The sequence below is a fragment of the Pseudomonas fluorescens genome (assembly GCF_902497875.1).
GTDB lineage: Bacteria > Pseudomonadota > Gammaproteobacteria > Pseudomonadales > Pseudomonadaceae > Aquipseudomonas > Aquipseudomonas fluorescens_BR.
The window spans coordinates 1-230,686 of sequence record NZ_CABVHY010000002.1 but is presented as its reverse complement, the minus strand read 5'-3'; the positions used below and the strand labels follow the sequence as shown (position 1 = coordinate 230,686).

General features: G+C 59.0%; 209 protein-coding genes, 1 tRNA gene, 1 other RNA gene and 3 pseudogenes (1 of these 214 cut by a window edge). 122 read left to right on the top strand and 92 right to left on the bottom strand.

All coding sequences use genetic code 11. The features are described 5' to 3' along the window. Together F8N85_RS02565 and F8N85_RS02560 are read left to right on the top strand one after the other, a co-directional pair. Positions 1-309, top strand: the 3' end of a protein-coding gene (locus F8N85_RS02565; protein ID WP_150802109.1) for an MBL fold metallo-hydrolase. The gene continues 333 nt to the left of window position 1, outside the view; 309 of the gene's 642 nt are visible here — the last part of the coding sequence; its start codon lies beyond the left edge, outside the window; it ends in the stop codon at positions 307-309. Between the two features lie 116 nt (positions 310-425). Beyond that, positions 426-1,118: an OmpA family protein gene (locus tag F8N85_RS02560; RefSeq protein ID WP_150802108.1), complete on the top strand. Its 693-nt coding sequence runs from the start codon at positions 426-428 to the stop codon at positions 1,116-1,118. An 80-nt stretch (positions 1,119-1,198) separates the two neighbouring features. Here the strand turns inward: F8N85_RS02560 and F8N85_RS02555 are convergent, their stop codons facing one another. Beyond that, positions 1,199-1,633: a YhcB family protein gene (locus F8N85_RS02555; protein WP_150802107.1), complete on the bottom strand. Its 435-nt coding sequence runs from the start codon at positions 1,631-1,633 to the stop codon at positions 1,199-1,201. Positions 1,634-1,779: 146 nt separating this feature from the next. On the opposite strand from F8N85_RS02555, the gene F8N85_RS02550 reads away from it, so the two are divergent. From F8N85_RS02550 to zapE, 3 genes are all read left to right on the top strand, one after another. Next, positions 1,780-2,409 (top strand): alpha/beta hydrolase, encoded by a 630-nt coding sequence (locus F8N85_RS02550; RefSeq protein ID WP_191636095.1) that lies wholly within the window; start codon positions 1,780-1,782, stop codon positions 2,407-2,409. Between the two features lie 24 nt (positions 2,410-2,433). Next, on the top strand, positions 2,434-3,789 hold the full coding sequence (locus F8N85_RS02545) for a tryptophan--tRNA ligase (RefSeq protein WP_150802105.1): 1,356 nt from the start codon (positions 2,434-2,436) through the stop codon (positions 3,787-3,789). Between the two features lie 89 nt (positions 3,790-3,878). After that, positions 3,879-4,973, top strand: coding sequence for a cell division protein ZapE (gene zapE, locus F8N85_RS02540; RefSeq protein WP_150802104.1), 1,095 nt, complete (start codon positions 3,879-3,881; stop codon positions 4,971-4,973). A 184-nt stretch (positions 4,974-5,157) separates the two neighbouring features. Here the strand turns inward: zapE and F8N85_RS02535 are convergent, their stop codons facing one another. Beyond that, complete coding sequence (locus F8N85_RS02535; RefSeq protein WP_191636099.1) at positions 5,158-6,054, bottom strand: GlxA family transcriptional regulator; 897 nt, start codon at positions 6,052-6,054, stop codon at positions 5,158-5,160. Positions 6,055-6,296: 242 nt separating this feature from the next. Between F8N85_RS02535 and F8N85_RS02530 the strand changes: the two genes are divergently transcribed. Further along, positions 6,297-7,433, top strand: coding sequence for an acyl-CoA dehydrogenase family protein (locus F8N85_RS02530; RefSeq protein WP_150802102.1), 1,137 nt, complete (start codon positions 6,297-6,299; stop codon positions 7,431-7,433). Positions 7,434-7,580: 147 nt separating this feature from the next. Here F8N85_RS02530 and F8N85_RS02525 read toward each other — a convergent pair whose 3' ends face one another. Continuing rightward, positions 7,581-8,621 carry an NADP(H)-dependent aldo-keto reductase gene (locus F8N85_RS02525; RefSeq protein WP_150802101.1) on the bottom strand — a complete coding sequence of 347 codons (1,041 nt, stop codon included), beginning with the start codon at positions 8,619-8,621 and terminating at the stop codon, positions 7,581-7,583. 247 nt (positions 8,622-8,868) lie between these two features. Between F8N85_RS02525 and rplM the strand changes: the two genes are divergently transcribed. The 7 genes from rplM (at position 8,869) to F8N85_RS02490 (ending at position 13,743) form a co-directional block, all read left to right on the top strand. Then, complete coding sequence (gene rplM / locus F8N85_RS02520; protein ID WP_150641864.1) at positions 8,869-9,297, top strand: 50S ribosomal protein L13; 429 nt, start codon at positions 8,869-8,871, stop codon at positions 9,295-9,297. 14 nt (positions 9,298-9,311) lie between these two features. Continuing rightward, on the top strand, positions 9,312-9,704 hold the full coding sequence (gene rpsI, locus F8N85_RS02515) for a 30S ribosomal protein S9 (RefSeq protein WP_003216038.1): 393 nt from the start codon (positions 9,312-9,314) through the stop codon (positions 9,702-9,704). A gap of 252 nt (positions 9,705-9,956) precedes the next feature. Continuing rightward, positions 9,957-10,550, top strand: coding sequence for a ubiquinol-cytochrome c reductase iron-sulfur subunit (gene petA, locus F8N85_RS02510; RefSeq protein WP_150802100.1), 594 nt, complete (start codon positions 9,957-9,959; stop codon positions 10,548-10,550). Next, entirely contained in the window at positions 10,550-11,761 is a 1,212-nt protein-coding gene (locus F8N85_RS02505) for a cytochrome b (protein ID WP_150641866.1), read from the top strand. The genes petA and F8N85_RS02505 overlap by 1 nt, the downstream gene beginning before the upstream one ends. Continuing rightward, the gene (locus tag F8N85_RS02500) at positions 11,761-12,543 is read left to right on the top strand and encodes a cytochrome c1 (protein WP_150802099.1); all 783 of its coding nucleotides are present in this window, start codon (positions 11,761-11,763) and stop codon (positions 12,541-12,543) included. The genes F8N85_RS02505 and F8N85_RS02500 overlap by 1 nt, the downstream gene beginning before the upstream one ends. 150 nt (positions 12,544-12,693) lie before the next feature. Continuing rightward, a complete protein-coding gene (locus tag F8N85_RS02495) occupies positions 12,694-13,311 on the top strand; it encodes a glutathione S-transferase N-terminal domain-containing protein (protein ID WP_003216049.1) in 618 nt (205 codons plus the stop codon). Positions 13,312-13,329: 18 nt separating this feature from the next. After that, positions 13,330-13,743 carry a ClpXP protease specificity-enhancing factor gene (locus F8N85_RS02490; protein ID WP_150802098.1) on the top strand — a complete coding sequence of 138 codons (414 nt, stop codon included), beginning with the start codon at positions 13,330-13,332 and terminating at the stop codon, positions 13,741-13,743. A gap of 159 nt (positions 13,744-13,902) precedes the next feature. Here the strand turns inward: F8N85_RS02490 and F8N85_RS02480 are convergent, their stop codons facing one another. From F8N85_RS02480 to F8N85_RS02465, 4 genes are all read right to left on the bottom strand, one after another. Further along, complete coding sequence (locus F8N85_RS02480) at positions 13,903-14,481, bottom strand: BON domain-containing protein (RefSeq protein ID WP_150802097.1); 579 nt, start codon at positions 14,479-14,481, stop codon at positions 13,903-13,905. Continuing rightward, a complete protein-coding gene (locus F8N85_RS02475) occupies positions 14,478-15,071 on the bottom strand; it encodes a phosphoheptose isomerase (protein ID WP_003171862.1) in 594 nt (197 codons plus the stop codon). The genes F8N85_RS02480 and F8N85_RS02475 overlap by 4 nt, the downstream gene beginning before the upstream one ends. 107 nt (positions 15,072-15,178) lie before the next feature. Continuing rightward, complete coding sequence (locus tag F8N85_RS02470; protein WP_150802096.1) at positions 15,179-15,550, bottom strand: YraN family protein; 372 nt, start codon at positions 15,548-15,550, stop codon at positions 15,179-15,181. Beyond that, complete coding sequence (locus F8N85_RS02465; protein ID WP_150802095.1) at positions 15,550-17,361, bottom strand: penicillin-binding protein activator; 1,812 nt, start codon at positions 17,359-17,361, stop codon at positions 15,550-15,552. The genes F8N85_RS02470 and F8N85_RS02465 overlap by 1 nt, the downstream gene beginning before the upstream one ends. A gap of 186 nt (positions 17,362-17,547) precedes the next feature. Between F8N85_RS02465 and rsmI the strand changes: the two genes are divergently transcribed. From rsmI to lpxC, 18 genes are all read left to right on the top strand, one after another. Beyond that, positions 17,548-18,453, top strand: a complete 906-nt coding sequence (gene rsmI / locus F8N85_RS02460; protein WP_191636098.1) for a 16S rRNA (cytidine(1402)-2'-O)-methyltransferase — start codon at positions 17,548-17,550, stop codon at positions 18,451-18,453. A 74-nt stretch (positions 18,454-18,527) separates the two neighbouring features. Further along, positions 18,528-18,881, top strand: an RNA gene (rnpB, locus tag F8N85_RS02455) — RNase P RNA component class A. A 403-nt stretch (positions 18,882-19,284) separates the two neighbouring features. Further along, positions 19,285-19,740: a division/cell wall cluster transcriptional repressor MraZ gene (gene mraZ / locus F8N85_RS02450; RefSeq protein WP_150802094.1), complete on the top strand. Its 456-nt coding sequence runs from the start codon at positions 19,285-19,287 to the stop codon at positions 19,738-19,740. Then, the gene (rsmH, locus tag F8N85_RS02445) at positions 19,737-20,684 is read left to right on the top strand and encodes a 16S rRNA (cytosine(1402)-N(4))-methyltransferase RsmH (RefSeq protein WP_412072473.1); all 948 of its coding nucleotides are present in this window, start codon (positions 19,737-19,739) and stop codon (positions 20,682-20,684) included. The genes mraZ and rsmH overlap by 4 nt, the downstream gene beginning before the upstream one ends. Further along, positions 20,681-20,974 (top strand): cell division protein FtsL, encoded by a 294-nt coding sequence (ftsL, locus tag F8N85_RS02440; RefSeq protein ID WP_150802093.1) that lies wholly within the window; start codon positions 20,681-20,683, stop codon positions 20,972-20,974. Before rsmH ends, ftsL begins: the two co-directional genes overlap by 4 nt. After that, positions 20,974-22,713, top strand: a complete 1,740-nt coding sequence (locus tag F8N85_RS02435; protein ID WP_191636097.1) for a peptidoglycan D,D-transpeptidase FtsI family protein — start codon at positions 20,974-20,976, stop codon at positions 22,711-22,713. Before ftsL ends, F8N85_RS02435 begins: the two co-directional genes overlap by 1 nt. Further along, entirely contained in the window at positions 22,713-24,176 is a 1,464-nt protein-coding gene (locus F8N85_RS02430; protein WP_150802091.1) for a UDP-N-acetylmuramoyl-L-alanyl-D-glutamate--2,6-diaminopimelate ligase, read from the top strand. Before F8N85_RS02435 ends, F8N85_RS02430 begins: the two co-directional genes overlap by 1 nt. Further along, positions 24,169-25,536: a UDP-N-acetylmuramoyl-tripeptide--D-alanyl-D-alanine ligase gene (locus tag F8N85_RS02425; RefSeq protein ID WP_150802090.1), complete on the top strand. Its 1,368-nt coding sequence runs from the start codon at positions 24,169-24,171 to the stop codon at positions 25,534-25,536. The genes F8N85_RS02430 and F8N85_RS02425 overlap by 8 nt, the downstream gene beginning before the upstream one ends. Beyond that, entirely contained in the window at positions 25,536-26,618 is a 1,083-nt protein-coding gene (mraY, locus tag F8N85_RS02420; protein ID WP_150802089.1) for a phospho-N-acetylmuramoyl-pentapeptide-transferase, read from the top strand. The genes F8N85_RS02425 and mraY overlap by 1 nt, the downstream gene beginning before the upstream one ends. Before the next feature lie 5 nt (positions 26,619-26,623). Then, entirely contained in the window at positions 26,624-27,970 is a 1,347-nt protein-coding gene (murD, locus tag F8N85_RS02415) for a UDP-N-acetylmuramoyl-L-alanine--D-glutamate ligase (protein ID WP_150802088.1), read from the top strand. Further along, positions 27,967-29,184, top strand: a complete 1,218-nt coding sequence (gene ftsW, locus F8N85_RS02410; protein WP_150802087.1) for a putative lipid II flippase FtsW — start codon at positions 27,967-27,969, stop codon at positions 29,182-29,184. The genes murD and ftsW overlap by 4 nt, the downstream gene beginning before the upstream one ends. Then, entirely contained in the window at positions 29,174-30,244 is a 1,071-nt protein-coding gene (gene murG / locus F8N85_RS02405; RefSeq protein ID WP_150802086.1) for an undecaprenyldiphospho-muramoylpentapeptide beta-N-acetylglucosaminyltransferase, read from the top strand. The genes ftsW and murG overlap by 11 nt, the downstream gene beginning before the upstream one ends. Beyond that, the gene (gene murC / locus F8N85_RS02400; RefSeq protein WP_150802085.1) at positions 30,237-31,697 is read left to right on the top strand and encodes a UDP-N-acetylmuramate--L-alanine ligase; all 1,461 of its coding nucleotides are present in this window, start codon (positions 30,237-30,239) and stop codon (positions 31,695-31,697) included. Before murG ends, murC begins: the two co-directional genes overlap by 8 nt. After that, positions 31,694-32,674, top strand: a complete 981-nt coding sequence (locus F8N85_RS02395; RefSeq protein WP_150802084.1) for a D-alanine--D-alanine ligase — start codon at positions 31,694-31,696, stop codon at positions 32,672-32,674. The genes murC and F8N85_RS02395 overlap by 4 nt, the downstream gene beginning before the upstream one ends. A gap of 4 nt (positions 32,675-32,678) precedes the next feature. Beyond that, positions 32,679-33,545 carry a cell division protein FtsQ/DivIB gene (locus F8N85_RS02390; RefSeq protein WP_150802083.1) on the top strand — a complete coding sequence of 289 codons (867 nt, stop codon included), beginning with the start codon at positions 32,679-32,681 and terminating at the stop codon, positions 33,543-33,545. Positions 33,546-33,558: 13 nt separating this feature from the next. Then, positions 33,559-34,824 (top strand): cell division protein FtsA, encoded by a 1,266-nt coding sequence (gene ftsA / locus F8N85_RS02385; RefSeq protein ID WP_150802082.1) that lies wholly within the window; start codon positions 33,559-33,561, stop codon positions 34,822-34,824. Between the two features lie 94 nt (positions 34,825-34,918). Further along, positions 34,919-36,106, top strand: a complete 1,188-nt coding sequence (ftsZ, locus tag F8N85_RS02380) for a cell division protein FtsZ (RefSeq protein ID WP_150802081.1) — start codon at positions 34,919-34,921, stop codon at positions 36,104-36,106. A 112-nt stretch (positions 36,107-36,218) separates the two neighbouring features. After that, positions 36,219-37,130, top strand: a complete 912-nt coding sequence (gene lpxC, locus F8N85_RS02375) for a UDP-3-O-acyl-N-acetylglucosamine deacetylase (RefSeq protein WP_150802080.1) — start codon at positions 36,219-36,221, stop codon at positions 37,128-37,130. Between the two features lie 221 nt (positions 37,131-37,351). On the opposite strand, the gene F8N85_RS02370 is transcribed toward lpxC, so the two are convergent. The 7 genes from F8N85_RS02370 to F8N85_RS02340 all read right to left on the bottom strand — a co-directional run bounded on the left by F8N85_RS02370 (position 37,352) and on the right by F8N85_RS02340 (position 47,304). Then, the gene (locus F8N85_RS02370; RefSeq protein ID WP_150802079.1) at positions 37,352-38,854 is read right to left on the bottom strand and encodes a GGDEF domain-containing protein; all 1,503 of its coding nucleotides are present in this window, start codon (positions 38,852-38,854) and stop codon (positions 37,352-37,354) included. Positions 38,855-39,002: 148 nt separating this feature from the next. Then, positions 39,003-40,283 carry an OprD family porin gene (locus F8N85_RS02365; RefSeq protein WP_150802196.1) on the bottom strand — a complete coding sequence of 427 codons (1,281 nt, stop codon included), beginning with the start codon at positions 40,281-40,283 and terminating at the stop codon, positions 39,003-39,005. Between the two features lie 232 nt (positions 40,284-40,515). After that, positions 40,516-40,740 carry a hypothetical protein gene (locus tag F8N85_RS02360; protein WP_150802078.1) on the bottom strand — a complete coding sequence of 75 codons (225 nt, stop codon included), beginning with the start codon at positions 40,738-40,740 and terminating at the stop codon, positions 40,516-40,518. A 273-nt stretch (positions 40,741-41,013) separates the two neighbouring features. Then, the gene (locus F8N85_RS02355; protein WP_150802077.1) at positions 41,014-42,393 is read right to left on the bottom strand and encodes a heavy metal sensor histidine kinase; all 1,380 of its coding nucleotides are present in this window, start codon (positions 42,391-42,393) and stop codon (positions 41,014-41,016) included. Next, positions 42,368-43,042, bottom strand: a complete 675-nt coding sequence (locus F8N85_RS02350) for a heavy metal response regulator transcription factor (protein WP_150802076.1) — start codon at positions 43,040-43,042, stop codon at positions 42,368-42,370. Before F8N85_RS02350 ends, F8N85_RS02355 begins: the two co-directional genes overlap by 26 nt. A gap of 9 nt (positions 43,043-43,051) precedes the next feature. Then, positions 43,052-46,138: a multidrug efflux RND transporter permease subunit gene (locus F8N85_RS02345; RefSeq protein ID WP_150802075.1), complete on the bottom strand. Its 3,087-nt coding sequence runs from the start codon at positions 46,136-46,138 to the stop codon at positions 43,052-43,054. Further along, the gene (locus F8N85_RS02340; RefSeq protein ID WP_150802074.1) at positions 46,135-47,304 is read right to left on the bottom strand and encodes an efflux RND transporter periplasmic adaptor subunit; all 1,170 of its coding nucleotides are present in this window, start codon (positions 47,302-47,304) and stop codon (positions 46,135-46,137) included. The genes F8N85_RS02345 and F8N85_RS02340 overlap by 4 nt, the downstream gene beginning before the upstream one ends. Positions 47,305-47,526: 222 nt before the next feature. Here F8N85_RS02340 and F8N85_RS02335 point away from each other — a divergent pair, with 222 nt between their 5' ends. The 5 genes from F8N85_RS02335 to F8N85_RS02315 all read left to right on the top strand — a co-directional run bounded on the left by F8N85_RS02335 (position 47,527) and on the right by F8N85_RS02315 (position 52,425). Continuing rightward, on the top strand, positions 47,527-47,883 hold the full coding sequence (locus tag F8N85_RS02335; protein ID WP_191636094.1) for a type 1 fimbrial protein: 357 nt from the start codon (positions 47,527-47,529) through the stop codon (positions 47,881-47,883). 151 nt (positions 47,884-48,034) lie between these two features. Then, the gene (locus F8N85_RS02330; RefSeq protein WP_150802072.1) at positions 48,035-48,292 is read left to right on the top strand and encodes a hypothetical protein; all 258 of its coding nucleotides are present in this window, start codon (positions 48,035-48,037) and stop codon (positions 48,290-48,292) included. Between the two features lie 199 nt (positions 48,293-48,491). Next, positions 48,492-49,691 (top strand): transporter substrate-binding domain-containing protein, encoded by a 1,200-nt coding sequence (locus F8N85_RS02325; protein ID WP_150802071.1) that lies wholly within the window; start codon positions 48,492-48,494, stop codon positions 49,689-49,691. Positions 49,692-49,721: 30 nt separating this feature from the next. Then, positions 49,722-50,564 (top strand): type 1 glutamine amidotransferase domain-containing protein, encoded by an 843-nt coding sequence (locus tag F8N85_RS02320; protein WP_150802070.1) that lies wholly within the window; start codon positions 49,722-49,724, stop codon positions 50,562-50,564. A 286-nt stretch (positions 50,565-50,850) separates the two neighbouring features. Then, positions 50,851-52,425: a PAS domain-containing methyl-accepting chemotaxis protein gene (locus F8N85_RS02315; RefSeq protein WP_150802069.1), complete on the top strand. Its 1,575-nt coding sequence runs from the start codon at positions 50,851-50,853 to the stop codon at positions 52,423-52,425. A 41-nt stretch (positions 52,426-52,466) separates the two neighbouring features. Here the strand turns inward: F8N85_RS02315 and F8N85_RS02310 are convergent, their stop codons facing one another. The 5 genes from F8N85_RS02310 to norR all read right to left on the bottom strand — a co-directional run bounded on the left by F8N85_RS02310 (position 52,467) and on the right by norR (position 57,061). Next, positions 52,467-53,216: a YkgJ family cysteine cluster protein gene (locus F8N85_RS02310; RefSeq protein WP_150802068.1), complete on the bottom strand. Its 750-nt coding sequence runs from the start codon at positions 53,214-53,216 to the stop codon at positions 52,467-52,469. Positions 53,217-53,309: 93 nt separating this feature from the next. Next, positions 53,310-53,636, bottom strand: coding sequence for a hypothetical protein (locus F8N85_RS02305; protein WP_150802067.1), 327 nt, complete (start codon positions 53,634-53,636; stop codon positions 53,310-53,312). A gap of 197 nt (positions 53,637-53,833) precedes the next feature. Further along, positions 53,834-54,316, bottom strand: a complete 483-nt coding sequence (locus F8N85_RS02300; RefSeq protein WP_150802066.1) for a GNAT family N-acetyltransferase — start codon at positions 54,314-54,316, stop codon at positions 53,834-53,836. Between the two features lie 3 nt (positions 54,317-54,319). Continuing rightward, positions 54,320-55,222, bottom strand: a complete 903-nt coding sequence (locus F8N85_RS02295; protein WP_150802065.1) for a chemotaxis protein CheV — start codon at positions 55,220-55,222, stop codon at positions 54,320-54,322. Positions 55,223-55,504: 282 nt separating this feature from the next. After that, on the bottom strand, positions 55,505-57,061 hold the full coding sequence (norR, locus tag F8N85_RS02290) for a nitric oxide reductase transcriptional regulator NorR (RefSeq protein ID WP_150802064.1): 1,557 nt from the start codon (positions 57,059-57,061) through the stop codon (positions 55,505-55,507). Positions 57,062-57,217: 156 nt separating this feature from the next. Between norR and hmpA the strand changes: the two genes are divergently transcribed. The 9 genes from hmpA (at position 57,218) to F8N85_RS02240 (ending at position 65,650) form a co-directional block, all read left to right on the top strand. Then, a complete protein-coding gene (gene hmpA / locus F8N85_RS02285; protein ID WP_150802063.1) occupies positions 57,218-58,396 on the top strand; it encodes an NO-inducible flavohemoprotein in 1,179 nt (392 codons plus the stop codon). Positions 58,397-58,678: 282 nt separating this feature from the next. Then, positions 58,679-59,188 carry a disulfide bond formation protein B gene (locus F8N85_RS02280; RefSeq protein WP_150802062.1) on the top strand — a complete coding sequence of 170 codons (510 nt, stop codon included), beginning with the start codon at positions 58,679-58,681 and terminating at the stop codon, positions 59,186-59,188. An 806-nt stretch (positions 59,189-59,994) separates the two neighbouring features. Then, positions 59,995-60,939 carry a ubiquinol oxidase subunit II gene (gene cyoA / locus F8N85_RS02270; RefSeq protein WP_150802061.1) on the top strand — a complete coding sequence of 315 codons (945 nt, stop codon included), beginning with the start codon at positions 59,995-59,997 and terminating at the stop codon, positions 60,937-60,939. 3 nt (positions 60,940-60,942) lie between these two features. Then, a complete protein-coding gene (gene cyoB / locus F8N85_RS02265) occupies positions 60,943-62,973 on the top strand; it encodes a cytochrome o ubiquinol oxidase subunit I (protein ID WP_150802060.1) in 2,031 nt (676 codons plus the stop codon). Positions 62,974-62,976: 3 nt separating this feature from the next. Continuing rightward, the gene (locus tag F8N85_RS02260) at positions 62,977-63,603 is read left to right on the top strand and encodes a cytochrome o ubiquinol oxidase subunit III (protein WP_150802059.1); all 627 of its coding nucleotides are present in this window, start codon (positions 62,977-62,979) and stop codon (positions 63,601-63,603) included. Then, positions 63,604-63,951, top strand: a complete 348-nt coding sequence (gene cyoD, locus F8N85_RS02255; RefSeq protein ID WP_150802058.1) for a cytochrome o ubiquinol oxidase subunit IV — start codon at positions 63,604-63,606, stop codon at positions 63,949-63,951. Between the two features lie 10 nt (positions 63,952-63,961). Next, the gene (gene cyoE / locus F8N85_RS02250) at positions 63,962-64,849 is read left to right on the top strand and encodes a heme o synthase (protein WP_150802057.1); all 888 of its coding nucleotides are present in this window, start codon (positions 63,962-63,964) and stop codon (positions 64,847-64,849) included. Between the two features lie 145 nt (positions 64,850-64,994). Continuing rightward, positions 64,995-65,339, top strand: coding sequence for a toxin (locus F8N85_RS02245; protein ID WP_150802056.1), 345 nt, complete (start codon positions 64,995-64,997; stop codon positions 65,337-65,339). Beyond that, positions 65,336-65,650: a helix-turn-helix domain-containing protein gene (locus F8N85_RS02240; protein ID WP_150802055.1), complete on the top strand. Its 315-nt coding sequence runs from the start codon at positions 65,336-65,338 to the stop codon at positions 65,648-65,650. Before F8N85_RS02245 ends, F8N85_RS02240 begins: the two co-directional genes overlap by 4 nt. 177 nt (positions 65,651-65,827) lie before the next feature. Here F8N85_RS02240 and F8N85_RS02235 read toward each other — a convergent pair whose 3' ends face one another. The 10 genes from F8N85_RS02235 to F8N85_RS02190 all read right to left on the bottom strand — a co-directional run bounded on the left by F8N85_RS02235 (position 65,828) and on the right by F8N85_RS02190 (position 74,811). Beyond that, complete coding sequence (locus tag F8N85_RS02235; protein ID WP_150802054.1) at positions 65,828-66,532, bottom strand: hypothetical protein; 705 nt, start codon at positions 66,530-66,532, stop codon at positions 65,828-65,830. 104 nt (positions 66,533-66,636) lie between these two features. Beyond that, entirely contained in the window at positions 66,637-67,140 is a 504-nt protein-coding gene (locus F8N85_RS02230) for a hypothetical protein (protein ID WP_150802053.1), read from the bottom strand. Positions 67,141-67,231: 91 nt separating this feature from the next. Then, positions 67,232-67,453, bottom strand: a complete 222-nt coding sequence (locus tag F8N85_RS02225; RefSeq protein ID WP_150802195.1) for a type II toxin-antitoxin system Phd/YefM family antitoxin — start codon at positions 67,451-67,453, stop codon at positions 67,232-67,234. Positions 67,454-67,656: 203 nt separating this feature from the next. Next, a complete protein-coding gene (locus F8N85_RS02220; protein WP_191636093.1) occupies positions 67,657-68,580 on the bottom strand; it encodes a CobW family GTP-binding protein in 924 nt (307 codons plus the stop codon). Next, a complete protein-coding gene (locus F8N85_RS02215) occupies positions 68,580-70,325 on the bottom strand; it encodes an amidohydrolase (RefSeq protein WP_150802051.1) in 1,746 nt (581 codons plus the stop codon). The genes F8N85_RS02220 and F8N85_RS02215 overlap by 1 nt, the downstream gene beginning before the upstream one ends. Positions 70,326-70,472: 147 nt before the next feature. Beyond that, complete coding sequence (locus F8N85_RS02210) at positions 70,473-71,690, bottom strand: pyridoxal phosphate-dependent aminotransferase (RefSeq protein ID WP_150802050.1); 1,218 nt, start codon at positions 71,688-71,690, stop codon at positions 70,473-70,475. 49 nt (positions 71,691-71,739) lie between these two features. Beyond that, positions 71,740-72,429: an ABC transporter permease gene (locus F8N85_RS02205; protein ID WP_150802049.1), complete on the bottom strand. Its 690-nt coding sequence runs from the start codon at positions 72,427-72,429 to the stop codon at positions 71,740-71,742. Positions 72,430-72,442: 13 nt separating this feature from the next. Beyond that, positions 72,443-73,156: an ABC transporter permease gene (locus F8N85_RS02200; protein WP_150802048.1), complete on the bottom strand. Its 714-nt coding sequence runs from the start codon at positions 73,154-73,156 to the stop codon at positions 72,443-72,445. 37 nt (positions 73,157-73,193) lie between these two features. Continuing rightward, positions 73,194-73,967 (bottom strand): transporter substrate-binding domain-containing protein, encoded by a 774-nt coding sequence (locus F8N85_RS02195; RefSeq protein WP_150802047.1) that lies wholly within the window; start codon positions 73,965-73,967, stop codon positions 73,194-73,196. Positions 73,968-74,016: 49 nt separating this feature from the next. Continuing rightward, on the bottom strand, positions 74,017-74,811 hold the full coding sequence (locus tag F8N85_RS02190; protein WP_150802046.1) for an ABC transporter ATP-binding protein: 795 nt from the start codon (positions 74,809-74,811) through the stop codon (positions 74,017-74,019). Positions 74,812-75,031: 220 nt separating this feature from the next. Here F8N85_RS02190 and F8N85_RS02185 point away from each other — a divergent pair, with 220 nt between their 5' ends. The 3 genes from F8N85_RS02185 to F8N85_RS02175 all read left to right on the top strand — a co-directional run bounded on the left by F8N85_RS02185 (position 75,032) and on the right by F8N85_RS02175 (position 79,879). Continuing rightward, on the top strand, positions 75,032-75,952 hold the full coding sequence (locus F8N85_RS02185; protein ID WP_150802045.1) for a LysR substrate-binding domain-containing protein: 921 nt from the start codon (positions 75,032-75,034) through the stop codon (positions 75,950-75,952). A gap of 129 nt (positions 75,953-76,081) precedes the next feature. Next, positions 76,082-77,689 (top strand): 5-guanidino-2-oxopentanoate decarboxylase, encoded by a 1,608-nt coding sequence (locus tag F8N85_RS02180; protein WP_150802044.1) that lies wholly within the window; start codon positions 76,082-76,084, stop codon positions 77,687-77,689. A gap of 165 nt (positions 77,690-77,854) precedes the next feature. Further along, positions 77,855-79,879, top strand: a complete 2,025-nt coding sequence (locus tag F8N85_RS02175) for a c-type cytochrome (protein ID WP_150802043.1) — start codon at positions 77,855-77,857, stop codon at positions 79,877-79,879. Here F8N85_RS02175 and F8N85_RS02170 read toward each other — a convergent pair. From F8N85_RS02170 to F8N85_RS02145, 6 genes are all read right to left on the bottom strand, one after another. Further along, positions 79,876-81,159, bottom strand: a complete 1,284-nt coding sequence (locus F8N85_RS02170; protein ID WP_150802042.1) for an NAD(P)/FAD-dependent oxidoreductase — start codon at positions 81,157-81,159, stop codon at positions 79,876-79,878. The two genes, F8N85_RS02175 and F8N85_RS02170, sit on opposite strands and share 4 nt — an antisense overlap. A gap of 96 nt (positions 81,160-81,255) precedes the next feature. Then, positions 81,256-82,089 (bottom strand): transporter substrate-binding domain-containing protein, encoded by an 834-nt coding sequence (locus F8N85_RS02165; RefSeq protein ID WP_150802041.1) that lies wholly within the window; start codon positions 82,087-82,089, stop codon positions 81,256-81,258. Positions 82,090-82,143: 54 nt separating this feature from the next. Beyond that, a complete protein-coding gene (locus F8N85_RS02160; RefSeq protein ID WP_412072472.1) occupies positions 82,144-82,941 on the bottom strand; it encodes an amino acid ABC transporter ATP-binding protein in 798 nt (265 codons plus the stop codon). A gap of 5 nt (positions 82,942-82,946) precedes the next feature. Further along, on the bottom strand, positions 82,947-83,921 hold the full coding sequence (locus F8N85_RS02155) for an amino acid ABC transporter permease (protein WP_150802040.1): 975 nt from the start codon (positions 83,919-83,921) through the stop codon (positions 82,947-82,949). A 286-nt stretch (positions 83,922-84,207) separates the two neighbouring features. After that, entirely contained in the window at positions 84,208-85,731 is a 1,524-nt protein-coding gene (locus F8N85_RS02150) for a sensor histidine kinase (protein ID WP_150802039.1), read from the bottom strand. Further along, positions 85,728-86,444, bottom strand: coding sequence for a response regulator transcription factor (locus F8N85_RS02145; RefSeq protein WP_150802038.1), 717 nt, complete (start codon positions 86,442-86,444; stop codon positions 85,728-85,730). The genes F8N85_RS02150 and F8N85_RS02145 overlap by 4 nt, the downstream gene beginning before the upstream one ends. A gap of 154 nt (positions 86,445-86,598) precedes the next feature. Here F8N85_RS02145 and msrB point away from each other — a divergent pair, with 154 nt between their 5' ends. From msrB to msrA, 3 genes are all read left to right on the top strand, one after another. Then, the gene (msrB, locus tag F8N85_RS02140) at positions 86,599-87,117 is read left to right on the top strand and encodes a peptide-methionine (R)-S-oxide reductase MsrB (protein WP_150802037.1); all 519 of its coding nucleotides are present in this window, start codon (positions 86,599-86,601) and stop codon (positions 87,115-87,117) included. 33 nt (positions 87,118-87,150) lie between these two features. Next, positions 87,151-88,947, top strand: coding sequence for a cytochrome c biogenesis protein DipZ (locus F8N85_RS02135; RefSeq protein WP_150802036.1), 1,797 nt, complete (start codon positions 87,151-87,153; stop codon positions 88,945-88,947). A 199-nt stretch (positions 88,948-89,146) separates the two neighbouring features. Further along, on the top strand, positions 89,147-89,863 hold the full coding sequence (msrA, locus tag F8N85_RS02130) for a peptide-methionine (S)-S-oxide reductase MsrA (RefSeq protein WP_150802035.1): 717 nt from the start codon (positions 89,147-89,149) through the stop codon (positions 89,861-89,863). A gap of 116 nt (positions 89,864-89,979) precedes the next feature. On the opposite strand, the gene F8N85_RS02125 is transcribed toward msrA, so the two are convergent. After that, positions 89,980-90,993 (bottom strand): sensor domain-containing diguanylate cyclase, encoded by a 1,014-nt coding sequence (locus F8N85_RS02125; protein ID WP_150802034.1) that lies wholly within the window; start codon positions 90,991-90,993, stop codon positions 89,980-89,982. A 280-nt stretch (positions 90,994-91,273) separates the two neighbouring features. Here F8N85_RS02125 and F8N85_RS02120 point away from each other — a divergent pair, with 280 nt between their 5' ends. Then, a complete protein-coding gene (locus F8N85_RS02120; RefSeq protein ID WP_150802033.1) occupies positions 91,274-91,693 on the top strand; it encodes a MerR family transcriptional regulator in 420 nt (139 codons plus the stop codon). Here F8N85_RS02120 and F8N85_RS02115 read toward each other — a convergent pair. Continuing rightward, complete coding sequence (locus tag F8N85_RS02115) at positions 91,608-92,639, bottom strand: NAD-dependent epimerase/dehydratase family protein (protein ID WP_191636092.1); 1,032 nt, start codon at positions 92,637-92,639, stop codon at positions 91,608-91,610. The genes F8N85_RS02120 and F8N85_RS02115 overlap by 86 nt on opposite strands. A 37-nt stretch (positions 92,640-92,676) precedes the next feature. On the opposite strand from F8N85_RS02115, the gene F8N85_RS34485 reads away from it, so the two are divergent. Beyond that, positions 92,677-92,961 (top strand): alpha/beta fold hydrolase, encoded by a 285-nt coding sequence (locus F8N85_RS34485; RefSeq protein ID WP_191636091.1) that lies wholly within the window; start codon positions 92,677-92,679, stop codon positions 92,959-92,961. Positions 92,962-93,198: 237 nt separating this feature from the next. Here F8N85_RS34485 and F8N85_RS02100 read toward each other — a convergent pair whose 3' ends face one another. Next, on the bottom strand, positions 93,199-93,408 hold the full coding sequence (locus F8N85_RS02100; protein WP_150802032.1) for a tautomerase family protein: 210 nt from the start codon (positions 93,406-93,408) through the stop codon (positions 93,199-93,201). A 72-nt stretch (positions 93,409-93,480) separates the two neighbouring features. Beyond that, entirely contained in the window at positions 93,481-94,215 is a 735-nt protein-coding gene (locus F8N85_RS02095; protein ID WP_150802031.1) for an SDR family NAD(P)-dependent oxidoreductase, read from the bottom strand. 148 nt (positions 94,216-94,363) lie between these two features. Here F8N85_RS02095 and F8N85_RS02090 point away from each other — a divergent pair, with 148 nt between their 5' ends. Further along, complete coding sequence (locus F8N85_RS02090; protein WP_150802030.1) at positions 94,364-95,305, top strand: LysR family transcriptional regulator; 942 nt, start codon at positions 94,364-94,366, stop codon at positions 95,303-95,305. Between the two features lie 195 nt (positions 95,306-95,500). Here F8N85_RS02090 and F8N85_RS02085 read toward each other — a convergent pair whose 3' ends face one another. From F8N85_RS02085 to F8N85_RS02060, 6 genes are all read right to left on the bottom strand, one after another. Then, complete coding sequence (locus F8N85_RS02085; protein WP_150802029.1) at positions 95,501-95,899, bottom strand: GFA family protein; 399 nt, start codon at positions 95,897-95,899, stop codon at positions 95,501-95,503. A 130-nt stretch (positions 95,900-96,029) separates the two neighbouring features. Then, positions 96,030-96,458, bottom strand: coding sequence for a bleomycin resistance protein (locus F8N85_RS02080; protein ID WP_150802028.1), 429 nt, complete (start codon positions 96,456-96,458; stop codon positions 96,030-96,032). A gap of 441 nt (positions 96,459-96,899) precedes the next feature. Next, positions 96,900-98,861, bottom strand: a complete 1,962-nt coding sequence (locus F8N85_RS02075) for an alkaline phosphatase D family protein (protein ID WP_150802027.1) — start codon at positions 98,859-98,861, stop codon at positions 96,900-96,902. A gap of 144 nt (positions 98,862-99,005) precedes the next feature. Continuing rightward, positions 99,006-99,377, bottom strand: a complete 372-nt coding sequence (locus F8N85_RS02070) for a DUF6124 family protein (protein WP_150802026.1) — start codon at positions 99,375-99,377, stop codon at positions 99,006-99,008. A 479-nt stretch (positions 99,378-99,856) separates the two neighbouring features. Next, positions 99,857-100,186: a YkvA family protein gene (locus F8N85_RS02065; RefSeq protein ID WP_224795615.1), complete on the bottom strand. Its 330-nt coding sequence runs from the start codon at positions 100,184-100,186 to the stop codon at positions 99,857-99,859. Positions 100,187-100,352: 166 nt separating this feature from the next. Continuing rightward, positions 100,353-100,832 carry an anti-virulence regulator CigR family protein gene (locus F8N85_RS02060; protein ID WP_150802025.1) on the bottom strand — a complete coding sequence of 160 codons (480 nt, stop codon included), beginning with the start codon at positions 100,830-100,832 and terminating at the stop codon, positions 100,353-100,355. Positions 100,833-101,008: 176 nt separating this feature from the next. Here F8N85_RS02060 and F8N85_RS34785 point away from each other — a divergent pair, with 176 nt between their 5' ends. Continuing rightward, the gene (locus F8N85_RS34785; RefSeq protein WP_224795614.1) at positions 101,009-101,503 is read left to right on the top strand and encodes a hypothetical protein; all 495 of its coding nucleotides are present in this window, start codon (positions 101,009-101,011) and stop codon (positions 101,501-101,503) included. Positions 101,504-101,610: 107 nt separating this feature from the next. Here F8N85_RS34785 and F8N85_RS02050 read toward each other — a convergent pair whose 3' ends face one another. Next, complete coding sequence (locus tag F8N85_RS02050) at positions 101,611-102,570, bottom strand: LysR family transcriptional regulator (protein WP_150802024.1); 960 nt, start codon at positions 102,568-102,570, stop codon at positions 101,611-101,613. Between the two features lie 309 nt (positions 102,571-102,879). Between F8N85_RS02050 and F8N85_RS02045 the strand changes: the two genes are divergently transcribed. After that, entirely contained in the window at positions 102,880-104,226 is a 1,347-nt protein-coding gene (locus F8N85_RS02045) for an MFS transporter (protein WP_150802023.1), read from the top strand. Positions 104,227-104,307: 81 nt separating this feature from the next. Here F8N85_RS02045 and F8N85_RS02040 read toward each other — a convergent pair whose 3' ends face one another. After that, positions 104,308-104,598 (bottom strand): hypothetical protein, encoded by a 291-nt coding sequence (locus F8N85_RS02040; protein WP_150802022.1) that lies wholly within the window; start codon positions 104,596-104,598, stop codon positions 104,308-104,310. 189 nt (positions 104,599-104,787) lie between these two features. Continuing rightward, complete coding sequence (gene aceE, locus F8N85_RS02035; RefSeq protein WP_150802021.1) at positions 104,788-107,457, bottom strand: pyruvate dehydrogenase (acetyl-transferring), homodimeric type; 2,670 nt, start codon at positions 107,455-107,457, stop codon at positions 104,788-104,790. A 173-nt stretch (positions 107,458-107,630) separates the two neighbouring features. Between aceE and F8N85_RS02030 the strand changes: the two genes are divergently transcribed. Continuing rightward, entirely contained in the window at positions 107,631-108,083 is a 453-nt protein-coding gene (locus tag F8N85_RS02030; RefSeq protein WP_150802020.1) for a MarR family winged helix-turn-helix transcriptional regulator, read from the top strand. An 11-nt stretch (positions 108,084-108,094) separates the two neighbouring features. On the opposite strand, the gene F8N85_RS02025 is transcribed toward F8N85_RS02030, so the two are convergent. Together F8N85_RS02025 and F8N85_RS02020 are read right to left on the bottom strand one after the other, a co-directional pair. Continuing rightward, a complete protein-coding gene (locus F8N85_RS02025; RefSeq protein WP_150802019.1) occupies positions 108,095-109,213 on the bottom strand; it encodes a transketolase-like TK C-terminal-containing protein in 1,119 nt (372 codons plus the stop codon). A 292-nt stretch (positions 109,214-109,505) separates the two neighbouring features. Beyond that, positions 109,506-109,829 carry a helix-turn-helix domain-containing protein gene (locus tag F8N85_RS02020; RefSeq protein WP_150802018.1) on the bottom strand — a complete coding sequence of 108 codons (324 nt, stop codon included), beginning with the start codon at positions 109,827-109,829 and terminating at the stop codon, positions 109,506-109,508. A 625-nt stretch (positions 109,830-110,454) separates the two neighbouring features. On the opposite strand from F8N85_RS02020, the gene mtlD reads away from it, so the two are divergent. The 3 genes from mtlD to F8N85_RS02005 all read left to right on the top strand — a co-directional run bounded on the left by mtlD (position 110,455) and on the right by F8N85_RS02005 (position 115,383). Continuing rightward, complete coding sequence (gene mtlD, locus F8N85_RS02015; RefSeq protein WP_150802017.1) at positions 110,455-112,599, top strand: bifunctional mannitol-1-phosphate dehydrogenase/phosphatase; 2,145 nt, start codon at positions 110,455-110,457, stop codon at positions 112,597-112,599. A 368-nt stretch (positions 112,600-112,967) separates the two neighbouring features. Continuing rightward, positions 112,968-114,479 carry a DUF3300 domain-containing protein gene (locus F8N85_RS02010; protein ID WP_150802016.1) on the top strand — a complete coding sequence of 504 codons (1,512 nt, stop codon included), beginning with the start codon at positions 112,968-112,970 and terminating at the stop codon, positions 114,477-114,479. 13 nt (positions 114,480-114,492) lie between these two features. Then, positions 114,493-115,383 carry a DUF2950 domain-containing protein gene (locus tag F8N85_RS02005; RefSeq protein ID WP_150802015.1) on the top strand — a complete coding sequence of 297 codons (891 nt, stop codon included), beginning with the start codon at positions 114,493-114,495 and terminating at the stop codon, positions 115,381-115,383. 69 nt (positions 115,384-115,452) lie between these two features. Here the strand turns inward: F8N85_RS02005 and F8N85_RS02000 are convergent. The 6 genes and pseudogenes from F8N85_RS02000 to F8N85_RS01975 all read right to left on the bottom strand — a co-directional run bounded on the left by F8N85_RS02000 (position 115,453) and on the right by F8N85_RS01975 (position 119,136). Continuing rightward, positions 115,453-116,065, bottom strand: a pseudogene (locus F8N85_RS02000) (hypothetical protein). Next, complete coding sequence (locus tag F8N85_RS01995; protein ID WP_191636090.1) at positions 116,062-116,256, bottom strand: hypothetical protein; 195 nt, start codon at positions 116,254-116,256, stop codon at positions 116,062-116,064. Before F8N85_RS01995 ends, F8N85_RS02000 begins: the two are co-directional and overlap by 4 nt. Beyond that, positions 116,253-116,868, bottom strand: a pseudogene (locus tag F8N85_RS01990) (hypothetical protein). Before F8N85_RS01990 ends, F8N85_RS01995 begins: the two are co-directional and overlap by 4 nt. Continuing rightward, positions 116,865-117,059, bottom strand: a complete 195-nt coding sequence (locus F8N85_RS01985) for a hypothetical protein (RefSeq protein ID WP_191636090.1) — start codon at positions 117,057-117,059, stop codon at positions 116,865-116,867. Before F8N85_RS01985 ends, F8N85_RS01990 begins: the two are co-directional and overlap by 4 nt. Next, complete coding sequence (locus F8N85_RS01980) at positions 117,056-117,667, bottom strand: hypothetical protein (protein WP_150802014.1); 612 nt, start codon at positions 117,665-117,667, stop codon at positions 117,056-117,058. The genes F8N85_RS01985 and F8N85_RS01980 overlap by 4 nt, the downstream gene beginning before the upstream one ends. Beyond that, entirely contained in the window at positions 117,664-119,136 is a 1,473-nt protein-coding gene (locus F8N85_RS01975; RefSeq protein WP_150802013.1) for a PAAR domain-containing protein, read from the bottom strand. Before F8N85_RS01975 ends, F8N85_RS01980 begins: the two co-directional genes overlap by 4 nt. Before the next feature lie 441 nt (positions 119,137-119,577). Here F8N85_RS01975 and F8N85_RS01970 point away from each other — a divergent pair, with 441 nt between their 5' ends. From F8N85_RS01970 to F8N85_RS01960, 3 genes are all read left to right on the top strand, one after another. Next, complete coding sequence (locus F8N85_RS01970; protein ID WP_150802012.1) at positions 119,578-119,928, top strand: BON domain-containing protein; 351 nt, start codon at positions 119,578-119,580, stop codon at positions 119,926-119,928. 258 nt (positions 119,929-120,186) lie between these two features. After that, positions 120,187-120,597 carry a cupin domain-containing protein gene (locus F8N85_RS01965; RefSeq protein WP_191636089.1) on the top strand — a complete coding sequence of 137 codons (411 nt, stop codon included), beginning with the start codon at positions 120,187-120,189 and terminating at the stop codon, positions 120,595-120,597. A 26-nt stretch (positions 120,598-120,623) separates the two neighbouring features. Beyond that, complete coding sequence (locus tag F8N85_RS01960) at positions 120,624-121,010, top strand: hypothetical protein (RefSeq protein WP_150802011.1); 387 nt, start codon at positions 120,624-120,626, stop codon at positions 121,008-121,010. Positions 121,011-121,208: 198 nt separating this feature from the next. Here F8N85_RS01960 and F8N85_RS01955 read toward each other — a convergent pair whose 3' ends face one another. After that, a complete protein-coding gene (locus F8N85_RS01955) occupies positions 121,209-121,856 on the bottom strand; it encodes a hypothetical protein (RefSeq protein ID WP_150802010.1) in 648 nt (215 codons plus the stop codon). 737 nt (positions 121,857-122,593) lie between these two features. Here F8N85_RS01955 and F8N85_RS01950 point away from each other — a divergent pair. Next, positions 122,594-124,651, top strand: coding sequence for a hypothetical protein (locus F8N85_RS01950; protein ID WP_150802009.1), 2,058 nt, complete (start codon positions 122,594-122,596; stop codon positions 124,649-124,651). 34 nt (positions 124,652-124,685) lie between these two features. On the opposite strand, the gene F8N85_RS01945 is transcribed toward F8N85_RS01950, so the two are convergent. From F8N85_RS01945 to F8N85_RS01930, 4 genes are all read right to left on the bottom strand, one after another. Further along, positions 124,686-125,825, bottom strand: coding sequence for an acyltransferase family protein (locus tag F8N85_RS01945; protein WP_150802008.1), 1,140 nt, complete (start codon positions 125,823-125,825; stop codon positions 124,686-124,688). A 636-nt stretch (positions 125,826-126,461) separates the two neighbouring features. Beyond that, positions 126,462-126,833, bottom strand: coding sequence for a DUF6124 family protein (locus F8N85_RS01940; RefSeq protein ID WP_150802007.1), 372 nt, complete (start codon positions 126,831-126,833; stop codon positions 126,462-126,464). 338 nt (positions 126,834-127,171) lie between these two features. Next, complete coding sequence (locus F8N85_RS01935) at positions 127,172-127,501, bottom strand: hypothetical protein (RefSeq protein ID WP_150802006.1); 330 nt, start codon at positions 127,499-127,501, stop codon at positions 127,172-127,174. Positions 127,502-127,730: 229 nt separating this feature from the next. After that, positions 127,731-127,815: transfer RNA gene (locus tag F8N85_RS01930), tRNA-Leu, on the bottom strand. 108 nt (positions 127,816-127,923) lie between these two features. Between F8N85_RS01930 and queA the strand changes: the two genes are divergently transcribed. The 6 genes from queA to F8N85_RS01900 all read left to right on the top strand — a co-directional run bounded on the left by queA (position 127,924) and on the right by F8N85_RS01900 (position 134,013). Beyond that, a complete protein-coding gene (queA, locus tag F8N85_RS01925; protein ID WP_150802005.1) occupies positions 127,924-128,988 on the top strand; it encodes a tRNA preQ1(34) S-adenosylmethionine ribosyltransferase-isomerase QueA in 1,065 nt (354 codons plus the stop codon). 5 nt (positions 128,989-128,993) lie between these two features. Then, positions 128,994-130,109 carry a tRNA guanosine(34) transglycosylase Tgt gene (gene tgt / locus F8N85_RS01920; RefSeq protein ID WP_150802190.1) on the top strand — a complete coding sequence of 372 codons (1,116 nt, stop codon included), beginning with the start codon at positions 128,994-128,996 and terminating at the stop codon, positions 130,107-130,109. Positions 130,110-130,151: 42 nt separating this feature from the next. After that, positions 130,152-130,487: a preprotein translocase subunit YajC gene (gene yajC / locus F8N85_RS01915; RefSeq protein ID WP_150802004.1), complete on the top strand. Its 336-nt coding sequence runs from the start codon at positions 130,152-130,154 to the stop codon at positions 130,485-130,487. Positions 130,488-130,549: 62 nt separating this feature from the next. Then, on the top strand, positions 130,550-132,418 hold the full coding sequence (gene secD, locus F8N85_RS01910) for a protein translocase subunit SecD (protein ID WP_150802003.1): 1,869 nt from the start codon (positions 130,550-130,552) through the stop codon (positions 132,416-132,418). Positions 132,419-132,427: 9 nt separating this feature from the next. Then, the gene (gene secF / locus F8N85_RS01905; protein WP_150802002.1) at positions 132,428-133,342 is read left to right on the top strand and encodes a protein translocase subunit SecF; all 915 of its coding nucleotides are present in this window, start codon (positions 132,428-132,430) and stop codon (positions 133,340-133,342) included. Between the two features lie 122 nt (positions 133,343-133,464). Beyond that, complete coding sequence (locus F8N85_RS01900; protein ID WP_150802001.1) at positions 133,465-134,013, top strand: glycine zipper 2TM domain-containing protein; 549 nt, start codon at positions 133,465-133,467, stop codon at positions 134,011-134,013. A 317-nt stretch (positions 134,014-134,330) separates the two neighbouring features. Here the strand turns inward: F8N85_RS01900 and suhB are convergent, their stop codons facing one another. Beyond that, positions 134,331-135,146: an inositol-phosphate phosphatase gene (suhB, locus tag F8N85_RS01895; protein WP_150641554.1), complete on the bottom strand. Its 816-nt coding sequence runs from the start codon at positions 135,144-135,146 to the stop codon at positions 134,331-134,333. A 145-nt stretch (positions 135,147-135,291) separates the two neighbouring features. On the opposite strand from suhB, the gene trmJ reads away from it, so the two are divergent. The 21 genes from trmJ to F8N85_RS01790 all read left to right on the top strand — a co-directional run bounded on the left by trmJ (position 135,292) and on the right by F8N85_RS01790 (position 154,371). Beyond that, positions 135,292-136,062: a tRNA (cytosine(32)/uridine(32)-2'-O)-methyltransferase TrmJ gene (gene trmJ / locus F8N85_RS01890; RefSeq protein WP_150802000.1), complete on the top strand. Its 771-nt coding sequence runs from the start codon at positions 135,292-135,294 to the stop codon at positions 136,060-136,062. Between the two features lie 2 nt (positions 136,063-136,064). Beyond that, positions 136,065-136,829 carry a serine O-acetyltransferase gene (gene cysE / locus F8N85_RS01885; RefSeq protein WP_150801999.1) on the top strand — a complete coding sequence of 255 codons (765 nt, stop codon included), beginning with the start codon at positions 136,065-136,067 and terminating at the stop codon, positions 136,827-136,829. Positions 136,830-137,087: 258 nt separating this feature from the next. Next, positions 137,088-137,579, top strand: a complete 492-nt coding sequence (gene iscR / locus F8N85_RS01880; RefSeq protein ID WP_150801998.1) for a Fe-S cluster assembly transcriptional regulator IscR — start codon at positions 137,088-137,090, stop codon at positions 137,577-137,579. 51 nt (positions 137,580-137,630) lie between these two features. Then, the gene (locus F8N85_RS01875) at positions 137,631-138,845 is read left to right on the top strand and encodes an IscS subfamily cysteine desulfurase (RefSeq protein WP_150801997.1); all 1,215 of its coding nucleotides are present in this window, start codon (positions 137,631-137,633) and stop codon (positions 138,843-138,845) included. A 95-nt stretch (positions 138,846-138,940) separates the two neighbouring features. Continuing rightward, positions 138,941-139,327: a Fe-S cluster assembly scaffold IscU gene (iscU, locus tag F8N85_RS01870; protein ID WP_150801996.1), complete on the top strand. Its 387-nt coding sequence runs from the start codon at positions 138,941-138,943 to the stop codon at positions 139,325-139,327. 34 nt (positions 139,328-139,361) lie between these two features. Next, on the top strand, positions 139,362-139,685 hold the full coding sequence (iscA, locus tag F8N85_RS01865) for an iron-sulfur cluster assembly protein IscA (RefSeq protein WP_145015127.1): 324 nt from the start codon (positions 139,362-139,364) through the stop codon (positions 139,683-139,685). 8 nt (positions 139,686-139,693) lie between these two features. After that, on the top strand, positions 139,694-140,215 hold the full coding sequence (gene hscB, locus F8N85_RS01860) for a co-chaperone HscB (protein WP_150801995.1): 522 nt from the start codon (positions 139,694-139,696) through the stop codon (positions 140,213-140,215). A 51-nt stretch (positions 140,216-140,266) separates the two neighbouring features. Continuing rightward, positions 140,267-142,129 carry a Fe-S protein assembly chaperone HscA gene (hscA, locus tag F8N85_RS01855; protein ID WP_150801994.1) on the top strand — a complete coding sequence of 621 codons (1,863 nt, stop codon included), beginning with the start codon at positions 140,267-140,269 and terminating at the stop codon, positions 142,127-142,129. 3 nt (positions 142,130-142,132) lie between these two features. After that, positions 142,133-142,474 carry an ISC system 2Fe-2S type ferredoxin gene (fdx, locus tag F8N85_RS01850; protein ID WP_150801993.1) on the top strand — a complete coding sequence of 114 codons (342 nt, stop codon included), beginning with the start codon at positions 142,133-142,135 and terminating at the stop codon, positions 142,472-142,474. A gap of 14 nt (positions 142,475-142,488) precedes the next feature. Further along, entirely contained in the window at positions 142,489-142,689 is a 201-nt protein-coding gene (gene iscX, locus F8N85_RS01845; protein ID WP_150801992.1) for a Fe-S cluster assembly protein IscX, read from the top strand. A gap of 203 nt (positions 142,690-142,892) precedes the next feature. Further along, the gene (ndk, locus tag F8N85_RS01840) at positions 142,893-143,324 is read left to right on the top strand and encodes a nucleoside-diphosphate kinase (RefSeq protein WP_150801991.1); all 432 of its coding nucleotides are present in this window, start codon (positions 142,893-142,895) and stop codon (positions 143,322-143,324) included. A 23-nt stretch (positions 143,325-143,347) separates the two neighbouring features. Then, positions 143,348-144,496 (top strand): 23S rRNA (adenine(2503)-C(2))-methyltransferase RlmN, encoded by a 1,149-nt coding sequence (rlmN, locus tag F8N85_RS01835; protein ID WP_150801990.1) that lies wholly within the window; start codon positions 143,348-143,350, stop codon positions 144,494-144,496. A 12-nt stretch (positions 144,497-144,508) separates the two neighbouring features. Further along, on the top strand, positions 144,509-145,267 hold the full coding sequence (gene pilW / locus F8N85_RS01830) for a type IV pilus biogenesis/stability protein PilW (protein ID WP_150801989.1): 759 nt from the start codon (positions 144,509-144,511) through the stop codon (positions 145,265-145,267). Continuing rightward, on the top strand, positions 145,267-146,268 hold the full coding sequence (locus F8N85_RS01825; RefSeq protein ID WP_150801988.1) for a helix-turn-helix domain-containing protein: 1,002 nt from the start codon (positions 145,267-145,269) through the stop codon (positions 146,266-146,268). Before pilW ends, F8N85_RS01825 begins: the two co-directional genes overlap by 1 nt. Before the next feature lie 3 nt (positions 146,269-146,271). After that, positions 146,272-147,381, top strand: coding sequence for a flavodoxin-dependent (E)-4-hydroxy-3-methylbut-2-enyl-diphosphate synthase (ispG, locus tag F8N85_RS01820; RefSeq protein ID WP_150801987.1), 1,110 nt, complete (start codon positions 146,272-146,274; stop codon positions 147,379-147,381). 37 nt (positions 147,382-147,418) lie between these two features. After that, positions 147,419-148,708, top strand: a complete 1,290-nt coding sequence (gene hisS, locus F8N85_RS01815; RefSeq protein WP_150801986.1) for a histidine--tRNA ligase — start codon at positions 147,419-147,421, stop codon at positions 148,706-148,708. A 40-nt stretch (positions 148,709-148,748) separates the two neighbouring features. Further along, positions 148,749-149,390, top strand: coding sequence for a tetratricopeptide repeat protein (locus tag F8N85_RS01810; protein WP_150801985.1), 642 nt, complete (start codon positions 148,749-148,751; stop codon positions 149,388-149,390). Then, positions 149,383-150,534, top strand: coding sequence for an outer membrane protein assembly factor BamB (gene bamB / locus F8N85_RS01805; RefSeq protein WP_150801984.1), 1,152 nt, complete (start codon positions 149,383-149,385; stop codon positions 150,532-150,534). The genes F8N85_RS01810 and bamB overlap by 8 nt, the downstream gene beginning before the upstream one ends. A gap of 236 nt (positions 150,535-150,770) precedes the next feature. Next, positions 150,771-152,240, top strand: coding sequence for a ribosome biogenesis GTPase Der (gene der / locus F8N85_RS01800; RefSeq protein ID WP_150801983.1), 1,470 nt, complete (start codon positions 150,771-150,773; stop codon positions 152,238-152,240). Between the two features lie 203 nt (positions 152,241-152,443). Next, entirely contained in the window at positions 152,444-153,592 is a 1,149-nt protein-coding gene (locus F8N85_RS01795; protein WP_150801982.1) for a pyridoxal phosphate-dependent aminotransferase, read from the top strand. Continuing rightward, positions 153,580-154,371, top strand: a complete 792-nt coding sequence (locus tag F8N85_RS01790) for an amidohydrolase (RefSeq protein WP_150801981.1) — start codon at positions 153,580-153,582, stop codon at positions 154,369-154,371. The genes F8N85_RS01795 and F8N85_RS01790 overlap by 13 nt, the downstream gene beginning before the upstream one ends. A gap of 205 nt (positions 154,372-154,576) precedes the next feature. Here the strand turns inward: F8N85_RS01790 and leuA are convergent, their stop codons facing one another. The 4 genes from leuA to F8N85_RS01765 all read right to left on the bottom strand — a co-directional run bounded on the left by leuA (position 154,577) and on the right by F8N85_RS01765 (position 160,015). Continuing rightward, positions 154,577-156,250, bottom strand: coding sequence for a 2-isopropylmalate synthase (gene leuA, locus F8N85_RS01785; RefSeq protein WP_150801980.1), 1,674 nt, complete (start codon positions 156,248-156,250; stop codon positions 154,577-154,579). A gap of 487 nt (positions 156,251-156,737) precedes the next feature. Next, positions 156,738-157,559 carry a M23 family metallopeptidase gene (locus F8N85_RS01775; RefSeq protein WP_150801979.1) on the bottom strand — a complete coding sequence of 274 codons (822 nt, stop codon included), beginning with the start codon at positions 157,557-157,559 and terminating at the stop codon, positions 156,738-156,740. A 3-nt stretch (positions 157,560-157,562) separates the two neighbouring features. Further along, on the bottom strand, positions 157,563-158,942 hold the full coding sequence (gene xseA, locus F8N85_RS01770) for an exodeoxyribonuclease VII large subunit (protein WP_150802189.1): 1,380 nt from the start codon (positions 158,940-158,942) through the stop codon (positions 157,563-157,565). A gap of 164 nt (positions 158,943-159,106) precedes the next feature. Then, positions 159,107-160,015, bottom strand: a complete 909-nt coding sequence (locus tag F8N85_RS01765; RefSeq protein ID WP_150801978.1) for a LysR family transcriptional regulator — start codon at positions 160,013-160,015, stop codon at positions 159,107-159,109. A 101-nt stretch (positions 160,016-160,116) separates the two neighbouring features. Between F8N85_RS01765 and F8N85_RS01760 the strand changes: the two genes are divergently transcribed. The 4 genes from F8N85_RS01760 to guaA all read left to right on the top strand — a co-directional run bounded on the left by F8N85_RS01760 (position 160,117) and on the right by guaA (position 164,879). Then, entirely contained in the window at positions 160,117-160,884 is a 768-nt protein-coding gene (locus F8N85_RS01760; protein WP_150801977.1) for a sulfite exporter TauE/SafE family protein, read from the top strand. 86 nt (positions 160,885-160,970) lie between these two features. Continuing rightward, the gene (locus F8N85_RS01755) at positions 160,971-161,519 is read left to right on the top strand and encodes a sugar ABC transporter ATPase (protein WP_150801976.1); all 549 of its coding nucleotides are present in this window, start codon (positions 160,971-160,973) and stop codon (positions 161,517-161,519) included. 208 nt (positions 161,520-161,727) lie between these two features. Next, a complete protein-coding gene (guaB, locus tag F8N85_RS01750) occupies positions 161,728-163,197 on the top strand; it encodes an IMP dehydrogenase (protein ID WP_150801975.1) in 1,470 nt (489 codons plus the stop codon). A 104-nt stretch (positions 163,198-163,301) separates the two neighbouring features. Continuing rightward, positions 163,302-164,879 (top strand): glutamine-hydrolyzing GMP synthase, encoded by a 1,578-nt coding sequence (gene guaA / locus F8N85_RS01745; RefSeq protein ID WP_150801974.1) that lies wholly within the window; start codon positions 163,302-163,304, stop codon positions 164,877-164,879. 107 nt (positions 164,880-164,986) lie between these two features. On the opposite strand, the gene F8N85_RS01740 is transcribed toward guaA, so the two are convergent. Then, complete coding sequence (locus F8N85_RS01740; RefSeq protein ID WP_150801973.1) at positions 164,987-168,028, bottom strand: membrane-targeted effector domain-containing toxin; 3,042 nt, start codon at positions 168,026-168,028, stop codon at positions 164,987-164,989. Positions 168,029-168,295: 267 nt separating this feature from the next. On the opposite strand from F8N85_RS01740, the gene F8N85_RS34780 reads away from it, so the two are divergent. Beyond that, positions 168,296-168,574 (top strand): hypothetical protein, encoded by a 279-nt coding sequence (locus F8N85_RS34780; RefSeq protein WP_150801972.1) that lies wholly within the window; start codon positions 168,296-168,298, stop codon positions 168,572-168,574. 4 nt (positions 168,575-168,578) lie between these two features. After that, positions 168,579-169,097 (top strand): helix-turn-helix transcriptional regulator, encoded by a 519-nt coding sequence (locus tag F8N85_RS01730; protein WP_150801971.1) that lies wholly within the window; start codon positions 168,579-168,581, stop codon positions 169,095-169,097. Positions 169,098-169,107: 10 nt separating this feature from the next. Here F8N85_RS01730 and treR read toward each other — a convergent pair whose 3' ends face one another. Next, complete coding sequence (gene treR, locus F8N85_RS01725; protein WP_150801970.1) at positions 169,108-169,812, bottom strand: trehalose operon repressor; 705 nt, start codon at positions 169,810-169,812, stop codon at positions 169,108-169,110. Positions 169,813-170,015: 203 nt separating this feature from the next. On the opposite strand from treR, the gene treP reads away from it, so the two are divergent. The 5 genes from treP (at position 170,016) to F8N85_RS01700 (ending at position 177,512) form a co-directional block, all read left to right on the top strand. Continuing rightward, a complete protein-coding gene (treP, locus tag F8N85_RS01720; RefSeq protein WP_150801969.1) occupies positions 170,016-171,458 on the top strand; it encodes a PTS system trehalose-specific EIIBC component in 1,443 nt (480 codons plus the stop codon). A gap of 117 nt (positions 171,459-171,575) precedes the next feature. Continuing rightward, positions 171,576-173,222 (top strand): alpha,alpha-phosphotrehalase, encoded by a 1,647-nt coding sequence (gene treC, locus F8N85_RS01715; protein WP_150801968.1) that lies wholly within the window; start codon positions 171,576-171,578, stop codon positions 173,220-173,222. Positions 173,223-173,324: 102 nt separating this feature from the next. Continuing rightward, positions 173,325-174,548 (top strand): maltoporin, encoded by a 1,224-nt coding sequence (locus F8N85_RS01710; RefSeq protein ID WP_150801967.1) that lies wholly within the window; start codon positions 173,325-173,327, stop codon positions 174,546-174,548. Between the two features lie 127 nt (positions 174,549-174,675). Beyond that, the gene (gene ptsP / locus F8N85_RS01705) at positions 174,676-177,213 is read left to right on the top strand and encodes a phosphoenolpyruvate--protein phosphotransferase (RefSeq protein ID WP_150801966.1); all 2,538 of its coding nucleotides are present in this window, start codon (positions 174,676-174,678) and stop codon (positions 177,211-177,213) included. Between the two features lie 2 nt (positions 177,214-177,215). After that, positions 177,216-177,512, top strand: a complete 297-nt coding sequence (locus F8N85_RS01700; RefSeq protein WP_150801965.1) for a PTS transporter subunit EIIB — start codon at positions 177,216-177,218, stop codon at positions 177,510-177,512. Positions 177,513-177,581: 69 nt separating this feature from the next. Here the strand turns inward: F8N85_RS01700 and F8N85_RS01695 are convergent, their stop codons facing one another. The 3 genes from F8N85_RS01695 to F8N85_RS01685 are packed head-to-tail and all read right to left on the bottom strand — an operon-like array spanning position 177,582 to position 179,982. After that, complete coding sequence (locus F8N85_RS01695; RefSeq protein WP_150801964.1) at positions 177,582-177,995, bottom strand: DNA polymerase III subunit chi; 414 nt, start codon at positions 177,993-177,995, stop codon at positions 177,582-177,584. A gap of 7 nt (positions 177,996-178,002) precedes the next feature. Next, positions 178,003-178,431 carry a DNA polymerase III subunit chi gene (locus F8N85_RS01690; RefSeq protein ID WP_150801963.1) on the bottom strand — a complete coding sequence of 143 codons (429 nt, stop codon included), beginning with the start codon at positions 178,429-178,431 and terminating at the stop codon, positions 178,003-178,005. A 60-nt stretch (positions 178,432-178,491) separates the two neighbouring features. Beyond that, the gene (locus F8N85_RS01685; RefSeq protein WP_150801962.1) at positions 178,492-179,982 is read right to left on the bottom strand and encodes a leucyl aminopeptidase; all 1,491 of its coding nucleotides are present in this window, start codon (positions 179,980-179,982) and stop codon (positions 178,492-178,494) included. A 318-nt stretch (positions 179,983-180,300) separates the two neighbouring features. Between F8N85_RS01685 and lptF the strand changes: the two genes are divergently transcribed. From lptF to pdxJ, 8 genes are all read left to right on the top strand, one after another. Continuing rightward, entirely contained in the window at positions 180,301-181,422 is a 1,122-nt protein-coding gene (gene lptF, locus F8N85_RS01680; protein ID WP_150801961.1) for an LPS export ABC transporter permease LptF, read from the top strand. Next, entirely contained in the window at positions 181,415-182,476 is a 1,062-nt protein-coding gene (gene lptG, locus F8N85_RS01675) for an LPS export ABC transporter permease LptG (RefSeq protein WP_150801960.1), read from the top strand. The genes lptF and lptG overlap by 8 nt, the downstream gene beginning before the upstream one ends. A 170-nt stretch (positions 182,477-182,646) precedes the next feature. Further along, positions 182,647-184,446 (top strand): translation elongation factor 4, encoded by a 1,800-nt coding sequence (gene lepA, locus F8N85_RS01670; RefSeq protein WP_150801959.1) that lies wholly within the window; start codon positions 182,647-182,649, stop codon positions 184,444-184,446. A 5-nt stretch (positions 184,447-184,451) separates the two neighbouring features. Further along, positions 184,452-185,306: a signal peptidase I gene (lepB, locus tag F8N85_RS01665; protein ID WP_150801958.1), complete on the top strand. Its 855-nt coding sequence runs from the start codon at positions 184,452-184,454 to the stop codon at positions 185,304-185,306. A gap of 229 nt (positions 185,307-185,535) precedes the next feature. Next, on the top strand, positions 185,536-186,225 hold the full coding sequence (gene rnc / locus F8N85_RS01660) for a ribonuclease III (RefSeq protein ID WP_150801957.1): 690 nt from the start codon (positions 185,536-185,538) through the stop codon (positions 186,223-186,225). Further along, positions 186,218-187,120, top strand: a complete 903-nt coding sequence (era, locus tag F8N85_RS01655; protein ID WP_150801956.1) for a GTPase Era — start codon at positions 186,218-186,220, stop codon at positions 187,118-187,120. The genes rnc and era overlap by 8 nt, the downstream gene beginning before the upstream one ends. Before the next feature lie 173 nt (positions 187,121-187,293). Continuing rightward, complete coding sequence (gene recO, locus F8N85_RS01650) at positions 187,294-187,983, top strand: DNA repair protein RecO (protein ID WP_150801955.1); 690 nt, start codon at positions 187,294-187,296, stop codon at positions 187,981-187,983. Between the two features lie 208 nt (positions 187,984-188,191). Then, on the top strand, positions 188,192-188,938 hold the full coding sequence (gene pdxJ / locus F8N85_RS01645) for a pyridoxine 5'-phosphate synthase (protein WP_150801954.1): 747 nt from the start codon (positions 188,192-188,194) through the stop codon (positions 188,936-188,938). Positions 188,939-189,058: 120 nt separating this feature from the next. Here the strand turns inward: pdxJ and mltF are convergent, their stop codons facing one another. Next, positions 189,059-190,519 (bottom strand): membrane-bound lytic murein transglycosylase MltF, encoded by a 1,461-nt coding sequence (gene mltF / locus F8N85_RS01640; protein ID WP_150801953.1) that lies wholly within the window; start codon positions 190,517-190,519, stop codon positions 189,059-189,061. A gap of 286 nt (positions 190,520-190,805) precedes the next feature. Between mltF and purL the strand changes: the two genes are divergently transcribed. Beyond that, positions 190,806-194,702, top strand: a complete 3,897-nt coding sequence (gene purL / locus F8N85_RS01635) for a phosphoribosylformylglycinamidine synthase (RefSeq protein ID WP_150801952.1) — start codon at positions 190,806-190,808, stop codon at positions 194,700-194,702. 8 nt (positions 194,703-194,710) lie between these two features. Further along, positions 194,711-195,022 (top strand): YqfO family protein, encoded by a 312-nt coding sequence (locus tag F8N85_RS01630; RefSeq protein ID WP_150801951.1) that lies wholly within the window; start codon positions 194,711-194,713, stop codon positions 195,020-195,022. Between the two features lie 232 nt (positions 195,023-195,254). Here the strand turns inward: F8N85_RS01630 and F8N85_RS01625 are convergent, their stop codons facing one another. Both F8N85_RS01625 and F8N85_RS01620 read right to left on the bottom strand, forming a co-directional pair. Further along, a complete protein-coding gene (locus F8N85_RS01625) occupies positions 195,255-195,758 on the bottom strand; it encodes a L,D-transpeptidase family protein (protein WP_150801950.1) in 504 nt (167 codons plus the stop codon). Between the two features lie 46 nt (positions 195,759-195,804). Further along, positions 195,805-196,356: an NUDIX hydrolase gene (locus tag F8N85_RS01620; protein ID WP_150801949.1), complete on the bottom strand. Its 552-nt coding sequence runs from the start codon at positions 196,354-196,356 to the stop codon at positions 195,805-195,807. Positions 196,357-196,502: 146 nt separating this feature from the next. On the opposite strand from F8N85_RS01620, the gene F8N85_RS01615 reads away from it, so the two are divergent. From F8N85_RS01615 to F8N85_RS01605, 3 genes are read left to right on the top strand one after another with little or no spacing between them, the layout of a single operon-like run. Further along, positions 196,503-197,102, top strand: a complete 600-nt coding sequence (locus F8N85_RS01615) for a CoA pyrophosphatase (RefSeq protein ID WP_150801948.1) — start codon at positions 196,503-196,505, stop codon at positions 197,100-197,102. A 56-nt stretch (positions 197,103-197,158) separates the two neighbouring features. Further along, on the top strand, positions 197,159-197,683 hold the full coding sequence (locus F8N85_RS01610) for a gamma carbonic anhydrase family protein (protein ID WP_150801947.1): 525 nt from the start codon (positions 197,159-197,161) through the stop codon (positions 197,681-197,683). Beyond that, positions 197,680-197,889 carry a DUF1289 domain-containing protein gene (locus F8N85_RS01605; protein WP_150801946.1) on the top strand — a complete coding sequence of 70 codons (210 nt, stop codon included), beginning with the start codon at positions 197,680-197,682 and terminating at the stop codon, positions 197,887-197,889. Before F8N85_RS01610 ends, F8N85_RS01605 begins: the two co-directional genes overlap by 4 nt. A 113-nt stretch (positions 197,890-198,002) precedes the next feature. On the opposite strand, the gene F8N85_RS01600 is transcribed toward F8N85_RS01605, so the two are convergent. Both F8N85_RS01600 and F8N85_RS01595 read right to left on the bottom strand, forming a co-directional pair. Continuing rightward, on the bottom strand, positions 198,003-200,531 hold the full coding sequence (locus tag F8N85_RS01600; RefSeq protein ID WP_150801945.1) for a PepSY domain-containing protein: 2,529 nt from the start codon (positions 200,529-200,531) through the stop codon (positions 198,003-198,005). A gap of 153 nt (positions 200,532-200,684) precedes the next feature. Further along, positions 200,685-202,934, bottom strand: coding sequence for a TonB-dependent receptor (locus F8N85_RS01595; protein WP_150801944.1), 2,250 nt, complete (start codon positions 202,932-202,934; stop codon positions 200,685-200,687). 205 nt (positions 202,935-203,139) lie between these two features. Between F8N85_RS01595 and F8N85_RS01590 the strand changes: the two genes are divergently transcribed. After that, positions 203,140-203,820, top strand: coding sequence for a Fe2+-dependent dioxygenase (locus F8N85_RS01590; protein WP_150801943.1), 681 nt, complete (start codon positions 203,140-203,142; stop codon positions 203,818-203,820). Between the two features lie 57 nt (positions 203,821-203,877). After that, positions 203,878-204,585 (top strand): tetratricopeptide repeat protein, encoded by a 708-nt coding sequence (locus F8N85_RS01585; RefSeq protein WP_150802188.1) that lies wholly within the window; start codon positions 203,878-203,880, stop codon positions 204,583-204,585. A 101-nt stretch (positions 204,586-204,686) separates the two neighbouring features. Here F8N85_RS01585 and F8N85_RS01580 read toward each other — a convergent pair whose 3' ends face one another. The 7 genes from F8N85_RS01580 to F8N85_RS01550 all read right to left on the bottom strand — a co-directional run bounded on the left by F8N85_RS01580 (position 204,687) and on the right by F8N85_RS01550 (position 212,467). After that, the gene (locus tag F8N85_RS01580) at positions 204,687-205,706 is read right to left on the bottom strand and encodes an alpha-xenorhabdolysin family binary toxin subunit B (RefSeq protein ID WP_150801942.1); all 1,020 of its coding nucleotides are present in this window, start codon (positions 205,704-205,706) and stop codon (positions 204,687-204,689) included. 70 nt (positions 205,707-205,776) lie between these two features. Further along, positions 205,777-206,958 carry an alpha-xenorhabdolysin family binary toxin subunit A gene (locus F8N85_RS01575; protein WP_150801941.1) on the bottom strand — a complete coding sequence of 394 codons (1,182 nt, stop codon included), beginning with the start codon at positions 206,956-206,958 and terminating at the stop codon, positions 205,777-205,779. A 371-nt stretch (positions 206,959-207,329) separates the two neighbouring features. Next, positions 207,330-208,493 (bottom strand): type III PLP-dependent enzyme, encoded by a 1,164-nt coding sequence (locus F8N85_RS01570; protein WP_150801940.1) that lies wholly within the window; start codon positions 208,491-208,493, stop codon positions 207,330-207,332. A gap of 509 nt (positions 208,494-209,002) precedes the next feature. Then, positions 209,003-210,160 carry a betaine/proline/choline family ABC transporter ATP-binding protein gene (locus F8N85_RS01565; protein WP_150801939.1) on the bottom strand — a complete coding sequence of 386 codons (1,158 nt, stop codon included), beginning with the start codon at positions 210,158-210,160 and terminating at the stop codon, positions 209,003-209,005. Further along, positions 210,157-210,810, bottom strand: coding sequence for an ABC transporter permease (locus tag F8N85_RS01560; RefSeq protein ID WP_150801938.1), 654 nt, complete (start codon positions 210,808-210,810; stop codon positions 210,157-210,159). The genes F8N85_RS01565 and F8N85_RS01560 overlap by 4 nt, the downstream gene beginning before the upstream one ends. 11 nt (positions 210,811-210,821) lie before the next feature. Beyond that, the gene (locus F8N85_RS01555; protein ID WP_412072471.1) at positions 210,822-211,730 is read right to left on the bottom strand and encodes a glycine betaine ABC transporter substrate-binding protein; all 909 of its coding nucleotides are present in this window, start codon (positions 211,728-211,730) and stop codon (positions 210,822-210,824) included. Positions 211,731-211,750: 20 nt separating this feature from the next. Beyond that, positions 211,751-212,467, bottom strand: coding sequence for an ABC transporter permease (locus F8N85_RS01550; protein WP_150801937.1), 717 nt, complete (start codon positions 212,465-212,467; stop codon positions 211,751-211,753). Positions 212,468-212,794: 327 nt separating this feature from the next. Here F8N85_RS01550 and F8N85_RS01545 point away from each other — a divergent pair, with 327 nt between their 5' ends. From F8N85_RS01545 to F8N85_RS34475, 3 genes are all read left to right on the top strand, one after another. Continuing rightward, a complete protein-coding gene (locus tag F8N85_RS01545) occupies positions 212,795-214,378 on the top strand; it encodes a peptide chain release factor 3 (RefSeq protein WP_150801936.1) in 1,584 nt (527 codons plus the stop codon). Between the two features lie 287 nt (positions 214,379-214,665). Next, positions 214,666-214,881 carry a hypothetical protein gene (locus tag F8N85_RS01540; RefSeq protein WP_150801935.1) on the top strand — a complete coding sequence of 72 codons (216 nt, stop codon included), beginning with the start codon at positions 214,666-214,668 and terminating at the stop codon, positions 214,879-214,881. A 512-nt stretch (positions 214,882-215,393) separates the two neighbouring features. After that, a complete protein-coding gene (locus F8N85_RS34475; RefSeq protein ID WP_191636088.1) occupies positions 215,394-216,152 on the top strand; it encodes a hypothetical protein in 759 nt (252 codons plus the stop codon). Between the two features lie 172 nt (positions 216,153-216,324). On the opposite strand, the gene F8N85_RS01530 is transcribed toward F8N85_RS34475, so the two are convergent. The 8 genes from F8N85_RS01530 to F8N85_RS01495 form a co-directional block, all read right to left on the bottom strand. Continuing rightward, complete coding sequence (locus tag F8N85_RS01530) at positions 216,325-217,296, bottom strand: peptide ABC transporter ATP-binding protein (protein WP_150801934.1); 972 nt, start codon at positions 217,294-217,296, stop codon at positions 216,325-216,327. Continuing rightward, entirely contained in the window at positions 217,296-218,264 is a 969-nt protein-coding gene (locus tag F8N85_RS01525; protein WP_150801933.1) for an ABC transporter ATP-binding protein, read from the bottom strand. The genes F8N85_RS01530 and F8N85_RS01525 overlap by 1 nt, the downstream gene beginning before the upstream one ends. Positions 218,265-218,274: 10 nt before the next feature. After that, positions 218,275-219,186, bottom strand: coding sequence for an ABC transporter permease subunit (locus F8N85_RS01520; RefSeq protein WP_150801932.1), 912 nt, complete (start codon positions 219,184-219,186; stop codon positions 218,275-218,277). A gap of 10 nt (positions 219,187-219,196) precedes the next feature. Further along, complete coding sequence (locus tag F8N85_RS01515; protein WP_150645256.1) at positions 219,197-220,207, bottom strand: ABC transporter permease subunit; 1,011 nt, start codon at positions 220,205-220,207, stop codon at positions 219,197-219,199. A 73-nt stretch (positions 220,208-220,280) separates the two neighbouring features. Further along, positions 220,281-221,876: an ABC transporter substrate-binding protein gene (locus tag F8N85_RS01510; protein WP_150801931.1), complete on the bottom strand. Its 1,596-nt coding sequence runs from the start codon at positions 221,874-221,876 to the stop codon at positions 220,281-220,283. 79 nt (positions 221,877-221,955) lie between these two features. After that, positions 221,956-223,332, bottom strand: a complete 1,377-nt coding sequence (locus F8N85_RS01505) for an OprD family porin (RefSeq protein WP_150801930.1) — start codon at positions 223,330-223,332, stop codon at positions 221,956-221,958. Between the two features lie 167 nt (positions 223,333-223,499). Continuing rightward, entirely contained in the window at positions 223,500-225,101 is a 1,602-nt protein-coding gene (locus tag F8N85_RS01500) for an ABC transporter substrate-binding protein (RefSeq protein WP_150801929.1), read from the bottom strand. Between the two features lie 299 nt (positions 225,102-225,400). Then, positions 225,401-227,026, bottom strand: coding sequence for an ABC transporter substrate-binding protein (locus F8N85_RS01495; protein ID WP_150801928.1), 1,626 nt, complete (start codon positions 227,024-227,026; stop codon positions 225,401-225,403). Positions 227,027-228,415: 1,389 nt separating this feature from the next. Here F8N85_RS01495 and F8N85_RS01490 point away from each other — a divergent pair. Further along, positions 228,416-228,814 (top strand): DUF6124 family protein, encoded by a 399-nt coding sequence (locus F8N85_RS01490; protein ID WP_150801927.1) that lies wholly within the window; start codon positions 228,416-228,418, stop codon positions 228,812-228,814. A 175-nt stretch (positions 228,815-228,989) separates the two neighbouring features. Here F8N85_RS01490 and F8N85_RS01485 read toward each other — a convergent pair whose 3' ends face one another. After that, positions 228,990-229,706, bottom strand: a complete 717-nt coding sequence (locus F8N85_RS01485; RefSeq protein WP_150801926.1) for an SIMPL domain-containing protein — start codon at positions 229,704-229,706, stop codon at positions 228,990-228,992. 241 nt (positions 229,707-229,947) lie between these two features. On the opposite strand from F8N85_RS01485, the pseudogene F8N85_RS01480 reads away from it, so the two are divergent. Beyond that, positions 229,948-230,686: pseudogene (locus F8N85_RS01480) on the top strand (sensor histidine kinase); the annotation flags it as partial.

The following is a 230,686-nucleotide window of genomic DNA, read 5'->3' as shown; positions in this document are numbered from 1 at the left end:
CCGGATCGCTGGTTGGCCGATGACGAAGAACTGGCCTGCGGCTGTGGGGTGGCGTTGCACACACCCGGACATACACCAGGGTCTATGAGCTTCTGGTTTTCCGAGGCTAAGCTGCTGATTGCCGGTGACACACTGTTTCGTCGCGGGGTAGGGCGCACGGATTTGTGGGGCGGCGACCAGGCGACCATCGTGCGCTCGATCAAACAGCGCCTGTACACCCTCGATGAAGACGCCACCGTGATCACCGGGCATGGCCCCGACACCCGTCTGGGCGATGAAATGCGCGAAAACCCGTTTGTGCGGGCCTGATGGATTTGCCTGGAGGAGCCGATGGAATTTTTACCGTCAGTCGTGTTCCAACGCCAGCTAAGGTCTATTGCCAGCGTCCGCTGCACCACAGAATGCAAAAAAAGTAGGAGCTTTCCATGTTCACCTCGCGTCGTTTGATTATTGTCGCTACTGCCGTGGCTTTGCTGTCTGGCTGCGCTTCGCAGAACCCGTATGACAACCAGGGTCAGGCCGACAGCTCCACGGGCATGAGCAAGACCGCCAAGTACGGTGGGCTGGGTGCGTTGGCCGGGGCGCTGGCCGGTGCCGCCATTAGCCACGACAACCGTGGCAAGGGTGCGCTGATTGGCGCCGCAGTGGTCGGTGCTTCCGCCGCCGGTTATGGCTACTACGCCGACCAGCAGGAAAAGAAACTGCGTGAGAGCATGGCCAATACCGGGGTTGAAGTGCAGCGTCAGGGCGATCAGATCAAGCTGATCATGCCGGGCAACATCACGTTCGCCACCGATTCGGCGAATATCGCCTCAGGCTTCTATCAGCCGCTGAACAACCTGGCGGGCTCCCTCAAGGAGTTCAACCAGAACCAGATCGAAATCGTCGGCTACACCGACAGCACCGGCAGCCGTCAGCACAACATGGACCTGTCCCAGCGTCGGGCCCAGAGCGTGGCGACTTACCTGACCTCCCAGGGCGTCAGCGGTGCGAACCTGACTTCCCGCGGTGCCGGTCCGGATAATCCTGTCGCCAGCAACGGCGACGTCAATGGCCGCGCGCAAAACCGTCGGGTCGAGGTCAATCTCAAGGCGATTCCTGGCCAGCAATACCAGTAAGCCCGGCTCAACCGCAGGCGTAAAAAAGCCCGGCCGATCAATGATCGGCCGGGCTTTTTAGTGTCGTTCGAAAAGTACGGTTATTTCTTCAGGCCATAGTGCTCATCGAGCATGCCGGGTGCATTCGGCGTTTTTGGCGCGTAATCTTTCGGCGGTTCCTGACTGCGCGGTGGCGTCAGGCGTTCCCGTGGAGCCTGCACGGAATCGGCGTGCAGTGCGGCCAGCAGGCGTTGGCGAGTCAGTTCGTCGAGGGCCAGACGGTTGGCGCCCTCGGCGAGATGATCTTGCACATCCTGATAGCTTTGAGTGAGTTTCTGCACCAAAGACGCCGTGCTGTTGAAGTGGGTGACCACTTCATTCTGATAACTGTCAAAACGTTCCTGAATATCATCCAGCTGACGTTGCGTGCGGTTAGGCGCGGCATTCGGCAGCAGGCGGGCGATCAGGAATCCAATGGCGACACCAGCAACCAGGGCAAGAGTCGGCAACAGCCAAACTAAGAGCGAGTGTTCCACGAGTCCTTCCTCTATAAACGGCTTTGCTTTACGTTAACGGCTCGGACCTGCGCTGTATACCGCGACGAGATCGCAATCATGCCAGGCGCAGACTTTTAGCTAGACGAGTCGACCCAATTCGAGGTCACGGAGTTCCTTCCTTGCTTATGCGTGAAACCCCAGTATTTATCGATGGCCCGGTTGGCCAATTGGAAGCCTTGTACCTGGATCTGCCCGACGCCCGTGGCCTGGCGCTGATCTGTCACCCCAATCCGGTGCAGGGTGGGACCATGCTCAATAAAGTCGTGTCGACCCTTCAGCGCACAGCGCGGGACGCCGGCTTGATCACCTTGCGCTTCAACTATCGCGGGGTTGGCGCCAGTGCCGGCAGTCACGATATGGGCACCGGTGAAGTCGATGATGCCCAGGCTGCGGCCCAATGGTTGCGTGCCAAACACCCTGAGTTGCCAATCACCCTGTTCGGTTTCTCCTTTGGCGGTTTCGTCGCGGCGAGCCTGGGTGGTCGCCTGGAAGCCAAGGGCGAAACACTTGCTCACTTATTCATGGTCGCGGCTGCGGTCATGCGCCTGGGTGATCAGGACCTGTTGCCGAAAAACTGCCCGCTGACCCTGATTCAGCCGGAAACCGACGAAGTCATCGACCCGCAAGCCGTCTACGACTGGTCCGCAGCCCTCGATCGCCCCCATGAGCTGCTGAAAGTGGCAGAATGCGGACACTTTTTTCACGGCAAGCTGACGGAACTCAAAGATCTGATCCTGCCGCGCCTTTCGAATTGATTGCAGTCTGATAAGCGATTACCCATGACTACTCGTACGCGAATTCTCACCGGCATCACCACCACCGGCACACCGCACCTGGGCAACTATGCCGGGGCCATCCGTCCGGCGATCCTCGCCAGCCGTGACAGCAATGCCGATTCCTTCTACTTTCTGGCCGACTACCACGCCCTGATCAAGTGCGATGACCCGCTGCGCATCCAGCGCTCGCGTCTGGAAATCGCCGCGACCTGGCTGGCCGGTGGTCTGGACGTGGATCGGGTGACCTTCTATCGCCAGTCCGATATCCCGGAAATCCCTGAGCTGACCTGGCTGCTGACCTGCGTAGCGGCCAAGGGCCTGCTCAACCGTGCCCATGCCTACAAGGCCTCGGTGGACAAGAACGTCGAAACCGGTGAAGACCCGGATGCCGGCATCACCATGGGCCTGTACAGCTACCCGGTGTTGATGGCTGCGGACATTCTGATGTTCAACGCGCACAAGGTTCCGGTCGGTCGCGATCAGATCCAGCACGTGGAAATGGCCCGCGACATCGGCCAGCGCTTCAACCACTTGTTCGGCCAGGGCAAGGAATTCTTCACCATGCCCGAAGCGCTGATCGAAGAAAGCGTCGCGACGCTGCCGGGCCTCGACGGGCGGAAGATGTCGAAAAGCTATGACAACACTATTCCGTTGTTCAGCAGCGCCAAGGAAATGAAAGACGCCATCTCGCGGATCGTCACTGACTCCCGCGCCCCCGGCGAGGCCAAGGATCCGGACAACTCGCACCTGTTTACCCTGTTCCAGGCCTTTGCCACGCCGGCGCAGGCCGATGAATTCCGCAGCGAACTGCTGCAGGGTCTGGGTTGGGGCGAAGCCAAGAATCGCCTGTTCCAGTTGCTGGACAACGAACTGGGCGAGTCCCGCGAACGTTATATCAAGCTGCTCGAGCGTCCGGCGGACCTGGAAGACATCCTCCGGGCCGGCGCGAAGAAAGCGCGCAGTGTCGCCACACCGTTCCTCCACGAACTGCGTGAAGCCGTCGGCCTGCGTTCTTTCGTCAATCAGGCGCAAACCACCACGACCACCAAGAAGAAAGCCGCGAAAGCCCCGCGTTTTGTCAGCTTCCGTGAAGACGACGGCAGCTTCCGCTTCCGTCTGCTGGCGGCTGATGGCGAGCAATTGCTGCTCTCTCGCAACTTCCCCGACGGTAAAACCGCCGGTGCGGTGAGCAAGCAGCTGCAAGCGGGCAAGGACCTGGATCTGCGCAGCGAAGACCTGAGTTTCAGCGTCTGGGTGGAAGGTGAGTGCGTGGCGGACAGTCCGGCCTTCGCTGACAGCGCTGCGCGGGATGCCGCCATCGAGGCTTTGCGGGTGGCTCTGAGCCCTTCGCAGGACTGATTCGGGACCAACCCGACCAAGGGTTGATTGCCATTCTCGAGGGCCGTCGCTACAGTGACGGCCCGTTTTTGTTGCCTTGCTAACGAATTATGACGCCCCTAGAACGATATCAAGCTGATCTGAAACGCCCGGAATTCTTCCATGACGCCGCCCAGGAAACTGCCGTGCGTCATTTACAGCGCTTGTACGACGATCTGGTCGCAGCCTCGCAGAGTAAGCCGGGCCTGTTCGGCAAGCTGTTTGGCAAGAAAGAGCAGGCACCGGTCAAGGGTCTGTACTTCTGGGGCGGCGTTGGCCGCGGCAAGACCTACCTGGTCGACACCTTCTTCGAAGCCCTGCCGTTCAAGGAAAAGGTCCGCACTCACTTCCACCGCTTCATGAAGCGCGTGCACGAAGAGATGAAGACTCTGCCAGGCGAGAAAAACCCGCTGACCATCATCGCCAAGCGTTTCTCCGACGAAGCGCGGGTGATCTGTTTCGATGAGTTCTTCGTCTCCGACATTACCGACGCGATGATCCTCGGCACGCTGATGGAAGAGCTGTTCAAGAATGGCGTGACTCTGGTCGCGACCTCGAACATCGTCCCGGACGGTCTGTACAAGGATGGCCTGCAACGTGCGCGCTTCCTGCCGGCTATCGCCCTGATCAAACAGAATACCGACATCGTCAACGTCGACAGCGGCGTCGATTATCGTCTGCGCCACCTGGAGCAGGCTGAACTGTTCCACTTCCCGCTGGACGCCGCGGCCAACGAAAGCCTGCGCAAGAGCTTCCAGGCCCTGACACCGGATTGCACACTGGCTGTCGAAAACGACGTGCTGATGATCGAGAACCGTGAAATCCGTGCCCTGCGCACCTGCGAAGACGTGGCCTGGTTCGACTTCCGCGAACTCTGCGACGGCCCGCGCAGCCAGAATGACTACATCGAGCTCGGCAAGATTTTCCATGCCGTGTTGATCAGCGACGTCGTACAGATGACCGTCACCACCGACGACATCGCCCGACGCTTCATCAACATGGTCGACGAGTTCTACGACCGAAACGTCAAGCTGATCATCTCCGCTGAAGTCGAGCTCAAAGACCTCTACACCGGCGGTCGTCTGAACTTCGAATTCCAGCGCACCCTCAGCCGTCTGCTGGAAATGCAGTCCCACGAGTTCCTGTCGCGGGCGCACAAGCCGTAGGATATTTCGGAAATTAAAAAGGGCCTGCGTTGCAGGCCCTTTTTTTGTGCTGAAGATCAAAAGATCGCAGCCTACGGCAGCTCCTACAGGGTCATGTTCGTACACCGCGTAGGAGCTGCCGCAGGCTGCGATCTTCATCGATCTCCTATGCGCCGAAGAAGCGTGGTGGTGCGACTGCGCTTTCTTACGCCGCCTGCTGAAACTGCTGCCGATACTGATTCGGCGACAACTCTGTGTGCTGGCGGAACAGCCGAGCGAAGAAGCTCGCATCGTCATAACCGACTTCATAGCTGATGGTCTTGATGCTTTTGCGGCTGGCGGAAAGCAGGCCCTTGGCGGTTTCGATGCGCAGGCGTTGCAGGTAGTGCAGCGGCTTGTCACCGGTGGCGGTCTGGAAGCGGCGCATGAAGTTGCGGATGCTCATGCCGTGTTCGCGGGCGACGTCCTCGAAGCGGAATTTGTCGGCGAAGTGTTCTTCGAGCCAGTGCTGGATCTGCAGGATGATTACGTCCTGGTGCAGTTTCTGCCCGCCGAAGCCGATGCGACCGGGCGCGTAGCTGCGCTGCACCTCGTAGAGGATGTCGCGGGCCACTGCCTGGGCAACGTTGGCGCCGCAGAAACGCTCGATCAGGTAGATGTAGAGGTCGCAGGCCGAGGTGGTGCCGCCGGCGCAGTACAGGTTGTCGGCGTCGGTCAGGTGTTTGTCCTGGTTGAGCTGGACCTTGGGGTAGCGTTCGCTGAAGGCATTGAAGAAGCGCCAGTAGGTGGTCGCTTCCTTGCCGTCGAGCAGGCCGGCTTCAGCGAGCCAGAACACCCCGGTGGCTTCGCCGCAGAGCACCGCGCCGCGTTTATGTTGCTCGCGCAGCCAAGGCAATACTTGTGGATAGCGCTGGCAGAGGGTTTCGAAATCGTCCCAGAAGGCCGGGAGGATGATCACGTCGGTATCTTCCAGGCCGCCATCCACTGGCAGGATCACATCACTGAAACTGCACACCGGTTTTCCGTCAGGGCTGACCAGACGGGTTTCGAAGGCCGGAGTCAGGCCGTGACCGAGTTGTTTGCCATAACGCAGGCTGGCCAGATGAAAGAAATCCTTGGCCTGCATCAGGGTAGAAGCGAAAACCCGGTCGATAGCCAGGATGCTGACGCGCCGCAAGGGCGTGGAGAGCTGGATAGACATAATTCAATTATTCTTATAGGGGAAAGTGGTCACCAAACGGCTGGATCGTCTTATTTTTTGTCGCATGTGTCCAGTGTCCTGTATCGGATCGCAGGCTTAGTCTTTGCGGGTCCATCCCACTAACAATAATTACAGGTGCCCGCATGATCCCCAGAACCTTGTTCAGTTCCGAGCACGAGCTCTTTCGCGACAGCGTGCGCACGTTCCTTGAAAAAGAGGCCGTGCCGTTCCATGGACAATGGGAAAAGCAGGGGTACATCGACCGCAAACTGTGGAACAAGGCGGGGGAGGCGGGGATGCTCTGCTCGCATCTGCCGGAAGAATACGGTGGCCTCGGGGCGGACTTTCTCTACAGCGCAGTGGTGATCGAGGAGGTCGGGCGTCTCGGCTTGACCGGTATCGGTTTTTCGCTGCACTCGGACATCGTCGCGCCCTACATCCTGCATTACGGCAGTGAAGCGCTGAAGCACAAGTACCTGCCGAAACTGGTCTCCGGCGAGATGGTCACGGCCATCGCGATGACCGAGCCGGGCGCCGGTTCCGACTTGCAAGGGGTGAAAACCACGGCGGTGCTGGACGGTGACGAGTACGTGATCAATGGCTCGAAAACCTTCATTACCAACGGTTTTCTCGCCGATCTGGTGATTGTCGTGGCCAAGACCGACCCGAAAGCCGGCGCCAAGGGCACCAGCCTGTTCCTGGTGGAGGCAGACACGCCGGGTTTCTCCAAGGGCAAGCGTCTGGAAAAGGTCGGGATGAAGGCCCAGGACACTTCCGAGCTGTTCTTCCAGGACGTCCGTGTGCCCAAGGAGAGCCTGCTGGGGCAGGCTGGGATGGGCTTTGCCTACCTGATGCAGGAGTTGCCCCAGGAGCGCCTGACGGTCGCGGTAGGCGGCTTGGCGTCGGCCGAGGCGGCGTTGCAGTGGACGCTGGAGTACACCCGCGAACGCAAGGCGTTCGGCAAGGCGATCGCCGACTTCCAGAACACCCGCTTCAAGCTGGCCGAAATGGCCACGGAAATTCAGATCGGCCGGGTGTTTGTCGATCGCTGCCTGGAGTTGCATCTGCAAGGCAAGCTGGACGTGCCGACGGCGGCGATGGCCAAGTACTGGGGCACCGACCTGCAGTGCAGGGTGCTCGACGAGTGCGTGCAGTTGCATGGCGGCTACGGCTTCATGTGGGAATACCCAATCGCCCGCGCCTGGGCCGATGCGCGGGTGCAGCGGATCTATGCGGGGACCAACGAGATCATGAAGGAGATTATTGCGCGGTCGCTCTAAATCAGCGGTGAATCCTATGCCGTCATCGTCGGAACGCCGCCCGGAGCAAGCTCGCTCCCACAATGGATCAGCGGCTGAGCACAATTTTGTGATCGGCACAGAATCCCTGTGGGAGCGAGCTTGCTCGCGATTGGGTCTATGAATCAATCAAGGCGCCGGATTCGGGTGATCCTTGTGAATCGCCTCGATCCCCGCCAGCACTTCATCCGGCAGCTTCAGCTCGAAGCTCGCCAGATTGCTCTCAAGTTGTTCGAGAGTCGTGGCGCCAATGATGTTGCTGGTTACGAATGGCTGCTGCGTCACATAGGCCAGGGCCATTTGCGCCGGATCCAGACCGTGCTCGCGTGCCAATGCAACGTAACGACTGCACGCAGCTTCCGACTGTGGGTTGAAATAGCGGCTGAAGCGGCTGTAGAGACTCAGGCGGCCTTTGGCCGGGCGAGCCCCACCTTCGTACTTGCCTGAGAGAAAACCGAACGCCAGCGGCGAGTAAGCCAGCAAGCCGCACTGTTCGCGGATGGCAATTTCCGCCAGGCCGACCTCGAAACTGCGGTTGAGCAGGTTGTAGGGGTTCTGGATCGACACCGCCCTTGGCCAGCCGCGGCTTTCGGCCAGCGCGAGGAACTTCATGGTGCCCCACGGGGTTTCGTTGGACAGGCCAATATGGCGGATCTTGCCGGCCTTGACCTGCTCGTCCAGTGCCTCGAGGGTTTCTTCCAGTGGCGTGAAGTCCTCACCGGCCTTGTGCGTGTAGCCGAGCTGACCGAAGAAGTTGGTGCTGCGCTCCGGCCAGTGCAATTGGTACAGGTCGATCCAGTCGGTCTGCAAGCGCTTGAGGCTGGCGTCCAGTGCTTCGACGATGTGCTTGCGGTTATGCTTGAGCTGGCCATCGCGAATGTAGTCGATGGTGTTGCCGGGGCCGGCGATCTTGCTTGCCAGTACCCAGTCGGCGCGATCACCACGGGTCTTGAACCAGTTTCCGAGATAACGTTCGGTGCTGGCGTAGGTTTCGGCTTTAGGCGGCACCGGGTACATCTCGGCGGTGTCGATGAAATTGATCCCGGCGCTCTTGGCTCGTTCGATCTGGGTGAAGGCCTCTGGCTCGCTGTTTTGCTCGCCCCAGGTCATGGTCCCGAGGCAGATGGCGCTCACATTCAGGTCGGTTCTGCCTAGCTGGCGATAGTCCATCGGGTGCTCCCTTGGCAAAACATTCATAAAAGCAGGTTGAAAAAATTTTCGCAATCTGCATAATTGCGCACCTCTTTCTGCAGTGGAAGTGATGCGCCGCCTGCCGAAGAATCTTGCCGTTGAACGGACGCGCTGACCCGAGCCCCCGATAGCGTCTGTATCCGGCTGCCTTTGACTTGTCAAAGTACGCACTATTCAGTAAGATCCGCCGTCTAATTTATCAGGGCGGCCCCTGAGGCTATAAAGAATGAAAACTTTTACTGCTAAACCGGAAACAGTAAAGCGCGACTGGTTCATCGTCGACGCTGCTGGTCAGACCCTGGGTCGTCTGGCCACCGAAATCGCGAGCCGCCTGCGTGGCAAGCACAAGCCTGAGTACACTCCGCACGTTGACACCGGTGACTACATCGTCGTGATCAACGCTGAGCAAGTACGTGTCACTGGCGCCAAGTTCACTGACAAAATGTACTACTCTCACTCCGGTTTCCCGGGCGGGATTAAGTCGATCAACTTCGAAAAGCTGATCGCCAAAGCTCCTGAACGCGTGATCGAGACCGCGGTTAAAGGCATGCTGCCTAAGAACCCGCTGGGTCGCGACATGTACCGTAAGCTGAAAGTCTATGCGGGCGCTGTACACCCTCATACTGCTCAGCAGCCCCAAGAACTGAAGTTTTAACGGAATAGTTCATTATGTCGGCGACTCAAAATTACGGCACTGGCCGTCGCAAGACTGCAACCGCACGCGTTTTCCTGCGTCCGGGCACTGGTAACATCTCCATCAACAACCGCACCCTGGAAAATTTCTTCGGTCGCGAAACTGCCCGCATGGTAGTTCGCCAGCCGCTGGAATTGACTGAGACTGTCGAGAAATTCGACATCTACGTCACCGTGATCGGTGGTGGTGTAAGTGGTCAAGCTGGCGCAATCCGCCACGGTATCACTCGCGCTCTGATGCAGTACGACGAAACTCTGCGCGGTGCTCTGCGCAAAGCTGGCTTCGTTACTCGTGATGCACGTGAAGTTGAACGTAAGAAAGTTGGTCTGCGTAAAGCGCGTAAGCGTCCGCAGTACTCGAAGCGTTAATTCGCTTTTGCGTTCAAAAGCGCCCAGTTCCTCACGGAGCTGGGCGTTTTTTATGGGCGACAGTTTTAGATGTGACAACTTGCCACATCCGCAGCCCCCTTGCGTTACAAGGCTTCGCGCTGGAGTGCTCTGGTAATTACCTTGTCAGAATAGGGGCTTTTCATTACCATTCGGCAAAATTTTTATAAGTTCAGATTTTTACTTAGTAGATGCCTGATTTAACAGGCCACAAAGCTGATGGGAGAGGACTGAATGAGCAATGACGGCGTGAATGCAGGCCGGCGTCGCTTCTTGGTAGCAGCCACATCCGTGGTGGGTGCTGCAGGAGCGGTGGGGGCTGCGGTCCCGTTCGTGGGGTCATGGTTTCCCAGTGCCAAGGCGAAAGCCGCAGGTGCACCGGTGAAGGTGAATGTCAGCAAGATTGAGCCAGGCCAGCAGATGATTGCTGAGTGGCGCGGTCAGCCGGTGTTCATTGTCCGCCGTACGGAGGAAATCCTGGGGAATCTTAAAAAGATCGAGGGGAAGCTTGCTGACCCTGACTCCAAGAACTCGGACCAACCGACTTATGTCGACCCGGTAGTGCGTTCGATCAAACCAGAAATTCTGCTGCTGATCGGAATTTGCACACACCTGGGCTGTTCGCCGACCTTCCGTCCAGAAGTGGCCCCTGTGGATCTGGGCGCGGACTGGGTAGGTGGCTATTTCTGCCCTTGCCACGGTTCCCACTACGATCTGGCTGGCCGCGTCTACAAGTCGCAACCTGCGCCTTTGAACCTGCCAGTTCCCCCGCATTCCTATGAGTCGGACGACATTATTGTCGTTGGCGTCGATACGGAGAAAGCGTGATGAGCAAGTTCATGGATTGGGTTGATGCGCGCTTTCCCGCCACCAAGATGTGGGAAGACCATCTCAGCAAGTACTACGCCCCGAAGAACTTCAACTTCTTCTATTTCTTTGGCTCCCTGGCACTGCTGGTGCTGGTTAACCAGATCGTTACCGGTGTCTGGCTGACCATGAGCTACACCCCGTCGGCGGAGGAGGCTTTCGCTTCCGTCGAATACATCATGCGCGACGTCGAGTACGGCTCGATCCTGCGTCTTCTGCACTCCACCGGCGCCTCGGCGTTCTTCGTCGTGGTCTATCTGCACATGTTCCGTGGCTTGCTCTACGGTTCGTACCAGAAGCCGCGCGAGTTGGTGTGGGTGTTCGGCATGCTGATCTACCTGGCATTGATGGCGGAAGCCTTCATGGGCTACCTGCTACCGTGGGGCCAGATGTCCTACTGGGGTGCCCAGGTGATCATCTCGCTGTTCGGTGCGATCCCGCTCATCGGTGACGACCTGACCCAGTGGATTCGTGGTGACTACCTGATTTCGGGTATTACCCTGAACCGCTTCTTCGCCTTGCACGTGGTCGCCTTGCCGATCGTGATTCTCGGCCTGGTGGTGCTGCACGTCCTGGCGCTGCACGAAGTCGGTTCGAACAACCCGGACGGCGTGGACATCAAGAAACACAAAGACGAAAACGGCGTACCGCTGGATGGCATTCCCTTCCACCCGTACTACACCGTGAAAGATATCGTCGGTGTGGTGGTGTTCCTGTTCATCTTCTGCTCGATCGTGTTCTTCTTCCCGGAAATGGGCGGCTACTTCCTCGAGAAGCCGAACTTTGAAGTGGCGAACGCCTTCAAGACCCCGGAGCACATTGCACCGGTCTGGTACTTCACACCGTTCTACGCGATCCTGCGTGCGATTCCGGACAAGCTCATGGGTGTTATCGCCATGGGTGGCGCGATCGCCGTGCTGTTCGTCCTGCCTTGGCTTGACCGTAGCCCGGTCAAATCCATGCGCTACAAAGGCTGGCTGAGCAAGATCTGGCTCTGGGTGTTCTGCATCTCGTTCGTGATTCTGGGTGTGCTGGGTGTTCTGGCGCCAACCCCGGGCCGTACGCTGCTGTCGCAGGTATGTACCTTCCTGTACTTCGCCTACTTCATTCTGATGCCGTTCTACACCAGGCTCGAGAAGACCAAACCGGTTCCGGAAAGGGTGACTGGCTGATGAAAAAGCTATTTGCTGTACTGATTCTTGCTGCTATGCCTGTGTTCTCGTTCGCGTCGACAGCTGGCGCTCCTGAGTTGGAAAAGGTCGATATCGACGTCTCCGACAAGGCTGCGATGCAGGATGGCGCGCGTACGTTCGCCAACTACTGCATGGGCTGCCACAGCGCCAAGTTCCAGCGCTATGAGCGCGTTGCCGACGATCTGGGCATTCCCCATGATCTGATGCTCAAGAACCTGGTGTTCACCGGTGCCAAGATCGGCGACCACATGAACATCGGCATGCAGTCGGCCGACGCCAAGACCTGGTTCGGTGCGGCTCCGCCTGACCTGACCCTGGTGGCTCGCGTTCGTGGTACGGACTGGCTGTATGGCTACCTGCGGTCTTTCTACGAAGATCCGTCTCGTCCATATGGCGTGAACAACAAGGTATTCCCGAACGTCGGTATGCCTAACGTTCTGGTCGGCCTGCAAGGTCGTCAGGTGATAGGCTGCAAACAAGTTCAAATCGTCGAAGACGGCAAGAAGCAATTCGATCCGCTGACCGGCACGGCTTTGACTCACGAAGCCTGCGATCAGATGACCGTGTTGCCGAAAACCGGCACGCTGAACGAAGAGCAGTTCGACGAGAAGGTCAAGAATCTGGTGACCTTCCTGGCCTACTCGGCCAACCCGGTGAAGCTGGAACATCAGCGCATCGGTACCTACGTGTTACTGTACCTGGCCTTCTTCTTCGTATTCGCTTATCTGCTCAAGCGCGAATACTGGAAGGATGTTCATTGATCAAGCTGTAAGCAATTGCTGTTAATCGTGCGCGCCCAAGGGTGTCTCTGAAAGTGTAACGAGTCTGGATTTCCAGGCGTTACGGGAGGCGCCCTCTGGGCGCGCTCGTTTTTCCGCTCCCGATAATTTCAACAAGCGAGGAGGACCGCCATGGGCGTGACCAATCGGTTGGCCTGTTACTCCGACCCCGCCGACCACTATTCCCACCGAGTACGCATCGTGCTCGCAGAGAAGGGTGTCAGCGCCGAGATCATCAGCGTGGAAGTGGGTCGTCATCCACCGAAACTGATCGAAGTGAACCCTTACGGCAGCTTGCCCACCCTGGTCGATCGTGACCTGGCGTTGTGGGAGTCAACCGTGGTGATGGAATATCTGGATGAGCGTTACCCGCATCCGCCCTTGCTGCCGGTTTATCCGGTGGCGCGTGCCAATAGCCGTCTGCTGATCCATCGGATTCAGCGTGACTGGTGTGGGCTGGTGGATCTGATTCTGGATTCGCGCAGCAAGGAAGCCGCTCGCGTACAGGCCCGTAAAGAGCTGCGTGAAAGCCTCACCGGCGTTTCGCCGCTGTTCGCCGACAAGCCATTTTTCCTCAGTGAGGAACAAAGTCTGGTCGATTGCTGCCTATTGCCAATACTCTGGCGTTTGCCGATTCTAGGTATTGAATTGCCGCGGCCGGCCAAGCCGCTGCTTGATTATATGGAGCGCCAGTTTGCGCGTGAGGCTTTCCAGGCGAGTCTGTCTGGTGTCGAACGCGATATGCGCTAAAAAGCTTAAGGAGCCGCTATGAACTCCAGTCGACCTTATCTGGTCCGTGCGCTCTATGAGTGGATTGTGGATAACGATTGCACCCCGCACATGCTGGTCAATTCCGAGTACCCGTCGGTGCAGGTGCCGCAGGGCTTTGCCAGTGACGGCCAGATTGTCCTGAACGTATCGCCCAGTGCAGTGCGGCATTTGCACATGGATAACGATGCAGTCAGCTTCGAAGGGCGTTTCGGCGGTGTGCCGCATACGCTGTACGTGCCTATAGCTGCGATCCTCGGCATTTATGCTCGGGAGAATGGCCAGGGCATGGTCTTCGATCTGGAGTCTTCCATGGACGACGATGAAGACGTCGAGCCGGATGATGACGTTCCGCCACCGGATACCGAGCCACCGCGTCCAAGCGGCCGGCCGAGTTTGAAAGTGGTGAAGTAATAAAAAAGGCGATCCGCAAGGATCGCCTTTTTTATTACGTAGGAGCTGCCGAAGGCTGCGATCTTTTGACGTTGCTTTTCAAGATCAAGATCAAAAGATCGCAGCCTGCGGCAGCTCCTACAAGGTGCATCTCAGATCGACATTTTTATTGCGTAGGTGTCAGTCGATGTACTCGAACAGCTTGACGATCTTCTGCACGCCGGAAACGCCCTGCACCAGGCTGGTGGCCTGGGCGGCTTCCTGTTTGGTCACCAGCCCCAACAGGTAGACGATGCCATTCTCGGTTACAACCTTGATGCGTGAGCCGGGGATGCTGGCGTCGGCGAGCATCTGGGTCTTGATCTTGGTGGTCAGCCAGGTGTCATTCTGCCGCGCCAGGAGCGAGGAGGGCTGGATGACTTGCAGTTCGTTATGCACCTTCTTCACGCGCTGGACAGCGCTGGCAACCTGTTCGGCCTGAGCCTTGAGGTCGGCGCGCGGGGTCTGTCCGGCGAGCAGGACGATGCCGTTGAAGCTGGTGATGACGATGTGCGAGTTTTTGTCCAGGTCCGGATTGGCCTTGGAGATGTTCACGCCGGCCTTGGTTTCGATCAGGGAATCATCGATGGTGCTGCCGAAGGTGCGGGTGCCGCGGTCGTCATCAATGGGTTTTTCGCGGCTGGCAGTAACTACCGAGGTGCAGCCGCTGATGCTCAAGGCTAAGGTCAAGGCCAGTAGACCAAGGCGATTAGGGGTCATTCTTCACTCCCGAACAGTTGGCTGTCGATCAAGTCGCAAAGGCAATGGATCGTCAGCAGGTGGACTTCCTGAATACGTGCAGTGACATTGGCCGGCACGCGGATTTCGACGTCTTCGGGCAACAGCAACGAAGCCATGCCGCCGCCATCGCGTCCAGTCAATGCTACGACAATCATTTCGCGATCATGTGCGGCCTGGATCGCTTGAATAATGTTTGCCGAGTTGCCGCTGGTAGAAATCGCCAGCAAAACATCGCCGGGCTGGCCGAGGGCGCGGATCTGTTTCGAGAAGATTTCGTTGTAGCTGTAGTCGTTGGCGATCGAGGTGATCGTCGAGCTGTCGGTGGTCAGTGCGATGGCTGGCAGGCTCGGGCGCTCGCGCTCGAAGCGGTTGAGCAGCTCAGAGGAGAAATGCTGTGCGTCGCCGGCAGAGCCGCCGTTACCGCACGAGAGCATTTTACCTTCGTTGAGCAGGGCATTGACCATCACTTGGCTGGCTTGCTCGATGTGCGGTGCAAGTACGTCCATCGCCTGTTGCTTGGTATCGATGCTGGCCTGAAAAAGCTGGCGAATTCGGGATTGCATGTCCATCTGTGTGACCTTAAGTGGCGCGGCTTTCCGGCACATGAAAGTGCAGCCCGCAAAGCAAAGAGCAAAATGGTTGAGTGAAAATGTCCGGCTCGGCTCGAGCGCTTCGATCAACTGTCAAAGGCATTCCGTAGCCAGTTCAAATGAGGTGCTGCGCCCATGGCGCTGTCTATGGCGACCACATCGAAACGGCAGGGGTGATCGGCCCAGCGTGACTCGCGCTGCAGAAAATACTGCGCGGCGAGCACCAGCTTCTGGCGCTTGCGTGCATCGATGCTGCCGAGTGCGCCACCCCATTGCGTGTGTTGTCGGTAACGGACTTCGACGAATACTACTGTATCGCCGTCAAGCATGACCAGATCAAGCTCGCCGCGTTTGCACAACCAGTTCTGCGCCAGCAGGCGCAGACCCTGTTGTTGGAGATGCTTGAGCGCTTGGCTTTCCGCCTCTCGACCGCTTTGCTGGCGTGACCTGTCAGGCATCAGCGCGGGGTATCGGGCAGGCGTTGGACCTGGCCGCTGACGAACTCGGCCCAAGGCAGTTGGCGCTGGATCCGTTGGGTCTGGCTCATGCTCAGGCTGCCCGACAGACCTTCGATGCGGCTGTCTGGCAGGGCCTTGAGTTGACCCAGGCGCGGTGCCAGGCGATAGGCATCGACGCCCATGGCGTACAGGCGTCCCAGGCTGCCGCCGGCTTGTGGCCATTGCGCGGTGACTTGTTTGCGCAGCGGATCGTTGGGATCCAGCAGCCATGGCGTTTCACAGAAGCGCACGCCACTCATGTCGTTGTACTGGTTTTGATCGCCGCTGGCGCTGAACACGTGGGAGGTGGCGTAAACCGGCACATCGCCTGCGTACTGGAAATTCAGCGTCGGTTTGATCTGCTGCGCCTGTTGTGGGGTCGCGGCGAGGAACAGGAATTCGATGTCCTGGCGGCGCGAAGGCTGTGCGGCGACTTGCGAGCCGACTGTGCTCTGCAGGCTTTTGGCGCGGCCTTCGCTCTGACGCAGCTGGAACAGATTGGCGATTTGCTGAGCCAGGGCCACCGGTTGGTCCACGCGTTCGATACCGATCACGGTGCCGCCGTTGGCTTCCCAGTCCTGGCGGAAGGCCTTGAGTACGCGATCGCCCCATTCGCCTTTGGGGACCATGGCGGCGGCGCGTTGCAGACCGTCGGCTCGGGCGCGGCGCGACACTTCGCGGGCTTCATCTTCGGCGGAAAGGCCGAACTGAAACAGTTGCGCCGGGCCTTGGTTGCCTTCGCTGTAATTCAGGGCAAGGGTGGTAATCGGCAGTTGCGGGCGAGCGCTGAGTTGCTTGACCAGTGGTTTTTCCAGCGGCCCGATCACCAGTTGCACGCCATCGGCCTGGGCCTTGCGGTAGAACTCGTCCAGGGAAGTCAGGCGCGAGCTGTCATAGAACTCGATGCTGGGTGGCTTCTGCCCGGCTTGCTGGGCCTGGTAGTGAGCCGCCATGAAGCCTTCACGCAGGGCTCTGGCCACCGCGGCCAAAGGACCTTCCTGAGGCAGCAGCAAGGCGATCTTGCTAATCGGCTGGCTGGCCAGTTGCTTGAGCTGGGTCAGCGGTAGCGGCAGTTGCATGGCGGCCGGGTGTTTCGGGTTCTGCGCGCGCCAGGTGTCGATAGCTGCCTGTTGCTGCTCCAGGGTGCCGGCGGTTTTTACCGCCAGTGCCAGGCTCAGCCAGCCACCGAGATTGTCATCACTGGTGGGTTGCAATTGGTCGGTCGGCAAGGAGGCAATCAATGTCCAGATCGCTTCGTGGTTCTTGCTCGCGGCGTCACCGCTGAGCAGTGGAGCAATGAAGATGCGCTCCCGAGCGGCGGCGAGGGTCTGGCCATCGGCCTCAAGCGCCTGGGCGTGAACAGTGCCGGTGCGGATCTGTTGCTCTTCAGGCAATTCACCCAGACGCTGCAGGCTCGGATGGCTCAGGGCGCTCAGCGCTGCCTTGGGCTGATTGCGCGCCATGGCCAGTTCGGCCGCCAGGGTACTGGCGAAGACCTGTTGGCCGGGCTTGAGTTGTTCCATCGGGACTTGCGCAAGGATCTGCGCGGCCTGGCCGGGATTGTTCTGGCGATAGGCCAGGTCCGCCGCGCTCAGACGCAGCAACGCCGCTTTCTCCGGCGTTTTGCTGGTGGCGGCCTGTTCGAGCAGTTGCTCGATACTGGCATCCGGAGTCCGTGGAAGTTCGCCAAGGCTGGACGAGGGCGAGCTGGCGCAAGCCGCCAGTAGGGCAGCGAGGCAGAGGGCAGTGAACAGCCGCAGGCAAGCGATCATGTAGTGTTCCTGATACTCGATCAAATTAGCGTGGAATTGTACCCAAGCACTGGCCGGGGCGCGATGTTACTGGCGTCAAACGGGCTATTTAGCTGGTGCAAATGTTGCGATGCATCGCAAAAGACTGAAAAACGTGGTGGTACAGGGTGTCTGTCATGCGTATCCGCAGGGGCTCTACGCGCTACAATGGCGCCTTTTACCGATCACGAGGTGTGCGCTTTGACTGCTCCAGGTGCTTTGAATTCCGCTGCTGGCTCGCTTTATGTGGTGGCGACGCCCATTGGCAACCTGGATGACATCAGTGCGCGGGCGCTGAAAATACTGCGCGAGGTGGCGCTGATCGCCGCCGAGGATACGCGCCATTCCCTGCGTTTGTTGCAGCACTTTGGTATTTCAACTCCGCTGGCAGCCTGCCATGAGCACAATGAGCGCGACGAAGGCAGCCGTTTTATCACCCGATTGCTGGCGGGTGATAATTTGGCGCTGATCTCCGACGCCGGTACCCCATTGATTTCCGATCCTGGCTACCATCTGGTGCGACAGGCCCGTGCCGCGGGTATCAATGTGGTTCCGGTTCCAGGGGCCTGTGCGCTGATCGCGGCCTTGTCCGCGGCGGGCTTGCCATCCGATCGTTTTATCTTCGAAGGCTTTCTGCCGGCCAAGGCGGTGGGGCGTCGGGCTCGTCTGGAACTATTAAAGGAAGAGCCGCGCACACTGATTTTCTATGAGGCCCCGCACCGGATTCTCGAATGCCTGCAGGATCTGGAGCTGGTATTCGGTGCAGAGCGTCCGGCTTTGCTGGCCCGGGAGTTGACCAAGACTTTCGAAACGCTCAAGGGATTGCCGCTGGCGGACCTGCGGGCTTTTGTCGAGAGCGACAGCAATCAGCAGCGTGGCGAGTGCGTGGTATTGGTCGCTGGCTGGTCCGCGCCGCAAACCGAGGAGGCAGTCAGTAGCGAGGCGATGCGCATTCTCGATTTGCTGCTCAAGGAGATGCCGCTTAAACGAGCTGCGGCCCTGGCGGCGGAAATTACCGGGGAACGGAAAAATGTCTTGTATCAGGTTGCCCTGGATAAGCAGAAAGGCGAGTAGCCTGCGGGCCACAGAGTGGCAAACGGCTTTTAGCGCTTGTTCTTCGGCGGCTCTGCCGTTAATCTTCGCCGCGGAGAGTCGATTGGACAGTCGCTGCCTTCTATGAAAATTAGAGGGGGGAGGAAAGTCCGGGCTCCATAGGGCGGAGTGCCAGGTAATGCCTGGGAGGCGTGAGCCTACGGAAAGTGCCACAGAAAATAACCGCCTAAGCACTTCGGTGCCGGTAAGGGTGAAAAGGTGCGGTAAGAGCGCACCGCGCGACTGGCAACAGTTCGTGGCTAGGTAAACCCCACTCGGAGCAAGACCAAATAGGGTTCCAAGGCGTGGCCCGCGCTGGAACCGGGTAGGTTGCTAAAGATGTCCAGTGATGGCCATCGTAGACGAATGACTGTCCTCGACAGAACCCGGCTTACAGATCGACTCTCCACCTTTTCCCCTTCCCTGTCTCGATCGCCGACGGCAGGGCGTTGCAATGCTGATTCCTCCCTGTTTGAATCGCTGACAGCAGGGGGGTGGTAATAGCAATTACCCTCTCTGATTAAATCAATAGTATTAGCACTTTTGTAATACCGAAAAAATCTTACTCTTAATAAATCACATTAACTTCTGGCCATAATTCCCTGGCCCGGTTGAAGTTGACGGGTCGAAACGTCCGCTAAATTCCTGCTACTCCCTCTTTCAGTCTCCTAAATCTCCGATCTGTAAGGCTTTTCATTGAAGTCGCGCCTTGACGGTGCGGTAGGCGCATTCCTATAGTGTGCGAAAGTGGCGAAAAGTGGCACGAAGTGGGTTTTTTGAACGAAAAACGCTAAAATTTGGAGAAACGCAGAAGTGTTTCGCGGAGCTAACGCTATCAGCCTCGATGCAAAGGGTCGGCTTGCCATGCCGAGTCGGTATCGTGACGAGCTTGTTTCGCGCAGTGATGGCCAATTGATAGTAACCATTGATGCCGTTGACCCTTGTTTATGTGTTTATCCCCTCGATGAGTGGGAGTTGATTGAAACCAAGCTGCGCGCATTGCCTTCGCTACGCGAGGAAAACCGTCGTTTGCAACGTTTACTGATTGGTAATGCCGTCGACCTCGAGCTCGATGGCAGTGGTCGTTTTCTGGTTCCGCCACGTCTGCGCGAGTACGCAAAACTCGATAAGCGCGTGATGCTGGTCGGCCAACTGAACAAGTTCCAATTATGGGACGAGGATGCCTGGGACGCAGTTTCTGCTGCGGACCTGGCTGCTATTCAACTACCGGGCGCCATGCCTGATGAACTGCGTGATTTGATCCTGTGACTATTGATAGCGGCTTTAACCACATCACCGTACTGCTTGACGAAGCCGTCGAGGCTCTCGCTGTACGCCCTGATGGCTGCTATCTGGACGGAACGTTCGGGCGCGGCGGGCACAGTCGCCTGATACTCAGCCAGCTCGGTCCCGATGGTCGGGTGCTGGGGTTTGACAAGGATCCTCAAGCGATTGCCACCGGGCAAGCGCTGGCGGCCGAAGACGGCCGCTTTGTCGTTGTGCAGCGCAGCTTTGCCGAAATGGGTTCGGAAATTGCCGAGCGCGGCCTGGCCGGCAAGGTCAACGGCGTCCTGCTTGACCTGGGCGTGTCCTCGCCACAGCTCGATGACCCGGAACGCGGTTTCAGTTTCATGAATGATGGGCCGCTGGACATGCGCATGGACCCGCGCCGCGGGGTCAGTGCCGCCGAATTCATCGCCACGGCTCCCGCGGAAGAAATCGCCCGGGTGTTCAAGGAGTACGGCGAAGAACGTTTCTCTGGGCGCATGGCCCGGGCAGTCGTCGAGCGCCGTGAAATCAAACCGTTCGAGCGCACCGGCGATCTGGCCGAAGTCCTGAAAGTCGCCAACCCGGCCTGGGAAAAGGGCAAGCACCCGGCAACCCGGGCTTTCCAGGGTTTGCGAATTCACGTCAACAACGAACTGGGCGATCTGGAAACCGGCCTTGAAGCCGCGCTGCAAGCCCTTGAAGTAGGCGGCCGCCTGGTCGTCATCAGCTTCCATTCGCTGGAAGACCGCATCGTCAAGTTGTTCATGCGCCGCCTGGTCAAGGGCGAGAGCGACAACCTGCCGCGCAACTTGCCCGTGCGCTTCGAAGCCTTCGTCCCGAAAATCAAGATTCACGGCAAGGCGCAGTTCGCTTCCGAAGCCGAACTCAAGGCCAACCCACGCTCGCGCAGCGCCGTCATGCGTGTGGCGGAGAAGCTGCGGTGAGCAAGCTCTTCGCCAAGCCACTTCCAGGCGGAAGCTTTTTCATGCTGCTCCTGTTTATTGGCGTGCTGGTTTCCGCGATCGCGGTGTCCTACAGCGCTCACTGGAACCGGCAGCTGCTCAATACCCTGTACGGCGAGTTGAGTGTGCGTGACAAGACGCAAGCCGAGTGGGGTCGGCTGATTCTCGAGCAGAGTACCTGGACCGCCCACAGCCGTATCGAAGTACTGGCTAGCGAGCAACTGAAGATGCGCATTCCCGGCGCAGCCGAAGTTCGGATGGTGGCGCCATGATGAAACTCGAGGGTGCCCTTTATCCTTGGCGTTTCCGTTTGGTGCTGGGTTTGCTGGCACTGATGGTGGGTGCGATCGCCTGGCGCATCATCGACCTGCAGGTTGTGGACCGGGCTTTCCTCAAAGGTCAGGGCGACGCTCGCAGCGTTCGTCATATCCCCATCCCTGCGCACCGCGGCTTGATTACCGACCGTAATGGCGAGCCCTTGGCTGTCAGTACTCCGGTAACCACCCTGTGGGGCAACGCCCGGGAAATGCAGGCGGCCAAGGACAAGTGGCCGGCGTTGGCAGCTGCACTGGGGCAAGACCCGAAAGTGCTGTCCGAGCGTCTCGAAGCTCAGGCCAGCAAAGAATTCATTTACCTGGTGCGCGGCTTGACCCCGGAGCAGGGCCAACTGGTGCTCGATCTGAAAGTGCCGGGTGTCTATGGCATCGAAGAGTTCCGGCGTTTCTACCCGGCGGGTGAAGTCACCGCGCATATGGTGGGTTTTACCGATATCGATGACCGCGGGCGAGAAGGAGTCGAGCTGGCCTACGATGAGTGGCTGGCCGGAGTGCCCGGCAAGCGACAAGTCATCAAGGATCGGCGCGGAAGGCTGATCAAGGATGTCCAGGTCACCAAAAACGCCAAGGCCGGAAAGCCCTTGGCGTTGTCCATTGACCTGCGCCTGCAATATCTGGCCAACCGCGAGCTGCGCAATGCGATCGTCGAGAATGGCGCCAAGGCCGGCAGCCTGGTGATCATGGACGTGAAGACCGGCGAGATCCTGGCCATGGTCAACCAACCGACCTACAACCCGAATAACCGTCGCAACCTGCAACCGGCGGCGATGCGCAACCGCGCCATGATCGACGTATTCGAGCCAGGTTCGACCATGAAGGCGATCTCCATGAGCGCCGCCCTGGAAACCGGGCGCTGGAAGCCGAGCGACACCGTCGAGGTGTATCCGGGAACGTTGCAGATCGGCAGATACACCATTCGTGACGTTTCCAGGACCGAAGGGCCGGTGCTCGACCTGACCGGCATTCTGATCAACTCCAGTAACGTCGGCATGAGCAAGATCGCCTTCGATGTCGGCGGTGAAAACATTTACCGCTTGATGCAGAAGGTCGGCCTCGGCCAGGACACCGGTCTGGCGTTTCCGGGTGAGCGTGTCGGCAATCTGCCGAACTACCGCGAATGGCGCAAGGCCGAAACGGCCACGCTGTCCTACGGCTACGGTTTGTCGGTCACCGCCATTCAGCTGGTTCATTCCTTCTCGGCGCTGGCCAACAATGGCCGGATCGCACCGCTGACCCTGATCAAAACCGATAAGCCTGCGCAAACCACTCAGGTGATTTCGGAGAGCGTCGCGAAAACCATGCAAGGCATGTTGCAGCAAGTGATCGAAGCGCCACGCGGGGTGTTCCGCGCACAGGTGCCGGCGTATCACGTAGCTGGCAAGAGTGGTACCGCACGCAAGACGTCGGTGGGCACCAAAGGCTATGCCGAAAACTCCTATCGTTCGCTGTTCGCAGGCTTCGGTCCCATGGACGACCCGCGTTACGCGATCGTGGTGGTGATCGATGAGCCGAGCAAGGCTGGCTACTACGGTGGTCTGGTCTCTGCGCCGGTGTTCAGCAAAGTGATGTCCGGCACCCTGCGGCTGATGAATATTACCCCGGACAACCTGCCACCCGTGGAACAAGCCAATGCCACCCCCGGCAATTTAATTAAAGCCAATGGAGGGCGCGGCTGATGTCTCTTAGCCTGAACAAGATTTTTGCCCACGCTGGCCGTGATCTGTTGATTCGCGAGCTGACCCTCGATAGCCGCAATGTGCGTGCCGGTGACCTGTTTCTCGCGGTCCCGGGCGGCAAGGTGGATGGTCGTACCCATATTACCGATGCCTTGCAGCGCGGTGCGGCGGCGGTGGCCTATGAAGTTGAAGGCGCTACCGTCCTGCCCATTACCGATGTGCCATTGATTCCGGTCAAAGGCCTGGCAGCACAGTTGTCGGATATCGCCGGCCGTTTTTACGGCGATCCGAGCCGTCACTTGAACATGATCGGGGTGACCGGCACCAACGGTAAAACCAGCGTCACCCAATTGGTTGCCCAGGCGCTGGACCTGCTCGGCCAGCATTGCGGCATCGTCGGCACCCTGGGCAGCGGCTTTTATGGTGCTTTGCAAAGCGGCCTGCATACTACGCCCAACCCGATTGCCGTGCAGGCGACCCTGGCCGACCTGAAAAAGGCTGGTGCCAAGGCCGTGGCGATGGAAGTCTCCTCCCATGGGCTGGATCAAGGTCGCGTCACCGCGCTGGCGTTCGATGTGGCGGTGATGACCAACCTGTCCCGCGATCACCTGGATTACCACGGGACCATGCAAGCCTACGCGGACACCAAGGCCAAGCTGTTCGGCTGGGCCGACCTGAGCTGCCGGGTGATCAACCTCGACGACGAATTCGGTCGGCAACTGGCTGCTGAAAAACATGAGTCGCGACTGATCAGCTACAGCCTGGAAGATGCCAGCGCCTACCTGTATTGCCGTGAAGCGCAGTTCGGCGACGAGGGCGTGCGCGCCATTCTGGTCACCCCCCAGGGTGAACATCATTTGCGCAGCGCCTTGCTCGGTCGGTTCAACCTGAGCAACGTGCTGGCAGCGGTCGGCGCCTTGCTGGGCCTGGACTACGCGCTGGACGAGATCCTCCGGGTGTTGCCGAAACTCGAAGGTCCGGCCGGTCGCATGCAGCGTTTGGGCGGCGGTACGCAACCGCTGGTGGTGGTCGATTACGCCCACACCCCGGATGCTCTGGAGCAAGTCCTGACCGCGCTGCGCCCGCATGCCAAGGGCAAGTTGCTCTGCCTGTTCGGTTGCGGCGGTGATCGCGATCGCGGCAAGCGCCCGCTGATGGCCGAAGTGGTCGAGCGTCTGGCTGACGGTGTGCTGGTCACCGACGACAATCCGCGTAGCGAAGACCCTGCGCAGATTTTCGACGATATCCGCGCCGGCTTCAGTGCTGTGGATAAGGTCAAATTCGTTGCCGGTCGTGGCCTGGCCATCGCCCAGCTGATTGCCAGCGCCTCGGCCGACGACGTGATCGTCCTGGCCGGCAAAGGTCACGAGGATTATCAGGAAATCAATGGCCAGCGCCATGACTTCTCCGATCTGGTCGAGGCTGACAGAGCCTTGACCGCATGGGAGGTGGCCCATGCTTAAAGCCCTCAAATTGAGTGAGCTGACCGGACCTTTGGCCGGTCGCCTGGTCGCTGGCGATTGCAGCTTCGACGGCGTCAGCATCGACAGCCGTGCGATCAAGGCAGGACAACTGTTTATCGCGTTGAGCGGTCCGCGTTTCGATGGTCATGACTACCTGGATGAGGTTGCCGCCAAGGGCGCGGTCGGCGCACTGGTCGAGCGTGAAGTGGCCGCTTCGACTCTGCCGCAATTGCTGGTGAAAGACACCCGCCAGGCCTTGGGCGAACTCGGCGCATTGAATCGTGCGGCCTACCGCAATCCGCTTGCGGCCATTACCGGCTCCAGCGGCAAGACCACAGTCAAGGAAATGCTCGCGAGCATCCTGCGTACGCGCGGCCCTGTGCTGGCGACCCGTGGCAACCTGAATAATGACCTTGGCGTACCGCTGACCCTGCTCGAACTGGCCCCGGAACACACCGCGGCGGTGATCGAACTGGGTGCTTCGCGTATCGGCGAGATTGCCTACACCGTTGGCATGACCAAACCGCATGTGGCCGTGATCAACAACGCCGGGACTGCGCATGTTGGCGAGTTCGGCGGTCCGGAAAAAATCGTCGAAGCCAAGGGCGAGATTCTTGAAGGGCTGGATGCCGATGGCGTCGCCGTTCTCAATCTCGACGACAAGGCCTTCGCCATCTGGAAGGCCCGCGCTGCCGGTCGTCAGGTGCTGAGTTTCGCCCTGAACACTACCGCTGCCGATTTTCATGCAACCGATCTGGATCGCGATGCACGCGGCTGCCTGGCGTTCAACCTGCACAGCCCGCAGGGTGTAGCGCGGGTGCAGTTGAACCTGCTCGGCAGTCACAACGTCGCCAACGCGCTGGCCGCGGCTGCCGCGGCTCATGCACTGGGCGTCTCGCTGTCTGGCATCGCTGCTGGCCTGGGCGCGCTGCAACCGGTCAAGGGCCGGACTGTCGCGCAACTGGCGAGCAATGGCATGCGCGTTATCGATGACACTTACAACGCGAACCCCACCTCAATGTGCGCCGCCGTTGATATACTCGCCGGCTTTTCCGGCCGCACCGTCCTGGTGCTCGGGGATATTGGCGAGTTGGGCGAGTGGGCGGAGCAGGGGCACCGTGACGTGGGGGCTTATGCCGCCGACAAGGTTTCTGCGCTCTATGCGGTCGGTCCGATGATGGCGCATGCCGTCGCGGCCTTCGGCGAACACGCCCGTCACTTTGCCACTCAGGCTGATCTGATTGCGGCACTTGGCGCCGAACAAGATACAAACACCACTATTTTGATCAAGGGATCGCGCAGCGCGGTGATGGAAAACGTCGTCGCGGCTTTGTGCGGTTCCAGCGGGGAGAAACATTAATGCTGCTGCTGTTAGCGGAGTATTTGCAACAGTTCTACAAAGGCTTCGCGGTCTTCCAGTACCTGACCCTGCGCGGGATCCTGGGTATTTTGACCGCGCTGTCGTTGTCGCTGTGCCTGGGGCCATGGATGATCCGCACCTTGCAGAATCGCCAGATCGGTCAATCGGTACGTAATGATGGGCCGCAATCGCATTTGTCCAAATCCGGTACGCCAACCATGGGCGGCGCGCTGATTCTTTCGGCGATCGCCATCAGCACCCTGTTGTGGGCTGACCTGAGCAATCGTTATGTCTGGGTCGTGCTGCTGGTGACCCTGCTGTTTGGCGCGATCGGCTGGGTCGACGACTACCGCAAGGTGATCGAGAAGAACTCCCGTGGCCTGCCAAGCCGCTGGAAGTATTTCTGGCAGTCGGTGTTTGGCCTGGGCGCGGCGATCTTTCTTTATATGACCGCCCAGACGCCGGTGGAAACCACCCTGATTCTTCCAATGCTGAAGGATTTCAGCATTCCCCTGGGCTTGGGTTTCATCGTCCTGACCTATTTCGTCATCGTCGGCTCGAGTAACGCGGTCAACCTGACCGACGGTCTCGATGGCCTGGCAATCATGCCAACGGTCATGGTCGGCGGCGGGCTGGGGATCTTCTGCTACCTGTCGGGCAACGTGAAGTTCGCCGAATACCTGCTGATTCCTTATGTACCGGGCGCGGGCGAACTGATTGTGTTCTGCGGCGCGCTGATCGGTGCCGGTCTGGGTTTTCTCTGGTTCAACACCTACCCGGCACAAGTCTTCATGGGCGACGTCGGCGCACTGGCGCTGGGCGCGGCCTTGGGCACCATTGCGGTGATCGTCCGTCAGGAAATCGTCCTGTTCATCATGGGTGGGGTGTTCGTGATGGAGACCCTGTCAGTGGTCATTCAGGTCGCTTCCTTTAAGCTGACCGGTCGCCGGGTGTTTCGCATGGCACCGATTCACCACCATTTTGAACTCAAGGGCTGGCCCGAGCCACGCGTGATCGTCCGCTTCTGGATTATCACCGTGATTCTCGTGTTGATCGGCCTTGCCACCCTGAAGCTGAGGTAGAACGAGTGTCTCTGATCGCTTCTGACCACTTCCGCATCGTTGTCGGCCTCGGCAAGAGCGGCATGTCCCTGGTTCGCTTCCTGGCGAACCGGGGCGTGTCGTTTGCTGTGGCCGATACGCGGGAAAATCCACCGGAGCTGGCCACGCTGCGTCGTGACTATCCGCACGTGGAAGTGCGTTGTGGCGAGCTGGACGTCGAGTTCCTGTGCCGTGCCGACGAGCTCTACGTGAGCCCTGGTCTGGCGCTGGCGACCCCGGCCCTGCAGGCCGCCGCCGCCCGTGGCGTGAAATTGTCCGGTGACATCGAGCTGTTCGCGCGTAACGCGAAGGCGCCGATTGTTGCCATCAGCGGTTCCAACGCAAAAAGCACCGTCACCACGCTGGTGGGCGAGATGGCTGCCGCGGCCGGCAAGCGTGTCGCCGTCGGCGGCAACCTCGGCACGCCGGCGCTGGACTTGCTCAGCGACGATGTCGAGCTGTACGTGATGGAACTGTCGAGCTTCCAGCTCGAAACCACCGATCACCTCGGCGCTGAAGTGGCGACCGTGCTCAACGTCAGCGAAGACCACATGGACCGCTACAGCGGTCTGCCGGCCTATCACCTGGCCAAGCACCGGATCTTCCGTGGCGCCAAACAGTTTGTGGTGAACCGTCAGGATGCCCTGAGCCGTCCGTTGATGGGCGAAGGTCAGCCGTGCTGGACCTTTGGTTTGAGCAAACCCGATTTCAAAGCGTTCGGTATTCGCGAAGAAGACGGCGAGAAATATCTGGCCTTCGAATTCCAGAACCTGATGCCGGTGCGCGAGTTGAAGATTCGTGGCGCCCATAACCAATCCAACGCCCTGGCGGCATTGGCGCTGGGTCACGCCGTGGGTTTGCCGTTCGACGCCATGCTCTCGAGCTTGCGCACCTTCGCCGGCCTTGAGCATCGCTGCCAATGGGTTCGCGACTTGAACGGCGTGAGCTACTACAACGACTCCAAGGCCACCAACGTCGGCGCCGCACTGGCTGCCATCGAAGGCCTGGGCGCGGACATCGACGGCAAACTCGTGCTGATCGCCGGCGGCGACGGCAAAGGTGCCGACTTCAAGGACCTGCGCGGTCCGGTCGCCGCCAACTGCCGCGCTGTGGTGCTGATGGGCCGGGACTCCGGGCTGATCGGCCAGGCCATCGGCGATGCCGTGCCGCTGATTCGCGTCAACTCGCTGATCGAAGCGGTGGAGCAATGCCGCGCGATCGCCGAGCCAGGCGACGCGGTGTTGCTGTCGCCGGCCTGCGCCAGTTTCGACATGTTCAAGAACTACGAAGAGCGTGGGCAGTTGTTCGCCCAGGCCGTGGAGGGCTTGAAATGATCTTCAGTAATATCATCAAGCCGTATCCATCGCCGCTGATCACCGGGCGCGGTATCGACCTCGACTTCCCGATGCTTGCCGGTTGCCTGGCCCTGCTCGGCCTGGGCCTGGTGATGATCACTTCGGCGTCCTCGGAAGTCGCCGCGGTGCAGTCCGGCAACACCCTGTACCACATGATGCGCCACCTGATTTACCTGATCATCGGCCTTGGTACCTGCCTCGTCACCATGATGATCCCGATTGCCACCTGGCAACGCCTGGGTTGGCTGATGTTGATCGGCGCCTTCGGTTTGCTGGTGATGGTGCTGTTGCCGGGTATCGGCCGCGAAGTGAACGGTTCGATGCGCTGGATCGGTTTCAGCTTCTTCAACGTGCAGCCGTCGGAAATCGCTAAGGTATTCGTGGTGATCTACCTCGCCGGTTACCTGGTGCGTCGTCAGAAAGAAGTGCGCGAAAGCTGGATGGGCTTCTTCAAGCCATTCATCGTCCTGTTGCCCATGGCAGGTCTGCTGCTGATGGAGCCGGACTTCGGTGCCACCGTGGTGATGATGGGCGCCGCGGCGGCCATGCTGTTCCTCGGCGGCGTCGGCCTGTTCCGCTTCACCTTGATGGTAGCGCTGGCGGTCGGTGCGGTGACGGTTCTGGTTCAGGCCCAGCCTTACCGTATGGCGCGTCTGATTACCTTTACCGACCCGTGGGCCGACCAGTTCGGTTCCGGTTATCAATTGACCCAGGCACTGATCGCCTTCGGTCGTGGCGAATGGCTAGGCGTTGGCCTGGGCAACAGCGTGCAGAAACAGTTCTACCTGCCCGAAGCGCATACCGACTTCGTGTTCTCGGTACTGGCTGAAGAACTCGGCATGGTCGGCTCACTGCTCACCGTCGGGCTGTTCGTGTTCGTCTGCGTGCGGGCCATGTACATCGGCTTGTGGGCCGAAAAAGCCAAGCAATTCTTCGCCGCCTACGTGGCCTATGGCCTGGCGTTCCTGTGGATCGGCCAGTTCCTGATCAACATCGGAGTAAACGTCGGCCTGCTGCCGACCAAAGGTCTGACCTTGCCGTTCCTCAGTTACGGTGGCAGCTCGCTGGTGATTTGCTGCGCCTGTCTCGGTTTGTTGCTGCGCATCGAATGGGAGAGTCGAACCCACTTGGGCAGCGAAGAGATGGAATTCAAAGAGAGCGACTTCGCCGAGGAGCCGACCCATGGGCGCTAACGTGCTGATCATGGCCGGCGGCACCGGCGGACACGTGTTCCCGGCGCTGGCCTGTGCGCGCGAGTTCCAGGCGCGTGGCTACACCGTGCACTGGCTCGGCACTCCCCGCGGCATTGAAAACGAACTGGTGCCCACTGCGGGAATGCAACTGCACCTGATCGACGTCAGCGGCCTGCGCGGCAAGAGCAAGCTGTCCTTGCTCAAGGCGCCGTTCGTGTTGTTCAAGGCTGTGTTGCAGGCACGCAGGATCATTCGCCAGTTGCAGCCGGTCTGCGTCGTCGGATTTGGCGGTTATGTAACCGGCCCCGGTGGTGTTGCGGCAAAACTGGCCGGCGTGCCGGTGATCGTTCACGAGCAGAATGCCGTGGCCGGTACCGCCAATCGGCTGCTCGTGCCTTTGGCTGCCCGAGTCTGCGAAGCTTTCCCGGATACCTTCGGGGCATCGAACAGCCGGCGTACGACCGGCAACCCGGTGCGTACCGAGCTGTTCCTCGAAACACCGCGTCAGGCCCTGGCCGGACGCAAGGCGCATTTGCTGATCCTGGGTGGAAGCCTGGGGGCAGAACCCTTGAATAAATTGCTACCTGAAGCCCTGGCGCAGGTCTCCCCTGAACTGCGTCCGCAAGTGTTTCATCAGGCCGGCAAAAACCACGATGAAGTGACTGCCGAGCGCTATCGCGCCGCGGGTGTCGAGGCGCAAGTGCAGCCGTTCATCAAAGACATGGCCCAAGCCTATGGCTGGGCCGACCTGGTGGTCTGTCGCGCAGGTGCGCTGACCGTCAGTGAACTGGCGGCCGCCGGTCTGCCCTCGTTGCTGGTGCCTTTGCCCCATGCAATCGACGATCACCAGACCCGCAACGCCGACTATTTGGCCCGCGAAGGCGCTGCCTTCCTGATGCCGCAAAGAACGACTGGCGCAGCGGATCTCGCTGCACGCCTGACAGAGGTATTGATGCAACCGGAACGACTCAACGCTATGGCCACCGCGGCTCGCCGCCTGGCCAAACCCGATGCCACCCGTAACGTGGTCGATATCTGTCTGGAGGTGGCCCATGGTTGAGAATAAGAAAGCCATGCCACAACCGGAAATGCGCCGTATCCGTCGCATCCACTTCGTCGGTATCGGCGGTGTGGGCATGTGCGGGATCGCCGAAGTGTTGTTGAACCTGGGCTATGACGTCTCGGGCTCCGACCTCAAGGCCTCGCCTGTGACCGAGCGTCTTGAGTCCTTCGGTGCGCAGATCTTTATCGGCCACCGTGCCGAGAACGCGGCGAGCGCCGATGTGCTGGTGGTTTCCAGTGCCGTGAACACCTCCAACCCGGAAGTCGCCATTGCGCTGGAACGGCGGATTCCGGTGGTACCGCGGGCCGAAATGCTCGCCGAGCTGATGCGCTATCGCCATGGCATCGCGGTCGCCGGTACCCACGGCAAAACCACCACCACCAGCCTGATCGCCTCGGTGTTCGCCGCCGGTGGCCTGGATCCGACCTTTGTCATCGGTGGCCGGCTGAATGCAGCAGGCACCAATGCACAGCTGGGTACGAGCAGATACCTGATCGCCGAAGCCGATGAAAGCGACGCCAGTTTCCTGCACTTGCAGCCACTGGTAGCGGTCGTCACCAACATCGACGCCGATCACATGGCGACCTACGACGGTGACTTCAACAAACTGAAGAAAACCTTCGTCGAGTTCCTGCACAACCTGCCGTTCTACGGTTTGGCGGTGGTCTGCCTGGACGATCCGGTGGTCCGTGAGATCCTCCCGTTGATCGCGCGGCCGACCCTGACCTATGGCTTCAGCGAAGAAGCCGACGTGCGTGCGATCAATGTGCGCCAGCAAGGCATGCTGACCTTCTTCACCGTGCTGCGTCCTGATCGCGAGCCACTGGATGTCTCGGTGAACATGCCAGGCAATCACAATGTCCTGAACTCCCTGGCGACCATCGCCATTGCCACTGACGAGGGTATCAGCGATGAAGCCATCGTTCAGGGGCTGTCGGGCTTCCAGGGTGTCGGTCGACGCTTCCAGGTCTACGGCGAACTGCCAGTCGATGGCGGCAGCGTGATGCTGGTCGATGACTACGGTCACCACCCAACCGAAGTCGCGGCCGTGATCAAAGCGGTACGCGGTGGCTGGCCGGATCGGCGTCTGGTGATGGTGTATCAGCCGCACCGTTTCAGTCGCACCCGTGACCTGTACGACGACTTCGTGCAAGTGCTGGCCGATGCCAACGTCCTGCTGCTGATGGAAGTCTACCCGGCCGGTGAAGAACCGATCCCGGGCGCGGACAGCCGTCAGCTGTGCCACAGCATCCGCCAACGCGGCCAGCTTGACCCGATCTACATCGAGCGTGGCGTCGAACTGGCGCCGCTGGTCAAGCCGTTGCTGCGTGCCGGCGACATCCTGCTGTGCCAGGGCGCCGGTGATATCGGTGGCCTCGCGCCAAAACTATTGAACAGTCCGTTGTTTGCGGGTGCCGTTGCTGCTCCCGCTCCGGGGAAAGCGAAATGACTGCTGCCTATGCCAACCTGGTCTCGACCATCGAGCCGAAAGACTTCGGTCGCGTCGCCGTGCTGTTCGGCGGCAAGAGCGCCGAACGTGAGATTTCGCTGAAGTCCGGCAATGCCGTTCTCGACGCACTTTTGAGCGCGGGTGTGGATGCCTTCGGCCTCGACGTCGGCGACGATTTGCTGCAGCGTCTGCTGAACGAGAAGATCGACCGCGCCTTCATCATTCTCCACGGTCGTGGCGGTGAAGACGGCAGCATGCAGGGCCTGCTGGAATGCCTGGGCATTCCTTACACCGGCAGTGGAATCCTCGCCTCGGCGCTGGCCATGGACAAGCTGCGGACCAAGCAGGTCTGGCACAGTCTGGGCATTCCAACGCCACGTCACGCGGTGCTGACCAGCGAAGCCGACTGTATTTGCGCGGCGACGGAACTGGGCATGCCTTTGATCGTCAAACCGGCACATGAAGGCTCAAGTATTGGTATGGCCAAGGTGACCAATGCGTCGGAACTGATCGACGCCTGGAAAGCCGCCAGTACTTACGATTCGCAAGTGTTGGTCGAGCAATGGATTCAAGGTCCGGAGTTCACCATCGCCACTCTTCGTGACCAGGTGTTGCCACCAATTGCCCTGGGCACGACCCACAGCTTCTACGACTACGACGCCAAGTACGTGGCTTCCGATACCCAGTACCGGATTCCGTGTGGCCTCGACAGCGACAAAGAAAAACAACTGATGGACCTCACGGCCAAAGCCTGTGAGGCGCTGGGTATCGCCGGTTGGGGAAGGGCTGACGTGATGCAGGACGCCGATGGGCAGTTCTGGTTCCTGGAAGTCAACACCACACCGGGCATGACCGACCACAGTCTGGTCCCGATGGCGGCCCGTGCCGCCGGCCTGGATTTCCAGCAACTGGTGTTGGCGATCCTGGCGGCAAGTATTGCCGGTAATGCTGCCAGCAACAAAGAACCGCGAGGTTAAGTCCATGCAAGGCGCATCGCTACGTCATCCGCAACCCGCTCCCGGCCGCAAGCCGGTGCCGCGTGGTGCCAGCCGAATGGTGGCCAAAGAGCCGATGTCGTCGCGCCTGCCGAAAGCCAATTTCGGCTTTCTGAAAAGCCTGTTCTGGCCGGTGCTGCTGGTGGTGCTGGGCTTCGGTACCTACGAAGGCGCGCAGCGTTTGCTGCCCTACGCCGACCGGCCGATCACCAAAATCAACGTTCAGGGTGATTTGAGCTACATCAGCCAGCAAGCCGTGCAGCAGCGAATCGCCCCCTACGTGGACTCGAGCTTCTTCACCATTGATCTGGCGAGCATGCGTACCGAGCTTGAAAAAATGCCATGGATCGCCCACGCCGAAGTGCGTCGCGTCTGGCCCGATCAAGTGGTGATTCGCCTGGAAGAGCAACTGCCCGTAGCCCGCTGGGGTGACGAAGCATTGTTGAACAACCAGGGCGAAGCGTTCACTCCGCGTGAACTGGCGAACTACGAGCATTTGCCACAGCTGTTCGGCCCGCAGCGGGCTCAACAGCGAGTGATGCAGCAGTATCAGGTGTTGAGTCAGATGCTTCGGCCAATGGGCTTTTCGATTGCCCGACTGGAGTTGCGTGAACGTGGCAGCTGGTTCCTGACCACCGGTGCAGGCAGTGCCGGTCCGGGGATCGAATTGTTGTTGGGTCGCGGTTACCTGGTGGAAAAGATGCGCCGATTCATTGCCATCTATGACAAGACGCTCAAAGAACAGATTACAAATATTGCGCGCATCGACCTGCGTTATGCCAACGGCCTTGCCGTCGGCTGGCGGGAACCTGTAGCGCCGACGACAGCCGAACCCGCTGTCGCGAAGAATTAAGAGAGGCAGGACCATGGCAAACGTGCAAAGCGGCAAAATGATCGTCGGTCTGGATATCGGCACTTCCAAAGTGGTCGCGCTGGTGGGCGAGGTTGGGGCCGATGGCACCCTGGAAATCGTCGGCATCGGCACTCATCCATCGCGTGGCCTGAAGAAGGGCGTGGTGGTGAACATCGAATCCACCGTGCAATCGATCCAGCGCGCTATCGAAGAAGCGCAACTGATGGCCGGTTGTCGCATTCACTCGGCGTTCGTCGGCGTGGCGGGCAATCATATCCGCAGCCTGAACTCCCACGGCATCGTGGCGATTCGTGACCGCGAAGTCAGCGCGGCGGATCTGGAACGGGTACTCGACGCGGCCCAGGCCGTGGCGATTCCGGCCGACCAGCGCGTGCTGCATACCCTGCCGCAGGACTACGTGATCGATAACCAGGAAGGCGTGCGCGAGCCCCTGGGCATGTCGGGCGTGCGTCTGGAAGCCAAGGTCCACGTGGTGACTTGCGCCGTGAATGCCGCACAGAACATTGAAAAATGTGTGCGTCGTTGCGGTCTGGAAATCGACGACATCATTCTCGAGCAGCTTGCTTCCGCGTATTCGGTACTGACCGACGACGAGAAAGAGCTGGGCGTGTGCCTGGTGGACATCGGTGGCGGCACCACCGACATCGCGATCTTCACCGAAGGCGCGATTCGCCATACCGCGGTGATCCCGATTGCCGGTGATCAAGTGACCAACGACATCGCCATGGCGTTGCGCACTCCGACCCAGTACGCCGAAGAAATCAAGATTCGCTACGCCTGTGCCCTGGCCAAGCTGGCCGGTGCCGGTGAAACCATCAAGGTCCCAAGCGTCGGTGACCGTCCGCCGCGCGAGCTGTCCCGTCAGGCCCTGGCTGAAGTGGTCGAGCCACGTTACGACGAGCTGTTCACGCTGATTCAGGCCGAACTGCGTCGCAGCGGCTACGAAGACCTGATTCCGGCCGGCATCGTGCTGACCGGTGGTACTTCGAAGATGGAAGGCGCGGTGGAACTGGCCGAAGAGATTTTCCACATGCCGGTCCGCCTCGGCGTGCCCCATGGCGTCAAAGGCCTCGACGATGTCGTGCGCAACCCGATTTATTCCACCGGTGTGGGCTTGCTGATGTACGGGCTGCAAAAGCAGTCCGACGGCGGCGTGTCCTTTTCCGGGATCAGCAGCAACCGCGACAGCTACAGCAGTGAAGAGGCCAAAGCCCCACTGTTTGATCGCTTCAAGAGCTGGGTCCAGGGCAACTTCTAAAGATTTACCGCACTACAGCAGCGACAGGTTTCAAGCGGCAGGCAGCAGTAAAAAGTAGTAGGCGAAAAACTAGAGAAATGTAAGGAGAGGGAAAATGTTCGAACTCGTAGACAACATCCCCGCAAGCCCGGTAATTAAAGTTATCGGTGTCGGCGGTGGCGGCGGCAACGCTGTCAACCATATGGTCAAGAGCAACATTGAAGGTGTGGAATTCATCTGCGCCAACACTGATGCCCAGGCGCTGAAAAGCATCGGCGCACGAACCATCCTGCAATTGGGCACTGGCGTGACCAAGGGCCTGGGTGCCGGCGCGAATCCGGAAGTCGGTCGTCAGGCCGCTCTGGAAGACCGCGAACGCATTGCCGAAGTGCTGCAAGGCACCAACATGGTGTTCATTACCACGGGCATGGGCGGTGGTACCGGTACCGGTGCTGCGCCAATCATTGCCGAAGTGGCCAAGGAAATGGGGATTCTCACCGTTGCGGTGGTGACTCGTCCGTTCCCGTTCGAAGGTCGCAAGCGCATGCAGATTGCCGATGAAGGCATCCGTCTGCTCTCCGAAAGCGTCGACTCGTTGATCACCATTCCCAACGAGAAGCTGCTGACCATTCTGGGTAAGGATGCGAGCCTGCTGTCGGCTTTTGCCAAGGCTGACGACGTTCTGGCCGGTGCCGTTCGCGGTATTTCCGACATCATCAAGCGTCCGGGCATGATCAACGTCGACTTTGCCGACGTGCGTACCGTGATGAGCGAAATGGGCATGGCGATGATGGGCACTGGCTGCGCCAGCGGTCCGAACCGTGCGCGTGAAGCGACTGAAGCGGCGATCCGCAACCCGTTGCTCGAAGACGTGAACCTGCAAGGTGCACGTGGCATCCTGGTGAATATCACCGCCGGTCCTGACCTGTCCCTGGGTGAGTACTCGGACGTGGGTAGCATCATCGAAGCCTTCGCTTCCGAGCACGCAATGGTCAAGGTCGGTACTGTTATCGATCCGGACATGCGCGACGAGTTGCACGTGACAGTGGTTGCCACGGGTCTGGGCGCGAAAATCGAGAAGCCTGTTAAAATCATTGATAATACCGTTCATACGTCGATGGCAGCTCAATCGCCGGCACCTGCCCGTCAGGAAATGCCGTCGGTCAACTATCGCGATCTGGACCGTCCAACCGTGATGCGCAACCAGGCTCAGGCCAGTGCTGCGACTGCGGCAAAGCTGAATCCGCACGATGATCTGGACTATCTGGACATCCCGGCATTCCTGCGTCGCCAGGCCGATTGATGAAATGTATCAGGGGTATTAGGGTGATTGGTGTTCAGCAAAGGTCTGGTCTGCTATTATCGCCAGCCTTTGTTGATACCAGTTCGCAATTTGCGCTGAAGCGGCCCAAGCCATGATTAAACAACGCACCCTGAAAAATATTATCCGTGCCACAGGTGTAGGTCTGCACTCCGGGGAGAAGGTATACCTGACTCTCAAGCCTGCACCTGTAGACACCGGCATTGTGTTTTGTCGTGCCGACCTGGACCCTGTGGTGCAGATACCTGCTCGCGCAGAAAACGTTGGTGAAACCACTATGTCGACCACGCTGGTCAGCGGTGACACCAAAGTGGACACGGTGGAGCACTTGCTCTCGGCCATGGCTGGCCTGGGCATCGATAACGCCTACGTCGAGCTCTCCGCGTCTGAAGTCCCGATCATGGATGGTAGCGCTGGACCCTTCGTATTCCTGATTCAATCTGCCGGCCTGGAAGAACAGGACGCAGCCAAGAAGTTCATTCGTATCCTGCGTGAAGTGACTGTGGAAGACGGCGACAAGCGCGCCACTTTCCTGCCTTTCGAAGGCTTCAAAGTGAGCTTTGAGATCGATTTCGATCACCCGGTGTTCCGTGACCGCATTCAAAGTGCCAGCGTGGATTTTTCCAGCACTTCGTTCGTAAAAGAAGTCAGCCGCGCCCGTACCTTTGGTTTCATGAGTGACATCGAGTACCTGCGCAAGCACAACCTCGCACTCGGCGGTAGCGTTGAAAACGCCATCGTGGTCGACGCGGATGGAGTACTGAACGAGGACGGCCTTCGCTATGAAGACGAATTCGTCAAGCACAAGATCCTCGATGCAATTGGTGACCTCTACCTGCTGGGCAACAGCCTGATAGGTGAGTTCCGCGGCTTCAAGTCGGGGCATGCACTGAACAACCAGCTTCTGCGCAAATTGATTGAGCAGAAAGATGCCTGGGAAGTCGTGACCTTCGAAGATGCCAGCACTGCGCCGATCTCTTACATGCGTCCAGTTGCGGCCGTGTAAGCAATACTCTCTTTCTTTAGTTTTTAAAGGCTGCCTTCGGGTGGCCTTTTTTTATGGAAGCGGATTACGGTTGTCTCTATTTTGGTGGCGCTTATCAGGACGTCATCGCGAGCAGGCTCGCTCCCACATTGGTTCTCTGTGGAACCCAAATCTGTGTTCACTAAAGATCAACAGTGGGAGCGAGCCTGCTCGCGATGAGGCCTGCAGCCACACCACAACTCTTAACCAGCCACCACCCGATTGCGGCCTCTTTCCTTGGCCTGATACAGCGCCTTGTCAGCGGCGAACAGTAAGGTCTTCAAGCTTTCTTCAGGCGCCCCGGACCAAGTGCTCAAACCGATGCTGACGGTAATCGGCGATTTGTCGCCCTTGATCGGCGACAAGTGTTCGACCGCGGCACGGATGCTCTCGGCGATCTGTAGCGCGCCGGCCCGGTCGGTCTCGGCCAGTACTACCGCAAATTCCTCACCGCCATAACGCGCCACAAGATCGGCCGGTCGGCGGACGCTCTCGCTGATAACCTTGGCGACCGTGCGCAAGGCGTCGTCGCCGACCTGATGGCCATGGCGGTCATTGAACGCCTTGAAATGATCCGCATCGATCATCAGCACCGACAGCGGTTTGTCCGTACGCTGCGCGCGCGCCCACTCACGGCTGAGTACCTGATCCAGCGCCCGCCGATTGGCCACGCCGGTCAGTGCATCAGTGGCGGCCAGTTGCGCCAGTTCCTGCTCGGCGTGATGGCGCAACTTCAGCTCGCGACAAAGCAGCCAGGTCAACCACAGCAGGCCGATACAGAGCACTCCAGTGGCGCTGCTGATGACGATCGCGGTGCGCTTCCAGGCAGCGAATACTTCATGAGTAGAGAGGGCGACCATCACCGTCAATGGCAGGTCGCCAACCTGGGAAAAGGTGAACAGACGGCTTTCGCCGTTGACACTCGATACGCCGCTGAAGCTGCCAGTGCCTTCACGCAGAATGCGTTCGACGTTTCGCCGGGCGCTGAAGTTCTTGCCGATCAGATCCTTGTTCCGCAATGGATGTTGCGCCAGCATGATGCCGTCGCGGTTAATCACGTTGATGGTGCTGTCGTTGCCGATGTTCAGGCTATTGAACAACCGGTCGAAGTAAACCAGACGCATGGACGCTACGCCGACACCGTTGAATTCGCCAGTGGCGGAGGACACCCGTCGACTGAAACTGATGCGCCATTCGCCACGCTCGTCGCAGTCGCAGTGGTACTTGAACGGACGGCTGATGAACATCCCGGTATCGCGATTGAAGGCGTGGGCGAGGAAGTAGTCGCGGTCGGCAAAATTGGCCGGTTTTGGCTTGATCAACGACGAGTCGGCAATCACCTCGCCATACTTGTCGAGGAGCAGGATGTCGCCCTTGAAGGGCGCGCCTGCGGCCCGATCAAACAGCGCCAGGTGGCGTATCCGTGGCGAGACCTGCTTGAGGTCATCACGCTGGGCGGCGGCGATCAGACCTTTCAGGGACAGGTCATAGAGCTCGACATTACGTAGCACGTCGGCATTGATCAATTGCACGATATTGGTCGCGCTGCGGGTTGCGGCCAGCTCCGCGCTGCGGTGTTCGCGGATCAGCAGAAAGGTCACGATGCTCAGTATGGCGATCACCGTCAGCGAACTGCCGACAATCAGAATCAATACCGACCGGCTGACGGGGGGCGGGCGCGGGGATGTCGCACTACTCACACTCATGGTTCTGACTTCTGCTGTCCGAGACGGTATCAAGATTGTTGCGAGCAAGCATGCAGAGTGGCAGAGACCGGTCGCGCCTGTGGCGCCTATATAAATCCGGAGCTTGAAAAAGGCCAGCAAAACATGCTGACCGTTTGCTTATGTGAGCTTAGAACACATTCAGTGGGTAATCGACGATCACCCGGTATTCGTCGGTGTCCTGATCCAGCGCGCCGTAGCCATTGCCGCCGCGGTTGGTCGCCCATTGCAGGCGCAGTACCAGATCCTTGGCCTTGCCGCCCTGGACCACGTAGTTGAGATCGATGTCGCGCTCCCAGTGTTTGGCGTGCTTGCCATTGGCGCTGTACCAGGTCTCGCCGTAACCCGTGCTTTGCGGATCGACCTTGCTCAGGTCCAGTTCGCCACGGGAGTAGGACACCGCCGAGGTCAGGCCCGGCAGGCCGAGCCCCGTGAAGTCATAGGCGTACTTGAGTTTCCATGAGCGTTCGTTCGGGCCGTTGAAGTCTGAGTACTGCTGGGAATTGTCGAGATAGACGCTGTCGCCCTGGTTGATGTAATCGAAGGGGGTGTTGCCGTTCACCCGTTGATAGGCGACAGTGACGCTGTGATAACCGACGCCGATGCCCAAGTGCAGGCTGAAGGTGTTGTTGTTGATCTGGCCCAGCAGCGCGTCGCCGGTGTCTTGGGTGTGATAGAAGTGCAGACCCGGGTTGAGGCTGACCCGATCGTTCAGCGCGTAGCTGTAGTCCAGGTCGTAGTAATACTGGTTCCAGATGTCCTTGAGCTCAGAGGCATACAGGCTGCTGGTCAGCCCTGGCAGGCCGCTCCAGGCGACACCGGCCCAATTCAGGTGCTGGCTTTCTTCACCCTCTGGCAGGCTGCCATAAGAGGTACCGATGCGCTGATGGCCGCTCTGGTTGTAGAGCTTGGTGAAGCTGGCCTGGCCACCTTCGATCAGCCAGCCGTCGAGACTCTGGTTGCTCAGACTGACGCCGCGAAAGGTCTGCGGCAGCATGCGAGTCTCGCCGCCGGCAATCACCGGATTGTTCAGAAACAGGTCGCCGGCTTTGAGTTCGGTATCCCCTGCGCGCATTTTCAGCGTGCCGCCGGCCGTGGAAAACCCGGGCGGCGCTTTACCGTTGCCGCTGCCGATGGGCAGGATGCTTGAGCTGTCGGTGCCGCCGCCGCCGTCGAGCTTGAGCCCGAGCATGGCGTGGGCATCGAGGCCAAAACCGACGGTGCCCGGGGTGTAGCCGGATTCAAAAATCCCGAGCAACCCCTGTCCCCATTCAATGTTGTCATCCGCGCCCTGCTTACGGTTGCGGTTCATGTAGTAATTGCGGGCATTGAGCTTGAGCCCGGAACCTTCGACGAAGCCTTCGGCCGGTTCGTCCGCTGCATGGACGTTTGAGCCGATAGTTACAGCCATTGCAATGAATAGCGGGCTGAGTTTCAGTGAAAGACACACGTGGGATTAAAACTCCTTCGATCGATAATGGCAGTTATTATTTTGAGAATCGGGTGTTACTTGTGCGGCAAGACCAGGCATTCGAGGTGTTTTTCACAACGAAAAAAAAGCCGCTGAGAGCAGCGGCTTTGAAGACAACTTCTCAGGGGAAAGAGCCCTGCAAGTGTCGAGGGAAATAGAGCGGTGGTGCAGATCAGCTATCTTTCTCAACCGGCGCTTGTGCTTGGTTGACTGATGTTTGCTGGGGTGTCTCAGCGTTTTTGGCTTTGGCGGTCAGTTCGTTCCGGGACTGTTCCAGGGCATCGGCACGCGCGGCATTTTGCGCAACAAATGCTGGCGACTCTTCAGCCATGGCGAGCGGCGACAGGAACAAGGAAGACAAAACAAAAGCGCTGGCAATACCCATAGTGTTAGACATCTTGAAGACCTTCTTGCAGAGCAAGTGATATTTGGTGTGGCAAAAGTACCGGTCTTCGGCGCGGGGAAAAAGAGCGAATCACATAAAGGACTGTTGCCTTTAAGGTAACAGTAGGTTCATGAGGCCTTCAAAAGATCGCAGCCTGCGGCAGCTCCTACAAATGCTGTGCACATCTGCAGATTCGCGGATGTGCCCGCTCGACGTAGGAGCTGCCGCAGGCTGCGATCTTGGCGATCTGGCCGGCACCACAAAAGATGCGCAAAGGTAATGGGACTAAACCGGCAGATAGATCCCGAACGTATTCATCCCGTCATCACTGCGCACAAACACGTCGCCGCCATGCATCAAGGCAATGGCCTTGACGATCGCCAGGCCCAGGCCATGGTTGGCGCCGCTGTTGCTGCGTGAGGCGTCGACCCGATAGAAGCGTTCGAACAACCGCGACAGGTGTTCGCTGGCAATGGCTTCGCCGGGGTTGGCGACGCCGATGGCGACCTGGTGTTCTTGTACTTCAATCTGTACGCGAATGATTTGCCCGGGCGCGGTGTGTTGCACGGCGTTGTTCAACAGGTTGATCAATGCCCGGCGCAAGTGGGCGATTTCGATCTGCACCTGGGCGTCGCCACTGACCTCGACTTTTACCTGAGCGTCTTCGAGGATGAAGTCCAGGTAATCCAGGGTGGTCGCGACTTCATTGGCCAGTGAGGTCGAGGTGAGAGTCGTCGCTTTGCTGCCCTGATCGGCACTCGCCAGAAACAGCATGTCGTTGATGATCGACCTCAGTCTCTCAAGCTCTTCGAGGTTCGACTGCAGGACTTCAAAGTAGTGTTCGGCCGAACGCCCGCGAGTCAGCGCCACCTGGGTCTGGCCGATCAGGTTGGTCAGCGGCGAGCGCAATTCGTGGGCCACATCGGCGTTGAATGACTCCAGGCGCGAGTAGGCTTGCTCCACCCGTTCCAGGGTCGAGTTGAAGGCACTGACGAACTCATTGAGTTCCGGTGGCAGCGGCGACAGTTGCAGGCGTCCGGAGAGTCGCGGTGGCGCCAGGCGTTGCGCCTCCAGGGACAGTTTGATCAGCGGTTTCAAGCCGATCCGCGCCACCCAGTAACCCAGCGCCGAAGCCAGCAGCACGCCGATGATGGCCAGGCCGATCAGAGCGATCAGCAGCTGGTGCTGGGTTTGGTAGAAGGTCTCGGTATCGATGCCGATCATGAAGCGCAGCGGCGGGCGCTGGTCCTTGGCCGGGAATTGGCTGACCAGTGCTTTCAACGGGTAGGGCTGGTCGGGCAGTTGCAAGTCGCGCATCCCCAGCGGGCCTTCGGCAAAGGCCCGAATCTGCGGGGTCGGGTTGCCATATTCATAGCGCGGATCGCCGCTGATGATCCAGAAACGGATACGTTTGTCTTCCTCACCGAGCAGCTTGAGTTTGTTGTTGATCTTGACCCAGTGTTCCGGGGTGCCATAGCGGCCAACCGTCGATTCCAGCACGCTGTAGCGCGCTTCCAGTTCGGCTTCGGGCAGCAGGCCCAGGCCTTTGTCGACTTGTTGATACAGCGCGCCGCCAATCAGCAGGAACACCACCATGGCCACCAGGGTGAACATGCCGCTCAGGCGCAGTGCAATGGAGTTACTCACTACGGCTCTCCAGCACATAACCCATGCCGCGAATGGTGTGCAGCAGTTTCTCTTCAAACGGCCCATCGAGCTTGGCCCGCAGGCGTTTGATCGCGACTTCGACGACATTCGCATCGCTGTCGAAATTGATGTCCCAGACCATCTCGGCGATCGCGGTTTTCGAGAGGATTTCACCCTGGCGCCGGGCCAGCACGCTCAGCAGCGAAAACTCCTTGGCGGTCAGGTCCAGGCGTGTTCCGGCGCGGCTGGCCTTGCGGCTGATCAAGTCAATCCACAGGTCGGCGATGCTGATCTGCACCGGCTCATGACCGCTACTACGCCGGGTCAGCGCTTGCAGGCGCGCGACCAGTTCGAGAAAGGAAAAGGGTTTGCCCAGGTAATCGTCGGCACCGTCGCGCAGGCCTTTGATCCGGTCTTCCACCCGTTCGCGGGCGGTGAGCATGATCACCGGGGTCTGCTTGCGCGCACGCAGGGCGCGCAGCACGCCAAAACCGTCGAGACCGGGCAGCATTACATCCAGCACGATCACCGCGTATTCGCTTTCCAGCGCCAGGTGCAGGCCTTCGACGCCGTCCCGGGCCACGTCCACCGTATAGCCTTGTTCGGTCAAGCCGCGGTGCAGGTAGTCCGCGGTTTTTTCCTCGTCTTCGATAATCAGAACGCGCATGACCCCGCCTCAGTTAGTGGTCGCCAGCACCGGGGCTGGTTTGGGCCGATGGAATAGCCGCTCAAGCCACAAGTATATGACTGGCGTGGTAAACAACGTCAGCGCCTGGCTCACCAGCAACCCGCCGACCACGGCGATCCCCAGCGGCTGACGCAGCTCGGCACCGGCGCCGTAGCCGAGCATCAGTGGCAATGCGCCGAGCAGCGCGGCGAGGGTGGTCATCATGATCGGCCGGAACCGGGTCAAACAAGCCTGGTAAATGGCTTCCTCCGGGGTCAGCCCGCCGTTGCGCTGGGCGTCGAGGGCGAAGTCGATCATCAGGATGCCGTTCTTCTTGACGATCCCGATCAGCAGCACCAGGCCGATCAAGGCCATGATCGAAAAATCCTGCCCGAAGATCCACAGCATGATCAGGGCGCCAAGGCCAGCCGAAGGCAGGGTCGAGATGATCGTCAGCGGATGCACGAAACTCTCATACAGCACACCCAGAATGATGTAGACCGCCAGCAGCGCCGCGAGGATCAGCCAGGGTTGACTGGCCAGGGAACTCTGGAACGCCTGGGCCGCCCCCTGGAAGGTGCCGATGATCGTGGCCGGTACGCCGATTTCGTTCTTCGCCTGGTTGAGCATGGTGACTGCATCGCCCAGGGCCACACCGGGCGCGAGGTTGAACGACAGGTTGGCCGCCGGGAACATCCCGTCATGAGCAATGGACAGCGGGCCGACCCTGGGCGGATCGACCCTGGCCAACGCCGACAACGGCACCATCTCGCCGCTGAGCGGCGAGCGCAGGTAGAAGTAATTCAGGCTTTCGGCCTTGCCGCGCTGTTTGGCGTCGAGTTCGAGGATCACGTTGTACTGGTTGGTCTCGGTCTGGAACTCGTTGACCTGGCGTTGGCCGAAGGCATCGTAGAGCGCCTCGTCGACATCGGTGGCGGTCAGGCCAAACCGCGCCGCGGCGCTGCGGTCGATGCTGATGTGGGTAATGCTGCCGCCCAGTTGCAGGTCGTTGGACATATCGCGGAACGCCGGGTTGGTCCGCAGTTTTTCGGTCAGGCGCTGGGTCCAGGTATTCAGGGTCGGCCCGTCGTTGCTTTTGAGCACGTACTGGTACTGGCTGCGGCTCGGTCCGGAGCTGAGGTTGATGTCCTGCCCTGCGCGCAAGTACAGGACGATGCCCGGCACCCGGGTCATTTGCGGGCGGATCCGGTCGATGAACTCACTGGCGGAGACGTCCCGATCGCCGCGGTCCTTCAAGGCAATCCAGAAGCGTCCGTTGGCGATGGTCTGGTTGTTACCGGTTACGCCAACCGCATGGGAGAAGGTCTGGACGGCAGGGTCGGTGCCGAGGATTTTCGCCAACTGCTTATGTTTCTCCACCATGTCCGGGTAGGAAATATCCGCAGCTGCTTCTGTGGTGCCGAGCACGAAGCCGGTGTCCTGCACCGGGAAGAAGCCTTTGGGAATGGCCACATAACCGACGATCGCCATGGCCAGGGTCAGGCCGAATAGTCCCAGCATCAGCCGTTGGTGGGCGAGGGCGCGGCGCAGGCCTTTTTCGTAGAGCGCCAGCAAGCGTTCGCCAAAACCGTGGGCGTGGTGCGCCGGCTTTCGCATGAACAACGCGGCCAGGGTGGGCGCCAGGGTCAGCGACACCACCACCGAAATCAGGATGGTTGAGGTCGCGGTCAAGGCGAACTCCTTGAACAGCCGCCCGACCACGCCGCCCATGAACAGCAAGGGAATAAATGCCGCTACCAGCGAGAAGCTGATGGAGACCACGGTGAAGCCGATCTCGCCGGCACCCTTGATCGCGGCCTCGCGCATGCCGTCCCCGGCCTCGAGATGGCGATGGATGTTCTCGACCACGACTATCGCATCGTCGACCACAAACCCCACGGAGATCACGATCGCCACCAGGGTCAGGTTGTTCAGGCTGAAGCCCATCACATACATCAGGGCGAAGCTGGCGATCAACGACACGCCGAGTACGCTGGCAACGATCAGCGTCGCCGACAGCTGGCGCAGGAACAGGGCCATCACCGCGACCACCAGCAACACGGTGATCAGCAGGGTGATTTCCACTTCATGCAAGGAGGCGCGAATGGTTTTGGTCCGGTCCGAGAGCACGGTCACTTGTACCGAGGCCGGCAGCATCCCTTGCAGGCGCGGCAGTTCGGCCTGAATGCGGTCAACGGTCTCGACGATGTTGGCCCCGGGCTGACGAAAGATCACCAGATTGAGTCCCGGCTGGTCATTGGACCAGGCTTGCACATAGGCATTCTCGGGGCCGGCGATTACCCGTGCGACATCCTTGAGCAGTACCGGTGCGCCGTCCTTGTAGGAGACGATCAGTTGCCTGTATTCCTCGGGATGGAACAATTGATCGTTGGTCGACAGGGTGGAAATACTCGACTGACCGTACAGCGCGCCCTTGGCCAGGTTCAGGCTGGCCTGCTGCAGGGCCACGCGGATATCGGCCAGGGTCAGGCCGATGGCCGCCAGTTTATCCGGCGAAGCCTGCACGCGAATGGCCGGGCGTTGCTGGCCGCTGATGTTGATCAGGCCGACGCCGTCGATCTGGCTGATCTGCCGTGCCAGCAAAGTTTCCACGTAGTCGCTGAGTTCGGTGCCGGGCATCTGCGTCGAGCTGATAGCGAGGATCAGCACCGGGCTGTCGGCCGGGTTGACCTTCCGCCAGGTGGGCAGGCTCGGCATGTCATTGGGCAGCTTGCCGGAAGCGGTGTTGATCGCCGCCTGGACTTCCTGGGCGGCGGTGTCGATGCTTTTGTCGAGGGTAAATTGCAGGACCAGGTTGGTCGAACCCAAGGCGCTGCTGGAGGTCATCTGGGACATGCCGGGAATGGCGCTGAATTGCACCTCCAGCGGTGTGGCCACTGAGGACGCCATGGTTTCCGGGCTGGCGCCGGGCAGTTGGGCGTTGACCTGAATGGTCGGGAATTCCGCTTCCGGCAACGGCGCAATGGGCAGCAGCGGGAAGGCGATACCCCCCAGGAGCACCAGGGCAAAGGTCAACAACAGCGTGGCGACCGGGTGATCAATGCACCAGGCCGAAATCGAGCCATGGCCTTTCATGGTAGCGCCTGCGTTTTCGCCGTTTCAATGACCTGCGGCGGCTCGCTGAGCACCTCGATCCTCGAGCCCGCCTTGAGCCGCGACTGGCCGTCGCTGACCAGTACATCGCCAGGCTGCACGCCGGTAATGATGTTCAGGTTGCTGTTCTGATAGACCATTCGCACCGGCACGATTTCGACGGTGTTGGCGTTGACCCGGTAGACGAAATGCTGGTCCAGCCCGCGTTGCACCACGGTCGGCGGTACCACCAGGGCAGCTTTGTCGAGGGCCGTCTGGATCTTGATGGTCACCAGTTGCCCCGGCCAGAGCTTTTGCCCGGGGTTGCTGAATTCGGCCTTGGCGCGAATGGTCCCGGTGTTGGTATTGATCTGGTTATCGATCAGGGTCAGGTGGCCTTTACCCAACAAGTCGCCGGTTTCGCCATCGGTATCGGCGCCCATGTAGGCACTCACCTCGGCCTGGCGCGGGGCGCCCAGCAGGCCTTGCAGGATCGGCAGCATCTGTTGCGGCAGGGAGAACTCGACGGCGATCGGGTCGATCTGGGTCACTGAGAACAGCCCTTGCGCATCGGTCATGCGCAGGAAGTTGCCTTCATCGACGGAGCGAATACCGACCCGACCGGTCACCGGCGAGCGAATCTGGGTGTAGGAGAGTTGCACCTGCGCGGCGTCGATCGCAGCCTGGTTGCCCTGGGCCGTGGCTTTCAGCTGATTGACCAGCGCCTGTTGTTGATCGTAGGTCTGCTTGGAGACGCCATCATCGACGCTCAGCAGCTTGTAACGTTTAAGGTTGACCTGCGCCACTTGCAGTTGCGCCTGGCTTTCGCCCAATTGCGCGCGGGCCTGATCGAGGCTGGCGCGGATCGAGCGATCATCGAGGGTGGCCAGCAGATCACCGGTCTTTACCAGCTGACCTTCCTTGACCAGCAGTTTGGTGAGGATGCCGTCGATTTGCGGACGAATGATCACGCTGTGCAACGACAGCACCGAGCCGATGCCACTGACATAGCGCGGTACGTCCTGCTCGTTGACCTTGACCACCCGTACCGGAATCGCGCTCGGTGCCGCCAGTCTGGCCGTGGCGGGCTTGGTCAGGTACCAGCCGGCAAGGGCGACCAGGGCGATCAGCAGTCCTGCGATCACGATGTTTTTTTTCTGAATACGCATGCTGTCAGGACGCCAGAGCAAAGTGATCAATGGATTGGCCAGTATCAATGACTACTTATAGCCCCCTGACCCGGTCAGCAAAATGACTGCTAACTGACAGCGCTGTCAGTAATGGCTGATCGCCGCTGAAACGGCCGGATTAAAGATTTTCTCGCGCAGACGGATAAGCAATTGACCGGGTCAGCATCCTGCCAGGCCCACAGTCATTCAGGGATTGCTTGAGTGAACCATAAAGTGAGATTCCTTGAAATGAATCTGAAGATCGTAGTGTCGAGCGTGCTTTTGTTGCTGTCAGTTGCCCTGAATGCCCACGCCGACGGTAGCTCCGGGCGGATCAACTTTGTCGGGAAAATTGTCGAGCGCGGCTGTGAGGTTGGACAAGCAGGAACGGTGAGTTTCGGCGAGCATTCGCAACACGTAACGGTTACCCCTGAGCTTAGATTGACGGTGAGTACTGCTGGTAATGTGTGCAGGCATGACCTCATTCCTTTCACCGTCAGTTTCGAGCCTTTGACGACATCCAGTGCGAGCGCTGTCTCGCCGGCTGATAAAGGCGTCGTTACCGTGACCTATCGGTAGTGTTTATGGGGAGGGGTTGAGCCCGGGCCGCAGAAAATTTTGCCTGGCGACCGAAGGTCAGCGTGCGGGCGACAGCCGGGCAGGTATACTGCCGCCTTTCGCGGCCCGCCAACCGGGCCCGACTCTTATTTATGCATCACCCGGAGCTTTCATGACTTCCCCTAAACAACCGCCTGCTGCTGACGTCCAGAGCGACGAACAGGCTGACCTGCAAAACAGCGTCGACTCCAGCGCAGAGACCGAAGACAAGGCCACCATCCCCGCGTTCAAGTTCCCGTTCAACCCGGGCGAACTGGCCGCGGCGAAGAATGCCAGCCAGCCGTGGTACAAAAACGGCGCCAAGAACGGTCACACCAAGACCCCGGGCGTAGCGCCTCCCGGCACCCGTCGCTCGATGGGCAAGCGCTGATTCGCGCAGTTTTAGCTGACTTTTCCCTTCCGGAGCAGTAATCAAGCTGCTCCATTCCAGGCCTCGTCCTACGCCAAACCCCGATCCTTCCTGTAGAGGGGGAAACGGTAATTGGTTGAAAGTTCTTTGCCCGTTCAACGTTGCTCATCCCGGAGGAGGTCGTTGCGGGTTCCATTGATCTTTCTGGAAGGGCGCCACGATGATGTCTGGAAAAACCCTAACGACTCTGCTTTTGTCCATGGGCCTGGGTGGCCTGTGTTCGCTTGCTGTCGCAGAAGAACAGAAATGGGCTGAAATCCGCTTCGGGGTCGAAGCCCTGGTTCCACCGTTCGAAAGCCGCAATGCCCAGGGTGAGCTGGTTGGACTGAATATCGAGTTGGGCAACGCCCTATGCGCCGAACTCGCTGCTCGCTGTGTCTGGGTCGATCAGGATTATGCAACCAACATTGCAGCGCTCGAGGCCGGACGTTTCGACGCGATCATGCCGATGTCGGCCACCGCACTGCGTCAACAGAGAATCGACTTTACCGAGAATCTGTACCCGCTCAGCAATCGTCTGGTGACGCTCAAGGATTCGAATTTGCTGCCAGACGCGCAATCGCTCAAAGGCAAACGTGTCGGCGTATTGGCCGGCACCAGCCGGGAAGCCTACGCGCAAACCAGGTGGGCACCTGCCGGGGTAGTGGTTCAGAGTTTCAAACTCAATACCGAGTTGGTCGACAGTCTTCTGGCTGGCGCTATCGATGCGACGCTGCAAGACGCCATTGAAATCTCTGCGGCGTTGCTGGATACGCCCCAAGGCCGTGCTTTCGGTTTTTCCGGGCCGGTGATTACCGACGATCTTCTGGGAAGTGGCGTGGCGATCGGTGTGCGCAAGACCGACCCGGATCTGCGTGAGGCCTTGAATAAAGCCCTTGCGCGTCTAAAACAAAATGGCCAATACGACCCCATCATCAAGCGCTATTTGTCTGAGCCCTCCGACTCATCGACAGTTGCCGTGAGCGGCCTTGGGCCTGTCGCGGCAAACTCACCGCAGTACCGCCCCGGGGAAAAAGGCCAGCCGTTTTCACCCGTTGTACGGGTCGGCGAGACACTTTATCTCTCCGGGATTCTTGGTATCGCCGCCAATGACAAGCTGGTGGCGGGGGGGATTCGCGCCGAAATGACCCAGATCATGAACACCCTGGGTGAGGTGCTCGAGGGCAATGGTTCCTCCCTTGATCACGTGGCGAAGTGCACGGTCATACTCGCAGATATCAACGATTTCTCCGCGATGAATGAGGTGTATGTCAGCTATTTTTCTGCCGGTCGACTTCCTGCCCGTACGACCTTCTCTGCCAGGAAGCTGGTGTTGAATGCGCGCGTCGAAGTTGAATGCCTGGCCGTTATCAAACGCTAGGTTCACGCTCTCAAAATCTGTGGAACGACCATGAAAATACTAACGATGCTGACGCTGACGGTCATGCTCAATGTCATCAGCTTCTTTGCCCACGCCGCCAATGTGTTGGTGGTGTTATCCGATGCCGCGCAACTTGACTTGAAGAACGGCAAGGTCACTCAGACGGGCTTTTTTTTCAACGAGTTGATGCAACCGGTGAAACTGCTTCTCGATGCGGGTCATACGGTGACGTTCGCGACACCCAAAGGCAAAGCGCCGAGCCTGGATCAGGGTTCCGTCAGCAAGTCCTACTTCAACAATGATGTCGACGCCTTTAATGCGCACAAGGCATTGCTGGACCGGCTCAAGATCACTTCGCCAGGCGAGTCGCCGGTGATCAGTCTATCCCGCGTAGAGCAGCTGGGTTATGAGCGCTTTGATGCACTCTATATCCCCGGTGGCCGTGCGCCGATGCAGGATCTGACTCACAGCCCGCTCCTGGGCAAGTTACTGGCGAGTTTCCATGCCCGGGGCAAGCCTACCGCGCTGGTGTGCCATGGGCCTGCGGCGTTGCTCTCGGCGTTGCCTGATGCTGCAGGCTTTGTCGGTCAGCTGGAGTTGGCAGGGCGCGTAACTGCACGCCCCGACTGGATTTATTCAGGCTATAAGATGACGGTCATGAGTAATGTGGAAGAACGGCTGGCTGAAGGTCGCCTCGGCGGAGGGGAAATGAAGTTCCTCCCACAGACGGCTCTAGAGCAGGCGGGTGGTCTATACGGCAGCAACCTTGTGCCCTGGACGGCTAACATGGTGGTCGATCGCGAGTTGATTACCGGTCAGAACCCCGCGTCGACGCTGGACGTCGCGAATGAACTGTTGAAGCGCCTGAGATAGCCTGGATCGTTCCTGCGCTTTTTCGTAGCAATCATCAGATGGCTTCCCTGGTCTGGATATCGTTCCGGTCAGCTGGCGCTAACGCTGGATCGGATCGATCAGTTGCCGGTCGACCAACACCGCTGGGCAAGCGCTCCGTAAAACTTCGTATCAGCGGTAGTTTGTAGTAGTTGGCGCCAATGATGGCTAAATGCCCAGAAATTGAGCCAGATCAGTATGTATGGAATCAGTGCGATTAGAGTCAGCAGCCCCTGCCGACTCTTTCAAAAACACGAGCGCGCTTTTCATGAAGATCAATCTCCCGGTGACGGGGCGATGCCTGGACATTGGTCCTGATGCAAATATTCTATCGACCACCGATCTGACGAGCGCGATCACCTATGCCAACGCCGACTTCATTGAGGTCAGTGGTTATGGCAAGGACGAGTTGTTGGGTTCCCCGCACAATCTGTTACGCCATCCCGATATGCCTGCTGCAGCCTTTGCCCATATGTGGCGAACGCTCAAGAGCGGGCGTTCGTGGATGGGCATAGTGAAAAATCGCTGTAAAAACGGTGATCACTACTGGGTCAGCGCCTATGTCTCTCCGATGACCCGCGGTGGGCAGGCGGTGGAGTATCAGTCGATCCGGACCAAGCCCAGAGCCAGCCAAGTGGAGGCGGCGAAAAAGCTCTATGGGCAGATGGGCGGCGCGGTTTCGCCCGGGTGGCCCGCGTTGGGCTTGAAGGTAAAACTCATGCTCATGCTCAGTCTGGTCATGACCTGTGCCGTGGGCGCCGCGGCCGGGCTGGTGCCGTATTCGCCGTGGTGGGCGCTATTGGCACTGGGGCTCGGCAGTGGCTTGAGTGCGCTGGGTGTCAATCTGCTGCTGCGGCCGCTGGACCGCTTGACCGAGCGCGCCCGAGTGATTGGGGATAACCCTTTGAGCCAGGCGATCTATACCGGTCGACGTGATGAGTTCGGGCAGATCGAATTCGCCTTGCAGATGCTTGAGGCGCAGGTTGGCGCGGTGGTCGGGCGCATTGGCGATGCTTCGCAACGGCTGGTCGGGCATGCGGCGCAACTGGTCGAGCAGCTGCAAAACAGTCAGGACAGCACGCTGGCACAGCAGGCAGAAACCGATCAGGTGGCCGTAGCGATTCATCAAATGGCCACCAGCGTGGCGCAAGTCGCCAGCCATGCCCAGCAGGCCTCCAGGGCCGCTGACGAGGCAGAGAGTGAGACACGCGAAGGTCATCAGTTGGTCGGCGAGAGCCGCAGTGCCGTGCAGTTGCTGGCCAGCGAACTGACCCGCGCCACTGAAGTGATTCATCAACTGGAGAATCACAGCAGCGATATCTCCGCAGTCCTGGAGGTGATCCGCAGCATTGCCGAACAGACCAATCTGCTGGCGCTCAATGCCGCCATCGAAGCCGCTCGTGCGGGCGAGCAGGGGCGCGGGTTCGCGGTAGTGGCCGATGAAGTGCGTAGCCTGGCCCAGCGCACCCAGCAGTCGACCAACGAAATCCAGCGGATGATCAGTACGTTGCAAAATGGCGCGCGGGATGCGGTGGTGGTCATGCAACAAAGCAGCCAGTATGCCGAAAACAGCGTCGGGCATACCCAGCGCGCGGCCACCGCCCTGGACGGCATCAGCCAGCGGGTAAGGCAGATTACCGAGATGAGCCTGCAGATCGCCGCGGCGGTGGAAGAACAAAGCGCGGTGAGCGAAGACATCAACCGCAACATCATCAGCATCCGCACGGCCTGCGAAGTGACGGTGGGTGCCGGCCAGCAGAGCCATATCAACTCCGGCGATGTGGCGGGGCTGGCGGGGGATCTGCAGTTATTGGCGCAGGAGTTCTGGCAGAAAAGGCATTGATTGGAAGAGGTCAGTACAGCCATGAATATCTCGAGTTGTCTCTAGGCTGCCCGCAACGAGATAAACGCATAGTTCACCGGTTCCGCCGTCACCAGTTGAGCCCCGGCCGCCTGTACCTGCTCGGCGATATCGTCCCCGGAAACATGAAACTGCCATTTGCCGGTCGAGGGCGCCAATAGCTGGCCTTCAAACTGCTCAATGGCCAGAGCGAACGCCGCCATATCCGGCAGGTAAGCGGTAAACCCGTCACCTTTGAGCGCCGTGGTGCGAATGCCCAGTCGTTCGCAGATGGCTTCCTTGGTCTGGATGTCGTCCCGGTCAGCCTGGCGCGAACGCTGGATCAGCTCGGCCAGTTGCCGGTCGACCAACTCGCCACCGACAATCAGTTCCGGGCCCTTTTCCCAGGCTTCTGAAGGGCATTCCTTGGCGGTGGGCTTGAGCGCGATGTGCGGATTGATTTCCATCGGGTAGATACGGCAGACCAAAGGCCGGCGTTCATAGATCCGGCAGAGGTTGTCTTCGTCAAGATTCCGGCAGGGACCGACGTTGTAGGCTGCGAAGGTGATCGCGACATGCGCCTCGGTCGCACCGCTGGGCACCACGCAAGAACGTCGCTCGGCATGTTCGCGCTGGGCTAAAGGCAGGCCCAGACCATTACCGAGAAAGCCTTCCACCAGCACGATCACGTTGCCACCGTCCGCCGCCCACTGCCGGGCTTCGGCGAGGGTCAGAGGCACATGGTGGTCGTGGCAGCACTTGCCGCACCCTACACAGGAAAACGTTGTATTCATCGAGCGGCCGGCCGTCATTGATAGGTGTGAGTGGTGACGGGAATACCCACGCAATCACCATGAAGGCCTGTCTGAAAGCAAGTAATGCGCCAGTCACTGGGCCTTGACGGGAAGGGGGATCGAGTCCCACTCGGTGACATAGGCGGTTTTGGTTTTTTTGTTGTACAGGCACAGCTCGGTGCCTGGTTGACCCTTCATGTGCTTTTGCGGGTACTGGCCGTGCAACAGTATCGCGCTGTAGCCCACCCGGTCATCGAACTGTGCGACCTTGCCGACCGGTTTGGCATATTTGAGATGACTGGCCTTGTTACAGCTGGCGAGCACCGCCTTATCGAAAGATGCCCAGGCTTCGGGGCTGGAGGCGTTGGCCTGGGCGGCGAAAGTGGCCAGGCAGATGAGGGGCAGTGTGAGGGCTTTCATGGCGGGGCTTCCTTGGGGCGTCGTTTTGGCGATGTGGGAAGTATGCCTGAGGATTTGTTGTGCGGCTGAGGCCGCCAAGATCGCAGCCTGCGGCAGCTCCTACAGAGAATTGTGTCGAGGCGCCTATCGGTGGCCGGACTCGGTCGGTGCAGGATCTGCGGGGACGCCTGGTTCGCAGCCGCGATCTTTTAGCGGCTTTACGCTAGGACGGGTTCCCTGCGCACCAGTCGCATACCGACACGTTCATAAAGGCGCCGCGCCCGCTGGTTATCTTCCAGTACCTTCAGATCGACAAAACCTTCCCGGCGCTGCTGAAACACCGTGAACGCATGCAACAACAATGCTCGGCCCAGCCCTTGGTCCCGAGCCCGCGGATGTACCACCAGATCCTTGATATAGGCACTGGTCCAGCATTGGACAACGCCAACAAGCCCTTGAGCATCGGAGGCGATAAAGCACAGTGCCGGGTCGTACTCGGCATCGGTTTCGAAATGTTCGCGCCAGATACCCAGCGCCGGCACACGCCCGCCGCCGTGCTGATAGCCGAGCTCCATCAGCCCGTGAACCGCCTCGGCAAGCGCCGGACGGTATTCGGTCAGGCTGATGCCGTTCGGCCAGATGACCGGTGGCAAAACCTCAGTGAGGTCGCGCCGCAGCAGCAGGCAGAAGTCCTCGGCCACGGCTCAATTTCCCTGGGCTGCGACAGCCTTGGCGGCCTCGATCAGGCACTTGGTCAGTTCCGGCGAGGAGAACTTGGTCAACACCGCGTTGGCCCCGGCCAGACGGGCTTTTTCGCTGTTCATCGCGCTGTCCAGGGAGGTGTGCAGCAACACGTAGAGGTGGGCGAAGTCCGGAGTCTCGCGCAGGGTACGGGTGAGGGCGTACCCGTCCATCTCCGACATCTCGATGTCCGAGACGATCAGGTTGATCTGTTGATCGGTGCCCTGCAGTTCCAGCAGGCAGTCGATGGCTTCCCTGGCGCTGCGTGCGGTGTGGCATTGCAGGCCGAGGGTGCGCAGGGTATGTACCGATTGTTGCAGCGCCACCTGGCTGTCATCGACCACCAGAATCCGCGCATTGCCCAACACTTCGGCGTCTTCCATGCTCAGTTCGGTCGGTGCCGTTTCGATTTGCGCCGGGGCGATGCCGTGGATGACTTTCTCGATATCCAGCACTTGCACCAGGGTACCGTCGACAGAAGTCACGCCGGTGATGTACGACTTGACGCCGCCAGCACCGTAAGGCGGTGGACGAATATCGGTGGTCAGGCAATGCACGATCTTGCTCACGGCCTGAACGTGCAGACCCTGCTTGGAGCGGCTGACGTCGGTGACAATCAGGCAACCACCGTCCGGGTCGACCAGCGGCCGTTCACCAATCGCCCGGCTCAGGTCGATCACCGACAGCGAAGCGCCGCGCAGGGTGGTAATGCCTTTGACGTGGGGGTGCGACTCCGGCAGCCGGGTCAGCGGTGGGCAGGGGATGATCTCACTGACTTTCAGCAGGTTGATCGCCATCAGCTTGCCGCTGCGCAAGGTAAACAGCAGAAGCGAGAGTGAATCTGCGCGGGCTTTGGTGGAGGACATATAAACCTTCTGTGGAAAAGGTGGTTCTCGGTGACGGCACCGTGAACAGCGATCGATGACGGGTTATCGACTTGTTGCGGGCTGGCTTTAGGACTATTGGCAGCAATCTGGACCTGTGGCGAGGGGGCTTGCCCCCGTTGGAGCGCGCAGCGGTCCTAGAACCTGCAAACGCGTTGTATCAGGCACACGGTGCTCACTGATTTTACGACCGCTGCGCGGCCGAGCGGGGGCAAGCCCCCTCGCCACACAAGCCCTCGCCACAATGATGTGTTCGGCGTGCGATCACTTCATCCCCAACCTTTTGGCCATCCGCCCAAGGTTCGCCCTGTCCAAGCCTAGCTCACGGGCGGCGCTTGCCCAGTTGTGCTGATGTCGCTCAAGGCAGGCAGTGATCAGTTGGCGCTGGTAGTTCTCAGTGGCCTGGCGCAGGTCCCCGGCGACGCCGAGTATATGCTCGGGAGCAGCGGCAGACTCTGGTGCGGGTACTCGCACCGTGACATTCGGCAAGTCCAGATCCGCCGCACTGAGGCTGAGGATCTTCGGCCGGTCCTTGCAATTGCCCAGCGCTTTCAGCGCACTGCGGCCAATCAAATGTTCGAGTTCGCGGACATTCCCCGGCCAGGCATAAGCCAGTAGCGCCGCCTGGGCGTCGCTGGTCAGGCGCAGGCTATTGAGGCCCATGCGCGAGCGATTCTGCTCCAGGAAGAAGCCGCTGAGCAGCAACACATCACGACCGCGATCACGCAACGCCGGCACCAGGAGTGGGTAAACACTGAGACGATGATAAAAATCGGCCCGGTAGCGACCGCTGCGCACTTCTTCGGCCAGATCGCGGTTGGTGGCGGCAATCAGGCGCACATCGACCTGATGCTCCTTGTCCGAGCCCAGGCGTTGCAACTGGCCGCTTTGCAGCACCCGCAGCAACTTGGCCTGCACCGTCAGCGACAACTCGCCGACCTCATCGAGAAACAGCGTGCCGCCGTTGGCCAGTTCGAACTTGCCGCGGCGGTCGTTCATCGCGCCAGTGAAGGCGCCGCGCACATGGCCGAACAATTCGCTTTCCACCAGGGTCTCCGGCAGGGCGGCGCAGTTAAGGCTGATGATCGGTTTGTCGGCGCGCGGCGAGGCGGCATGAATCGCCTGGGCCACCAGTTCCTTGCCGACCCCGGTTTCACCGGTGATCAGCACCGTCAGATCGCTGCCGCCGACCAGTTTGATCTCTTCCACCAGGCGTTTGTGGGTTTTGCTTTGGCCGATCATTTCGCGATTTTGCTGGCCGCTGGCCTGGCGGTAGACCTCGGCCCGTTGATGTTCGTCTTCGACTCGCAGGGCCAGGCGTTCGATGCGCTCGGCAGCATTCACCGTCGCCGCGGCAAGGCTGGCAAAGGCTTGCAGGGCGTCCAGTTCAATGGGCTGGAAGCGCTGCGGGTCCAGCGCATCGAGGGTCAGCAGACCCCAGGGGCGTTCATCGATAAACAGCGGGCAGCCCATGCAGTCGTGGACTTCCAGGTGCTCGTCCAGACCGTCCACCAAGCCGTCATAGGGATCCGGCATGTCGCTGTCGCTGGCAAAGCGGGTCGGCCCGGGGCTGCTGAGCAACGCCTCGAAGCGTGGATGTTCGCTGACTTTGAAACGTCGGCCCAGGGTGTCCGGGCTGAGGCCATCCACCGCCAGTGGTACCAGCCATTCGCCGTCGAGACGCAGCAGCGCGGCGGCGTCGCAGGGCAGCAGCGCGCGCATGGCTTCGAGCAGGCGGCGATAGCGCTCACCCTCCGGCAGTTCGCGGGACAGGTCGGAGACCAGGGGGAGCAGGGTGGTAAGTAATGATTTCGCAGTCATATTGACTCCATATAGTCACGATGACTATAAGTCATCGGTTGTCGATATGACTACTTGTTTGTCAACTCATTGATTTATATGGTTGTAATTGTTGGCACGGAAACTGATAGGTAGAGGGTAATCAGCTAGTAATCAAAAAAGCTCAGGAGTCGCCCTATGCTTAGCGTTCAAGACCGTGCCATCGTCAAATCAACCGTCCCGCTGCTGGAAAGCGGGGGTGAAGCGTTGATCACTCACTTCTATCGCATGATGCTCTCCGAATACCCTGAAGTGCGCCCGCTGTTCAACCAGGCCCACCAGAGCAGCGGCGATCAGCCGCGAGCACTGGCCAACGGCGTATTGATGTACGCGCGGCATATCGACCAGTTGGACCAATTGGGCGATCTGGTGGCGAAGATCATCAACAAGCACGTTGCCCTGCAAATTCTCCCCGAACACTACCCGATCGTCGGCAGTTGCCTGTTGCGGGCCATCTCTGAAGTACTCGGCAGCGAAATTGCCACCCCGCAAGTCATGAGCGCCTGGGGCGCGGCCTATAACCAGTTGGCCGAGATCCTGATCGGTGCCGAAACCGCAATCTACGACCAGAAGGCCGAAGCACCGGGCGGCTGGCGCGGGGAGCGGGAGTTCATATTGGCCGCGCGGGTCGAGGAGAGTTCGGAAATCACTTCGTTCTACTTCGAACCGGCAGACAAAGGCCCGATCCTCGCGGCGGAACCTGGCCAGTACATCGGCATGAAGCTGCTTCTCGATGGCGAAGAGATTCGTCGCAATTACTCGTTGTCGGCCCTGGCTGACGCCGGTCAGTACCGCATCAGCGTCAAGCGCGAGGCCGGCGGTCGTGCTTCCAATTATCTGCATGACCAGTTCCAGGTGGGCGCGAGCATCATGCTGTTTCCACCGGCCGGCGAGTTCACCCTGACGGCCAGCGACAAGCCGCTGGTGCTGATCAGCGGCGGAGTCGGCATCACCCCGACCTTGCCGATGCTGGAAGCGGCACTGGCAAGCAAGCGCCCGGTGCACTTCATTCACTGCGCGCGCAATGGTGGCGTTCACGCCTTCCGCGATTGGGTCGATGGCCTGGCCGAGCTTCACCCGCAACTCAAGCGCTTCTACTGCTACGCCGAAGATGACGGGGTCAGCCCGGCGGCGGACCAGGTCGGATTGTTGAGCCAGGAGCAACTGGCTGACTGGCTGCCTGAAGAACGCGATCTGGACGCCTATTTCCTCGGCCCCAAAGGCTTCATGGGCGTGATCAAGCGTCACCTCAAGGCCTTGGGCGTTCCAGAGAAGCAAAGCCGTTACGAGTTCTTCGGCCCGGCTGCGGCGCTGTAATAAGCTAAAAATGCGGTGAGTCAGACTCACCGTGTCGCCCCATTCGCGAGCAGGCTCGCTCCCACATCTGACCGCGTCCAGACACAAACTCTGTGTACGACGCGGTTCTAATGTGGGAGCGAGCCTGCTCGCGATAGCGTCATCCGCTTCAACACACCTCTCCTGTTTAATCCCCCGTTAATGCCCCTGCCGTTAATTCCCTCCTGTAAAACCACCACACTGCCGTCGCGCGGTAAACTAGCTTATCGATGACTACCAACACTTCAGCAAAGGGATACGGGGATGAGTGAAGAAACACTGCGTTTGGGACGCGAGCGACGATTCCTGGTCTTGCTCGGCCTGATCTGCCTGGCGCTGATCGGCGGCGCGTTGTACATGCAGGTGGCATTGGGCGAGGCACCTTGTCCGCTGTGTATCCTGCAGCGCTATGCGCTGTTGCTGATCGCGATCTTCGCTTTCATCGGTGCGGCGATGCGCAGCCGACGCAGCATTACCGTGCTCGAAGGGCTGGTGGTGTTCAGCGCCATCGCTGGCGCCGCCGTCGCCGGGCATCACGTGTACACCCAGTTCTACCCGACGGTCAGCTGCGGGATCGATGTCCTGCAGCCAATCGTCGACAGCCTGCCGCTGGCGTCGATCTTTCCGCTGGGCTTTCAGGTCGACGGTTTCTGCTCGACGCCTTACCCGCCGATCCTGGGTCTGTCCCTGGCGCAGTGGGCGCTGGTGGCCTTTGTACTGACTATCGTGCTGGTGCCATTGGGCGTTTCCCGAAACCGCAGGAGCATCCGTTAAGCCTCATCTGTGAGTCACATTGAAAACGCCCCGGTCCTCCTTGCGAGTACCGGGGCGTTTTGCGTTTAAGGGGGTTTGGAAAAAGAACATGATTTCGCTCAAGGAAATGCACTGCACACGTGCGACACGTTGTCACACGCAAGATGTGGCAAAACATTTCAAGAGCCTGGCTCGGGACCAGGAGATCGAGCCGATCACCTCCACATCACTGTCGATTTCCCCATAGTCGTAAAGTGATACCAGTCAGATTTAACAGGATTTGCCAGATTGCCACAGGCCCCGTTTTCGCAGGCCTTGGGACAAATCAATCGACCCTTGGCGATAAAAAAACTGTCTGAAATGAGCAGGTTAGACCTACATTTTATGTGGTTCTATTTGAGAATGAAAATCGATACGCTTATTTGGCTTCGTAATAATCGTTCCCGATTGTTGCTGGATCCGATATTAATTATTTCGAGATGAGACATGGTTTCTAAAACGTTACATATCTACAATCGCCCGCACTGAATTTCCGGCGCTGCTCATCCCTGAGCATACGAGGGCGGTCGAGGAGCGGTTTGCGAGCTCCATAGGACCCCAGGTGTCGGCACCTTCCAGCTATCCGCACCAAATGGAATTGGTCTGTAAAAAGGCCTTTGACCCAGAAATCGAATAAGAACTCACCGCTAGCCCGGGATTTGTCGATCAGCGCTTAGCGCTTCGGGCAGGCCCTTATTCAATCGAAGAAAAATGCCAACCCTTGGCAGGGTGAAGTGTTGGCGATCAAAACCCAACTGCATTGCGCAAGCTGCTTTAGAGGTCGTGAGATGAGTAAAAACAGGTACCCCAGATTCCTAGGCTTATTGCCGCTGCTCGGCACGTTGTTGCTGAGTGGTTGCAACATGACCTTGCTCGATCCCAAGGGCCAGGTCGGCCTGGACGAGCGAAACCTGATCATCACCGCAACGCTGCTGATGCTGTTGGTCGTCGTGCCGGTCATCTTCATGACCTTCCTGTTCGCCTGGAAATACCGCGCTTCCAACAAAGACGCCGTCTACACGCCGAAGTGGTCGCACTCCACCAAGATCGAAGTCACGATCTGGACCATTCCGGTGCTGATCATCATTGCCCTGGGATACATCACCTACGAGTCGACCCATGCACTGGACCCGTATCGTCCGCTGGAGTCCGACGTCAAGCCGATCACCATCGAAGTGGTCGCCATGGACTGGAAGTGGCTGTTCATTTATCCGGAACAAGGCATCGCCACCGTTAACAAGATCGTGTTCCCGGCCCACACGCCGATCAACTTCAAGGTCACCTCCGACACCGTGATGAACTCTTTCTTCATCCCGGGCCTGGGCGGCCAGATCTATGCGATGGCGGGCATGCAGACCAAGTTGCACCTGATTGCCAACCAGAACGCTGAACTCGACGGTATCTCCGCCAACTACAGCGGCGCGGGTTTCACCGGCATGAAGTTCAAAGCTATCGCCACGTCTCAGGCGGATTTCGATGCCTGGGTCAGTGATGTCAAGAAGGCACCTAAACAGCTTGAAAAAGCTGAATACGAAGCCCTTTCCAAACCAAGCCAGAACAACCCTGTCGAGCTCTACTCCTCGTTCACGCCGAACCTGTTCCAGACCATCGTCGACAAGTATGAAGGCATGAAACCGGGCAAGCCGATGCACCACGAGAAGAAAGAGAAAGAAGTGGCCCACATGGAAGGGATGGACATGAGTTCGCATTCAGCTGCCGGGGCAGAGGAGTAATCGATGTTAGGTAAATTAAGTTGGGAAGCGGTCCCGTTCCACGAACCGATCGTGATGATAACCATCGCCATGATCGCGCTCGGTGGTCTGGCGGTATTCGCTGCAATCACCTACTTCAAGAAGTGGACCTACCTGTGGTCCGAGTGGCTGACCTCGGTCGACCACAAGAAAATCGGTGTGATGTACATCATCGTGGCCATGATCATGCTACTGCGTGGTTTTGCCGACGCCATCATGATGCGCACCCAGTTGGCCATGGCCACCGAAGGTTCGCCTGGCTACCTGCCACCTGAACACTATGACCAGATTTTCACCGCTCACGGTGTGATCATGATCATCTTCATGGCGATGCCATTCTTCACCGGCCTGATGAACCTTGCAGTGCCGCTGCAGATCGGCGCGCGTGACGTTGCCTATCCGTTCCTGAACTCCCTGAGCTTCTGGTTGCTGGTGTCCGGCGTGGTGCTGATCAACCTGTCCCTGGGAGTTGGCGAATTTGCCAAGACCGGCTGGGTTGCCTATCCGCCGTTGTCGGGGCTGCAATACAGTCCGGGCGTCGGGATGGATTACTACATCTGGGCGCTACAGCTATCCGGGCTAGGTACGACGCTGACGGGGGTCAACTTCCTGGCCACCGTGCTGAAAATGCGTACCCCGGGCATGAAGCTGATGGACATGCCGATCTTCACCTGGACCTGCACCTGGGCCAACGTCCTGATCGTCGCTTCCTTCCCGATCCTGACCGCTACTCTGGCTTTGCTGACGCTTGACCGTTACATGGATTTCCACATTTTCACCAATGAACTTGGTGGCAATCCAATGATGTACGTCAACCTGTTCTGGGCCTGGGGTCACCCCGAGGTATACATCCTGATTCTGCCGGCGTTCGGGATCTTCTCCGAAGTCATTTCGACCTTCTCCGGCAAGAAACTGTTCGGCCACCACTCGATGATCTACGCCAGCGGCGCGATCTCGATCCTGGGCTTCATGGTCTGGCTGCACCACTTCTTCACCATGGGTTCGGGTGCCAGCGTCAACGCCTTCTTCGGTCTGGCGACGATGCTGATTTCGATCCCGACGGGGGTGAAGCTATTCAACTGGCTGTTCACCATCTACCAGGGCCGTCTGCGTTTCACCAGCCAGGTACTGTGGACCCTGGGCTTCATGGTGACCTTCGCCATTGGCGGCATGACCGGCGTACTGCTGGCCATTCCGGGGGCTGACTTCGTCCTGCACAACAGCCTGTTCGTGATCGCTCACTTCCACAACGTGATCATCGGCGGCGCCGTGTTCGGTTACATCGCCGGCTTCAGCTTCTACTTCCCGAAAGCGTTCGGCTTCAAGCTGCACGAAGGTTGGGGCAAGGCAGCGTTCTGGTTCTGGATCTCGGGCTTCTTCGTCGCGTTCATGCCGCTCTATGTACTGGGTTTCATGGGCATGACCCGTCGTCTGAACTCCAGCACCAACCCTGAGTGGGTGCCTTACCTGTACGTCGCGTTGTTCGGTGCGGTGATGATCGCTATCGGTATCGCCTGCCAACTGATCCAGCTCTACGTCAGCGTGCGTGATCGCAAGCTGCCACAGAACGCGTGCGAACACGGCGACCCGTGGAATGCCCACACGCTGGAATGGTCGACCTCGTCGCCACCACCGTTCTACAACTTTGCCGTGCTGCCGAAAGCCGACTGCATCGACCCGTTCACCGAGGCCAAGGAAAACGGTACTGCGTACAAGGCGCCAAACCGTTACGAACCGATCCACATGCCAAACAACACTGCGACTGGTGTGGTCATGGGGGCTCTGTTGACGGTGTTCGGTTTCGCGATGATCTGGCACATCTGGTGGTTGGCCATCTTCGGTCTGGTCGGCACTGTTGTGTACTTCGTGATCCACGCTGCTCGTGATGACCAGGGCTACATGGTGCCGGTTGAAACAATCGAGCGCATCGAAGCCGAGCAGCACAAGCGTCTGGTAGCGGCCAAAGCGATTCCGGCCACCGCCACCCGTGTTGAAACCTCGTTGGAACAGGCTTAAACCATGTCGAACTTAGTGACCAATGTTGGACACGCTCATGATCTTGACCATGGGCACGATGACCATCACCACGACTCGGGCGAGATGACCATATTCGGTTTCTGGCTCTACCTGATGACCGACTGCATTCTGTTTGCGTCGATCTTCGCGGTGTACGCGGTACTGGTTAACAACGTAGCGGGTGGCCCGTCGGGCCACGACATCTTCGAGCTGCCCTACGTGCTGGGCGAAACCGCTCTGCTGCTGTTCAGCTCGATTACCTACGGCTTTGCCATGCTGGCGTTGTTCAAGGGCAAGAAGAACCAGGTGCTGGGCTGGCTGGGCATGACCTTCCTGTTCGGCGCCGGCTTCATCGGCATGGAGATCAACGAGTTCCACGTACTGATCGCCGAAGGCTACGGCCCTAGCCGCAGCGGCTTCCTGTCCGGGTTCTTCACCCTGGTCGGCACCCACGGTCTGCACGTGACCAGCGGTCTGATCTGGATGGCGATCATGATGTATCAGGTGCAGAAAAACGGCCTGACGGCGACCAACAAGACCCGTCTGAGCTGCCTGAGCCTGTTCTGGCACTTCCTGGACGTGGTGTGGATCTGCGTATTCACGGTTGTTTATCTGATGGGGACTATGTAAATGGCTAACGCAGCACATTCCCACACTGGCCACGATTGCCACGACGCCGGCCACGGCAGCGTCAAGTCCTACGCCATCGGCTTCATCCTCTCGGTGATCCTCACCGTCATTCCGTTCGGCCTGGTGATGTACCCATCCCTGCCGAAAGACGTGACCCTGTGGATCGTTCTGGCCTTCGCCGTGATCCAGGTGCTCGTTCACCTGGTCTACTTCCTCCACCTGGACCGCTCCCTCGCCCAGCGTAACAACGTGATCGCGTTCGTCTTCGCTGCCCTGGTGATCGTCCTGTTGGTAGGCCTGTCGTTGTGGATCATGTTCAGCATCCACTCCAACATGATGGCGCACTGAGGAACTCCGGATGTCCTTTAAGCACTTTATCCAAATCACCAAACCGGGGATCATTTTCGGTAACGTGCTTTCTGTGGCAGGCGGGTTCTTCCTGGCCTCGAAAGGGCATGTCGACATTGCCATTTTCCTGGCAGCGATGATCGGTACTTCGCTGGTAGTGGCGTCCGGTTGCGTGTTCAACAACTGCATCGACCGCGACATCGACCTGAAGATGGAACGCACGAAAAACCGCGTGCTGGTCCAGGGCCTGATCTCCCTGAAACTGGCATTGGCTTTTGCGACCGTCCTTGGTGTTTTCGGCGTTGCACTGTTGTACAAGGTGGCCAACCCGCTGGCCGCTTTGTTCGCAGTGATCGGCTTCGTCATCTACGTCGGCTTCTACAGCCTGTACCTCAAGCGCAAGTCGGTTCACGGCACGCTGGTGGGTAGCCTGTCGGGGGCGATGCCACCGGTGATCGGCTACGTCGCGGTGAGCAACAGCTTCGACATGGCCGCGTTGACGTTGCTGGTGATGTTCAGCCTGTGGCAGATGCCGCATTCCTACGCCATTGCGATCTTCCGCTTCAACGATTACCTGGCAGCATCGATTCCGGTGCTGCCAGTGAAGCGCGGAATTGAAGTGGCCAAGCGGCACATCCTGCTCTACATCCTGGCGTTCCTCGTCGCCACCTTGATGCTGACCTTCAGCGGCTACGCCGGCATGAGCTACCTCGCCGTCGCTGCCGCCATGGGCATGTACTGGCTGTACATGGCCTGGACCGGCTACAAGGCGGTGGATGATCGAGTCTGGGCGCGCAAGCTGTTCGTGTTCTCGATCTTCACCATTACTGCTTTGAGCGTGATGATGTCGTTGGACTTCCAAGTGCCGAATGACTTGTTGCTGACTTACGCACCTTGAGTGTCTGACACTGTAAAAAAAGCCCCGCCTTCGATGTGAAGAGCGGGGCTTTTTTTGGGCTGAACGTAGCGCGCTAGCTGCCGACAGCTTGTCTGGTGCTGAATCATTGCTTGTGAAACCATACGCAAATTGATTATAGTTTGTTATGCGAACGGTTTTTTTTGAAACATCATCCTTTACCGCCACCGTCGGCAATTATCTGACGGACGATGAATATCGCAGGCTTCAAGCCGAGATGCAGTTGAACCCATTAGCTGGCGATGTCATGCCGCGCACGGGGGGATTCCGCAAACTGCGCTGGTCAGACGGACGCCGTGGGAAAGGTAAGCGCGGTGGATTGCGGGTCATCTATTATTGGCTTATGAATAATGGCCAGTTCTGGATGTTTGCGATTTACGACAAGGATGAGCTCGAAAATTTGACTGCCGACCAAGAGAAGGCGCTCAAGAAAGCCATAGAAGCAGAGTTGAAAACACGAGGCACCCAATGAAAAAGCGCGATCTGTTTGCAGAAATGATGCAGGGCGTAACCGAAATGGCGGCGCAGCGCGAAGGCAAGATCACTCTTCGCCAGAATACGGTAGAGGAAAAGCCTGCTCCCGAGGTTTCCGCGCAAGAGATCGTGGCGCTTCGCGGGAAGCTGCATATGTCCCAGACAGTCTTTGCCAGGCGTATACGCACTAGCCCAAGCACCTTGAGAAACTGGGAGCAGGACAAATCGAAACCCAATGCCCAGGCTGCGCTGTTGATCAAACTGGTGGAGAAATTTCCCGATATGGTTGATCGGTTGGGGACTGTGTAAAGCGTAGCCATCATTGCTGAATTCTGACTCTACAAAAAACCCCGCCTTCGGTGTGAAGAGCGGGGCTTTTTTTACGCGATAGAAGCAAAAGATCGCAGCCTGCGGCAGCTCCTACGGGACCGTGTGTTCTTGCAATGTCACAGCTGGCGCAGCCTGCGATCTTTTGATCTTCCAGCGTTATTGCTGAACGATGCTGTAACCGTCGAACGCGTTCTGTTGCTGCAGGGCGGCGATCACGCTTTTGCGGGTAACCGGCTGTTCAGTGCCTTCGTTGTCGATGAAGGTCTCGGTTTCCAGCTCGGCCTGATCACCTTCGCCGACGAACGCAAAACCGAGGAACTCGAAGGCTTCACGGTCTACGTTCGGCTTGGAGCGAGGTGTGCGCAGGGGCAGGGTGACGCTCGTGCCGTCCTTGCTGATGACGAACACTTCGACTTCTTTCTTGGCGCGAGCCGTTTTGGCTTTGCCGCTGCTGGGGTTGCTGACCGCTTGATGGGTCTGGTTCAGCACTTTCAGCGCCAAGCCATACACCAGCTCCTGGAACTCAGGATCGTCTTTGAAGCTGGACAGAATCCGGCTGATGGAGAACTTTGTGCTCAAGTCTTCCAGAGCGGCGCTGTCGGCGGCCTCTGCGTCTTTAAGCTGTTTCAACTCGCCCATCAGATCGTAGGCTTTGTCGTCGTCAAACTGGTCATGTGCCCGGCGAATCGCAATGCGTAAGTCACGAATCTGATCGCTTTCCTTCGATGTGTGAAAAGCATCAAGCACCATTTCACTGATGATCTTGGCCTGCGGCACATGCTGCGAAAGATTGATGGCGTTTTCGTATTCGACTTTGGACGACAAGTTGACTACGGATTCATCGGTGTTGGAATCAGGCATTGAAATTTCACTACTTCATTTAACAAGGTTGAGACGGGAATAGCGCCGGGCATTTTCAGCGCGGCTGTGCAGCGGCGTCAAGGAACCATGCCGCAGTGACGGATTTAACGGCTGTGCTGCCAGATTCGCACCCGCAGTGACACCAACGCTCGATACAAGGTGATCGCCCGCCCGCAGAACAGACCGACCGTGAATCCCGAAGCGACCCCGCTCAACGCCAGCATTTGCGTGGTTGCCGTGAACTCGGGGTGAACGGCGTCCTGATAACCGGTGTAGTACTTCACCGCGAAGAACAGCTGGGAGATGAACAGGATCTTCAGGGTTCCGGGGATGATCAGGCCATTGCCATCAGCTTCCAGTTCGACGCCTTTGCCCGGGAACAGGGCCATCGCCAGCAGACTGCCCATGGCCAGGCCGCCGATCCAGAAAATCGTCGAGAGCGCAGAGTGATTCACTGAAAACAACGACCAGACGAGCAGAATCAACGGGGTAATCAGCAATGATTTTTTGCTTTCCCGGCTGCTTGAACAGGCCTTGATCCCGTAATAGCAGAGCAATAGATAGGCGGCGTATACCCACAGCGGTGTGCCTTGCAGGATATCGAGCATAAGTTATCCCCAGGGTGTTGAGCGAAGGGGGATCGAGAGGGCGTTGCAGGTTTTCATCGTCAGCGTTCCTTGCATTGATGTTTGGCCGTGATCAGGCGCGAAGGCTTTTGATCGATTTAATCAAGCGCTCGGCGTTGGCGGGGGATCGGAGTAGGTAGGCGGTTTCTTCGAGGGCGTTGTATTCGGCCAGAGAAAGCATGACGACCGGTTCGCCATTTTCGCGTGTCACCAGCAGCGGTACACAATCCTCGTTCACTCGATCCATGATTTCGGACATATGCGCACGGGCATTGGTGTAGTCGATGGTTTGCAGGGTGGAGTCCTCGCTCGGTGTGTGGCGAGGGAGCAGTCCCCCTCGCCACAATTGATCTCCATATCATGGATTTCTCTTAACTGACGGGTATTTTGGCTGGTCTGATCTTTCATAAGAGGTACTCCGCGGGACTCATAAAGATGCTCAAAGAGAGCGGATCAGTTTGTTGCAGAATATGCCGCCAGCCACAGATGGTTCGCGCATCACCCCACCTGAATATCCGCCAACCCCGCCTCCAGCGTTTCACGAAGCCCGCAGCCACGGCGGGCGATGAACACCAGTTGCACGGCGTGCTCCGGTGTTTGCCCGATGGCCAGGCTGAATTGGCTGCGGGCCCCGACATGCTGCAACCAATAGGGCTGTTCATTGCCTTGCAATTGCACCAACCCTTTGAGGCGGAAAATGTCTTTGGGCAGCCTGGCCAGCCATTCGCGCAAGGCTTTGGGCGGAAGCGGGTGCGGGCTGTTCCAGACCCAGCTTTCGAACAGCTGGTCGTGGCGCTCCGGCAGCGGGGTGAGCTTCAGGCCGACACGGTTGCTGCGGTCCGACAGCAGCAACACCTCGGGCAGTTCTGCTTGTACGGTGTCGAACACCGGCGCGCGGCTGCCGAGGGAGGCATGGATGCTCTCCAACTCCTCCGGGTCAACCAGGTCGGCCTTGTTCAGCAGTACCAGGTCGGCACAGGCCACCTGGGCGCGGGACAGTCGGGCGAATTCGCCTTCCAGTGCGAGATAGCCAGTCGCATCGACCAGGGTAATGACGGCATCCAGATGCAAGTTCGCACGCAGTTGCGGATAGCCCAGGGTTTGCACGATGCGTTGTGGATCGGACACGCCGCTGCATTCGATAACGATCCGCTCCAGTCGCGGTTGCAGCTGCGCGAGGCTGACCAATTGTGCCAGCAGGTCTTCTTGTACGGTGCAGCAGATGCAGCCGTTTTGCAGGCTGTACACCGCGTCGGTGACCTCGGCAATGATCGCGGCATCGATGTTCAGCTCGCCGAAGTCATTGACGATCACCGCCATGCGCCCGCTGTCGGCACGCTGGACCATGCGGTTGAGCAGGGTGGTTTTGCCGGCACCGAGGAACCCGGCGACCACCGTCACCGGAATGCTTGGAAGGTTCATCAGGCTAGCCCCTCGATCACCGGAGGCTGACCCTGCCAGACCGCTTCCAGCGGAGTGTCGCCAAACCTTGATTCGCGGTCGTACACCGGCCGGCCTTCGACAAAGGTCAGTTGCACCTGAGTGCGATGGATGTAGTTGCGCGGCGCCTGGGCAAACAGGTCGCGGTCGAGCACGATCAGATCAGCGGACTTGCCGACTTCCAGGCTGCCGGTCAAATGCTCCAGACCCATGGCGTGAGCACCGTTGAGGGTCGCGACTTGCAGCGCCTGTTCCAGGGTGATCGGTTCGCCGAAGCAGTCGGGCTCCTGGTTCCATGGGTTCTGCCGGGTGACCATGGTTTCCAGCGCCAGCCACGGATCGATCGAGGCCACCGGCCAGTCGGTGCCCATAACGGCGATGCCGCCCGCCGCCAGCACCCCTTTGAAGTCATAAATGCGTTTGAGGCGTTCCTGGCCGTAGCCGGAGCGTGCGCCGCTGGCGAAGGGCGTCGGGTACCAGGCGGCCGGGGAGAACTCGGCAATCACGTTCAGTTCCTTGAAACGCTTGAGGTTGCCTGGATGCAACAGGGTGCTGTGGGCGCATTGATGGCGAATGCCGCTGTAACCGTTGCGGCGACGGGCTTCAGCGACCGCATCGAGGAACACGTCGGAAGCGCCGTCGCCGGTGCAGTGAGCAATCACTCGCAAGCCTCGACGGTCCATGTCCACCACCATGTCGGTGATGTGTTCCGGGGTCAGGTTGAGCTTGCCACGCCAGTTCGAGTCTTGCGACCAGGGGGTCATCAGGTACGAGGACTTGGGCTCCACGGTGCCGTCGAAGTGGAACTTCACCGCGTTGGCGTTCAGGCGGGCGCTGCGATAGTAATGCCGCTCACCGCTGAGCAGTTCCCAACGACGGCGGACCGGAAAGATATCGTCCTGCCAGCTGATCGCCGCTTCTACGCGCAGGGTCAGTTCACCGGCGTCATCGAGTTCCTTGAGGGCTTCCAGACGCCGTTCGCAGACATGCACGTACTTGGTCGCGGTGACGCCACGGGAGGTCTGGAAATGCACGCCATCGCGATAAGCGCGGCGCAGCACGTCCACCGGAGTCGGCGGCATCGCGGCGTGGATCAAGGCATAGGCGCCATCGATCAACAGGCCGTTGGGTTCGCCGCTCAGCTCGTCGCGCTCCATGTAACCGTTGCGCGGGTCGGCGGTGTGGCGGTCGATGCCCGCCAGTTCGAGGGCCTTGGAATTGACCATCATGGTGCCCCACATGCGGTCGAGCAGCGCCACCGGACGGTCCGGCATTACGCTGTCGAGCCACTCGCGACCCGGGGTCAGGCCGGCTTCGCGGAAGGTGTAACGCACCCAGTATTGACCGTAGATCCAGCCGTCACCGGGATGCGCATCGGCATAGGCGTGGATCGCCGCGACCAGTTGCTCGGGCGTCGGGTCTTCGATGCCGACATCCAGGTCGTCACTGTAACGGGGTGCCAGCGCCAGATCCGGGTGCGTGTGCATGTCGTGCAGGCCGGGCATGCAGAAGGCACCGTCCAGGTCGTGCTGGCGGGTGTTCGGACCGATCAGCGCTTGCAGCGCTTCAAGATTGCCGACGGCGATGAAGCGGCCGTCACGAATGGCCACTGCCGCAGCCCAGGGTTGTGTCGGGTCGAGGGTATAAAAACGACCGTTATGCAGCACCAGTTCGGCGTAAGGGGCGACAACGGAGTGGGTTGAATTGAATTGGTCTGAAGCGGTCACGGGAGTAAACCTCTTGATCATTGCCTGCGGGTGAATAGCGGGCATTTGTGGCGAGGGGGCTTGTCGGAACGCCGCACCGCCCCGCTGGGGCGCGAAGCGGCCCCAAATCGGTCGCCTGAGTGTGTCAGTAAGAACGCATTAGCCGGTTTACGACTGCTGCGCAGCCGAACGGGGGCAAACCCCCTCGCCACGGGCACGCAGCGACTCGACAAAACCGGCGATACGTTGGCAGGCGTCTTTGAGCGTGGTATCGGCCACCGTGAACGAGATCCGCACAAAGCCCTTGGCGCTGGCTCCGAAGGCCTCGGCATCGAGCACCGACACGCCGGTCTCGCGGAATAACTGCCAGGCAAAGTCCATGCTCGAGAGCCCGGTACGGCGCACGTCCACCAGCATGAACATGCCGGCTTGCGGTATACGACAATCCAGCTCGGCAACCCCGCGCAGGCCCGCGACCACCAGATCGCGCCGACGCCGGTAGACTTCAAGCGCATGGCTGACCACCGGCTCATCCAGTTCCAGCGCCTTGAGCGCGGCTTCCTGAATGAACCCCGGCAAGCCGTAGAGCATGCACAGCAGCAGGTTATCCAGGTGGCCGATCAAGGTCGGCGGGGCGATCACCCAACCGACGCGCCAGCCGGTCATGGCATGGCTTTTCGACAGACTGTTAAGCACCACGGTGCGCTCGGCCATGCCCGGCAGCGAGGTGATGCTCAGGTGCTGACGGTCGTAGGTGATCTGGCCGTAGACCTCATCGGAAATTACCCACAGGTCATGCCGTCGAGCGACTTCGGCCACCGCTTCCAGTTCTTCGCGGCTATAGACGTTGCCGGTGGGATTGCAGGGTGTCGCCAGTGCGATACCGCGAGTCTTGTCGGTGATCACCGCTTCCAGCGCGGCGCGGGTCAGGCGAAAGCCATTGGACGCCGGTTGTTCGATGGTCGCGATGCGCGCGCCGGAAGCGTGGATGCAGGCTTCGTACGTCAGGTACATCGGCTCCGGCACCAGTACCTCGTCGCCCTGGCTGAACAGGCACAACGCGGTGGCGAACAAGCCGTTCTGCGCGCCGGCCACCAGCGCGACGTTTTCGGCTTGCACCGCAATGCCTTGCAGCAGGCTTTGTTTGGCGGCAATCGCCTCACGCAGCAGCGGTCGGCCGAGAACGTGGGTGTAGTGGGTGTCGCCCTGGCGCAAGGCCTGGACCGCGGTCTCGCAAATCGCGCTATCGGTGGCAAAGTCCGGGTCGCCGATGCTGAGGATAATCACATCCTCGCCGCGACCGCGGGCTTCGATGGCTGCGTAATGAATGTCCCAGGCGCTGACCGACTCGCCGCTGATGCGCTCGACAAAAGGTGAATAACGCATGCTGTTCTCCTCGCTGGTGATGACTGCCAGCGTCAATTAATAGGGGGATTCAGGCTTGGCGCTGGGGGACTTTGCCCAAGCGCGAGAAGCCGTGTTCGATCACAAAAGCCAGGACGATGTAGACCACCGCGACCGCCAGTAACGGTTCATAAACCCGCAGAGTCTGGGCCCGCACCAGGTTGGCGGCACCCAGCAGATCGGTGACCGCCACGGTCGAGGCAAGGGCGGTGGCCTTGAGCAGCAGCACCGATTCACCGACCAGGGTCGGACGAACCAGTTGCAAGGCGCGGGGCAACCACACCCGGCGCAAGACCAGAAAACGCTTCATGCCATAGGCGCGCGCCGCTTCCAGCTCTCCGCGCGGCACCGCACGCAGGGCGCCGCGCAACACTTCACCGACGTAGGCGCCGACACACAGGATCAAGGCCAGCGCCACGTACCAGAAACCTTCTCGCAGGTACGGCCAGAGAAAACTGCCGCGAATCGGCGGGTAGGCGGCGAACAGGCTGCCGATGCCGTAATACAGGATGTAGATCTGCACCAGCAGCGGCGTACCGCGAAACACACTGGTGTAGGCACGCATGCTGCCGCTGATCAGTCGGTTGGGCGACAGCCGCCCGAGCGCCACCAGCACCGCGAGAATAAAACCGAAGAAACCGGAAAGTCCGAGCAGCTTCAGGGTAATGCCGAGGCCATGCAGCAGCTCGCCGGCAAAACTGTTGATCCAGGAAAAATCCATAAGGGCGAGCTCCTTAGTGCTGCGGCATCCAGCGATTGATACGCCGCTCGAACAGCCGGAAGGCCCCGTTGGAGACCAGGGTGATGATGAAATAAACCGCTGCCACGGCGAGGTAGAACACCAGGTAGTGCTTGGTCGAGCCGGCCGCTTGCTTGCCCACCGAAAGCAACTCGCTGTAGCCGACGATGCTGATCAACGCACTGTCCTTGACCAGCACCAGCCAGAGGTTGGATAAACCGGCCATGGCGAACGGCAACATGCTCGGCAGCAGCACCCGGCGCATCAGCAACCAGCGTTCGATGCCGAATGAACGCGCCGCTTCGATCTGGCCAAAGGGAATGGCCAGGATCGCCCCGCGAATAATCTCTGCCGAATAGGCGCCCTGAACGATCCCCAGCACCAGCACCGCCGCCACGAATCCGTTGACCGTGACCGTCGGTCTGCCCATCGCCGCCATTGCCATGTTCAACAGGTCAGTGCCGGCGTAGTACAGCAACAGAATCAACAGCAACTCTGGCACTGCGCGGTACAGCGTGGTGTAGGCGTTGGCCAGGCGAACCAGCCAGCGCGGGCCCTTGAGTTTGATCATTGCTACCAGCAGGCCAATGCTCAACCCCAGTACAAAAGCCCCCGCGGAAATCTGCAGGGTCACCACGGCCCCGTGCAGCAGGGCGTTAAGCCAGCCGTCGGCGATGAACAGCTGGGTTATCTCGGACAAAGAAATCATGGCGTATCCAGTCGAAAAGTAGCGCTAGAGCGGCGACTTACTGTGCAGAGATGTCGACGCTGAAGAAACGGCTGCGGATCTTGTCGTAAGTGCCATCGGCTTTCAGCGAGGCCAGCGCGACGTTGATCTTGTCCTTGAGGGCCGAATCACCCTTGCGGATGGCCGCGCCGATACCCGAGCCGAACAGCGGATCCTTGGGGGCCAGGCCTTTGTCGGCCAGACCTTTGCCTGCCGGGGTTTTGATAAAGGGTTCGATGGTCAACGCGTCGGCCAGCATCACGTCGATCCGGCCGCTTTGCAGGTCGGAGGTCATGTCGTCCTGGGTGTTGTAGTAGCGCAGGGTCGACCCCTTGGCGTAGTACTCCTTGACGAAGGTCGCGTTGGAGGTCGAACCCTGCACGCCGATCACTTTGCCTTTGAGGCCTTCAGGCGTGGTGACCAGCTCCAGGTTCTGCTCGGCTACCCACATGGCTGGGGTCTGGTAGTACGGCTGGGAGAAATCGATGACTTTCTCGCGCTCGGCAGTGATGCTCAGGGAGTTGAGAATCACGTCGATCTGACTCGATTGCAGGGCCGGGATCAGTCCGTCCCAGGCCACTTCCTTGAGCGGGCACTCGGCCTGCATGCGCTCGCACAGCGCCTTGATCAGCTCCGGCTCGAAGCCGTTCCAGTCGCCATTGCCGCTCTTCATGGAGAACGGCGGGTAGGGTTCCTGAGCGATACCGAAGACAATTTTCTCGGCAGCGCCGGCGTGTTGGGCCAGGGCCGCGAACATGCAGCCAGCGGCGAGGGTCTTAAAGATTTTTTTCATGGCTTTACCCTTTATCGAAGTTATTGTTTTCAAGGATTGAAGCGGGCAATCAGCTGCGGTTTTCCTGGGCCATCACGAATTGGCGACAGCGCTCACTGTTCGGATTGAGGAACACTTGGTGCGGCGTACCTTCTTCTTCCACCAGGCCTTGATGGAGGAACATCACCTTGCTCGACACGTCCCGGGCGAAGGCCATTTCGTGGGTGACCAGAATCATCGTGCGGCCTTCCTCGGCGATGCCCTGAATCACTTTCAACACTTCGCCCACCAGTTCCGGGTCGAGGGCGGACGTCGGTTCATCCATCAACAGCACCTGTGGGCGCATCGCCAAGGCACGGGCAATCGCCACGCGCTGTTGCTGACCGCCGGAAAGGAAGGACGGGAAGACGTCGCGCTTGTCTGCCAGGCCGACCTTTTCCAGTAGATGTTCGGCGTGGGCGATGGCGTCCTTGCGATCCTCACCCAGCACGTAGACCGGCGCTTCGATGACGTTCTCCAGCACCGTGCGGTGCGGCCACAGGTTGAAGCTCTGGAAGACCATGCTCAGTCGGGTGCGCAGACGCGCCACTTGCTCGGGGTCGGCAATCAGCGGATTGCCGGCGCGGTCCTTCTTCAGGCGCACTTCTTCGCCGTTGATGCGCAGGCTGCCGCTGCAGGGGATTTCCAGCAGGTTGATGCAGCGCAGCAGCGTGCTTTTGCCGGAGCCGCTGGAGCCGATCAGGGACACCACTTCACCTTCGTGGGCACGCAGGGAAATGCCTTTGAGAACATGGTGAGCGGCATAACTCTTGTGCAGAGCGTCTATCGCTACCACCGGATTTACGGAGTTGGACTGCAAGTGCAAGGGTCGTCCCTCTTGTTTTTGTCGTGGCACCGGGCATCACAGACGGGCCCTGGTGGCAGCCGAGAATAGCTAATGGCACATGGGGGTCAATCGAGGGTTTTTCGTGCAACTGTGAAATTAAATTCAACAGTTGCCCGCGGAGCTGAAAGTTTTGCTGGCTATGTCTGTCGGACAAATCCCGTTATCGTAAAAGCCATCTCTACTTGTGTGATGCCAACCTATGCGTTTCCCCTCCATGACCGCGTTGCGGGCGCTGGATGCGGTGGCCCGGCTGGGCAGCGTGTCCGACGCCGCCACTGAGCTGAACCTCACGCCCAGCGCCATCAGCCACCAGATCAAAAGCCTTGAGCAAACCCTTGGCTTCGCCCTGACCGAACGCACCGGGCGCAATATCCGCATTACCTGGCAGGGTGAGCGCTATGCCCGGGACATCCACCTGCTGCTGGCCAACATCCTTGAGGCTGGCCAGCGGTTCGATGGCCAGCAGGTCAGCGGGCGGCTGTGTGTCAGCAGCCCGGCAGGGTTTGCGACGTACTGGTTGTGTACCCGGATCGCGGAGTTCCAGGCGCTTTATCCACAGGTCGAATTGCACCTGATTTCTCCGCGCACGCCGGATGACACCAGTGACAACACACCCGACCTGTTCATCGCCTACGGGATGGGCGACTGGCCTAACCAGCATGTGCAGAAAATCGTTTCGCTGCGCTATTTCCCGGTGTGCAGCCCGCGTCTCGTCAATACCATGGGCGGCTTGAAAACCCCGGAAAACCTGGTCGGCGCGCCACTGCTGCACATGATCGATTACTCTGATTGGCGAGTCTGGCTGGCGGCCGCCGGCGCACCGAACGTGGATGTGCAACGCGGCATTGTGTTTGCCGACGCGCATTTCGTGCAGTCGGCCTGCATTGCCGGTCAAGGCATTGCCATGGGCGACAACCTGATCAGTGGCGAGGCCTTGGCCAATGGGCTGCTGGTGCGACCGTTCGACACCGAGATCGAATCCAACCGCGGTTACTACCTGGTCGCCGATCAGCAGAAAGTCGAGCGGCCGGTGGTGCAGGCCTTCAGCGATTGGGTCAAGTCGCAGTTGGGGGGCCTGGTTGGGCTGCGTTCGGAAGTCCGTCGCTCGTTGAAAAGCTGAATTTTATTGTTCAATCGCCATGATTTTTTTTGATTGTGGCGAGACGCTGCCCGGCACTACTGTCCTGCGAACGAAGACTTGCCGATTCGCTCGCTGACCGTCGGCGCAGAACAATAAGAGGAGTGAAAGATGACCACCTGTGCCCAGTCGCTGGTTCGCTTGCTGGAAGGTTACGGCGTAGACACCGTGTTCGGGATTCCCGGCGTGCATACCGTCGAACTCTATCGGGGCCTGCATGGCAGCCGTCTGCGGCACATCAGCCCGCGTCACGAGCAGGGCGCCGGCTTCATGGCCGACGGTTACGCTCGCGCCAGTGGTAGGCCGGGGGTGTGTTTCATCATCACCGGGCCCGGTATGACCAACATCCTCACGGCCATGGGCCAGGCCTACGCGGACTCCGTGCCGATGCTGGTGATCTCTACCACCAACCGTCGCGAGCATCTGCATCTGGGGCACGGCCATCTGCATGAGCTGCCGGACCAGCGCGCGATGGTCGCCGGCGTCTGTGCCTTCAGCCACACACTGCAGTCACCGGCACAGTTGCCGGAACTGCTGGCCCGCGCCTTCGCCATTTTCAAATGTGCCCGACCACGACCGGTGCACATCGAAATCCCGCTGGATGTGTTGGATATGCCAGCCGCTGACCTCAACCTGATGCCGCGCAGTCTGCCCGGTGCTCCGGCGCCGGCGACAGCCTCGTTGCAGGCGGCGCTGAACCTGCTGAATGAGGCGCGCCGGCCATTGATACTGGCCGGAGGCGGGGCGCGTGACTGCGCCGATGTGCTGCAGCAACTGGCCGAACGTCTGCAGGCGCCGGTGGCGTTGACCACCAATGCTCGGGGCTTGCTGCCGGTCGGCCATCCACTGCTGCTCGACGGTGTGCAGTCGTCGGCCCATGGTCGGTCGCTGTTCGATGAAGCCGATGTGATCCTCGCGGTCGGCACCGAACTGGGCGAGACCGACTACGATTTTTTCGGCTTGGGAGCACTGAAGTTCAAGGCGCCGCTGATTCGTCTGGACATCGATCCAATGCAAGTCATGGGCCTGCAGCGGGCGCATGTCGGGCTGGTGGGCGATGCTCGCGAAGGCTTGCAGGCGCTGTTGGCCAGTATTGCCGCGCCCGTGCAATCCGGTCGTTGGGCGCTGGACAGTGTGCAGCGGGTCAACCAGCTCGAGCGCGACAGCTGGACAGCCAAACAACAGGGGCTGCAAGGGCTGCTTGATCTGCTGCGCGACAGCCTGGTCGATCCGCTGATCGTCGGTGACTCCACGCAACCGGTGTATCAGGGCGCGGTGGGTTACCAGTCGCCGAAACCCAACAGCTGGTTCAACGCCGGAAGCGGCTACGGCACCCTCGGTTACGGCTTGCCCGCGGCGATCGGCGCCAAGCTGGCCAAGCCCGATCGACCGGTGGTGGCGCTGGTAGGGGACGGCGGCACGCAGTTCTCCTGTGCCGAACTGATCGCCGCCCGTGAGGCCGGAGTGGGGGTGATCATGCTGCTGTGGAACAACCAGTGCTACGGCGAGATTCGTGACTACATGGAAGCGCGCGAGATCGAGCCGCTGGGCGTCGACATCATGACCCCGGACTTTGCCGCGATGGCCCGCAGTTTCCATGTCGCCCATCACCCTGTGGATACCCCACAAGCCTTGCGTTCGTTGTTGCAGGAACTGGTCACCACCCAGGTACCGGTCATGATCGAACTGGACGCTGTGCGCTACCTGAAAAACGCTTGATCCTCTCCCGGCCCTGATCCACATCAAGGGCCGCCCTCAAAAAATCCGCTACAACGAAGCCGGGGCTGACCTTGCCCCGGTTATCGGCCTGATGACCTCATAACGACGATTGCAAACCTGCGCTGAGGAGACCACTCCAGGCCAGGTTATTAAAGGAATAATGCGATGGCCCTTTCCCTGTTACGTCTGGCCCTGATGGGGGCGACGCTGTTGTTGGCGCATCCTCTGCATGCCGACGAACCCGATACCCGCCTGATCGAGCACGGCAAATACGTTGCGCAACTGGGCGACTGCATCGCCTGCCACACCGCCAAAGAGGGCCCGGTAATGGCCGGTGGGCTGGAGCTGAAGACGCCGATGGGCACGATCTTCTCCAGCAATATCACCCCGGACCGTGACACCGGAATCGGCCAATACAGCTTCGAGCAATTCGACCGGGTCATGCGTGAAGGCGTGACGCCGGCTGGGGTCAATCTGTACCCGGCGATGCCGTACCCGTCCTACGCCAAGATGAGCGAAGCCGATATGCGTGCCTTGTTCGCCTACCTGATGCAGGGCGTGGAACCGGTGCGCCAGGCCAATCTGGAGGCGGACATGGGCTTCCCGTTCAACCAGCGCTGGGGCCTGGCGTTGTGGAATTTTGCGTTTCTCGACACGCAGCCGTTTGCGCCGGATCCGGCCCGGGATGAAGTGCTCAATCGTGGCGCTTACCTGGTCCAGGGCCTGGGGCATTGCGGCTCGTGCCACACACCACGCGGAATTGCCTTCCAGGAAAAAGCCATGAGCGACGCCGGGCGCGGCGGCCAGCACTACCTGGCCGGGGAAACCGTCGAACATTGGCGTGCGCTGAGCCTGCGTAACCTGTGGACGGTGGAAGACACCGTGCAGTTGCTCAAGACCGGGCAGAACCGGTTTGGCACGGTGTCTGGCAACATGGCCGATGTGATTAATCACAGCACCCAACACGTCACCGACGGCGATTTGACCGCCATTGCTACCTACCTGAAATCCCTGCCGGCAGGTAAAGACGACTTGCCGATGCCCGCTGTGGCGCAGGCACCCGCAGCGCCGCCCAAGGATTTGTTCACCAGTCGCGGCGGCCTGGGTTACATGCAGTTTTGCAGCGACTGTCACCGCAGCGACGGCGGTGGCGTGAAAGGTCTGTTTCCGCCTCTGGCTGGCAACCCGAGCGTTGCGTCGAACAATCCAACCTCGCTATTGCACATCACCCTCACCGGTTGGGAAACAGCGGAAACGGCAACCCATCCACGTGTCTACACCATGCCGGGTTTCGCCCGATTGGCCGATCAGGAAATCGCCGAAATTCTCAGTTTCGTCCGCACCCGCTGGGGCAATGAAGGCACACCTATCAGCGCCGCGCAGGTCAAGAAAATGCGCGACCAGCTCAACCCGGCCAGCACCGACTCATCGGCCTTTGAAACCCCGCGCCTCGCTAACTTGCTGGCGGCACCGAATGCCGATCAAGTAGTGCGCGGCATGCGCCTACACCTGCAAACCAAGGAGCTGCTGCCGAACAATGTCGGCAACTCGCTGAACTGCACCAGTTGCCATTTGAACGCGGGCACCGTGGCGGATGGTTCGCCCTTTGTCGGTGTCTCGGCATTTTTCCCCGGCTATGCGCCGCGTGCGGGCAAGGTAGTGAGCCTGGAGGAACGGATTAACGGCTGCTTCCGCCGCTCCATGAACGGCAAACCGCTGCCGCCGCAATCAGCGGACATGCAGGCGATGGTTGCGTATTTCGACTGGATGAAAATGAACACCCAACCCGAAGACAAAGTAGCCGGGCGTGGCGTGGGCAAGATCGATCCGGCGATCAAGCCCGACCTGGCCAACGGCAAGCAGGTGTACGCCAAGCAGTGTGCGGTGTGCCACGGCAACAACGGCGAGGGTTTGGCGCGTGCCGACGGCAGTCTTGTATACCCACCACTGTGGGGTGAACAGTCCTTCAATATCGGCGCCGGCATGGCCCGCACCTACACCGCCGCGGCCTTCGTCAAACGCAACATGCCGATTGGCTTCCACGAGAAATTCCCGCTGGGGCAAGGTGGTTTGTCGGATCAGGAAGCGGTGGACGTCGCCGCCTACTTCTCCGGCCAGCCGCGCCCGGACTTCCCGGACAAGGTGAAAGACTGGCCGAACGGCGGCAGGCCGGTGGATGCGCGGTACTAAGAGCGCAACCGCTCCTGCACAAAGTCCATCACTTTCAACGAGCGATAGATGGCATTCGCCGCGACCAGCCCGAACGGCCCGCCGTTCCACGGCAGCAGGTAGGGTTTGAACAACAGGTACCGGGTGCTCTCGCCGCAGACGGCTTCGGCGATCACCCGGCCACCGATGGAGCCGGTGTTCAGGCCATGCCCGCCAAACGAGGTGCAGGCCCAGACGCCCGGCTCAAGCAGGCCCAGGTTCGGCATCTTGTTGGTTGAATAGCCCATCAGGCCGGACCAGGCCAATTCAATCTTCGCCGATGCCAGCTGGGGATATACCGAGACCATGTCGTGCTTGAGCATGTTGGCCAAGGCTTGCTCGTTCTGTTCGTTGTGGGTGGTGATACGGCCGCCCCACAGCAGGCGGTCGCCCTCGACCACCCGGTAATAATCCGAGGCGCGGCGGTCATCGGAAAAGGCCGCGCCGGAGTTCAGGATGCCTTTGATCGAGTCGCCCAAATGTTCGGTCAACACCACATAGGTGGCGATCGGCAGATAGGCTCGGCTCAATTTCTGCAACTCGTTGCCGCCGTAACCACCGGCGCAGAAAATCAGGTCCTTGCAGCGCACATTGGCGAGGGCGGTCTGTACCGTTTTGCCGGCACCTTCGCGGCGCCAGGCGAGCATTTTCGAGTGTTCGAAAATCCGTCCGTTGGCGCTTTCGATGGCATTGGCCAGTCCCAGGCAGTAATTCAGCGGATGGAAGTGCATGGCCTGTGGATCTTCGATGCCTTGAAAGTACTTTTCGGTATGGGCCAGTGCCCGTACCTGCTCGGTATCGAGAAAATTCAATGGATAACCGAAATCGCGTTGCACGCGCTCGACGTAGTTTTTCACTGCCACGCGGTCATCGTAACGTTTGACCTGAATCGTCCCGGGAGACGGGTCGCAGCCTTGCAGTGCCAGTTCGGCAATATTGCTCCTGACAATATTCACCCCCTCCACCGACATCTGGAACAAGGTCCTGGCACTCTCCAGCCCGAGCTTCTTGCGGATAGCGCCGGATCCCTGCGCCCAACCAGGGGAGACCACGCCGCCGTTGCGCCCCGAGGCGCCCCAGCCGATCTGGTGGGCTTCAAGGACGATCACCCGTTTACCGCGTCGGGTCAGCTCCAGTGCCGCAGTCAAACCAGCGATGCCGGCGCCGATGATGCATACATCGCATTCTGCATCGACCAGCAGTTCGGCCCTGGCCTCGCGCGGGAGCGAGGTCTGGGAGTACCAGGTTTTCGGAAAAGGCATAGTCATCCCCGTAGGAGCTGCCGCAGGCTGCGATCTTGGCGATTCAAGCCTCAACACAAAGGCCGGGGAATTATTGAAACTCCCCCGGCCACCCGATTATTTCACCGTCGAATAATCGACCCCATACCACTTGTTGGACAGCTTGGTCAGGGTGCCGTCCTTGTGCATGGCGCCGATGACTTCGCCCAGCTTGGCTTTCAACTCCGGGTCACCCTTGTCGATGGCAATCGCCAGCGGTTCGTAGAACACCACGCTGCCGTCAACGGCCTTGAGTGGGTAGTTCTTTTTCACCGCCGCTTCCAGGGTGCTTTGTTGCGTGAGGATCGCGTCCAGGCGCACGCCGTCGCCCAGGCGCAGGTCATCCAGCGGCCCCAGCGAACCGGAATAGGTTTTCAGCTTCCCGGCTTTCACGTCGTACTTGAACGGTGGCACGTCGGTCGCTTCGATGGCCAGGGACTGGTTGAGGAAGTCCTCGGACGTGGTCCCGCCTTCGACGCCGATGACCTTGCCGTTGAGCGCGGCACGGTCTTTCAGGGCCGAGCCGTTATGCACGGCGAAGACATAGGGCACGTAGTAATAGGTGGCAGGGAAGTCGAGGATCCGCGCGCGGCTGTTGGTGGCGGTCATGGAGCCGACGGACATGTCCCAACGACCGTTCCATTTACCGGCGGTGATCACGTCCCAGTCGGGCGTGACGAATTTGACTTCGACCCCCAGGCGTTTGGCGATTTCTTTCGAGACGTCGATATCGAACCCGTCGATTTCATTCTTGTCGTTAATGAACCCCTGCGGTGGCCAGGTGGCGGACGTCGCGACCGTCATCACTTTATCTTTGTGGATTTTATCGAGGACGGGACCGGCGTTGACGGCGCCGACAAACAGCACCGACATCAAGGCCGCAAGCGTTACAGCACGTTTATTCGTGAGCATGTCCATCTCCGTGGTTATTTATTGTTGTGGGGCTGGGTGTTCAGGAACGGAAAATCAGTGACCGATGATCTGTGAGAGAAATTTCCGGGCGCGTTCGGTCTGCGGGTTTTTGAAGAACTCGGCCGGCGTGGCTTGCTCGATGACCTGTCCCTGATCCATGAACAGGACGCGATCAGCCACCTTGCTGGCGAAACCCATTTCGTGGGTCACGCAAATCATCGTCATGCCGTCATTCGCCAGTTCGCCCATGACATCCAGCACCTCATGGACCATCTCCGGATCGAGGGCCGAGGTCGGCTCATCGAACAGCATCACCTTGGGATTCATGCACAGCGCCCGGGCAATGGCGACCCGTTGCTGCTGGCCGCCGGAGAGTTGTGACGGGTACTTGTGGGCGTGCTCGGCAATACGTACCCGCTCCAGATACACCTGGGCGCGACGTTTGGCTTCGCTGGAGGAAACGCCCTGCACCAATTGCGGCGCCAGGGTCAGGTTATCCAGCACGCTCAGGTGCGGGAACAGATTGAAGCTCTGGAACACCATGCCGATCTCGCGCCGCACGGCACTGACACTCTCGGCTTCGCTGGTGAGGGTAATGCCGTTGACGCTGATATGGCCCTTCTGGAAGTTCTCCAGATGATTGATGCAGCGAATCATCGTCGACTTGCCCGAACCCGAAGGACCGCATACCACCAGGATCTCGCCGGTGGCGACGTTCAGGTCAACGTCGCGCAGTGCGTGAAAGTTGCCGTACCACTTGTTCAGGCCGGTGATGGAGATCATCGAGTCCCGGGCCTTGGCGACCGGGTTGGTGTCATTCGGCAGCCGTTCGGCGCTAATAATGCCTGTCATCAGGTTCAACCCCTCACAGTGGATCGGTTGACCCGTTTTTCGATCCTCGCCTGAACCCTTTCGAGCACGAACGACAGGGCCCAGTAAATCATCGCCGCGGTGATCAGCATTTCCAGGTGGCGGAAGTCTGCGCGGCCCTGGGTCTTGGCGAGGTACATCAACTCCCAGACGCCGATCACCGACACCAGCGAGCTGTCTTTGAGCATGGCGATGAACTGATTGCCGGTGGGCGGAATGATCACCTTCAGCGCCTGGGGCATGATCACCCGGCTCAGGGTCTTGAACGGGCTGATGCCCAGCGCCCGTGACGCCTCCCATTGGCCGACCGGAATGCTCTGGATCCCGGCGCGGAAGATTTCCGTCATGTAGGCGCCGTAACACAACGACAAGGCCAGGACGCCGGCCGGCACTGCATCGACCACATAGCCCAGTTGCGGCAACCCGAGGTAGATCAGATAGATCTGGATCAGCAGCGGAACGCCGCGAAAGAACGAGGTATAGAACGACGCCAGGGCGTTGGCCAGACCATTGTTCGATAGCTTGGCCACCGCACCGATCAGCGCCAGGACAAAGGCGATGATGATGGCGAGGGCGGAAATATACAGGGTGGTCGCGGCGCCCTGAATGATCAGGAATCCGACTTTATCGAGGATGAAGGAGTAGGAGAGGTCGAAGGTATCGAAGAACGCCATGAACAAAACAAACAGCTCGACCCAGACCACCGTTGTCTGAACCTTGAACTTCAAGCGCCCGAGCACATGGAAATTCAGCGTGCCCAGCACGGCAATCGCCAGCCCGACTGCGATATTGCGATAAGCCAGGCTGTCGGGCTCACTGCCGAACAGCGGCTGGACGAAATGACTGATGGCGCTGTTACCGAGGTTCATCAGGTAAGCGCCGAGAAACAGTACGACTGCTACAGCAAGGAGGAATCGAGGATCATTGGACTTTTTTTTATAAATTATATTGTCGTGATACATGGATGCCTCTGGCTTGAAGGGGTCGGTGATCTCGTTCAGGTAGAGGGGGCTCGGGCCAGTAGTACGCCATCAATTTGCTAGCTACAAGCGACCATAATTCGCTACGTCAGTCGCTGAGGGCATCAAGGGGAGATACAGCGCGTGCGAGATCGCCAAGATCGCAGCCTGCGGCAGCTCCTACACCAAGTCGGTTTCCACGCGAAATTACGGGCGCACTAGATACCTGTAGGAGCTGCCGAAGGCTGCGATCTTTTGGGATCCCCTCCACTCAATAGTCGTGCGCCGACTACTTCCCCGGCGAATTCAGATTCATCGAACGAATCGCCAGCTGCGCCGCCATTTCCTCATCCACCGGCAGCGAGAAGCGGAAGGTCGCGCCCTGGCCCGGAACATCGATCAGCTGGATCTCGCAACCATGCAATTGCAGAATCCGGTGCACGATGCGCAAGCCCAGCCCGCCATCACGCCGAGCCCCGCCGATGTTGAACGGGCGCAGGAACAAGCCTTCGCGCAGTTCGGCGGCGATGCCCGGGCCGCTGTCGCTGAGGGTCACTTCGACGAACGATCCCTGGGGCACGAGGCTGACTTCGACTTCGCCACTGAGCGGCGTGTGCCGCAGGGCGTTGTCCAGCAGGTTGGTCAGCACCCGTTCGATCAGGCCGAGGTCGGCACACACCGTTGAGCCGCTGGGGGCGAAGGTGGCTTTCAAGGTGATCTGCCGCGCCTCGGCGGTCAGCTCGAATTTCTGGAACACGTCCTGCACCAGATCGGTCAGGGAAAACCGCTCCAGCACCGGCTGCACGAAGCCATGCTCCAGCCGCACCAGATCCAGCAGCGCCTGCGCCAGACCGCTCACCTTGCGGCTCTGATCGAGGGCGATGCCGAGGTAGCGGCGCCGGTCGGCCGGAGTCAGCGTGGCGTCCTTGAGGGACAGGGTTTCCAGATAGCCATGCAACGACGCCAGCGGCGTGCGCAGGTCGTGGGAGATATTCGCCACCAGTTCCCGGCGCTCTTGATCCTGGCGCGTCAGTGAGCGCCATTGTTCACCCAGGCGGGTCTGCATTTGGCGGAACGCCGCGTCGAGCCTGGCGATTTCGTCATGGCTGGCTGTTTGCGCGGTGCCTGATGCGGGCGGCGAGGGCGGGACCACCGGGGCGCCGTTGATGTCGAAATGCGCGACGGTCTCGGTCAACCGACGCAAAGGCCGGGTGATCAGGGCAAATGCCGTGAGGCCGGCGATCAGGCACAACAACGCCACCAGACCAATCGACCAGAGCGCGGTAGTGAGGGCCGCGCTGGTCGCGCCGCGTTCGGCAAAGCGATCGTGTTCCTCGCTGAGCAGCACCACGTAGAGGTAGCCGGCCTGCTGGCCGTTGACCTGCAGCGGCGCGGCGCTGAACACCTTGCGCCCGTCGACACTGCGCGGGTCGTCACCGAGAATCGGCAAGGCCTCGCCATTGATCAGCCGCTGCACCGGCGCCAGATCGACCTTGTCGCGGCGCAAGCGGCCCTCGGGCGCGGCATTGCCGACGATGCGGCCGTTGGCGTCGAGCAGATAGACCTCGACGCTGGGGTTGACCAGCATCAACTGGCTGAACAACTGACGCAGGGCGTTTGGCATCAAGCCATTGGCGTCCATCAGTTGGGTGTCGCGGGCAATGTGCCGGGCCAGATCACGGGACAACCCTTGCACCACTTCCAGTTCATGCATCTTGTTCGAGCGCACCTGCATCCACACCGAAGTGCCGCAGCACACTAACAACAACAGGGCGAAGACCGCCGACAGGCGCTGGGTGAGGGTCAGTCTCATGACTGATCCTCCTTTGATGCGAATTTATAGCCCCGGCCCCACACCGTGAGGATGCGCACCGGTTGTGCCGGATCGGCCTCGATCTTGGCTCGCAGCCGGTTGATATGGGTATTGACCGTGTGCTCATAACCCTCGTGGCTGTACCCCCACACGGCGTTGAGCAGGTCCATGCGCGAGAACACTTTGCCCGGTTGGCGGGCGAAGAAATACAGCAGGTCGAACTCGCGCGGGGTGAGGTCCAGGCGCCGGCCGTCGAGTGAGACGTCGCGGGTCAGCGGGTCGATGAACAGCCCGTCGGCCATCAGGCTGCCGGCGTCCATTTTCAGGTTGCGCGCCATCGCATCGACCCGTCGCAGCAGCGCCTTGACCCGCGCCACCAGTTCGAGCATCGAAAACGGCTTGGCCAGATAGTCGTCGGCCCCCAGCTCCAGACCGAGAATGCGGTGCAGTTCACTTGAGCGTGCGCTGGTGATGATGATCGGTGTGTAGCGCGCCATGGCCCGGGCACGGCGGCAGATTTCCAGGCCATCGACACCCGGCAGCATCAGGTCGAGGATCAGCGCGTCCCAGCCGCCTTGCTCCAGCAAGCGCAGGCCTTCGTTACCATCGGCGCTGTGCACCACCTCGAACTGCTCGTCGCGCAGATGCAGCGAGATCAGGTCGGCGATGTGCATATCGTCCTCGACCACCAGGACACGTTTGGGCTGATCCATCGGAACTCAATCCTGCGCTGGGCAATGGGGGTATTGTGCGGCTTTTACCGGGGCCGAGTTATCACGAATTGTTTAACTTGGCGTGAGGATTTGGCGACCACCACAAGCCTAGGCTGTCTCTAACGCAAAACACTGCGATTTTTTGGAGAGAGCCATGTTTTCCCGGCGACAGTTCCTGATAGCGGGCGGCGGCCTGGGCGTTGCGGCACTGGCCATCGGCGTGCTGCCCAGGTGGGCGGCAAGTCCGGCCTTGCTCAGCGATGCCAATGCCAGCGAAACCTTCGAGGTCACTCGTACCGATGCGCAATGGCGGGCGCTGCTCAGCGCCGAGCAGTACGACATTTTGCGCAAGGAAGGCACCGAACGCGCCTATAGCAGCCCGCTGAACAATGAACACCGTGAAGGTGTGTTCACCTGCGTCGGCTGCGACCTGGCGCTGTTTTCATCGAGCACCAAATTCGACAGCCACACCGGCTGGCCGAGTTTCTGGGCGCCGCTGGACAACGCCGTGGCGACCCGTCAGGACCGCTCATTCGGAGTCGTGCGCGAAGAAGTCCACTGCCGGCGTTGCGGCGGCCATCTGGGCCATGTCTTCGACGACGGGCCTGAACCGACCGGCCTGCGCTACTGCATGAACGGTCTGGCCCTGACGTTCAAACCACTGTCGGCATAAGCCGGTTCTTTCACCTCATATAAGGTCGACGCCATGTGGCTTCTGGTTCTCGCTTATCTCGGCGGCGTGCTGACGATTGTCAGCCCGTGCATTCTGCCGGTATTGCCCTTTGTCTTCGCTCGCACCGGCCAACCGTTTTTGCGCAGTGGCTTGCCGTTGCTGGCGGGGATGGCCCTGACCTTCGCGCTGGTCGCCTCTCTGGCGGCGGTGGGCGGCGGTTGGGTGGTGCAAGTCAATCAGTACGGTCGCTGGCTCGCGTTGCTGTTCGTTGCGCTATTCGCGCTGACGCTGTTACTGCCGCGCCTCGCCGAGCGCCTGACGCGACCACTGGTAGCGGCCGGCGGTCGGCTGTCCGAAGCGGCGGGTGCCGATACCCGGCCACGGCCCGGCGCCTCATTGTTGATTGGCGTCGCCACCGGCCTGCTCTGGGCACCGTGCGCGGGGCCGATCCTCGGGCTGCTGCTGACCGGCGCGGCGCTGCAAGGGGCAAACATCGGCACTACCTTGCTGTTGCTGGCCTACGCCGCGGGTGCCGCGACTTCGCTCGCCGGTGCATTGCTGCTGGGCGGTAAAGTCTTTGCGGCGATGAAACGCTCGATCGGTGCCGGCGAATGGCTGCGCCGTGGCTTGGGTGCGGCAATGCTGGCGGGCGTAGTGGCGCTTTCCATGGGGTGGGACACCGGCATTCTGGCGCGGCTGTCGACGGCCTCCACTGGCGGTATCGAACAGGCGCTGGTCGGCCGCCTGGCCGGTAAATCACCGGTCAGCAGCGGGGCGATGATGGCGCAAAATCCGCAGTCCGGCTCAAGCATGATGGCCGCTGGTGGCGCGATGAAAATGGCCGCCCAAGAGGCTGCAACACTGCCGATCGAAGGCAACCTGCCGCCCCTCGACGGCGCCGTGCAATGGCTCAACTCGCCGCCCCTGAGCGCGCAGGCGTTGAAGGGCAAAGTGGTGCTGGTGGATTTCTGGACCTACTCCTGCATCAACTGTTTGCGCACCTTGCCGTACGTCAAAGCCTGGGCCGAGAAGTATCGCGATCAGGGGCTGGTGGTGATCGGCGTACACACCCCGGAATTCGCCTTCGAGCGTGACGTCGGCAACGTGACCAAGGCCATGAAGGACTTGGGCATCAGTTACCCGGTGGCCATCGACAACGACTACAAAATCTGGCGCGCCTTCAGCAACCAGTATTGGCCGGCGCATTATTTTATCGATGCCCAGGGACGGATCCGTTATCACCATTTTGGCGAGGGCAACTATGCCGAGTCAGAGCGGGTGATCCAGCAGTTGTTGCGCGAGGCCGGTGCCGCCCAAGTGGCGGGCGGTCTGATCGACGCCAAGGCCCAGGGTGTGCAATTGGCCGCGGACATGAGCGAAGTTCGCTCGCCGGAAACCTATCTGGGCTACCAACGGCTGGAACATTTTGTCCCGGCCGCCAGCCTGGCGCCCGACCGCGTCGCAGCTTACAGCCCGCCGACCCAACCTGCTCTCAACGAGTGGGGGCTAGAGGGCCAATGGACGGTCGGCGCCGAGCAAGCCACCCTGGCAGCCCCGGCAGGGAAAATTGTTTACCGCTTTCATGCCCGGGATCTGCACTTGGTACTGGGCCCCGGCACCGACGGCAAACCGGTGCGCTTCAAAGTCACCCTCGACGGCCAGGTTCCGGGCGCTGCCCACGGCACCGACGTAGCCCCGGACGGTACGGGAGTCGTGACCGAGCAACGGTTGTATCAGCTGGTACGCCAGCCCGGCGATGTGACGGAGCGTACCTTCAGCATCGAGTTTTTTGACCCGCAGGTGTCGGCGTATGCGTTTACCTTTGGGTGAAAAAGTGCAGGTGTTTAGCGACGAGTAGGTGCGTCCCTAAAAGATCGCAGCCTGCGGCAGCTCCTATGCCGACGCCATACACCCAAGAGATACCGAGTGAATGCAAAACCTGTAGGAGCTGCCGCAGGCTGCGATCTTGGCAATCGAGCAAGCACTGAAAGTCCCATGCGGCGCAATCGTCAGATTTGGAGTCACCACCATGAAAACCCCGTATCAACCAACCTGGCGCCGAGTCCTGCTGGGCCTCGCCGCCGCCACCTTCATCGGTCAATGCGCGGCCTTTTCTTTCGGCACCTCAGAGGATGCCGTCGCCATCGCCCCTCCGGCACTGGATATGCCTGCCGGCCAATCCACCAGTGAAACCGTCGTGTTCGCCGGCGGCTGCTTCTGGGGTGTGCAAGGCGTATTCCAGCACGTGAAAGGCGTCCAGCGAGCGGTCTCCGGTTACGCCGGCGGCACCGCCAGCACCGCTCAATACGAGCAGGTCAGCAACGGCAACACTGGCCACGCAGAAGCCGTCGAGGTGACCTTCGATCCAACCCGGGTCAGCTACGGCAGCTTGCTGCAGATTTTCTTTTCGGTGGCGCATAACCCCACCGAACTCAATCGCCAAGGCCCGGACACCGGCACCCAATACCGCTCGGCGATCTTCCCGGCAAACGCCGAACAGCAGCGAGTCGCCCAGGCCTACATCGCCCAACTCGACGCCGCGCATTCGTTCAGCAAACCGATCGTCACCAAGCTCGAAACCTTCAACGGTTTCTACCCGGCCGAGGACTACCATCAGGATTTCCTGACCGAGCACCCGACCTATCCCTATATCGTGATCAACGATTTGCCAAAGGTGGCGCAGCTCAAACAGCTGTATCCAGAGCGTTACCAGGAGAAGCCGGTGTTGGTGAAGGCGGGGAGATAGGGGAGAAGGGCCGATTAATAAAGCAATTCGTCAGGCGGGCGACATTTGTGGCCAGAGGGCTTGCCCCCGCGGGGCCGCGTAGCGGCCCTATAAGGGTGTGATGCCGTTAAACCCCCTCACCCGGAAATCATATTCTTGCCCGCCGCCTTTGATCGATACAGCGCCTGGTCGGCCCGGCCCATCAGATCTGTACGCTGCTCACCCTCCAATCGCTGCACGATGCCGAAGCTCATCGTCACCTTGAAGTCGACGAGAGGGGGTACGTTCATCAGCGCCTGGCGAATACTCTCGGCCATCACCTTGGCGGTTTCGAGGGAACTGTTGGGCAAGACCACCATGAATTCATCACCGCCCCAGCGGGCCAGCAGATCATCTTCACGCACGCAGCCTTTGATGCATTCCACCACTCGCACCAGGGCCGCATCGCCGAGGGCGTGGCCGTAGTGATCGTTGATCGGTTTGAAGTCGTCGATGTCCATGATGATCAGCGCCAGTGGTTGGCGGAACCGCTGGGCACGCTCGCACTCCAGCTGCAGCGCCTTTTCCAGGCGGTACCGATTGGCCACTGAGGTCAGCGCATCCCGTTCCGCCAGATGGCGATTCTCATCGAGCTGGAGTTGCAACTGCTGATTGACCAGGGACAACTCTCGAGTGCGTTCGGCCACGACAGCCTCAAGAGATTGGTTCTTCAGTTCGAGTTGTTCGAACAAGCTTTTCTTGTCTTGAATGCTGCGGTGCGCGCCTACCATCCTCGCCACCGATCCATCCGCATTGCGGGCAATCACAATGCCGCGATCCTCGATCCAGGTGTAGCTGCCATCCTGCATACGGCAGCGATATTCGGCCTGATAGCGAGGGGAACGCAGATGCAGATAATCATCAAACTGAGCCATCACCCGCGGGTAATCGTCCGGGTGGATCACGTTCTCCCAGGTGAACACGCTGTTTTCCAGGGTATGCGGCGGATAACCGAGCATCTCGTACCAACCGGGATTGCGGTAGACGAAGCCGGTGTTGGCATTCCAGTCCCAGATCCCGTCGCTGACCAACTCCATAATGGCATGCAGCATGTCTTCATTCAGGTCGCAGACATTGAACTTCAATGACTCACTACTGGACGCATCACCCATCTTCGCTCTCCCTGCGGCCCTGGTTTCGAGGTGGCCAGGTCATTGTCGAGAGAGGATAGTTGAAAATAATTTGGCTGCTTTACTGACCGGTTGCGGCCGAAAGTAGTTCGTATGACTGCATACGTATGGCTGTGTTTGAACCCCGAAGGGCGGCTTTATGAACACAGGTGCAATTATTCTGGCGATTTATGGCTGTAAGTGAAGGAATAATGGCAGTGGCTGGCATGTCCTTGGCCCATAGCGAGAGCCATCCATTTAACCGCCGCAAAAGGAATGACCTATGTACATAGGGAAACTGGCCAAACTAACAGGCTGCACGCCTAAAGCCCTTCGGTTGTATGAACAGCTCGGCTTGCTCCCCGCGCCAGAGCGCCGTGGCACCTACCGGGTGTACACGCCGCATCATCTCGAAATTGTGCGCATCATTCGCACGGCACAGTCGGTTGGCTTCAAACTCAGCGAGATGAGCAGGTTGATCGAGGCCAAGAAAAGCCTGGATCACTTTCCACTGGAACTGGCCAATCAGGGCATTGAAAGCAAACGTCTTCAATTGCAGGCGCAAATTGAAGCGCTGCAGATAATGGACGGCCAGTTGATCGCGCTTAAAGGCGACATCAATCGGCTATTTGCTGCGGATACGGCGCAGCGTTGTGTTGAGTCTCGGCTTGCCGCGCCTTCAAGTATTCGAACGCCAGGCTAAGGGCTTCTCCGGGCGGTCGCGGGCGATAACCCAGCTCCGATTCGGCTTTGCTGATGTCGTATTCCTGCTTGATGCCGTAGAACATTCGGACCTGGTTCACCAGCAAGTCCGCAGGTTTGCCGGTCGCGCTGGCCAGGCGCTCTTTCAGCCAGGCTACGCCGAGCAGTAACCATTTAGGGCTGGATGGCGGTACGCGATAGCCGGGAGTGACTCGGTTGGCCGCGCCAATGATCTCGGCCAGCGGCGATGAGTGCTGGTTGGCGAGGATGTAGCGATTGCCCGGGCGGCCTTTCTCTGCAGCGAGGATCAGACCTTGCGCGACATCGCGCACATCCACGAAGTTGAAATGAAAATTGGGGTCGAGGGGGAGTTTGCGCCGTTCAATCGCAGCCAGGAATTGCAGGGTGTCGGTCAGTCGAAAACAATGCGGGCCAATCATCGCCGAGGGTAAAACCGTGACCATCCACAGGCCATGGGTTTGAGCGGTCTGCCAGGCGACTTGCTCCGAGAGAATCTTCGAGCGGTAGTAGGGGTTTTGAAGGTCATCATTCCAGCGTTCTTCAGACCGCGCCTGGCCATCATGACCGACAGCCGCCACCGAGCTGACATACACCACGCGTTTGACCCCGGCCTGGGCCGCTGCTTCCAGCACAGTGCGGGTACCACGCATGTTCACGTCGACAATTTCAGCCTGGGGATCTTTAGCCCAGTGCTGGAACACCGCAGCCACCTGGTAAAGAACCTCGACACCTTCCAGTGCCTTGAGCATCGCGGCCTTGTCCTGGAGCTCGGCGTAGACCAGTTGGCAGTCCAGGCCTTCGAAAGGTGCGGTGTTGCGGGTATCCCGCACGCCGGCCCGGACCTGGTCACCGCGCGCGATCAGCGCCCTGACCAGGGTGTTGCCCAAATGCCCATTGGCACCCGTCACCAAACACAGATTGCCCATCGGTCGTTCCTCGCTTGAAGAGAAAGGAAACTATGGGGTGTGTCCCCAGGGACAGAGTCAAGGTGTCGGTCGGTTATTCATCATCCACACCGAAGGCCGCCCGACGACCGAACGCCTGGGTCAACATCTGCTGCAGCGCGGTGACGGTGGAGTCATTCGGCTGATTGCCCAGACGCAGCAGATTGCTCGCCTCGCCGCTGATATCCCCGGCGCGACGCTGCATATTATCGAGGAGGCAGGGCACTTCCTGATGGAGGACGCGCCTGATGCGGTGGTGGGTTATGTGGCGGAGTTCGCGCTTGCGCATCGCGCGGACACTTGAAGCGAGGCGTACTTGTGGCTAGGGGGTCCAACACAATCCCCCGTAGCAGCTGCCGAAGGCTGCGTTCGGCTGCGTAGCAGCCGTAAATCCTGCTTCCACGGTGTGGCTGGAATACCGCGGTGCCTGATTTTACGACTGCTTCGCAGCCGAACGCAGCCTCGCAGGCTCGGCAGCTGCTACGGATTGCGTAACGTCTTAAACCCCTTCACTACAGGAGGTGGTGCTAGCTGACTAACCCTAGCCGGGGTTGAGGTTTTTGCGGTACTCGGTAGTAGTCATCCCTGCATACCCCCAGTTATCGGTATCCACTTCCTCGATAACGATATGGGTCAGGTCGGGACGCTTGCCCAGGACCCGCTCCAGGGTTTCGGTGATCTCGGCGATGACCTGGGCTTTTTGCTCCCGGGTCACTCCGTCTCGGGTGATGCGCACACTGACGAAAGGCATGATCGTGCTCCTGTTATGTACTCGATTGACCCTGAACCGGGGAACCGTTGGCGGCTCCCCGAGCAACCCTGTTTACCACTTGCCGCTGCTCATCCCGCCATCCACCGCCAGCACCGTGCCCGTGGTGAATTCGGCGTTGGTCAGGTAAAGCACAGCATCGGTGATTTCGCTGATGTTGCCCATACGTCCCAGAGGTTGCAGGGTCTTGAGGAATTCGCGGTGTTCCGGGCTGTGCATAGGTGTGTCGACAATACCGGGAGCCACTGCGTTGACCTTGATGTTATGGGGTGACAATTCCAGCGCCAGGGCGCGAGTGGCCTGGTTGATCCCGCCTTTGATCAATACCGGCAAGGTCGCCGGTACCTGTTGGTTCGGTTGCAAGGCCACGCTCGCGGTAATGTTGACGATGAAACCCTGCTTGCGTGGAATCATGTGCGCTGCAGCAACCTGGGATGGATAAACGAAGCCCTTGAGGTTAGTGCTGATCATCGCTTCCAGGTCTTGCGGGCTGTAGTCAATGAACGGCTTGGCCTGAAAAATCCCGGCGTTGTTGATCAGGATATCGACCTGGCCGAAGGCCTCGATGGCGGCCTGGAACAGCCGCTGGGCGGTATCCGGCTCGGCAACGTCGCCCGCCACGCCGATGAAGCGCGGGGAGTTGCCCAGTTGCTCGGCCGTTTCGCGCAGACGCTGTTCAGTGCGAGCGTTGCCGACCACGTTGTAGCCTTGCTCCAGATAAGCCTTTGCCAGGCCCAGGCCAATACCGCTCGACGCGCCGGTGATTACTACAGTTCTTGGAGAGTTCATGTTGGGTACCTGCAAAAATTGGGTTTCATAGGTTGTCCCAGAGCCCTTTTTCTGAAGGAACTGCTCGGGTTGAATTCACTGTATTTCTTTACTTTTGTTTGATAAATACAGGTCTGAGTACTTCATTTGATCCATGGTGTAATCAATCATGAAGCGACAGTTCGAAGATATTCAGCTGGGCAGCATCGAGTTGTTTTGCCTGGCGGCTGAGTCCGGCAGTTTCACCACCGCAGCCGCGGTCGCCGGTGTCACCCCGGCTGCGGTCAGTCGCTCGGTGTCGCGGATGGAGGCGCGCATGGGTGTGCGGCTGTTCGCCCGAACCACCCGCAGCGTCAAACTGACGGAAAGCGGCCGAGCGTACTTTGAACAGTGCCGCCAGGCCCTGGCCCAGTTGGTCGAAGCGCAACGGGAAGTGATGGGCAAACAACAAACCCCCTCCGGAACCTTGCGCATCAGCGTGCCCACCACCTACGCCCATCACCGCATCCTGCCGTTGCTGCCGATCTTCCGAGCGCGTTTTCCGGCGGTCAAGGTCGAGGCCCACGTCAGCAACCGCAACATCGACTTCATCGAGGAAGGCTACGACATGGCGATCAGGGTCCGGGTCCTGCCCGATTCAGGCTTGATCGCCCGTCATCTGGAAGACGCACAACTGGTCACCGTGGCCAGCCCTGAATACCTGCAGCGTGCCGGTACGCCGCAAACCCTGGACGACCTGCACCAGCATGAGTGCATTCAATTCGAGCTGCCCAGCAGCGGCCGGCACATCGCCTGGTTGTTCAAGGACAAGGGCGAAGACCAGGACCTGCTGACCGCAGGCGGCTATAGCTGTTCGGACGATGTATTGGGCGGCGTGACCCTGGCCAAGCACGGCGCAGGCCTGTTTCAGACCTATAAATTCATCGTTGAAAAAGAATTGGCGGAAGGCTCCCTGATCGAAGTCCTTGAAGCGTTCCACGGACGGTCCCGGCCCTTTACATTGCTCTACCCGGGCGGACGCCACACCCCGTTGCGGCTTCGGGCCTTTGTCGACTTCCTGATGGAATACCGGGCGCAGTGGAGCCTGTCCGAGGGCGAGTTAAAGACGTGATGGTTCAGCTAGCTGAATGGCCCCAAAAGATCGCAGCCTGCGGCAGCTCCTACAATGATCGCGCACACCCGCGAAGTTGCGGGTGGACACAAATCCCGTAGGAGCTGCCGCAGGCTGCGATCTTGGCGATCTCATACGCGCCTAAGCTCTCTGGTTTACACCCCGGTACTAGGTATTTCTCTTAACTGACCAGGATTACGGCGTCTGCGGCCAGTCATCCCCAACACTCACCCAGCAAGCCTTGGACGCAACGAAAATATGCTCCTGCCGAGCAGGCATAAAGGGCGTGTCGAGGGTCCCCAGCGCCACGGCAATCTTTTCGGGATGCTCCCCACTGGTACTCGACCAAAACAGGCTGGAGCCGCAGAGGGAACAGAACTCTCGACTCACCGTTGGCGATGACCGATAAGCGCGAATAACCTCCGCGCCCGTCACGCATTCAAGCGCTGCACGAGGGACCGTGACGTAGGTCGCGAACGCGGCGCCATGAAATTTTCGGCACTGGCTGCAATGGCAATGGCCGGCCTCTTTTATCTCTGCGCGAATTCGATAGGTCACGGCACCACACAAACAACTGCCGGCATAGTCATTCATATATTTACCTTGTGTCGTTCTAGCGAAAGGCATGTGGAATTTTACTACCGAGGACCAAACAGGCGGTAGAAACTAAAAGAAAGTAGAGGAGGATAGTGACTTAAAGAGGTCAAGCAGATACCGCGACCTTTCACAGCCTGCAGGCACGTTCCCCGAGACTCTGCACCAACCGAACCAGATACCCGTCAGGATCCTGGACCAGAAATTCGCGTTGCCCGACTTCCACCGAATCCGCTCGATACCAGACTTCTTCACAGGTCCGGAACAGCGGCCATTGCACCGAGGCCAAACGCTGGAGAATCGGTTCGACCAGATCGACGGCAATCTGCAGGTTGATGCCTCGGCCCAAGGGCGCTTCAAGCACCCCGGTCACCCACTGCCCTTCGAGAGGGTCGTACTGCTCCAGCATCACTTGCGCGCCATCCAGATCAAGGTAGGCAAACCCTACCTCCGGGCGCTCATAAGCCACTCGAAAGCCGATCAACGAGGTCCAGAAATCAAGGCTCTGCTTGATGTCGGCGACCATCAACTCCGGGACCAGCTTATTCCGTGAAAACATACATATCCTTATGTGTTTAACCGTTTGAAGAAAACCAGTCTGCCACCCTGGTCTTGACACAACAAAAATCCAATGTGGGAAATTCTATGGTTGAGGGGAAGCCTTCAACTAACTTTTGGCTGGTATTGGCTTTGCCCATTCAGCAGGGCGAATACGACCCGAGAGGGGAATCTGGCACACCACAACATATGCGGTGTACACGGCACTTGTGGGAGCGAGCTTGCTCCGGGCGGCGTTCCGACGATAGCGGTCTGACAGTCACATCAATCTTGAATGTGCTGCCCTCATCGCGAGCAAGCTCGCTCCCACAGGGGAATCTGGCACACCACAACATATGCGGTGTACACAGCACTTGTGGGAGCGAGCTTGCTCGCGATGCAGGCGCCGCGATCTTTCAGACCAACCGGAGAATGGCGGCCCTGACTGACCGGCATCAGCAGCTTAGCGCGGCTCCTCAGGCCCCACCAACCGCGTCGGTGGTGACCCGTCGGCATTGTGTTGATAAATAGCCTGCGGCTGACCTTTTTCGTTGAAAAACACCTGTCCGATCCCCGCCGAATTCCACAGCCGCTCACCCGCTTCAGCGTGCTCGGGGATGTGCGGAATCACCTGCATCCGTCGACGTTTGGTCAACCAGTTCAGCGGCGAGCGCGGCGAGTACAGCCAGCGATTGAGCCGGTCGAACCATTCCAGCAGTTTCGGCGGAAACTCGTTCTTGATACCGCTGCTGGTGATCTGCCAGATGCGCGGGCCAGCCTTGCGGTGGCGGATCAGCACTTCATAGACAAAGGAGTAATGCACATCCCCGGACAGAATCACGTAGTTCCCTGGCGTGCGAGAGTGGCGGAAGATATTCAGGATCACCTGCGCCGCGCCGCGATGGGCCATCCAGTTTTCCGCGTCGACCAACAGCGGGAAACCGAACCAGCTGAACACCCGCTGTACCGTCTCGATCAGCTTGACCCCAAAGATCGGCGCCGGCGAAACGATGATCGCCGAAGGGTGATCCAGCAGCTCCTGTTGCAGCTCGCTGAGGGCTTCCCAGTCGAGCAGACCCGACGGCTGCTTCAGGGTGAACTCACTGCGCCAGCGCCGAGTGCGGGTGTCGAGCACCACCAGCGCCGGAGTGGTCGGCAACACATACTGCCAGTTCTGAAAACGCAGCAAATCATCGATCAAGTTGTCCTGAGCGACGCAGTCCAGGTGCCGGTCCCGGCCAATGGCCTCGGCACTCAGCGCGCGGGTCTTCTCTAACAAGTCGCCGAACACATCGGGGTTGTTGCCCCAGCCCTGGCAGAGCATGTAAGCCATCAGCGCATTGCCGATGATGCGCTTGGAAAACGGATGGCCGTAAGCCGTCTCCTCCCATTGGGCGCTGAGGTTCCAGTCATCGGTAATGTCATGGTCATCAAAAATCATCAGGCACGACAAGTGCGCGAACACCCGCGAAACACCGCCCAGACCCGCCTTGAAGGCATTAATCCGCGTTTGCTCGAGGTCATAGCGTGCCTTTTCTTCGGACGTGAGCACCGGCGGCTGCGGCTCGATCAGCGTCCAGGGCACCGGCGACCAGACCAGCAGATACATCGCCATCACTTCAGAAAAGGTCACCAAGTGGTTATCGGCGGTACTGCTGGTGAAAATCGGCTTCTTCACCCCACCGAAAAACCGCTCGCGCAGGGTTTCATTGCTTTCCAGTGCCGGCAGCAAATCGGCACGATGGTAGTAACTGGCCGGATGCCCATAGAGCCTGGCGCTGTCCTCGACCACCGCGCCCTCCAGGTACTCCTCGAACAATCCAAGGCGCGTAATCAAGGCATGAATCGCCCGCAACATCGGGCCTGCGACATCGTCCGCGTAGACCTGATCGCCACTCATCATCAACAAGGCCGGACGTTGCTCCGGCTCGGGAGCCTCGGCCAGCAACCGATCGACGCAGAGCAGACCCTCGTCGGCGTAATGATGGGGTTTTCGGCAGGAGCCGTGGAGCAACTGCTTGATGCGGCTCTGCAGGACGAAGTCGGGACAGTGCGAATTTCCGTAGAGCAAATGCGGTGCCCAGTCGGCGATGCCTGATTGCTGGCCGTCTGCTTCGGTGATCAACAGGTCGTACTGAATCGACTGGTCGCAGGGTAGGGCGGTGTCCAGATGCAGGTCGATTAGATGGACAAAGCCATGCAAGCCGATTGGCAGTACCTGACACTGTTGGGTGTCGAGGGGGAATTGAAGAAGCGTTTCGCCACCGCTTGCCTCGACGAAACGTAGACGCAGCGTCAGTTCCAACGCCCGAGAGCCCACCAGCCAAAGCACCAGCCGCGTCGGCTCCAACCGTCGTAGCAGCGGGCCGGCGAGTACGGCGGGTAATGGGGCGGTGTGCTCGGGTAGCAGGGAGGTGGCAGACATCCAGGTTCAAGGCTCTTTGCGCAAAACAGAGCCGGGGATCATACCGCAGGTGGGCGCGGGGTTTGTTGTGTGGCGTTAGTGGACCAATAATCGTGATCAGCGCCCGGCGCCTTATTGCCTTATGACGACGGGCACTTTTTCTGCCTACACCTTCACCGGCTGCTCGCGATCCAGCGTCTTTTCAATCAACAACAACCCCAACTCCATCAGGCTATAAATCGCCAGGGCGAGGTTGCGCTGTTTACCTTCCAGGTCATCGGACAGATCCAGGGTCAGGGTGCTGGCCGAGCAGAAGGTTTCGTAGGTGTGGGCCAGCAAGGCTTCGGGGTTGATGTCTGGGGCGACGGTGAAGAATTGGTTGGGGCGTTGGTCGTTGGGGCGCGGTTTGTTTGATGGTGGTGGGGGCAGGTAGTGATCGAGGGCTCGGTAGGCGGCTGCGTGGAGCTTTTTCGAATCGAGGGATTCGTAGGGTGAGACGTTTGGGGTTTCGGGTGGGTTTGGGGTTACTTTGAACATTCTCTTGCTTCCTTGAGTGGGGCCGCCACCGATTCGCTACTAAACGAAGGGGTGGCGGCTGTACGCAGGTTAGTAGACCGGGGAAACAAGAAGCCGGCGCGCCGAAGCGCCCTGCGCACAGCCACCATCAAGTGCAGGATAGGGAATACCTGACTGAGTGGAGCGTAACGCCTTGTTAACCCCGGGCTACTAAACCCGATCGCTGATGGGCAGCGACTGGAGAACCTTAGTGGCGTGGGGCAAGGCGTACAAGCGGGGGGATTCTGGGGGAATTGTAGGCAGTGGCGCAAGTTGGTGTAGTCAGTGGGGAAGTGATGCGGGTTGAGGATATTCAAGATCAAAAGATCGCAGCCTGCGGCAGCTCCTACGGGGGATGTGTGGTTTGGGCGAGTGGTTTCCATAGCGCGAGCTGCCGGCACTTTATGGATTGATGTGGGGTGGGGGTTTTAAGATCAAAAGATCGCAGCCTGCGGCAGCTCCTACGCGAGGTATTGCCATAGGGCGAACAGGGCGGCGCTCCATAGCAGGATGACGACTACAGCAGCGACTTTGCTGACGGGCCAGGGCTCGTGATTTCTTTCCCAGTCCTGGGCTCGGGCGCGGGAGATGTCGAGGACGTTTTGCGGGATGAAGCGCATCACCAGCAGTATGCCCAGCGGCAGCAGGATTGCGTCGTCGAGCAGTCCGAGTACCGGGATGAAATCGGGGATGAGGTCTATGGGGCTGAGGGCATAGCCCACCACGCACAGCGCCAATAGTTTGGGCAGCAGCGGGGTTTTCGGGTTTCGGCAGCTGAACCATAGGACCATGATTTGCCGCTTTATGACGCGGGCCCAGTGGCGCAGTCGGTTCACTGCAGTATTGATCACTACCAGCCTCTCAAGGTTGTTTTTTGGCCGCGTTCAGCGCAAGACGCTCATTGTTTGTTCAGGCAAAAGGCCGGGGTGCTGTCCCGGCCTTTGCGAGCTGTCTTTGTCAGTGGAGTACGTCATGCAGGACTTCGTAGATGATCCCTGTCGCGACGGCTGCCAGGATCACGTCGGTGCCGGCCTGGAGCCATTCGTACCCGTCATAGTGAGGCAGGCGTCCGATCAGCCGGCCATCGAGCTTTTTTGCAATGCCGGGCGGCAGCGGTTTGCCGCGCGCGAGGTTTTTTTGGATGCCCGGTGGAAGGGGTTGGGCGCTGCCCCAGTATTGTCGATTATCGCCAAGGATGACCCGGATCCCGCCCACATCGATAGACGGGCCACGATCCCAACCGCTATCGCCCTGCTTTCCTTGCCCCTGTTTGGCGTTTGCGCCGTTCGGGATGCCCTTGTTGCCGCTATTGCCTTGCTGGTTCTGATTGGCATGGGGGTTACCTTTGCCATTGCCTGGATCGGCAAGCAGCGCGGGTGAACCGGCGAGCAATGCTGCGGTGGTGAACGTGGCGACTAACAGACGAATATTCGACATGACGTAGATGCCTCTGGAGGAGGGGGCGTGCCCCGCATGCCATTAGATTATGGCCAAGCCTTAAGTTCCTGAGTAGCGGCTGGGTTTAACGCCGGGAAACCTTTGTGCAGGGGGGCGAGAACCTAAATTCAAGGTCCGTGTCTGATGAGGGTGGAATCCAATCGCCGGGAGGCATCATGTTTATAAGAAAGAAAAATTTGATGGTTGTTGCTGTTTGCGCCCTGATGCTTGCAGGGACAGCCATGCTGCCAGGTGAGCTATCGCTCATCTCCTCTGCTCAGGCCGGCAACGGTGGTGGCGGTGGTGGTGGTGGTGGTGGTGGTGGTGGTGGCCACGGTGGTGGCAATGGCGGCGGTAATGGGGGTGGTCACGGTGGCGGTAATGGCGGTGGCGCTGGTCATTCCGGTGGCTCCGCCGGGAATGGTATTGGCAAGGGGCAAAGTAGCGACCATGCCGGGAAAGCCGTCCGGGATAGAGGCGACAGCGGCAACCATTACGGCAGTACGCGCAATGATGACAATGGTCATGGTTCGGTGACATCCGCCGTGGCCCATGACAGAGATACCCGCGGGTTGACCAAGGCGACTGCGATCTCTCGCACCACGCCAGGCGATCACAATACCAAGGGCCTGCGTAACGCTGGCGACTCGAGTACCAAGAACGACCGCTGACGGTTGGTTTGACTGGCCGGTGCCAATGCTGGCCAGTTAAGGGACCTCAGGCTCAACGCAGTCCCCCTACGAATTGCGTGACGCCTTAAAGCATCCAGCCCTGCGCCTCAGCGATCGCCCGCTTCGCGCCGCAGCCTGGCGAACTCCAGCAAGGTATCGGCAAACTCCCGGGCGGCTTCGGTCAGCGGTTCGTCCTTGCGCGTGATGATGCCGTAGTCCTGAGGTTCTACCTTGAACGGCGTGTTGAGTATTTTCAGCAAACCGCTCTGGACCTGCGACTGGACCATGGACTCGGGCAACATGGCGAGCATCGGTCCCGATTGCAGCAGTTGCAGGAAGGTCGGCATCGAGATGGTCTCGACCGTGTTGGTGGGCGTGACCATATCGAACTCGGCGAAGGCACTTTCCATCCGTCGACGTATGGGGGTATTGAAGGGGTACATGACCCACGGCCAATCGCTGAGTTGCTCGGTCGCTACCTCATCGAACTGCACGAGGGGATGGCGACTGTTGACCACCAGGCAGAAGGGCTCAGGCCCTAGCGCACGAAATTCGAACGGTTGCTGAAAACGTTCATCCGTGAAGCGGGCAATGATCAAGTCGAGCTTTTTATGCTCGAGCATTTCCAGCAGTTGATTACTGGTTTGCTCTATCACTTCGATGGACAGCATCGGCCGGTCCAGCTTGATCCTGGTGATGGCCTCGGGCAGCACGACTGCGGTCGCCGCGAAAATCGCGCCGACCTTTAAATGACCATGTCCGCCTTTGCGCAGTTTATTGAGCTGATCGACGAATGATTGTGTGTCGTCCAGGGTTATCCGGGCATAGCGGACCACGAACTCGCCCAATTCGGTCAACGCCATGGTGCGGGTTTGTCGTTCGAACAAAGCGAAACCCAGCAACAGCTCGATGTCGCGCAGCATCTTGCTGATGGCTGGCTGGGTCAGATTCATCAGGTCGGCGGTGGTGTGCATGTTGCGGGTCTTGGCCAAGGTATCGATCAGCGTCAGATGCTTGATCTTCAACCACTTGCTGACGCTGGTGAATGAAATATCGTCGTTTTTCATGAGGCGCTCACGCTGGTTGATAACGGAACGATATCAAACGCTGAATATATGTCATTGGGATTTATCAATCAGATCCACTAGTTTTGCCCAGTCGTCAACGTAGTGACTTCCCCGTAGCAGCTGGCGAAGGCTGCGTTCGGCCGCGCAGCGGTCGTGAAATCAGGCACTGCGGCTAGTTAACCGTGGTGCATGATTTACGACTGCTTCGCAGCCGAACGCAGCCTTCGGCAGCTGCTACGGGCGCCTGCCGGAGGTTCCTGGTAGATAGAAAACAGTGGTCGCTGGACATCTAATAATAAGGCGCAAATCATGACCAGAAATGCAACGAGATCGGACCACGCGGCAGCTATTGAGAGCGCCATCGCCAAGTGTCGATGGAAGTTGTTGCCATTCCTCGCCTTGATGTTCGCCCTGGCGATGATTGATCGTTCCAACGTCGGCTTCGCCAAGGCGGCGCTGCAAACCGATATCGGCTTGAGCAATGCGGCCTTCGCCTTGGGGGCAGGCATTTTCTTCATTGGTTATGCAATCTTCGAAGTCCCCAGCAACCTTATGTTGCACCGGGTCGGCGCGCGAGTCTGGCTGAGCCGGATCATGATCACCTGGGGGCTGGTGTCTGCGGCCATGATGTTCACGCGGGATGAAACGACGTTTTATGTGCTGCGTTTTCTGCTCGGAGTGGCCGAAGCGGGCTTTTCTCCAGGTGTCATCCTGTACCTGACCTACTGGTTCCCGGCTAAACGTCGCGGTCAGGCCATCGGGATCTACTATTTCGGCCTGCCATTGGCCTTGATGGTAGGCAGCCCGTTGTCGGGTTGGTTGTTGGAAATGCATGACATGTTTGGCCTGACCAACTGGCAATGGATGTTTCTGGTGGAAGGCCTGGCTGCGGTCATCGTCGGGATCATTGCGCTGTTCTATCTCAAGAGTAAGCCACAGGACGCCAACTGGCTGACCCGTGAGGAGAAGGCCGCCCTGAGCCAGGAGCTCCAGGCTGAAGACAAGCTCAAGCTGGCCAATGGACCGAGCAGCCTGCTGGGTCTGGTGCGCAACAAGCGAGTGCTGAAGTTCATCCTGATCTACTTCAGCGTTCAGGTCAGTGTGTACGGGGTCATCTTTTATCTGCCGACGCGAATCGCCGAGTTGCTGGGTACCACCGTCGGTTTCAAGGTGGGCATGTTCATTTCGGTGCCATGGCTGTGCGCCGCCATCGCCATGTATTTTGTGACACGCTACGCCGACCGGCATGGGGCGCACCTGAAGATGGCGATGTGCATGCTGGGCATGGCCGCGCTGGGTATTGCCGCCTCGGCATTGCTCAATAGCTTTGCTCCGGTATTGCTGGCCTTCTGCTTTGCAGCCGCCGGTTTCGTGAGCGTTCAACCGTTGTTCTGGACACTGCCGACCAGTTACCTGGGAGGGGTCGCCGCTGCAGGCGGTATTGCTTTGATTGGTTCTATGGGAAATATCGGTGGCTTCGTTGCGCCAATGCTCAAAGCCAATATGGAGGTCTGGTTCACCGATCCCCGTGCCGGGATGTTGTCACTGTCGGCGGCGGGGCTGGTGGGGGTCTATCTGCTCTGGACGTTGCGCGAACCGAAGGTTCAACTGCGGGTCAATCAGGGCCGTGCACACGGGGTTGTGAGCAATACCTAGGCACTCTCGAATTTTTGAGAGCAGGTCTTTAAAAGCAGTCGAAGCCTTCAGGGGCTTCGGCTGTTTTTTCAGAAGGGCGCGTTAATTGATCTGCACAATGACTGGACCTTCCGTGATGACCGGCGGTTTCGCCTGGATATTCGAGGCGTTTTGCTGAATCCAGTCGCGCGCGACTTTCGAGCTCTCATCGGTGCCGGCCTTGTCCGTGCAAACAGTCACCGATATACCGCCATCACCCGTATTCAGCAGTGTGTAGCTTACGAGACCAGACACTTTGCGCAGGGCCGCCTCGACGTCGGCGTTGCGCTGTTCCAGGACATCGAAAAGCTGCTTTGCTCCAGTACCCAAGTAGGTTCTTATAACCGCATACATAATCATCTCCTTTGTGAGTTGCCGTTTTAATGCCAATCCAGACTCGCTGATGGCCGGTATCACTCAGGTTTCAGTTCGTCCCGATGTGTTGAGCTTAGCCAAACGCCGGCGACAAGCGACATGCGACGACCACCGGCAGCTCCTGGCCGAACGCCGCCTCACCCATACCTGGCGCGGCGGTGCGCACAATCAGACTTTGGCTGGGTTCTGTTTCTCCGGATCAATGCCATAAAGGGCAATCGCTTGCGCCACTTTTTCTCTTGGCAACGTGCCTTCGTCGGCCAGGGCCTTCAAGGCGGCTACGGCAATAAAGTGGCGATCGACCTCGAAGAACTTGCGCAGTGATTCGCGGGTATCCGATTGACCGAAACCATCGGTGCCCAGCGCGACGAAACGCCGTTTGGGGACGAATGGGCGGATTTGGTCGGCGAATATTTTCATGTAGTCGGTCGCGACCACCATGGGCCCCTGTTTGTCCTGCAAGCAACTTTCCACATGGCCGACTCGTGGCGTCTCTTGCGGGTGCAGCAGGTTCCAGCGCTCCACCTCCTGACCTTCTCGACGCAGTTCCGTCAGGCTGGTCACGCTCCAGACCTCACTGCTGACGCCAAAATCCGTCTCCAGCAGATGCGCGGCGGCGATGACTTCCAGCAGGATCGAGCCGCAGCCCATCAATTGCACATGCTTGCCTTCGGTCTGTTGGGCCGTGGCCGAGAGCCGGTACATGCCTTTGAGAATGCCGGGTTCGGCACCTTCGGGCATGTCCGGGTGGGCGTAGTTTTCGTTGAGCAGGGTGATGTAGTAGTAGATGTCCTCGTTCTCGACGTACATGCGCCGCATGCCGTCCTGGATGATCACGGCCAGTTCATAGGCGTAGGTCGGGTCGTAGGACACGCAGCAGGGCACGGTCGAAGACAGCACGTGGCTGTGGCCATCGTCGTGTTGCAGGCCTTCACCCATCAGGGTGGTCCGGCCTGAGGTGGCGCCGAGCAGGAAGCCTCGGGCGCGCGCATCACCGGCAGCCCAGGCGAGGTCGCCGACGCGCTGGAAGCCGAACATGGAATAGAAAATGTAGAAGGGCACGGTCATCACGCCGTGGGTGCTATACGAAGTACTGGCCGCGATCCACGAGGAGATGGCGCCGGATTCGTTCAGTCCCTCCTGCATGATCTGACCGTCCCTGGCCTCCTTGTAGTAGCTGAGTTGGCCGGCATCCTGGGGGGTATACAGTTGGCCGACGTGGGAGTGGATACCGATTTGGCGAAACAGGCTTTCCATGCCGAAGGTCCGTGATTCGTCCGGGACGATGGGCACGATCACCTTGCCGATATTCGGGTCCTTGAGCAGCGTCCCAAGGATCCGCACGAAGGCCATGGTGGTGGAAATCTCGCGCTCGCCGGTACCTTTGAGCTGGGTACTTAGAGTCGACAACGGTGGGATCTGCAACGGCTCTGCCAGACTGATTCGTTCTGGAATGTAACCCCCCAGCTGGGTGCGCCTGGCCTGCAGGTAGCGCGCTTCGACACTGTCCGCGGCAGGCTTGAGGTAGGGCATCTCACCCAATTGTTCGTCAGTGATTTCCAGCGAAAAACGATCGCGGAAGGCCCTGATCGCATCCTCGCCCATCTTCTTCAGTTGGTGATTGATGTTCTGGCCTTCGCCGGCTTCACCCATGCCAAAACCCTTGACGGTCTTGGCCAGAATGACGGTCGGTCCACCGCTGTGGCGCATGGCAGCCGCATAAGCGTTGTAGACTTTTTCGGGGTCGTGGCCGCCGCGGGAAAGCTTCCAGATTTCTTCGTCAGTCATGTCGCTGACCTGCTCCAGCAACTTGGGGTATTTGCCAAAGAAGTGCTCGCGTACGTAAGCACCGTTCTGGGATTTGTAGTTCTGATATTCGCCGTCGACGCACTCCATCATGCGCTGGCGCAGCAGGCCGCTTTTGTCCTTATCCAGCAGGGCATCCCAGCCGCCGCCCCAGATCACTTTGATGACATTCCAGCCGGCCGCCCGGTACAGGCTTTCGAACTCCTGGATCACTTTGGCGTTGCCGCGTACTGGCCCGTCCAGGCGCTGCAGGTTGCAGTTGACGACGAAGATAATGTTGTCGAGCTTCTCCCGACCCGCCAGGGAAATGGCCGCCAGGGACTCCGGTTGGTCCATTTCCCCATCGCCCAGGAACGCCCAGACTTTTCGACCCTGGTGCTCCTTCAGGCCGCGATCCTCCAAGTAGCGCATGAAGCGCGCCTGGTAGGCCGCGGTGATCGGCCCCAGCCCCATGGACACCGTGGGGAATTGCCAGAAGTCGGGCATGAGCCGAGGGTGGGGATACGACGACACGCCATCGCGATCGGTCTCGCGGCGAAAGTTATCCAGTTGATCTTCGCTCAGGCGGCCCTCGAGATAGGCGCGCCCGTAGATGCCCGGAGAGGAGTGACCCTGGATATACACCATGTCACCACCGAACTGCTCGGTCCGGCCACGGAAGAAATGATCAAAACCGACGTCGTAGAGGATGGCGGCCGAGGCATAGGAGGCAATGTGCCCGCCAACGTTCGAATATTTACCGGCGCGCAACACCATGGCCAGGGCATTCCAGCGGATGTAGGCATTGATCCGACGCTCCACGGCCAGATCGCCGGGGTAGGTTTGCTGGCGGTCCACGGCAATGGTGTTGACGTAGGGTGTGGTGACTCGGCCATAAAAATCGCCATGCTGGCTGACATCGAAATCCAGCAACTGGTCGATCAGGTAATGGGCGCGAGGGCGGCCTTCGACGCTCAGAACCGATTCAATGGATTCGAGCCATTCGCGAGTCTCTTGGGGATCCTCGTCGAGAAACACTGATTGTTGTGCCATCGTCGTCTCCTGGACAGTGCAGCGCGAGCACCGAGTCGTTCGGTGCCCGGCGAAGGGGATCGGTGCGTGCCGATCCGTCAGAATGTTTGTAGTTGCAATTGCAACTACATGCCGAAGTTATCGTGCTGCGCGCTACAATTGCAACTAAATCGATTTCATTGGAAGGGTGAAGCATGTCTTCAAGCGAGCCGGATACCTGGTTCAGATTCGTCAGGGCTCACCGCTGCCTGATACGGGAAATCGAGCGCCGTCTGGCTGCGGCCGGGTTGCCTGCTTACGCTTGGTACGATGCGTTGTGGGGGTTGGAAAGCGGCCCCAATGGCACCCGGCGCATGAATGAGCTGGCCGATGTGATGGCCATCGAACGCTATAACCTCACGCGCTTGATCGACCGCCTGGAAGCCGAGGGCCTGGTGGCGCGCAGTCGCGCCAGCGATGACGGCCGTGGAGCCTGCGCCTCCATTACCGAGAGCGGCAAAGTGTTGCGCAAGAAGATGTGGCAGATTTACGAAGGCGCCGTTGACGAACTGTTTCTGGCGCAATTCGATGATCAGCAACAGCGCTTCTTCAGTGATGCGCTGGAGCGCGCGGCCAGTGCCGCCCGCAACAGCTCGCGAGCGGTGTGAGCGCTGTTGGTTCATAGCAGTAGATAACGCCGCATCGCCCGCTCGACGTACGCCTGGGGGAGCTTGTCTTCCTGGGCCAGGGCTCGTAGCGCCAGGGTGACAATCCAGCGCTTGTCCACTGTCTTGCCCGAGGTCGGTCCGCAAGGTAGCGATTCGGTTGAGTCCGCGCCGAGTGCGACGAAGCGCGAAGTGATGTGCGCGCCGATCTGCTCGGCTACATGCTGTGCGTAGCCGGTCACCGCAATGACCGGGGAGTCCTCGGCATTCAGGCATTCGCGCAAGTGCGAGGAGCGCCGGGGCACGCCGGGATGCACTCGGTTCCAGCGTTGTGCGCTATCGGCATCCCGCGCCAGACGGGTATAGCTGGGACAACTCCAGAGTTCACTGGCCACGCCCCAGTCGTCACGCAACATCCGCGCCGCCGAAATCACTGCGCGCAAGGCCAGGCCCGCACCGAGCAGGCGAACCCTTGGCTGCTCCGTGCCAGTCTCCATCTCGCTGACTTTGTACATGCCTTTGAGCGCCTGGCTCGTGCTGAGGCTACTCATGGGCCCTATGAAGTCATTGGGCTCATCGTGAAGCGCCATATAATAAAACCCGTGACTGCCTTCGACGTACAGGCTCTGCAAGGCTGCAAGCGTAATGGCTCGTGCCTCCGCGCCGCTGGCTGGATCGAAGGGCAGGCATTGCGGATTGGCAGTTAGCCAGAGCGGGACCCAGGGATGAGCGCCCTTGGGCCAGGTGGAGGGCAGCGTTTCAATGTCGTTGCAGAAAATCCCGCGCTGAGCGGACTCGCTCGACAGCGCGCAGAGCTCTGCCGAGGTCGAGGAACTGGTCAGGTACAGCAGGGGTTTTTCGCTGGAGCGCGCCTGTGGGCTGAACCGCAGTGGCCAGGCGCTGATTCGTGTGTGCGCTGCTTCAACGCCTGGCTGCTGGTTGGATCGCACCACCCAGATATTCCTCGCTGTTCCCGGATCCCTTTCCAGGCGATCGGCGATATCGATCATGGTGTCGAGCGGTGAAGAGCATCCTTCATCGGGCTGTTGGGCTATCGCTTGGATTTTTTCGATACAGGCCTGAGCGGCCAGGCCGGTCTCCCGGGTTGTGCTGAAACTGGAAAAACCGATCATATTTCATGGCGCTCCGTGCGGTCCGTCGTCGATGCACCATACGGCAGGATTTAATATGATTGCAAATGCAATGATATTCGGAAAGCAATGAGTTGATCCCATACCAGGATTTTCTATGGCGGCTGGGAAGTCGTTGTGTTTGGGGGAGGGGGTTAGCGAGCAGACCTGGAGCAGATGCCGTGGTGCAGATCCGGAGAGATATCCGGGGCAAAACACCTCGGGAATCCTGGTGTAATGGTACTGGACTTGGGTGTTTCAACTACCAGTCGATAGATTTCCGTTAACTAACTCGCTAGCTGGCAGGTGACGGCGTAATGACTATTTGCGGCGACGCCCCGGCATCGTTGGAGGGCAGGGTGACGTGAGTGCGAAAGCCGAGCTGATCCAGCATGTCCATCATGGCATCGAGGGTAAATTTCTCGATGTTGCCATTGGCCAGTTCGGAGACACGCGATTGAGGGACGTTCAGCCTGGCGGCGGCTTCAACTTGCTTGAGACCGAGCTTTTTGATGCAGTCGGTGATGAACAGCGATAGCTCCATTCTCAAGGCCATCTTGCTCGCGGTTTCTGCGTCTTGGGTGACGTGAAACGGGTGGTCGTGGCGTCGAAATGCTATGGGCTGCCTCGCAACAATATCTACTATTTATGCAGATACCGTAACAGTTCACGGCGCTCCCGGCTAATCGCAAACAACCCGCGCGGGACCAGTTGACCTCTCTACCATGCGTCCGCCAGCCTTGATTTAGGCGCTCCGTATGCTGTATAGCTAATAGGACGATTAGCCACATCGCAGGAAATTACACGCCCATATGCATGGAATCACACGTATCGATCGCCTGTTCGGCCCACTGTCCGCATCCCTGATTGCGCACTGTGGGCCTCACGTAAAATGCTGCGCTGGCGCAGCCACAGGGCTTGTTACTCGCCTCTCCGCTTTACACCGCCTGCGACCTTGTTTGTCTGGCAGCTGCGCCGATCGGCGCCATCGATACGTCCCTCCGCCTGCCTTTTTCTGATCGTTAGCCACTGACCCGGCGCGTCCTTTTCCGTTTGTCACGGGAAGTTCTGCTTCGCCTGGCTTTTTCTATCTTCATCACCACCTGAGCGAGACACCGCCCGGTCGGCATTCCAGCCTCGAACGGCCCGCGTCCGCTACACGGCACGACTGCGTGCTGCCGCACTGCCTCTCCCACGAAGCTGGCTTGCGGCGCGCCTCCCCACGTTACAAGGAGTATCAGCCTATGATTTTTTTCCAGGGTAAAAGAATATTCAGCGCCATCTTCGATATGGATGGCACCATGTTTGACACTGAGCGCCTGCGTTTCAAGACCCTTAAGCAGGCCTCCAGCGAGATTTTCGGCACGCCGCTGAGCGAGGAAACCCTGATCGGTTCCCTCGGCCTGAGCGCGAAGAAAGCCGAAGCCCTGGCGAAGGCGAACCATGGTGAAGACTTCCCCTACGCCGAGATCCGCCAGCGCGCCGATGAACTCGAGTTGGCGTTTGTGCGCAATCACGGGGTGCCGATCAAGGCTGGCTTGCTGGAGGTGCTGGAGCGGTTGCGCAAGTACGGCCTGACCATGGCGGTCGCGACCTCAAGCCGTCGGGCCATCGCCGAGGAATATTTGATCAATGCCAACGTGCTCAAATATTTCGACATCACCGTCTGTGGCGACGAAGTCAGCCACGGCAAGCCCCATCCCGAAATCTTCCTGAAGGCGGCCAGCGCACTCAATTGCCTGCCGGGCAGCTGCTTGATGTTCGAAGACTCTGAAAACGGCCTGCTGTCGGCGATCCGCGCCGAGGGGCAACCGATCCTGATCGAGGACATCAAGCCGCCAGCGCCCGAAGTCAAAGCCGGCGCGCTCAAGGCTTATCGCAACATGCAGGAATTTCTCGGTGACTTGAGCGAATGCATGCCCGACCTCGGCACGCCCGAGCTGACCGAGGCCTTTCCTACGGCACTCAACCAGTTCCGCGTGGGCATCCACGGTTTCGGCGCGATCGGTGGCGGCTACCTGACACAGGTGTTCTCCCACTGGGACGGCTACACCCGGCCCTGTGAAATCATCGCCGCCACCCGGTCGCGGATGCTCCGCGAGACGGTCACCGCCTTCGGCAGGTTCAGCGTGCGCTACGGTGCCACGTCCTTCGACCAGACCATCGAAAACCTCCGAATGATCGACATGGACGATGCCGAAGCGGTGATCGACATGTATGACGTCGCGGAAGTCATCGGGCTCAGCCTGCCCGAGGCGGCTATTCGCAAACAGGCCGGGGTGATTGCCAAGGGCCTGATCCGCCGCTTTGAACGCCGTCGTCGCGAGCTGACGATCCTCATCGTGCTGAACAAGGTGGGCGGCGCCGCCTTCGTTCGCCGACAGGTCGAAGCGGAGCTGGGGCGTATGTGCTCAGCTGAGTTCTGCCAGAAGGTTCTGGAGAAGACCCACTTTGCCGAAACAGTGGTCAGCCGCATCGTCTCCAAGATCTCCACCGATGCCCTGCTGCGCCAGCTGCGGATCAAGTCGAAGATCTTCCAAAACAGCATCAACGACGAGCAGATCGACCCCCAGGCAAAGCCGACGACACCGGTTCCCGAGTACGAACGGCTGATCGGTCGCTTCCGGCCCTTCACCCAGTCGAGCAACGCGCTTAGCCAGTTGCACTTGATCCTGTTCAACAGCGAACCGGACATGCCCCTCTACGTCGAGCGCGGGAGCAATCTGCTGGAGCGGTTGCGCCAAGTGAAGACCGTGGAAGACATCACCCAGACCCAGGTAATCAAGAACCTCCTGTGGAACGGCCCCCACGCGATCATTGCCTGGTACGCCAGCCTGTTGGGGCATTCCTTGCTGGGGCAGGGCATGGGCGACCCGCGTGTCGCCGCCCTGGCCGAACGGTTGATCCGAGAAGAAGTCGGGCCGGCCCTGGTGGCCGAAAATGCACAGATGAACGAGGCCGTCGGCGTATTCGCCAAGACATTCCTGGAGCGCTGCAAGACCTCCTTCAAGGACCCTTGCGCCCGAGTAGGCCGCGACCCCCTGCGCAAACTGCAACGCAACGAACGCATTCTGCGAAGCATCGACCTCGCCAAAAAACACGGCATCGACTCCCCCGCGCTGGAGTTCGGCACCGCACTGGCCATCCACTACGCTCTGCGCTCGACCGACAGCAAGGACCAGGAATGCCAGCTGATGAGAAAACTCTACGCTGACAGCGGCAGTATCGAGACGGTGCTGACGTATACCGGGAGCTACAACGGTAAGCCGTATCCGGGGTTGGACCCGGTCAAGGATGCGAGGTTGGTTGAGGCGATTGCCGGGCATTTTGAGCGGCTTGTGGAGCCGGAGTCGGGGCACTGGGGGTGGCCGTTGCAGGTTGGGGCGTAGTCGCTGGAAACAGGGGTAGAGCGCGATTTAGGGGTTTGAAAGGGTGGCCTGACCCCGAATAGCTTCGGTTGACAGAAGCGTCAACCTTGGCCTCGCGCACCTGCTTGGCCATTGAGCTGGGCTGGTCTCGGTCAGTTTCGACGTTCGTTACTGAGTGGGCCACGATCAAGTAATGCTTGCATCGACTGCGGTCTGGACTTTAGCTGACTTACGCGGCCAAGCGCCGCTGAGGGGCCTAGTGATCCATCCGAATAAATCGCTACGCCGCCCTTATCCCCCAGCTATGATTTACAAGATCCCGCTCCGCCGATGGCAATCGCTACGACCCTGCGTTCAGTCCCGCTTTTTCTTCCCCCGGGAGAAGCGTTATGCGTGTTTGCTATTGCTTCAGTGCAATCCTGCTCGCCGTGTTGTCTTTGTCCGGCTGTTCGGACGAGGACGAGTTCTTCACCACGAAGGCGTTCGCCGCCGCCCCCGAGGCGGGGGTAGCGGGTGCTGCGCCCGCACCCAAACCGACTGCACCGGCCGAGGCTGTCTTTGCGCCGGAGGAACTCGACCAGATGCTGGCGCCGCTGGCCTTGTATCCGGATTCGTTACTGGCCCAGGTACTGATGGCGGCGACCTATCCGGGCGATGTCGCCGACGCCGTGGCTTGGTCCAAGGCGCATCCGGACAGCAGCGGTGACGCCGCCGTGCGTCAAGTCGCGAACGAACCCTGGGACCCGAGCGTGCAATCGCTGGTCGCCTTCCCGGCAGCGTTGACGACCCTGGGCCAGGATCCGGCCTGGGTGCAGCGTCTGGGCGACGCCTTCCTCGCACAGCCCAACGCTGTGATGGATTCGGTGCAACGCCTGCGCCGGCAGGCGCAAGCCGCCGGCCACCTCGAATCCAACGAGCAACAGAAAATCATCGTGCAGCCGGCTGCGCCGGCACCGGCCAGTTCGACCGTGGTGGTGCAGCAGCCTGCCGCCACGCAGACCATCATTATCGAGCCGGCCCAGCCGCAGACCGTCTACGTACCGAGCTACAACCCGAGCGTGGTCTATGGCACCTGGGCCTACCCGTCCTACCCGCCGACGTACTATCCGCCGCCGCCGGGCTCCTACCTAGGCTCCGCGCTCGCCACCGGCCTGGCCTTCGGCGCGGGCGTGGCAATCGTCAATTCGCTCTGGGGCGACTGCGACTGGGGTGGTGGCGATATCGACATCGACGTCGACCGCTACAACAACATCAACTCCAACCGGCAGATCAACGCCAACCAGAACACCTGGCGCCACAACTCGATCAACCGCGACGGCGTGCCATACCGCGACCGCGCCAACCGCGAACAGAGCGGTCGGCGTTTGGCCGGCAGCGAACAGCGCGACGCTTTCCGCGGCCGCGATCCGGTGCGGGCCTCCCAGCGTGAGCGCGCCAGCCAGTCGCTGGCGCAGCGCGGCATCGAATCGCCGGCCACAAGCAACCGCCAGGCGCGCGAGCGGGCCGAGGCCGCGAGCCGCGATCTGCGTAAAGAACCGCAGGTGCGCGAGAGGGCTCAGGCCACGAACCGCGATCTGCGCGAACCGCAGGGGCGCGAGCGCGACCGCGCGCAAGCCAGTGCACAGACGCGCCAGACTACCCAGGCCGGTGCGCAGAAGCGCCAGAGCGTGCAAGACAATCCAAAGGCCCGCCAGCAAGTGCGTCAGCAGCAGGCCAGCGCACAGGGGCCGCGCAACAATGCCTTTTCCGGCGCCAGCAACCCCTCGCTGGCGCGAACGCAAGCCAGTCGCGGCCAAGCCAGTCACGTCGCCGCCAGTCGGCCGAAAGCCGCGCGCAGCGGCGGTCATACTGTGCAACGCCCCTCCCGAGCACCGTCTCGGGGCGGCGGCCAACGGCGCTGACAGGAGACTCGCCATGAATGCTGCATTGCGTATTTTCCCGGTTGTGCTGCTGGCGTTTCTGGCCCAGGACGTGCTTGCGCAGCAGGCCTTTCCCAGTCCGGACGCCGCCGCCGAGGCCCTGGTCGCCGCGCTCGGCACCAAACAGGCCGATCCTGTGCGCCTCGCAGCCTTGCTCGGCGCCGACTGGCGCGCGTATATCCCGCTCGCGGGCGTCGACCGCGACGATGTCGATGCCTTCCTCGCCCGCTACCGGGAAAAGCACAGCACCCAGCCCGACGGGCAAGGCCAAGTGCATCTGGTGGTCGGCACCGACCCCTGGACGTTGCCGCTGCCGATCATGCAGGGCAAGGATGGCTGGGCCTTCAACGCCAAGGCCGGCGGCGAGGAGATCCGTGAGCGCCGCATCGGTCGCAACGAACTGGCCACCGTGCAGTCGGCGCTGGCCTACTACGATGCCCAGGTGGACTACGCCGAGGTCGACCGCGACGGCGACGGCGTGCTTGAGTACGCGCAGAAGTTCATCAGCAGCAACGGCAAGTACGATGGTCTGTACTGGGCCGAGGAGCCCGGTATAGAAGAGAGCCCGCTCGGCCCATTGTTCGGCGACGCCAAGCCCGACGGCGACTGGCATGGCTACCATTACCGTATCCTCGACGCACAAGGGCCATCAGCGCCGGGCGGCGCTTACAACTATAAGCTCGGCGACAACATGAGCCGCGGCTTCGCCCTGATCGCCTGGCCAGTGAAGTACGGCGACAGCGGCGTGATGAGCTTCATGATCAGCCACGAAGGCCAGGTGTTCGAGAAAGACCAGGGTCCGGACAGCGCGAAACTGGCGACGGCCATGCACCGCTTCGATCCGGATAGCAGTTGGAGCGATGTCGAAGAGCAGCCGGTGCCTTGAGCGCGGGTGAAGACAAAAGGAAAAAAGGAAAAAGGGGACGGATCTATTTTCGGTCCTCAACGCGCCGGGTCATGGCTTTACCCACGGCGTGGCCAGGGCCAGCGTGATGAGGTAGCGCTCCTCTGTGGGGCGCTTATGATCCTTGAAGCGATTAACCACCAGCATCACTTGATACTGGTTGCCGGCTTGCCAGTAAGTTTTGCCGCCTTTGTTCACGTCGCGCAATCGGGCACGCCATTGCGGCGTGTCGGCGAACGATGGAAAGTCCATCCGGGTTGGCGTCCAGCCGCCTATGCGCCATTGCTCCTGCAAATCCAGCACGACCTTGAGTGTATCGTCGAGCAATAGCGGCTCGATTTGTGGGGACATACGGACATCGCTGACTAGCTCATCATCGAAACTAATGCTGAAGAAGCGAGCCAGTGGGGTCACGAACCCGTATTGGGGGTCTATGAAACGAAGGCGGGCATCAGACATTGGGAATGTTGAACCAGTAATGCCCAGGAATGGCTGGATCAATGGTGGAGCTGGAGCGCTGACGCATGGTTTCCCAAGGCTCGCCAATCACCAGCGCGATCTCCGGTTCACTCGATTGCACCTGAATCGCCGCCACCGTAAGGAGGGCAGCGACCGCCAGTGCAAATACCGCGCCCCGCCAGCCGAGATGCGCGAGCCAACTCATCGCACGCCCCGGCCTGCAGCGATATCCTGAATCGCCCGTTCGATCCGGTGGCGATTGCCGTCACGCAGCAGCTCATCAAACCGCGCCGCTGCATTGAGCCCGAAGGGCATGCGCTGATGGATGTCGGACAGATCGGCCATGGGGTTATTGCCGAAGCCAACGGTGCGTCCGTCATCAAGGCGCAGGGTCAAGACCCACCCCATGGGCTGGCAAGTGCCAGCGTGATGAGGTAGCGCTCCTCGTCGGGGCGCTTGTCATCCTCGAAGCGCCCGACTATTAGCATCACTTGATACTTGTCATCTGCTTTCCAGTAAGCAACACCGCCTTTGTTCTCGTCTTGCAATCGGGCACGCCATTGGGGGGTGTCGGCGAACGATGGAAAGTTCTTGACCCGGATTGGCCTCCACCCGCCTTGGCGCCATTGCTCCTGCAAATCCAGCACGATCTTGAGCGTGTCGTCGAGCAACAGTGGCTCGATCTGCGGGGACATCCGGACACTGTTGATCAGCTCATTACGGTAAATAACCGTGAAGAAGCGGGCCAGTGGGGTCACGAACCCGTATTGGGGGTCTATGAAACGAAGGCGGGCATCAGACATTGGGAATGTTGAACCAGTAATGCCCAGGAATGGCTGGATCAATGGTGGAGCTGGAGCGCTGACGCATGGTTTCCCAAGGCTCGCCAATCACCAGCGCGATCTCCGGTTCACTCGATTGCACCTGAATCGCCGCCACCGTAAGGAGGGCAGCGACCGCCAGTGCAAATACCGCGCCCCGCCAGCCGAGATGCGCGAGCCAACTCATCGCACGCCCCGGCCTGCAGCGATATCCTGAATCGCCCGTTCGATCCGGTGGCGATTGCCGTCACGCAGCAGCTCATCAAACCGCGCCGCTGCATTGAGCCCGAAGGGCATGCGCTGATGGATGTCGGACAGATCGGCCATGGGGTTATTGCCGAAGCCAACGGTGCGTCCGTCATCAAGGCGCAGGGTCAAGACCCACCCCATGGGCTGGCAAGTGCCAGCGTGATGAGGTAGCGCTCCTCGTCGGGGCGCTTGTCATCCTCGAAGCGCCCGACTATTAGCATCACTTGATACTTGTCATCTGCTTTCCAGTAAGCAACACCGCCTTTGTTCTCGTCTTGCAATCGGGCACGCCATTGGGGGGTGTCGGCGAACGATGGAAAGTTCTTGACCCGGATTGGCCTCCACCCGCCTTGGCGCCATTGCTCCTGCAAATCCAGCACGATCTTGAGCGTGTCGTCGAGCAACAGTGGCTCGATCTGCGGGGACATCCGGACACTGTTGATCAGCTCATTACGGTAAATAACCGTGAAGAAGCGGGCCAGTGGGGTCACGAACCCGTATTGAGGGTCTGTGAAACGAAGGCGGGCATCAGACTTGGGAATGTTGAACGAAACTTGCCCGGGAATGGCGGGACCAATGACCGCACTGGAGCGCTGGCGCATGGACTCGTAAGGCTCGCCAATCACCAGTGCGATTTCCTTTTCCGATTGCAATTCAATAGCCCCCCACGCAAGGAGTCCGACAACGACCAGCCCGACCCCGCCACGTCGCCAGCCCACCTGTGCGAGCCAATTCATCGTACGCCCCGGCCTGCGGCGATATCCCGAATCGCCTGTTCGATCTGGTGGCGATTGCCGTCATGCAACAGTTCGTCAAACTGCGCCGCGGCCTTGAGCACGAAGGGCATGCGCTGATGGATATCGGACAGGTCGGCCATGGGGTTGTTGCTGAAACCAATGGTGCGTCCATCATCGACAGGACGGCACTGGCTGGCCAGTGTCAGTTCGATGGCTTGCGCGACGCCGGACGGGATGCCTGTGACGTAGGTGACGTGGTTGCCGCGCAGCAGAGCTACCAATTTCGAGTTGCTGTACATCACCGGTTGCAGGATGTTGACCTGTTCGTGCGTCGCAAGAGACTTAACACTTTCGGCGATATTGCCAGCCTCAATGGCCTGGAAGGCTTGCAGGATTTCCTTGTAGTCATGACCGAACCTTAGTTTCTTCTGCCCGACCGGCCATAGCACCGGGTGCTGGTCATGCCCATAAATGTTTTGACGCGACTCCAAACAGGTTTCGAGCGCCTGCAACCCACGCTCCTGGTAAAAAACATGCAGCGGAAATATATCCAGAAACAGCGTGGTATTGCCCATGGCCAGCATTTCGTACACGTACTGGTACAGCTGCTGCGCATACGACAGTGATTCGTCGCCACGCCCGAGGTCAATGCTCGGCAGCGGGTTGTTGCGCAGGGCTTGCTCATAATCCCGTTGTGCCTGCTCGAAGTCCCGCAGTTTCGCCTGCCTATCTCGCTCACTGCGGCTGAACAAACCAAAGAACCCTTTACTGGCGCTATTCTTCAGACCCTGTCCCGCCTCATATTCAGCCTGAATCTTATCGATCGAATCAGCGGCGTGCAGCAGGCCGCAACCGACCTGCTTGGAGGCGAAGGCTGCGAGGCCCGCCCACTGGAAACGCTGATCGTGCAGCCATAACTGGGCGTAGGCCGCATTGATCGCGCGATTACGCGCCTTGGGGTCGACGATCAACCTGCCGCCCGGCGCCACGACGGACTCGGCTCGTTGCTGGTACCCCAGCCAGAGGTTCTCGCAGACCCGTCCCGGCAATTCAGCGAAGGTCGGAGTGGGACGGCTCGCTGCAGGCGCGAAACCGGAGGGGCGCGGCTCGGTGACCGAGTGGCGGGCGGCGGCCGGTGCGGCGGGTTGAGCGGCAGCTCGGGGGCGCGGCGCGACGTCGCCACCGTCTATCTCCTGACACCTGAGGGTCTGGTTGGCAATCAGCCGGGGTGGCGGGTCGCACTTGCACTTGCAGAGGTCACCCTCCAGGGCAGCGTTGCGCCCCTCCAGCAGATCGACCAGGCGCGGGCCGTCGCAGACAATCTCCCCGGTGCTGTCGCATTCCGGACAATAGACCTCATCGCCTTCGCGGGCCATGGCCAGGCCATTGATGGTGCTGTACTGCCAGCCGGTGCGCACGGTGCCGTCGACGGTGGTTTTGGCCCCGACGGTGATGTGATAACGCCTCATGCGGTCTATGTCCTTGTTTTATCTGCAGGGACGAACACGCTAGGTAAGGCGATGGGGGAGATAAATCAGACGTTTCTTTGGTTGATGTAGGTTTGCTCTGTAATGACGCGGCTGATGACCTGTGGACGCGCGGGGAAATGGGGCGGTCTTTGTTTTTTTGAACGAGAGGGTCTGGCAATCTGAGGTGGGGAGGCCGGCCAGATGATTCTCAGATCTGTTTTCGGGGAAAGGGGCGTTTTGTATATCAAAGACAGGTGCGGACGCCCGCCGGGAGAGCGCTCCGACCGCACGCAGCGACCGCACTATAATAACGTGTGCAAATGTTTGCGTGGCGAGCACTCCAAAACGAATCAGGTATCCATAGCGCTCGCCTGACAGGCACAAAGCAGCACAGCGAATGGGACGGACAGGACGTCTGATTACGCGAGAGAGGGTTGCGCCATGAAAAATCACTCCTTCCAACATTACTCTCATGATCTGGGAATGGCCGTTCACGACACGTGGACTACCACCAAGGTGAAGTCGGCCCTGGCCTTTGCCGAACCGAGCCTTGGCCTGCACATCAATGTCAAAACCCATGCAGGCACTGTGTCGTTGAGCGGTCGCGTCAACACTCATAGACAGTGTGAACAGGCCATTGACCTGGTGCGTACGGTTCATGGTGTCGCCGAAGTTGATGCAAGCAACTTGCAGACCAATGTGTTCACGCCGGGGAGTGTTTTTAAAGCTCCCAACGCCGAAGAGAGCGCTGAAAGTCGGCGACAATCGTCAGCAAAGAGGGACGATAAATGACCATGGAGGGAAAAGGGACCGGAAAAAGACCGGAAAAAGGGACGGATGTGTTTTTCGGCTAATAGCTCAGTCCCTTTTTGCAAATCCGATCACGGAGCAACCCACTTCAAGGCCTGACTCAAGAGCTCTGCGGCTCCGCGCCAGCGGGTAGGCCGGCCGGCAGGTGGCGACCGCATTAAAGATCGCCACCAACCAGCCCTCTACATCCCGATCGACGGAATCAGGCGTCTTCCCGCAATTCCAGAGGAGGAGAGCCACATGCAAATCCATCATCTTTTCGCCCTGCTGCCCTTGTTGTGCACCGGGCTCGTCATGGCCGAGGACAAGGCAGCCACCGCGCCGCCCCCGAGCGTCGAGACAGTGATGGTCAAAGCGCTTCCCGAGTACCCCGGAAAAGAAGGGCTGATGATCACGGTGGAGTTTCCGCCCGGTGGGGCCGATCCGGTTCATCGTCACGACGCCCATGGCTTCATCTACGTACTCGAAGGCTCCATCGTCATGGGTGTGAAGGGCGGCAAGGAAGTCACGCTGACGCCTGGGCAAAGCTTCTATGAAGGACCAGAAGACGTGCACACGGTTGGACGCAACGCCAGCCAGGACAAGCCCGCCAAGTTTCTGGTGTTTCTTCTGAAGGATGCGAAAAAGCCCGCATTGATTCTAGTCGATTGACTCAAGCGATAACGTGGAGCACCACCATGAAAAGCACACTAGTTACTAAGTTCTCAAGCTCAGTCAGCCATGGCACGGTTTCGTTACTTTCCATCCTGTTGCTGGCTGCCGGCTGCGCATATAACCCCGATATAAGGCAGGGGCACGATAATGTTTCCGGGGTGACCGCCAAGGGCAACGCGGACTATATAGCCTGCATCAAGGATGATATTCAGGGAGGGATAGAGACCTTTACCGTTGAGGAGAATGGCAAAACCAAACTGTTCGTTGGAAACCTTGATCCAAATAAAGCAGCAGGGCTTGTTGAACTGTCTGGGTCTGCAGGCGGGAATTACTATTCCGTCCACCAGAGAGATGCCTGGTATGACAAGGGCAGGTTGATCAACGCGGCTATGGAGTGTTCCAGAGCTTGAAGCAATCAATTTTTCGAGGTGCGATGTACTGATTATGGACTACGAGCCCTTGTGTGAAGGGCTCGATTTTATTACCTGGAATGCCTGCCTGTTGGGGCATTCCTTGCTGGGGCAGAACATGGGCGACCCGCGTGTCAGTGCCCTGGCCGAACGGCTGATCGACAGGAAAAGGGGGCGGAATTGTTTTTTGCATCTCTTTCACACACCGAAAATTTTACCACCTAGAGCGAAGGCTCCGCCGAGGAGCGCGGCTAAGGTGACAAGGACGCTCCATAGCTGCGTAGGCTTTAGCCCGCCCAATAGTTCCGCAACAGTAAATTCTGATACGGACTTGGGCGCTGGTGTTGTCTTGACCGATGATTGTGCGAGTTTTTGTTTCCAATCAGCAAGTACGCCGTTGAACTCGGTTGTACTGAGTGCTGCGGCATCTGGTATGAGCCACTGTACATACCAGTCGTTGCCGCGCTCAAGTAAGCCTTCGCTCTTGAGACCGCTTTCAACAACGACCAGCAGAGGGTGCCCTCTGCTGTAAGCCATTGCAGCTTCGATCTGGTTCCAGGGCGTAGGTAATCTGACATTTGACAGCGATGATTCCTTGGGCCCACCGCGTTTCTCGACACCGGAAGCGAAATATGAACGTTCAAGAGCGATGACAACCGTGCCTGAACATTTGTCCAGGAGTTCGGTCACTGTCTTCAAAGGAGCATCCGAACTGAAAGTGTTTCGTCCAACAGTATGGGGAACAAGTCCTTCACTCCGAAGCCTGTCCTCCACTGCTCGAATGAATACATCCTGCTGATCAGTCGAGGCCGCACCGACGCTGACGAAGACATTTAATTCATTCATAGTTAAAGACTCTTAGCCTTTGCGCTCAAACGCATAGTTACTATTAGGCGACATCGCTGTCGCAGAACAGTTTAGCAGATACCAGATCACGCTACTTGCTATCTGCTAACTACCTGTTTCGATGAGCTATGTGAAAAACAAAGGCGATGGAGCAGTGTGAAATGCTAAATGGGCAAGACCTACTGCCGGACGGAAAAGGACGGAGCACGAATGTGTTTTTTGTCCCGTCCTGAATAAGGTTTACACCTTCTAATCTATTTTCAGGAGGACGTAATGGGATCAGGAAAAAGGAACAGCTGGTGTGTGGAAGACCTTTGCACCAAGGCGCGGGCTTCAATTGCTGCGCTGCCAGCGGGCGCGTACGTCGAGACCGAGTTGTTCGCATCTGGGAAAAGGGGACGGATTTTTTTAAGAGCCGTGTTGGCAAAGGAGACGGATTTATTTTTTTCGGTAAATAAGTCTGTCCCCTTTTCTGTCCTTTTCTGTCCCCTTTTCTGCCTTTTTTGTTGTCTCCTTTTCTGTTCTTATCAAAAAAATCCATACAAAGGAATTTTTGCTCCACCAACCGACTGACCTTGCATAGGCAGAGCTGGTGGTGCTGGAGGCGATCATGACTACAACTAGGTGCGCCTGCTTCTGTCGTAAAGATACAACGCCCAATGCACCGTATCGGATGTTAGGGCGAAACAGGTGTAAGCCTATTTCAGAGTTAGACATTCGGAAAAGGAGTCGCACAAGTGACCGTTAGCACAGACAACAGCATTGCGGAGTTTTCGACAAATGGAATTACGACCAATTTCCCGTTCTATTTCAAATTTATGGCGATCGAAGATCTTGTTGTCACATATGTAAATCCGGCTGGTGTCAGCAACGCTTTGACACTCGGCGGCCAGTACACGGTTAGTGGTGCTGGTGACGAAGATGGTGGGAGCGTCATCACGACTACCGCGCTTGCAGGCCCTGGCGAGCTTGTTGTGTCCCGGGAGATGGATGCCTTTCGGCTTACTTCCCTACGAAACCAAGGGAAACTCCTTGCTGAGACTCATGAGAACGTATTCGATCGTCGCACTATGTTGATTCAGCAGGGCTATTCGGGCTTCGCTCGGGCTTTGAAAAGATCGTTCGGGAGGGATTACTTCTCTGCGGAGAACCGCAAAATTAGTAATGTTGCCGACCCGACCGAAGGGCAAGACGCAGTAACCCGCAATTGGGTTGGCGCTTACATTGATTCTGTCTGTGGTATGGTGAATAATATTATAGGTATCGCCTACGATGGGATGACGCTGTACGACTATCTAAGAGCATATCTGTACAGAAGTGTGGACAGTATTCGTGACATGCAACTGGTTGAGACGGCTACAAATGTAAGGGTCAAGGTGTACAGCTATTACGGGGATGGCGCGGGCGGAGGTGACATTTTTCGTTTTGATCCAACGATGCCAAAGTCGGGCCACGATGGCGGAACGATTATCAGCCCTACAGTGCCGTGGGATAACTCCCCAGCGAACCTGCCGGCTTTCCTTGCCAAAACCGGTGAAACAGACCCGTCCGGGGTTGGGTGCTGGGTTCGCGAATCGAAAAAGCTAAGTGCAATGAGATTCGGCGCCCTGGTTGACGGCACCGGGGACAACACGGCAGCGCTAGCTGCCCTTGTAGCCAAGGCCACATTATCTTCTTTGAAGAGAACGTTTATAGACCTTGAAGCTGGTGATATAGCGGCAGTGACCTTTCCAAACTGGGCAGTCGAAGGAATCGTAGTTCGACCAAAGGGAAGGGTATTTTTTACCAACAATGGGATCGGTGACACGGTAATTATTGACGCCGGCCCATTACCGGCAAAGGTCAGTAACGTTTCTTTTGGTGTCGGTGGCGGGCAAATTATCGCCAGGGGCGGCCCCGCTACGATGCACGGCTTCAACGTTAGGAATATTCTTCGCTCAAAGATTATTGGCCGAGTTTATGGATGCGGAGTTACGAGCGCCGGGCTGTACACTAGGGGCGCTGTATTGAATTCGTTTGACGTGAACGTTACCAATGATGAATCAGGTGGTTGGTATCTTGGGGGGAAACCCATGTTTGGTTATATGCTCGCGGACAACGGCGTTCCAGATACGCAGACTGCCTACAACACTTTCTATGCATCCGTTCAAAGTTGTGAGTATGGAATATGGCTTCAGTCCACACTTGGCAACTATTTTCCAAGTGGTGATGCAGAGTATTGCACCGAGACCGGTATTTTTGCTGCAGTCACCGCTCTGAATGACAAATTTAATGGGATTGACCTTGAGGTAAACACGAATCGAGACATCGACTGCGGAGGTCAGTACATAGAGTTTCGTGGGTGCGATACAACAAAAGTAGTGTTCAATTCAACCGCAAAGAATTGCCAGCTTGTTGGTGGTAACCATGACGCTGTTCAAATTATCGCAGGGGCTACTGACAATCTACTGTCTCAAATTAAATATTGCCGAGGCTTGGGTGCTGCTGTAATTACTGATGCTGGCACCCGTACCAGATTCAAAGACAACATGAATCTGAAAACCGGCAGAAGTGAGGATGCACCTCAGAGAGTGGTTGCGGTGATTGTGACACTCCCGTTCTCTTTCGCCAACAATACGGGTAACCCCATCCGTTTCCATATGGCTGGCGGAACTATCGGTAATGTGACGCTGAGTCAGAATGGCTTCACGGCTGTAGTGCCTTATCCGATGGCGCCGTTATGGATGTTGCCAGGCGAGACGGTTACAGCCATCGGGACAGTGGCACCACCTGATGCAAAGTATTTCGTTGGTTGAAAAAAGGCCACAGTGATGACTGCGGCCTTCAACGTTATACCTGTTGAGTTTCAGAGTTTAACGCTGGCTTACGCTTGATCAATGTCAGCATTGCACGCTGGCATGGTTTTTCGATCAGAACCCACAGCAAGGACGACGCTGCAATGGTGAATGCCCAATAGCCGATCATGGCGAAAACAGGATCAACGCCCTCTGTCCAAGTAGGGTTGATCATCAACGATCGGATGACGATCTGGTGGATTAGGTAAATGGAAAAGCTTATTTCTCCAAGTAGAACGAGCGGTCGCCAGCCCAAGATAGACGCAACTACCCCGGTACTAGATGCTAGCAGGAAAAGCCCTAGGGCAAAGAAAATGGACGCACTGCTGACCGTGATCCAGCCTTTCAAAGCTGGGCCTATCAAGCCTTTTCCTTCAAGGGCCCAACCGATTTCTGGCATAGAGTAGGCGCTGAGGATAATTATCAGTAGCGCCACCAATCCAAGTGATTTAAATCCAGATGCCCTAACCTTGGCTCCATATAAAAGAAATGCTTTGCCCGCAACCATGCCAAGAACAAACTCGAAAAGCCGCGCTGGAGGCCATATATAAACCCATGATGCTGTGGTTACTACATTTCCAGGGCCGTAGGGTGGGGCGTTGGTTGATACAGCGATAAAAACTGCTGCCATTGCCATGGCAAACGATATCGCTAGCTTGACATGCCAGGTCTTTGAAAAATTTAAAATCAATAATGGGAACATTGCGTAAAAAAACATTTCAACTGACAGTGTCCAAGCCACGCCGTTGAATGCAAAGAAGTTAGACGGTAGCTGACTCCATGCTTGGGTTAGCGTTGCATTGAGCAAGGTCTGTTCGGTGGTGACTACCAGTCCCGTTGCAAATGGATAGACCCATAGCAAATACAAAAGCCCCATCGTGAAAAAGTGAGCGGGCCAAACTCTGGCTATCCTCGCCCATATAAATCTCACCGAGTTTCCCGCGCCAGAAAGATTGCTGTGAACGTAGGTAAGAATGAAGCCGGATAAAACGAAGAAAAATGTCACGCCTTGAATAAGAGTAAAGCTCTTTGTGAAGTCCTCCCAAATATGGAAGTAACTTGCAGAGTGTTGGATAACGATCATCGCGGCCGCGAAAAATCGTAAGGAAGTTAACTGTGGTATGGGGATGCTCATTTTCTTTCCTTGAACTATTCTCTAAATTAATAATGTGTTTAATTGATGAGGTTTGTATCATCTGATATTTATTGTTTTTGAAAAGGCCGCTTTAATTTCGTCCGTCATGCCCTCGACAAGTGCATCGGAAAAAGGGGGCGAAAAAAAGGGGCAGATTTATTTTGTTGGTAAGTGCGGTGTGCGGTAAATAAATCTGTCCCCTTTTTGATCCCCTTTTTGTCGTCCCCTCGGCAAGAGCACTTAACCGGGCGAATATCGGTGCGCTGATGAATAAGACAGTGGGACGCTAACAGGCCGTAACCCGAATGGCATGGGGGTCAGGAGCAAATAGGAAATGTCGCAAAAAAATAAATCCATTTCCTACACGGCAACCCAGTCAGCCCACCGAAACAACAAGCTGCCTTGTAAAAAAGTTGGAGAAAGGTGGGGGCTGACTTATTTCCCGGCTTGCCGGTTTCTTGAAAAATGAACCTATCTTTTTTGTTTCTGTAGAACCAGGTATTCAGGCGGTTTGACGGACTGGGTCAGCGCGTGACAAAGCCCCTCACCACAGATTCTGCGCTCGGCACCATTGGCACCAAATCCATTCAACTTTGGCGCGCCCGCGATCGACGCGGGCGCGTTTTTGCTAGCTGTCTACACCTTCACCGAATGCTCGCGATCCAGCGTCTTTTCGATCAGCAACAACCCGAGTTCCATGAGGCTATAGATCGCCAGTGCGAGGTTGCGGTGTTTGCCTTCCAGGTCATCGGAAAGATCCAGGGTCAGGATGCTGGCCGAGCAGAAGGTTTCGTAGGTATGGGCCAGTAGTGCTTCGGGGTTGATGTCTGGGGCGACGGTGAAGAATTGGTTTGGGCGCTGGTCGTTGGAGCGGGGCTTGTTCGATGGTGGTGGGGTCAGGTAGTGGTCGAGGGCGCGGTAGGCGGCTGCGTGGAGTTTTTTTGAATCGAGGGATTCGTAGGGGGAAACGTTTGGGGTTTCAGGGGGATTGGGGGTGACTTTGAACATTGGCTTAGGTTCCTCAAGTGGCGCTGCAACCACCTCGCGACTAAACGAAGGGGTGGCAGCTGTACGCAGGTTAGTCGACCGGGGAACCTAAGAATCCGGCGCGCCCGAAGGCGCCCTGCGCACAGCCACCATCAAGTACAGGCGATAGGGAATGCCTGAATGACGGTAGCGCAATGCACCTTAGGTAACCACGGGCGACTAAACCCGATCGCTGATGGGCAGCGACAGGAGAACGTTAGTGCCGTGGGGCAAGGCGCACAAGCGGGCGGATTCTGGAGGATTTGTAGGTAATGGCGCAAGGTGGTGTAGTCAGGGGGACGTGGTGGTGGCCGCGTTATTCACTGAATGTCTTTCAAGTAGTCCTTGAGCGCGATGAGCGGGGTATGAAGCTGCTCCATGGTCTGAGCACTGCCGAAATCTGCTGACAGCCTATGCAGCTCGCGACCTAGCGGTGTATTAGCGCCGCCTACCGCTTTCAGCGCCAAACCCAGGCATTCATCCACTTTAAGTTGGATAGCCTGGACATCACCTCTGCGCACCAGCAAGCCAAATACCTCCCTCTGATAACCGCTCATTATCAGATCGTCGCGCAAAATCGGACTTTGACCTTGCGTCTCGTAAGCCAGCTTGAGGCAGAAAAGGGCGACGGTTTCCAGTGGCGATTCCATAAGGTGGATCCTTGTGAGGTCTTACCGATAGGGCGGATAGAGGTGACAGGTCTGTTGTTCATCTTCCGTTAGCCGAGGTGAGCCGGCGCACAGAAAGAGCCAGATCAAAAGATCGCAGCCTTCGGCAGCTCCTACAGGGGTGCGCGTGGTGTCATTGGATTGCGCGCAGGGCAGGGAGCTTTTCTACAGACGAAAAAAAGGCCTTGCAATGCAAGGCCTTTCTTAATTTTGGTGCCCCGAGGGAGACTCGAACTCCCACTCCTTTCGAAAACGGATTTTGAATCCGCCGCGTCTACCAATTCCGCCATCAGGGCTCAATGGCGGCGAAGTATAGAGATGAGATTACCGTTGGTCAATCACGTTTCATGGTCAATTTTGACTATTTCCGCTAAACTTCCCGGCCCTGCTAGACGAACTCCATCATGCGCGTTGCTGACTTTACCTTCGAGCTCCCTGATTCCTTGATCGCTCGCCATCCTTTGGCTGAGCGTCGTGGCAGTCGCCTGTTGACCCTGGATGGGGTCAGCGGCGCTCTGGCACACCGTCAATTCACTGATTTGCTCGAGCTTTTGCGCCCGGGCGATTTGATGGTGTTCAACAATACCCGGGTGATTCCGGCGCGGCTGTTCGGCCATAAGGCTTCCGGCGGCAAGCTGGAAATCCTCATCGAGCGGGTGCTCGACAGTCATCGCGTGCTGGCCCATGTGCGTTCCAGCAAGTCGCCCAAGCCCGGTTCGAAGATCCTGATCGACGGCGGGGGCGAGGCCGAGATGCTGGCGCGCCATGATGCGTTGTTCGAGCTGGTGTTTGCCGAAGAAGTGCTGCCGCTGCTCGACCGCGTCGGGCACATGCCGTTGCCTCCTTATATAGACCGCCCGGATGAAGGTTCGGACCGCGAGCGGTATCAGACGGTGTATGCCGCGCGTTTGGGCGCGGTGGCGGCGCCGACCGCCGGGCTGCATTTTGATCAGCCGTTGATGGAGGCGATTGCCGCCAAGGGCGTCGAGACGGCGTTTGTGACCCTGCACGTTGGCGCCGGGACGTTCCAGCCGGTGCGTGTGGAGCGTCTCGAAGATCACCACATGCATAACGAATGGCTGGAAGTCAGCCAGGACGTGGTGGATGCGGTGGCGGCCTGCCGGGCCCGTGGCGGGCGGGTGGTGGCGGTGGGTACCACCAGCGTGCGTTCGCTGGAGAGCGCGGCGCGCGATGGCGTGCTCAAGCCGTTCAGCGGCGACACCGATATCTTTATTTTCCCAGGCCGGCCGTTCCATGTGGTCGATGCCCTGGTGACTAACTTCCATTTGCCTGAATCCACATTGTTAATGCTGGTTTCGGCGTTCGCCGGTTATCCCGAAACCATGGCTGCCTATGCAGCGGCCGTCGAGCATGGGTACCGCTTTTTCAGCTACGGTGATGCGATGTTCATCACCCGTAACCCTGCGCCAACTGCCCCCAAGGGTTTGGCCCCTGAGGATCATGCATGAGTCGTATGTCTTTTGAGTTGCTCGCCACTGATGGCAAGGCTCGTCGTGGTCGTCTGACCTTTCCCCGCGGTACCGTTGAAACCCCAGCGTTCATGCCGGTTGGCACTTATGGCACGGTCAAGGGCATGCTGCCGCGGGATATCACCGCCACCGGCGCCGAGATTATCCTGGGCAACACCTTCCACCTGTGGCTGCGCCCTGGCACGGAAGTGATCAAGAAGCACGGCGACCTGCACGACTTCATGCAGTGGAAAGGCCCGATTCTGACCGACTCCGGTGGTTTCCAGGTGTTCAGCCTGGGCGCCATGCGCAAGATCAAGGAGGAGGGCGTGACCTTCGCCTCGCCGGTCGATGGCGCGAAAGTCTTCATGGGCCCGGAAGAGTCGATGCAGGTCCAGCGCGACCTGGGCTCGGACATCGTGATGATTTTCGACGAATGCACGCCGTACCCGGCCGATGAAGACGTGGCGCGAGTCTCCATGGAGCTGTCGTTGCGCTGGGCCCAGCGTTCGAAGAATGCCCATGGCGAGAATACCGCCGCACTGTTCGGTATCGTTCAGGGCGGGATGCACCAGGACCTGCGCATGCGCTCCCTGGAAGGCCTCGACCAGATCGGCTTCGACGGCCTGGCGATCGGCGGTTTGTCGGTGGGCGAGCCCAAGCACGAGATGATCAAGGTGCTGGATTACCTGCCGGGTCTGATGCCCGCTGACAAACCTCGTTACCTTATGGGCGTTGGCAAACCGGAAGATCTGGTTGAGGGTGTGCGCCGCGGTGTGGACATGTTCGATTGCGTGATGCCAACCCGCAATGCCCGCAATGGGCATCTGTTCATCGATACCGGTGTGCTGAAGATCCGCAACGCGTTCCATCGCCATGATGATACGCCGCTGGATCCGACCTGCGATTGCTACACCTGCCAGAACTTCTCCCGCGCTTATCTGCATCATCTGGACAAATGCGGCGAAATGCTGGGTAGCATGTTGAATACCATCCATAATTTGCGCCATTACCAGGTGCTTATGGCTGGTTTGCGCGAGTCTATTCAACAGGGTACATTGGCCGCCTTTGTCGATGCCTTCTATGCCAAACGCGGGTTGCCTGTACCGCCTTTGGACTGAGTTTTCTGACCCTAAGATTCAATATTGCAACTGGAGTGCTAAATGAGCTTTTTTATCTCTAATGCCATGGCTGATGCTGCTGCACCTGCTGCTGGCCCAATGGGCGGTGGTTTTGAGTGGATTTTCCTGGTCGGCTTCCTGGTCATCTTCTACCTGATGATCTGGCGTCCACAGGCCAAGCGCGCCAAAGAGCAGAAAGCGCTGCTGGGCAACCTGCAAAAGGGTGACGAAGTTGTGACCACTGGCGGTATCGCCGGCAAGATCACCAAAGTGGCCGATGATTTCGTAGTGCTCGAAGTTTCCGACCAGGTAGAGCTGAAGTTCCAGAAGGGCGCTATCGCCGCCACGCTGCCAAAAGGCACGCTCAAAGCGATCTAAGTTCCAACTTTTACCAATCGACGGGGCGCGCAAGGCGCCCCGCGTCATAAGCGGGCGGCGTGATGCTGAACAAATACCCTCTGTGGAAATACATACTGATCCTGGCGGTGCTGGCGATCGGCTCTATTTATTCCGCTCCCAATTTATACCCTGACGATCCGGCCATTCAGATCAGTGGTGCAAGTACTGCGCTGCAGGTCACTCAGGCTGATCTGGATCGGGCGAGCAAAGCGCTCACCGACGCCGGGATCAACGTCAAGGCTGCCACCCTGGCGGAGAAAGGCAAGGGCGGTTTGTTGCGTCTGATCAAGCAGGAAGATCAACTTCCAGCCAAAGACGTGGTGCGCAAGGCTCTGGGTGATGACTATGTCGTAGCGCTGAACCTGGCACAAACCACTCCACAATGGCTGCGCAGCCTTGGCGCGCACCCGATGAAGCTGGGTCTGGACTTGTCCGGTGGTGTGCACTTCCTGTTGGAAGTGGACATGGATAAAGCCCTCGATGCCCGCCTGAAAGTCTACGAAGGCGACGTCAAGAGCCTGTTGCGCAAAGAGAAACTGCGCTATCGCAGCCTGCCGCAACTCGAGGGTGCCATTCAGCTGGGCTTCACTGATGAGGCTGCCCGCGAACAGGCCCGTGCACTGATCCGCAAGAATTTCAACGATTTCGAAGTGACACCTGCCGACCTCAACGGTCAACCGGTGCTGCGTCTGGCGATGACCCCGGCCAAGCTGGCGGAAATCCGTGAATACTCCATCAAGCAGAACTTGACCACGGTACGTAACCGCGTCAACGAGCTGGGTGTTGCCGAACCTATCGTTCAGCGTCAGGGTGCCAACCGTATCGTGGTTGAGCTGCCGGGCGTGCAGGACACCGCTGAAGCCAAGCGGATCCTCGGCAAGACTGCCAACCTTGAATTCCGTCTGGCCGCCGATGCGGGTGCTTCGAAAGCCAGTTCCGAGTCGTTCGAGTTCCGTGAGGGCGGTCGTCCGCCGGCACAGATCGAACGTGGCCTGATCATCACCGGTGACCAGGTGACCGACGCTCAGGCAGGTTTCGATGAGCAGGGTCGTCCGCAGGTGAACATCAAGCTTGATGGCCACGGCGGCGAGCTGATGAGTCGTTCGACGCGCAGCAACGTCGGTCGCAGCATGGCAGTGATCTTCATCGAGCAACGGCCGGTCACCACCTACACCAAGCAGGTGGTCAACGGTGTCGAGAAAGACGTGCCGGTGCAGACCTTCAAGGAAGAGAAGAAGATCATCAGCCTGGCGACCATCCAGTCGCCACTGGGCAGCCAGTTCCGCATCACCGGCCTGAACGGTCAGGGCGAGGCTTCCGAGCTGGCCCTGCTGCTGCGTGCCGGTGGTCTGGCGGCGCCGATGTACTTCGCTGAAGAACGCACCATCGGCCCGAGCCTGGGTGCCGATAACATCGTCAAGGGTATCGATGCTTCCCTGTGGGGCATGCTGTTCGTTTCGCTGTTCATCATCGCCATCTACCGCTTCTTCGGCATCATTGCCACGGTTGCGCTGGCGGTGAACATGGTGATGCTGCTGGCCTTGATGTCCTTGCTGGGTGCGACGCTGACCCTGCCAGGTATCGCCGGTATCGTATTGACCATGGGTATGGCGGTCGACGCCAACGTACTGATCTTCTCGCGAATCCGTGAAGAGATCGCTGCCGGCATGTCCGTGCAGCGGGCAATCAACGAAGGCTTCGGCCGGGCATTTACCGCGATTCTCGATTCCAACCTGACCACGTTGTTGGTCGGCGGGATTCTCTTTGCCATGGGCACCGGCCCGGTCAAAGGTTTTGCGGTGACCATGTCCCTCGGGATCTTTACCTCGATGTTCACGGCCATCATGGTGACCCGCGCGATGGTCAACCTGATCTTCGGCGGTCGTGACTTCAAGAAGTTGTGGATTTAAGGGGCTGCCATGTTACGTACAATCAACTTCATGGGCGTTCGCAACATTGCGTTCGGCGTCACATTGCTGCTCACCGTTCTGGCGTTGTTCAGCTGGTTCCAAAAGGGCTTGAACTACGGTCTGGACTTCACCGGCGGTACGCTCATCGAGCTGACCTACGAACGTCCGGCTGATGTCTCCAAGGTACGTGCCCAGCTGGCCGAGGCCGGTTATAACGACGCCATCGTGCAGAGCTTTGGTGCGACGACCGATCTGCTCGTGCGGATGCCTGGTGAGGACCCGCAACTGGGTCATCAGGTCGCTGAAGCGCTGCAGAAAGTCGGCGGCGACAACCCGGCAGTGGTCAAGCGCGTCGAGTTCGTCGGCCCGCAGGTGGGTGAAGAGCTGCGCGACCAGGGCGGCCTCGGCATGCTGATGGCGCTGGGCGGCATCATGATCTACCTGGCTTTCCGCTTTCAGTGGAAGTTCGCGGTCGGTGCCATCGTCTCGCTGATCCACGACGTGGTGGTGACCCTGGGTATCCTCTCGTTCTTCCAGATCACCTTCGACCTGACGGTGCTGGCGGCGGTATTGGCGATCATCGGTTACTCGCTGAACGACACCATCGTGGTATTCGACCGGGTTCGTGAGAACTTCCGGGTGCTGCGCAAGGCGAGCCTGATCGACAATATCAACATCTCGACCACGCAAACCCTGCTGCGGACCATGGCGACTTCGATCTCCACTTTGCTGGCGATCGCGGCACTGTTGTTCTTCGGTGGTGACAACCTGTTCGGCTTCTCCATCGCGCTGTTCGTTGGTGTGATGGCGGGTACCTACTCGTCGATCTACATCGCCAACGTAGTGCTGATCTGGCTGAACCTGAGCACTGAGGATCTGATTCCTCCAGCTACCTCTGAAAAGGAAGTGGACGACCGCCCATAACGGCAAACGTCGCTTCTGGCATCACCCAAAAAGGCGCGAGTATTGAACTCGCGCCTTTTTTTGTGCTCCAAGGCTGGGAGAAGCGCGGGCTTGTCCCGCATGTGATGGTCAGGAGGTTCATGATGAACAAGTCGATGCTCGTTGGTGCTGTACTGGGTGCTGTCGGTGTGACTGCAGGGGGCGCTGTTGCCACCTATAACCTGGTCAAGAGCGGCCCTGAGTATGCGCAAGTGCTGGCAGTTGAACCGGTCAAGACCCAGATCAAAACCCCGCGTGAGGTCTGCAAGGACGTCACGGTGACCCGGCAGGCGCCGGTGAAAGATCAACACCAGATCGCCGGTACGGTGGTCGGTGCGTTGGCTGGCGGTCTGCTGGGTAATCAGGTCGGCGGCGGCACCGGCAAGAAAATTGCCACCGTTGCAGGCGCGGTTGGCGGCGGTTATGCCGGCAACAAGGTCCAGGAAGGCATGCAGAATCGTGATACCTACACCACGACTCAGACTCGCTGTAACACGGTCAATGACATCAGCGACAAGATCGTCGGGTATGACGTGAAGTATTCGCTGGATGGCAAGGAAGGCAAAGTGCGCATGGATCGTGATCCAGGCAACCAGATTCCGGTCAACAAAGAAGGCCAGCTGGTTTTGGGGCAGAACGAACCTGCTCAATGATGAGCTGATTTTCAGACTCAACAAGAAGCACCCGATTGGGTGCTTTTTTGTGCCTGAGATTTGTGATGTACCACCCATCCCCGTAGGAGCTGCCGCAGGCTGCGATCTTTTGATCTTGATCTTGTGGGAGCGAGCTTGCTCGCGATAGCGGACTGTCAGGCAGCATCGATATTGAATGTAAGGCCCTCATCGTAGGATCGCCGCCCGGAGCAGGCTCGCTCCCACAGTTGGTGTGTGGTGGTTTCGGGATGGGGTCAGGCTCGAATCCCGGGCTAAAAAAAAGCACCCCGAAGGGTGCTTTTTTTGGGGCTGTTCGCTTAGCGTTTCAGCGAGGCCGGCAGGTGCGGCTGGATGGCCGTCAGGACTGCTTTGAAGCATTTGGTGTTGCCGGCAACGACGTGGCCTTTTTCAAGGAAGTCGTGGCCGCCGGTGAAGTCGCTCACCAGGCCGCCTGCTTCCTGGATCAGCAGGGCGCCTGCAGCCATGTCCCACTCGGACAGACCCGATTCCCAGAAGGCGTCGTAGCGACCGGCGGCCACGTAGGCCAGGTCGAGGCTGGCAGCACCGGCGCGGCGGATGCCGGCGGTCTGGCCAACCAGGCTGCGGAACATGCCCAGGTAGTTTTCCAGGTTGTCCATCTGGTCGTCTCGGAACGGGAAGCCAGTACCCAGCAGTGCGCCTTCAAGGCTGGTGCGACCGCTGACACGCAGGCGACGACCATTGAGCTGAGCGCCGCGACCACGGCTGGCGGTGAATTCTTCCTGGCGAACCGGGTCCAGAACCACTGCGTGTTCCAGGCGACCGCGGTATTTGCAGGCGATGCTGACCGCGAAGTGCGGAACGCCGCGCAGGAAGTTGGTGGTGCCGTCCAGTGGGTCGATGATCCACAGGTAGTCCACGCCGTCGCCGCTACCGGCGTGCATGCCGGTTTCTTCGCCGAGGATGCCGTGAGTCGGGTAAGCCTTGCGCAACGCGTCGATGATTTTCTGTTCGGCAGCGCGATCAACTTCGGACACGTAGTCCTTGGCGTCTTTTTCGTCGACCTTGATGGTATCCAGGCGCTCGATGGAGCGGAAAATCAATTCACTGGCGCTGCGGGCGGCGCGCAGCGCGATATTCAGCATGGGCTGCATGGATGTGTCACCTAAGGTTGTTAAAGAAAGCCGAGCATTCTAGCAGAAACTTTCTACAGATGAAGGTCGACGTTCGCTTTCATAGCTTAACTTCGGGATGGTCTGTAAGATTTGCTCCCCTTTCCCGTGTCCGAGAGCGCCTCCCGTGCTGCAAAACATTCGTGTCGTCCTGGTCAATACCAGTCATCCCGGGAACATCGGCGGGGCTGCGCGTGCCATGAAGAACATGGGGCTGTCGCGGCTGGTGCTGGTCGAACCGCGGTTTTTCCCGCACCACGAGGCTGATGCCCGGGCTTCCGGTGCTGGCGATATACTGGCAAACGCCCAGGTCGTCGCCACTCTGGAAGATGCCCTGGTCGGCTGCAATCTGGTGTTGGGCACCAGTGCTCGTGACCGTCGCATCCCCTGGCCACTGCTCGATCCGCGCGAGTGCGGGGTAAAGGTGGTGGATGAGGCCGCGCAAGGTGCCGAGATTGCCCTGGTGTTTGGTCGTGAAGATTCCGGCCTGACCAATGACGAGCTGCAGCGATGTCATTATCACGTGCACATCCCATCAGATCCTGAATTCAGTTCGCTGAACCTCGGGGCGGCGGTGCAGGTGTTGAGCTATGAAGTGCGCATGTCCTGGCTGGCGGCCGAAGGTCAGCCGAGCAAGGTCGAGAAGGATGAAGTGGCGTCGACCAAGAGCGGGGAGCTGGCGACCATGGATGAATTGGAGCGATTCTATGAGCACCTGGAGCAGACCCTGGTGGCCATCGAGTTCCTCGATCCGGAAAAACCACGGCACTTGATGGCGCGCCTGCGTCGGTTGTACGGACGCAGCTCGGTCAGTCGGGCGGAAATGAATATATTGCGTGGCATCCTCACGGAAACCCAGAAAGCGGCCCGTGGCGAGCTTCTAAAGCGGAAGGATTAATGATGTTCGAGCGTTTGCGTGAAGATATCCAGAGTGTTTTCCATCGTGACCCGGCGGCGCGTAACGCTTTTGAAGTTCTGACGTGCTACCCGGGTATGCACGCCATCTGGATCCATCGCCTGTCGTCGGCCCTGTGGGGCATGGGCTGGAAGTGGCTGGCGCGAGTGGTGTCGAACTTCGGCCGCTGGCTGACCGGGATCGAGATCCATCCGGGGGCCAAGGTCGGTCGCCGCTTCTTTATTGACCATGGTATGGGCATCGTGATCGGTGAAACCGCCGAGATCGGCGATGACGTCACCCTTTATCAGGGCGTGACCCTGGGCGGCACCAGCTGGAACGCAGGCAAACGCCACCCGACGCTGGAAGACGGCGTGGTGGTAGGGGCGGGCGCCAAGGTGTTGGGGCCGTTCACGGTCGGGGCCGGGGCCAAGGTCGGTTCCAATGCGGTCGTGACCAAGGCCGTGCCGGCGGGTGCGACCGTAGTCGGGATTCCGGGGCGGATTATCGTCAAGTCTGATGACGAGCAAGATGCCAAGCGCAAGGCCATGGCAGAGAAGATTGGCTTTGATGCCTACGGTGTCGGTGAAGACATGCCTGACCCGGTCGCACGGGCCATTGGCCAGTTGCTCGATCACCTGCAGGCGGTCGATGGTCGGCTGGAGGGGATGTGCGGGGCGTTGAAGGATCTGGGCAGTAATTACTGTGCCAAGGACCTGCCGGAACTCCGCGAAGAAGACTTCGCCTGTGTAAAAGGCAAGGATCTGTAGGAGCTGCCGAAGGCTGCGATCTTTTGATCTTCAAAGGGCGGCTGCGATCCCGAAAAGATCGCAGCCTGCGGCAGCTCCTACGGATGGGGTTTGCAAATGGGTACCGCGTTGAGTGGTGTGCCATTAAGCCCCAGACCCTGATATCATTCGCGCGCTAATTTGCAGCTAAACCCGAGTAAAACACTAGGTCTTATAGTTGACTTAAATACTCGGGAATTGCATACTCGCCCCCATTCCGAAACTCCGTGGTACCTGTCCATGAGACTGACTACAAAAGGCCGATACGCCGTAACCGCCATGCTCGACCTGGCGTTGCACGCGCAAAACGGGCCGGTGTCCCTGGCCGATATCTCTGAGCGCCAAGGCATTTCCCTGTCCTACCTCGAACAACTCTTCGCCAAATTGCGCCGCAGCAATCTGGTTTCCAGCGTTCGTGGTCCCGGTGGTGGCTATCAGCTATCTCGGGACATGCAGGGGATCCAGGTCGCCCAGGTGATCGATGCAGTGAACGAGTCGGTCGATGCGACCCGTTGCCAGGGCCTTGGCGATTGCCATGCCGGCGACACGTGTCTGACCCACCATTTGTGGTGCGATCTCAGCCTGCAGATCCATGAATTTCTGAGCGGTATCAGCTTGGCTGATCTTGTGACTCGCCGTGAGGTGCAAGAAGTAGCCCAGCGTCAGGACCAGCGCCGTTGCAACAGCAAGGTGTCGCGTCCGGACAAGATTGAAGCGTCTGCCGTCGAATGACAGCCAATAGAGCTAACGGCACGCCAGCCAGCCTGATTTAGGAGATAGTCCATGAAATTGCCGATTTACCTTGATTACTCTGCGACCACCCCGGTTGATCCGCGTGTCGCGCAAAAGATGAGTGAATGCCTGCTGGTCGACGGAAACTTCGGTAACCCGGCGTCCCGTTCCCACGTGTTCGGCTGGAAAGCTGAAGAGTCCGTGGAAAATGCGCGTCGCCAGGTCGCTGATCTGGTTAACGCCGACCCGCGTGAAATCGTCTGGACCTCCGGTGCCACCGAGTCCGACAACCTGGCAATCAAGGGTGTCGCGCATTTCTATGCCACCAAAGGCAAGCACCTGATCACCACCAAGATTGAGCACAAGGCTGTCCTCGACACCATGCGCCAACTGGAGCGTGAAGGCTTCGAAGTGACCTACATCGAGCCTCGCACTGATGGTCTGGTCACGCCTGAGATGATTGAAGCCGCCCTGCGCGACGACACCATCCTGGTTTCGGTCATGCACGTGAACAACGAAATCGGCACCATCAACGACATCGCAGCGATCGGCGAACTGACCCGTTCCAAAGGGATCATGTTCCACGTTGACGCCGCGCAGTCCACTGGCAAGGTCGACATCGACCTGCAGAAGCTGAAAGTCGACCTGATGTCCTTCTCGGCCCACAAGACCTACGGCCCTAAAGGCATCGGCGCGCTGTACGTGAGCCGCAAGCCGCGTGTTCGCATTGAAGCGGCCATGCACGGTGGCGGTCACGAACGTGGCATGCGCTCCGGCACCCTGGCGACTCACCAGATCGTCGGCATGGGCGAAGCCTTCCGTGTAGCCAAGGAAGACATGGCTGCCGAGAACGTGCGGATCAAAGCCCTGAGCGACCGTTTCTTCAAGCAGGTCGAAGGCCTGGAAGAGCTGTACATCAACGGCAGCATGACTTCCCGTGTACCGCACAACCTGAACCTGAGCTTCAACTACGTTGAAGGCGAGTCGCTGATCATGGCGCTCAAGGATCTGGCGGTTTCCTCCGGTTCGGCCTGTACTTCGGCATCGCTTGAGCCTTCGTACGTGCTGCGCGCCCTGGGCCGCAACGACGAACTGGCACACAGCTCGATCCGCTTCACTTTCGGCCGCTTCACCACCGAAGAAGAAATCGACTACGCCGCGCAGAAAGTCTGCGAGGCTGTTACCAAGCTGCGCACTCTGTCGCCGCTGTGGGACATGTACAAAGACGGCGTCGACATCTCGAAAATCGAGTGGGCAGCGCACTGAATTTAAGTTGCCGTAAACGGGCTCTGTGAAGCTGCCGAACACAGCGACTTGGTAGAGCCCGAAGAGCGACTAACTGATGAGTGAGGAATAAGAACATGGCTTACAGCGAAAAGGTCATCGACCACTACGAGAACCCGCGCAACGTCGGCAAGATGGACGCGGAAGATCCTGATGTCGGCACCGGCATGGTCGGCGCTCCGGCTTGCGGCGACGTTATGCGCCTGCAAATCAAGGTCAACGAGCAAGGCATCATCGAAGACGCCAAGTTCAAGACCTATGGTTGCGGTTCGGCTATCGCCTCCAGCTCCCTGGCGACCGAGTGGATGAAAGGCAAGACTCTGGATGAAGCAGAGACCATCAAGAACACTCAGCTGGCTGAAGAACTGGCCCTGCCGCCAGTAAAAATTCACTGCTCGGTACTCGCTGAAGACGCTATCAAGGCGGCCGTTCGCGATTACAAGCAGAAGAAAGGCTTGAGCTGACTTTCAAGATTTGGCGACGAGTAAGGAGTCACCGATGGCTATCAGCATGACAGAAGCGGCTGCTCAACACGTGCGACGCTCCCTCAATGGGCGCGGCAAAGGTGAAGGGATTCGTCTGGGTGTTCGCACCACAGGCTGTTCCGGTCTTGCCTACGTGCTGGAGTTTGTCGACGAGGTGGTTGCAGACGATCAGGTGTTCGAAAGTCACGGCGAGAAAGTGATTATCGACCCGAAAAGCCTGGCTTACCTGGACGGCACCGAACTCGATTTCGTCAAGGAAGGGTTGAACGAAGGCTTCAAGTTCAACAACCCCAACGTGCGCGGTGAATGTGGCTGCGGCGAAAGCTTCAACATCTGAGGCTGCTTGTGGGTACTCCTTGTCATTTCGCTTTATTTGAACTGCGGCCGAGTTTCCGTCTGGATCTCGAGCAGTTGGCCACGCGCTACCGTGAGTTGGCGCGCGGCGTTCATCCGGACCGCTTTGCAGACGCTTCCGAGCGCGAGCAGCGGCTGGCGCTAGAGCAATCCGCGAGCCTCAACGAGGCCTACCAGACGCTCAAAAGTCCCCCAAAGCGCGCGCGTTATTTGCTCGCCCTGGGCGGTCATGAGCTGCCGCTGGAGGTCACGGTGCATGATCCGGCGTTTCTTCTGCAGCAGATGGAGTTGCGTGAAGAGCTCGAAGACCTGCAAGACAGCGCCGACCTGGCCGGCATTGCCGTGTTCAAGCGCCGCCTGAAGGTCGCTCAGGATGAACTGAACGAAAGCTTCGCAGCCTGTTGGGATGATGCAGCGCAACGTGAGCAGGCCGAACGCCTGATGCGACGCATGCAGTTCCTCGACAAGCTCACCTACGAAGTGCGCCAGTTAGAAGAGCGCCTCGACGATTAACCCAGTGCCGCCTCGGTCGCACGCCTGATATACAGATAAGTCCTGATAACGATGGCCCTACTGCAGATCGCCGAACCCGGCCAAAGTCCTCAACCGCACCAGCGTCGCCTGGCTGTCGGGATCGACTTGGGCACTACCAATTCGCTGGTCGCTGCATTGCGCAGTGGTCTTTCCGAGCCTCTGGCCGACGCTGACGGGCAGGTCATTCTGCCGTCCGCGGTGCGCTATCACGCTGATCGCATTGAAGTCGGCATGTCGGCCAGGCTGGCCGCTGCAAGCGACCCGCTCAATACCGTGTTGTCGGTCAAACGCTTGATGGGTCGTGGTCTGTCCGACGTCAAGCAGCTTGGTGAACAATTGCCGTACCGCTTCGTCGACGGCGAGTCGCACATGCCGTTCATCGATACGATCCAGGGCCCGAAAAGCCCGGTCGAGGTCTCCGCCGATATCCTCAAGGTGCTGCGTCAGCGCGCTGAAGAGGCCTTGGGTGGCGAACTGGTGGGGGCGGTGATCACCGTTCCGGCCTATTTCGACGATGCTCAGCGTCAAGCCACCAAGGATGCGGCCAAACTGGCCGGCCTGAACGTGCTGCGCTTGCTCAATGAGCCGACCGCCGCCGCTGTCGCTTACGGTCTGGATCAGCACGCCGAAGGCCTGGTGGCCATTTATGACCTGGGTGGCGGTACCTTCGATATTTCGATTCTGCGCCTGACCGGCGGTGTGTTTGAAGTCCTGGCCACCGGCGGCGACAGCGCCCTGGGCGGCGATGACTTCGACCACGCGATCGCCGGCTGGATCATCGAGAGCGCCGGTCTGTCGGCTGACCTCGATCCGGGTGCGCAACGCAATCTGCTGCAAACCGCTTGTGCGGCCAAGGAAGCCCTGACCAATGCCGCGGCGGTTGAAGTCGCTTATGGCGACTGGAAGGCCCAATTGACCCGTGAAGCCTTCAATGCGCTGATCGAGCCGATGGTCGCCCGCAGTCTGAAAGCCTGCCGCCGCGCTGTGCGCGATTCCGGTATCGAGCTGGAAGAAGTGCACGCGGTGGTCATGGTCGGCGGCTCGACTCGCGTGCCTCGCGTTCGCGAAGCTGTCGCGCAAGCCTTTGGTCGCGAACCGCTGACTGAAATCGATCCGGATCAAGTGGTGGCCATTGGTGCTGCGATCCAGGCCGATACCCTGGCCGGCAACAAGCGTGATGGCGACGAACTGTTGCTGCTCGACGTGATTCCGTTGTCCCTCGGGCTGGAAACCATGGGCGGCCTGATGGAGAAGGTGATTCCGCGCAATACCACCATCCCCGTTGCCCGCGCCCAGGACTTCACTACTTACAAAGATGGCCAGTCGGCCATGGCGATCCATGTGTTGCAGGGCGAGCGCGAGCTGATCAGCGACTGCCGCTCCCTGGCGCGCTTCGAATTACGCGGGATTCCGGCGATGGTGGCCGGTGCGGCGAAGATCCGCGTGACCTTCCAGGTCGATGCCGACGGTCTGCTCAGTGTCGCGGCCCGCGAATTGGGTTCGGGCGTGGAGGCCAGCATTCAGGTCAAGCCGTCTTACGGTCTGACCGACGGCGAAATCGCCAAGATGCTCAAGGATTCCTTCCAGCACGCCAACGACGACAAGGTTGCCCGCGTGCTGCGTGAACAGCAGGTCGATGCCCAGCGCTTGATCGAAGCGGTGCAGGGCGCCCTTGATGTCGACGGCGAACGCCTGCTCGATGCCGAAGAGCGCATGGTCATCGAGCTGCAGATGAAAGAATTGAGTGAATTGATGCGCGGCACCGATGGTTATGCCATCGAGCAGCAGACCAAGCGTCTGTCGCAAGTGACCGATGCCTTTGCGGCCCGCCGCCTGGACTCGACGGTGAAAGCTGCTCTGGCGGGGCGCAACCTGAATGAAATTGAGGAATAATTGATGCCGCAGATCATTTTTCTGCCACACGCCGAGCATTGCCCGGACGGTATGGTTGTAGAGGCCGAGACGGGTAAATCCATTCTCGAAGTGGCCCATGACAACCATATCGAGCTGGAGAGCGCCTGCGGCGGTGTCTGTGCCTGCACCACCTGTCACTGCATCATTCGCGAAGGTTTTGACTCGCTGAATGAGGCCGATGAGCTGGAAGAGGACTATCTTGATCGGGCCTGGGGTCTGGAAGCGCAGTCGCGCCTGACCTGCCAGGCGGTCGTCGGGACTGAAGACCTGACCATCGAAATTCCGAAATACTCGCTCAACCATGCGGCCGAAGCGCCGCACTGATTCAAGGAACCGTCATGAGTCTTAAATGGGTTGATGTGCTGGAAATCGCGATCCAACTGGCTGAAAGCAAGCCGGATGTGGATCCGTTGTCGGTCAACTTCGTCGATTTGCATCGCTGGGTTCTGGAATTGCCGGATTTCAGTGATGATCCCAAGCGTGGCGGCGAGAAAGTTCTCGAGGCCATTCAGACTGCCTGGATCGAAGAAGCAGAGTAGGAGCTGACGAGCGAAGCGAGGCTGCGATCTTTTCCAATGCCACTTGAATCTCAAGCGCAAGACCAGGATCAAAGGATCGCAGCCTTTGCCAGCTCCTACAGAGGGCAGAGGTCGCGACCCGTAAGCAGTTAGGCAATACCAAAGAACCCGCGTATAATTCGCGGGTTTAATTTTTCACAAATTACCGTTTCTGGAGTTACATCATGGCTGTTCAACGTACTTTCTCCATCATCAAGCCTGACGCCGTTGCAAAAGGCGTTGCTGACCAGATCGTTGCCCGTTTTGAAGCAGCAGGCCTGAAAGTTGTTGCTTCCGAGCAGAAGCAACTGACCAAAGAAGAAGCAGAAGGCTTCTACGCTGAGCACAGCGCCCGTGGTTTCTTCGGTGACCTGGTAGCCTTCATGATCTCCGGCCCGGTTGTTGTTCAGGTCCTGGAAGGCGAAGACGCTATCGCCAAGAACCGCGAGCTGATGGGCGCTACCAACCCTAAAGAAGCTGCTGCCGGCACCATCCGTGCTGACTTCGCTGAGTCCATCGACGCCAACGCTGTACACGGTTCCGACTCGGAAGCTGCTGCTGCACGTGAAATCGCTTTCTTTTTCCCTGCTGTTGAAGCAGTCGCTCAAAAGGCCTAAGGCCGCTGAGTGAGGATGAATCCATGACTACATCGACTGGCAAAACTAACCTGTTGGGTCTGACTCAGCTGGAAATGGAAAAATTCTTCGACTCGATCGGGGAGAAGCGCTTCCGTGCCGGTCAGGTAATGAAGTGGATTCACCACCTTGGCGTCGATGATTTCGACGCCATGACGAACGTCAGCAAGGCCTTGCGCGAAAAGCTCAAGGTCGTTGCTGAAATTCGTGGTCCGGAAGTCGTCAGCGAGGATATTTCCACCGACGGCACCCGTAAATGGGTGGTGCGCGTGGCGTCCGGCAGCTGCGTCGAGACCGTTTACATTCCCCAGGGCAAACGTGGCACGTTGTGCGTTTCGTCCCAGGCAGGCTGTGCCCTGGATTGCAGTTTCTGCTCCACCGGCAAGCAAGGCTTCAATAGCAACCTCACCGCCGCCGAAGTCATCGGCCAGGTGTGGATTGCCAACAAATCGTTTGGCAGCATCCCGGCGACCGCCGACCGTGCCATCACCAACGTGGTGATGATGGGCATGGGTGAGCCGCTGCTGAACTTCGACAACGTCGTGGCCGCCATGCATCTGATGATGGATGACCTGGGCTATGGCATCTCCAAGCGACGGGTGACGCTGTCCACCTCTGGCGTGGTGCCGATGATCGATGAGCTGGCCAAGCACATTGACGTTTCCCTGGCGTTGTCGCTGCACGCACCGAATGACGCATTGCGTAACCAATTGGTGCCGATCAACAAGAAATATCCGCTTAAGATGCTCCTCGAGTCGTGCCAGCGCTACATGGCGACCCTGGGCGAGAAGCGTGTACTGACCATCGAGTACACCTTGCTCAAAGACATCAATGACAAGGTCGAGCACGCGGTGGAAATGATCGAGTTGCTCAAGAACGTCCCGTGCAAGATCAACCTGATCCCGTTCAACCCGTTTCCCCATTCCGGTTACGAGCGCCCGAGCAACAACGCGATTCGCCGTTTCCAGGATCAGCTTCACCATGCAGGCTTTAATGTCACCGTACGCACCACCCGCGGTGAAGACATTGATGCCGCGTGTGGCCAATTGGTAGGGCAGGTGCTGGATCGCACCCGTCGCAGCGAACGTTATATCGCCGTGCGTGAGTTGAGCGCCGAGTCCGATATGCCGCAAAGCGCTGCGAATCGTACCTGAGAGAGGATCTCCATGACCTTGCGCGTCGCGCTGCTCGTGCTATTCGCCAGTCTGTTGACTGGCTGTGTTCTGTCGGGTGATTTCAATCCGCTGAAGACGAGCAAGGGCCGGGACGAGGCGCGTGGGGCGTACGTGCAATTGGGGTTGGGCTATCTGCAGCAGGGCATGACCGAACGGGCGAAAGTCCCGCTCAAGAAAGCCCTCGACCTGGATGATTCGGACCCGGATGCCAATGCGGCACTGGCGCTGGTGTTTCAGGCCGAGATGGAGCCGGAGCTCGCCGACCAGCACTTTCGCAAAGCGTTGTCCGCACGACCCGGTGATGCGCGTATCCTGAATAACTACGGCAGTTTTCTCTTCGAAGAAAAAAGTTACAAAGACGCCTACGAGCGCTTTGAACAGGCCGCCGCCGATAGCCTTTATCCTGAGCGTTCGCGGGTTTTCGAGAACCTGGGCATGACCGCCTCGAAGCTCGGCCAGCGTGAATTGGCCCGCAAGCAGCTGGAAAAAGCCCTGCGCCTGAACCGTCAACAACCTCGCGCGCTGCTGGAAATGGCTGAGTTGTCCTTCGAAGACAGGCATTATGTGCCCGCACGCGACTATTACGACCGTTTTAGCCAGCTGACCGAGCAAAATGCACGTAGTCTATTGCTCGGCGTTCGGCTGGCCAAAGTCTTCGAAGATCGCGACAAGGCCGCAAGTGCAGGCCTGCAATTAAAACGACTCTATCCCGGTACGCCGGAATATCAGCAATACCTGTCGGAGCAATGATGAAAGCGGCGCATCCCGAAGTTGTAGCAGCGACTCGCGTAAACCCCGGTGAGACCTTGCGTCAGGCCCGCGAAAGCAATGGCTGGTCGCTGGCGGAAGTGGCTTTGAAGCTCAATCTCACCGTGGCTTCATTGAGCAACCTTGAGACCGGTGCTTTCGACAAGCTGCCAGGGCACACCTTTGCCCGCGGCTACATTCGTGCTTATGCCAAATTGCTCGGCATGGACCAGACCGCGTTGGTGCAGAATTTCGACCACTACACCGGTACCGACTCCCAGGGCAGCGCCGTGCACAGCCTGGGGCGCATCGAAGAGCCGGTACGGGTTTCCCACACCATCTTGCGTATTGTCAGCCTGCTGTTGCTGATTGCGGTGATCGGCGGCGGCTTTATCTGGTGGCAGGATCAGACCTCGCTGCGTCCCAAGGAGCTGGTCGGCCTCAATCAGGAGCACGTCGAAGTCGAAGGCGCCGATGGCACCACGCAGATCCACCCGATCGACGAGCCGGAAGACCAGGCCGTTGTCGAAGCTCAGACCGAAGGCCAGACCAGTCTCGCGCTGCCCGGCCAGTCACCCGCCGACGTGCAGGCCAATTCGGCTGAAACAACGGTGGAGACTCCAGCCGGAGCGCCAACCGCTCCGGCTCCCGTCGTTGCAGCACCTGTGGCACCTGCCGCCCCGGCAGCACCGGTGGTTGCGGCGGCTGTTGCGCCCGCGCCGGTTGCACAGACTGCACCGGCAGCAGCTGCACCCGTCGCCGGTGCCGGCCAGGTGCGTCTGCAGTTCGTTGCTGATTGCTGGGCGCAGGTCACCGATGGCACCGGCAAAGTGCTGTTGAGTGGTCTCAAGCGCAAGGGCGAAAATCTCGAACTCAGCGGCAAGCCACCCCTTTCGGTACGCCTGGGTTATGCCCGTGGCGTGCAGATCAGCTACAACGGGCAGCCGGTCAATCTCGCTCCGTTCACCAGTGGCGAAACCGCTCGCCTGAAGTTAGGTCAATAAGTCATGCACGGCGAATCTCCAATCAAACGTCGCGAGTCCCGCAAGATCTGGGTCGGCTCGGTACCGGTGGGCGGCGATGCGCCGATCGCGGTGCAGAGCATGACCAACAGCGACACCAATGATGTCGCGGCCACCGTCGCCCAGATCAACCGCCTGGAAGCCGCCGGTGTCGATATCGTGCGCATTTCGGTGCCCGATATGGACGCCGCCGAAGCCTTTGGCCGGATCAAGCAACTGGTCAAGGTGCCGTTGGTTGCCGATATCCACTTCGACTACCGGATCGCTCTGCGCGTGGCCGAACTGGGTGTCGACTGCCTGCGGATCAACCCGGGCAACATCGGTCGTGAAGATCGGGTGCGGGCCGTGGTCGATGCCGCGCGCGATCGCGGGATCCCGATCCGTATCGGGGTCAACGCCGGTTCCCTGGAAAAAGACCTGCAGAAGAAATACGGCGAGCCGACCCCGGCCGCGTTGGTGGAGTCTGCACTGCGTCACGTCGAACACCTTGAGCACCTGAATTTCAAGGACTTCAAGGTCAGCGTAAAGGCCTCCGATGTGTTCATGGCCGTCGAAGCCTATCGCCTGCTGGCCAAGGAAATCGTGCAACCGCTGCACCTGGGCATCACCGAAGCCGGTGGTTTGCGTTCAGGCACGGTGAAATCTGCCGTGGGCCTCGGTATGCTGCTGGCCGACGGGATTGGCGATACTATCCGCATCTCGCTGGCGGCCGACCCGGTCGAGGAAGTGAAGGTCGGCTACGACATTCTCAAATCCCTGCACCTGCGGTCCCGTGGTATCAACTTCATCGCCTGCCCAAGCTGTTCGCGGCAGAACTTCGATGTGGTGAAAACCATGAATGAACTGGAAGTGCGCCTTGAAGATCTGCTGGTGCCGCTGGATGTCGCGGTGATCGGTTGCGTGGTGAACGGTCCGGGTGAAGCCAAAGAGGCGCATATCGGCCTGACCGGTGGTACACCGAACCTGATTTATATCGACGGTAAACCGGCGCAGAAATTGACGAATGACAATCTGGTGGATGAGCTGGAACGGCTGATCCGCCAGAAAGCGGCCGAAAAGGTCGAAGCCGACGCAGCGCTTATCGCGCGCGGCTGAGCCTGACTAAAGAGCCGAACGAATTTAAGGATTTTAAGTGAGTAAGTCTTTGCAAGCCATTCGTGGCATGAACGACATCCTGCCCGAGCAGACTCCCCTGTGGCGTCATTTCGAAGGTACCGTCTCGCGTCTGCTGGATAACTACGGTTACAAGCAGATCCGGATGCCGATCGTTGAATTCACTGAGCTGTTCAAGCGCTCCATCGGTGAAGTGACCGACATCGTCGAAAAAGAGATGTACACCTTCGCCGACCGCAACGGTGATTCCCTGACGCTGCGCCCCGAGGGCACCGCGGCCTGCGTGCGCGCAGTGCTCGAGCACGGCATCACCGGCGGTGGCCAGGTGCAGAAACTCTGGTACATCGGCCCGATGTTCCGTCACGAGCGTCCGCAGAAAGGCCGTTATCGCCAGTTCCACCAGATCGGTTGCGAAGTCTTCAACCTCGACGGTCCGGACATCGATGCCGAGCTGATCGTGTTGACCTGGCGCCTGTGGGGCGAGCTGGGCATCCGTGAGGCGGTCAAGCTCGAGCTCAACAGCCTGGGCACCAGCGAGTCCCGCGGTCGTTATCGCGAAGCGCTGGTGGAGTACCTCTCGGCTCGCCTGGATCAACTGGATGAAGACAGCCAGCGCCGGTTGAAAACCAACCCGTTGCGTGTGCTCGATACCAAGAACGCCGAGACTCAAGCCGTGCTGGCAGACGCGCCGAAAATGGCCGATTACCTGGACGAAGAATCCCGCGTGCACTTCGAGGGCCTCAAGGCTCGCCTGGATGCTGCCGGTATTCCATATGTGATCAACCCGAAGCTGGTGCGCGGGCTGGATTACTACAGCAAGACCGTCTTCGAATGGGTCACCGATCAACTGGGCGCCCAGGGCACGGTCTGTGCCGGTGGCCGTTACGACGGCCTGGTCGAGCAGATGGGCGGCAAGCCGACCCCGGGCGTAGGTTTCGCCATGGGTATCGAGCGTCTGGTACTGCTGCTGGAAACCCTGGAAAAGATCCCGGAAGAAATCTCCCGTCAGGTCGATGTCTACCTGTGCGCCTTCGGTGAAGCCGCCGAACTTGCGGCCCTGACCTTGAGCGAGCGGGTACGCGATCAATTGCCGAACCTGCGCCTGCAGATCAATGCCGGCGCCGGCAGCTTCAAAAGCCAGTTCAAGAAAGCCGACAAGAGCGGTGCGCTGTATGCACTGATTCTCGGTGACGACGAATTGTCCCGTCAGGTGGTAGGTTTCAAGCCACTGCGTGGCCAGGGCGAACAACAAAGCATTGCCTGGGATGCGCTTGCTGCACACCTGGCCACCTGCGTCGTGCAGGGTTGAAGCTGTCAAACAGCCGATTTAGCGAATAAGGAGTATTGGGGTGTCGAGTAGCGAAGATGAACAACTGGCGGATTTGAAGGACTGGTGGACGCGTAACGGCAAACCTCTGCTCACTGGCGGCCTGTTGGCGCTGGTCATCGTGTTCGGCTGGCAGGCTTTTCAGAAGTATCAGAACAACCAGGCGCAAGGCGCCTCGATGCTCTATCAGCAATTGCTGGAAACCACCCTGACCCCAGACGGCAAGCCTGATCCCGCCCGCGTTGCGGACCTGGCCGGCAAGTTGAACAACGAGTTTGGCGGCAGCGCCTACGCCCAGTACGGCAGCCTGTTCGTGGCGAAAGTCGCGGTCGAAACCGGCAAGCTGGATGACGCGGTGAAGGAACTCAAGGCCGTGGCCGACAAACCGGCCAACCCGACCCTGGGTGAAGTCGCCCGTCAGCGCCTGGCTCAGGTGCTGGCAGCACAGAACAAGACCGACGAAGCCCTGAAACTGCTCGAAGGCGATACCGACAAGGCATTCCTGGCCACTCGTGAAGAGCTTAAGGGTGACCTGCTGGTCCAGTTGGGTCGTACCGACGAAGCCTATGCTGCGTATCAAAAGGCCAAGGCTGCGTTGTCCGATGAGGCGGCGGTTGGTGGCTTACAAATCAAGCTGGACGACCTGGCCAAAGGGGATGCGTGACGTGATTCGTTGGAAACATGCAGCATTGCTGGCTCTGGCCGTTCTGGCCGCGGGTTGCAGCAGCAACAGCAAAAAAGAATTGCCACCGGCTGAGCTGGTCGACTTCAAGGAAGAAGTGGTCCTGCAGAAGCAGTGGAGCCGTTCGATCGGTGATGGCCAGGGCAAAACCTACAACATGTTGGTGCCGGCTATTGATGGCGACACTATCTACGCAGGCGATGTCACCGGCGTGGTCATGGCGCTGGATCGCAGCAACGGCGACGTGAAATGGAAGAAAGATCTCGAACTGCCTGTTTCCGGCGCCGTTGGCGTGGGTTACGGGCTGGTCATGATCGGTACGCTGAAAGGCGAAGTGGTAGCGCTGGATTCGAGCAGCGGTGAAGAGAAATGGCGCGCTCGCGTGACCAGTGAAGTACTCGCGCCGCCTGCCACCAACGGTGACGTGGTGGTGATTCAGACTCAGGATGACCGTCTGATCGGCCTCGACGCCGCCACTGGCAATCAACGCTGGGTCTACGACAGCACTCCGGCGGTCCTGACCCTGCGCGGTACCAGTGCGCCGATCGTCACCAACCGCCTGGCGGTTGCCGGCTTGTCGACCGGTAAAGTGGTCGCGCTGGATATCTCGAACGGCGTGCCGGTCTGGGAACAACGCGTTGCCATCCCGCAAGGTCGTTCGGAGCTGGATCGCGTGGTCGACATCGACGGTGGTCTGCTGTTGTCCGGCAGCACCCTGTATGTTGCCAGCTATCAAGGTCGCGTTACGGCTTTGGATCTGGATAGCGGTCGTCCGCTCTGGCAGCGTGATGCTTCCAGCTATGCAGGCGTCGCTCAAGGTTTTGGCAGCGTTTACGTGAGCCTGGCCTCGGGCACCATGGAGGGCGTCGACGAGCGTTCCACTACGGCGTTGTGGACCAACGACTCGCTGGCCCGCCGTCAACTCTCGGCACCGGAAGTGTTTTCCAGCTACGTCGCAGTCGGTGACATGGAAGGCTACCTGCACCTGTTGAGCCAGGTGGATGGCCGTTTCGTCGGTCGTGAGCGCATCGACAGCGATGGCCTGCGTGCGCGTCCGCTGGTAGTGGATGATACGATTTATGTGTATGGCAACAGTGGCACGCTGGAAGCCCTGACCATCAAGTAAGAACTATGCTTGGGGTTTAACCCCCAAGCGGCTTCACCTGTGGGAATGAATGTGGGAGCGAGCCTGCTCGCGATGGACGTCAACGATTACGTTTGCGGCCTGGATGAACGCGGTGCCTATGCGTTTTTCGCGAGCAGGCTCGCTCCCACAAAAAGCACCACAGTGATTGCCCCGAGCACCAGCCGCTGCCCAGCAGCGGCTTTTGTATTTTCTGAAATAACGAAGTGGAGAGCCGCATGGTTCCCGTAATCGCCCTGGTGGGCCGACCGAACGTCGGCAAGTCCACCTTGTTCAACCGCCTGACCAGGACCCGTGACGCCATTGTTGGCGACTTGTCCGGTCTGACCCGTGATCGCCAGTACGGTGAGGCAAAGTGGCAAGGGCGTTCCTACATTCTGGTCGACACCGGCGGTATCTCCGGTGACGAGCATGGCATGGACGAAAAGATGGCCGAGCAGTCGCTGCTGGCCATTGAAGAAGCCGATGTCGTCCTGTTCCTGGTAGACGCCCGCGCCGGTTTCACTGCTGCCGATCAAATGATTGGCGAGCACCTGCGCAAGCGCGGCAAGCGTTCCTATGTGGTCGCCAACAAGGTCGACAACATCGACCCTGAGATGGCCCGCGCCGAGTTCAGCCCATTGGGCATGGGCGACGCGATCCCGATCGCCGGTGCCCACGGCCGTGGCATCACGCAGATGCTGGAAATCTGCCTGCGCGATTTCCCGAAAGACGAAGAAGAACCGCTGGAAGGCGAAGAAGAAATCGTTGCCGAAGGTCAGGAAGCCAAGCGCATTCCAGGCCCGAGCGAAAAAGACGGTATCAAGATCGCCATCATCGGTCGTCCGAACGTCGGCAAGTCGACCCTGGTCAACCGTATGCTCGGTGAAGACCGGGTTATCGTGTATGACGAGCCCGGCACCACCCGCGATAGCATCTACATTCCCTTCGAGCGTAACGAAGAGAAGTACACGCTGATCGATACCGCCGGTGTGCGCAAGCGCGGCAAGATCCACGAGGAAGTTGAAAAGTTCTCGGTGGTGAAAACCCTGCAGGCGATCAAAGACGCCAACGTGGTGGTGTTCGTCATGGACGCCCGCGAAGGTGTGGTCGACCACGACCTCAACCTGCTGGGCTTCGTCCTGGAAGCTGGTCGCGCGCTGGTTATCGCACTGAACAAGTGGGATGGCATGGAGCCAAGCGAACGCGAGTTCGTGAAGATCGAGCTGCAACGTCGGTTGTTCTTCGTCGACTTCGCCGACATCCACTTCATCTCGGCCTTGCACGGCACGGGTGTGGGTAACCTGTATCAGTCGGTGCAGAACTCGTTCAAGTCCGCGGTCACCCGCTGGCCGACCAACCGCCTGACCCAGATCCTTGAAGATGCGGTCGGCGAGCACGCGCCACCGATGGTCAACAACCGTCGGATCAAGCTGCGTTATGCCCACTTGGGTGGTGCCAACCCGCCGATTATCGTGATCCACGGTAACCAGGTGGAAAAGGTTCCGAAATCCTACGTCCGTTACCTGGAAAACACTTACCGCCGTGTCTTGAAACTGGTCGGCACGCCGATCCGTATCGAGTTCAAAGGTGGCGAGAACCCGTACGAAGGCCTGAAGAACACGCTCACCGACCGCCAGGTCAACAAGAAGCGTCGTTTGATGACTCACCACAAGAAGGCCGAGAAGAAGCGTAAAGACAAACGCTGATTTTGTAGGAGCTGGCGGAGCCTGCGATCTTTTGATCTTCGGCGGTGTGATTGCTGAAAAGATCGCAGCCTGCGGCAGCTCCTACAAGGTTCGGTAATGAAAGGGGTGCTCACCAGGGCGCCCTTTTTTTATGGGCGTCGGATGGGCTATCCTCGGGCTCTCCCGTGCCGCCGTAGAGCCGGGTGTCGAGCAGGGAACCACCGATGATCACCAGCAAGCTGCCGAATGTCGGCACTACCATCTTCACTCGTATGTCGCAGCTCGCGGTGGAAACCGGCGCGCTCAATCTGTCCCAGGGCTTCCCCGATTTCGACGGCCCCAAGGCCCTGCGTGATGCCGTTGGCCGGCATATCGCCAGCGGCCACAACCAGTATGCACCGATGACCGGCCTGCCAGCGCTGCGCCAGCAAGTCGCGGCCAAGATCGCCCGCAGCTATGGCTGCACAGTGGACGCCGACACTGAAGTGACCATCACCCCCGGCGCGACTCAGGCGATTTTCTGTGCCATTCAAGCGCTGATCCACCCCGGTGATGAAGTCATAGTGTTCGACCCGAGCTACGACAGCTATGAGCCCTCGGTGGAACTCGCCGGTGGCCGGTGCGTGCATGTGCAGTTGGGTCTGAATGATTTCGCCATCGACTGGCAGAAGCTCGGCGAAGCGCTGAGCCCGCGTACGCGGATGATCATCCTCAATTCTCCACACAACCCCAGTGGCGCGCTGATCAGTCGGGCCGAACTGGATCAACTGGCAGACTTGATCCGCGATCGCGACATCTACCTGATCAGCGACGAGGTCTATGAGCACCTGGTGTTCGACGGTGTGCCCCATGCCAGCGTACTGGCCCATGAGGAACTGTATCAGCGGGCTTTTGTGGTCAGTTCGTTCGGCAAGACTTACCACGTCACGGGCTGGAAAACCGGCTACGTGGTCGCACCGCCGGCGCTCACCGCCGAGCTGCGTAAAGTGCATCAGTACGTGAGCTTCTGCGGCGTGACGCCGTTGCAGTATGCCTTGGCCGACTTCATGGCCGAGCACCCTGAGCATGTCGAGGAACTGCCTGCGTTCTACCAGGCCAAGCGCGATCTGTTCTGCGATTTGCTGATGCCTTCGCGGTTCAGTTTCACTCGAGTCGCCGGCACCTATTTCCAGTTGGTCGACTACTCGCAGATTCGCCCGGACCTCAATGATGTCGACATGGCGCTATGGATGACCCGCGAGCACGGCGTGGCGACAATTCCGGTCTCGGTGTTCTACCAGAACCCACCGCAAGGGCAGCGTCTGGTACGCCTGTGTTTTGCCAAGCGTGAGGAGACGCTGCGTGAAGCGGCGGAAAAACTATGCGTGATCTGAGTGCATTACCCAACCTTAACGTCGCGCTGATTCAGACGACGCTGGCCTGGCATGACCGTCAGGCCAACTTCGAACATTTCGAGCAACTGCTGGAACAAGCCCGGGGCGCAGATCTGATCATCCTGCCGGAGATGTTCACCACCGGTTTTTCCATGGAGTCCGAGACCCTCGCCGAGCCGGAAAACGGTCCTACCAGCAAGTGGTTGCGCAGCCAGGCGAAAAAACTCGATGCGGTGATTACCGGCAGCCTGATCGTCCAGGCCGCCGATGGCAGTCATCGCAATCGCCTGTTGTGGGCGCGTCCCGACGGTGAAGTCTGGCACTACGACAAGCGCCATCTGTTCCGCATGGCCGGTGAGCACAATCACTTCACTCCGGGCGAGCGCCAGGTACAGTTCGAGCTCAAAGGCTGGCGGGTCCGGCCGTTGATTTGCTATGACCTGCGCTTCCCGGTGTGGAGCCGCGATGCTCAGGACACCGATTTGCTGCTGTACACCGCCAACTGGCCTGGCGCACGGCGTCAGCACTGGAATCGCCTGTTGCCGGCGCGCGCAATCGAAAACCTCTGCTACGTGGCGGCGGTGAATCGGGTGGGCACCGATGGCAAGGGCTTCGCCTATACCGGCGACAGCCAGGTGCTGGATTTCCAGGGCGAAACCTTGCTTAGCGCCGGTGAGGCGGATGGGGTGTTTCAGGTGGTTCTGGATGCGGCGGAACTGGCGGCTTATCGCAAGCGCTTCCCGGCAAATCTGGATGCCGATACCTTTCAGTTCACCTGAGATAGTCGTTGCCAGTCAGGCCCTCATCGCGAGCAAGCTCGCTCCCACAGTGGATTTTTGGTGTGCACACGATCTGTGTTCACATCGGTCAAATGTGGGAGCGCGCTTGCTCGCGAAGAGGCCATGACAGGCAACACAAAAAGTGCAGGCAAACAAAAAGGCCCCGAGGTTCTCACCCCGGGGCCTTTTGTATTTCAACGACTGGTTACGCCGCTTCTTGGGCTTGTGTCTGGCTCAGGGAGCGGTTCAGCGCGCTGAACAGGGCCTTGAAGCTGGCGGTGGTGATGTTTTCATCGATACCCACGCCGTGGACCGCGCGTTCGCCATTCACGCGCAGTTCAATGTAGGCCGCAGCCTTGGCATTGGTACCCGCGCCGATCGCGTGTTCGTTGTAGTCCATGATCTCCACGGCAATCGGCAGACCGGCCACCAGGGCTTCCAGGGCGCCATTGCCCTTGCCGCGCCAGTGCTGGGTTTCGCCGTCGCAGTGAACCTCGACGTCGACCGCGCTGTTGCCGTTTTCTTCCTGCAAGCGATGGCTGACCAGCGCGTAAGGCAGGTTGGCCTGCAAGTACTCGCTGTGCAGCAAGGAGTGGATTTGCTGGGCAGTCATTTCCAGGCCGAGGCGATCGGTTTCACGCTGTACCACCTGGCTGAACTCGATCTGCATGCGACGCGGCAAGTTGATGCCATATTCCTGTTCCAGCAGGTAAGCGATACCGCCTTTGCCCGACTGGCTGTTGACGCGGATCACCGCCTCGTAGCTGCGACCGATGTCGGCCGGGTCGATCGGCAAGTACGGCACTTCCCACAGCGCGTCCGGTTTCTGTTGCGAGAAGCCTTTGCGGATGGCGTCCTGGTGCGAGCCGGAGAACGCGGTGTGAACCAGGTCGCCGACATACGGGTGACGCGGGTGCACCGGAATCTGGTTGCACTCTTCAACGACTTTGCGCACGCCGTCGATATCCGAGAAGTCCAGTTCAGGGTGGATGCCCTGGGTGTAGAGGTTCAACGCCACGGTGACCAGATCGACGTTACCGGTGCGCTCGCCGTTGCCGAACAGGCAACCTTCGACGCGATCGGCACCGGCCATCAGGCCCAGCTCGGTGGCTGCAACGCCAGTGCCGCGGTCGTTGTGGGTGTGCAGGCTGATGATCACGCTGTCACGACGGTTGATGTTCCGGCCGAACCACTCGATCTGGTCGGCATAGATGTTCGGCGTCGCGCATTCGACGGTGGCCGGCAGGTTGAGGATCATCTTGTGCTCAGGCGTCGGGTTCCAGACCTCGATCACTGCATCGCAGACTTCCTTGGCGAATTCCAGTTCGGTGGCGCTGAAGGTCTCTGGCGAGTATTCGAACGTCCACTCGGTGTCCGGCTGCTGGGCGGCATATTTGACGAACAGCTTGGCGGCGTCCACGGCAATTGCCTTGACCCCGTCCTTGTCCTGATTGAAGACAATCTTGCGGAAGGATGGGCTGGTGGCGTTGTACAAGTGAACGATGGCTTTTTTCGCGCCGCGCAGGGATTCGAAAGTGCGCTCGATCAAGTCTTCACGACCCTGGGTCAGCACCTGAATGGTGGTGTCGTCCGGAATGTGGCCGCCTTCGATCAAGGTACGGACAAAATCGAAGTCGGTTTGCGAAGCGGCAGGGAAGGAGGCTTCGATCTCCTTCACACCCACGGCGACCAGGGTCTTCCAGAAGCGCAGCTTCTTGACTGCGTCCATCGGCTCGATCAGCGACTGGTTGCCGTCGCGCAAGTCGGAGCTGCACCAGATCGGCGCGGCGGTGATGGTTTTCGAAGGCCAGGTGCGGTCCGGGATATCAATGGTCGCAAATGCGCGGTACTTCGAGGACGGGTCTTTGAGCATGGTCATCAGGAAATCCCTATGGTGTTGGCCGAAAAGAGGCGGCCTGCCGTTAAATCATTTTCTATGGATGTAGCTGGGGACGAGGCACCGCGATTCACCCTGGCAGTCGTGCACTGACGAGGCAGAGGCTGCGGTGTTGGCGTCGCTGAATGAGGGTGTGAGAGGTTTTCATGCCTTCAACCCTAACCATTGGGATGAAGGATGGCAAGCAGGTGAAAAAAATTGAGATAAGTTCTGATTTTTTGCGGTTAATCGAGATTTTGTAGCGCTGGTTTGAACTTGTCGTTGGTTAAATTGCGCTGATGTCTAAAGGTCAGCAATTGAGTTTTAAAGGACTGGCCAGGCTTTGCTGCGATGTTGGCTGTGAGATTGCTATCGCGAGCAAGCCCGCTCCCACAATTAGTCCTGCGGTGCTCACATCATTGTGAATATGCACAGATTAAGTGTGGGAGCGAGCTTGCTCGCGATGAGGCCCTTTGCCTCACCACAATCCTCAGGGCTGAAATGCCCCAATGAAAATCGCCGGATCCACCCGGGCATCATTCAGGCTGATGTTCCAGTGCATATGCGGCCCGGTCGCCCGCCCCGTGGAGCCGACTTTGCCGACCACGCCACCACGGGCCAATTGCTGGCCGACCTTCACGTCGATCTTCGACATATGGCAGAACATGCTGATAAAGCCCTGGCCGTGGTCGACGAACACCGTATTGCCGTTGAAAAAGTAATTGCCGACCAGGATCACCTTGCCGCCAGCCGGGGTCTTGATCGGAGTGCCGGCGGGCACGGCGAAGTCCAGCCCGGCGTGGGGGTTGCGTTCTTCGCCGTTGAAAAAGCGGCGCACACCAAACTTGCTGGAAAGCGGTCCGTTGACCGGTTTGTCCAGCAGCAGGTTGCTCGGAGTGTTTGGGCTGAAGCTGCGGTAGGCGCGTAGCTGTTCGGCCAATTCAACTTCGATGCGTTGCAGGTCCGCCGGGTCAGGATTGACCTGCCGTTTGTTCTTCAGGGTGATGCGCTGTTCCGGGTATTTCTTGGCGACAACGGTGAAATTCACACTGCGCCCGCCGGCACTGATCTGCTGGCTGCCGGGTTTGACGGTCAAGGGCACGCCGACAATCGCCAGCCAGTTGTTCTGTTCCTTGACCACCAGCAACGGTTTGCCCTGATAGCTGGCCTTGGGGGCCTGAGTCGAGGGGCCGAGATCGACCACCGCCACGCCACCGGGCACCGGTTTGTTCAACAGGCGGGTGATGTAACTGTCGGCATGGGCGTTGAAGGCCAGGCACAGCAATAGCAGGGAGCAAAGAAAACGCGGCATGAATCAATCCAGTAAAGAAAGGGTGACAGGCGTCAGGTGGTTGTCTTCGACGCGCACCTGCAGTTCGCCTTCGCCGAGTTTGGCCTTCAGGCGCTGACCGGGGTGGGTCTGGGCGGCGCTGCGAATGGCCTGGCCGCGCTCGTCCAGCAGGATGCTGTAACCACGAGCGAGGGTCGCCAGCGGACTGACCACATGCAGCGTTTGCATCTGGCTCTGCAGTTGCAGGCGACGGCCCTTCAGGCCTTCGCGCATCGCCCGGGGCAAGCGTTCGGCAAGGCTGTCGAGGCGCTGGCGCAGCAGGGCCAGCTGGCGCCCTGGATGCTGCCCGGCGAGACGGGTTTCCAGGCGGATCAAGCGCTCGCGGCGGGTATTGAGGCTGCGCTCGAACGCGCGGCGCATGCGCATGTCCAGGTCGTCCAGGCGTTGCGCTTGCTGGCGCAGACGTTCACCGGGATGACGCAAGCGCCGAGCCATGCCTTCCAGGCGCAGGCGATCACGCATCAGACGGTCACGGATGCGCATCACCAGGCGGCGGTGCAGACTTTCGACCCGGCGCTGCAGATCGCTGGAGTCCGGCGCGAGCAGCTCGGCGGCGGCGGAGGGCGTCGGTGCGCGGACGTCGGCGACGAAGTCACTGATCGACACATCGGTTTCATGGCCGACGGCGCTGACGATCGGTGTCACGCAGGCATCTATCGCACGGGCAACGGCTTCTTCGTTGAAGCACCAGAGGTCCTCCAGCGAACCGCCGCCGCGGGCCAGGATCAGCGCGTCGAAGCCGCGGGCGTCGGCCAGTTTCAATGCGCGGACGATCTGCGCCGTGGCTTCGCGGCCTTGTACGGCGGTCGGGATCAGGGTCAGTCGGACTTGCGGCGCGCGACGGCTGAAGACGCTGATAATGTCGCGTATCACCGCGCCGGTCGGCGAACTGATGATACCGATACGTTGCGGGTGGGCGGGCAGCGGCACTTTGCGCTCAGCGCTGAACAGGCCCTCGGCACTGAGCTTTTCCTTCAGTGCATCGAATGCCAGGCGCAGCGCGCCGTCACCGGCCGGCTCCACGGTATCGAGTATCAGCTGATAGTCGCCCCGGCCTTCGAACAACGACACCTTGCCGCGCACCTTCACTGCCAGGCCATCTTTCAATGCCTGACGAACCCGCGCAGCGTTCTGCCGGAACAGCGCGCAACGCACCTGCGCGCCGCTGTCCTTGAGGGTGAAATACACGTGGCCGGAAGCCGGGCGGGCGAGGTTGGAGATTTCGCCTTCAACCCAGATGTTGCTGAACACATCTTCCAGCAACACCCGCGCACGGCCGTTGAGCTGGCTGACAGTCAGGACTTCGCGGTCGAGGCCGAGTCTTGCAAAGGGGTCTTTAATCATGGGGCGCATGATAAAGGCATTCGACCAACAATCTCTACGTTCACGCAATCCCCCCGTAGGAGCTGCCGCAGGTTCGGGCCGCGTTCGGACGATCTTTTGATCTTCGGCGTCGTACCTGTCAAATCGGGGAGTCTGTTGGAAAAGATCGCAGCCTGCGGCAGCTCCTACAGGAGACCGTGTAAGGCGTGGCTGAAGTGTTGGACGAATTGCTCCACCAGTGGTGTCGGATGCTGGCGGTAGGCGAGGGCGATGGTGCTTTGGCAGTCCGGGTCGGCCAAGGGCAGGAAATGAATGTTCGCCGGGGCGATGTCTTGCATCGACTCAGGGAGCAGGGCAATACCGAAACCGGCCTGAATCAATTGCAGTTGCGTGGTCTTGCGCGACACTACGCGGGCGGCCTTGGGAAAAAAGCCCTGGCGCATGCATAGCTCTGCGGACAAATAGCTGAGTCCACCCCGTTGCGGATGGGGGATGGAGATAAATGGCTGGTCCTTGAGGAGCGCGAGGTCGATGCCTTGCTCAGGTGTATTGATTGTCAAAGGATGGTCGGGCGGTACTGCAAGCAAGAGACGTTCGCTATAGAGCGGCACAATCTGTACCCCATCGCGCTGGCGCAATACCGGCAAGCGCAACAGACCGATGTCCAGCCGACCCTCGGCCAGTTCTTCAATTTGCACGTCGGAAGAGAGTTTCACTATGTCCATGGATACGCCGGGACAGTGCTCCAGATAACCACTGATGCCTTGCAGCAGGCATCCGCTCATCGGCACTGTGCTGGAGTGGCTCAGGCGCAAGGTGCCGAGTTGGCCGTTGCCCACCTGGGTTGCCATTTCGCTGGCCTTGTTCAACTCGCTCAAGAGGTTTCGGGCTCTTGGATAAAAAGCCTCGCCGGCGGCCGTCAGGCGCGGTTGGCGAGCAGTACGTTCGAACAGAGGCGTTTGCAGTTTGCCCTCAAGCTCCTTGATTTGTCGACTCAGGGCCGATTGCGCCACGAACAAACGCTCGGCAGCGGCACTGAAGCTGCCGGACTCGGCGATCTCGACGAAATAACGCAGTTGACGGGTGGAAATCATGAGTCATGCCTTTTTGAGATGGGTTGGCGGCTATGAAGATATTAGTCGCAAGGCTCGCCACTCTCTAAAGTCATTCGCAAAGGACTAAGGAAGTCGTACTGATGAGCGTTATCGCACTGTTGAACCAATGGCCGTTCAGCCCGGTGGATTGGTTGCTGATCGAGCTCGGCGTTGCGCTGGCTTACATCGTGTTCGGCGTCGCCGGTTTCGGCACGGCGCTGGTGGCCGGGCCGATTCTGATTCTGTTCCTGCCGCTGTCGAAGATCGTGCCACTGCTGGTGCTGCTGGATTTTGTCGCGGCGTTTGGCAACTTGTTGCCGTCGCGGCGGGAGGTGGCCAGGCCCGAGTTATTGCGCTTGCTGCCGTGCATGGCAGTAGGCTGCACCTTGGGAGTGATCTTCCTGCTCAACCTCAAGTCCGATGTGTTGCTGTTGTTGATGGGGTTGTTTATCAGTGCCTATGCGATTTATAGCCTCGCGGTGAAGATTCGCCCCACTCGGCTGGCCGCTGGTTGGGCGATTCCGATGGGCACGGTGGGCGGGCTGTTTGGAGCGTTATTCGGCAGCGGCGGCTTTTTATATGCGATCTATTTGAACAGCCGCTTGCCCAAGGATGCGGCGCGGGCGACTCAGAGTGCATTGATCAGTTGCAGCACGGTGGTGCGTTTGAGCCTGTTTTTGCTCGCCGGGGTTTATGCCGAGCTACCCTTATTGTTACTGGCCCTGTGTTTACTGCCGGCAATGGCGTTGGGCTTGTGGATCGGCCGCCGCTTGATCATGAAGCTGTCCCGCGAGGCGTTTGTGCGCCTGGTGACCTGGCTGGTACTGGCCAGCGGGATTGCCTTGATCAGCCGTTATCTGAGTACTTGACCTCAGGGTGCCAGGGATTAAGCTGCCGGCCCCCAGATCCAAGTGGCATCATTGGTCATTATTCAGAATTGCTCCAGGCCCCACCCATGAATTCCCAAAGCATTATCGTCCCGAAAATTTCCACACTGCCGGTGCACGAACCCCGGGCTCGGGCAATCGTGCGTTGGCTGGTGCGCAAGAACATCATCGAAGCCGAGCTGACTACCTGCGGTCGCACCGGCAACCGCATGGCCCATGCCATTGCGCCAGGTGCCCGCGATGTGGTGCTGCACCCGGAGGCGTTGCCTTTCGGTGAGCCGATCAACGGCCTGGAGATCATCACCAAGCGCTGCATTTACACGCCGGCCAAGGGCTTTCTCGAAGAAGCCGGTTGCGCCGAATGCCGAAAGGAAGTGGGCGAAGCCCTGTTCGACAGCCTGGAAGACTGGATGCCCGGGCGCACCGACAACTTCACCTGCCCGGAATGCGGCCATGAAGACGATATAAACGGCTATCTGTTCTTGCAGGAATGCGGCTTTTCCAACCTGGGTTTTATCTTCAATAACTGGGCCGAGGCGGGATTCAAGCAGAGCTTTATCGACGAGTTCGCCGATTGGCTTGATCAGCCTGTTACGTGGGTAAAAGTAGAACTGTAGGAGCTGCCGCAGGCTGCGATCTTTTCAGTGGATCATGATGTTTTGAAGAGGGGCAAAGATCAAAAGATCGCAGCCTTCGGCAGCTCCTACGGGAGCGGTGATACCCGTATATCCGCAATGCCGATAATAGGCCAAGGTTTACATTGAGATACGGGGGGTGTCTGAGTATAATGGCGCGCTTCCATTTTCCCGCTCGGGAGCCCCCGCGATGCTGCGTATCAGCCAAGAAGCTCTGACATTCGACGACATTCTCCTAGTGCCCGGTTATTCCGAGGTGCTTCCTAACGAAGTCAGTCTCAAGACCCGCCTAACCCGTGGCATCGAGCTGAATATTCCTCTGATTTCCGCCGCCATGGACACCGTTACTGAAGCCCGTCTGGCCATTGCCATGGCTCAGGAAGGTGGTATCGGCATTATCCACAAGAACATGACCATCGAGCAGCAAGCTGCCGAAGTGCGCAAGGTCAAGCGTTACGAGGCCGGCGTGGTCAAGGACCCGATCACCATCGAGGCCGAAGCCACCGTCCGTGAGCTGTTCGAACTGACTCGCCTGCACAACATCTCCGGCGTTCCGGTGCTGCACGATGGCGATCTGGTCGGCATCGTCACTTCCCGTGACGTGCGTTTCGAAAACCGTCTGGACGCTACTGTCCGCGAAGTGATGACGCCTAAAGAGCGTCTGGTCACGGTCAAGGAAGGCGCCGACAAGAACGACGTTCGCGAGTTGTTGCACAAACACCGCATCGAACGCGTGCTGATCGTTGACGACAAGTTTGCCCTCAAAGGCATGATGACCGTCAACGACATCGAAAAAGCCAAGGCCTACCCGCTGGCCAGCAAGGACGACCAAGGTCGTCTGCGTGTCGGCGCGGCAGTCGGTACCGGTAAAGACACCGGCGACCGCGTCGCTGCTCTGGTCAATGCCGGCGTTGACGTGGTGGTAGTCGATACCGCCCACGGCCACTCCAAAGGCGTGATCGACCGCGTTCGCTGGGTCAAGGAAAACTTCCCGCAAGTGCAGGTCATCGGCGGCAATATCGCCACCGGCGCCGCAGCCAAGGCGTTGGCTGAAGCCGGCGCCGATGCAGTCAAGGTCGGTATCGGCCCTGGCTCGATTTGCACCACGCGCATCGTTGCCGGTGTCGGCGTGCCGCAAATCAGCGCTATCGCCAACGTTGCCGCAGCCCTTGAAGGCACCGGCGTTCCATTGATCGCCGACGGCGGCATCCGTTTCTCCGGTGACCTGTCCAAGGCCATCGTGGCCGGTGCTTCCTGCGTGATGATGGGCTCGATGTTCGCCGGTACTGAAGAAGCTCCAGGCGAGATCGAACTGTTCCAGGGTCGTTCGTACAAGGCTTACCGCGGCATGGGTTCGCTGGGTGCGATGTCTCAGGCCCAGGGTTCCTCCGACCGCTACTTCCAGGACTCCTCCGCGGGTGCCGAGAAGTTGGTGCCGGAAGGTATCGAAGGCCGCGTTCCGTACAAGGGCAGCCTGAGCGCGATCATCCATCAACTGATGGGTGGCTTGCGTTCTTCGATGGGTTACACCGGCAGTGCCGACATCGAAGAAATGCGCACCAAGCCTGAGTTCGTGCGCATCACCGGCGCTGGCATGGCTGAATCCCACGTCCATGACGTGCAGATCACCAAAGAAGCTCCAAACTATCGCGTAGGTTGATAGTGATCGCCTTCAGGTTCAGTCCTGAAGGCGATTGATGACTTTAGTAACCGGGGCTGTTTTCTTCAGCCCCGTGTCGTTTCTGAAATTAGACGAGAATGACCATGGCCCTCGACATTCACGCCCACCGCATCCTGATCCTCGACTTCGGTTCCCAGTACACCCAGCTGATTGCCCGCCGCGTGCGTGAAATCGGCGTGTACTGCGAACTGCATCCGTTTGACATGGATGACGAAGCGATTCGCGAATTCGCCCCGCGCGGGATCATCCTCGCCGGCGGCCCTGAGTCCGTACACGTCGCCGACAGCCCGCGTGCACCGCAAGCCGTCTGGGACCTGGGTGTACCGGTCTTCGGTATCTGCTACGGCATGCAGACCATGGCTGAACAGCTGGGCGGTCGTGTGCAAGGTTCGGATCTGCGTGAGTTCGGTTACGCCCGCGTCGACGTGGTCGGCAAGAGCCGCGTACTCGACGGCATCGAAGACCATGTCGATGCCGATGGCGTCTTCGGCCTTGATGTATGGATGAGCCACGGCGACAAAGTCTCCGAGATCCCGGCAGGTTTCCACATTCTGGCCAGCACCCCGAGCTGCCCGATCGCCGGCATGGCCGACGACACCCGTGGCTACTACGGCGTGCAGTTCCACCCGGAAGTGACCCACACCAAGCAGGGCGGTCGCATCCTCTCGCGCTTCATTCTCGACATCTGCGGCTGCGAAGCCCTGTGGACGCCGTCGCACATCGCTGACGACGCTATCGCCAACATTCGCGCCCAGGTTGGCACCGACAACGTTTTGCTTGGCCTGTCCGGCGGCGTTGACTCTTCGGTAGTGGCTGCGCTGCTGCACAAGGCTATCGGCGACCAACTGACCTGCGTCTTCGTCGACAACGGCCTGCTGCGCCTGCACGAAGGCGAGCAGGTCATGGCCATGTTCGCCGAGAACATGGGCGTCAAAGTGATTCGCGCCAATGCTGCCGACCAGTTCCTCGATAACCTCGCTGGCGAGTCGGACCCGGAGAAGAAGCGCAAGATCATCGGCCGTACTTTCATCGACGTGTTCGATGCCGAATCCTGCAAGCTCGACAACATCAAGTACCTGGCCCAGGGCACTATCTACCCGGACGTGATCGAGTCGGCAGGCGCCAAAAGCGGCAAGGCCCACGTGATCAAGTCCCACCACAACGTGGGTGGCCTGCCGGAAGAAATGAACCTCAAGCTGGTTGAACCCCTGCGCGAGTTGTTCAAGGACGAAGTCCGTCGTCTGGGCCTGGAACTCGGCCTGCCGTACGACATGGTCTACCGCCACCCGTTCCCGGGCCCGGGCCTGGGTGTGCGCATCCTCGGTGAAGTGAAGAAGGAATACGCTGACCTGCTGCGTCGCGCGGACCACATTTTCATCGAAGAACTGCGCAAGGCCGACTGGTACCACAAGGTCAGCCAGGCCTTTGTGGTGTTCCAGCCGGTGAAATCGGTTGGTGTGGTTGGTGACGGTCGTCGTTACGCCTGGGTCGTGGCCCTGCGTGCGGTGGAAACCGTCGACTTCATGACCGCCCGTTGGGCGCACCTGCCGTACGAACTGCTGGAAACCGTCAGCGGCCGGATCATCAATGAAATCGAAGGCATCTCCCGCGTCACCTACGACGTGTCGAGCAAGCCGCCAGCGACCATTGAGTGGGAATGATCCTGCGCTAGCGCCCTGGTAAACAGGCCGCTAATCGATCAAACAAAACCCCGGCTCAGGCCGGGGTTTTGTTTTTTTCGTTTTACTTCTGCTGAGTGAACAGGCAATCAACGGACGAATTTCATGCCCATATGTTCGAGGGCGCTGACAAACTCCGCGAGGCTGGAGAAACGTTGGCCGCTGACCGACCAGTTGGCGCGCTCTATATAAATATGTCCTCGATCACTTTTGATAGCGGTACGCACGATGGAGCCGTCGTTGCTGCGGTGAACCAGAAACGGTTTGCCTGAGGTATGTTCAAGGGCAAACATGCCTCGCTTTGGCAGACGCGTTTCAAGAGGTAGAGACGGTGCAACCGGTTCAGCGACTTCGATTTGCAATCTCAGATCATTGTGCACTCGAACTTGCTTCAGTTCGTTGGTGGCGAACCTTCCCGGGTCCACTTCAATGCCGCTGGATTGTCCCGGTGCAACATCCTCGATACGCAAACCGATCCCGCCTTCCAGTTCACTGAGCCCCGGCACGCCATCGAAGTTATTGGCATGGCTCTCGCCGACCAGGGCAACCCAGTTATGGGATCCCCGCGCCGCTTGATCGGCGTTGATGATGAGGCGGGAGAAGTAATTCATCATGAGTTGCCGGGAGTTCTGAGACGCCTCTTGCAGGCCGGTGACTCGGTAACTGCTCATGCAGTCGATGGCCTGAATGCGAATATGGTTTTTTTGAGCGGATTTGACGACTTCAAGAAAGGTATACCGCCCACTGGGGTCGGTGTGATGACCTTTATCCAGCTCTTTCAGGTAACGCTCGAGGTCTTCCGGCATTTTCCCGCTGCGGGCGAACGTATTGAGGTCCACCTGATGAAAGTCCGTCAGCAGATGTTCCATATAGAGCGTTTTGATTTTTTGTTTGGCCAGTAACTCCATGTTCTCGATCAGGAATTGTTTGCTGCCGACGGCGGAGTGATTTTCGCCGATCACCAGGGCGCGACTGTTCTCGAAAATTCGCTTGATGATGTCCTTGGCTTTGGTGGCGGGATTGAATAAAGGGATTTCTACCCTGGCTGGCAAGTCTGGATGGGCAAAGTAGGCCGAGGCGTCCTCGTACAAACTTTTTCGCAACGACTTGAACGTTGATAAGGCGTCCTCGGAGGTGGTCAGATTGGCACTATTGTCACTCAGGTGCCTGTCCAAAACACGACCATTGGCGGCCTCTTTCAATTCTTCTCGCAACGCCGCAGGCACATCGTATGCCGTGGGGGGCAGTTTGGCATCGGGCAGCGTTCCGCTGGCTTGCCCCCAGGGCATTTTACCGAAAATCCGGCCGCCACCTTTTAAACCAGTACCGGTGATCGGCTCCCACTCGTTATAGGCGGCATTCAGGCGTACCGGAACATTGCGGTAGAAAGAGTAGGGGTTTGCCGGATCGATGATGACCCAGCTGTTCATCTGGGCCACATAGCGCACCTCGAAATGACTGGAGGAACCGTCATGGCGCATCAAAATGTAGTTTTTGCCTTTAGGTGTTTGAAGAATGCCAAAGTACTTTTTTTCCTCGAAGTCCAGACGGGTGGGCTCGGTGATTTCGGTCTTGAAGGGCGTGAGAGAATCGAGCTGCTCGAGCGGGTAAACGCGGCCGGGGGTTAGTTCTTCGAGGGTGGGGAGGGAGGCTTGAGGAATAGCGGCTTCAGCCAGTTTTTCTTCGGGGGCGATGAATTCATTGGCCTCGGCAATCTCCGGCAGTGCACCGCTGCCTTTGAGGAAAGTGGCATTGAACAGTGTGTCCACCGCTGTGAATATGGCGCCAATGACGGCCGCTTTGCGTTCCGCGAGGGTGTTGGCGTTTACCGCTTGCTCGATTTTCAACCCGACGTTGGCAATACCGGCCCCCACCACGACAAGCGCCACTGGCCAACCGACGGCGGCCAACGGACCAAAAAGCCGGTTGAAGGCATTGAGGTAGCCTATCCACAGTTTCTTTCTCAATTCACCATTGGAATGCATCAGGTAATTGGCATCACTGATCATCCGCACCTGTGTTGCCTGGCTCAAAAAGGTGAAAGCATCTGTGGTGATTTTTTCATCCGTGGAATTGATCAGGTGATGATTGTCGTGTTGCCAGGTGCTGAAGAGCAGATCCAGCATTGCGTTCAGCCCTACTTGCTCGTGATCGGGACGCTCTTTGCGTATTGGTAGCAGGGTTGCCAAGCCCAGAGGGCTAACCCCTTCAAGCACCGACAACCAAAAATCGGTATTGACGTTGTCCTGGGTGATCTCGTGGTCCGCCAGTTGAAAATGCGACATCAGTCGCTGTCGTCCGGCAGTGTCCTTGGCCAATGACAATAGCCACCAATGCAGATCCCTGGGCGTTTCGAAGGCGTGAAACCCCCATGTTTCCCCTGGTACGTAGATAATTTGCCGACCATTACGATCAATGATGCGCAGAATATCGGTCGCGAAGAATTCGCCTATTTCGAGTTTGCAAATGCGCAACCCATCGATCGCCGGGGCGTCCGCTTGCAACATGTCGAAGGTGACCGGCCAGGAAACGTTTCCGGCTACGGCCTTGATGACTGTCCTGAAATTATCGTCAGACAGCCTTCCGCTTTCCCGGTCTTCCATCGCTTTGGCAATAAAACTGCACTTGGCCAATGCCCTGAAATGTCCTGCGTGGTTTTTCCAGAATGACGCCAGTTTATCGTTGTAGCGCACTTTGAAATTGATCGCCCAGAGGTCATTGAGTACCTCATTGCCATGCAGGCGGATTTCGTTGGTTTCATTGTATGTCCCGGCATCCGGACCGACGTGGTAAAAACCGCCGTAGACGTCGAGCAGGTCCGCATTGTCCTGATCATGAACATCGAAGCGTTTGATCACCAATTGCGGCAGGGTCAGCGATTGATGGGGGATGCCAAAGTGCTCCCAGCCGGTAAAGGCCTTGGGGTTGCTCGCTGTGGTGTTGTTGAAACGATGCCAGTAGACCGTTTCCGGCTCAATGTTGTGAATGCCGTGCTTGTCGAGAATCTCTTGGGCGGCTTCCCGGGCCATGGAATACATATCCGGGCAGGCATTCACCAGCTCGGGAATCAATGCCTTGAGCTTCATCGCGTCAGCGGCATTGGGCAGGGATGGGGTTTGATTGCTGTTCATATTTCTCTTCCTTGAGAAAAACTGGAAAGCCAAGTTTGGCAAAAAATCAGGAAGGCAGAATGGGTTTTGTGTAAGGAGAAAAAACTTTCGCAATACCCTGAAAGACATGGGCCAAGCCCACGGTCAGCCTCGTCTGTACGCTCTCCAGACAATCCTCCAGCCCTGTCCGAGCGGCCTTCGCAGCTCAAGCTTCGTGATTTGTGTCGGTGGACTTTTATGGTTGTCGGTTGACAACCGTTCGGTTCTTAACGAGACTGGAGGCTATGGATGGCTCGTGCATCTCACCCAAAAAAAGAAATCGAAATGGCCCTGCGTCACGCCGAAGAGCGAGGCTGGCGGATAGAAGTCGGCGGCAGTCACGCCTGGGGAAAGATCTACTGCCCTTTCAGGCATGATCTCTGTCGCTGTGGTGAGTTCTGTATCACCAGCGTATGCAGCACGCCGAGGAACTCTTTCAATCACGCGAAGGCATTACGGCGAGTGGTTGATAACTGTACGACGCAGCAGGTGACTGATGGGAAATCAGCACCTCGACTCAAGGAGTAAATCAATGGACTACATTTTCACCCTCAAGTATCAACTCGCGCAGTGCGATTGCGATCCCGACGAGTTGGTCGAACGGCTATACACGGCAGGCTGCGATGATGCCTTAGTCGGTATCGGATTGCCGGGCCGCTTGGCATTGGAGTTTACCCGCGAGGCCGTGACCGCCGAAGCGGCGCTGTTGAGCGCGCTGATGGACGTCAAACGCATCATTCCTGACGCTCGTTTGGTGGAGGTGGCACCGGACTTCGTCGGCCTGACGGATATTGCCGACATCGTCGGCGTTTCGCGGCAGAACATGCGCAAACTGATGCTGACTCATTGCAACAGCTTCCCGTTGGCCGTGCATGAGGGCAAGGCATCGGTCTGGCATCTGGCTGAGGTACTGAGCTGGCTGGATATGAAGGGCGGCTACAGCCTTGAACAACCGGTGATCGACGTCGCCCGTATCGCGCAAAGCGTCAATCTCGTCAAGGAATCCCGCCGGGTTGTTGCCTTGGGCGCCGAGTGGCAGGCGCTGGTTTGACACACCCCGCTCAGCGACGCGCCACGTCCGAAAAGTAGAATTTGTCCAGGGTATGCCGCGACTCGGTGTACTCGAACTGCCGGCCGTCCTGCAAAAAGGTCTGGTTACTCACCACGATCACATGGCTCTGGCCGTCGAGGTCCAGGTGCTGTTGGTCATCCTTGCCCCGCGGTACGGCTTCGATGGTGCGCTGCGCATAGCTGATCTGCAGCTGCAGGGTCTGTTCGATGAAGGCATAGATCGAGTGTTCGGCGATCTCGCGGTCCAGCCCCGGGATCAGCTCGGCGACGAAGTGGTTGATGTCGAGAATCACCCGTTTGCCATCGATTCGCCGTACGCGTTTGATCCGGGTGATCAGGCTGCCTTCTGGCGCCTGGATGTGTTCGAGCAGGGCGCCCTCGAGGGGGATCTGGCTGAACTCCACGACCTCGGTGCTGACGTCATTGCCCAGCCGTGGGTAGGTTTCCTGGAAGCTGACGATTCCCCCCAACTGCAATTCGATCGGTGCCGGTGACAGGACGAAAGTGCCCTTGCCATGGACTTTCTGTGCGAAGCCGCGCTCCTGAAGTTGCTCGATGGCCTTGCGCACGGTGCCGCGGCTGGCCTGGTAGCTGTCCATCAATTCGGTTTCCGAGGGCAACCTGGCGCCACGTTCCAGACGTTCGGTGGTGATGCTGGCAAGCAGATCGGTGTAGATCTGGTTGTATTTACTCATGGGGATGGCTCTGTGCCGCTGTACTCAAGGCTTGGAACCTTAAGGGCAGGGCTGGGGTTTGTCCATTTATGGGTGATCATATAAATATTTCGTGACTCGTCTGTACGAGTTGTTGCTTTAACTCGTACAGACGAGTACTTTTCGTTTCGGCGTGCTGCCAATAACGCTCTCCAATAACAAGAAGCTAAAACGGAAGAAAAAGCATGAGCCACGACTACCCGACGATCGCCGGCGAGATCCTGCAAAGCCTCGGCGGTACAGACAACCTCGAACAGGCTGCGCACTGTGTGACCCGCCTGCGCCTGGCGTTGACAGACCCAAGCCTGGTCGACAACGCCACCCTGAACCAGATCGACCTGGTCAAAGGCTCGTTCTTCACCGGCGGTCTGCTGCAAATCGTCATCGGCCCCGGTGAAGTGGAGAAGGTCTACGCCGCGTTGCGCCAGCAGACCGGCCTTGCGGCCTCGACCATCGCCGACGTCAAACAGAAAAGCGCCGAGAAGATCAACCCCATGCAGCGCCTGGTGCGGGTGTTCTCCGATGTGTTCATGCCGATCCTGCCGGCGCTGATCATTGCCGGCCTGCTGATGGGCATCAACAACCTGATGGGCGCCAAGGGCATGTTCATCGAAGGCCAGACCCTGCTGGAGGCCTACCCCAATCTGAACGGTGTCTGGAGCCTTATCAACCTGATGGCCAACACTTCGTTCGTGTTCCTCCCGGCATTGGTCGGCTGGTCGGCGGCCAAGCGTTTTGGTGGCAGTGAAATCCTCGGCATTGTGCTCGGCCTGATGCTGGTCCACCCGGATCTGCTCAATGCCTGGAACTACGGCAAGGCGGTCTCTGGCCTCGACGGTCAGAGCTTGCCGTACTTCGACATCCTCGGTCTGTTCCAGATCGAGAAGGTCGGGTATCAAGGGCAGATCCTGCCGATCCTGCTGGCGGCCTGGGTCATGAGCACTATCGAGAAATGGTTGCGGGCGCGAGTACCGAACGCCATTCAGCTGTTGGTGGTGCCGATCACGACCATCGTGGTCACCGGTGTGTTGGCGCTGGCGGTGATTGGTCCGGTCACCCGGCACCTGGGGATCCTCATCACCGAAGGTATGGTCCTGCTGTTCGATCTGGCGCCAATGGTCGGCGGGGCGATCTTCGGTCTGCTCTACGCGCCGCTGGTGATCACCGGTATGCACCACATGTTCCTCGCCGTGGACCTGCAGTTGATCTCGACCCAGGGCGGCACCTTCATCTGGCCGATGATCGTCATGTCCAACCTGGCCCAGGGCAGCGCCGCGCTGGCGGTGTTCACCATGACCCGCAATGTGCGGGATAAAAGCATGGCCTCGACCTCGGCGATTTCTGCCTACTTCGGCATCACCGAACCGGCCATGTTCGGGGTCAACCTGCGCTACAAGTTTCCGTTCTACGCCGCCCTGATCGGTTCGGCGCTGGGCTGCATTTTCCTGTCGATGAACAAGGTCCAGGCCTCGGCAATTGGCGTCGGCGGGCTACCGGGTTTCATCTCGATCATTCCGCAATTCATCCCGATGTTCGTGATCGGCATGGTGATCGCGATGGTGGTGCCGTTTGTGCTGACGTGTGGGTTGAGCATGAAGATTGTCCGGCCTGGATACCGGGTCGCCTGATAGATCGCTATCGCGAGCAAGCTCGCTCCCACAGGGGTATGCATTTCAAATGTGGGAGCGGGCTTGCTCGCGATGAGGCCCTCAAGGCCTATACAAAACTAACTGAAGGAACACGCCATGCAACACTGGCAACGTTCGGTGATCTACCAGATCTACCCGAAGAGTTTTCACAGCCACGCCGGCAAAGCCACGGGCGATCTGCTCGGGGTGGTCGCCAAGCTCGATTATCTGCACTGGCTGGGCGTCGACTGCCTGTGGATAACGCCGTTCCTGCGTTCGCCGCAACGCGACAACGGTTACGACATCAGCGACTACTACGCCATCGACCCGAGCTACGGGACCATGGCCGACTGTGAATTGCTGATTGCCGAGGCGGGCAAGCGCGGTATCAAGTTGATGCTCGATATCGTGGTCAACCACACCTCCATCGAGCACCAGTGGTTCCAGCAGGCCCGCAGCAGCCTGGATAACCCGTACCGCGACTTCTACATCTGGCGCGATCAGCCGAACAACTGGGAGTCCAAGTTTGGCGGTTCGGCCTGGGAGTACGAGGCGCAAACCGGCCAGTACTACCTGCACCTGTTCGACCACACCCAGGCCGACCTGAACTGGGACAACCCGCTGGTGCGCGCCGAAGTCTTCAAGATGATGCGCTTCTGGCGTGACAAGGGCGTCGGCGGTTTTCGCCTGGACGTGATCAACCTGATCTCGAAACCGGCGGATTTTCCCGAGGACCAGAGTGACGGTCGGCGCTTCTACACCGACGGCCCCAATGTGCATCAGTACTTGCAGGAAATGCACCGGGAAGTCTTCGACGGTCATGACCTGATCAATGTCGGCGAGATGTCTTCCACCAGTCTCGAGCACTGCATTCGCTACTCGCGCCCTGAGTCGAAAGAACTGTCGATGACCTTCAACTTTCATCATTTGAAAGTCGATTACCCGAACCTGCAGAAATGGATTCGCGCCGACTTCGACTTCCTCGACCTCAAGCGCATCCTCTCCGACTGGCAGACCGGCATGCAAGCCGGTGGCGGCTGGAACGCGTTGTTCTGGTGTAACCACGATCAGCCGCGGGTGGTCTCGCGCTTCGGTAATGACCGCGAACACCGGGCGGTCTCGGCAAAGATGCTCGGTACTGCGTTGCACTTTCTGCAAGGCACGCCGTTCGTGTACCAGGGTGAAGAGCTGGGCATGACCAATCCGGGGTTCGATCACATCGACCATTACCGCGATGTCGAGACGCTGAACATCTATCGGCTCAAGCGCGATGCCGGAGAATCCGAGACGCAAAACATGGCGGCGATCATGCAGAAATCCCGGGACAACGGCCGCACGCCGATGCACTGGAATGCTCAGCCACATGCCGGTTTCAGTACTACCGAACCGTGGATCGGCGTGCCGGAAAACGCGGCGCTGATCAATGTCGAACAGCAACTCGAAGACCCTGCCTCGGTGCTGCATCACTATCGCCAGCTGATCGCCTTGCGCCGCAGCGAGCCGCTGATCCAGGACGGGGTCTATCGCCAGCTGTTGCCCGAACACCTGCAAGTCTGGGCCTATCTGCGTGAAGCTAAGGGCGAGCGTCTGCTGGTGCTGAACAACTTCTACGCCACGACCTGCGAAGTCGAATTGCCGGAAGGGGTGATCAGCGACGCAATGGCGCAACGCCTGGTGATCAGCAACTACGGGGACTGCCCAGTCCGCAATCGGCAGGTGGTCCTGCGGCCCTATGAGTCGTTCGTGCTGCATCTGACTGACTAATCGGAAAAACCCTTCGCTTTTGATCGGCTCGCATGACTCGTGCGCGGGAAAGTTGCGCCCGAAAATTGGCTGACCAACACAATAAAAATAATGGAGCGGCACTTGAAAACAACAATAAATCGCAGCCTTGCTGCGTCGTGCGTATGCCTGGTATTGCCATTCTCGGCCCAGGCACTGGAGTTCTCCGGTTACTTGCGTAGCGGGGTGGGGACCTCGACCAACAGCAGTTCACAGTCATGTTTCAAGTTACCTGGCGCGCAGACGAAATACCGACTGGGCAACGAGTGCGAACAGTACGGGGAGCTGGAGTTGCGCCAGGACCTGGCCACCGCAGGCGACGGTTCGGTGCTCAGCGTCGACGGTATGGCGTCGCTGTATAACCGGTACGACCGCAGCCTCACCTTCAACGGCGATAACGGTTCGGTGCGCATGCCGCAGCTGTACGCGCAGTGGTCGAAGATGCCCAGTCTCAATGGCGGTTCATTGTGGGCCGGTCGGCGTTACTACAAGCGCAATGACATCCATATTTCCGACTTCTATTACTGGAACCAGAGCGCCACCGGCGGCGGTATCGAGGATGTGTTGATCGGCAATCTGGAATACAGCTACGCCTTCTCGCGCAAGGACAACCTGTACCAGAAGGACTACATCAATCGGCACGACTTCAATGTCTCCGGGTTCAACACCAACCCCGGCGGCGCGCTGGAGTTCGGCCTGAGCTATATAGACAAACCGGACAGTCGCGACGCGCACCGTGGCTGGGCGGTGACCACCCAGCATGTGCAGAGCGGTTTTCTCGGCGGCAAGAATAAACTGGCTTTTCAGTACGGCGAAGGACCGGGTACCGGCCTTGGCTACACCGGTAATGTCAGGCTCGACGACAGTAACAAGAGTTACCGTCTGGTGGAGTTCTTCGACTGGCAGGTGACCCCGCGTTTCGGGGGGCAGGTCGAGGCGGTCTATCAGAAAGACATTCGTCCGGACGGCGCCGATCAGAACTGGGTTTCCCTCGGTGTTCGGCCGGCCTATGCCCTTACGGAGCAGTTCAAACTGGTCACCGAGCTGGGGCACGATCAGGTCGAGGCTCCGGGCGGCACGCGCAAGCTGAGCAAGTTCACCTTCGCCCCGACCTGGTCGCCCAAGGGCCCGGATTTCTGGGCGCGCCCGGAAGTGCGGCTGTACTACACCTATGCCAGCTGGAACCAGGCGGCGAAACGTGCGGCCAACCAATTGGCGGCGGGTTCGGCGTTGTCCGACACCGGAGCTTTCGGCAAGGCGCGGCATGGTTCGAACGTCGGATTGCAGGTCGAGTATTGGTGGAAATAACGGCGACGTCCGAAAAACCGATGGCGCAGCCTGCGATCTTTTGATCTTTTTACAACGGGTAAATCAAAATCAAAAGATCGCAGCCTTCGGCAGCTCCTACATAGAGATTAAAACTGCAGGTGAAGTCATGGCCACAACCCAACATTTGCAACTGCTAGCGCCCCTGTCCGGGGTGCTGATGCCGCTTGATCAAGTGCCGGACCCGGTGTTCTCCAGTCGCCTGATCGGTGATGGCCTGTGCATCGATCCGACCTCGCAAACCCTCTGCGCGCCCATGGCCGGAGTGATCAGCAATCTGCCGCGCAGTGGCCATGCGGTCAGCATCACCGACGACAGCGGCGTGCAGGTGTTGATGCACATTGGTCTGGACACGGTGAACCTGGCCGGCAAGGGTTTCACACGGTTGGTGGAAGAAGGGCAGCGGGTCGAGGCCGGGCAGGCCTTGATCGAATTCGACGCCGACTACATCGCCTTGCATGCCCGCAGCCTGCTGACCTTGATGCTGGTGGTCAGCGCCGAGCCCTTCAGCCTGCTGACGCCGGTCAGCGCAATAGTCGAAAGCGGGCAGCCGCTGTTGCGTTTGAATCTGGCCGAGCAGCCGGCCGATGCGACGCTGGCGCCAGAGGGCGAAGCACAGTTTTCGCGACCGGTGATCCTGTCCAATCCGAACGGTTTGCATGCCCGCCCCGCAGCGGTATTCGCTCAGGCGGCGAAGGGCTTTGCGGCGAGTATTTGTCTGCATAAGCAACAGACCAGTGCCAACGCCAAATCCCTGGTGGCGATCATGGCGTTGCAGACCGCCCAGGGCGATACCTTGCAGATCAGTGCGGTGGGCGAGGATGCCGAATTGGCGATCAACACCCTCGTCGAGTTGCTGGCGGCGGGCTGTGGTGAAGCGGTCGCGGCGGCGGTGGTCAGTGAGCCGGTTGCCGTCGTTGAAGCGCCTTCATTGAAAGTCTTGCGTGGTGTGTGTGCCTCGCCAGGCTCGGCATTCGGGCGGGTGGTGCAGGTGGCCGAGCAGACTCTGGAGGTGGCTGAATTCGGTGCCGATCAAGCCGATGAGCGCAGGCATTTGGAGCGTGGGTTGTTCCAGGCGACGCAAGCACTGCAGGGGTTATGCGACAACGCCACAAGCGATGCGCAAGCGGAGATCTTCAAGGCCCATCAGCAGCTGCTGGAAGACCCGAGCCTGTTGGAGCAGGCCTACGCCTTGATCGCTGAAGGGAAAAGCGCCGCGTTCGCCTGGCGCAACTCGACCGAGGCCACGGCCGCGCTGTTCACGCAACTCGGTAGCGCGTTGCTGGCCGAGCGCGCGGTAGACCTGGCGGACGTTGGCCAGCGGGTCCTCAAACTGATTCTTGGCGTGCAGGACAGCGTCTGGGTGTTGCCGGACCAGGCCATCCTGATTGCCGAGCAACTCACGCCGTCGCAGACCGCCGGCCTCGATACCAGCAAGGTGGTGGGCTTTGCCACCGTGGGCGGCGGCGCCACCAGTCACGTGGCGATTCTTGCCCGGGCCTTTGGTTTGCCGGCCTTGTGCGGGCTGCCAACCCAGGTACTGGCGCTGGTCAGCGGCACTCAAGTCTTGCTCGATGCCGACAACGGTGAATTGCAGCTGGACCCTGATCTTTCGGCTATCGAACAGCTGCAGGCCAAGCGTCAGCAACAACGCCAGCGGCATCAGCGCGAACTCGAACAGGCTGCGCTGGCGGCCTGTACCCGCGACGGCCATCACTTCGAGGTGACGGCCAACGTCGCCTCGCTGCCTGAAGTTGAACAGGCGATAGCGCTGGGAGGCGAGGGTGTCGGTCTGCTGCGTTCGGAGTTTCTGTATCTGGAACGCAACCACGCACCTGGCCATGACGAGCAAGCCGCTACCTACAGCGCCATCGCCTGCGCGCTGGGGCCGGAGCGCAATCTGGTGGTGCGCACCCTGGACGTCGGCGGCGACAAGCCGCTGGCTTATGTGCCGATGGACAGCGAGGCCAACCCCTTTTTGGGCATGCGCGGGATTCGCCTGTGCCTGGCGCGTCCCGAGCTGTTACGTGAGCAATTCCGAGCGATTCTGAGCTGTGCCGGGCTGGCCCGTCTGCACATCATGCTGCCGATGGTCAGCCAGTTATCCGAACTGCGCGAGGCTCGGCAGATGCTCGAAGTGGAGGCGCTGGCACTGGGGCTCAAGGCATTGCCCAAGCTCGGCATCATGATCGAGGTGCCGGCAGCGGCATTGATGGCTGACCTGTTCGCCGCCGAAGTGGACTTCTTCTCCATCGGCACCAACGACCTGACCCAGTACACCCTGGCCATGGATCGTGACCATCCGCGGCTGGCCAGTCAGGCGGACAGTTTTCATCCGTCGGTGCTGCGCCTGATCGCCAGCACCGTGAAAGCCGCCCATGCCCATGGCAAGTGGGTCGGCGTGTGTGGCGCGATGGCCTCCGAAGCGTTGGCGGTGCCGCTGTTGCTCGGCCTGGGGGTGGATGAGTTGTCGGTCAGTGTGCCGTTGATTCCGTCGATCAAGGCGACGATCCGCGAAGTCGACCTGAGGGAGTGCCAGGCCATCGCGCAACAGGTTCTGAGCCTGGAAAGCGCCGAGCAGGTACGCGAAGTCTTGCGCCGGCATCAACAGACAGCAGCCGTCAGCTCATTGGTCCTGGAGAACTGAACATGTTCGAGAAATTACAGCGTGCGTTCTGGAAAGCCCTGACTCCGGATCTGGTGGTGGATCAACCCAAGGCACTGGCGCAGCCTGCCGGGACGACAGCCCTGGAGCCGGGCATTGTTGCGGCACTGGGCGGGTCGAATAACCTCAAGGCGCAACAACGCGTCGCCCTCACACGGGTGCGGGTGGAACTCCACGATCAAGCACAGATAGACCCGCTGGCCTTGCGTGCGGCGGGTGTGCCGGGAGTCATGGTATTGGCGGGAGGGGTGGTGCATTTGCTAGTGGGGTTGCCGGTGTAATCGAGCCGGATGGCCAGAGGGCAAGCCCCCTGGCCACGACAAACCGGTGTCACAAGATCCTTTATCGATTCAGGCTAGATACTGGTTCAACAACCGTTCCATTCGCGCGTCGAGGCGGCGTTTGATTTCGGTTTCGATATGCGGCGCAAAGTCGTCGATCACGTCTTGCATGATCAATTGGGCGGCGGCGCGCAGTTCGTCGTCCAGGTGCAGCAGGGCGTCGGGACCTTTGGCGGCGACCGGTGCAGGCGCGGGCTGTGGCGCTGCGACCGGTTCTGGTGCCGCTTGCACGGGTGCAGGCTCGAGGCTTTCGGCAGGCGGTTTGCCGCCCACCATGTCGGACAGCATGGGGATCTGCACTTCGTTGGTAACCATTTCGGTCAGCAGCGGTGGTTGCAGGTTGTCATCGCCGAGCAGTTGGCGGATCGACTCAAGGTCGTCCAGCAGATGCGCGGACTTTTGCTGCGGGTTTGGAGTGTCCATCGGGTGCTCAGAGTCGCTGTAGACGGTGATCTTGCAGAGGATAGCCCTGTTCGCGGTAGAAACGGAAACTCTCCCGCGCGGCCTGACGAATAGTAGGGTCTTCGACCACCACTTCTGCCACACGGGCAAAGCGCTGGGCAAATGCCGGGACTTTCAGGTCCAGATTGACCAGCAGATCCGAATGCTGCCCGCAATCTTCGCCGAGACCCAGGACAATCAGCCCGTCCGGTTCGCTTTCGGCAGGACCATGGGGCACGAAGCTCTCGCCCTTGAAGCCCCACAAGCGAGCATCGAGATCGTCACGCTGGGCCGCATCGCTGCAGTGCAGGTAGATCCGGTGCCCCATGCGCCAGGCTTTCTCGGTGAGTTTGCAGGCGAAGTCCAGGCGTGCGGAAGGATCGGCGCTGGGCAGAATATAGAAGTCGACTTTGGTCATTGCGGGTCCTGACGCCCGGCCCGCATCATCCACGGATGACACAGGCCGGGGTCTTCAGTTTCAGGCTTTGGCGCGGTCCAGCAGGTACTGGGTCAGCAGAGGAACCGGACGGCCAGTGGCGCCCTTGTCCTTGCCACCGCTGGTCCAGGCAGTCCCGGCGATGTCCAGGTGCGCCCAGTTGTATTGCTTGGTGAAGCGCGACAGGAAGCAGGCAGCGGTGATGGTGCCGGCTTTCGGACCGCCGATGTTGGCGATGTCGGCGAACGGGCTGTCCAGTTGTTCCTGGTACTCATCGAACAGCGGCAGTTGCCAGGCGCGGTCGTCAGCTTGCTGGCCGGCGCTCAACAGTTGCCCGATCAGCTCGTCGTTGTTGCCCAGCAGGCCAGAGGTGTGAGCCCCCAACGCGACCACGCAAGCACCGGTCAGGGTGGCGATGTCGATCACGGCCTGTGGCTTGAAGCGTTCGGCGTAGGTCAGGGCATCGCACAACACCAGACGGCCTTCGGCGTCAGTGTTGAGGATTTCCACGGTCTGCCCGCTCATGGTGGTGACGATGTCGCCCGGACGCGCCGCGCCGCCGCTCGGCATGTTCTCGGCACAGGCCAGGCTGCACACCAGATTGATCGGCAACTTCAGCTCGAGCACCGCATGCAGGGTGCCGAACACACTGGCCGAGCCGCCCATGTCGTACTTCATCTCGTCCATGCCGGCACCCGGCTTGAGGCTGATACCGCCGGTGTCGAAGGTGATGCCTTTACCGACCAGCACATAAGGCTTCTCGGATTTCTTGCCACCCTGGTAATTCATGACAATCAGGCGAGGCGGCTGATCGCTGCCCTGGCCAACGGCGTAGAACGCGCCCATGCCCAGTTCTTTGATTTTTTTCTCGTCGTGAATCTCGACCTTCAGGCCTTTGTGCGCCTTGCCGAGGTTTTTCGCCTGTTCGGCGAGGAAGCTCGGGTGGCAGATGTTCGGTGGCAGGTTGCCCAGGTCGCGGGTGAATGCCATGCCGCCGGCGATGGCCTGGGCGTGGGTCACGGCACGTTCGACTTCGGCTTGCGCGGCCTTGATGGTCAGCAGGGTGATTTTCTTCAGGGCGCGCGGTTCGGTTTTCTGGCTCTTGAACTGCTCGAAGAGGTACTCGCCGTCCACCAGGGTTTCGGCCAGCAGACGTGTCTTGCCATAGCTGTCACGGCCCTGGACGGTCACTTCGTCCAGCGCCAGTGTCGCGTCGCTGCCGCCCAGGCCTTTGAGGGTGTTGAGCAGGCCGCTGATGATTTTGCGGAACGGGCGATCACCCAGCTCGGCGTCTTTACCGATACCCACCAGCAGTACGCGGTCGGCCTTGAGGTTAGGCAGGCTATGCAGCAACAGGCTCTGGCCAACTTTGCCGGCCAGGTCGCCACGCTTGAGGACTGCGCTGATGGCGCCGCCGCTGAGTTCGTCGAGTTGTTTGGCGACCATGCCGAGCTTGCGGCCTTCGCCGACGGCGACCACCAGAGTGGCGGTCTTCAACGTTTCTGGGCTAACACTTTTTACAACCAGTTCCATGTCCGGGTCCCTGAATAAATGGTCAAAGTGCGCGGCGCTCGAAGGCGTGCGCTTGGCTTATCTATATAAAGCTTTGATTATCAAAGGCGCCGGTCCGTGCCAGCGACAAAGCCGCCAGTTTGAACCTCGCCGGCCGAGGCTGACAACCCTCTCATGAGCGAACGTCGCCGCATTACGTGCAGCTTGAGCGTGCGCAGTGACAGGCGCGCCCAATCACAGGATAATGCGCCATCTTTTTCGGCGGCCCCGCTACACGAGCCGGCCCGAATACGTTTGCTTGTTTGGCCGCCTTAGCCTGACAACCCTGGAGTGTCTGGTTTGATTGTCTTTCGTTATCTGTCCCGAGAAGTCCTGTTAACCTTGAGCGCCGTCAGCGCCGTCCTGCTAGTCATCATTATGAGCGGACGTTTCATCAAGTACCTGGCGCAGGCTGCCTCGGGCGCCCTGGACCCGGGATCGCTGTTTCTGATCATGGGTTTTCGCCTGCCAGGCTTCCTGCAACTGATTCTGCCATTGGGGCTGTTTCTCGGCATTCTGCTGGCTTACGGCCGGCTGTACCTGGAAAGCGAAATGACCGTGCTCTCCGCGACGGGCATGAGCCAGCAGCGTTTGCTGGGCATGACCCTGTTTCCGGCCACGCTGGTGGCGTTGGTGGTGGCGTGGTTGAGCCTGAGCCTGGCGCCGCAAGGGGCGAACCAGTTCCAGCTGCTGATCAACAAGCAGGATGCGCTGACCGAATTCGATACCCTGGTGCCGGGTCGCTTCCAGGCGTTGCGCGATGGCACTCGCGTGACCTACACCGAGCAGTTGTCCGATGATCGCGCCAATCTGGAGGGCGTATTCATTTCGCAAAAAAATACTTCCTCCGACAAGAGCAAGGATCGCGGCATCTCCGTGCTGGTTGCCCAGAGCGGGCGTCAGGAAATTCAGAAGGACGGTAACCGTTACCTGATTCTCGAGAATGGCTATCGCTACGACGGTAATCCGGGGCAGGCCGATTATCGTGCCATCAAGTACGACACCTATGGCGTGCTGCTGCCCAAGCCGGATGTCAGTGACGAAGTGACCGATCGCGACGCGATGTCGACCCGGGATCTGCTTGCCAACGACGACCTGCGTTCGAACACCGAGCTGCAATGGCGGCTTTCCCTGCCGCTGCTGGTGTTTATCGTGACCCTGATGGCGGTGCCCTTGTCTCGGGTCAATCCACGCCAGGGTCGTTTTCTCAAGCTGCTTCCGGCAATTCTTCTTTATATGGCTTATCTGACCATCCTGATCGCCGCCCGTGGTGCGCTGGAAAAAGGCAAGATTCCAGCGGCGCTGGGATTGTGGTGGGTGCACGCGATCTTCCTGTCCATCGGTCTGGGGCTGCTGTACTGGGAGCCGCTGCGGCTGAAGCTGGCGAGTCGCCGCAGTGCGCTGGAGGTGGCCCGTGGATAAGCTCGATCGCTACATCGGTAGTAGCGTGTTCTTGGCCATTGTCGCGGTCCTGGGGATTATTCTCGGTCTGGCGTCATTGTTTGCCTTCATCGATGAGATGGGCGACGTCAGCGATACCTACACCTTGCTCGATGTCTTGAGTTTTGTGCTGCTGACCGCGCCGCGGCGGGTCTACGACATGTTGCCGATGGCCGCCTTGATCGGCTGTCTGATCGGCCTTGGCAGCCTGGCCAGTGCCAGCGAACTGACCATCATGCGCGCTGCCGGGGTGTCCATCGGTCGGATCGTCTGGGCAGTGATGAAGCCGATGCTGGTGCTGATGCTGGCGGGCGTGCTGGTCGGCGAGTACGTAGCCCCGGCCACGGAAAACATCGCGCAGGCCAACCGTTCCCTGGCTCAGGGCGGCGGTGAAGCGCAGAGCGCCAAGCATGGTTTGTGGCACCGTCAGGGCGACGAGTTCATTCACGTCAACTCGGTGCAACCCAATGGCCTGCTGTACGGTGTAACCCGTTATCGCTTCGACGATCAGCGCCACTTGTTGTCCTCGAGTTTTGCCAAGCGTGCGACGTTCAATGAGGACCATTGGATGTTGACCGAGGTCACCACCACGCTGTTCCATGACGGCCGTACTGAAGTCGTCCCCTTGCCCGAAGAGCGCTGGGAAGTGGCCTTGAGCCCGCAGTTGCTCAGTACTGTGGTGATGGCGCCGGAATCGCTGTCGATCAGCGGTTTGTGGGGATATATCCACTATCTGGCCGATCAGGGCTTGAACAATGGTCGCTACTGGCTGGCATTTTGGGTCAAGGTGTTGCAACCGCTGGTCACTGCCGCGCTGGTGCTGATGGCGATTTCGTTCATTTTCGGCCCGCTGCGTTCGGTGACCCTCGGTCAGCGGGTGTTCACCGGCGTGCTGGTGGGCTTCACCTTCCGTATTGCCCAGGATCTGCTGGGGCCGTCGAGCCTGGTGTTCGGTTTCTCGCCGCTATTTGCGGTGTTGGTGCCGGCCGGCATCTGCGCACTGGCCGGGGTCTGGCTGTTGCGACGAGCCGGCTGATAGCGGGTTCGCCGGGCATTGGCGAGTTGAAAACGCCCCGGTCGAAAGGCCGGGGCGTTTTTGCATTCACGGCGGCTGACAGGCAAACGTGACGCTAGGGCCGTGAATCAGGTACAATTCCCGGCTATTTTTCGGCGGGCTATGCCTGCAGCCTTTTTGAGTGTTGATCCGTGAGTGATTTGAGTCATATCCGCAATTTCTCCATCATCGCCCACATTGACCATGGCAAGTCGACTCTGGCCGATCGCTTCATCCAGATGTGCGGCGGCCTGGCCGAGCGCGAAATGGAAGCCCAGGTACTGGATTCCATGGACCTCGAGCGTGAGCGCGGGATCACCATCAAGGCCCACAGCGTCACCCTTTATTACACCGCTCGCGATGGCATCAAGTACCAACTGAACTTCATTGACACCCCGGGCCACGTCGACTTCACCTATGAAGTCAGTCGGTCGCTGGCGGCCTGTGAAGGTGCGTTGCTGGTGGTCGATGCCGGTCAGGGCGTGGAAGCGCAATCGGTTGCCAACTGCTATACCGCGATCGAGCAGGGCCTTGAGGTCATGCCAGTGCTGAACAAGATCGACCTGCCTCAGGCCGATCCGGACCGCGTAAAGGAAGAAATCGAAAAAATCATCGGTATCGATGCCACCGACGCGGTCGAGTGCAGCGCCAAGACCGGTCAGGGCGTCGACGAAGTGCTCGAACGCCTGGTTCACACGATTCCTGCGCCAACCGGTAACATCGAAGATCCGCTGCAAGCGTTGATCATCGACTCCTGGTTCGACAACTACCTGGGCGTTGTTTCCCTGGTACGTGTGCGCCACGGCCGTGTGAGGAAGGGCGACAAGATCCTGGTCAAATCCACCGGCAAGATCCACCTGGTGGACAGCGTCGGTGTGTTCAACCCGAAACACTCCGCCACCGTTGATCTGAAGGCCGGCGAAGTGGGCTTCATCATTGCCGGTATCAAGGACATTCACGGTGCGCCGGTCGGTGACACCCTGACCTTGAGCTCCACGCCGGACGTCGACGTCCTGCCAGGCTTCAAACGCATTCAGCCGCAGGTCTACGCCGGTCTGTTCCCGGTCAGCTCCGACGACTTCGAAGATTTCCGTGAAGCCCTGCAAAAGCTCACGCTCAACGACTCGTCCCTGCAGTACACCCCGGAAAGCTCCGACGCCCTGGGCTTCGGCTTCCGTTGCGGGTTCCTCGGCATGCTGCACATGGAAATCATCCAGGAGCGCCTGGAGCGCGAGTACGACCTGGACCTGATTACCACGGCGCCGACGGTTATTTTCGAGTTGTTGCTGAAAACCGGTGAAACGATTTACGTCGATAACCCGTCGAAGCTGCCGGATCTGTCGGCGATCGAGGATATGCGCGAGCCAATCGTGCGGGCCAATATTCTTGTGCCGCAAGAGCACCTGGGTAACGTCATTACCCTGTGTATCGAAAAGCGTGGCGTGCAGCACGACATGCTGTTCCTCGGTACTCAGGTCCAGGTGACCTACGATCTGCCGATGAACGAAGTGGTCCTGGACTTCTTCGACCGTCTGAAGTCCACCAGCCGTGGCTATGCTTCGCTGGATTACCATTTCGATCGTTATCAATCAGCTAATCTGGTGAAGCTGGATGTGTTGATCAACGGTGACAAAGTCGACGCCCTGGCGCTGATCGTACACAAGGACAATGCGCACTACAAAGGTCGCCAGTTGACCGAGAAGATGAAAGAACTGATTCCACGTCAGATGTTCGACGTCGCAATCCAGGCCGCCATTGGCGGGCAGATTATTGCGCGGACCTCCGTCAAGGCACTCAGAAAGAACGTATTGGCCAAATGCTACGGCGGTGACGTTAGCCGTAAGCGCAAGCTGTTGGAAAAGCAGAAGGCCGGTAAAAAACGCATGAAGCAGGTCGGTAACGTGGAAATTCCACAAGAAGCCTTCCTTGCAGTGCTCAGGTTGGATAGTTAGGTCCTATGTCACTAAATTTCCCGCTGTTGCTGGTCATCGCCGTGTTCGTCTGCGGCCTGTTGGCGTTGCTCGATCTGGTTTTCCTGGCGCCGCGTCGGCGTGCCGCCATTGCCTCCTATCAGGGCAGCGTCAGCCAGCCTGATGGGGTGGTGGTCGAGAAACTGAACAAAGAGCCGCTGCTGGTCGAATACGGCAAGTCGTTCTTCCCGGTGTTGTTCATCGTGCTGGTGCTGCGTTCGTTCCTGGTGGAGCCGTTCCAGATTCCTTCCGGCTCGATGAAACCGACCCTGGACGTTGGCGACTTCATTCTGGTGAACAAATTTTCTTACGGGATCCGCCTGCCGGTACTCGACAAGAAAATCATCGAAGTCGGTGATCCACAGCGTGGCGATGTGATGGTGTTCCGCTTTCCGAGCGATCCGAACGTCAACTACATCAAGCGTGTAGTGGGCCTGCCGGGTGACCAGATTCGCTACACCAGCGACAAGCGGCTGTTCGTCAATGGCCAGTCGGTCGCTGAGCAGATGGTCGGTTCCGAGCCGGGTACGCTGGGCAGTGCCGAGCTCTACAAGGAAAAACTCGGCGCTGCCGAGCACCTGATCCGCAAGGAAATGAGCCGCTACCGTTCGCCGCCGGACCGTCAGTGGGTCGTGCCCGCCGGGCATTACTTCATGATGGGCGACAACCGCGACAACTCGAACGACAGTCGCTACTGGGATGATCCGAGTATTCCCAAGGATCTGCTAGGCATGGTTCCCGACAAGAACATCGTCGGCAAGGCCTTTGCAGTCTGGATGAGCTGGCCCGAACCAAAACTCAGTCACCTGCCGAATTTCTCGCGGGTTGGCCTGATCAAGTAATCACACACGGCGCTGTTGAACACAGCGCCGAATGCTTTTCTGGGTCTTGTAGAATAGTTCACGGCAGCGTCTTTCATCGCCGCCAGTGAGTTTTGCAGGGATATCACCAAAAGCATGCAGTCAACGATATTCAGGATGTGGATTTGAACACAGCGTTAATTGTCGAGGGCCGTCGGTGCCTCGCCCCTAGGGTGGTGAAATTCGACCACGAACTCAGCGTGGGTAAACCGTGAGCGTCTCTTTAAGCCGTCTCGAGCGTCAGCTCGGCTATACCTTCAAAGACCAGGAACTGATGGTCCTGGCCCTGACTCACCGCAGTTTTGCCGGGCGCAACAATGAGCGCCTGGAATTCCTCGGTGATGCCATTCTCAACTTCGTCGCCGGTGAAGCCTTGTTCGACCGCTTCCCGCTCGCCCGCGAAGGCCAGCTGTCGCGTTTGCGTGCACGACTGGTGAAAGGCGAAACCCTGGCCGTACTGGCTCGCGGTTTCGATCTGGGCGAGTACCTGCGCCTGGGTTCCGGCGAGTTGAAGAGCGGCGGTTTTCGTCGTGAATCGATCCTTGCGGACGCCCTGGAAGCCTTGATCGGCGCCATCTACCTCGATGCTGGCATGGACATGGCGCGTGAACGCGTGCTGGCCTGGCTGGCGTCCGAGTTCGAAGGCCTGACACTGGTCGATACCAACAAAGATCCAAAGACGCGTCTGCAAGAATTCCTGCAGTCGCGTGCCTGTGACCTGCCGCGTTACGAAGTGGTGGATATCCAGGGTGAGCCGCATTGCCGGACGTTCTTCGTCGAATGCGAAATCACCTTACTGAACGAAAAAAGCCGAGGTCAGGGTGTGAGTCGTCGTATTGCCGAACAGGTAGCGGCCGCTGCAGCACTGATTGCCCTGGGCGTGGAGAATGGCCATGACTGATTCAACTGCAACTCGCTGTGGCTATGTCGCCATTGTCGGCCGCCCCAACGTGGGCAAATCCACGCTGCTGAACCATATTCTCGGGCAGAAGCTGGCGATCACTTCGCGCAAGCCGCAGACCACCCGCCACAACATGCTCGGGATCAAGACCGAAGGCACCGTGCAAGCGGTCTACGTCGACACCCCCGGCATGCACAAAGGCGGCGAGAAAGCGCTGAACCGTTACATGAACAAAACCGCTTCGGCGGCGTTGAAAGACGTCGACGTGGTGATCTTCGTGGTTGATCGCACCCGCTGGACCGACGAAGACCAGATGGTTCTCGAGCGCGTTCAGTATGTGCAAGGCCCGGTGATCGTGGCGTTGAACAAGACCGATCGGATCGAAGACAAAGCCGAACTGATGCCGCACCTGAGCTGGTTGCAAGAGCAGTTGCCGAACGCGCAGATCATGCCGATTTCGGCGCAGCACGGCCACAACCTCGAAGCACTGGAGCGGGTGATCGCCGAGCACCTGCCGGAAAACGAGCACTTCTTCCCCGAAGACCAGATCACCGACCGCAGCAGCCGTTTCCTCGCAGCAGAGTTGGTGCGGGAAAAAATCATGCGCCAGATGGGCGCTGAGCTGCCGTACCAGATCACCGTGGAAATCGAAGAGTTCAAGCAGCAGGGCAAGACCCTGCACATTCATGCGCTGATCCTCGTCGAACGGGATGGCCAGAAGAAAATCATCATTGGTGAGAAGGGCGAGCGGATCAAACGCATCGGTACCGAGGCGCGCAAGGATATGGAGCTGCTGTTCGACTCCAAAATCATGCTCAACCTGTGGGTCAAGGTCAAAGGCGGCTGGTCCGACGATGAACGCGCCCTGCGTTCGCTGGGGTATGGCGACCTGTAATCGCTTAGCCTGGATGCATTTATAAACATTGTGGGAGCGAGCTTGCTCGCGATGAGGGCCTGATATTCAACATTGATGTTGACTGACAGACCGCTTATCGCGAGCAAGCTCGCTCCCACAGTGGTTTGGGACTGTTCATAAACTGCGCTCCTTCATTGAGATCTGCGACTTCCATGTCCCCAACCCCACCCATCGCCCAACCCGCCTACGTACTGCATAGCCGGGCCTACCGCGAAAACAGTGCGCTGGTGGACTTCCTCACGCCTCAAGGGCGGCTGCGGGCGGTATTGCGCAACGCGCGGGGCAAGGCCGGGACTCTGGCGCGGCCGTTCGTTTCGCTGGAAGTCGAATTTCGTGGTCGCGGCGAGTTGAAAAATGTCGGACGGATGGAAAGCGCCGGCGTTTCCAATTGGCTCAACGGTGAGGCGCTGTTCAGCGGCCTCTATCTCAACGAACTGCTGATTCGCCTGTTGCCTGCCGAAGATCCGCATCCGGCGGTTTTCGATCACTACGCCGCGACGCTGCTGGCCCTGGCCGAAGGCCGCCCGCTTGAACCGTTGCTGCGGGCGTTTGAATGGCGACTGCTGGATGACCTCGGTTACGGCTTCGCGCTAGAGACCGACATTCATGGCGATCCCATCGCGGCGGACGGCCTGTATCGTCTCCTGGTCGACGCCGGACTTGAGCGGGTCTACTTGCTGCAGCCGGGCCTGTTCAATGGCACTGAGCTGCTGGCCATGGCTGAAGCCGACTGGACGGCTCCTGGGGCGCTCTCCGCCGCCAAACGCCTGATGCGCCAGGCGCTGGCCGTGCACCTGGGTGGCCGGCCATTGGTCAGTCGCGAGTTGTTTCGAAAGCCGTAGTGACCCTGTGTCCGGTCTCGGAAATACGTTCGAATTTTGACGAGTGGATCTCGAGGTCAGGCAAGGCGCGCGACGAGTCATAGCCTGCTATGGCGAGGAGCGGCAACGCAGCATGGCTGCGAGAGACGCCGTCAAAAGCGAACAGTTATTTTCGTGACCGGACACTATATGCTGTGCACCGAACTCTCAATTTCTCAGGAGCGCTTCCGTGACCACCAGCAATCGCATTCTTCTTGGCGTGAACATCGACCATGTAGCCACTCTGCGTCAGGCTCGGGGTACTCGTTACCCTGATCCGGTCAAGGCCGCGCTGGATGCGGAAGAGGCGGGCGCCGACGGCATTACCGTGCATTTGCGTGAGGACCGCCGACACATCCAGGAGCGTGATGTGCTGCTGCTCAAGGACGTGCTGCAAACCCGCATGAACTTCGAAATGGGCGTCACCGAAGAAATGATGGCGTTCGCCGAGCGCATCCGTCCGGCCCATATCTGCCTGGTCCCGGAAACCCGTCAGGAGCTGACCACTGAAGGCGGTCTCGACGTCGCCGGGCAGGAAGCACGGATCAAGGCCGCAGTAGAGCGCCTGGCTAAAATCGGCTGTGAGGTGTCGTTGTTCATCGATGCTGATGAGCGGCAGATCGAAGCGTCCAGAAGGGTCGGCGCGCCGGCGATTGAATTGCATACCGGCCGTTACGCCGATGCCCAGACCCCGAGCGAAGTTGCTGAAGAGTTGCAGCGAGTGGCGGATGGCGTGGCCTGTGGTCTGGCCCAGGGTTTGATTGTCAATGCCGGTCACGGCCTGCATTACCACAACGTCGAAGCGGTCGCCGCGATCAAAGGCATCAATGAATTGAACATTGGCCATGCGCTGGTGGCTCATGCGCTGTTCGTCGGCTTCAAGTCGGCGGTGGCGGAGATGAAGGCGCTGATTCTGGCGGCTGCGGCAAAGGCCTAAAATCAAAAGATCGCAGCCTGCGGCAGCTCCTACGCCGACCGAGTACGCCTGTAAAATTGTGGGTGTATGCAAATCCTGTAGGAGCTGCCGCAGGCTGCGATCTTTTGCAGGCGCCACGATTCAAAGCGGCGGGGTTTCCTGATTTGGCTTGGTCTTGTCCACGCCAGGTACATGCAGGCTGCCCTCGGCCACCTGATTGCCTTCCAGCTGCGGCTGCGTAACCCAGGTCAGGATGTCGTAGTAACGGCGAATGTTGGCGACAAAGTGCACCGGTTCGCCGCCGCGGGCATAACCATAACGGGTCTTGCTGTACCACTGCTTCTGCGACAGGCGCGGCAGCATCTTCTTCACGTCGAGCCACTTGTTCGGATTCAGGCCTTCTTTCTTGGCCAGGAGACGCGCGTCATCGAGATGGCCGCCGCCCACGTTGTAGGCTGCCAGCGCAAACCAGGTGCGATCCGGCTCCGCGATCTTGTCGTCCAACTGATCCTTAATGTAGGCCAGGTACTTGGCGCCACCCTTGATACTCTGCCGGGCGTCCAGGCGGTTGGCCACGCCCATGGCCTGGGCGGTGTTCTGGGTCAGCATCATCAAGCCGCGAACGCCGGTCTTGGAGGTGACCGTGGCTTGCCACAACGATTCCTGGTAACCAATGGCAGCCAGCAGGCGCCAGTCGACTTGCTCTTCCTTGGCCGAGGTCTTGAAGTGCTTCTCGTACTTGGGCAGGCGTTGTTGCAAATGCTGGGCGAAGGTGTAGGCGCCGACATAGCCGAGTACGTCCACGTGCCCGTAATAGCGGTCTTTCAAGCGCTGCAAGGTGTCGTTCTTCTGCACCTTGTCGAGGAACTCGTTGATCTCGTTGAGCAGGCTGTTGTCTTCGCCGGCGGCCACGGCCCAACTCTGTTTGTTGGCCTCGCCCAGGTCGAAGGCGACCCGCACATTGGGGAAGTAGACCTGGTTCATCGCCAGTTCGTTGGAATCGACCAGGGTCAGGTCAATCTGACCTTCATCGACCATGCGCAGCAGGTCGACCACTTCAACCTCGTCGGACTCTTCGTATTGAATGCCAGGATATTTCAGTTTCAGCGCCGCCAACTGCTCGGCGTGGGTGCTGCCCTTGAGCACCATGATCTGCTTGCCCACCAGGGCGGCCGGGTTGGTCGGACGTGACTGGCCGTTGCGGTAGATGATTTGTGGAGTGACTTCCAGGTAGGTATGGGAAAACCTGACTTGTTGCTTGCGTTTCTCGCTGCTGACCAGACCGGCAGCAGCCAGCACCGGGCCGTTGGGTTTGCCTAACTGACCGTAAAGGTCGTCAAGGTTGTCGGCGGTTTCGATTTTCAGTTCGACCCCCAGATCATCGGCGAAACGTTTCACCAGCTCGTATTCGAAGCCGGTTTCGCCATTGCGATCCTGAAAGTAGGTGGCGGGGCTGTTACGGGTGACCACCCGCAGTACGCCGTCCTCCTTTACGCGCTCGAGTGTGCTGGGTTTATCAACACAGGCACCAAGCATCAGGAAGAGTCCGGTTGCGATGAGCCATTTGGCACAGCGCGGACGGAAAGCCATTTGGGAAAACATTTGCGCAGTATACGCAAAGGACCACGAGCGCCATATCTCGACAGCGAACAGCAGGTCTGCTAGAGACTGGAAAACCCGGCTGAAGGCCTCAAGAACAGGCGTTAGAGCATGAAACAGACGGATAAAATAACCCGTCGCACCCGCCTTGTTGACCAATGGTTACAGGTGTTGGAGCACTGGCCGACGTCCGGCGCAAGCCCGGAGTACCGTTTCGGGTGCTGTAACGGGCGGTTTAGGCTAGAATGCACGGCCTCAAAGCACACCCCTTCCCGAGGCTGTCCCGAAGATGTTGATCCTGCGCGGCGCTCCTGCCCTTTCTGCCTTTCGCCACAGCAAACTCCTTGAGCAACTGAGCCAGAAGGTCCCGGCTGTCAGCGGCTTGTATGCTGAATTCGCTCACTTCGCCGAAGTTACCGGCGTCCTGACCGGCGACGAACAGCAGGTGCTTGCGCGCCTTCTGAAGTACGGCCCAAGTGTCCCGGTGCAAGAACCGACCGGTCGTCTGTTCCTGGTGTTGCCGCGTTTCGGCACCATTTCGCCGTGGTCCAGTAAAGCCAGCGACATTGCTCGCAACTGCGGCCTGAGCAAAATCCAGCGCCTGGAGCGCGGCATCGCGTTCTACGTCGCCGGCCAGTTCAGCGACGCCGAAGCGCAGCTGATTGCGGATGGGCTGCACGACCGCATGACCCAGATCGTCCTCGGCAACCTTGAACAAGCCGCCGGCCTGTTCAGCCACGCCGAGCCCAAACCGCTGACCGCGATCGACGTGCTGGGTGGCGGCCGTGCCGCGCTGGAAAAAGCCAACACCGAGCTGGGCCTGGCCCTGGCCGAAGACGAGATTGACTACCTGGTCAACGCCTTCGTCGGCTTGAAGCGCAACCCGCACGACATCGAACTGATGATGTTCGCCCAGGCGAACTCCGAGCACTGCCGTCACAAGATCTTCAACGCCAGTTGGGACATCGATGGTCAGAGCCAGGAAAAAAGCCTGTTCGGCATGATCAAGAACACCTACGTGATGCACAGCGAAGGCGTGCTGTCGGCTTATAAGGACAACGCTTCGGTGATCGTCGGCAACGTCGCCGGCCGTTTCTTCCCGGACCCTGAAACCCGCCAGTACGGCGCGGTGCAGGAACCGGTGCACATCCTGATGAAAGTCGAGACGCACAACCACCCGACCGCGATTGCCCCGTTCCCGGGTGCAGCCACCGGTAGCGGCGGCGAGATTCGCGACGAAGGCGCTACCGGTCGCGGCGCCAAGCCAAAGGCTGGCCTGACCGGTTTCACCGTATCCAACCTGCAGATCCCGGGCTTCGAACAGCCGTGGGAAGTGCCGTACGGCAAGCCGGAGCGCATCGTTACCGCGCTGGACATCATGATCGAAGGCCCACTGGGTGGCGCCGCGTTCAACAACGAATTCGGCCGTCCAGCCCTGACCGGCTACTTCCGCACCTTCGAACAGTCGATCACCACCCCCCGTGGCGACGAAGTTCGCGGTTACCACAAGCCAATCATGCTGGCCGGTGGCATGGGTAACATCCGTGCCGAACACGTACAGAAAGCCGAGATCACCGTTGGCTCCAAGCTGATCGTCCTCGGCGGCCCGGCGATGCTGATCGGCCTGGGCGGCGGCGCCGCTTCCTCCATGGCCACCGGCACCAGCTCGGCGGACCTGGCCTTCGCTTCGGTACAGCGCGAAAACCCGGAAATGGAGCGTCGCTGCCAGGAAGTCATCGACCGTTGCTGGCAGTTGGGCGACAAAAACCCGATCAGCTTCATCCACGACGTGGGGGCGGGCGGTCTGTCCAACGCCTTCCCGGAACTGGTCAACGACGGCGACCGTGGTGGCCGTTTCGAGCTGCGCAACATTCCAAACGACGAGCCGGGCATGGCCCCGCACGAAATCTGGAGCAACGAATCCCAGGAACGCTACGTTCTGGCGGTTGGCCCTGCGGACTTCGAGCGCTTCCAGGCAATCTGCGAACGTGAGCGTTGCCCGTTTGCCGTGGTCGGCGAAGCCACTGCCGAGCCGCAACTGACGGTCACCGACAGTCACTTCGGTAACGATCCGGTCGACATGCCTCTTGAAGTGCTGCTGGGCAAAGCCCCACGCATGCACCGTTCGGCCGTTCGTGAAAACGAACTGGGTGACGACTTCGATCCTTCGACGCTTGAGATTGCAGATTGCGTAGAGCGCGTTCTGCATCACCCGGCTGTCGCGAGCAAAAGCTTCCTGATCACTATCGGCGACCGCACCATCACCGGCCTCGTGGCCCGTGATCAGATGGTCGGCCCGTGGCAGGTTCCGGTGGCCGACGTTGCCGTCACCGCCACCAGCTTCGACGTCTACACCGGTGAAGCCATGGCCATGGGCGAGCGTACTCCGCTGGCCCTGCTGGACGCTCCGGCGTCGGGCCGCATGGCCATCGGCGAAACCCTGACCAACATCGTCGCTTCGCGCATCAACAAGATCTCCGACATCAAACTGTCGGCCAACTGGATGTCCGCTGCCGGTCACCCGGGTGAAGACGCGCGTCTGTACGACACCGTGAAAGCGGTCGGCATGGAACTGTGCCCTGATTTGGGCATCACCATTCCGGTGGGCAAGGACTCCATGTCCATGGCCACCCGCTGGAACGACGAAGGCGTCGACAAGAGCGTGACCTCGCCGATGTCCCTGATCGTGACCGGTTTCGCGCCAGTGGCTGACATCCGTCAGACCCTGACGCCGGAACTGCGCATGGACAAGGGCACCACCGACCTGATCCTGATCGACCTGGGCCGTGGCCAGAACCGCATGGGCGCCTCGATCCTGGCCCAGGTTCACGGCAAGCTCGGCAGCCAGGCTCCGGACGTCGATGACGCCGAAGACCTGAAAGCCTTCTTTGCAGTGATCCAGGGCCTCAACGCCGACGGTCACCTGCTGGCTTACCACGACCGTTCCGACGGTGGTCTGCTGACCAGTACCGTGGAAATGGCCTTCGCCGGTCATTGCGGTCTGGCCCTGAACCTCGACGGTCTGGCGGAAACGTCGGCCGACATCGCCGCGATCCTGTTCAACGAAGAACTCGGTGCGGTAATCCAGGTTCGCCAGGACGCCACCCCGGATATCCTCGCGCAGTTCAGCGCTGCCGGCCTGGGTGATTGCGTGTCGGTGATCGGTCAGCCGCTCAACAATGGCGAAATCAGCATCACCTTCAACGGCGAAACCGTTTTCGAAGGCCAGCGTCGTCTGCTGCAACGTCAGTGGGCCGAAACCAGCTACCAGATCCAGCGTCTGCGCGACAACGTGGAGTGTGCCGAGCAAGAGTTCGACGTGCTGCTGGAAGAAGACAACCCAGGTCTGAGCGTCAAGCTCAGCTACGACGTCAACCAGGACGTCGCCGCACCGTACATCAAGAAAGGCATTCGTCCTCAAGTGGCGGTTCTGCGTGAGCAGGGCGTCAACGGTCAGGTGGAAATGGCCGCGGCGTTCGACCGTGCCGGCTTCAACGCAATCGACGTGCACATGAGCGACATCCTTGCCGGGCGCGTCGACCTGAATGAGTTCAAAGGTCTGGTGGCGTGCGGCGGTTTCTCCTACGGCGACGTACTGGGTGCCGGTGAAGGCTGGGCCAAGTCGGCACTGTTCAACAGCCGTGCTCGCGATGCCTTCCAGGGCTTCTTCGAGCGTAACGACAGCTTCACCCTCGGTGTGTGCAACGGTTGCCAGATGATGTCCAACCTGCACGAACTGATCCCGGGCAGCGAGTTCTGGCCGCACTTCGTGCGTAACCGTTCCGAGCAGTTCGAAGCCCGTGTGGCGATGGTTCAGGTGCAGGAGTCGAACTCGATCTTCCTGCAGGGCATGGCCGGTTCGCGCATGCCGATCGCTATCGCTCACGGTGAAGGCCATGCTGAATTCGCCAGCGAAGAAGCGTTGCTGGAAGCCGATCTGTCGGGTTGCGTAGCCATGCGCTTTGTCGACAACCACGGCAAGGTCACCGAAACCTACCCGGCCAACCCGAACGGTTCGCCGCGCGGGATCACCGGGCTGACCAGCCGTGACGGTCGCGTGACCATCATGATGCCGCACCCTGAGCGGGTGTTCCGCGCGGTGCAGAACTCCTGGCGCTCGGAAGACTGGAACGAAGACGCGCCATGGATGCGCATGTTCCGTAATGCTCGCGTCTGGGTTAACTAAAGGCGGCCATGTACAAGCTCAGCTTCTTTGTTCCCGCGAGCCATGTCGACGTGGTCAAAAGCGCCGTATTCGCCGCCGGTGGCGGACGGATCGGTGCTTACGACCAGTGCTCATGGCAGGTGCTGGGCCAGGGTCAGTTTCGCCCGCTCGACGGCAGTCAGCCGTTTCTCGGGCAAACCGGTCGGGTCGAGCAGGTGGAGGAGTGGAAGGTTGAGCTGGTAGTGGCCGATGAGTTGATCCGCTCGGTGGTGATGGCGCTTAAGCAGAGCCATCCCTATGAGACGCCGGCGTACGAAGTAGGGCGGTTGGAAGATTTCTGATCTTCCAGGCCGCAGAAATAAAAAACCCGCTGGGCCGGTATGGTCAGCGGGTTTTTTGTTGGGCGCTGGAATCTTTGGTGTCTGCCAGGGCCTCATCGCGAGCAAGCTCGCTCCCACAAGGTTTGCGTCTTACACATTATTTGTGTTCGACCAATACCCTGTGGGAGCGAGCTTGCTCGCGATGACTTAATGACAGGCAATGAAGATCCAGAACTTCCCGCCTCACAGTTGATTACGGACGAATTTCGATCATCGTGCCGTCCGGGACCAGGTTCCAGACTTCGCGCATGTCGATATTGCGCATGGCGATGCAGCCGTCGGTCCAGTCCAGGGTGTGGAAGAAATGTTCCGGGTTGTCCTCGGTATCGGGAGTGCCGTGGATCATGATCATGCCGCCTGGCTCTACCCCTTCACGGCGGGCACGGGCCGCATCGGTGATATTGGGGTAGGAAATGTGCATGGACAGATTGAAGCGGTCACTGGTCTTGCGCCAGTCCAGCCAGTAAAGACCTTCCGGGGTGCGCTTGTCGCCTTCCATGAGCTTCGCGCCCCTGGGTTGTCTGCCCAGCGAAATGCGATAGGACTTGAACGGCTTGCCGTCATTGATCAGTTGCAGTTGATGGGCTGATTTGATGACCAGCACTTTTTCGATGAGTCTGCCGTCCAGGGGATCCGCCGTGGAGGCCTGGGATACAGTCATGAAAGACAGGCAGAAGAGGGCAAGCAACCAGCGCATTGAAACGATATCCCTAAGAGTACGAGGTGCCGCGTACGTTTTTTGTTTATGTGATCGCAGGTTGCGCGAGTGGTGGAATCGACTCGGACCGGACAGGGAAAACCTCTGTCTTGCGGTCAGCGTAGTAGCATTCTAATGTACGCCCGACCGTGCGGAAAGCCAGCTCGGACCAAGGGATGTCGGCTTCTTCGAAAAGCCGCACTTCCAGGCTCTCCTGGCCAACGGCAAAGTCCAGGTCCGCCAGCTCTGCGCGAAAGAACACATGCACCTGGCTGATATGCGGCACATCGATCAGGGTGTAGATGCTCAGGTTGCGCACCCGCGCGCAGGCTTCCTCGAAGGTCTCGCGGATCGCCGCCTGCTCCACGGTTTCCCCGTTTTCCATGAAGCCTGCCGGCAAGGTCCAGTAGCCACGCCGCGGTTCGATGGCCCGGCGGCAGAGCAGCACCTGAGTGCCCCAGACCGGTAGGCAGCCGGCGACGATATTGGGGTTCTGGTAGTGGATGGTCTGGCAGTGATCGCAGACAAAACGCAGGCGTGAATCGCCTTCGGGAATGCGCTGGGTGACCGGGTTGCCGCAGTGGCTGCAAAATTTCATGCTGGGTTTCCGTAGAGACTGCACCTATCTTCGCGTGGGAGGCCGTTGACGGCAAGTTGTCGTTAAGCGACATGCCATGGATCGGGGGTTGGGCGAGGGATTTCTTTGGTGCATGATGCAAGGTAGCCAACAGATCGAGATGACTCATGCTGGACGAGCTGCTTCATCGTGTAAGCAACCATACCCCGCGAACGCTGGAGACCGACCGACGATTCCCCGAAGCCGCGGTGCTGGTGCCGATCACCCGCAGTGACGAGCCGGAGCTGGTCCTGACTCTGCGTGCGAGCGGGCTTTCGACCCATGGCGGCGAGGTGGCATTCCCGGGTGGGCGGCGCGACCCGGAAGACCCCGACCTGATCTATACCGCATTGCGCGAAGCCGAAGAAGAAATCGGTCTGCCACCGGGGCTGGTGGAAGTGATCGGGCCACTCAGTCCGCTGATCTCATTGCACGGGATCAAGGTCACGCCTTATGTCGGAGTGATTCCTGATTACGTCGAGTACCTGGCCAATGATGCCGAGATTGCCGCAGTGTTCAGCGTACCGCTGGAATTTTTCCGTCAGGACCCGCGCGAACATACCCACAGGATCGACTACCAGGGCCGAAGTTGGTATGTCCCCAGCTACCGTTTTGGTGAGTACAAGATCTGGGGCCTGACGGCGATCATGATCGTCGAATTGATCAATCTGCTTTATGACGCGAAAATCAGCCTGCACCATCCTCCTGAAAATTTTATCAATATTTGAAGCCATCGCTCGTATGGTATGAACCCGTGGGACCCTGAACCTTTGAGGATAACTAGATGAAATACCGCCTGGGCGACGCCCGAGTCGAAACCCATCCGCAGAGCTGGGTCGCACCCAACGCCACGCTGGTGGGCAAGGTCAAACTGGAAGAGGGCGCTAACGTCTGGTTCAACGCCGTATTGCGCGGTGACAACGAACTGATCCTGATTGGCAAGAACAGTAACGTGCAGGATGGCACCGTCATGCACACCGACATGGGCTACCCACTGACCATCGGCACTGGCGTGACCATCGGCCATAACGCCATGCTGCACGGCTGCACCGTTGGCGATTACAGCCTGATCGGCATCAATGCGGTGATCCTCAACGGGGCAAAAATCGGCAAGAACTGCATCATCGGCGCCAATTCGCTGATCGGCGAAGGCAAGGAAATCCCCGATGGTTCACTGGTGATGGGCTCGCCGGGCAAGGTGGTGCGTGAGCTGACCGAAGCCCAGAAAAAAATGCTCGAAGCCAGCGCCGCGCACTATGTTCACAACTCTCAGCGTTATGCCCGGGATCTGGTCGAGCAGGAACAATGAACACCACCGAAAGACCGGTCGCCTCGCCCTGCGTGAACATTTGCGCGCTGGATGACGACGACATTTGCACTGGATGTCAGCGCACGGTGGACGAGATTACCCGCTGGAGCCGTATGGACAACGACGAACGCCGCAAGGTGTTGGGGTTGTGCCATGAGCGGGCGAAGTCGAGTGGATTGGTGTGGATGTTGCCCTCGAAATCGTGATCAGGCTTTAGATCTACCCCTCAACTTCCCCGCCCCTCTGGGGCGTTCCGGGAGAGTTGGAGCGAGGGGTTGTTCTAACGTCGAGCGCGGATTCTGCCTCCCAGAACCACTACTTAATAAACATCCCTTCGATAACGCCCTTGCTCTATCAACCTCTCAACCTCATCAGCCCCCAGCAGCTCATTCAGCAACTGATCCACACCCGACGCCATCCCCTGCAAACTCCCGCAGACGTAAATGGCCGCGCCATCGGCCAACCATTTCTTCAACTCGCCGGAGGCTTCACGCAGGCGATCCTGCACGTAGATCTTCTCTGCCTGGTCTCGCGAGAATGCCAGGTCCAGGCGCGCCAGATCACCGCCGATCAGCCATTCCTGCAGTTCGTCCTTGCAGTGAAAGTCGTGCTCGATAGTGCGTTCACCGAATATCAGCCAGTTGCGTTGCTGGCCGTCGGCAATTCGCGCCTTGAGCAAACTGCGCAGGCCGGCGAGGCCGGTGCCGTTGCCCAGCAGGATCATCGGTACGGGCTCTGCGGGCAGATGGAAACCGCTGTTGCGCCGCACCCGCAGACTAATGGCCGAACCCAGTGGTGCATGTTCGGTCAACCAGCCGGAAGCAGTGCCCAGGCTACCGTCGGCACGCTGTTCCTGACGCACGATCAGCTCCAGCAGGCCGTTGGCGGCGATCGAGGCGATTGAATACTCACGCATGGCCAAGGGGATCAGCGCGTCCACCAGGGCTTGCGCGTGCAAACCCACCAGGTGCGTGCGGTTTTGGGGGAGTTGGCGGCTGGCCAGGGCCTGTTCGAGGGTTTCCTCCAGGCCATTGAGCTGCACCTTTGTCTCTGCGCGTATGCCCAGCCCATCGAGGAAGTGCTCGATCGCCCACGGACAGTTGCGTGGCAACACTTCTACCAGATCACCGGCCAGCCAGCTGCTGGTGTTCGGCGCTGTCAGCCCCAGCAAGTACACACCGGAACCACTGCTGTCGGGGTTGAGCAGCGTGCGCTGGCTCAGCGTCCAGTTGTCGAAGCCTGGCGCTTGCCAGGTGTCCACCGGAGCGTGCCCGGTCAGTTGGCCGAGTTGCTGCTGCCAATGGCGCAGGGCGTAAGGGTCACCGCTATCGACTTCCACCGGGGCAAACAAGGTCTTGCCGCCATGCTCGGCCAGCCAGCTGTGCAAGCGTCGGGCGAAACCGCAGAAGTGCTGATACTGTCGGTCGCCGAGCCCAAGCACTGCGTAATTGAGGCTGTCCAGGCTCAACGCGCGACCCAGCACCTTGCGCTCGAAACCACGCGCGCTGTCTGGCGCTTCGCCGTCGCCGAAGGTGCTGACCACGAACAGCGCGTTACTGGAATCACGCAGATCCTGTTCGCTGACATCGGCCAGGGGCTGAACCTTGACCGGCAGGCCCGCGGCCTGCAATTGCCCGGCAGTCTGCCACGCCAGCTGTTCGGCAAAACCGCTCTGGCTGGCGAAACCGATCAGCCATGCCGGCGCATCGCTGCTGTTTGGAACCAGTCCTTTGCGGGCATTTTTTACCTGGCGTTTCTTGCGTCGACGATCCAGGTACAGCAGCCAGCCGGTGATGAAGAACAGCGGCATGCTCAGCGACGCGAGCGTCACCAGGATACGCCCGACGATCCCAAAGTAGCTGCCGACATGCAGCGCGTAAATGCTAGTCAACAGTTGCGCTTTGAAGCTCTTGTCGGCGTAGCGCTCATGCTTGCTGACGGTGCCGCTGAGCGGATCGAGCATGATCTGGTTCAGGGCGCGATCGTGGGGAGAGTTTTTCAGCAGATAAAACACTGTGGCGGGTTGCCCGGCCAGGGGTGGCATGCGGATGTTGTAGGCACTCAAGTCCGGGCCGGCGGCGCTGTAGATGCTGCTCCACATTGCCTGATAATCGGCGGTCGGTGCCGGCCCCGAAGGCGCGGCGCCACGTCCGCCTTTGCGCATCTGGCTATTGGGTGAATCGGACAGCAGTCTGGTTAGCCCTTTGTTGTACCACTCGTAGGACCAGGATAAACCGGTCAACGCCGCCAGCAGATAGAACACCAGGCACCAGGTGCCCGTCACCGCGTGCAGGTCCCAATTGAAGCTGCGACCTTTTTTTGCCCAGTCGAAGGTCAGCCAGGCGCGCCAGCTGGCGACCTGGCGCGGCCAGCGCAGGTAGAGGCCGGACAGGCAGAAAAAAATCAGAATCAGCGTGCAGGCGCCGGTAATCTGCCGACCGATGTCGCCGATCGCCAGGAAGCGGTGCAACTGCAACATCAGGCCGAAAAAGTCCTGGCCCGTGACATCACCCATGAAGTCGCCGGTGTAGGGGTCGAAGTAGCGCATCTGGCCACGGCGCTCGCCCGGCGGCGGGGTGAAGATTACCCGCGCAGCGTTGCCGCTGTCGGTCTCGACCCAGAGCATCGAGACCTGCTTGCCTTCGGCGGCTTCTGCCTTTGCCACCAGCTCGGCGGGCGGCAGCACACCGGCAGCGCGTTTCTCGACTTGCAGTACTGAAGGGTTGAGCGCGCGCAGGATCTCATCCTGAAACGATACCGTGGCGCCAGTGATGCCCATCAAGGCCAGGACCAGCCCGGCACTGATACCGAAAAACCAGTGCAGCTGGAACAGTGTTTTCTTCAACACGTCGACCGCCTTCCTCATTCAAAAATAATCGTCACGGCGCGCATTATGCCGTGGGTGGGCGTCACGCGTGCGGGCTCTGGTCAGACGCCCGCACATTGCGCAGAAAAGCCCCGCTCATGACCATGAGCAGGGCTTGGCGAACTTGCGCTTCTATCAGAAGTGGAAGTTGGTACTCAGCAACGCGGTACGGCCAGCGGCGACGTGGGCGTAATGATTCTGCAGCACCTGGTCGAAGTAGCGCTCGTCGGTCAGGTTTTGTACGTTGAGCTGCACGTCGACGTTTTTGTTCAGGCGGTAAGTCGCCATTGCGTCGTACCGCCAGTAGGAAGGGATTTCCACCGAGTTGGCGACGTTGCCAAACTGCGAGTCAACGAAGGTGGCACCTGCGCCGATGGTCAACTCAGGGATCAGGTCGTAGGTCGACCAGAAGGTGAAGTTGTTCCTCGGTGTGCTGGGCATGTGGTTGCCTTCATCGATTGGCCGGGTGGTCTTCACCACCTCGCTTTCCATGTAGGTGTAGCCACCGTAGACCCGCCAGTTGTGGGTGATCTTGCCGGCGTAGGTCAGCTCCAGGCCATTGACCTGTTGCTCACCATCAAGCACTTGAGTGGTGGCGCCATCCGGGTCGTCGATCCGTGCGTTGGTTTTCTCGGTGCGAAACAGTGCTGCGGTCACCGACAGGTCGTCACCAAAGAAGTCCCACTTGGTGCCGATCTCGTAGTTGCGGTTGCGTTCCGGATCGAGATCGCTGTTGTTCGCAGCCAGTTCCAGACTACCGTTGCCGCTGGTTTCACCGGCCGGGTTGCTGGAGGTTGAATACGCGGCATAGACGCTACCGTTAGGCAGTGGTTTGTAGACCAGGCCCACCTGGTAGTTCACCAGATCGCTGGTGTTCTCGCGGGAGAAGTTACCGGCTGGAGCGCGGGTGGCGTAACCACTGGAGGTGGTCTTGTAGTTGTCATACCGCAGACCGAGATTCAACGACCATTGCTCGTCGAACTTCAGCGTATCGAACACGTAGGCCGCGGCGGTCTTGGTGTCGGTATCGGTATAGGCCAGGCCTTCGGTGATGGTGCCCGACCAACTGTCATTCGGGCTCGGGTTGTTCAGGCTGGTGCAATCGCCACTGGCCAGCAATCGTGGCGAACAGGTGGTCGAGGTGCCGGCGGCAGACGTGACAACGTAGGGGCGGTTATGCGTGTCCGAATAGGAAAACTCAATGCCGGTAACCAGGCTGTGCTCGATAAAGCCGGTGTCGAACCTGGCGCTCAGGTCGGTCTGGTTGACCCAGCCGTCGGAGGTCGAATTACGGTTTTTGGTGTTGCGAAGCACCGTGCCATTAGCTACGTTGCCTTTGCTGTCATCCGGGTTGGTGACGACGTAGTCGAGGGTCGAGCGCGACATGCGGAAGCTGTTGGACAGGGTCAGGTTGTCATTCAGATCGTGCTCGAGCTTGATCGTGCCGCTGTCATTGGTGGACTCGCGATAGTCACGAGTGTTCAGACCGTAGAAGTTGTCGCGGTCCACGTGCACCGGCTTGTCGACCACGTATTTGCTGCGGTTCGGGCTCAGCGTCAGCGGGATGCCGTAGTCCGGCATGTCATCGGTTTCCACATGGTAGTAACCGACGGTGAGACGGGTATCGGTGCCCAGGCCGAAGGCGAAGGACGGAGCAACGCCCCAACGGCTGACGTCGACACCGTCGCGACCGGCCACGTTGGCTTCGTGTTTCATCAGGTTCAGGCGCAAGGCCGAGGTATCGGTCATTTGCTGATTCAGGTCCAGCGTGGTGCGCTTGGTCTGATCGGAACCATAGGTAAAGCCGCCGTTGTACGAGTTGCCCAGCTTGGCGGTCTTGGTCACCAGGTTCAGGCTGCCACCGGTCGAACCGGCACCGGTGAACGCGGAGCCAGGGCCTTTGCTGACTTCAATCGATTCGACGTTGAAGATTTCCCGGCTTTGCGACGCGGGGTCACGCATGCCGTCGATTAACACGTCGCTCTCCGCGTTAAAGCCGCGGATGATCGGGCGGTCACCGGCAGGGTTGCCGCCTTCGCCTGCACCGAAGGTGATACCCGGAGTGGTGCGTAGCGCGTCGACCAGGCTGGTGGCACCGGTATCGCGGATAACCTGCTGCGGGATGACGGTGACGCTTTTTGGCGTGTCACGCAGTGGCGCCGTAAATTTCCTGGAGGCAGAGGTGTCGGTCTTATAAGACGTGTCGTCCTGTTCGCCAACGACGCTGGTGGCATCCAGCGAAATCTCGTTATGCGGTGCTTTTGCGTCGGTGTTTTGTGCCGCGTAAGCCATGTGGGCTGCGGAGCTGGCGGTGATGGCCACGCCAATTGCAGACGCCAGCAGGCGCGGTGAACTGACAGGTAACTGTGATGGTTGGCGTGACATGTGGATTCCCCTCCCCAAGGATTTGAGGCGCGGAATATAGGGTAAACACGTATCGGTATCAATTGCGACTTATTGCTATTTGCATTGAATTTACATTCTTTACAATTTGCCTTTACGGTTTTTGCGCGCTCATTCGTCTCTCGGGTTTTACATAGACAATAAGAATCAATACCATTACGATCCTTTCGCTCTCAGGTATCTCCCCATGCTGCTGCATATTCCCGGCTTGTTCTCCCGTGAAGAAGTGTTGCGCATCCGCGAGGCCCTGGAGCAAGCGGACTGGGCGGATGGCAAGATCACCGCCGGCTACCAGTCGGCCAAGGCCAAGCACAATTTGCAGTTGCCGCAGGGACACCCGCTGGCGCAGGAAATCGGCGCGGCGATGCTTGAGCGGCTGTGGAAAAACCCGCTGTTCATGTCGGCGGCGTTGCCGCACAAGGTGTTCCCGCCGCTGCTCAATTGCTACACCGCCGGCGGCAGTTTCGACTTTCATATCGACAACGCAGTGCGCCAGCCCAACGGCAGCGCCGAACGGGTGCGCACCGACTTGTCGTCCACGCTGTTCTTCAGCGACCCGGACGAATACGACGGTGGCGAACTGGAAATCCAGGACACCTTCGGCACTCGTCAGGTCAAGTTGCCCGCGGGCGATATGGTGCTCTACCCGGGCACCAGCCTGCACAAGGTCAACCCCGTTACCCGCGGTGCGCGCTACGCCTCATTCTTCTGGACCCAGAGCCTGGTGCGCGAAGACAGCCAGCGCGCGTTACTGTTCGAGATGGACGGCGCCATCCAGCAACTGACCCAGGACATGCCCGATCACCCATCACTGATCCGCCTCACCGGTACCTATCACAACCTGTTGCGTCGCTGGGTCGAGGTATAAGTGTCGGACTTCCGTTTGCGGCGCGAGGAAGTACTCGACGCCGGCCAGCTCAAGGCCATGCTCGAAGAAAGCCCGGCCCGCGCGGCCCAGGCGATTCTGCTTGCGGCCAAAGAGGGGCTTCTCGATGCCCAGGCCTTGCTCGGGCAGATCCTGCTCGAAGGGCAGGGGATCGAGAAGGATCAGGCTTTGGCGCTGCGCTGGTTTCAGATCGCCGCCAACGGCGGCCACCTGATGGCGCGCAACATGCTCGGTCGTTGCTTTGAGCAGGGTTGGGGTTGCACGGCCAATGCCAGTGTCGCGGCGTCGCATTACCGACAGGCTGCAGATGCCGGGCTGGATTGGGGGTTGTACAACTACGCCAATTTGCTGGCAACGGGACGTGGAGTGGTCGAGGATCAACGGCAAGCGCTGGTCTGCTATCGGCGCGCTGCCGAACTGGGCCATGCCAAATCGATGAACCTGTTGGGGCGGTATCTGGAGGAGGGGGTGTTTTGCCAAGCGGATCCAGCAACGGCGCTTGAGTGGTATCGGCGCTCAGCTGAGGGCGGCGATTTTCGTGGGCAGTTCAGCCATGCCGCCGTATTGGCAGATCAGGGACAGATCGATGAGGCGTTGCTCTGGCTGCGCAAGGCATTGGCCGCAGGCAATCCGAAGTTCTTGAGAGTGAGCAGTCAAGCCTTGTTGCAGGCCAACCATGCGGAAATTCGAGCGTTGGCGGTGGCTTATCAGCAGCGCGCGGCGCAGTTAGTGAGCGAGCTTGGGTAGACCGCACGTGGCGATGCCACGTGCGGCCTTGGATATTGCTATCAGGTCAGAATGCGACTTACGCCAGACTTCTTCACCTTATCAGGAATGCCAAGCAGAAATCAGACGCTCCATTGTTGGCGAAGTGACTTTATAAATGGTATGAACACATTCGATTGTTCGACAAAGTTTTTTACAACGAGTGACAAATCATCTGTAGCTTCGTGAGCAGTGATGGTCAGGAATCTGTTCATTGCTTCCGCAAGGGTGTCGAACTCTTGAATATAAACTGCTCTTGCCGGCTGAACTGTCTGGAACTCGGTCAGTTGATCGACTCGCTCCTGTGTTGTCTTGATATCGTTGTTGTAGCTTTCAATATTGGTGCGTCGCATATCCAGCCGGTCTTGTACTGTTTTCCTCGCGGTGATCAGTTGCTCGTATTTCAATGCGTCGCTGGCAACTCCCAGAATTTTTCCTGCGGCGGATATGCCCACCTTAACGAGCGCGATTTTCGGCGTCGCCATATCCGTCTCGGTGAGTTTTTCGACACTCAATAATACGTCTTTTAGCAGGTCAAAGACGTTTGATGATTCCAGCGTCCCTATAGCGGTATTGAGGGCTGTTTCCTGGGTCTCCAGCAATTCGATGGCTTTTCTTTCGGCAGCAAGTTTAGGCGAGTCAGACTCGATTGATTTTTTCAATTCCTCGATTCTGTACTGATTATCGCTGAGTTCTACCTTCCTCAGATTGGTCAGGCTGTTCTCCAGGGTGTCGGTGTGCTCTTTCATTTTTGAGCGGCCATCGTCAATGATCAATTTTATATCTTTGGCATAGCTGAGCATGGCCTCTTTCTGCTCTTGCTCTGTAATAGTATTATTTTTCTCAAGTTTCTGGATCGCGCTGTAAAGCGGCTTGATTTCTTCGTGGTTCAGCGCAATTGGCGCGAGTGTCAGCGCGTCCAGGGCACTTTTGTCGGTAGTATTGATTTCATTTTGTAAAGCTTTCAGTTCTTCGACAAGGACAGGTAAATAAAGAGTGCTGAGGGTACGGATTTTATAACTTATTTCCGCCCGGCTGTTCTTGATCTTGTTCAAATCCGGTGCTGGATACTGGAGCGGGGTGGCAAGTGTATGTACGGTCATAGGGGTCTCGAAGTATTTTTAGTTAAAATGTAAAGCTTCACAGCGCTAAAGAGAGGGCTATGTATCGGGTTCACTTTTCTGCAGCTACAGCCTTGAATGCATTGAGCAAGTCTTCGGCTTGTTTTTTAATTCCAATCCAGTTGCTCACCATGATGTTGAGCCTGGAAACAAACGAAACCAGATACATGGCGTTGGTAATGCCGTCCAGTCTTTTGCTTGATGAATCGATGTAAGTCAGGATAAGTTCCCACGCGTTTTCTAAGGCTGACGCGCCACCATTAGCGCCTTCAACACGCAGTAACAAATCATCCAGGCTTGTTTGGAATGTTCGACATGATTTGAGTAGGGTGTTGGATGTCTCAAGTTTGGCTTCAAGGGTTTGTTTCTCGCGGATGAGGTTCTCCAGCTCTGCTCGTGCCGTTTTGGCTAGTTCTCCGAAAACGGTATTAGTGATGATGAAACCTACGCCTCCTAGGATCAATCCGTACCATTTATTACTAGAGTATTCTGCAATTTGTGCGTTTTTTTCTTCGATTCTTGTGTTGATTCGGTCAAGATTATTATTGATTTCGATAATCTCAGTGTTGAAATCTTTGCTGTGACTGAGGGCAATTTTTTTACCTAGGTCAGGTTTTATGGTGTCGGTAATTGAACGTTTGAATGTGGTGATCTCTAATTTTACACTTGTCGTACTTTTACTGTGATCAGTGATAACTTTTTTCAGGTCTTCGACCAGCTCCAGAAGCGCCGGAATTTTTTGTTTCTCTTTTCCGGTTAAGTCTATTTTCGGTAAATTGTCGATTTCTTCCGGCGTCAGGGTGCTAATTTTTCCCAGTCCGCTTTCGTAGCTGGGCAGACCTTCAATATATTGAATGATCGATCGGCTACTAACGGTAAAGTTGTCGGCAAATACATGGAGGTCGGTGCCGACTTTTTTCATGCTGCTTTCAAGTGCTGACCAAGTGCCGGCATGCTTTTTCGAAGTGCTATACAACTCCTGCATGTCCGCCGATTTCAGGCCGGCTATGTTTAATTGGTCGAGGTTATAGAGTTGTTCAATTTCCTGGGTTTCGGTAGGGAGTTCGAGTGCTTTATTGACGTAGCGCTTTATTTTTCTGATGTCGTCATTTGTAATTAGCAGGCCTTTTTCACGCTTGACATCGGGGTGGTTTCCAGAGACGGCTTTAAAGTACTCGGATGTTAATGCGGTGAAATTTTCGGTTGTGATGTTTAGTTCTTTATTAGCTAACATAAAAATCCTTTTTTAGAAGCTTTCATTGGGTTGCAAAGGTGTTGTTGGAGTGGCGGTTATAAAGATAGTGTTGATTTTTGATTGCTGTAAGTCTTGAACGTTTTCGGTATGTTTCGAAGAGTCGGTGAAGTCGAAATGGATTTGATGGGGCGCCAGTTATTGGGAGGAGAAGTGGCTTTTAGACAATAAAGCAGCTTTGTAAGTTTATGTTTTGCCAGGCGAAGGGCATTAGCCCCACTAAAAATGCTTGTACGGAGGACTGGCCTTGCCGAAACCTGTGGCGACGAAAGGATAGGCTGCTGGCCCTATCGTTTTAAACGAAAAAAGGCCCGTGAAAACTCACGGGCCTTTTTGGTGCAGCAGGCGAAAATTTACAGGTAGAACGACTTCAGCGGCGGAAAGCCATTGAACTCAACAGCACTGTAGCTGGTGGTATACGCGCCGGTCGACAGCCAGTACAGGCGATCGCCAATGGCCAGGTTCAACGGCAGGCCGTACTTGTAGTTCTCATACATGATGTCGGCGCTGTCGCAGGTCGGGCCGGCGATGACCACTTCTTCCATCTCGCCTTTCTTCTCGGTCCAGATCGGAAACTTGATGGCTTCGTCCATGGTTTCGATCAGGCCGGAGAATTTGCCCACATCGGTATAGACCCAACGCTCCACTGCGGTGCGCGACTTACGGGCGACCAGTACCACTTCGCTGACCAGGATGCCGGCGTTGGCGATCAACGAGCGGCCTGGCTCGAGGATGATTTCCGGCAGGTCATCACCGAAGTCTTCCTTGAGGAAACGGATGATTTCTTCAGCGTAGGTTTCCAGGCTGTTGGTACGGGTGATGTAGTTGGCCGGGAAGCCACCGCCCATGTTGATCAGCTTCAGCACGATGCCGTCTTCTTCCTTCAGGCGTTCGAAGATCACTTTGACCTTGGCGATCGCCGCGTCCCAGACGCTGATGTCGCGCTGTTGCGAGCCGACGTGGAAGGAGATGCCGTAAGGCACCAGGCCCAGGTCGCGGGCGAGGATCAGCAGGTCCATGGCCATGTCGGTCTGGCAGCCGAATTTGCGCGACAACGGCCAGTCAGCGGTGGTGGAGCCTTCGGTGAGGATCCGTACATAGACTTTCGAGCCTGGCGCGGCCTTGGCAATGTTGCGCAGGTCGGCTTCCGAGTCGGTGGAGTACAGACGCACGCCCTTCTCGTAGAAGTAGCGGATGTCCTTGGATTTCTTGATGGTGTTGCCGTAGCTGATGCGATCGGCGCTGACGCCCTGGTTCATCACTTTATCCAGCTCGTAGATCGAGGCGATGTCGAAGTTCGAGCCTTTTTCTTTGAGCAGGTCGATGATTTCCACGGCCGGGTTGGCCTTGACCGCGTAATAAACCTTGGCGAAGTCGAAGCCGGCACGCAGGTCATCGTAGGCCTTGCTGATCATCGCGGTGTCGATGACCACGAATGGAGTTTCTTGCTTGTCGGCGAAAGCCTTCATTTTATCGAAGGTTTCGCGTGCGTAATAATCTTCGACCTTGATCGACATGCTGGAACTCCTACTGGCAAACTGAAATTATCAATGGGTGCAAATGAACGTCCTCCGTATCCCCACTTTGGTTCGCCTACTTCCCAAGGCATGTCCGCCGAAAGCAAAAAAGGTCATCCGTGCAGTGCGCTACGGGTGACCTTGCTGTCTCGTCGTCAGTACTTGAGCCGGATGGATCGTTTCCAGCATGGACGTTCGGCGCGAACTTTAGGACGTGAGAGGCTTGAGATCAACAAAAAATGTCGCGTTTTTACACGCGTCCGTCGTGTGGTCGGGGTCAATCACTTATGTAACGGACCCAGATGACAGGCTGATGTTCCCCGATTGGGGATTTTCGGTGGGATTTACTAACCTGTGGCGCGGGGGCTTGTCGGAACGCCGCACCGCCCCGCTGGGGCGCGCAGCGGCCCTAAAAACTGCAAAGGCGTTGCATCAGGCACACCGCATTCACCGATTTTACGACTGCTTCGCAGCCGAACGGGGGCGAGCCCCCTCGCCACAGGGTCAGATCAGGCCACCGCTGCCTCGGCAGGCGAAACAATGCTGGTCTTGCCACCGCGCGAACGGCCGGAGCTGAGGTATTCGGCAATCGATTCCTGGGTCACCTCACCGAGGAACACCCGCTCGGCATCCATCACCGGCAACCACGAACGGTTGAACTCGTACATTCGCGACAGCAGGATGCGCAAATGTTCGTCGAACGCCGCGGTGGCATTGAACTCGCGCAAGTATTGCGCGCAGGTGCCGGTCTGGCGGTGCAGGTCGCGGCGACGCACATAGCCCATGGCCTTGTTCTCGGCGCAGGTGACCACCACGTAGCGACGGTCCAGTTCGTCCATCAATTCCAGGGCTTCGGCCACTGGAGTTTCCGGGCTGACCGACGGCGCGTTGTCCGCCGCGTCTTCGGCTTTGACCAGCAGCAGACGCTTGAGGGTGCTGTCCTGGCCGACGAAGTTGCTGACGAAGTCATCCGCTGGGTGCGCCAACAGGGTATCCGGATGATCGAACTGAATCAGCTTGCCGCCACGGAAGATCGCAATCTTGTCGCCGAGCTTGATCGCTTCGTCAATGTCGTGGCTGACCATGATCACGGTCTTGCCCAGCGCCCGCTGCATTTCGAAGAACTCGTTCTGGATCATTTCGCGGTTGATCGGGTCGACCGCGCCGAACGGTTCATCCATCAACAACAGCGGAGCATCGGCCGCCAAGGCACGAATCACACCGATCCGCTGTTGCTGGCCACCGGACAATTCACGGGGATAGCGGTTCAGGTACTGCTTGGGTTCGAGCTTGATCATGCTCATCAGTTCGCGGGCGCGGTCGTGGCATTTCTGCTTGTCCCAACCGAGCAGGCGCGGAACGATAGTGATGTTTTCCTCGATGGTCATGTTCGGGAACAGGCCGATCTGCTGGATCACATAGCCGATGTTACGGCGCAGCGTCACGGCATCGAGGTCGGTGGTGTCTTCACCGTTGATCAGGATTTTCCCCGAGGTCGGTTTGATCAGGCGGTTGATCATTTTCAGCGTGGTGCTTTTGCCGCACCCCGAAGGCCCGAGAAATACGCAGATCTCGCCTTCATTGACGATCAGGTTCACCGAGTCCACGGCTTTCACGTCTTTGCCGTTGCTTTGGAAGGTCTTGCTGAGGTTTTGAAGTTCGATCATTTCAGGAGTCCTTTGGGAGTCAGCGTGCGTTGCAGCCATTGCAGAAGCAGGTCGGCGAAGATGGCCAGGAGACTGACCAGCACGGCGCCGACGATCAGCATCGACATATCGCTGCGGCTGATTGAAGCGAGAATAAGTACACCAAGGCCACCGGCGCCGATGGTCGCGGCGATGGTCATGACACCAATGTTCATCACCACGGCGGTGCGTACGCCGGCGAGGATCACCGGCACGGCGATCGGCAGTTCGACCATGCGCAGGCGCTGGCCGAAGGTCATGCCAATGCCGCGTGCGGCTTCACGGATGCCCGGGTCGACGCCGGTCAGGGCGAGGTAGGTGTTGCGCATGATCGGCAGCAGCGAATAGAGAAACACTGCGGTGATCGCCGGCATCGGCCCCAGGCCCTGGCCGAACTTCGAGTAGAACGGCAACAGCAGGCCGAACAGCGCGATCGACGGAACGGTCAGCAGCACAGTGGCACTGGCTTGCAGCGGACCGGCGAGGGTTGGGAAGCGAGTCATCAGGATGCCCAGCGGCACGCCAACGACAATTGCCAGGGTCACGGCGATCCCGACCAGAGTGATGTGTTGCCAGGTCAGTTGCAGGACCAGCGGCCAGTCCAGATGGGAAAAGGCGTTGATAAATTCCATGTCTTCTCCTCTCAGTTCAAGGGATGCTGGCGCAGGAAATCTGCGGCAACGGATGAAGGGCTTTCGTGATTGACATCGACCCGCGCGTTGAGCTCGCGCATAGTTACGTCGTCGAACAGTTCGGCCAGCGGCTTGAGTTCTTCCGCGAGTTTCGGGTGGGCGTCGAGGTACACCTGACGCACCACGGGAGCTGCGGTGTAGTCCGGGAAGTAATGCTTATCGTCTTCCAGCAGTTTGAGCTTGAAGGCGTTCAATCGACCGTCAGTGGTGTAGACCAGACCGGCGAACACCTGACCATTGCGCAAGGCGGTGTAGACCAGCCCGGCATCCATCTGGCGGATGTTTTTGCGGGTCAGGTTCATTCCGTAAAGCTTCACCATGCCGTCCAGACCGTCGGAACGGTTGGCAAACTCGGTGTCCAGGGCCATCAGGTGATGGGTCTTCGCCTCAGCCTGCAGCACTGTATTCAGCTCGCTGATGGTGTTGATCTGCGGATAAGCCTTTGCGGTCTTTTCCGGCAGCGCCAGGGCGTAGGTATTGCTGAATTTCGACGGAGTGAGCCAGATCAGGCCTTTTTTTGCGTCGAGTTCTTTTACCCGAGCGTAGGACTGAGCGCTGTCGAGTTTGTCGGTGACGTGGTTGTAAGCCACCAGCGAAACGCCGGTGTATTCCCACATCAGATCGAGCTGTCCACTTTCGTGAGCGCCACGGGCCAGGTTGCTACCCAAACCACCGGTGATCTGGGCGTCATAACCCTTGGTGCGCAAGTATTGGGAGGTGATTTCAGCCAGCAGGGTTTGCTCGGTGAAAACCCGAGCGCCGATGCGGATCACCGGTTTTTCGGCGGCTTGGGCGATTCCTGCGAACAGCAGGATGCAGCCTAGTATCAAGCCCATTGTCTTTATAAAAGCAGTCTTCATGTGAATTCCTTTGCTCAGGCTTAAGACGGGCGCAGACCGCGTTCGAGCCAGAGGCGGCTGGCGAGTGTCACCAGGCCGTCGAGCAGCAGTGCCAGCAGGGCGGTGCAAGCCGCGCCGAGCAGTAGTTGCGGCTGATTGTTCAGGGCAATGCCAGGGAAAATCAGGCTGCCCAGACTGTTGGCGCCGATCAGGAATGCCAGTGGCGCGGTACCGACATTGATCGCCAGCGCCACACGTACGCCACCGATGATGATTGGCACGGCGTTGGGCAGTTCGACCCGCCAGAGCACTTGGCCCGGGGTCATGCCGATGCCGACGGCGGCTTCCTTGAGTGAAGCTTGTACGTTTTTCAGGCCCTCATAGGTGTTGCGCACGATGGGCAACAGCGAGGCGAGGAACAGAGCGAAGATCGCCGGGCCGCTGCCAATCCCTAGAATCCCCAGGGCAATGGCCAATACGGCGAGAGGTGGGACGGTGTTGCCAATGTTGAAGATCTGCATGAAGCGTTCAGCACGAGTGACCATATTCGGTCGGCTGAGGAAAATACCGGCGGGAATGCCTACAACGAGGGCGGCCAGCATGGAGACAAGAACTAGAACCAGATGAGCTTGCAGATAAAACAATAAATCGTCGCGGTAATGTTCAATCGTATTGATGCCGATCCAGTGGACCAGCAGGGCCAGGAGGGCGAAAACAACCGCGCACCCCAACAACCCTTTGCCATAGCGAATAGCCACAGGCGGACTCCTTTATTTCAGTCGGCGGACGCTCTCCCTTGCGGCACTGCCATTCCTGGCTGCCGGGAGAGTCGTTCGCGAAAAGCAGCTCGCAAGGGCCGGCAAAGCGGCACAAGTCGAGCCATAAGCGCAGCCTCGTCAGGATGATTTGCTGATAGTTCAGCCCCTGAAACGAGGTGGTAACAAGAGAGTGGACGGCTCCACTGGGCAAAAGGTTCCCCCGTGTGCGGCATTTCGCCACCCCCAATGTGCTCAATGGTTCGGTTATGGGCTGAGTTTGGGCTATAATCGCTGCCCTTTTTTGAATCACCTGCCAGGCGATTTCCCATGACCAAACAGGCCGCCGAAGTCGCGAAACGCCGCACTTTCGCTATTATTTCCCACCCGGATGCGGGTAAGACCACCATCACCGAGAAGCTCTTGCTGATGGGCAAGGCCATTGCTATTGCCGGTACGGTGAAATCCCGAAAGTCGGACCGTCATGCCACCTCCGACTGGATGGAAATGGAAAAACAGCGTGGTATTTCCATTACCACGTCGGTCATGCAGTTCCCGTATCGCGATCACATGATCAACCTGCTCGACACCCCGGGCCACGAAGACTTCTCGGAAGACACCTACCGTACCTTGACGGCGGTCGACTCGGCACTGATGGTCCTCGACGGTGGTAAGGGCGTAGAGCCACGGACCATCGCCTTGATGGACGTCTGCCGTCTGCGCGACACGCCGATTGTCAGCTTCATCAACAAACTCGACCGGGACATCCGTGACCCGATCGAATTGCTCGACGAGATCGAGGCGGTCCTGAAGATCAAGGCCGCGCCAATCACCTGGCCGATCGGTTGCTACCGCGACTTCAAGGGTGTGTACCACCTCGCCGACGACTACATCATCGTGTACACCGCGGGCCATGGCCACGAGCGTACCGATGTGAAAATCATCGAGAAGCTCGACTCCGACGAAGCCCGCGCGCATCTGGGCGACGAGTACGCTCGTTTTGTCGATCAACTGGAGCTGGTGCAGGGCGCTTGTCACGAATTCAATCAGCAGGAATTCCTCGACGGTCAACTGACCCCGGTGTTCTTCGGTACCGCTCTGGGCAACTTCGGTGTCGATCACGTGCTCGACGCCGTGGTCAACTGGGCACCCAAGCCGCTGGCGCGTGTCGCCAACGAGCGCACGGTCGAGCCGATTGAAGAGAAATTCGCCGGCTTCGTGTTCAAGATCCAGGCGAACATGGACCCGAAACACCGTGACCGTATCGCCTTTATGCGGATCTGCTCCGGCAGGTACGACAAAGGCATGAAAATGCGCCACGTCCGGACCGGCAAGGACGTGCGGATCGGCGATGCGCTGACGTTCTTCTCTTCCGAGCGTGAGCAACTGGAAGAAGCCTTCGCCGGCGACATCATCGGCCTGCACAACCACGGCACGATCCAGATCGGCGACACCTTCACCGAAGGCGAGGCACTGAGCTTCACCGGGATCCCGCACTTCGCCCCGGAACTGTTCCGCCGCGTACGCCTGAAGGACCCGCTCAAATCCAAGCAACTTCGCCAGGGCTTGCAACAGCTGGCCGAAGAAGGCGCGACCCAGGTGTTCTTCCCGGAGCGCAGCAACGACATCATCCTCGGCGCCGTCGGTGTGCTGCAGTTCGATGTGGTCGCCAGCCGCTTGAAAGAGGAATACAAGGTCGAATGCGCTTACGAGCCCATTACTGTGTATTCCGCCCGCTGGATCGATTGCAGCGATAAGAAGAAACTTGAAGAGTTCTGCGTCAAGGCCGTGGAAAACCTCGCGATCGACGGCGGTGGTCACCTGACCTACCTGGCCCCGACCCGGGTCAACCTGGCGCTGATGGAAGAGCGCTGGCCGGACGTGAAATTCCGCGCGACGCGTGAGCATCATTAAGCGCTGAGCGGTAACACCCAAAAGCCCCGTTGCGAAAGCTGCGGGGTTTTTTATTGGCGCTCCTACACGAGCAGTGTCCTCGCCACAGGTCATCACGGCTTTTGAAATCGCTGTTCGGCATAACACTTATTCAAAACCAATCTGCCTGCCAATGGCATTTCCTGGGGTTCATCAGCGTCCTATCTGAAGAACCCGCTCGATCGCAACTGAGTTTCACACAACGCCACGGCATTCGGGTTTGTCGCCGTCAGGCTCTGAGGCTTCACCTTGAAAGGATGGAATCGGTTATGAGCATTTTTCTACGCGGTGTGTTGTTGCTGAAAGTATTGGTGCTGCTCACCCTCGGTACGGCGTCGGCGGCTTGGGCGGAGTGTCAGGACCATGAGGAGCAGGCCTCGAATGGGCACGGGGCGTACAGCACGATGATCATTGCAGCAGAAGATGACGACTCGAACACCGACGATCCAGACACCGAAGAGGATGAGGGCGATAGCCAGACATAGAATGTAAATGACGGACAAAAGAAAAACCCCTTCTCCCACATTGCCGAGCAATCCGGGAAGAAGGGGTTTGGTCAACTCTGCCAAAACGTGCCCCGTTTATCGGAGCACGTTTTTTCAGGCCGCGCCGTGGACGAATTGCTCGGCGTAATGGCAGGCCGTCTAGCGGTGTCGAGTACGCGCAAGGCCGGCTCTTTAGTGATGTATCGCTCGGTCGAAACTATTGAATACTCCCACTATCAAGTGGGGGTGTTCATGTTTGTTAGTGCGCTATTATCGCGATGCTGTGTCAGGCGAATGCTTAGTTCTGTTTTTTCCAATAAAGTGTGGGGGGTTGAGCTTATAGTTTTTCTGTAAGAAATGATGTTTTGATATTGAAGTGAGTAAGGCTTTTTTATAATCTAAATTTAGCTCGGTTGACTGGATTGGAAAAACAGTTGTTCGTGCTGTCATTAAACTAATGAAATGAAAAGCCTTGATTGTAGTTAATTCACCATTTTTTCAGGAGATGTTAAATGAATGGAATCACTAATGAGAGCGAGTTGAACAATTCCGAACTACTCGATGTAGATGCGGAGCCTAAACCACCGGTTAAGCCACCCAAGCCGGTCAAGCCGCCGGTGAGTCCTCCGGTTAAGCCACCCGTTTCGATCAAGCCGCCGGTGAATCCTCCGGTTAAGCCACCCGTTTCGGTCAAACCGCCGGTGAATCCTCCGGTGAAGCCGCCCGTTTCGGTCAAACCGCCGGTGAATCCTCCGGTTAAGCCACCCGTTTCGGTCAAACCGCCGGTGAATCCTCCGGTTAAGCCACCCGTTTCGGTCAAACCGCCGGTGAATCCTCCGGTCAAGCCCCCCGTTTCGGTCAAGCCACCGGTGAAACCTTCGGTTACCCCAACGCCAATTAATAAATTACCCCAAGAAAAATTCAGTGTTCTACAGAGTTTTGTTGCACCCGTGCTCGTCAGTGTTACGTCAAGTGTGGTGACTGGGCTTTTGCAGTTTAATCATCCCGTCAATGCTACGAAGAATGCAGACGGGACGGTGACTTATCCCAATGGCGCCGTGGCTAACGATTCAGACGGGACAATAACCAATACCGACGGCAGCGTAACGCACGCGGATGGAAGGACGGTTTACTCGAATGGAAACGTATTTAATGGTACGAGCGGGCTGTTTATATTTGCCGATGGAACAGAAGTCCAGGCTGAGCGTAATGAGAAAGAGGAGTGGGTATTCCCGACTGAAAATTCGGGTGATGCCCCGCCCCATCCTTGAACTTCCATGATCAAGATGCGGTGATACAACACGGGTCGTGAGAGATACCCATCAGGGAGAAGCTTTTACACGCTTGATTTTTGCTCTCTGTTGAAACGCTTTCGAGGAATATAAAAGCTACTTGTTTGAAAGACCCTCCCGGACAGGTTCCGGGAGGGATTTTATGCTTTGTTCAAACGACGAATTGCTCAGCGTAGTGGCAAGCCACCTGGCGGCTGTCGAGCAGGCGCAAGGCCGGCTCTTCAGTGCTGCATCGCTCGGTCGCATACGGGCAGCGCTTGTGGAAGGCGCAGCCGGACGGCGGATTGAGCGGGTTGGGCAGTTCGCCGACGATCTTGATTTTCGGCTTGGTCGGATCCGGGTGGATCGTTGGCGTAGCCGACAGCAGTGCCTGGGTATAAGGGTGCAGAGGACGGGTGTAGATGTCTTCTTTAGGGCCCATTTCCACCGGCCGGCCCAGGTACATCACCATCACGTGGTCGGCGACATGACGCACCACCGCCAGGTTGTGGGAGATGAACACGTAGGCGGTGTTGAACTCTTGCTGCAGGTCCATGAACAGGTTGAGTACCTGGGCCTGAATCGATACGTCCAGCGCCGAGGTCGGTTCGTCCGCCACCAGCACTTTGGGCTGCAGCATCATCGCCCGAGCCAGGGCAATCCGTTGGCGTTGGCCGCCGGAGAACATGTGTGGATAACGCTGGTAGTGCTCAGGACGCAAGCCCACCTGCTTCATCATTGCCTGGACTTTCTCGCGACGCTCGGCGGCACTCAACTTCGTATTGATCAGCAGCGGTTCAGCGAGTTGATCGCCGATTTTCTGCCGTGGGTTCAACGAGGCGTAGGGGCTCTGGAACACCATCTGCACGTCTTTGCGCAGTTGCTTGCGCTGGGCCTTGTCGGCGCCGGTGACTTCCTGCCCGGCGATTTTCAAGGAGCCGGAGGACGGCTCTTCGATCAACGTCAGGGCGCGGGCCAGGGTCGACTTGCCGCAGCCCGACTCGCCAACCACAGCGAGCGTCTTGCCGGCTTCCAGTTCGAACGACACGCCGTTGAGGGCGCGAACCAGTGCCGTGCCTTTGAACAGGCCGCGGGATACTTCGTAATGACGGGTAAGGTCGCGGGCGGTGAGAACGACGCTCATTACGCCACCTCCTGATTCAAGGGGTAGAAGCAGCGGGCGAGGCTGTTGGCTTTAGGGTCCAGGCCCGGGCGTTGCGTGCGGCAGTTGTCTTGCACATAGGGGCAGCGCGGTGACAACAGGCAACCTTGCGGGCGGTCATAACGACCCGGAACGATGCCCGGCAAGGTCGCCAGACGCTCGGCACCCAGGCTGTGTTCCGGAATCGCCGCCAGCAGTGCTTCGCTATACGGATGCGCTGGCACCTCGAATAGCCCGGGCACTTGCCCGACTTCCACGGCCTGGCCTGCGTACATCACGCACACCCGTTGCGCGGTTTCGGCTACTACGGCCAGGTCGTGAGTGATCAGCACCAGGCCCATGTTCTGCTCTTGTTGCAAGTTGAGCAGCAGCTCCATGATCTGGGCCTGGATGGTCACGTCGAGGGCGGTGGTCGGTTCATCGGCGATCAGCAGTTTTGGTTCGCCGGCGATGGCCATGGCAATCGCCACGCGCTGGCTCATGCCGCCGGACAGCTGATGCGGGTAGGCATTCATGCGGCTGGCGGCGCCAGGGATTTCGACCTTTTCCAGCAGCTCGATGGCGCGCTTGCGGGCGTCCTTGCTGGACATTTTCAGGTGCAGGCGCAGCACTTCCTCGATCTGGAAACCCACGGTATAGCTCGGGTTCAGCGCGGTCATCGGGTCCTGGAACACCATCGCCAGGTCCTTGCCGACGATTTTTCGACGCTGGCGGGCATTGAGCTTGAGCATGTCCTTGCCATCGAAGATGAGGGAGTCAGCGGTGACGATGCCGGGATGCTCGATCAAGCCCATCAGCGCCATCATGGTCACGGACTTGCCGGAACCCGATTCGCCGACGATGGCCAGGACTTCACCCTTGTCCACGGACAGGTCGAGACCGTCGACCACAGGGACCGCGTTGGCGTCGCCAAAGCGCACATTGAGATTCTTGATTTCTAGCAGTGACATGGGAATCTCCTCAGGCGGCGTTCTTGAGTTTCGGGTCCAGCGCATCGCGCAGGCCGTCGCCCATCAGGTTGATTGCCAGCACGCTGAGCAAAATGGTCAAACCAGGCAGACTCACCACCCACCAGGCGCGTTCGATGTAGTCGCGAGCAGAGGCCAGCATGGTGCCCCACTCCGGAGTTGGCGGTTGTACGCCAAGGCCGAGGAAGCCCAGGGCCGCGGCATCGAGAATCGCCGAGGAGAAACTCAAGGTCGCCTGAACGATCAGCGGCGCCATGCAGTTAGGCAGCACGGTGATGAACATCAGGCGTGGCAGACCGGCACCGGCCAGGCGCGCGGCGGTCACGTAGTCGCGGTTAAGTTCGCCCATCACCGCGGCGCGGGTCAGACGAACATAGGACGGCAGCGAAACGATCGCGATAGCGATCACGGTGTTGATCAGGCCAGGGCCGAGGATGGCGACAATAGCAACAGCCAGCAGCAGCGACGGCAGGGCCAGCATGATGTCCATCAGACGCATGATGGTCGGGCCGAGCACGCGCGGGAAGAACCCGGCGAACAGACCCAGCATGACCCCGGGGATCAGTGACATGACCACCGATGACAAGCCGATCAGCAGCGACAGGCGTGAACCATGGATCAAGCGCGACAACAGATCGCGTCCCAGCTCGTCGGTACCGAGCAGAAACTGAATCTGTCCACCTTCGAGCCAGGACGGCGGCGTCAGCAGGAAGTCGCGGTATTGCTCGCTCGGGTTATGTGGTGCGACCCAAGGGGCGAACAGTGCGCAGAACACCACGAGGATCATGAACAGCAGGCCGGCAACCGCGCCTTTGTTCTTCGAGAAGGCTTGCCAGAATTCTTTGTACGGTGACGGATAAAGCAGGCTTTGGTCGACTGCTACTGAGGTAGTTAGAGTGCTCATTAGTATGATCTCAGCGCTGATGACGGATGCGTGGGTTGGCAAAGCCGTAGAGGATATCCACCACGAAGTTGACCAGAATCACCAGGCAGGCGATTAACAGGATGCCGTTCTGCACCACCGGATAATCCCGGGCGCCGATGGCTTCGATCAGCCATTTGCCGATGCCGGGCCAGGAGAAGATGGTTTCGGTCAGAACCGCACCGGCCAGCAGGGTGCCGACTTGCAGACCGACCACCGTCAATACCGGGATCAAGGCGTTACGCAGGCCGTGAACGAACACTACGCGCGCCGGCGACAGGCCTTTGGCCCGGGCGGTGCGAATGTAGTCTTCACGCAGCACTTCAAGCATCGAGGAACGGGTCATCCGGGCGATCACCGCCAGCGGGATGGTGCCGAGCACGATGGCCGGCAAAATCAGGTGATGCAGGGCGTCGAAGAAAGCCCCGGTGTCATCGGCGAGCAGGGTATCGATGAGCATGAAGCCGGTTCTCGGCTCGATGTCGTACAGCAGGTCGATCCGCCCGGAAACCGGGGTCCAGCCCAGGGAGACCGAGAAGAACATGATCAGGATCAGGCCCCACCAGAAGATCGGCATCGAATACCCCGCCAGGGAGATGCCCATCACCCCATGGTCGAACAGGGATCCTCGCTTCAAGGCGGCAATCACCCCGGCCAGTAGCCCGAGGATGCCGGCGAACAGCAGGGCGGCCATGGACAGTTCCAGGGTCGCCGGGAACAGCGAGGTGAACTCGCTCCAGACGCTTTCACGGGTCCGCAGGGATTCGCCAAGGTCGCCCTGGGCAAGTTTGCCGATGTAGTCCAGATACTGGGCATACAACGGTTTGTTCAGACCAAGGCGTTCCATTGCCTGGGCATGCATCTCAGGGTCGACCCGACGTTCGCCCATCATGACTTCCACGGGGTCGCCGGGAATCATGCGAATCAATGCGAAGGTCAGCAAGGTGATGCCGAAGAAGGTGGGGATCAACAACCCCACGCGGCGGGCAATAAAACTAAACATCTTCTGGTGTACCTCATCAGCCGGTTAGGCGTGCCCGGCACCGTCGGGATCAACGATGACGGGCGTTTCTTATCTACTTCACCAGGGTGGTAGCGAAGTTATTAGTGGTCAGGGGGCTAATGTGATAACCCTCGACGTTTTTGCGCATTGCGGTGAACATTTTCGGGTAGGCCATGGGGATCCATGGTTGATCCTGATCGAAAGTCACCAAAGCTTTTTCATACAGTGCAGCACGTTCTGCCGGTTCGGTTCCCGCACGGGCCTTGTCGATTACGTCCTGGAACGCCTTGTTGCACCAGCGGGCGTAGTTTTCGCCGTTTTTCGCTGCATCGCAACTCAGGTTCGGGGTCAGGAAGTTATCCGGGTCACCGTTATCGCCGGCCCAGCCGGCCGAGACCATGTCATGTTCGCCATTCTTGGCGCGCTTGAGCATTTCGCCCCATTCCATGACGCGGATGTCGAGCTTGATGCCGACCCGTGCCAGGTCCGACTGCATCATCTGTGCGCCGAGCAGCGGGTTGGGGTTGGTCGGGCCGCCGCCATTGCGGGTGAACAGGGTCAGCACCGTTCCTTCCGGCACGCCAGCTTCCTTGAGCAGCGCGCGGGCCTTGTCCAGGTCGCGAGGCGGATTTTTCAGTGTGTCGTTGAAGCCTAGCAGGGTTGGCGGATAAGGGCCGGTGCCGACCACGGCATTGCCCTTGCCGTACAGGCTGCTGACGTAGGCTTCCTTGTCGAAGGCGATATTGATCGCCTGTCGGACCCGCACGTCGCTCATGTATTTGCGGCTGGTATTCATGGCGGTGTAGCTGGTGGTCATGGCCGCCAGTTCGTCGACCTTCAGGTTCGGGTCGGCCTTGATGCTCGGGATGTCATCGGGTTTTGGATACAGCGCGATCTGGCACTCGTTGGCCTTGAGCTTCTGCAGGCGCACGTTGTTATCGGTAGCAATTGCCAGGATCAGCGCTTCGCTCGGCGGCGGACCACGGAAGTAATCCTGGTTGGCCCTGAAACGGACCTGGGCGTCCTTGGCGTAACGCACCAAGACGAACGGCCCGGTGCCGATTGGCTTGCTGTTGAGGTCGTTGGTCTTGCCGGCCTTGAGCAACTGGTCGGCGTACTCGGCAGAGTAGATCGAGGTGAATGGCATGGCCACATCGGCCAGGAACGGTGCTTCGCGGCGGGTCAGGGTGAATACCACCGTGTGGTCGTCGACTTTCTCGACGCTTTTGAGCAGGTCCCTGAAGCCCATGCTTTCGAAGTAGGGGAAACCTATGCTCGATTTGCTATGCCACGGGTGCTTCGGGTCCAGCTGGCGCTGAAAACTCCAGAGCACGTCGTCGGCGTTCATCTCGCGGGTCGGCTTGAAGTATTCGGTGGTGTGGAACTTGATGCCTTTGCGCAGATGAAAGGTGTAGCTCAGCCCATCCGCGCTGATCTCCCAGGAGTCGGCCAGTGCCGGTACCACTTCAGTGGTGCCGGGCTTGAAATCCACCAGACGATTGAAGATGGTTTCGGCCACCGCATCGGCAGTGACTGCAGTCGTGTACTGGACCATATCAAAGCCTTCCGGGCTGGCTTCGGTACAAACCACCAAGGGTTTGGCCGAGACGCCGACAGCGACACCCAGTAACGTGGCGGCAATCGCCGCTCGTAACGCAAGCTTGTTCATCAATAACCCCTCTGCAATCTGTTGAACCAGAAAAGCCTGAATGGCTGATTCGTCAATGAATCAGCCATTCAGCTGGTGCTTAGAGAATGTTGAATGGAATGGTAGTGACCAGACGGAATTCGTTGATGCTGCCGTCTCCTTGATTTTCGCTGGCGCGGTGTGTGGTGTAGGTCGCGCGAATCGCGGTGGCTTTCAGCGGGCCGCTCTGCACGGCGTAAGAAGTACCAATGCCGTATTCATAGTGGTGTTCGCCATCCTGTGCATTCACGTTGTAGGCCGTGCCTTTGTAGTGAGTACCGTCGATGCCCCAGCCACGAGCCTGGTAGATGTTGAACTTCAGGCCCGGCACGCCGTATTCGGCCATGTTGATGCCGTAGGCGATCTGGAAGGACTTCTCGTTCGGGCCGTTGAAGTCCGAAAGCAAGGAGTTGGCCAGGTAGATGCCGTTGGTTTCATGCAGGTAGTCGAAGTACTCGTCACCGTTAACTTGCTGGTAGGCGAACGTCAGGCTGTGAGCCTGGTGGGTCAGGCCGAACGATAGGGAGAAGGTATCGTTGTCGATCTCTCCCATCTTCTTTTTGCCTTCATCGACGGTTTTATAGTAGTTCAGGCCGGTGGTCAGGCTCAGGACCGAGCTGTCGCCCAGTTCATGAACGGCGCCGAAGTAGTACTGATTCCAGAAGTCTTCGACATTGGCCGCGTAGAGGCTGGTCTTCAGGCTTTTCAGCGGCTGATAGTTCAGGCCGGCGGTGTGGACGTGGTCGGTTTCAACCCCGGTGGCCGAGTATTCACTGCGAAACTTCGACAGGCTTTGCTCGGTACGCGGCGACACGCGGTCGAAGGTGCCGAGGTCGAATGACAGGTTGTCGAACTCTTCGCTGTGCAGGGTCACACCTTCGAAGCTCGAAGGCAGCGGACGGTTACCGATTACGTCGACGATCGGGCTGCTGAAATTCTGGCGGCCGGCGGTCAGGGTGGTGTTGGAAACCCGCGCCTTGACGTTGGCCAGGCCGAGTTTGCTCCACTGATCTACCGCATCACCATCGGAATGGGCCAGGGTACGGTTGGAGCCGTTGGCAATGTCCTTGCGGCTGCGATCCAGGACCAGCGCGTTGTAGGCCGCGACTTCAGTACTGAAACCCACAGGGCCTTGGGTAAAGCCGGAGCTGTAGTTGAGGATGGTGCCCTGGACCCAGTTGATCCGGCGTGGGGTGTCTCTGGTCTCACCATGCTTCTGGTAGTGGAAGTTACCACCACGACGCAGCAGCTCGTTGGCGTACCAGTTGCGAGTAGTACCCGACAGGCTCTGGCCGTCGACGAAGCCCTTGGATTCTGCTTGCGCGTTGGCGCTGTTAAGTTGGGTCGGAACGAATTCCTGGCTAATGCTTTCTGCGTAGGCAGTGGCCGTAACGCTGCTGATGGCCAAGGCCAATAACGCGGTGCTGCTCAGTTTCATGGGTGGAGTTCCTTACTTTTTTATATGTCGGTCTTTTTTGGGTGATCCGACTATTGGTTTTGAACTCAATCAAGGCATCGCAAACGTTTGCTGATGGCCATTTGATCAAATTCAGGCTGCACGCCTGCGGGAGAGCGAAATTCGCTCTCCGGGTTCTGGTTACCGGGTTATGGAGTAATGCCGACGCCGGAAAAGACGTTACGACCGAAGGGGCTGACCTTGAACCCTTCGACTTTCGCGCTCAGCGGCTGGTTGACCGTCGAGTGGGCGATAGGGGTGATCGGGACTTGTTGCTTGAGCAACTGCTGAGCCTGTTTGTACAGGACTGTGCGTTGCTCGCGATCCGTCACGATCTTGGCTTGCTTGACCAGCTTGTCGTATTGCGGATCGCACCACATGGAGTAGTTGTTGCCGCCAATCGCGTCACAGCTATAGAGGGTGCCGAGCCAGTTGTCCGGATCACCATTGTCGCCGGTCCAACCGATCAGGCTGACATCGTGTTCGCCGTTCTTGGTGCGCTTGATGTACTCGCCCCATTCATAGCTGACGATCTTCACGTTGAGCCCGATCTTCGCCCAGTCGGCCTGCAGCATTTCAGCCATCAGTTTGGCGTTCGGGTTGTACGGGCGTTGCACCGGCATGGCCCAGAGGGTGATCTCGGTGCCTTCCTTGACCCCGGCGGCCTTGAGCAGCTCTTTGGCTTTTTCCGGGTTATAGGCGACGTCCTTGATGGTTTCGTCGTAGGACCATTGGGTCGGCGGCATGGCGTTGACCGCCAGTTGCCCGGCGCCCTGGTACACCGCGTTGAGAATGCCTTGCTTGTTTACCGCCATGTCCAGCGCCTGACGCACTTCGAGCTGGTCGAAGGGTTTGTGTTGCACGTTGTAGGCGATGTAGCCGAGGTTGAATCCGGGCTTCTCGATGAGCTGCAGTTTCGGGTCTTTTTTCAGCGCGTCGACGTCGGCCGGGCGCGGGTGCAGGGTGATCTGGCATTCCCCGGCCTTGAGCTTCTGCACGCGCACCGAGGCGTCGGTGTTGATCGCGAAAATCAGCTGGTCGAGCTTGACCCGGCTCGGGTCCCAGTACTGTTTGTTACCGGCGTAACGGATCTGCGAATCCTTCTGATAGCGCTGGAACACGAAGGGGCCAGTGCCGATCGGCTTCTGGTTGATGTCGCTGGGTTTACCGCTCTTGAGCAACTGGTCTGCGTATTCGGCCGAAAGGATCGAGGCGAAACTCATGGCGACGTTTTGAATGAAGGCGGCGTCTACGCTGTTGAGCGTCATCACCACCGTCAGCGGCCCGGTCTTTTCGACCTTGGCGATATTCTTGTTCAAGCTCATCCCGTTGAAATACGGAAATTCGGTCGGATAAGCCTTACGGAATGGCTGCTCGGGATTGAGCATGCGGTTGAAGGTGAACAGTACGTCATCGGCGTTGAAGTCGCGGCTCGGAGTGAAGTACTTGGTTGTGTGAAATTTCACCCCTTCACGCAGGTGAAAAGTGTAGGTCAGGCCGTCCTCGGAAATGTCCCAGCGGGTAGCCAGGCCCGGTACGACGTTGGTAGCGCCTTTTTCGAACTCGGCCAGACGGTTGTAGATCGGTTCGGCGGCATCGTTGTCGGTCGCAGTGGTGTACTGCGCGGTGTCGAAGCCGGCCGGGCTGCCTTCGGAGCAAAACACCAGGCTATTGCTGGCGGCCTGGCTGATCGATGCGCCGGCCAACAGACCGGTGCCTAGTAATGCGGATAAAACCAAGGAATGACGCATGACGGTCCCTCTCCTTTATTGTTTTTGCTCAATGATTTTTCCTTGTCCGCAGACAGGGAGAGATATTGAACCCAAGTCATCGCGTGCAGCGTGCCAGCCAAAAACGCAGGGCTGCCATGCCTCGACGGTATGAGTCGCAGGCCGGGTAGTAAATGCGTAAGGTCTTTAAGACGTGTAGGAAAAGTCAATACGTCCTAGATCTGCTGCTGTAGTGCGCAGAGTTTTTGGATGTAAGAAAATTCCTGCGGTCCTGGCGGGTAAAGCAACGGCGACGTCCAGGACGCCGCCGTTGCCAGACCTTATTTGCTGACGCTGACGCCGTAGAAGGAGTTCAAGCCAAACGGGCTGATCTTGAAGTCCTGCACAGTCGTGCGCATGGGTTGAAACACCGTCGAGTGAGCGATAGGTGTCATCGGGACCTGGTCTTTGAGGAGGTGTTGCGCCTGCTTGTACAGTTCGGTGCGCTTGGCTTGGTCAGGTGTCTTCTTGGCATCTTTGACGAGCTTGTCAAAGTCCTTGTTGCACCATTTGGAGAAGTTGTTGCCGGCCAGGGAGTCGCAGCCGAACAGCACGTTGAGCCAGTTGTCCGGGTCACCGTTGTCGCCGCTCCAGCCGATGATCATCGCCTGGTTCTCGCCGCCCTTGGAACGCTTGATGTACTCGCCCCATTCGTAGCTGACGATGTTGACGTTCAGACCGATTTTCTTCCAGTCCGACTGCAGCATCTCAGCCATCAGTTTTGCGTTCGGGTTATAGGGACGCTGAACCGGCATGGCCCACAGAGTGATATCTGTACCTTCCTTGATGCCGGCTTCCTTAAGCAGCTCTTTGGCTTTCTCAGGGTCGTATTTGGCATCTTTGATGGTGGTGTCATAGGACCACTGGGTTGGCGGCATGGCGTTGACAGCCAGTTGGCCGGCGCCCTGGTACACCGAATCGATGATCTGTGCCTTGTTCACCGACATGTCCAGCGCCTGACGGACTCGCAGGTCGGCCAATGGGTTGTTGTCGGTGCGGCCCTTGAGCACGGGCATGACGTTATAGGCGATGTAACCCAGGTTAAAGCCGGCCTGTTCCGGCAGCTTCAGGGTCTTGTCTTCGCGCAGTGCCTTAAGGTCGGCCGGACGAGGGAAGAGGGTGATCTGGCACTCGTTTTTCTTCAGCTTCTGGATACGTACCGACGGGTCGGTGGTGATGGCGAAGATCAGGTTGTCGATCTTGACGTCTTCAGGCTTCCAGTAGTCCTTGTTCCCGGTGTAGCGGATGTTGGAGTCTTTCTGGTAACTCTTGAACACGAACGGGCCAGTGCCGATCGGCTTCTGGTTGATGTCGCCTGGCTTGCCTTCCTTGAGCAGATGGGCGGCGTACTCGGCGGACTGGATAGAGGCGAAGCTCATGGCCAGGTTCTGGATGAAGGCAGCATCAACGCTGTTCAGCACGAACTTGACGGTGCGATCGTCGACTTTCTCGACCTTGGCAATGTTGGTGTCCATGGCCATGTCGGTGAAGTACGGGAATTCGGTCGGGTACGCTTTGCGGAACGGGTCATCCTTGTTAATCATGCGATTAAAGGTGAACAGCACGTCGTCGGCGTTGAACTCACGAGTCGGTTTGAAATACGGGGTGGTGTGGAACTTGACGCCTTCACGCAGGTGGAAGGTGTAAGTCAGCACGTCCGGGGAAATGTCCCAGCTGGTTGCCAAGCCAGGAATAACGGCGGTGCCGCCGCGCTCGAACTGAGTCAGGCGGTTGAACATGGTTTCTGCAGAGGCGTCGAAGTCGGTTCCGGTGGTGTACTGGCCTGGATCAAAGCCGGCCGGGCTCCCTTCGGAGCAGAACACCAGGTTAGTCGCCGCTAGGGCGAATGGTGCGCTAGCTAACAAGCCTGCGCCGACTAAAAACGGAATGACCGCGTGTTTGAGCATGGTGGCCTCATGATTTGTTGTCATTTTTGGAATTAGAGGACGACCTCGTGAGTCGTGCCTGCGGATACTTATGCAGGGCCCATACCCAATGCAAGATCCGGAGTGGCTACAAGCCTTAAACAGTGGCACGAACGTACAGGAATGTCGCATCAGTGTAAGTATTGACGCATTTGACCGTTTGCGCGTAGTTTTTCGCTGCATTTGGTGTGCTGAAAAAGGGCGGTGGAGTGTAGGTCGCACCTGATGGGAGCGTAGGGTGTTACTTATAGATACCTGCCTGACAGCCGTCATGGCTCTAGTGGATGTACCCAGATCCATTGTGGAAGCGAGCCTGCTCGCGATGGCGGCCTGACAGCCGACCTGGCTCTTGCGGATGTACCCAAATCCATTGTGGAAGCGAGCTTGCTCGCGATACGGTCTGACAGCCGACCTGGCTCTTGCGGATGTACCCAAAATCCATTGTGGGAGCGAGCTTGCTCGCGATACGGTCTGAAAGCCGGCCTGGCTCTTGCGGATGTACCCAGATCCAATGTGGGAGCGAGCCTGCTCGCGATGGCGGCCTGACAGCCGCCTGGCTCTTGAGGGTGTACAGATCCAATGTGGGAGCGAGCCTGCTCGCGATGGCGGCCTGACAGCCGCCTGGCTCTTGAGGGTGTACATATCCATTCCTGCGGTAACGGCCACTAATGGTTTCGCCCTTACGGCGCCTCCCTTTGGCAAACGCCGGAGTGCCGGCCCAGCCCAAAGGAAGCAAAGGTCTCGCCCCGGCGTACGGCACCTCGCTAAGGCTCGGTGTTCCCTCGCTCCGGTGTCCATCATGGGGCGCCGCAATGCGGCGGAGTCAGCTTCGCTGACGGCGCTACGCGCCACCCCCCTGATGAACACCTCCACTCGGCCTGCCGAAGGGGCGGGTAGATCAAGATCAAGATCAAGATCAAAAGCTAAAGCAACAGCGAGGCGGCCGACCGGCCGGCCTGTTTGTGGGCGCGCTCCCCCCTGATGGAATGATTACGCAAACGAAGATCAAAAGATCGCAGCCTGCGGCAGCTCCTACGGAAAGCGCTGTCGGCTGAGGCTGCGTGGGGAATTTTCTGACGGGTTTTGGCGGTTGCGTTGGGTTTGGGGTGGCGCATAACCTTTGGCTGTCGCTGAAAAAAACAGCGATTGGGTGTGAGATCCCAGGAATCAGTAGGCGCAAAGCGCCAGCACCACCATAATTGTTGTAGGCGTTTTTTTTCGTCTGCAAAATAGTTTATGGCGGCTCTGTGCGGGCAGACTTCGGTCTGGCCGGAGTCCTACTGTCCGGTAATCTCACCCCGTACATAGCTGCCACCTCTTTGCCGAGTGAGACCGGCAAGTGATGGCTCCCATTTCAGTAGGAGCTTATACATGGACAAGATCGTCCCAGACCCACCTTTCAACAAAACCACGCCAATCTCGGATGCCCTGAGCACAGAAGACCTGCTCAAGGACCGCGCCGCCGTGCGGCGTGCCATGGATCACTACCTGACGCCATCACTCGACAAGTCCAGGCTCGCTGGCGCCCAGCCGATCACTATCTTCACCGTTGCCTCCAACCTCGACACCGAAATGCTGCTGGCCAACGCGTCCGAGACGCTCGCCAGCGCCAATGCGATTGCCTGCGATCTGGCCTTCGATCTCGAAGACTCGCGTCGTAGTGTGGTGTTGGGGGTTTACCAGATGATCGAACTGAGCAAGCTATTGGTAGATAAGGCGTTGGATCAGATAGATCAGGCGTACCGGATCAATCAGTTGAACACTAAGTGAGTTGAAGACCCAATCGCGAGCAAGTCGGATCGCCGCACCGTCGCTCCCACAGGTTATGTGCCATACACACTATATGTGGACTGGCTCAGATCCAATGTGGGAGCGACGGTGCGGCGATCCGACCTGCTCGCGATGACGGCGGCACAGTCAAACTAGATTTGACTGATTCACCGCCTCAAGGCATCAACACTTCAATCGACCCATCGGCCGTCATGCTGACCTGGCTGGTGCCGGCTTCGATTTCAGGTGTCACCGGCGCTGAATCCATGGTGGCGGCCTTCATCATGCTCGGGCCGCGCATGTACGGTTGCGGGTAGCCGTTGCTGTTGAGGTTCAGGTTGACGATTTTGTAACTCTTGCCGCCCAGGGCTTCGGTGGCCAGTTGCGCGCGGGCTTTGAAGGCGCCGACGGCTTCTTTGAGCAAGGTATCTTCGCTGGCTTTGCGGGTCGGGTTGGCGATGGCGAAATCCATGCCGCCCATTTTCAGTTCGGTCAGCAGTTCGCCAGTCAGTTTCGACAGGGTCGCGAAGTCCGAGCTTTCCAGGCGCAGTTCGGCACGTTCGCGCCAGCCGGTGATTTTCTGGCCCTTGTTGTCGTAGATCGGGTAGCTGTTACGGCTGCCCTGGCGCAAGGTCACTTCCTTGACCTGTTTGGCCTGGGCCAGTGCCTTGTTCATGGTGGTGCTGATGTCCGCGGCGAGTTTGGCCGGGTCGGTGTTTTGCTCTTCGCTGTAGAGGGTCACGATCATCAGGTCGCGAGCCACTTCCTGGCTGACTTCGGCGCGCAGGGAAATCTGGTTGTAATGAAGCTCGTCGACGGCCAATGCCGGCAGGCTGGCGAGGGTGCCGACGCTGAGAGCGAGAAGGGCGGCGCTGCGGCTGAATGTGTGCATGGAATCTCCTTGAGTGCGGTCCGCAGGTGCTGGGGCCGAGCCTGCGTGAAACCATCAGACTGTAGCTTTTATTATCCGGTTCACTCAGTTACAACTTTGATACACATCAACCCCAAGATGAACGTGCGACGGGTATATTGCGGCGCTTGATGGCTGTGGCCGTTTGCCGCAGTTTGCCTGTGCGGGCTGCTGCTTGGTTATACTCGACGCGATCCGCCTGGAGCGCTCATCAGGAGAGCTCATGCTCGCCCCCGTTCAACTGCTTTCCGCCACTCGCCAGAACCTTTGGCGTCTGACCTTTATCCGCACCCTGGTACTGGCCGCTCAAGCCGGCTCGGTGGGGCTTGCCTACTGGTTCGATCTGCTGCCCTTGCCCTGGCTGCAACTGGCGATAACCCTCGGGTTTTCCATGGTGCTCTGCGCCCTGACCGCCATTCGCCTGCGCACCTCGTGGCCGGTCACGGAGCTGGAATACGCCGTGCAACTGGCCTGCGACCTGTTTATCCACAGTGCCTTGCTGTATTTCTCCGGTGGCTCGACCAACCCCTTCGTGTCCTATTATCTGGTACCGCTGACCATCGCCGCGGTGACGTTGCCCTGGCGCTATTCGCTGATCCTCTCCGGTATTGCCCTGGCGCTTTACACCCTGCTGCTAGCGCAGTTCTATCCGCTGGAGACGTTCCAGATCGCCCGGGAAAAGATGCAGATCTACGGCATGTGGCTGAGCTTTGCCCTGGCGGCGGCAGTGATTACCTTCTTCGCGGCGAAGATGGCCGAGGAGCTGCGGCGTCAGGAAGAGTTACGGGCGATCCGCCGCGAAGAGGGCCTGCGCGATCAGCAATTGCTGGCCGTGGCCACACAGGCCGCTGGTGCTGCCCATGAATTGGGTACACCCTTGGCGACCATGAGCGTGCTGCTCAAGGAGATGCGTCAGGATCACCACGATCCGCTGCTGCAGGACGATTTGAGCGTGCTCCAGG

Coding starts and splice junctions, on each gene's coding strand:
- F8N85_RS01585 (WP_150802188.1), top strand. CDS start 203,878: ATGCTCGAAGAAAGCCCGGCCCGCGCGGCCCAGGCGATTCTGCTTGCG.
- F8N85_RS01545 (WP_150801936.1), top strand. CDS start 212,795: ATGACCAAACAGGCCGCCGAAGTCGCGAAACGCCGCACTTTCGCTATT.
- iscU (WP_150801996.1), top strand. CDS start 138,941: ATGGCTTACAGCGAAAAGGTCATCGACCACTACGAGAACCCGCGCAAC.
- purL (WP_150801952.1), top strand. CDS start 190,806: ATGTTGATCCTGCGCGGCGCTCCTGCCCTTTCTGCCTTTCGCCACAGC.
- ptsP (WP_150801966.1), top strand. CDS start 174,676: ATGGCCACAACCCAACATTTGCAACTGCTAGCGCCCCTGTCCGGGGTG.
- F8N85_RS02155 (WP_150802040.1), bottom strand. CDS start 83,921: ATGTATCACGACAATATAATTTATAAAAAAAAGTCCAATGATCCTCGA.
- secD (WP_150802003.1), top strand. CDS start 130,550: ATGCTGAACAAATACCCTCTGTGGAAATACATACTGATCCTGGCGGTG.
- F8N85_RS02095 (WP_150802031.1), bottom strand. CDS start 94,215: ATGAACTCTCCAAGAACTGTAGTAATCACCGGCGCGTCGAGCGGTATT.
- F8N85_RS01775 (WP_150801979.1), bottom strand. CDS start 157,559: ATGCCGCGTTTTCTTTGCTCCCTGCTATTGCTGTGCCTGGCCTTCAAC.
- F8N85_RS01615 (WP_150801948.1), top strand. CDS start 196,503: ATGCTGGACGAGCTGCTTCATCGTGTAAGCAACCATACCCCGCGAACG.
- F8N85_RS02145 (WP_150802038.1), bottom strand. CDS start 86,444: ATGGATCAGCCCAAACGTGTCCTGGTGGTCGAGGACGATATGCACATC.
- cyoB (WP_150802060.1), top strand. CDS start 60,943: ATGTTAGGTAAATTAAGTTGGGAAGCGGTCCCGTTCCACGAACCGATC.
- F8N85_RS01955 (WP_150802010.1), bottom strand. CDS start 121,856: ATGAATGAATTAAATGTCTTCGTCAGCGTCGGTGCGGCCTCGACTGAT.
- F8N85_RS01900 (WP_150802001.1), top strand. CDS start 133,465: ATGAACAAGTCGATGCTCGTTGGTGCTGTACTGGGTGCTGTCGGTGTG.
- F8N85_RS02200 (WP_150802048.1), bottom strand. CDS start 73,156: ATGATTTCTTTGTCCGAGATAACCCAGCTGTTCATCGCCGACGGCTGG.
- F8N85_RS01540 (WP_150801935.1), top strand. CDS start 214,666: ATGAGCATTTTTCTACGCGGTGTGTTGTTGCTGAAAGTATTGGTGCTG.
- F8N85_RS02240 (WP_150802055.1), top strand. CDS start 65,336: ATGAAAAAGCGCGATCTGTTTGCAGAAATGATGCAGGGCGTAACCGAA.
- F8N85_RS01560 (WP_150801938.1), bottom strand. CDS start 210,810: ATGGAATTTATCAACGCCTTTTCCCATCTGGACTGGCCGCTGGTCCTG.
- F8N85_RS02195 (WP_150802047.1), bottom strand. CDS start 73,967: ATGAAAAAAATCTTTAAGACCCTCGCCGCTGGCTGCATGTTCGCGGCC.
- F8N85_RS01695 (WP_150801964.1), bottom strand. CDS start 177,995: ATGGACACTCCAAACCCGCAGCAAAAGTCCGCGCATCTGCTGGACGAC.
- F8N85_RS02060 (WP_150802025.1), bottom strand. CDS start 100,832: ATGTCGAATATTCGTCTGTTAGTCGCCACGTTCACCACCGCAGCATTG.
- lpxC (WP_150802080.1), top strand. CDS start 36,219: ATGATTAAACAACGCACCCTGAAAAATATTATCCGTGCCACAGGTGTA.
- F8N85_RS02205 (WP_150802049.1), bottom strand. CDS start 72,429: ATGGATTTTTCCTGGATCAACAGTTTTGCCGGCGAGCTGCTGCATGGC.
- hmpA (WP_150802063.1), top strand. CDS start 57,218: ATGCTTAGCGTTCAAGACCGTGCCATCGTCAAATCAACCGTCCCGCTG.
- fdx (WP_150801993.1), top strand. CDS start 142,133: ATGCCGCAGATCATTTTTCTGCCACACGCCGAGCATTGCCCGGACGGT.
- F8N85_RS01575 (WP_150801941.1), bottom strand. CDS start 206,958: ATGTTAGCTAATAAAGAACTAAACATCACAACCGAAAATTTCACCGCA.
- F8N85_RS02075 (WP_150802027.1), bottom strand. CDS start 98,861: ATGTCTGCCACCTCCCTGCTACCCGAGCACACCGCCCCATTACCCGCC.
- F8N85_RS02475 (WP_003171862.1), bottom strand. CDS start 15,071: ATGGACATGCAATCCCGAATTCGCCAGCTTTTTCAGGCCAGCATCGAT.
- F8N85_RS02050 (WP_150802024.1), bottom strand. CDS start 102,570: ATGAAAAACGACGATATTTCATTCACCAGCGTCAGCAAGTGGTTGAAG.
- F8N85_RS02235 (WP_150802054.1), bottom strand. CDS start 66,532: ATGCCTGATTCCAACACCGATGAATCCGTAGTCAACTTGTCGTCCAAA.
- F8N85_RS01935 (WP_150802006.1), bottom strand. CDS start 127,501: ATGGAATCGCCACTGGAAACCGTCGCCCTTTTCTGCCTCAAGCTGGCT.
- bamB (WP_150801984.1), top strand. CDS start 149,383: ATGCGTGACGTGATTCGTTGGAAACATGCAGCATTGCTGGCTCTGGCC.
- F8N85_RS01490 (WP_150801927.1), top strand. CDS start 228,416: ATGGACAAGATCGTCCCAGACCCACCTTTCAACAAAACCACGCCAATC.
- F8N85_RS02330 (WP_150802072.1), top strand. CDS start 48,035: ATGACTTCCCCTAAACAACCGCCTGCTGCTGACGTCCAGAGCGACGAA.
- F8N85_RS02465 (WP_150802095.1), bottom strand. CDS start 17,361: ATGATCGCTTGCCTGCGGCTGTTCACTGCCCTCTGCCTCGCTGCCCTA.
- F8N85_RS02355 (WP_150802077.1), bottom strand. CDS start 42,393: ATGTGCTGGAGAGCCGTAGTGAGTAACTCCATTGCACTGCGCCTGAGC.
- xseA (WP_150802189.1), bottom strand. CDS start 158,942: ATGATTAAAGACCCCTTTGCAAGACTCGGCCTCGACCGCGAAGTCCTG.
- F8N85_RS02370 (WP_150802079.1), bottom strand. CDS start 38,854: ATGAGTGTGAGTAGTGCGACATCCCCGCGCCCGCCCCCCGTCAGCCGG.
- F8N85_RS01730 (WP_150801971.1), top strand. CDS start 168,579: ATGGACTACATTTTCACCCTCAAGTATCAACTCGCGCAGTGCGATTGC.
- rpsI (WP_003216038.1), top strand. CDS start 9,312: ATGTCGGCGACTCAAAATTACGGCACTGGCCGTCGCAAGACTGCAACC.
- F8N85_RS02315 (WP_150802069.1), top strand. CDS start 50,851: ATGAAGATCAATCTCCCGGTGACGGGGCGATGCCTGGACATTGGTCCT.
- F8N85_RS01580 (WP_150801942.1), bottom strand. CDS start 205,706: ATGACCGTACATACACTTGCCACCCCGCTCCAGTATCCAGCACCGGAT.
- F8N85_RS34475 (WP_191636088.1), top strand. CDS start 215,394: ATGAATGGAATCACTAATGAGAGCGAGTTGAACAATTCCGAACTACTC.
- ftsZ (WP_150802081.1), top strand. CDS start 34,919: ATGTTCGAACTCGTAGACAACATCCCCGCAAGCCCGGTAATTAAAGTT.
- F8N85_RS01940 (WP_150802007.1), bottom strand. CDS start 126,833: ATGTTCAAAGTCACCCCCAATCCCCCTGAAACCCCAAACGTTTCCCCC.
- F8N85_RS01765 (WP_150801978.1), bottom strand. CDS start 160,015: ATGATTTCCACCCGTCAACTGCGTTATTTCGTCGAGATCGCCGAGTCC.
- F8N85_RS02180 (WP_150802044.1), top strand. CDS start 76,082: ATGACCACCTGTGCCCAGTCGCTGGTTCGCTTGCTGGAAGGTTACGGC.
- F8N85_RS02525 (WP_150802101.1), bottom strand. CDS start 8,621: ATGGACTATCGCCAGCTAGGCAGAACCGACCTGAATGTGAGCGCCATC.
- F8N85_RS02305 (WP_150802067.1), bottom strand. CDS start 53,636: ATGAAAGCCCTCACACTGCCCCTCATCTGCCTGGCCACTTTCGCCGCC.
- F8N85_RS01980 (WP_150802014.1), bottom strand. CDS start 117,667: ATGAATTGGCTCGCACAGGTGGGCTGGCGACGTGGCGGGGTCGGGCTG.
- F8N85_RS02085 (WP_150802029.1), bottom strand. CDS start 95,899: ATGAATGACTATGCCGGCAGTTGTTTGTGTGGTGCCGTGACCTATCGA.
- F8N85_RS02480 (WP_150802097.1), bottom strand. CDS start 14,481: ATGACCCCTAATCGCCTTGGTCTACTGGCCTTGACCTTAGCCTTGAGC.
- F8N85_RS02125 (WP_150802034.1), bottom strand. CDS start 90,993: ATGGGTGATGCGTCCAGTAGTGAGTCATTGAAGTTCAATGTCTGCGAC.
- era (WP_150801956.1), top strand. CDS start 186,218: ATGACTGATTCAACTGCAACTCGCTGTGGCTATGTCGCCATTGTCGGC.
- F8N85_RS01625 (WP_150801950.1), bottom strand. CDS start 195,758: ATGCGCTGGTTGCTTGCCCTCTTCTGCCTGTCTTTCATGACTGTATCC.
- F8N85_RS02070 (WP_150802026.1), bottom strand. CDS start 99,377: ATGTTCAAAGTAACCCCAAACCCACCCGAAACCCCAAACGTCTCACCC.
- F8N85_RS02010 (WP_150802016.1), top strand. CDS start 112,968: ATGCGTGTTTGCTATTGCTTCAGTGCAATCCTGCTCGCCGTGTTGTCT.
- F8N85_RS01515 (WP_150645256.1), bottom strand. CDS start 220,207: ATGTTTAGTTTTATTGCCCGCCGCGTGGGGTTGTTGATCCCCACCTTC.
- F8N85_RS02500 (WP_150802099.1), top strand. CDS start 11,761: ATGAAAAAGCTATTTGCTGTACTGATTCTTGCTGCTATGCCTGTGTTC.
- cyoA (WP_150802061.1), top strand. CDS start 59,995: ATGAGTAAAAACAGGTACCCCAGATTCCTAGGCTTATTGCCGCTGCTC.
- F8N85_RS02545 (WP_150802105.1), top strand. CDS start 2,434: ATGACTACTCGTACGCGAATTCTCACCGGCATCACCACCACCGGCACA.
- rsmI (WP_191636098.1), top strand. CDS start 17,548: ATGGCGCCTTTTACCGATCACGAGGTGTGCGCTTTGACTGCTCCAGGT.
- F8N85_RS02025 (WP_150802019.1), bottom strand. CDS start 109,213: ATGATCGGTTTTTCCAGTTTCAGCACAACCCGGGAGACCGGCCTGGCC.
- msrB (WP_150802037.1), top strand. CDS start 86,599: ATGTTTTCCCGGCGACAGTTCCTGATAGCGGGCGGCGGCCTGGGCGTT.
- petA (WP_150802100.1), top strand. CDS start 9,957: ATGAGCAATGACGGCGTGAATGCAGGCCGGCGTCGCTTCTTGGTAGCA.
- F8N85_RS02550 (WP_191636095.1), top strand. CDS start 1,780: ATGCGTGAAACCCCAGTATTTATCGATGGCCCGGTTGGCCAATTGGAA.
- F8N85_RS02435 (WP_191636097.1), top strand. CDS start 20,974: ATGAAACTCGAGGGTGCCCTTTATCCTTGGCGTTTCCGTTTGGTGCTG.
- F8N85_RS02120 (WP_150802033.1), top strand. CDS start 91,274: ATGTACATAGGGAAACTGGCCAAACTAACAGGCTGCACGCCTAAAGCC.
- leuA (WP_150801980.1), bottom strand. CDS start 156,250: ATGACCATGCTCAAAGACCCGTCCTCGAAGTACCGCGCATTTGCGACC.
- ftsA (WP_150802082.1), top strand. CDS start 33,559: ATGGCAAACGTGCAAAGCGGCAAAATGATCGTCGGTCTGGATATCGGC.
- F8N85_RS02115 (WP_191636092.1), bottom strand. CDS start 92,639: ATGGGCAATCTGTGTTTGGTGACGGGTGCCAATGGGCATTTGGGCAAC.
- F8N85_RS02425 (WP_150802090.1), top strand. CDS start 24,169: ATGCTTAAAGCCCTCAAATTGAGTGAGCTGACCGGACCTTTGGCCGGT.
- recO (WP_150801955.1), top strand. CDS start 187,294: ATGTCCCCAACCCCACCCATCGCCCAACCCGCCTACGTACTGCATAGC.
- mtlD (WP_150802017.1), top strand. CDS start 110,455: ATGATTTTTTTCCAGGGTAAAAGAATATTCAGCGCCATCTTCGATATG.
- F8N85_RS34780 (WP_150801972.1), top strand. CDS start 168,296: ATGGCTCGTGCATCTCACCCAAAAAAAGAAATCGAAATGGCCCTGCGT.
- guaA (WP_150801974.1), top strand. CDS start 163,302: ATGGCCCTCGACATTCACGCCCACCGCATCCTGATCCTCGACTTCGGT.
- F8N85_RS02470 (WP_150802096.1), bottom strand. CDS start 15,550: ATGCCTGACAGGTCACGCCAGCAAAGCGGTCGAGAGGCGGAAAGCCAA.
- F8N85_RS02210 (WP_150802050.1), bottom strand. CDS start 71,690: ATGCGTTATTCACCTTTTGTCGAGCGCATCAGCGGCGAGTCGGTCAGC.
- F8N85_RS01700 (WP_150801965.1), top strand. CDS start 177,216: ATGTTCGAGAAATTACAGCGTGCGTTCTGGAAAGCCCTGACTCCGGAT.
- secF (WP_150802002.1), top strand. CDS start 132,428: ATGTTACGTACAATCAACTTCATGGGCGTTCGCAACATTGCGTTCGGC.
- F8N85_RS01790 (WP_150801981.1), top strand. CDS start 153,580: ATGCGTGATCTGAGTGCATTACCCAACCTTAACGTCGCGCTGATTCAG.
- F8N85_RS01610 (WP_150801947.1), top strand. CDS start 197,159: ATGAAATACCGCCTGGGCGACGCCCGAGTCGAAACCCATCCGCAGAGC.
- F8N85_RS01590 (WP_150801943.1), top strand. CDS start 203,140: ATGCTGCTGCATATTCCCGGCTTGTTCTCCCGTGAAGAAGTGTTGCGC.
- treR (WP_150801970.1), bottom strand. CDS start 169,812: ATGAGTAAATACAACCAGATCTACACCGATCTGCTTGCCAGCATCACC.
- F8N85_RS01510 (WP_150801931.1), bottom strand. CDS start 221,876: ATGAACAAGCTTGCGTTACGAGCGGCGATTGCCGCCACGTTACTGGGT.
- F8N85_RS02505 (WP_150641866.1), top strand. CDS start 10,550: ATGAGCAAGTTCATGGATTGGGTTGATGCGCGCTTTCCCGCCACCAAG.
- F8N85_RS02220 (WP_191636093.1), bottom strand. CDS start 68,580: ATGAACCTTCCAAGCATTCCGGTGACGGTGGTCGCCGGGTTCCTCGGT.
- F8N85_RS02135 (WP_150802036.1), top strand. CDS start 87,151: ATGTGGCTTCTGGTTCTCGCTTATCTCGGCGGCGTGCTGACGATTGTC.
- F8N85_RS02080 (WP_150802028.1), bottom strand. CDS start 96,458: ATGTTTTCACGGAATAAGCTGGTCCCGGAGTTGATGGTCGCCGACATC.
- F8N85_RS01520 (WP_150801932.1), bottom strand. CDS start 219,186: ATGAGCACTCTAACTACCTCAGTAGCAGTCGACCAAAGCCTGCTTTAT.
- F8N85_RS02325 (WP_150802071.1), top strand. CDS start 48,492: ATGATGTCTGGAAAAACCCTAACGACTCTGCTTTTGTCCATGGGCCTG.
- F8N85_RS02350 (WP_150802076.1), bottom strand. CDS start 43,042: ATGCGCGTTCTGATTATCGAAGACGAGGAAAAAACCGCGGACTACCTG.
- murC (WP_150802085.1), top strand. CDS start 30,237: ATGGTTGAGAATAAGAAAGCCATGCCACAACCGGAAATGCGCCGTATC.
- F8N85_RS02345 (WP_150802075.1), bottom strand. CDS start 46,138: ATGAAAGGCCATGGCTCGATTTCGGCCTGGTGCATTGATCACCCGGTC.
- F8N85_RS01570 (WP_150801940.1), bottom strand. CDS start 208,493: ATGTCGATCAAGGTCGAAGATTATTACGCACGCGAAACCTTCGATAAA.
- F8N85_RS01945 (WP_150802008.1), bottom strand. CDS start 125,825: ATGAGCATCCCCATACCACAGTTAACTTCCTTACGATTTTTCGCGGCC.
- F8N85_RS01595 (WP_150801944.1), bottom strand. CDS start 202,934: ATGTCACGCCAACCATCACAGTTACCTGTCAGTTCACCGCGCCTGCTG.
- F8N85_RS02045 (WP_150802023.1), top strand. CDS start 102,880: ATGACCAGAAATGCAACGAGATCGGACCACGCGGCAGCTATTGAGAGC.
- F8N85_RS02170 (WP_150802042.1), bottom strand. CDS start 81,159: ATGCCTTTTCCGAAAACCTGGTACTCCCAGACCTCGCTCCCGCGCGAG.
- F8N85_RS02165 (WP_150802041.1), bottom strand. CDS start 82,089: ATGCTCACGAATAAACGTGCTGTAACGCTTGCGGCCTTGATGTCGGTG.
- mltF (WP_150801953.1), bottom strand. CDS start 190,519: ATGTTTTCCCAAATGGCTTTCCGTCCGCGCTGTGCCAAATGGCTCATC.
- F8N85_RS01605 (WP_150801946.1), top strand. CDS start 197,680: ATGAACACCACCGAAAGACCGGTCGCCTCGCCCTGCGTGAACATTTGC.
- pilW (WP_150801989.1), top strand. CDS start 144,509: ATGACCTTGCGCGTCGCGCTGCTCGTGCTATTCGCCAGTCTGTTGACT.
- F8N85_RS01495 (WP_150801928.1), bottom strand. CDS start 227,026: ATGCTCAAACACGCGGTCATTCCGTTTTTAGTCGGCGCAGGCTTGTTA.
- F8N85_RS02490 (WP_150802098.1), top strand. CDS start 13,330: ATGAACTCCAGTCGACCTTATCTGGTCCGTGCGCTCTATGAGTGGATT.
- F8N85_RS02560 (WP_150802108.1), top strand. CDS start 426: ATGTTCACCTCGCGTCGTTTGATTATTGTCGCTACTGCCGTGGCTTTG.
- F8N85_RS01525 (WP_150801933.1), bottom strand. CDS start 218,264: ATGTCACTGCTAGAAATCAAGAATCTCAATGTGCGCTTTGGCGACGCC.
- aceE (WP_150802021.1), bottom strand. CDS start 107,457: ATGGCACAACAATCAGTGTTTCTCGACGAGGATCCCCAAGAGACTCGC.
- F8N85_RS01530 (WP_150801934.1), bottom strand. CDS start 217,296: ATGAGCGTCGTTCTCACCGCCCGCGACCTTACCCGTCATTACGAAGTA.
- F8N85_RS02040 (WP_150802022.1), bottom strand. CDS start 104,598: ATGTATGCGGTTATAAGAACCTACTTGGGTACTGGAGCAAAGCAGCTT.
- F8N85_RS02160 (WP_412072472.1), bottom strand. CDS start 82,941: ATGACAGGCATTATTAGCGCCGAACGGCTGCCGAATGACACCAACCCG.
- F8N85_RS01965 (WP_191636089.1), top strand. CDS start 120,187: ATGCAAATCCATCATCTTTTCGCCCTGCTGCCCTTGTTGTGCACCGGG.
- F8N85_RS02390 (WP_150802083.1), top strand. CDS start 32,679: ATGCAAGGCGCATCGCTACGTCATCCGCAACCCGCTCCCGGCCGCAAG.
- F8N85_RS01755 (WP_150801976.1), top strand. CDS start 160,971: ATGAATTCCCAAAGCATTATCGTCCCGAAAATTTCCACACTGCCGGTG.
- F8N85_RS01970 (WP_150802012.1), top strand. CDS start 119,578: ATGAAAAATCACTCCTTCCAACATTACTCTCATGATCTGGGAATGGCC.
- F8N85_RS01760 (WP_150801977.1), top strand. CDS start 160,117: ATGAGCGTTATCGCACTGTTGAACCAATGGCCGTTCAGCCCGGTGGAT.
- F8N85_RS02150 (WP_150802039.1), bottom strand. CDS start 85,731: ATGAGACTGACCCTCACCCAGCGCCTGTCGGCGGTCTTCGCCCTGTTG.
- ispG (WP_150801987.1), top strand. CDS start 146,272: ATGCACGGCGAATCTCCAATCAAACGTCGCGAGTCCCGCAAGATCTGG.
- iscR (WP_150801998.1), top strand. CDS start 137,088: ATGAGACTGACTACAAAAGGCCGATACGCCGTAACCGCCATGCTCGAC.
- F8N85_RS02100 (WP_150802032.1), bottom strand. CDS start 93,408: ATGCCTTTCGTCAGTGTGCGCATCACCCGAGACGGAGTGACCCGGGAG.
- F8N85_RS02340 (WP_150802074.1), bottom strand. CDS start 47,304: ATGCGTATTCAGAAAAAAAACATCGTGATCGCAGGACTGCTGATCGCC.
- F8N85_RS01690 (WP_150801963.1), bottom strand. CDS start 178,431: ATGACCAAAGTCGACTTCTATATTCTGCCCAGCGCCGATCCTTCCGCA.
- F8N85_RS02365 (WP_150802196.1), bottom strand. CDS start 40,283: ATGGCTGTAACTATCGGCTCAAACGTCCATGCAGCGGACGAACCGGCC.
- yajC (WP_150802004.1), top strand. CDS start 130,152: ATGAGCTTTTTTATCTCTAATGCCATGGCTGATGCTGCTGCACCTGCT.
- cysE (WP_150801999.1), top strand. CDS start 136,065: ATGTTCGAGCGTTTGCGTGAAGATATCCAGAGTGTTTTCCATCGTGAC.
- F8N85_RS02175 (WP_150802043.1), top strand. CDS start 77,855: ATGGCCCTTTCCCTGTTACGTCTGGCCCTGATGGGGGCGACGCTGTTG.
- rlmN (WP_150801990.1), top strand. CDS start 143,348: ATGACTACATCGACTGGCAAAACTAACCTGTTGGGTCTGACTCAGCTG.
- F8N85_RS01485 (WP_150801926.1), bottom strand. CDS start 229,706: ATGCACACATTCAGCCGCAGCGCCGCCCTTCTCGCTCTCAGCGTCGGC.
- F8N85_RS34785 (WP_224795614.1), top strand. CDS start 101,009: ATGTTTATAAGAAAGAAAAATTTGATGGTTGTTGCTGTTTGCGCCCTG.
- F8N85_RS01620 (WP_150801949.1), bottom strand. CDS start 196,356: ATGAAATTTTGCAGCCACTGCGGCAACCCGGTCACCCAGCGCATTCCC.
- zapE (WP_150802104.1), top strand. CDS start 3,879: ATGACGCCCCTAGAACGATATCAAGCTGATCTGAAACGCCCGGAATTC.
- murG (WP_150802086.1), top strand. CDS start 29,174: ATGGGCGCTAACGTGCTGATCATGGCCGGCGGCACCGGCGGACACGTG.
- treP (WP_150801969.1), top strand. CDS start 170,016: ATGAGCCACGACTACCCGACGATCGCCGGCGAGATCCTGCAAAGCCTC.
- F8N85_RS01975 (WP_150802013.1), bottom strand. CDS start 119,136: ATGAGGCGTTATCACATCACCGTCGGGGCCAAAACCACCGTCGACGGC.
- iscA (WP_145015127.1), top strand. CDS start 139,362: ATGGCTATCAGCATGACAGAAGCGGCTGCTCAACACGTGCGACGCTCC.
- mraY (WP_150802089.1), top strand. CDS start 25,536: ATGCTGCTGCTGTTAGCGGAGTATTTGCAACAGTTCTACAAAGGCTTC.
- F8N85_RS02245 (WP_150802056.1), top strand. CDS start 64,995: ATGCGAACGGTTTTTTTTGAAACATCATCCTTTACCGCCACCGTCGGC.
- F8N85_RS02395 (WP_150802084.1), top strand. CDS start 31,694: ATGACTGCTGCCTATGCCAACCTGGTCTCGACCATCGAGCCGAAAGAC.
- F8N85_RS02495 (WP_003216049.1), top strand. CDS start 12,694: ATGGGCGTGACCAATCGGTTGGCCTGTTACTCCGACCCCGCCGACCAC.
- hscA (WP_150801994.1), top strand. CDS start 140,267: ATGGCCCTACTGCAGATCGCCGAACCCGGCCAAAGTCCTCAACCGCAC.
- ftsW (WP_150802087.1), top strand. CDS start 27,967: ATGATCTTCAGTAATATCATCAAGCCGTATCCATCGCCGCTGATCACC.
- F8N85_RS01565 (WP_150801939.1), bottom strand. CDS start 210,160: ATGATCGAACTTCAAAACCTCAGCAAGACCTTCCAAAGCAACGGCAAA.
- ndk (WP_150801991.1), top strand. CDS start 142,893: ATGGCTGTTCAACGTACTTTCTCCATCATCAAGCCTGACGCCGTTGCA.
- F8N85_RS01795 (WP_150801982.1), top strand. CDS start 152,444: ATGATCACCAGCAAGCTGCCGAATGTCGGCACTACCATCTTCACTCGT.
- F8N85_RS02260 (WP_150802059.1), top strand. CDS start 62,977: ATGTCGAACTTAGTGACCAATGTTGGACACGCTCATGATCTTGACCAT.
- F8N85_RS02320 (WP_150802070.1), top strand. CDS start 49,722: ATGAAAATACTAACGATGCTGACGCTGACGGTCATGCTCAATGTCATC.
- F8N85_RS01740 (WP_150801973.1), bottom strand. CDS start 168,028: ATGAACAGCAATCAAACCCCATCCCTGCCCAATGCCGCTGACGCGATG.
- F8N85_RS01960 (WP_150802011.1), top strand. CDS start 120,624: ATGAAAAGCACACTAGTTACTAAGTTCTCAAGCTCAGTCAGCCATGGC.
- F8N85_RS01555 (WP_412072471.1), bottom strand. CDS start 211,730: ATGAAGACTGCTTTTATAAAGACAATGGGCTTGATACTAGGCTGCATC.
- F8N85_RS02090 (WP_150802030.1), top strand. CDS start 94,364: ATGAAGCGACAGTTCGAAGATATTCAGCTGGGCAGCATCGAGTTGTTT.
- F8N85_RS02310 (WP_150802068.1), bottom strand. CDS start 53,216: ATGAATACAACGTTTTCCTGTGTAGGGTGCGGCAAGTGCTGCCACGAC.
- F8N85_RS01630 (WP_150801951.1), top strand. CDS start 194,711: ATGTACAAGCTCAGCTTCTTTGTTCCCGCGAGCCATGTCGACGTGGTC.
- F8N85_RS01500 (WP_150801929.1), bottom strand. CDS start 225,101: ATGCGTCATTCCTTGGTTTTATCCGCATTACTAGGCACCGGTCTGTTG.
- F8N85_RS02360 (WP_150802078.1), bottom strand. CDS start 40,740: ATGTCTAACACTATGGGTATTGCCAGCGCTTTTGTTTTGTCTTCCTTG.
- msrA (WP_150802035.1), top strand. CDS start 89,147: ATGAAAACCCCGTATCAACCAACCTGGCGCCGAGTCCTGCTGGGCCTC.
- F8N85_RS02295 (WP_150802065.1), bottom strand. CDS start 55,222: ATGTCCTCCACCAAAGCCCGCGCAGATTCACTCTCGCTTCTGCTGTTT.
- guaB (WP_150801975.1), top strand. CDS start 161,728: ATGCTGCGTATCAGCCAAGAAGCTCTGACATTCGACGACATTCTCCTA.
- F8N85_RS02030 (WP_150802020.1), top strand. CDS start 107,631: ATGTCTTCAAGCGAGCCGGATACCTGGTTCAGATTCGTCAGGGCTCAC.
- F8N85_RS02530 (WP_150802102.1), top strand. CDS start 6,297: ATGATCCCCAGAACCTTGTTCAGTTCCGAGCACGAGCTCTTTCGCGAC.
- cyoE (WP_150802057.1), top strand. CDS start 63,962: ATGTCCTTTAAGCACTTTATCCAAATCACCAAACCGGGGATCATTTTC.
- F8N85_RS01685 (WP_150801962.1), bottom strand. CDS start 179,982: ATGGAACTGGTTGTAAAAAGTGTTAGCCCAGAAACGTTGAAGACCGCC.
- F8N85_RS01825 (WP_150801988.1), top strand. CDS start 145,267: ATGAAAGCGGCGCATCCCGAAGTTGTAGCAGCGACTCGCGTAAACCCC.
- F8N85_RS02185 (WP_150802045.1), top strand. CDS start 75,032: ATGCGTTTCCCCTCCATGACCGCGTTGCGGGCGCTGGATGCGGTGGCC.
- F8N85_RS02430 (WP_150802091.1), top strand. CDS start 22,713: ATGTCTCTTAGCCTGAACAAGATTTTTGCCCACGCTGGCCGTGATCTG.
- F8N85_RS02005 (WP_150802015.1), top strand. CDS start 114,493: ATGAATGCTGCATTGCGTATTTTCCCGGTTGTGCTGCTGGCGTTTCTG.
- iscX (WP_150801992.1), top strand. CDS start 142,489: ATGAGTCTTAAATGGGTTGATGTGCTGGAAATCGCGATCCAACTGGCT.
- tgt (WP_150802190.1), top strand. CDS start 128,994: ATGTCTTTTGAGTTGCTCGCCACTGATGGCAAGGCTCGTCGTGGTCGT.
- cyoD (WP_150802058.1), top strand. CDS start 63,604: ATGGCTAACGCAGCACATTCCCACACTGGCCACGATTGCCACGACGCC.
- lepB (WP_150801958.1), top strand. CDS start 184,452: ATGTCACTAAATTTCCCGCTGTTGCTGGTCATCGCCGTGTTCGTCTGC.
- der (WP_150801983.1), top strand. CDS start 150,771: ATGGTTCCCGTAATCGCCCTGGTGGGCCGACCGAACGTCGGCAAGTCC.
- F8N85_RS01505 (WP_150801930.1), bottom strand. CDS start 223,332: ATGAAACTGAGCAGCACCGCGTTATTGGCCTTGGCCATCAGCAGCGTT.
- F8N85_RS02230 (WP_150802053.1), bottom strand. CDS start 67,140: ATGCTCGATATCCTGCAAGGCACACCGCTGTGGGTATACGCCGCCTAT.
- queA (WP_150802005.1), top strand. CDS start 127,924: ATGCGCGTTGCTGACTTTACCTTCGAGCTCCCTGATTCCTTGATCGCT.
- F8N85_RS02065 (WP_224795615.1), bottom strand. CDS start 100,186: ATGGTCCTATGGTTCAGCTGCCGAAACCCGAAAACCCCGCTGCTGCCC.
- suhB (WP_150641554.1), bottom strand. CDS start 135,146: ATGCAGCCCATGCTGAATATCGCGCTGCGCGCCGCCCGCAGCGCCAGT.
- rplM (WP_150641864.1), top strand. CDS start 8,869: ATGAAAACTTTTACTGCTAAACCGGAAACAGTAAAGCGCGACTGGTTC.
- norR (WP_150802064.1), bottom strand. CDS start 57,061: ATGACTGCGAAATCATTACTTACCACCCTGCTCCCCCTGGTCTCCGAC.
- F8N85_RS01875 (WP_150801997.1), top strand. CDS start 137,631: ATGAAATTGCCGATTTACCTTGATTACTCTGCGACCACCCCGGTTGAT.
- F8N85_RS02280 (WP_150802062.1), top strand. CDS start 58,679: ATGAGTGAAGAAACACTGCGTTTGGGACGCGAGCGACGATTCCTGGTC.
- treC (WP_150801968.1), top strand. CDS start 171,576: ATGCAACACTGGCAACGTTCGGTGATCTACCAGATCTACCCGAAGAGT.